The 230686-nt window shown below is 62.1% G+C and carries 152 protein-coding genes, 4 tRNA genes and 1 pseudogene (1 of these 157 cut by a window edge); 74 read left to right on the top strand and 83 right to left on the bottom strand.

Annotated features, from left to right (window positions below):
• Together galB and ABAC460_RS39245 are read left to right on the top strand one after the other, a co-directional pair.
• Positions 1–943 carry the final stretch of a beta-galactosidase GalB gene (gene galB / locus ABAC460_RS39250; protein WP_023454228.1) on the top strand. The gene continues 1757 nt to the left of window position 1, outside the view, so the window shows 943 of its 2700 coding nt (coding positions 1758–2700); its start codon lies beyond the left edge, outside the window; its stop codon occupies positions 941–943.
• Positions 944–951: 8 nt separating this feature from the next.
• On the top strand, positions 952–1500 hold the full coding sequence (locus tag ABAC460_RS39245) for a hypothetical protein (protein ID WP_023454227.1): 549 nt from the start codon (positions 952–954) through the stop codon (positions 1498–1500).
• On the opposite strand, the gene ABAC460_RS39240 is transcribed toward ABAC460_RS39245, so the two are convergent.
• Positions 1497–3605: a two-component system response regulator gene (locus tag ABAC460_RS39240; protein ID WP_023454226.1), complete on the bottom strand. Its 2109-nt coding sequence runs from the start codon at positions 3603–3605 to the stop codon at positions 1497–1499. The two genes, ABAC460_RS39245 and ABAC460_RS39240, sit on opposite strands and share 4 nt — an antisense overlap.
• Complete coding sequence (locus ABAC460_RS48425; protein WP_162150332.1) at positions 3602–5425, bottom strand: sensor histidine kinase; 1824 nt, start codon at positions 5423–5425, stop codon at positions 3602–3604. Before ABAC460_RS48425 ends, ABAC460_RS39240 begins: the two co-directional genes overlap by 4 nt.
• A 242-nt stretch (positions 5426–5667) precedes the next feature.
• On the opposite strand from ABAC460_RS48425, the gene ABAC460_RS48420 reads away from it, so the two are divergent.
• Positions 5668–7746, top strand: coding sequence for an ATP-binding protein (locus ABAC460_RS48420; RefSeq protein WP_023454224.1), 2079 nt, complete (start codon positions 5668–5670; stop codon positions 7744–7746).
• On the opposite strand, the gene ABAC460_RS39230 is transcribed toward ABAC460_RS48420, so the two are convergent.
• Positions 7732–8043, bottom strand: a complete 312-nt coding sequence (locus tag ABAC460_RS39230) for a hypothetical protein (RefSeq protein WP_023454223.1) — start codon at positions 8041–8043, stop codon at positions 7732–7734. The genes ABAC460_RS48420 and ABAC460_RS39230 overlap by 15 nt on opposite strands.
• A gap of 268 nt (positions 8044–8311) precedes the next feature.
• On the opposite strand from ABAC460_RS39230, the gene ABAC460_RS39225 reads away from it, so the two are divergent.
• The 4 genes from ABAC460_RS39225 to ABAC460_RS39215 all read left to right on the top strand — a co-directional run bounded on the left by ABAC460_RS39225 (position 8312) and on the right by ABAC460_RS39215 (position 11018).
• Positions 8312–10330: an alpha-amylase family glycosyl hydrolase gene (locus ABAC460_RS39225; protein WP_023454222.1), complete on the top strand. Its 2019-nt coding sequence runs from the start codon at positions 8312–8314 to the stop codon at positions 10328–10330.
• Positions 10331–10766: 436 nt separating this feature from the next.
• A tRNA-Gln gene (locus tag ABAC460_RS39220) sits at positions 10767–10841 on the top strand.
• A 5-nt stretch (positions 10842–10846) separates the two neighbouring features.
• Positions 10847–10930 (top strand) — tRNA-OTHER (locus ABAC460_RS49830).
• Between the two features lie 12 nt (positions 10931–10942).
• A tRNA-Asp gene (locus tag ABAC460_RS39215) sits at positions 10943–11018 on the top strand.
• A gap of 57 nt (positions 11019–11075) precedes the next feature.
• Here ABAC460_RS39215 and ABAC460_RS49825 read toward each other — a convergent pair.
• From ABAC460_RS49825 to ABAC460_RS39195, 4 genes are all read right to left on the bottom strand, one after another.
• Positions 11076–14282, bottom strand: a complete 3207-nt coding sequence (locus ABAC460_RS49825; RefSeq protein ID WP_023454221.1) for a calcium-binding protein — start codon at positions 14280–14282, stop codon at positions 11076–11078.
• A gap of 109 nt (positions 14283–14391) precedes the next feature.
• Positions 14392–14961, bottom strand: a complete 570-nt coding sequence (locus tag ABAC460_RS39205) for a hypothetical protein (RefSeq protein ID WP_023454220.1) — start codon at positions 14959–14961, stop codon at positions 14392–14394.
• On the bottom strand, positions 14958–15476 hold the full coding sequence (locus ABAC460_RS39200; RefSeq protein WP_023454219.1) for a GcrA family cell cycle regulator: 519 nt from the start codon (positions 15474–15476) through the stop codon (positions 14958–14960). The genes ABAC460_RS39205 and ABAC460_RS39200 overlap by 4 nt, the downstream gene beginning before the upstream one ends.
• Positions 15473–15697 carry a hypothetical protein gene (locus ABAC460_RS39195; protein ID WP_023454218.1) on the bottom strand — a complete coding sequence of 75 codons (225 nt, stop codon included), beginning with the start codon at positions 15695–15697 and terminating at the stop codon, positions 15473–15475. The genes ABAC460_RS39200 and ABAC460_RS39195 overlap by 4 nt, the downstream gene beginning before the upstream one ends.
• 193 nt (positions 15698–15890) lie before the next feature.
• On the opposite strand from ABAC460_RS39195, the gene ABAC460_RS48415 reads away from it, so the two are divergent.
• On the top strand, positions 15891–16460 hold the full coding sequence (locus tag ABAC460_RS48415; RefSeq protein WP_155914675.1) for a S24 family peptidase: 570 nt from the start codon (positions 15891–15893) through the stop codon (positions 16458–16460).
• Here the strand turns inward: ABAC460_RS48415 and ABAC460_RS39190 are convergent.
• Complete coding sequence (locus ABAC460_RS39190) at positions 16457–16777, bottom strand: hypothetical protein (RefSeq protein ID WP_155914674.1); 321 nt, start codon at positions 16775–16777, stop codon at positions 16457–16459. The two genes, ABAC460_RS48415 and ABAC460_RS39190, sit on opposite strands and share 4 nt — an antisense overlap.
• 88 nt (positions 16778–16865) lie before the next feature.
• Here ABAC460_RS39190 and ABAC460_RS39185 point away from each other — a divergent pair, with 88 nt between their 5' ends.
• Positions 16866–17198, top strand: coding sequence for a hypothetical protein (locus ABAC460_RS39185; protein ID WP_023454215.1), 333 nt, complete (start codon positions 16866–16868; stop codon positions 17196–17198).
• 74 nt (positions 17199–17272) lie between these two features.
• Complete coding sequence (locus ABAC460_RS39180) at positions 17273–17971, top strand: hypothetical protein (RefSeq protein ID WP_023454214.1); 699 nt, start codon at positions 17273–17275, stop codon at positions 17969–17971.
• Here ABAC460_RS39180 and ABAC460_RS48410 read toward each other — a convergent pair.
• The 13 genes from ABAC460_RS48410 to ABAC460_RS39125 all read right to left on the bottom strand — a co-directional run bounded on the left by ABAC460_RS48410 (position 17931) and on the right by ABAC460_RS39125 (position 51718).
• Positions 17931–19529, bottom strand: coding sequence for a sensor histidine kinase (locus ABAC460_RS48410; RefSeq protein WP_023454213.1), 1599 nt, complete (start codon positions 19527–19529; stop codon positions 17931–17933). The two genes, ABAC460_RS39180 and ABAC460_RS48410, sit on opposite strands and share 41 nt — an antisense overlap.
• Before the next feature lie 7 nt (positions 19530–19536).
• The gene (locus tag ABAC460_RS39175; RefSeq protein ID WP_023454212.1) at positions 19537–21216 is read right to left on the bottom strand and encodes a methyl-accepting chemotaxis protein; all 1680 of its coding nucleotides are present in this window, start codon (positions 21214–21216) and stop codon (positions 19537–19539) included.
• Between the two features lie 201 nt (positions 21217–21417).
• On the bottom strand, positions 21418–22674 hold the full coding sequence (locus ABAC460_RS39170) for a TetR family transcriptional regulator (RefSeq protein WP_023454211.1): 1257 nt from the start codon (positions 22672–22674) through the stop codon (positions 21418–21420).
• Positions 22675–22743: 69 nt separating this feature from the next.
• Positions 22744–23160: a hypothetical protein gene (locus ABAC460_RS39165; RefSeq protein ID WP_023454210.1), complete on the bottom strand. Its 417-nt coding sequence runs from the start codon at positions 23158–23160 to the stop codon at positions 22744–22746.
• 94 nt (positions 23161–23254) lie between these two features.
• On the bottom strand, positions 23255–28078 hold the full coding sequence (locus ABAC460_RS49820) for a beta strand repeat-containing protein (protein ID WP_023454209.1): 4824 nt from the start codon (positions 28076–28078) through the stop codon (positions 23255–23257).
• Between the two features lie 104 nt (positions 28079–28182).
• Complete coding sequence (locus ABAC460_RS39155; protein WP_023454208.1) at positions 28183–30234, bottom strand: calcium-binding protein; 2052 nt, start codon at positions 30232–30234, stop codon at positions 28183–28185.
• 64 nt (positions 30235–30298) lie between these two features.
• Positions 30299–32599, bottom strand: a complete 2301-nt coding sequence (locus ABAC460_RS39150) for a beta strand repeat-containing protein (RefSeq protein ID WP_155914672.1) — start codon at positions 32597–32599, stop codon at positions 30299–30301.
• 84 nt (positions 32600–32683) lie between these two features.
• Entirely contained in the window at positions 32684–35482 is a 2799-nt protein-coding gene (locus ABAC460_RS49815) for a cadherin-like domain-containing protein (RefSeq protein WP_023454206.1), read from the bottom strand.
• A gap of 147 nt (positions 35483–35629) precedes the next feature.
• Entirely contained in the window at positions 35630–35854 is a 225-nt protein-coding gene (locus ABAC460_RS39145; protein ID WP_155914671.1) for a hypothetical protein, read from the bottom strand.
• Positions 35855–35966: 112 nt separating this feature from the next.
• Positions 35967–41264, bottom strand: coding sequence for a calcium-binding protein (locus tag ABAC460_RS49810; RefSeq protein WP_023454204.1), 5298 nt, complete (start codon positions 41262–41264; stop codon positions 35967–35969).
• Between the two features lie 84 nt (positions 41265–41348).
• On the bottom strand, positions 41349–46184 hold the full coding sequence (locus tag ABAC460_RS49805) for a beta strand repeat-containing protein (RefSeq protein ID WP_023454203.1): 4836 nt from the start codon (positions 46182–46184) through the stop codon (positions 41349–41351).
• Between the two features lie 191 nt (positions 46185–46375).
• Positions 46376–50560, bottom strand: coding sequence for a beta strand repeat-containing protein (locus ABAC460_RS51135; protein ID WP_162150331.1), 4185 nt, complete (start codon positions 50558–50560; stop codon positions 46376–46378).
• 144 nt (positions 50561–50704) lie between these two features.
• Positions 50705–51718 (bottom strand): glycosyl hydrolase, encoded by a 1014-nt coding sequence (locus ABAC460_RS39125; RefSeq protein WP_023454201.1) that lies wholly within the window; start codon positions 51716–51718, stop codon positions 50705–50707.
• Positions 51719–51916: 198 nt separating this feature from the next.
• On the opposite strand from ABAC460_RS39125, the gene ABAC460_RS39120 reads away from it, so the two are divergent.
• A tRNA-Lys gene (locus tag ABAC460_RS39120) sits at positions 51917–51992 on the top strand.
• An 85-nt stretch (positions 51993–52077) separates the two neighbouring features.
• Positions 52078–53640 carry a tryptophan halogenase family protein gene (locus tag ABAC460_RS49045; protein WP_081716584.1) on the top strand — a complete coding sequence of 521 codons (1563 nt, stop codon included), beginning with the start codon at positions 52078–52080 and terminating at the stop codon, positions 53638–53640.
• Here ABAC460_RS49045 and ABAC460_RS39100 read toward each other — a convergent pair.
• The 3 genes from ABAC460_RS39100 to ABAC460_RS39090 all read right to left on the bottom strand — a co-directional run bounded on the left by ABAC460_RS39100 (position 53540) and on the right by ABAC460_RS39090 (position 59177).
• Positions 53540–54973, bottom strand: coding sequence for a tryptophan halogenase family protein (locus tag ABAC460_RS39100; RefSeq protein ID WP_035426269.1), 1434 nt, complete (start codon positions 54971–54973; stop codon positions 53540–53542). The genes ABAC460_RS49045 and ABAC460_RS39100 overlap by 101 nt on opposite strands.
• 43 nt (positions 54974–55016) lie before the next feature.
• Positions 55017–57821, bottom strand: coding sequence for a TonB-dependent receptor (locus ABAC460_RS39095; RefSeq protein ID WP_031237000.1), 2805 nt, complete (start codon positions 57819–57821; stop codon positions 55017–55019).
• A gap of 453 nt (positions 57822–58274) precedes the next feature.
• Entirely contained in the window at positions 58275–59177 is a 903-nt protein-coding gene (locus ABAC460_RS39090; protein WP_023454195.1) for a LacI family DNA-binding transcriptional regulator, read from the bottom strand.
• A gap of 463 nt (positions 59178–59640) precedes the next feature.
• Between ABAC460_RS39090 and ABAC460_RS39085 the strand changes: the two genes are divergently transcribed.
• On the top strand, positions 59641–60672 hold the full coding sequence (locus tag ABAC460_RS39085; protein ID WP_023454194.1) for a LacI family DNA-binding transcriptional regulator: 1032 nt from the start codon (positions 59641–59643) through the stop codon (positions 60670–60672).
• 16 nt (positions 60673–60688) lie between these two features.
• Here the strand turns inward: ABAC460_RS39085 and ABAC460_RS48400 are convergent, their stop codons facing one another.
• Positions 60689–60883, bottom strand: coding sequence for a hypothetical protein (locus tag ABAC460_RS48400; RefSeq protein WP_155914670.1), 195 nt, complete (start codon positions 60881–60883; stop codon positions 60689–60691).
• A 116-nt stretch (positions 60884–60999) separates the two neighbouring features.
• Here ABAC460_RS48400 and ABAC460_RS39080 point away from each other — a divergent pair, with 116 nt between their 5' ends.
• Positions 61000–61722, top strand: coding sequence for a YukJ family protein (locus ABAC460_RS39080; protein WP_023454192.1), 723 nt, complete (start codon positions 61000–61002; stop codon positions 61720–61722).
• A gap of 409 nt (positions 61723–62131) precedes the next feature.
• Here the strand turns inward: ABAC460_RS39080 and ABAC460_RS39075 are convergent, their stop codons facing one another.
• Together ABAC460_RS39075 and ABAC460_RS39070 are read right to left on the bottom strand one after the other, a co-directional pair.
• Complete coding sequence (locus ABAC460_RS39075) at positions 62132–63304, bottom strand: hypothetical protein (protein ID WP_023454191.1); 1173 nt, start codon at positions 63302–63304, stop codon at positions 62132–62134.
• Positions 63304–63822 (bottom strand): DUF4365 domain-containing protein, encoded by a 519-nt coding sequence (locus tag ABAC460_RS39070; RefSeq protein ID WP_023454190.1) that lies wholly within the window; start codon positions 63820–63822, stop codon positions 63304–63306. Before ABAC460_RS39070 ends, ABAC460_RS39075 begins: the two co-directional genes overlap by 1 nt.
• 317 nt (positions 63823–64139) lie before the next feature.
• Here ABAC460_RS39070 and ABAC460_RS39065 point away from each other — a divergent pair, with 317 nt between their 5' ends.
• Entirely contained in the window at positions 64140–66458 is a 2319-nt protein-coding gene (locus tag ABAC460_RS39065; protein ID WP_023454189.1) for a glycoside hydrolase family 127 protein, read from the top strand.
• An 11-nt stretch (positions 66459–66469) separates the two neighbouring features.
• Positions 66470–68059 (top strand): alpha-N-arabinofuranosidase, encoded by a 1590-nt coding sequence (locus ABAC460_RS39060; protein ID WP_023454188.1) that lies wholly within the window; start codon positions 66470–66472, stop codon positions 68057–68059.
• 158 nt (positions 68060–68217) lie between these two features.
• On the opposite strand, the gene ABAC460_RS39055 is transcribed toward ABAC460_RS39060, so the two are convergent.
• Positions 68218–69111 carry a LysR family transcriptional regulator gene (locus ABAC460_RS39055; protein ID WP_023454187.1) on the bottom strand — a complete coding sequence of 298 codons (894 nt, stop codon included), beginning with the start codon at positions 69109–69111 and terminating at the stop codon, positions 68218–68220.
• A gap of 95 nt (positions 69112–69206) precedes the next feature.
• Here ABAC460_RS39055 and ABAC460_RS39050 point away from each other — a divergent pair, with 95 nt between their 5' ends.
• The 5 genes from ABAC460_RS39050 to ABAC460_RS39030 all read left to right on the top strand — a co-directional run bounded on the left by ABAC460_RS39050 (position 69207) and on the right by ABAC460_RS39030 (position 72386).
• A complete protein-coding gene (locus tag ABAC460_RS39050; RefSeq protein ID WP_023454186.1) occupies positions 69207–70073 on the top strand; it encodes a pirin family protein in 867 nt (288 codons plus the stop codon).
• A gap of 59 nt (positions 70074–70132) precedes the next feature.
• Positions 70133–70732, top strand: a complete 600-nt coding sequence (gene wrbA / locus ABAC460_RS39045; RefSeq protein WP_023454185.1) for an NAD(P)H:quinone oxidoreductase — start codon at positions 70133–70135, stop codon at positions 70730–70732.
• 109 nt (positions 70733–70841) lie between these two features.
• Positions 70842–71249 carry a DoxX family protein gene (locus tag ABAC460_RS39040; RefSeq protein WP_023454184.1) on the top strand — a complete coding sequence of 136 codons (408 nt, stop codon included), beginning with the start codon at positions 70842–70844 and terminating at the stop codon, positions 71247–71249.
• A 94-nt stretch (positions 71250–71343) separates the two neighbouring features.
• A complete protein-coding gene (locus ABAC460_RS39035) occupies positions 71344–71733 on the top strand; it encodes an OsmC family protein (protein ID WP_023454183.1) in 390 nt (129 codons plus the stop codon).
• Positions 71734–71861: 128 nt separating this feature from the next.
• Positions 71862–72386, top strand: coding sequence for a response regulator (locus tag ABAC460_RS39030; protein ID WP_155914669.1), 525 nt, complete (start codon positions 71862–71864; stop codon positions 72384–72386).
• A 7-nt stretch (positions 72387–72393) separates the two neighbouring features.
• Here ABAC460_RS39030 and ABAC460_RS39025 read toward each other — a convergent pair whose 3' ends face one another.
• Positions 72394–73095 (bottom strand): hypothetical protein, encoded by a 702-nt coding sequence (locus ABAC460_RS39025; protein ID WP_155914668.1) that lies wholly within the window; start codon positions 73093–73095, stop codon positions 72394–72396.
• A gap of 86 nt (positions 73096–73181) precedes the next feature.
• On the opposite strand from ABAC460_RS39025, the gene ABAC460_RS49800 reads away from it, so the two are divergent.
• Positions 73182–73334: a hypothetical protein gene (locus ABAC460_RS49800; RefSeq protein WP_023454180.1), complete on the top strand. Its 153-nt coding sequence runs from the start codon at positions 73182–73184 to the stop codon at positions 73332–73334.
• A gap of 402 nt (positions 73335–73736) precedes the next feature.
• Here ABAC460_RS49800 and ABAC460_RS50490 read toward each other — a convergent pair whose 3' ends face one another.
• From ABAC460_RS50490 to ABAC460_RS38950, 13 genes are all read right to left on the bottom strand, one after another.
• The gene (locus ABAC460_RS50490; protein ID WP_023454178.1) at positions 73737–74114 is read right to left on the bottom strand and encodes a GxxExxY protein; all 378 of its coding nucleotides are present in this window, start codon (positions 74112–74114) and stop codon (positions 73737–73739) included.
• Positions 74115–74211: 97 nt separating this feature from the next.
• Positions 74212–75711 (bottom strand): glycoside hydrolase family 30 protein, encoded by a 1500-nt coding sequence (locus ABAC460_RS39010; RefSeq protein ID WP_235075822.1) that lies wholly within the window; start codon positions 75709–75711, stop codon positions 74212–74214.
• Between the two features lie 19 nt (positions 75712–75730).
• A complete protein-coding gene (locus ABAC460_RS39005; protein WP_023454176.1) occupies positions 75731–77254 on the bottom strand; it encodes a tryptophan halogenase family protein in 1524 nt (507 codons plus the stop codon).
• The gene (locus ABAC460_RS39000) at positions 77238–79145 is read right to left on the bottom strand and encodes a glycoside hydrolase family 3 protein (RefSeq protein ID WP_023454175.1); all 1908 of its coding nucleotides are present in this window, start codon (positions 79143–79145) and stop codon (positions 77238–77240) included. The genes ABAC460_RS39005 and ABAC460_RS39000 overlap by 17 nt, the downstream gene beginning before the upstream one ends.
• Before the next feature lie 238 nt (positions 79146–79383).
• Positions 79384–82296, bottom strand: coding sequence for a TonB-dependent receptor (locus ABAC460_RS38995; protein ID WP_023454174.1), 2913 nt, complete (start codon positions 82294–82296; stop codon positions 79384–79386).
• A 694-nt stretch (positions 82297–82990) separates the two neighbouring features.
• A complete protein-coding gene (locus tag ABAC460_RS38990) occupies positions 82991–84061 on the bottom strand; it encodes a LacI family DNA-binding transcriptional regulator (RefSeq protein WP_023454173.1) in 1071 nt (356 codons plus the stop codon).
• Between the two features lie 167 nt (positions 84062–84228).
• On the bottom strand, positions 84229–85272 hold the full coding sequence (locus ABAC460_RS38985) for an extracellular catalytic domain type 1 short-chain-length polyhydroxyalkanoate depolymerase (RefSeq protein WP_081716582.1): 1044 nt from the start codon (positions 85270–85272) through the stop codon (positions 84229–84231).
• 231 nt (positions 85273–85503) lie between these two features.
• A complete protein-coding gene (locus tag ABAC460_RS38975) occupies positions 85504–85881 on the bottom strand; it encodes an SCO4402 family protein (RefSeq protein ID WP_023454170.1) in 378 nt (125 codons plus the stop codon).
• Positions 85882–85946: 65 nt separating this feature from the next.
• Positions 85947–86960 (bottom strand): NAD-dependent epimerase/dehydratase family protein, encoded by a 1014-nt coding sequence (locus ABAC460_RS38970; protein WP_023454169.1) that lies wholly within the window; start codon positions 86958–86960, stop codon positions 85947–85949.
• Entirely contained in the window at positions 86957–88300 is a 1344-nt protein-coding gene (locus ABAC460_RS38965) for a TolC family protein (protein WP_023454168.1), read from the bottom strand. Before ABAC460_RS38965 ends, ABAC460_RS38970 begins: the two co-directional genes overlap by 4 nt.
• Positions 88297–89205: an efflux RND transporter periplasmic adaptor subunit gene (locus tag ABAC460_RS38960; RefSeq protein ID WP_023454167.1), complete on the bottom strand. Its 909-nt coding sequence runs from the start codon at positions 89203–89205 to the stop codon at positions 88297–88299. The genes ABAC460_RS38965 and ABAC460_RS38960 overlap by 4 nt, the downstream gene beginning before the upstream one ends.
• 4 nt (positions 89206–89209) lie before the next feature.
• Positions 89210–89911, bottom strand: a complete 702-nt coding sequence (locus tag ABAC460_RS38955; RefSeq protein WP_023454166.1) for an ABC transporter ATP-binding protein — start codon at positions 89909–89911, stop codon at positions 89210–89212.
• 3 nt (positions 89912–89914) lie between these two features.
• A complete protein-coding gene (locus ABAC460_RS38950; RefSeq protein WP_023454165.1) occupies positions 89915–91054 on the bottom strand; it encodes an ABC transporter permease in 1140 nt (379 codons plus the stop codon).
• Positions 91055–91128: 74 nt separating this feature from the next.
• On the opposite strand from ABAC460_RS38950, the gene ABAC460_RS38945 reads away from it, so the two are divergent.
• The 8 genes from ABAC460_RS38945 to ABAC460_RS0124775 all read left to right on the top strand — a co-directional run bounded on the left by ABAC460_RS38945 (position 91129) and on the right by ABAC460_RS0124775 (position 101879).
• A complete protein-coding gene (locus ABAC460_RS38945) occupies positions 91129–91758 on the top strand; it encodes a TetR/AcrR family transcriptional regulator (protein WP_023454164.1) in 630 nt (209 codons plus the stop codon).
• Complete coding sequence (locus tag ABAC460_RS38940; RefSeq protein ID WP_023454163.1) at positions 91755–92447, top strand: HAD family hydrolase; 693 nt, start codon at positions 91755–91757, stop codon at positions 92445–92447. The genes ABAC460_RS38945 and ABAC460_RS38940 overlap by 4 nt, the downstream gene beginning before the upstream one ends.
• A gap of 62 nt (positions 92448–92509) precedes the next feature.
• Positions 92510–92977 carry a YbjN domain-containing protein gene (locus tag ABAC460_RS38935; RefSeq protein ID WP_023454162.1) on the top strand — a complete coding sequence of 156 codons (468 nt, stop codon included), beginning with the start codon at positions 92510–92512 and terminating at the stop codon, positions 92975–92977.
• A 145-nt stretch (positions 92978–93122) separates the two neighbouring features.
• Complete coding sequence (locus ABAC460_RS38930; protein ID WP_023454161.1) at positions 93123–96020, top strand: CHAT domain-containing protein; 2898 nt, start codon at positions 93123–93125, stop codon at positions 96018–96020.
• 5 nt (positions 96021–96025) lie between these two features.
• Positions 96026–98941, top strand: coding sequence for a CHAT domain-containing tetratricopeptide repeat protein (locus ABAC460_RS38925; RefSeq protein WP_155914667.1), 2916 nt, complete (start codon positions 96026–96028; stop codon positions 98939–98941).
• A gap of 231 nt (positions 98942–99172) precedes the next feature.
• Entirely contained in the window at positions 99173–99877 is a 705-nt protein-coding gene (locus ABAC460_RS38920; RefSeq protein WP_023454159.1) for a response regulator transcription factor, read from the top strand.
• Complete coding sequence (locus tag ABAC460_RS38915) at positions 99874–101250, top strand: sensor histidine kinase (protein ID WP_155914666.1); 1377 nt, start codon at positions 99874–99876, stop codon at positions 101248–101250. The genes ABAC460_RS38920 and ABAC460_RS38915 overlap by 4 nt, the downstream gene beginning before the upstream one ends.
• Complete coding sequence (locus ABAC460_RS0124775) at positions 101247–101879, top strand: hypothetical protein (RefSeq protein WP_023454157.1); 633 nt, start codon at positions 101247–101249, stop codon at positions 101877–101879. Before ABAC460_RS38915 ends, ABAC460_RS0124775 begins: the two co-directional genes overlap by 4 nt.
• Before the next feature lie 53 nt (positions 101880–101932).
• Here the strand turns inward: ABAC460_RS0124775 and ABAC460_RS38910 are convergent, their stop codons facing one another.
• Together ABAC460_RS38910 and ABAC460_RS38905 are read right to left on the bottom strand one after the other, a co-directional pair.
• Positions 101933–102211, bottom strand: coding sequence for a hypothetical protein (locus tag ABAC460_RS38910; RefSeq protein ID WP_023454156.1), 279 nt, complete (start codon positions 102209–102211; stop codon positions 101933–101935).
• The gene (locus tag ABAC460_RS38905) at positions 102208–103485 is read right to left on the bottom strand and encodes a hypothetical protein (RefSeq protein WP_023454155.1); all 1278 of its coding nucleotides are present in this window, start codon (positions 103483–103485) and stop codon (positions 102208–102210) included. Before ABAC460_RS38905 ends, ABAC460_RS38910 begins: the two co-directional genes overlap by 4 nt.
• Positions 103486–104314: 829 nt before the next feature.
• Between ABAC460_RS38905 and ABAC460_RS38900 the strand changes: the two genes are divergently transcribed.
• The 7 genes from ABAC460_RS38900 to ABAC460_RS38870 all read left to right on the top strand — a co-directional run bounded on the left by ABAC460_RS38900 (position 104315) and on the right by ABAC460_RS38870 (position 112483).
• A complete protein-coding gene (locus ABAC460_RS38900) occupies positions 104315–107233 on the top strand; it encodes a TonB-dependent receptor (RefSeq protein ID WP_023454154.1) in 2919 nt (972 codons plus the stop codon).
• A gap of 145 nt (positions 107234–107378) precedes the next feature.
• Entirely contained in the window at positions 107379–108902 is a 1524-nt protein-coding gene (locus ABAC460_RS38895; protein ID WP_031236991.1) for a tryptophan halogenase family protein, read from the top strand.
• Positions 108899–110410 (top strand): tryptophan halogenase family protein, encoded by a 1512-nt coding sequence (locus tag ABAC460_RS38890; RefSeq protein WP_023454152.1) that lies wholly within the window; start codon positions 108899–108901, stop codon positions 110408–110410. The genes ABAC460_RS38895 and ABAC460_RS38890 overlap by 4 nt, the downstream gene beginning before the upstream one ends.
• A gap of 157 nt (positions 110411–110567) precedes the next feature.
• The gene (locus tag ABAC460_RS38885; RefSeq protein ID WP_023454151.1) at positions 110568–111047 is read left to right on the top strand and encodes a VOC family protein; all 480 of its coding nucleotides are present in this window, start codon (positions 110568–110570) and stop codon (positions 111045–111047) included.
• Positions 111048–111373: 326 nt separating this feature from the next.
• Positions 111374–111742, top strand: coding sequence for a hypothetical protein (locus ABAC460_RS38880; RefSeq protein WP_023454150.1), 369 nt, complete (start codon positions 111374–111376; stop codon positions 111740–111742).
• 134 nt (positions 111743–111876) lie between these two features.
• A complete protein-coding gene (locus ABAC460_RS38875) occupies positions 111877–112098 on the top strand; it encodes an AbrB/MazE/SpoVT family DNA-binding domain-containing protein (RefSeq protein WP_023454149.1) in 222 nt (73 codons plus the stop codon).
• Between the two features lies 1 nt (position 112099).
• Entirely contained in the window at positions 112100–112483 is a 384-nt protein-coding gene (locus ABAC460_RS38870; RefSeq protein WP_023454148.1) for a type II toxin-antitoxin system death-on-curing family toxin, read from the top strand.
• Between the two features lie 14 nt (positions 112484–112497).
• Here ABAC460_RS38870 and ABAC460_RS38865 read toward each other — a convergent pair whose 3' ends face one another.
• On the bottom strand, positions 112498–113196 hold the full coding sequence (locus tag ABAC460_RS38865) for a FadR/GntR family transcriptional regulator (protein ID WP_031236990.1): 699 nt from the start codon (positions 113194–113196) through the stop codon (positions 112498–112500).
• Positions 113197–113448: 252 nt separating this feature from the next.
• Between ABAC460_RS38865 and ABAC460_RS38860 the strand changes: the two genes are divergently transcribed.
• Positions 113449–113724 carry a hypothetical protein gene (locus ABAC460_RS38860; protein ID WP_155914665.1) on the top strand — a complete coding sequence of 92 codons (276 nt, stop codon included), beginning with the start codon at positions 113449–113451 and terminating at the stop codon, positions 113722–113724.
• 195 nt (positions 113725–113919) lie between these two features.
• Positions 113920–117123, top strand: a complete 3204-nt coding sequence (locus ABAC460_RS38855; RefSeq protein ID WP_023454145.1) for an autotransporter outer membrane beta-barrel domain-containing protein — start codon at positions 113920–113922, stop codon at positions 117121–117123.
• A gap of 38 nt (positions 117124–117161) precedes the next feature.
• Here ABAC460_RS38855 and ABAC460_RS38850 read toward each other — a convergent pair whose 3' ends face one another.
• The 7 genes from ABAC460_RS38850 to ABAC460_RS38825 all read right to left on the bottom strand — a co-directional run bounded on the left by ABAC460_RS38850 (position 117162) and on the right by ABAC460_RS38825 (position 143127).
• The gene (locus tag ABAC460_RS38850) at positions 117162–117752 is read right to left on the bottom strand and encodes an EF-hand domain-containing protein (protein WP_023454144.1); all 591 of its coding nucleotides are present in this window, start codon (positions 117750–117752) and stop codon (positions 117162–117164) included.
• Between the two features lie 181 nt (positions 117753–117933).
• A complete protein-coding gene (locus ABAC460_RS38845; RefSeq protein WP_023454143.1) occupies positions 117934–123513 on the bottom strand; it encodes a M10 family metallopeptidase in 5580 nt (1859 codons plus the stop codon).
• A gap of 473 nt (positions 123514–123986) precedes the next feature.
• The gene (locus ABAC460_RS50840; RefSeq protein WP_023454142.1) at positions 123987–129110 is read right to left on the bottom strand and encodes a hypothetical protein; all 5124 of its coding nucleotides are present in this window, start codon (positions 129108–129110) and stop codon (positions 123987–123989) included.
• Between the two features lie 368 nt (positions 129111–129478).
• Entirely contained in the window at positions 129479–131959 is a 2481-nt protein-coding gene (locus ABAC460_RS50180; RefSeq protein ID WP_023454141.1) for a M10 family metallopeptidase, read from the bottom strand.
• 196 nt (positions 131960–132155) lie between these two features.
• Positions 132156–137075: a M10 family metallopeptidase C-terminal domain-containing protein gene (locus tag ABAC460_RS38835; RefSeq protein ID WP_023454140.1), complete on the bottom strand. Its 4920-nt coding sequence runs from the start codon at positions 137073–137075 to the stop codon at positions 132156–132158.
• Between the two features lie 225 nt (positions 137076–137300).
• The gene (locus tag ABAC460_RS49730) at positions 137301–141905 is read right to left on the bottom strand and encodes a M10 family metallopeptidase C-terminal domain-containing protein (RefSeq protein WP_023454139.1); all 4605 of its coding nucleotides are present in this window, start codon (positions 141903–141905) and stop codon (positions 137301–137303) included.
• 154 nt (positions 141906–142059) lie between these two features.
• The gene (locus tag ABAC460_RS38825; RefSeq protein ID WP_023454138.1) at positions 142060–143127 is read right to left on the bottom strand and encodes a mannose-1-phosphate guanylyltransferase/mannose-6-phosphate isomerase; all 1068 of its coding nucleotides are present in this window, start codon (positions 143125–143127) and stop codon (positions 142060–142062) included.
• A gap of 200 nt (positions 143128–143327) precedes the next feature.
• Between ABAC460_RS38825 and ABAC460_RS38820 the strand changes: the two genes are divergently transcribed.
• The 3 genes from ABAC460_RS38820 to ABAC460_RS38810 all read left to right on the top strand — a co-directional run bounded on the left by ABAC460_RS38820 (position 143328) and on the right by ABAC460_RS38810 (position 146382).
• Positions 143328–144488, top strand: a complete 1161-nt coding sequence (locus ABAC460_RS38820; protein WP_023454137.1) for an AGE family epimerase/isomerase — start codon at positions 143328–143330, stop codon at positions 144486–144488.
• 57 nt (positions 144489–144545) lie between these two features.
• Entirely contained in the window at positions 144546–145901 is a 1356-nt protein-coding gene (locus tag ABAC460_RS38815; protein WP_023454136.1) for an L-serine ammonia-lyase, read from the top strand.
• A 139-nt stretch (positions 145902–146040) separates the two neighbouring features.
• A complete protein-coding gene (locus tag ABAC460_RS38810; RefSeq protein WP_155914664.1) occupies positions 146041–146382 on the top strand; it encodes a hypothetical protein in 342 nt (113 codons plus the stop codon).
• Here the strand turns inward: ABAC460_RS38810 and ABAC460_RS38805 are convergent, their stop codons facing one another.
• Together ABAC460_RS38805 and ABAC460_RS38800 are read right to left on the bottom strand one after the other, a co-directional pair.
• A complete protein-coding gene (locus tag ABAC460_RS38805) occupies positions 146383–147636 on the bottom strand; it encodes a dicarboxylate/amino acid:cation symporter (RefSeq protein WP_023454134.1) in 1254 nt (417 codons plus the stop codon). It abuts the gene before it with no gap.
• 36 nt (positions 147637–147672) lie between these two features.
• Positions 147673–149241, bottom strand: coding sequence for an amidase (locus ABAC460_RS38800; RefSeq protein WP_023454133.1), 1569 nt, complete (start codon positions 149239–149241; stop codon positions 147673–147675).
• A gap of 181 nt (positions 149242–149422) precedes the next feature.
• On the opposite strand from ABAC460_RS38800, the gene cysQ reads away from it, so the two are divergent.
• The 8 genes from cysQ (at position 149423) to rfbA (ending at position 157631) form a co-directional block, all read left to right on the top strand.
• Entirely contained in the window at positions 149423–150211 is a 789-nt protein-coding gene (cysQ, locus tag ABAC460_RS38795; protein WP_023454132.1) for a 3'(2'),5'-bisphosphate nucleotidase CysQ, read from the top strand.
• A 56-nt stretch (positions 150212–150267) separates the two neighbouring features.
• Entirely contained in the window at positions 150268–151194 is a 927-nt protein-coding gene (locus tag ABAC460_RS48390; RefSeq protein WP_023454131.1) for a phytanoyl-CoA dioxygenase family protein, read from the top strand.
• Positions 151195–151323: 129 nt separating this feature from the next.
• The gene (cysD, locus tag ABAC460_RS38790) at positions 151324–152232 is read left to right on the top strand and encodes a sulfate adenylyltransferase subunit CysD (RefSeq protein ID WP_023454130.1); all 909 of its coding nucleotides are present in this window, start codon (positions 151324–151326) and stop codon (positions 152230–152232) included.
• A 1-nt stretch (position 152233) separates the two neighbouring features.
• Positions 152234–154162: a sulfate adenylyltransferase subunit CysN gene (cysN, locus tag ABAC460_RS38785; RefSeq protein ID WP_023454129.1), complete on the top strand. Its 1929-nt coding sequence runs from the start codon at positions 152234–152236 to the stop codon at positions 154160–154162.
• Between the two features lie 77 nt (positions 154163–154239).
• On the top strand, positions 154240–154785 hold the full coding sequence (gene rfbC, locus ABAC460_RS38780; RefSeq protein WP_023454128.1) for a dTDP-4-dehydrorhamnose 3,5-epimerase: 546 nt from the start codon (positions 154240–154242) through the stop codon (positions 154783–154785).
• A gap of 20 nt (positions 154786–154805) precedes the next feature.
• The gene (gene rfbB, locus ABAC460_RS38775; protein ID WP_023454127.1) at positions 154806–155858 is read left to right on the top strand and encodes a dTDP-glucose 4,6-dehydratase; all 1053 of its coding nucleotides are present in this window, start codon (positions 154806–154808) and stop codon (positions 155856–155858) included.
• Complete coding sequence (rfbD, locus tag ABAC460_RS38770; RefSeq protein WP_023454126.1) at positions 155859–156743, top strand: dTDP-4-dehydrorhamnose reductase; 885 nt, start codon at positions 155859–155861, stop codon at positions 156741–156743.
• A gap of 18 nt (positions 156744–156761) precedes the next feature.
• The gene (gene rfbA, locus ABAC460_RS38765; RefSeq protein WP_023454125.1) at positions 156762–157631 is read left to right on the top strand and encodes a glucose-1-phosphate thymidylyltransferase RfbA; all 870 of its coding nucleotides are present in this window, start codon (positions 156762–156764) and stop codon (positions 157629–157631) included.
• 10 nt (positions 157632–157641) lie between these two features.
• Here rfbA and ABAC460_RS38760 read toward each other — a convergent pair whose 3' ends face one another.
• Together ABAC460_RS38760 and ABAC460_RS38755 are read right to left on the bottom strand one after the other, a co-directional pair.
• Positions 157642–158544: a WcbI family polysaccharide biosynthesis putative acetyltransferase gene (locus ABAC460_RS38760; protein ID WP_023454124.1), complete on the bottom strand. Its 903-nt coding sequence runs from the start codon at positions 158542–158544 to the stop codon at positions 157642–157644.
• Complete coding sequence (locus ABAC460_RS38755; RefSeq protein WP_200863684.1) at positions 158541–159563, bottom strand: GSCFA domain-containing protein; 1023 nt, start codon at positions 159561–159563, stop codon at positions 158541–158543. The genes ABAC460_RS38760 and ABAC460_RS38755 overlap by 4 nt, the downstream gene beginning before the upstream one ends.
• Before the next feature lie 378 nt (positions 159564–159941).
• Here ABAC460_RS38755 and ABAC460_RS38750 point away from each other — a divergent pair, with 378 nt between their 5' ends.
• A complete protein-coding gene (locus ABAC460_RS38750) occupies positions 159942–161282 on the top strand; it encodes a GT-D fold domain-containing protein (RefSeq protein WP_023454122.1) in 1341 nt (446 codons plus the stop codon).
• A gap of 175 nt (positions 161283–161457) precedes the next feature.
• Positions 161458–164454, top strand: coding sequence for a glycosyltransferase (locus ABAC460_RS38745; RefSeq protein WP_023454121.1), 2997 nt, complete (start codon positions 161458–161460; stop codon positions 164452–164454).
• Between the two features lie 36 nt (positions 164455–164490).
• On the opposite strand, the gene ABAC460_RS38740 is transcribed toward ABAC460_RS38745, so the two are convergent.
• Entirely contained in the window at positions 164491–165534 is a 1044-nt protein-coding gene (locus ABAC460_RS38740; protein WP_023454120.1) for a glycosyltransferase family 61 protein, read from the bottom strand.
• Between the two features lie 135 nt (positions 165535–165669).
• Positions 165670–169647, bottom strand: coding sequence for a glycosyltransferase (locus tag ABAC460_RS38735; protein ID WP_081716580.1), 3978 nt, complete (start codon positions 169645–169647; stop codon positions 165670–165672).
• A 174-nt stretch (positions 169648–169821) separates the two neighbouring features.
• Between ABAC460_RS38735 and ABAC460_RS0124755 the strand changes: the two genes are divergently transcribed.
• Positions 169822–172371: a glycosyltransferase gene (locus tag ABAC460_RS0124755; protein WP_023454118.1), complete on the top strand. Its 2550-nt coding sequence runs from the start codon at positions 169822–169824 to the stop codon at positions 172369–172371.
• Here the strand turns inward: ABAC460_RS0124755 and ABAC460_RS38730 are convergent.
• The 5 genes from ABAC460_RS38730 to ABAC460_RS38715 form a co-directional block, all read right to left on the bottom strand.
• Positions 172368–173243 (bottom strand): alginate O-acetyltransferase AlgX-related protein, encoded by an 876-nt coding sequence (locus ABAC460_RS38730; protein WP_023454117.1) that lies wholly within the window; start codon positions 173241–173243, stop codon positions 172368–172370. The genes ABAC460_RS0124755 and ABAC460_RS38730 overlap by 4 nt on opposite strands.
• Positions 173244–173255: 12 nt before the next feature.
• On the bottom strand, positions 173256–174374 hold the full coding sequence (locus ABAC460_RS48385) for a glycosyltransferase 61 family protein (protein WP_081716579.1): 1119 nt from the start codon (positions 174372–174374) through the stop codon (positions 173256–173258).
• A gap of 104 nt (positions 174375–174478) precedes the next feature.
• Complete coding sequence (locus ABAC460_RS38725; RefSeq protein ID WP_023454115.1) at positions 174479–175237, bottom strand: hypothetical protein; 759 nt, start codon at positions 175235–175237, stop codon at positions 174479–174481.
• Positions 175238–175412: 175 nt separating this feature from the next.
• Complete coding sequence (locus ABAC460_RS38720; RefSeq protein WP_023454114.1) at positions 175413–176567, bottom strand: polysaccharide pyruvyl transferase family protein; 1155 nt, start codon at positions 176565–176567, stop codon at positions 175413–175415.
• Between the two features lie 129 nt (positions 176568–176696).
• Positions 176697–177425 (bottom strand): class I SAM-dependent methyltransferase, encoded by a 729-nt coding sequence (locus ABAC460_RS38715; protein ID WP_023454113.1) that lies wholly within the window; start codon positions 177423–177425, stop codon positions 176697–176699.
• A 178-nt stretch (positions 177426–177603) separates the two neighbouring features.
• Here ABAC460_RS38715 and ABAC460_RS38710 point away from each other — a divergent pair, with 178 nt between their 5' ends.
• Positions 177604–178770, top strand: a complete 1167-nt coding sequence (locus tag ABAC460_RS38710; RefSeq protein WP_023454112.1) for a polysaccharide pyruvyl transferase family protein — start codon at positions 177604–177606, stop codon at positions 178768–178770.
• Positions 178771–178873: 103 nt separating this feature from the next.
• On the opposite strand, the gene ABAC460_RS0124745 is transcribed toward ABAC460_RS38710, so the two are convergent.
• The 9 genes from ABAC460_RS0124745 to ABAC460_RS38670 form a co-directional block, all read right to left on the bottom strand.
• Positions 178874–179737 (bottom strand): NAD-dependent epimerase/dehydratase family protein, encoded by an 864-nt coding sequence (locus tag ABAC460_RS0124745; protein ID WP_035426261.1) that lies wholly within the window; start codon positions 179735–179737, stop codon positions 178874–178876.
• Positions 179730–180257, bottom strand: a complete 528-nt coding sequence (gene rfbC / locus ABAC460_RS38705) for a dTDP-4-dehydrorhamnose 3,5-epimerase (RefSeq protein WP_023454110.1) — start codon at positions 180255–180257, stop codon at positions 179730–179732. The genes ABAC460_RS0124745 and rfbC (ABAC460_RS38705) overlap by 8 nt, the downstream gene beginning before the upstream one ends.
• Positions 180257–181498: a class I SAM-dependent methyltransferase gene (locus tag ABAC460_RS38700; RefSeq protein ID WP_023454109.1), complete on the bottom strand. Its 1242-nt coding sequence runs from the start codon at positions 181496–181498 to the stop codon at positions 180257–180259. The genes rfbC (ABAC460_RS38705) and ABAC460_RS38700 overlap by 1 nt, the downstream gene beginning before the upstream one ends.
• A complete protein-coding gene (gene rfbG, locus ABAC460_RS38695) occupies positions 181482–182519 on the bottom strand; it encodes a CDP-glucose 4,6-dehydratase (RefSeq protein WP_200863683.1) in 1038 nt (345 codons plus the stop codon). Before rfbG ends, ABAC460_RS38700 begins: the two co-directional genes overlap by 17 nt.
• Positions 182516–183286 (bottom strand): glucose-1-phosphate cytidylyltransferase, encoded by a 771-nt coding sequence (rfbF, locus tag ABAC460_RS38690; protein ID WP_023454107.1) that lies wholly within the window; start codon positions 183284–183286, stop codon positions 182516–182518. Before rfbF ends, rfbG begins: the two co-directional genes overlap by 4 nt.
• Positions 183283–185658, bottom strand: coding sequence for a tetratricopeptide repeat protein (locus tag ABAC460_RS38685; RefSeq protein ID WP_081716578.1), 2376 nt, complete (start codon positions 185656–185658; stop codon positions 183283–183285). The genes rfbF and ABAC460_RS38685 overlap by 4 nt, the downstream gene beginning before the upstream one ends.
• 190 nt (positions 185659–185848) lie before the next feature.
• Complete coding sequence (locus tag ABAC460_RS38680; protein WP_023454105.1) at positions 185849–187090, bottom strand: glycosyltransferase; 1242 nt, start codon at positions 187088–187090, stop codon at positions 185849–185851.
• Positions 187087–188841 carry a glycosyltransferase family 2 protein gene (locus tag ABAC460_RS38675; protein WP_023454104.1) on the bottom strand — a complete coding sequence of 585 codons (1755 nt, stop codon included), beginning with the start codon at positions 188839–188841 and terminating at the stop codon, positions 187087–187089. Before ABAC460_RS38675 ends, ABAC460_RS38680 begins: the two co-directional genes overlap by 4 nt.
• Before the next feature lie 68 nt (positions 188842–188909).
• Entirely contained in the window at positions 188910–190064 is a 1155-nt protein-coding gene (locus ABAC460_RS38670) for a polysaccharide pyruvyl transferase family protein (RefSeq protein ID WP_023454103.1), read from the bottom strand.
• 179 nt (positions 190065–190243) lie between these two features.
• Between ABAC460_RS38670 and ABAC460_RS38665 the strand changes: the two genes are divergently transcribed.
• From ABAC460_RS38665 to ABAC460_RS38650, 4 genes are all read left to right on the top strand, one after another.
• Positions 190244–191692 (top strand): polysaccharide pyruvyl transferase family protein, encoded by a 1449-nt coding sequence (locus ABAC460_RS38665; RefSeq protein WP_023454102.1) that lies wholly within the window; start codon positions 190244–190246, stop codon positions 191690–191692.
• A gap of 98 nt (positions 191693–191790) precedes the next feature.
• Positions 191791–192945, top strand: a complete 1155-nt coding sequence (locus tag ABAC460_RS38660) for a polysaccharide pyruvyl transferase family protein (protein ID WP_023454101.1) — start codon at positions 191791–191793, stop codon at positions 192943–192945.
• Positions 192946–193170: 225 nt separating this feature from the next.
• Positions 193171–193521, top strand: coding sequence for a hypothetical protein (locus tag ABAC460_RS38655; protein WP_023454100.1), 351 nt, complete (start codon positions 193171–193173; stop codon positions 193519–193521).
• 233 nt (positions 193522–193754) lie between these two features.
• On the top strand, positions 193755–194564 hold the full coding sequence (locus ABAC460_RS38650; protein ID WP_023454099.1) for a hypothetical protein: 810 nt from the start codon (positions 193755–193757) through the stop codon (positions 194562–194564).
• Between the two features lie 80 nt (positions 194565–194644).
• Here the strand turns inward: ABAC460_RS38650 and ABAC460_RS38645 are convergent, their stop codons facing one another.
• On the bottom strand, positions 194645–195388 hold the full coding sequence (locus ABAC460_RS38645; protein WP_023454098.1) for a hypothetical protein: 744 nt from the start codon (positions 195386–195388) through the stop codon (positions 194645–194647).
• 423 nt (positions 195389–195811) lie between these two features.
• Between ABAC460_RS38645 and ABAC460_RS38640 the strand changes: the two genes are divergently transcribed.
• From ABAC460_RS38640 to ABAC460_RS38620, 5 genes are all read left to right on the top strand, one after another.
• Complete coding sequence (locus ABAC460_RS38640; protein ID WP_023454097.1) at positions 195812–197893, top strand: hypothetical protein; 2082 nt, start codon at positions 195812–195814, stop codon at positions 197891–197893.
• Positions 197894–197896: 3 nt separating this feature from the next.
• The gene (locus ABAC460_RS38635) at positions 197897–199261 is read left to right on the top strand and encodes a glycosyltransferase family 4 protein (protein ID WP_023454096.1); all 1365 of its coding nucleotides are present in this window, start codon (positions 197897–197899) and stop codon (positions 199259–199261) included.
• Between the two features lie 176 nt (positions 199262–199437).
• Positions 199438–200214 (top strand): ABC transporter permease, encoded by a 777-nt coding sequence (locus ABAC460_RS38630; RefSeq protein ID WP_023454095.1) that lies wholly within the window; start codon positions 199438–199440, stop codon positions 200212–200214.
• An 18-nt stretch (positions 200215–200232) separates the two neighbouring features.
• A complete protein-coding gene (locus ABAC460_RS38625; protein WP_023454094.1) occupies positions 200233–200979 on the top strand; it encodes an ABC transporter ATP-binding protein in 747 nt (248 codons plus the stop codon).
• A 19-nt stretch (positions 200980–200998) separates the two neighbouring features.
• Positions 200999–202171 (top strand): glycosyltransferase family 61 protein, encoded by a 1173-nt coding sequence (locus ABAC460_RS38620; protein ID WP_023454093.1) that lies wholly within the window; start codon positions 200999–201001, stop codon positions 202169–202171.
• Here ABAC460_RS38620 and galE read toward each other — a convergent pair whose 3' ends face one another.
• Both galE and ABAC460_RS48380 read right to left on the bottom strand, forming a co-directional pair.
• On the bottom strand, positions 202172–203152 hold the full coding sequence (gene galE, locus ABAC460_RS38615; RefSeq protein WP_023454092.1) for a UDP-glucose 4-epimerase GalE: 981 nt from the start codon (positions 203150–203152) through the stop codon (positions 202172–202174).
• Positions 203153–203257: 105 nt separating this feature from the next.
• Positions 203258–204508, bottom strand: a complete 1251-nt coding sequence (locus ABAC460_RS48380) for a glycosyltransferase family 2 protein (RefSeq protein ID WP_023454091.1) — start codon at positions 204506–204508, stop codon at positions 203258–203260.
• A 44-nt stretch (positions 204509–204552) separates the two neighbouring features.
• Here ABAC460_RS48380 and ABAC460_RS48375 point away from each other — a divergent pair, with 44 nt between their 5' ends.
• From ABAC460_RS48375 to ABAC460_RS38595, 6 genes are all read left to right on the top strand, one after another.
• Positions 204553–205716: a glycosyltransferase family 4 protein gene (locus ABAC460_RS48375; protein WP_023454090.1), complete on the top strand. Its 1164-nt coding sequence runs from the start codon at positions 204553–204555 to the stop codon at positions 205714–205716.
• Positions 205717–205838: 122 nt separating this feature from the next.
• Positions 205839–206990, top strand: a complete 1152-nt coding sequence (locus tag ABAC460_RS38610) for an efflux RND transporter periplasmic adaptor subunit (protein WP_023454089.1) — start codon at positions 205839–205841, stop codon at positions 206988–206990.
• 1 nt (position 206991) lies between these two features.
• Entirely contained in the window at positions 206992–210132 is a 3141-nt protein-coding gene (locus tag ABAC460_RS38605; protein WP_023454088.1) for an efflux RND transporter permease subunit, read from the top strand.
• Between the two features lie 218 nt (positions 210133–210350).
• Positions 210351–211703, top strand: coding sequence for an efflux transporter outer membrane subunit (locus ABAC460_RS38600; protein WP_023454087.1), 1353 nt, complete (start codon positions 210351–210353; stop codon positions 211701–211703).
• A 174-nt stretch (positions 211704–211877) separates the two neighbouring features.
• Positions 211878–212831: an NAD-dependent epimerase/dehydratase family protein gene (locus tag ABAC460_RS0124730; protein ID WP_369794115.1), complete on the top strand. Its 954-nt coding sequence runs from the start codon at positions 211878–211880 to the stop codon at positions 212829–212831.
• Positions 212828–213562: an MBL fold metallo-hydrolase gene (locus tag ABAC460_RS38595; RefSeq protein WP_023454084.1), complete on the top strand. Its 735-nt coding sequence runs from the start codon at positions 212828–212830 to the stop codon at positions 213560–213562. The genes ABAC460_RS0124730 and ABAC460_RS38595 overlap by 4 nt, the downstream gene beginning before the upstream one ends.
• Before the next feature lie 185 nt (positions 213563–213747).
• Here ABAC460_RS38595 and ABAC460_RS38590 read toward each other — a convergent pair whose 3' ends face one another.
• Positions 213748–215487, bottom strand: a complete 1740-nt coding sequence (locus ABAC460_RS38590) for a DUF885 domain-containing protein (protein ID WP_023454083.1) — start codon at positions 215485–215487, stop codon at positions 213748–213750.
• Between the two features lie 106 nt (positions 215488–215593).
• On the opposite strand from ABAC460_RS38590, the gene ABAC460_RS38585 reads away from it, so the two are divergent.
• The 4 genes from ABAC460_RS38585 to ABAC460_RS38570 all read left to right on the top strand — a co-directional run bounded on the left by ABAC460_RS38585 (position 215594) and on the right by ABAC460_RS38570 (position 221106).
• Complete coding sequence (locus tag ABAC460_RS38585) at positions 215594–217195, top strand: sodium:solute symporter family transporter (protein WP_023454082.1); 1602 nt, start codon at positions 215594–215596, stop codon at positions 217193–217195.
• Positions 217196–217335: 140 nt separating this feature from the next.
• Positions 217336–218274, top strand: a complete 939-nt coding sequence (locus tag ABAC460_RS38580; protein WP_023454081.1) for a glycoside hydrolase family 16 protein — start codon at positions 217336–217338, stop codon at positions 218272–218274.
• Positions 218275–218465: 191 nt separating this feature from the next.
• Entirely contained in the window at positions 218466–220028 is a 1563-nt protein-coding gene (locus ABAC460_RS38575; RefSeq protein ID WP_023454080.1) for a tryptophan halogenase family protein, read from the top strand.
• Between the two features lie 10 nt (positions 220029–220038).
• Positions 220039–221106, top strand: coding sequence for a LacI family DNA-binding transcriptional regulator (locus tag ABAC460_RS38570; protein ID WP_023454079.1), 1068 nt, complete (start codon positions 220039–220041; stop codon positions 221104–221106).
• A 297-nt stretch (positions 221107–221403) separates the two neighbouring features.
• Here the strand turns inward: ABAC460_RS38570 and ABAC460_RS38565 are convergent, their stop codons facing one another.
• The 3 genes from ABAC460_RS38565 to ABAC460_RS38555 all read right to left on the bottom strand — a co-directional run bounded on the left by ABAC460_RS38565 (position 221404) and on the right by ABAC460_RS38555 (position 226360).
• Positions 221404–222825 carry a methyl-accepting chemotaxis protein gene (locus ABAC460_RS38565; protein ID WP_023454077.1) on the bottom strand — a complete coding sequence of 474 codons (1422 nt, stop codon included), beginning with the start codon at positions 222823–222825 and terminating at the stop codon, positions 221404–221406.
• Between the two features lie 123 nt (positions 222826–222948).
• Positions 222949–224868: a PAS domain-containing hybrid sensor histidine kinase/response regulator gene (locus ABAC460_RS38560; RefSeq protein ID WP_023454076.1), complete on the bottom strand. Its 1920-nt coding sequence runs from the start codon at positions 224866–224868 to the stop codon at positions 222949–222951.
• A 169-nt stretch (positions 224869–225037) separates the two neighbouring features.
• Complete coding sequence (locus tag ABAC460_RS38555; protein ID WP_023454075.1) at positions 225038–226360, bottom strand: UDP-glucose dehydrogenase family protein; 1323 nt, start codon at positions 226358–226360, stop codon at positions 225038–225040.
• 173 nt (positions 226361–226533) lie between these two features.
• On the opposite strand from ABAC460_RS38555, the gene ABAC460_RS38550 reads away from it, so the two are divergent.
• Positions 226534–227205 (top strand): hypothetical protein, encoded by a 672-nt coding sequence (locus tag ABAC460_RS38550; RefSeq protein ID WP_023454074.1) that lies wholly within the window; start codon positions 226534–226536, stop codon positions 227203–227205.
• A 14-nt stretch (positions 227206–227219) separates the two neighbouring features.
• Here the strand turns inward: ABAC460_RS38550 and ABAC460_RS38545 are convergent, their stop codons facing one another.
• The 4 genes and pseudogenes from ABAC460_RS38545 to ABAC460_RS0124725 all read right to left on the bottom strand — a co-directional run.
• Positions 227220–228146, bottom strand: a complete 927-nt coding sequence (locus ABAC460_RS38545; RefSeq protein ID WP_023454073.1) for an RDD family protein — start codon at positions 228144–228146, stop codon at positions 227220–227222.
• A complete protein-coding gene (locus ABAC460_RS38540) occupies positions 228139–229158 on the bottom strand; it encodes a stage II sporulation protein M (protein ID WP_023454072.1) in 1020 nt (339 codons plus the stop codon). The genes ABAC460_RS38545 and ABAC460_RS38540 overlap by 8 nt, the downstream gene beginning before the upstream one ends.
• A 16-nt stretch (positions 229159–229174) precedes the next feature.
• Positions 229175–230494, bottom strand: a complete 1320-nt coding sequence (locus tag ABAC460_RS38535; RefSeq protein ID WP_023454071.1) for a DUF58 domain-containing protein — start codon at positions 230492–230494, stop codon at positions 229175–229177.
• Positions 230494–230686 (bottom strand): annotated as a pseudogene (locus ABAC460_RS0124725) (AAA family ATPase); the annotation flags it as partial. The gene ABAC460_RS38535 and the pseudogene ABAC460_RS0124725, both read right to left, overlap by 1 nt.

Here is a 230686-nt window from a genome sequence, read left to right as displayed (position 1 = left end):
GACCACCGAAAGCGCCTCGGCCCTGTCGACGCGCGGCGCCTATCTGTTTCCGGTGCCGGGCGCCTACACCGCCGCGGTTCGCCCCGGCGTCGGCGGCGATCCGAAAACCCGACAGGTCAGCGCCTACGAACTGTTCGCCGCCGATTTCGGCACCTCGGCCGACCGCGCCTGGGCGGCGGAAGACCAGTATCCCTATGTCGCCGGCGAGTTCGTCTGGTCCGGCTTCGATTATCTGGGCGAGCCGACGCCCTATTATGATGCGCGGAGTTCCTATTCCGGCATTCTCGACCTGGCCGGCTTCAAAAAGGACCGCTTCTACCTCTACCAATCGCGGTGGCGCCCGGACATGAAGTTCGTCCATATCCTGCCGCACTGGACCTGGCCCGACCGCGTCGGCGAGGTCACCCCCGTCCACGCCATCACCGCCGGCGACGAAGCCGAACTTTTCGTCAACGGCAAATCCCAGGGCCGGTTGAAGAAGCGCGCCTACGAATACCGCCTGCGCTGGGACTATGTCACCTATGAGCTTGGCGAAATCACGGTCGTGGCCTACAAGAACGGCCAGGAATGGGCCCGCGCGACGACCCGAACCGCCGGTCCCGCCGCCGCCCTGGAAGCCGTTGCCGACCGCAACCGCATCACGGGCGACGGCCAGGACCTAGCCTTCATCACCGCACGGATCACCGACAAGGATGGTCTGACCGCGCCGCGTGCTGATAACCGCATCCGCTTCACGATCGACGGTCCGGGCGAGATCGTCGCCACCGACAACGGCGATCCGGCGAGCTTCGAGCCCTTCCATTCGTCCTCGCGCGCGGCATACTTCGGCCTATGCCTGGCCATTGTCCGCGCTAAACCCGGCGCCACGAGCCCGATCACGGTCCGCGCTGAGGCAGATGGCCTGACAACGGCCACTACGACCGTCACCACCAGCCGCTTGTAGCCGGATCGTTGGCGACCGGGTATACCGGACCGGTGACGCTCGACCATGCCCTGACCGGAGATACACTGCTCCACATCGACGGCCTGACCTACGCCGTCCTTGACCCCGCACGCCTGGATTTCGCCGCCGCTCAGCCCGCCCGCAAGACCGCCTCCATCCGGGTTCGCACGGCGACGGCGGGCGAAACCATCGTCACCCGTCCCGACGCTATCGAAGAGGCCAGCTTTTTCGCCACAGGTGGCGAACTGATCTTCATCAACGACCTGCCCGATGGCCGTGAAGACGCCTATCTGCCGCGCGACGCGTCGGGCCGTCCCAATGGCGACGAGGTCCTGGCCGGGGCCTATGAAGCCGCAGGCGACGGCCACTACCGTCCGGTCGCCACACCCTGCCCGGTCCTGCACCAGGTCATTGATCGTCCCGTCGTGATGCTTGACGTCTGGGGGCCCGGCCAACACCAGTTCCTCACCCTGGGCGCCAGCCTGAAGCTCGAATCCGGTAGAGTCACCGGCATTGACCGTCATGCCTTCGCGCTTACGTGGACGGTGGAAGCTTAACTCGCCAGCGCCGCCGGAGCAACGGGTGCCAGCAAGGCCGGAATCTCGCCCGCAGCAACCGCCTTGCTGAACAGGAACCCCTGGATGCCTGGGCACTTCTCCTCGCGCAGGTGCTCCAGCTGTTCCTCGGTTTCGACACCCTCCGCCACGCAGTCCAGGTGCAGCTGACGCGCCAGATCCAGGATGCTGTGAACGATCGCCGCCGTGCTGTGGTCGTTGACGATGTCACGCACGAATGACCGGTCGATCTTGATCCGGTCGAGCGGGAAGCGCTTCAGGTATGACAGCGACGACCAGCCAGTGCCGAAATCGTCCAGCGACAGCTTGACCCCCAGCGCCTTCAGATCGGCCATGAGCCGCATCGTCGTGTCGGTATCATCCAGTGTAAGGCTTTCGGTCAGTTCCAGTTCCAGCCATTCGGGCGCAAGGCCGGTGTCGGCCAGGGCTTCGCGGACCGTATCGACGATATCGCCGCGATAGAACTGCTGGGCCGACAGGTTGACGGCGATACGCACCTTGGGCAGGCCCTGCTTCTGCCACGCGACATTCTGGGCGCAGGCCGTCCGCAGCACCCACTTGCCGACCTCGACCATGCGGCCATGTTCTTCCAGCAAAGGAATGAACAGGCCGGGCGCGATCATGCCTTCGGTCGGATGCTGCCAGCGCAGCAAGGCCTCCAGCCCGGTAATGGCGGACGGATCCAGGGATAGCTGCGGTTGGTAGTGCAGGACGAACTCGCCGCGCTCACAGGCATTGTGCAAATCATTCGACAAGGTGTGCCAACGCTCGGCCGCCATGCTGAGGTCGCGGCTGAACAGGCGGTAATTGCCTCGCCCCTTCTTCTTGGCCTGGTACATGGCGGTATCGGCCGCCTGCAGCAGCGCCGCCGGGTTCTCGCCATCGGCCGGATACATGGCGATACCGATGCTGGTTCCGATACGCAGTTCATGGCCCTCGACCATGCACACCGGTTCCAGCGCCTTCAGGATGCGCCTGGCCAGGGCCTCCGCATCGGCGACGCCGCCCAGGTCGCTGGCCGCAATGACGAATTCGTCACCACCCAGCCGCGCCGGCGTGTCGCTTTCGCGCAGCACGCTGCGCAGGCGCTGCGCCACCTCTTCCAGCAGTCCGTCGCCGACAAAATGCCCCAGGCTGTCATTGACGTGTTTGAAATGATCCAGGTCCAGCAGCAGCAGTCCAACCTGGCCCTGGTCGCGACGGGCATGGGCAATGGCCTGACCCAGCCGGTCCATCAGCAGGGTACGATTGGGAAGGCCGGTCAAGGCGTCGTGCATGGCGAGGTAGCGCACGCGGGCCTCGGCCTCCTTGCGCGCCCGGACGTCACGGAAGGTACATTGCGCCAGCAGCCGGTCGCCGGCCCGGTAGGTCGTGCCCAACACCTCGACGGTCACCGGTGTGCCGTCGGGTCTTTCCCACGACCATTCGTCCCACTTCATATGGCCGGCGTCGCGCAGGGCTTCGATAATCGGCTTGCCACCCGCGCCTTGGAAGACCGGTATCGCGTCCACCTTCTGGCCGCGCATGGCTTCGACGGCTGCGCCCAGCATCTGGCTGCACTGGGCGTTCAGGTCGGCCACGGTTCCGGCCTCACAATCGACCACCAGGATGCCATCGCCCGCGGTTTCGAACAGGCGGCGATGGCGCAGTTCCGACTCGCGCAGAGACGCTTCCGCCGCGATCAGCTCCAGTTGCGTCCGGCGCAGCGCCAGATGGGTATTGACCCGAGCCAGCAGCTCCTCGATCTGGAACGGCTTGCTGACATAATCGACGCCACCGGCGGCAAAACCGGCCACCTTGCTGTCGACATCGGTCAGGGCGGTCATGAAGATGACCGGAATATCCTTGACGCCGTCCTGCGCCTTCAGGCGACGGCAGGTCTCGAAGCCATCGATATCCGGCATCATGACGTCCAGCAACACCAGGTCGGGTTGGACAAACGCTACCCGCTCCAGCGCCTCGGTGCCGCCCAGGGCCACCACGACCTGGTAGCCGTGCAGTTCGAGGTGATCGGCCACCAGTCCCAGATTGACCGGGTTATCATCGACGACCAGGATGGTCGCCGCAGTCTGAATTGTCTCGGTCATGCGGCACGCTTGTCCACTGTGTACTGTTCAATCATCCGCAGCACCGCCGGCGACTGATAGGCGGCCGCCAGGCCGTCCAGACGCTCGGCAAAGCCGCGATAGTCCTCGCCCATGGCGATAATTCCCGGAATTTCCCGGCGAATGGCGCGCAGATTGCCCGCACGCGCCAGGTCCAGCAATCGCGCCAGAACGTCCGGCGCCGGGGCCACCACTGTTTGTGTCTGCGGCATCTCCACCATGTGCGCTTCGGCCTGTTCGCCTTCGGTTTCAGCCACGGCCAACGGAAACTCAGCTTCGACGGTGAAGCAACTCCCCTGCCCGATTTCACTCTCCACCGAAATCTCGCCCCCCATCAGCTTGACAATCTGATGCGTGATGCTGAGCCCCAGCCCCGTGCCCCCGCTTTTTGAGATGGTGTTGCCGGCCTGCTCGAACGGCCGGAAAATGCTGTCGATGTGGTCGGCCGCAATACCCACGCCGGTATCGCTGACGGCAAAGCGCAGCCGCGCCATCTCCTCCCCCACCGACACTGTCGTCACGTTGAGGCGCACTTCGCCGGATGCGGTGAACTTGATGGCATTGCCCAGCAGGTTGATCAGCACCTGACGCATCCGCTTTTCATCTGTCACGACATATTGCGGTACGTCCTCGGCGATACTGATGCTGAAGCCCAGGCCCTTGTCCTCGGCACGCACGCGCACCATCTGGCCGACCGTGAGCACGCAGGCGCGGATATCGAACCCGCCCGGCATCAGTTCCATACGCCCGGCCTCGACCTTGGCGATGTCCAGGATGTCGGTGATGACCGTCAACAGATGCTCGCCGCTGTGCTTGATGGTCTTCACCGCCGACAGCTGCTGCGAGCTCAGGTCGCTGCTCTTCAGAAGCTGGGCGTAACCCAGTATGGCGTTCAGCGGTGTGCGCAGCTCGTGGCTCATATTGGCCAGGAACTGCGACTTGGCGCTGCTGGCAGCTTCGGCGGCCGTACGCGCGGCGGCCAGTTCTCGGGCCTCTTCGGCCTGGCGCTTCTGCTGCTCTTCGAAACCCTTGCGGACGCTCAGGAAGCGATAGACCAGGAAGCCACCGGTCAGGATCAGCCACGCTCCCAGGATCAGCAGATACCACTGCGCCGTCGACAGCGAATGTCCCTTGAAGTCCAGGCCTTGGACATCGACATCGAACCGGCCCATTGGCGCCGTACTGCCTGAGCCGATGGCAACCGAAACGACATGGTCCATCGCCGGCTTGATTTCTTCCGGCCGGATATTGCGCGCACCCAACCACCAGGCCTCCGTAACGAACTGTTCGGTGGTTAGGTGGATATCGTTCATCCCCTCCTTGACCTCGAACTCCGCGACCATGGGCATGGAGTCGCCATCCTTGGTCCGATCGCGGACATTCTCCGGCACGGCGGTCTGGATCAGGAAACGCATATGGTCGCCCGCCCCCCGGTAATTCATACGCAGGTGAATATCCTGAAACCCGGACAGGTCGGCGCCGCGGCCGTCCTGGTTGACATCCAGTTGCAGGCCGTACCCGCAGTAAGAATAGGCTGCACCGGGCGCCAGCGTGCAGCTCCATTTCAGAGGCACCGCCGCATCGTAGGTGACGGTCGTCTTGCCGCCCTCGTCCTTGTCACCATAGACAAAGGGATAATACTGAGCCGCGTGCTTCGAGAGGTCGAACGCCTGGCTGGTAATGGCATCCTTGCCCATCACCGCGGCAAAAGTCAGGGCGATCAACATGAAGATCGCGGCCTCGACCTTCAGGTTGGTATAATGCAACCACCCGCCGGCGGCTTTGTCGGTACGCTGCAACAAGATTTCTTCTCGCTGAAATATGACACGCGTCCTTACTGGCCGCGAAAAGTCGAGAAACCACAATAATCGCAAATACTTATTAAGTGGTTGCCGGGTCATCATACGATTTACGAAACGTCAATCCGCTGGATCGAAACCGATTGCATTGAATTTTTATTTCCGGACGCGGCAGTAGGGAAGCTGCTATAAACTCTCCAGCAAAACGAAACACGGGGCGGTCAGTGAGAGACAGCGAGGAATCGGTGAGTTCGAAGCGGCAGGCCCCGACCGCCGCGGCCGGTATGGCCACGACCGAGGAACAGCTGCGCCTGGCGGTCGAAGCGGCCCAGATCGGCCTGTGGGACGTCGATGTCGCCCACGATACCCTCTACTGGGACGCGCGCTGCAAGGCCATGTTCGGCATTTCACCCGAGGCCCAGGTAACCCTGGACGACTTCTATAACGGCCTGCATCCTGACGACCGCGCCACGACGACCACCGCCTATCTGGCCGCCCAGGATCCCGCACAGCGCAGCTTCTACGACGTCGAATACCGCACCATCGGCCGCGAGGACGGCATCATCCGCTGGGCCGCAGCCAAGGGCCGCGCCATCTTCGACGACGATGGCCGCTGTATACGCGTCGTCGGCAACATCATCGACATTACCGCCCGCAAACAGGCCGAACACCGCCAGGCGGTGATGCTGGAACTGACGGATCTGCTGCGCAGCAGCGATATCGAAGGCGCCCTGCATGCCGCCTGCGGTTTGATGGGCCGCCATTTCGGCGCGTCGCGCGTCGGTTACGGCCTGCTCGATCCCGTCGAAGACGTGTTCAGCTATACTGTGTGCTGGACCGACGGCTTCGTGCCGCCGTTGCTGGGCGACTACCCGGCCCATGTTTTCGGGGAAAAGATCGTTGCCATGCTGGCGTCCGGCCAAACCGTCGTCGTCAACGACCTGTTCCAGGATACGATCAGCGACGAAGCCCGCACGCGCGAAACGGCCGCCGACGTCGACACCCGCGCCATCCTGGTCGTACCCTTCCTGCGCGGCGGCCGCCTGCACACCATCGTCTATCTCAACGCCCAGCAGCCGCGCCGCTGGGATCCGGCCGAGGTCGCCTTCATGGAGGCGGTGGCCGAACGCACCCGCCAGCTTATCGACCGCGCCGAAGCCATCCAGACCTTGACCGAGGCCCGCCGCAAGGCCGAGGAGGCCAGCCTGGCCAAGACCGAATTCCTGGCCAATATGAGCCACGAAATCCGAACGCCGATGAACGCCATCATCGGCATCGGTACACTTCTGGCCATGAGCCAGCCGCTGACGGCGCGCCAGCAGGAGTTCGTGAAGACCCTGAATGTCAGCGCCAAGGGTCTGCTGGAACTGATCAACGACCTGCTGGACGTCGCCAAGATCGAGACCCACACGGTCGAACTGGAAGACGTCCCTTTCAGCCTGGAACAGATCGTGCTGGAGGTCGCCAGCATGATGACGGTGCGTTCGCGCGAAAAAGGCCTGAGCTTCACCACCGCCATCGACAGCATAAGGGGTCGCACCTATGCCGGCGATCCGACCCGGCTGCGCCAGATCGTGCTGAACCTGTGCAGCAACGCCGTCAAGTTCACCGAAGCCGGCGGCGTCGAAGTCCGCGTCGATTGTCACGCCGACGACAGGGTGTCGATCGCCGTGCGCGATACGGGAATCGGCATTGCGCCGGAAAACCTGGCGACCATTTTCGACAAGTTCGTCCAGGCCGACAACAGCATCAACCGCAAGTACGGCGGCACCGGCCTGGGCCTGGCCATCACCCGCAGCCTGGCCGAGTTGATGGGTGGCACAATCGCCATCGACAGCGTACCTGGCCAGGGCTCGACCTTTGTCGTTACCCTGCCTCTCCGCATCACCGACGCCCCCCAGGCGCCCGATCCCATCGCCGCCCCACCGCCGGCCAGTGGCGCTGCGCGGATTCTACTGGTCGAGGACCACGAGCCCAATGTCCTGGTCGCCACGACCTTCCTGGAAGCCTTCGGTTACCGGATCGAGGTCGCCGGCAACGGCCTGATAGCCTTCGAAGCCCTCAAGGCCCAGGACTTCGACCTGGTGCTGATGGATGTTCAGATGCCGGGTATGAACGGCTTCGAAGCCACGCGCCTTATCCGCAGCCATGAACGCCAGACGGGCCAGGCGCCGGTGGTCATCATCGGCATGACCGCCCACGCCCTGGCCGGCGACCGCGACCGCTGCCTGGCGGCCGGCATGGACGACTATATAGCGAAGCCGTTCGACCCCGAAGCCCTGCGTCTAAAGCTACAGGCCGCGCTGGACTTACGACCGGCCTGAGCAGCGAAAGGCTTCGCGCAGACAGACGTGCCCCACCGGAGCATAAAGCGCCGCCGCGACCAACCGTTCATGCGCCGCGTCATAGCTCAGCCGGCCATGCAGATACCCGATCAGACAGGCACGCACGAAACTGCCCATTTCGGCAACCTGATGATCCTGGCGCTCACGCATGCGCAGGGCGATGAATTCAATGACATCCAGCGCGACATCGCTGTCCTCGCGATTGTCCATCTTGTAGACGGTCAACAGCACCGACAGAACCGACCGGACGACGTGTGTACTGGTTTCAACGATCATGGGCCTCACCTTTCAAATAAGGTCATGATGACGAACCACGTCTCAACTCACCATGCGAAGCACGCGCGGAAAAGGAAAGACTTGGTGCGGCGGAATGCCTTATCTTCCCCTTGCCGGGAAAAGCCCGCGGTTAATGGCCAATTTCCGCACGTCTCTTGCATACGTATTCTTCGCCGCGCGAATACGTATTCACGGCCCATTCGTTCCACCCCAGTGTAACGTCCCGCCAAAAGCCGCCACCAGAGCCGGCACATATCGGGAGAAACAGATGCGCATCTTGACCGGACGGGCCGCGGCCCTCCTGACCGTTGGCCTATGCCTGCTCATTTCCGCCTGCGGCGGCGGAGGGGCCTCCTCCAGCGGTGGAGGCGGTGGCGGCACCGGCAGTTCGTCGTCCAGCCCTGCCCCCCTCGCCCTGACCATCCACTACCGGCGCCTGGACGGCGACTATACCGGCTGGGGTCTGCACCTGTGGAACGACACCACCGGGACGGCGGCGATCGCGGCCGGCACCGTCACCACCTGGACCGCCCCGCGCGCCTTTGACGGCGCCTCGGGCGGCTGGGCCACCGTCGTCATCCCCCTGGTCAATGACAACGCTAATCTCAACTTCCTGATCCACAAGGGCGACGCCAAGAGCCCGGCCGTCGACATGCGCGTCAACCGCTCGACCTTTGGCGCCGAAGCCTGGGTCGTCCAGGAGACCGGCTCCGTTTTCGCCACCCGCGCCGCCGCCGACACCGCCGCCGCCAAGGTCGGCCACCAGGCCGACGACCTGAACATGGCCGCCGTAGCGGTCGGCACGACCACCAGCACCCTGCCCGCCAACTGGAACCGGCGCGGCCAGTTCATGGAAGTCTTCGTCCGTTCCTACAAGGACAGCGACGGCGACGGGATCGGCGACCTGAAGGGCGTGACCTCGAAGCTCGACTACCTGCAGTCGCTGGGCGTCACCGGCCTGTGGCTGATGCCGGTCTTCGAAAGCCAGGACAACGACCACGGTTATGCCGTCAGCGACTACCGCGCCATCGAGCACGACTACGGGACCATGGCCGATTTCGACGAGTTGATCACCCAGGCCCATGCCCGCGGCATCGGTATCGTCCTCGACTATGTCATGAACCACTCAGCCGCGCAGAACCCGCTGTTCCTCGACGCCGTCTCCAGCCCGACCAACACTCGCCGCAGTTGGTACGTCTTCAACGCCACCGATCCGGGCTGGAGCACTTGGGGCGGCAATCCGTGGCGCCCGACCGCCTACGGCTACAATTACGGCCTGTTCGCCGACTCCATGCCGGACTTCAACCTGAAGAACCCCGACGTGGTCGCCTGGCACATGGACAATCTGCGCTTCTGGCTGAACCGCGGCGTCGACGGCTTCCGCTTCGACGCGGTCGAAACCTTCGTCGAGAACGGCCCGTCGGCCTGGTACAACCAGCCCGAAACCCACGCCGTCCTGGTCCAGGCCCAGACCGTCATCAACGGCTACGCCAACCGCTACATGGTCTGCGAAGCGGCCGACCATCCGTCCGACTACGCGGCGGCAGGGGGCGGTTGCGGCAATGCTTTCGCCTTCGGCAAGCAGTGGGAGGTCCGCAACTCGGCCACTTCCGGCGCCCTGACCTCGGGTCTGCATGATTACCTGACCGCGTCCGACCGCACGTCGCTGCCGCTGTTCCTGTCCAACCACGACGGCTTTGCCGGCGGCCGCGCTATCGAAGCCCTCAGCGGCCATGGCGAAGGCGACTACCGCGTCGCAGCGGCCATCGCCCTGCTGGCCTCGGATACGCCCTTCACCTATTACGGCGAAGAGTTCGGCATGGGGCAAAACGGCCAAAGTGGCGACGCCGGGCTGCGCGCGCCGATGAGCTGGTCCAATGCGGTGTCGGGCTTCACCTCGGGCACGCCGTACCGCCCGGTGGCGTCGAATATGGCGACCTACAATGCCGCTGCCCAGACAGGCATCACCGGCTCGCTGCTGGAAACCTACCGGTCGCTGTACGCGGTGCGCTCGACTTATCCGGTGCTGCAATGGGGCACGCTGACGGCCTTGTCCTTGCCCGGCGATCCGCATGTCATCTTCCTGCGCCGCCAGGGCGCCCAGACGGCCGTGGTGCTGATCAACCTGTCGACCGTATCCCAGACGATCACGGTGGATACGGGCCTGAGTCTGACAGCGTTCGGAAGCATCTACCCGGCCGCCGGCGCCACTGTGACCAGCAACGCGTCGGGCCGGATCACCGTAACCGTCCCGGCCCAAAGCGTCACGATCGTGAAAACACTGTAACGCCTCATGTTGACAACCCGTGTGAACCTCAAGCATAAGCTGGGCACTATGAGCATGATGAACCGCCAAAGCCAGCAACGGCGAGATCGCCGGGATAGCCCGAGCGGTGCTGCGATGCTGCGTGAGGACCAGGGATAATACCCGTCATCATCCTCTCCAGGTTTTGAAGCCCCGCTCGGTAATCTCCAGCGGGGCTTTTTCACATGCCCACTTCCCTTTCAGCGCAAACAATGCCGATATTTTCGGAAGCATTGCCCCAAGCAATGAATGAATATTTGCGATCAATTTTAAATAAATTTAAGTAAAAAGTTTTATTAAAAAAGAATTTGACTCAGAAAATAAAAATAAATACACAGGAAAAATACGGAGAAATACACATGCGACAGCAACGAGATATCCTGTAAAAGCGGAACCTGACCTCAGGCGGCCGCTTCATTGAGGCGTCTTCTAAAGGTAGGAAACCTGACTTTGATTCAGGGTAATGTACGTTCGAGTCGTACCGCCTCAACCACATCTGCCCCGGTAACCGGGCCGCGCCACGAACGCGGTAGCCGTAGGCCGGAGTTGAAAAGGGTGGTTCGAATCCACTCCGGGGCGCCACTTCATATCCAGGAAGACGTAGCTCAATCGGGAGAGCGCCGGATTGTCTATCCGGATGTTGCGGGTTCGAGTCCCGTCGTCTTCGCCAACTTCCTCCCCGTGCCGGTGCGAGCACGAGCACGGAGAGGCTATCGGACTCAAAAGCCTACCAGACCATATGGCTCAGGACATCCGCCCTGGCCGCATTCAACACCATCACAGCATTCCCACCGCCCAGAGAGATCACCACATTAACGCCTGACTGGACGACCAAAGTGCTGTTATCGACGCCGTGGGTGTAGGCATTGATATCGATCATGTCATTCTGCGTCGCGCTGAAGTCGGTGACGGTATCTTTCCAGGTCCCGCTCATGAAGACGAAGACGTCCGCACCGTTACCGCCCGTCAGCGTATCATTGCCGACTCCGCCATCCAGCCGGTTGTTGCCGGAATTCCCGGTCAGGGTATTGGCGATGGAATTGCCAGTGGCATTGATGTGGGACGAACCTGTCAGGGTCATGATTTCCACCGCCCGCCCGAACAGCGAATAGGTCACCGACGAAAAGACCGTATCAGTCCCCTCCAGGTGCAGTTCGGTGACGTCGTCGTAGAAGTTGTCGACATAGTAAGTGTCGTCACCCAGCCCGCCGATCATCTTGTCGCCGCCGGTGCCGCCGTCGAACCAGTTATTACCGGCATTGCCGGTTAGCCGGTTGTTCAGCGAATTGCCGGTCACGCTCAGATTGGCGTCACCCAGCATGATGTAGTTTTCAACCGCCCGACCGAACAGCGAGTAGTTCACCGAGGAATAGACCGTATCCGTACCTTGATGGTGCAACTCCACAGCATTGTCCTGGACGTGGTCTACATAATAGGTGTCATCGCCCAATCCTCCGCTCATGACGTCACTACCCGCGGCGCCGTTCAGCATATTGGCGCCGTTATTGCCAATCAGGCGATTATCGAGGCCGTTGCCGAAGCCATCTGCATCGCCCGTACCCGTCATAATCAGATTTTCGACAAAGGTGGGCAAGGAATAGGTCACTGAACTGTAAACCTCATCCAGCCCTCCACCGGAATACTCTACGACCATATCCGACGACGACTGCAGGTAGTAGACATCGTTGCCGGCGCCACCATTCAGTTGATCGTCACCAGCACCGCCATCGAGCGTATCGTTACCGAATCCTCCGGATATCGAGTCATTAAAGGCACCACCAATAACCCTGGTGCTTGATGAGGATGTAAATATAGCGGCCCCCGATGCCAGCTTGAAACTGAAGTCAACCGTACCGCCATCTGAAACACTCAAACTGTAATTACTGTAGGCACCGTGATTGGTGACAATAGTCTGAAAACTGTCATACTGAGATATTGTGGCCGTCAGACTGGTCTGAACATTCAGAATATCAACATGACTGAAGGTGGAGTTAAAGAAACTGCTATTAACCCAGACCTCGTCCATTCCTTCGCCACCGTCGACACTATCATTACCCTGCGAAGAATAATTGTAATAGAAGGTATCATTGCCGTCGCCGCCGTTCAGGCTGTCATCACCGGCATATCCCCAAATTTGGTCCGCGCCACCACCTCCGCTCAGCATATCCTGGCCGGTACTGCCCGACATCGTGTCGCCAAAGGCGCCCCCCGTAATGCTGCCTCCCGCCTGAAAAGCCGAGAGATTGGCGCCAACCGAAAGTTTGGTGGCGAAGTCAACAGTACCGCCGCCAACAATCGTTAGGTACGGCGGAAACCACGACGAGGTCCCGAGAATGGTATCAAAGCTGCTAAACTGAACCGCGGTCGCCGATAAAGAACTGTAAATCTGCAAAACCTCGACACCGACAATCTGAAAAAAGTTGAGGCTGGAGTCAGCGACCAACCTGTCCGTCCCCTCCCCGCCGTCCAATCGGTCTCCGTCGCCATTACTAAGGCTGAAGGTGTCGTTTCCTGCGCCACCGGCAACCGTATCATTACCGCTGCCATCGGCAATATAGTCGTCTCCGCCGCCAGCTGTAATTCGGTCATTGGCGGTTCCACCGTAAAGCGTGTCGTTGCCGTCGCCACCCGACAAGACGTCATTGTGATCGCCGCCACTCAGGCTATCATTGCCGCTTCCGCCCGTCAGAGTGTCCTGGCCCGCCTCCCCGCTCAGAGTGGTATGACCGCTGCCCGCCGACGCAAGATCCGCGCCGTCACCGCCGCTGAAAATGTCATTCCCGTTATAGCCAATAAATGTATCGTTTCCGGAACCGAGAACAAGTTGCACAGCCTCGACATTACGAATGAAGGTCCCGTCGCTCAGACCGGCGCCCTCGGCTCCCCCCAGTTGGCTCATATCGAACCGATAGCTGGTGGTTGAAGACATGCGCTGGTATATTAGGACGTCTGTACCGGCTCCTCCGTCGAGACTGTCGATTCCGCCAAAATTGTTCAACGTATCGTCACCGACACCGCCTAATAGCGTATCGTTTCCATTGTCTGTGCGGTCGGAATCGCCGCCATCCAGCAAGTCATTGTCACCGCCCCCCATCAGCAGGTCATTGCCTGCTCCGCCCCACATCGCGTCGCGGGAGACACCACCGTTTATCGTGTCATCGCCCTCATCACCGCCGAATCCTGCACCACCCGCCGTGTCCGACAAAAGATCGTTACCCGGCCCTCCCGCGATATCATCACTGCCTGAGCCGCCCTCGATCGTATCCTCTCCGGCGCCACCGGACAGATAGTCTGAGCCCCCGCCACCGAATATGAGATCATTGTTTCCACCGCCATTCAATTCATCAGTCGCCGCACCACCATTCAGAGTGTCATTACCGCCATCGCCATTCAGGAAGTTCTTTCCTCCACCGCCGGAAAGTAGGTCGGCGCCAGCGCCCCCATTAAATTCGTCTGTGCCGGCACCACCCGTTAAAGTATCGTTACCGGTGCCCATTGCCAAGTAGCCGGATTCAACGTTGCGGATAACAGATCCATCAACAAGCGTGGCGCCAGCGCTCGTTACGGCTTGGCCGAAGTCGATGAAAAAGGCCAGGGTGGAGGTCGCACGATTGAAGATGACCTTGTCGATGTCGGCACCGCCATCAATCAGATCGGCGCCATCAAAGCTCTGCAATATATCATTGCCCTCATCACCGTAGAGAACGTCGTCACCCGCACCACCGTTCAGACTGTCCGCCGCCGCCCCTCCACTCAGGGTATCACTGCCATCTTCACCCAATATTGCATCGTTCCCGCCGCTGCCTGAAAGCGCGTCGTTACCGCCACGGCCATTCAACGAATCTCCGTAGGCCGTACCAATATAGGTGTCGTCACCCGGCGTACCGGTATAGCCGGCCTGAAGAAGCGACGCGATCGGAACAGCCATAGACATATGTGAAACACCATCGGTGCGACGCAGATTAAAGTGGCGAGCCAAATTTCCCTCCCCCGAAGTACCGTGAGGTACTTTAAGAATATATCAGGTCGAGGCAAGCTCTATATCACCGCCAGAACGCCTCCAGATCCTCGCACGCCCGCCGTACCAGCGCTGCCTGGGCATGCGGCCGGCGCTCGCCTGTCACCGCCTCGACCGCCAGGCGCCAGCGTACCCCCGCCTGGCCGTCGGGACGCCGCACCGCTACCCCGTCCCCCTCCATGATATCCTGAACCAAAGCCGTCAGCAGCCGCCCCGACGACGGCCCGACAAACCGCATCACCTGACGCCAGACATGGCCATTTTCGATCATCCGGTCGGTGACCAGGTCCGGAGCCGCATTGCCCGACACGATGGCCCAACCCAGTTCGCGTTCGCCCGGCTTGCCCCCTAACCCGCGCCAGGCGGCATAGATTTCGATCAGCTTCGCCCCGGCCGCCGACTGGTTCGACGTAATCTCCTCCGACTGGCCCAGCACGCGAAAAACATTGGATCGCCGCTTGACGCCGGTATCTGCGCCGGTGAGGTCATAGACCGGCTCCAGGTCCTGGCGGGCAATACCCGCCAAAGCCACCGCCTCCGGTTCCGGACAATAGGTCAGTTGGTTGATGCGTTTCTGGCGTTTCGACAGGCTCATGGACGCTCCGATACGGGTAGGTACATTTTCGGCCGGCAGGCGGGGCAGTAGCGGCTGCGCGGCGCCGTCTCCACCCCGCAGAACAGCCACTGTGGCGCCTCGCCACCGGTAATATTGGCGCAGGCCCGCCGGCTCAGATCCCCGAACGGAATCCCCGTTCCGGGCATGGCGGCTTCCAGGGCCGCCAGAAAGGCGCGCCCCTCAGCGGCCTGGCGCGCCCGCGGGCTGGACGGTTCGGGCTCGGCGGCGAAGGGATCCAGCCCGGCAGGTCGGAACGGCGCCGCCGCTTCCGCTTTTTCGGTCCGAACCGCGACCCGGGCGCGGGTAAAGAGATAGCCCATGGCGATGGTCGCCGAATTGTCCCTCAGGTCGTGGCCGGCCTTTCGCAGCCGGAATACCTTGCCGATCACGGCGCTGCGACTGACGCCCAAAGAGTTTGCGATGGCCGCGCTGGATTCGCCCTGGTTCCAGCGCCGGCTCAGTTCCGCCAGGCGGTTCGGGGTCCAGCCGCTCATGACCGGCCCTTTTCGCCAAGGATCTCATCGAGCCGGGCTTCCAACTGGGCTTTCAGATGGCGAACCGGCTTATGGCGGCGGCGGGCCTGCGCGATGTCGGCGCGCAGCCGCGCACAGAACGGATCGCGCAGCAACGGATTGCCGGCAGGCGGAAACGCCTTTTCCCACAAAGAACGGAAACCGAGCAGAAGGTTTCGCAGAAACTCACAGACATGCATCATCGCTGGCGCTCCCAGGCGCAAAAAGAGGGCGGGCGGCAAAGGAGGAAGGCCGCCCACGAGGTTCAGGAAGGCCGGAACATCCGGCGAACATCAATGTATGAAATATGTATTTTCAGGTCAAGAGATAAATGTAAGAAAAATACATTTGTACAGTTTATACATTCACCTCATGAGCGAACAAAGCGAACGACTGATGCGAGCCCGCATCGAAGCGGGATTTGAAACGGCGGTGGATGCCGCGCGCCGTTTCGGCTGGACCAGTTCGTACCGCAACAACGAAAGCGGCACGGCATCCTTCTCGTTCAAGAAGGCGCTGGACTACGCCGAAAAGTTCAAAGTCCGGGCGGCCTGGCTGTATGCCGGCATCGGCCCGATGCGCGAAGCCAGGGTACCGGTCATCGGCCGCGCCCTGGCCGGCCCCGACGGCTCCTATATCGACGACTACGACACCGGCGATTTCGAACCTCTGGAACCTTTCAATATAGAGGACAGCGTGGCGGTGATCGTCGACGGCACTTCGATGACGCCGCGCTTCATGCCAGGCGAAATCGCGGTCTTCGGCCACAAGTACGACGACCCGTCTCCCTTGGTGAACAAGCAGGTTCTGGTGCGCACGGTCGACGGCCGCCGCATGATCAAGATCCTGCGCATCAGCAAGACTCAGGGCCGGTGGGACCTGCACAGCCTGAATTCGGCCTTCGATCCGATCGAAGCCGTCGCCGTCGACTGGGCCCGCCCCTTCGAAGGCCTGCGCGCCAACTAAGCGCTCAGAACGATGTTCCCCAGCACCAGGTTGTCCCCCACCAGGGCCGTAAAGCACCAGACGCCCACAAGCCCGGTCAAGGCAACCGGCGGGTCCCGGACGAGCGTCTTCAAAACGTTTCGCGCAACCTCGGAAGACACCTCGGGTACAGGTTTTTCCGCCAGCAGTTGCGCTGCCCACAGCCGCACGGCCTCGACCTCATCCGCCGCCTGAACCTGAGACACATAGGTGCCGCCGCGGACATCACAAACAACGGTGTAGCGCTGCTTTTCCATGCCCCAGACATGACACAGCACATCCGATAAACACAGACTCACGCGCCATTATGTAGAATAGAAACATTCTCCGCTTGACTTTTGAATGTATTTTATATACATTTAATACCTGCAAACCGGGGACAATCCTATGGACGACACGGGCTTTCGTTTTGGTCTGGCGGAAGCGGTGGCCATCGCTGTGACGCCGTTCAGCCACAGCGCACGCATCAACCGCGCCGTCGCCGCCGATCCCACCCTGAAAGCCTACCTCCAGCGCCCTCGCCCTTCCCCGCCCGACGAGGCCCCGCTCGAAGCCGGTACCACGGTCCGCCTGCGCTTTCCCTACGAAGGGCTGGGCACGGCCACCATCGCGTCCATCCGCCGCGGCCCGTGCGGCCTGGACTACGAACTGGATATCGCCGATCCGCATGGGTTCGGCGACACATGGTTCGTGCCGCGCAACCGCATCACGCCCGCCTGACCACCGAAAGGCCGCGCCCCTTGCGCCTGATGGCATTATGACCGATGGTGAGGCTTGGCTTTCAGGGGAAGATCATGCGCCTCAGCTTTCTCGCCGGCCTGGCGGCCGTCTCGCTTGTGACCTCCATCACGCAGGCCAGGGCACAAACCTTTTCCCTCAACCAGGAGGCCTACCAGGCTACCTATCAGGGTGTAAAAGCCAACTATGTCGCCCAGCCTGGCGACGTTGCGGCGCTGGCCCAATCCGACATCGATCCGGCACGTCTTACGGCCGGCGATCAGGCGTTATTCTCGGACAGGAACGGCGCCGTCACCTACAAGGCCGTCGGCCGTCTCGATGAATCGGGAACGACGCCGGAACGCGCCTTCAGCCTGGGCGCCACCTCGCCGGATGACAATTACCATCGCGTTTTCGTCATGGGCCCCATGGTCATGATCCTGAAGGGCCATTACCGCATCGTCGGAAAGGCCCTGTGTCGCGACTGGCGTTCGGCCGAGCTGATCCTGACACCTAACACCCTGTCGACGCAGGACCTCTCCGGATTTGCCTCGGCCATGCAGGGCGCGGCCCAGGCCAATCTCGATGCCGGCGTGGTCTGTGAAGCCTACACCGCTCAAGGGGAAGACGATTATCTGGCTGTAGGCCTGAACGAACAGGGGGGCTACCTGGCCGCCAACAACGGCCCAAACGCCAGAGAACACCTGGTTCCAGTCAAGCCCCTGTCGGAATTGATCAAGCTGGTCCGTGAGGCCGTTGCAGCATCGGGACAGTGAAGTAAAACACACTACCCTGCCCCGGCTTCGACGTGAAGTCGATCGTCCCGCCGATCATCTGCAACAGTTTGCGGCAGGTCGACAGTCCCAGGCCGTGACCGGGATAATCGTCCCGACGGTTCAGCCGGCGGAACACGGCAAAGACCTCTTCGCGATAGGCTTCGTCGATCCCGATACCGTTGTCGCGCACCTCGAACCGCCAGACATGGCCCTCGGGCCGCGCCGATACCCGGATGTCCGGACGCGTATCGCCGTGGCGGAACTTGACGGCATTGCCGATCAGATTCTGCAGCACCGCCTGGATCACCGTCGGCGTCGCGGTCACGACCGGCAGACGATCGGCCACGACCCGCGCCGAGGCCGCGGCGATGGCCGGCGAAAGCCCCTCCAGAACGTGCTCCAGCACAACATTGCAGTCGACCTCGCTCAGCTCGACCGGATCGCGGCCGACGCGGCAAAACTCGAGAATATCCTGGATCATCTGCTTCATGGCGCGCGCATTGGCAGCGATATAGTCCAGGTGCCGGCGGCCGATCTCGTCCAGTTGCTCGCGAGAATCCTCAAGCAACATGGCCGCATATATGTTCATCATCCGCACCGGCTCCTGCATGTCATGCGAGCAGATATAGGCGAAACGTTCCAGCTCCTCGTTGGACTGTTTCAGGCTGGCATTCAGTGTCATCACCTCTTCGCGCTCGACATAGAGGTCATAATAGATCAGCCCCACCAGCGCCCCGGCTGACAGCAGGACCGCGGCCACCATCGACACCCACAGCTTCAGCCGCGCCTGTGCAATGCGCAGGTTCAGCAGGCGCTCCAGTTGGTCGACGCTGACCACCCACAGATTGTCCAGCGCACCGCGCATTTCTCCAGCGGCGGCCGGCGAAGCCACGACACCCGACGTGTTGCTGACATACCTGCTGACGGCACGCGACAGGGTGACCGACGGCAGGGCCAGGGCGGCGGTCAGCGAACCGTCATCATGCTGGATCGCCCGGTTCAGCGAATCCTCCACCGCCTGGGCAGATTCAGCGATGCGGCTGATATCCCCCTGCACGGCGTCAGCCGAAGCGCCCCTATCCCGCCGCGCCAGATCCGCCGCATGGCTGCTCAAACCCGGCAGATCGGTCACCGCCGCATGCATTAGATAGTAGGTGTCCGACCGCGGATCCAGAGTCAGATTGGTCTCATCAGCAATCTGACGCAGAAACGCCCGTGCCTTACCGCAGGCCGCGGTTCCGTTGCTGAGATCGGCCAAGATCCGGCTCCCCTCGGCCTCCAGCTTCGGGATCGTTTCACCCCGCCCTCTGCCGCCGAAGCTTGAACGTGCGGGCACAAGCCATGCATCGCATACGGAAACGACATTCCACGTCCGTCGCAGATAGGCGGTGCCGGACAGCTCCTTTTCGGCGAAGGCAATCTCACTCGCGCTGTCATGCACCACCACGCCCGACAGGACGAAGACCGGCAGCAGGACGGCCAGGGCGATCAGCAGCAGCTTGCGGCGGCGTTTGAGCCGAACGACCAGGTCGCTAAGGCGAGCCCCCAGAGATGCCATACCGCTATCAGGCCGCGCGAACCTGGTGCAGGAAGGCCTGGACCTGGCTACGCAGGGTGGCAGCCTGTTGCGCCAGTTCCGACGAGGCGCCCAGGACCTGGCTGGCGCCCGCCCCGGTCTCTTCGGCCATGCGGGCGACGGCGGTGATGTTGGTCGTCACCTCAGTGGTGCCGGCCGAAGCCTGGGTCACCGCATGGATGATCTCATGGGTCGCAGCGCCCTGCTGCTCGACGGCGGCAGCAATGGTGGTCGACGACTCCCCGATGGCGCGAATGGTACCGGTGAAGCCGGTGATGGCATCGACCGCCTGCCGGGTCGTCGCCTGGATGCCGGCGACATGGGTGTTGATCTCGGCGGTTGCCCGCGTGGTCTGCTCGGCCAGGGCCTTGACCTCGGCGGCGACGACGGCGAAGCCTTTTCCCGCCTCGCCGGCCCGCGCCGACTCGATCGTGGCGTTCAGCGCCAGCAGGTTAGTCTGCGACGCGATGCCCGAGATCATCTCGACGATCGTGTTGATGCGGCCGGCCGCTTCGCTAAGGCGATGAACGATGGCGGCGGTGGCATCGGCTTCGGTGACGGCCTCGCGGGCCTTCTGCAGCGAATGCTCAACCTGGCGGCCGATTTCACCGACCGAAGCCCCCAGTTCCTCAGCCGCACCGGCGACCGAGGTGACATTGGTGCCGGCCTCTTCCGCCGCCGCCGACACGGCGACGGCCTGGCTCGACGATTCCTGGGCTGATGCGCTGAGCTGCGCGGCCGTGGCCTGCATTTCGGTCGCCGCGGACGATACCATCTCGACAATACCGCCGACGGCGCCTTCGAACTGATCGGCCAGGCTGTACATGGTTTGCTTGCGTTCGATTTCCGCCATTTCGCGCGCCTCGGCCGTCTCGGCCTCCAGTTCGCGGTTACGGATCATACCGACGCGGAAGACTTCGACGGCGCGCGCCATGTCGCCGATTTCGCTGCGTTCGCCGGCATTGGGAATCTGCACCTCGGTATTACCCTTGGCCAGCACGCCCATCATGTCCGACATGCGACGGATCGGCATCGAAATGGTACGGATCATGACGAAGCCGATGAACAGGCAAATCCCCCCGGTCACGGCCAGGGTGACATAGATCAGGACCTGAGCGTCCTTGCCCAGTTTCTCACCGGCGGCGGCGACGATATTGCCTTGCGTCACCTGGTAATCGCGCGCCTTGCGGATGGCGGCGCGCGCCCGGTCGACCGGTGCCCGCATGGTTCCGAACAGCATCTGCGAGGCCCCGGCGGTATCGCCACTGCGCACATATTGAAGATGGTCTTCAGTCAGGGCGAGGTAGGCGTCAACCGAGGTCTTCAGTTCGTCAGCGATGGGGCGCTCCTCGGTGGTCGTCACCGTAACGAGATATTGCTCCAGCGCCTTGTGCAACTTGGCCTTGGTGTCGTCCAGCTTGCCGTACATAGCCGCCTGATCATCGCCGCTCACCAGCAGAATCTGCCCCTGGCGCGAACGATAGGATTCGAACTCCTGGGTCAGGTCGCCAAGATAGTTGGACGCCGGCAGCCAATTGCCCGACACGTCCGCAGCGGCGGTATTGACCGCGCTCAGCCGGTGAACCGAGAACAGACCCAGACAGACCGTCGCCGTCAGGACGATCGCGAAAGCCAGAATGACACGCAGGCGGATGGACAGATTTTTCAACGCACTTCCCCAGAACTGGTGGGGCGAAACCCTCATTACGCCCCGGTCAACACAACGGGACCCGGACTCAACGCCCGGTTCCCAACGTCGCGGAAGTTGTCACAGCCTGGTTAAGCCCGCGTTAATTTCAAACAGATGTTCGGCTGACATTTCGCACCATGTTAGCAAAATGTATCTCCAGAGACGAATTACGGATAATTTTTATACAGTTGTTCGAGAGTGGTAGTCCGTTGCCTGAAACCGGATCGCGTCCAGCGTACCGAAGATCACAGGCAGAGTCATGGCGGTGGTGATCTCCGCGCCCTTGCAGGCGTTCAGATTGGCGATACCCGAAGCCGCGACGATCAGGGCCTGAGCGCCCAGCCCATCGAAATGGGCCGGTCCGGTCATACCGGCCAGGGCCCGTTTCAGAAAATGCCCCCGCAGGGTGCGCAGACCGGCGGCGGCCGGACGCCATTCCGGATCCCGACTGGCCGCCAGGGCGATTCCGAAACCGGCGCGAGCCAGTTCGAACGCCTGGTAGGGCCTCAGACGTTCATAGGTGCCGTCGATATCGCGGATCGTGTAGCTGGAGCTGCCGTCCAACTCCATGCGGGTCTGCTGCGGCGGTACCAGCCGCGCCAGACCGGTCCGCACCAGGTCCGGCTGCGACGGGAAATGATAGGCCACGGTGGACGGCGCCAGATTCGTCTGTTCGGCGATCGCCCGGTGGGTCACCCCAGCCACGCCCCGTGCCGCGATCAGGTCGCCGGCGGCCTGGGCGATGAGGTCCTGGGCACCTTCCACCGGTTCATCCGCCTTCAGGGCGGCGCCGGCATAGCGGCGCAGGGCCAGGATATGGCGGTCGAACAGCACCTCGTCCCCCGATGCAGGCCCCGGTGGGCACAGCCCACTACACAGCCGGCCAATGCACAGCTTCTGCAGCCAGCGGTAAGAGTCGATGCCGCCCAGCGCCAAGGCGTAAGCGCTCTCATCGATCAGATAACCCTGCAACAGGGTCGCCAGGTCGAAGACCGGTGCCGGCTCAACCTGCGCCACCAAGAACTGCAGGAAGGCGAAACGATGCCCGATCCACGTCGCCATGGCCGGCGAATACTCCGGTCCTGAAACATTGAACAACAGTTCGCTGAACAGCAGGGTCTGCGGCCGCAACAGCGTCGTCAGATCTGCCACCACGGCTTCGACGATCTGAGCCAGAGCGGTGGCCGGCAGGACGGTGCTTCCGCCCAGCGCCTCTCGCCAGCCATCCAGATAGGCGGCTTCACCTGTGGCGGCAAAAGCCACCACCTGTTCGACCAGGGCCTCCTTCTGGCCGAATTGATAGGACAGGATGGCCACCGTTGTGCCGAGCCGCGCCGCCAGGGGCCGCAGGGTCAGCCCCGCCACGCCCTCGGCCGCGACGATATCGAGCGCGGCGGTGGCCACGTCCTCGATTCGCAGAGCTTTTCTGGGCGCCATCGCGATTCCTTCCGGTCCGGAAGGCATAGTTCACGAAATCATATGCCCATCAAGGGCTTGACGGAAATGTCAGACCACACGCCGCGTTGGCGCCACGACGTTGTGCACCTGGACACCTTCCGTCAGCCAACCTATGGCATCGCGCGTCCGGCTGAATACTCGTGAGGTAATATCCGGAAACAACGGGTCGAAGGCTTCGATTCGCGCAGCCCGCGTGGCATCGTCGGTGACCACGGCAAAACGCGTCGGCGTGGGCCCGCCCGCCAGGCTGCGCCACTGATCGGCCAGCGCGCGAAAGTCCTCGAACTGCAGGATGTTGATAAAGGCGCGGATGTCGAACAGCCGATTATACCTCCACGGCTCTTCCAGGCTGCGATAGACCTCGTCCGTTTTTTCCAGCAGGTCACTACCGTAAACAATGCCGCGCAACTTAAAGGTCACGAAGTAGGCGTGATCGTTGATCTGAACCGTTATCCTGTTCGGCATGGCAGGCACCCCGCTCCTTCAACCAAGGCGAGAGCCTACCATTATACTACGCTTTTCGGACGTCCGACACCGTTATTTGCGGTTGAGTATCCCGCTACCAGACGATGTGACTCAGCACATCGGCCTGGCCGGCGTTCAGCACTGTGACAATATTGCCGCCGCCCAGGTCGATGACGACGTTCGCTCCGGCCTGGCTGACCAGTGCCGCATTGGCCGTACCACCGGTGTAGGCGTGAATATCGAGCAAATCGCCCTCCGCCGCGTCGAAGTCGGCCACCGTGTCCTTGCGGTTGCCCAATTCGAACAGGAAGACATCTGCCCCGCCCTCGCCGGTCAGAAGGTCGTTACCGCCCAGACCGTTCAGCCGGTTGGCGCCATCATTGCCAATAAGGCTGTTGCCGACACTGTTACCGGTTGCGTTGATATCGTCCGTGCCTGCCAGTTGCAGCGTTTCGACAAACCGCCCGGTCAGACTGTAGCTGACCGAGGCAATGATCTTGTCATTGCCCTCGCCATTGGCTTCGACGACGCGGTCGCCAGCCGACTGCACGACATAGAGATCGTCCCCCAGGCCGCCGACCAGCCGGTTGTCGCCGCCCTCGCCTGACAACATGTCGTTGCCGAGCCCGCCTTCCAGCGTGTCGTTGCCGTTGCCGCCGTTCAGGTTGTTGTTGCCTGCATTTCCGGTCATCCGGTTGGCCAGGCCATTGCCGTAGCCGCTGAGATTGGCGGTCCCCGACTGGACCAGGTTCTCGACGTTTTCACCCAAGAACCAGGTGACCGAGGTCTGGACCGTGTCGATGCCGGCACCAGAGCTTTCCGACACCACGTCGCCGGTGGTATTGACCACATAGGTGTCGTTACCCGCGCCGCCGCTCATCGTGTCGAAACCGGCCCCACCGCTCATCGTGTCAAAACCGGCCCCGCCGTCCAGGACGTTGTTGCCGGAATTGCCGACCAGCGTGTTGGCCAGGCTATTGCCGGTAGCATTGATGTGTCCGGTCCCCGTAAGGGTCAGGCTTTCCACATGGCGACCATTCAGCGAATAGCTGGCGGACGCGAAAATGAGGTCCGAGCCCTGTCCGCTGGTTTCGATGACATTGTCACCCGTCGCCTGGACATAGTAGGTGTCGTTGCCCAGCCCGCCGATCAGAGTGTCGTTGCCGGCGCCGCCGTCCAGCGCATTGGCGCCATCATTGCCGGTGAGGCGATTGGCGAGGCTGTTGCCGACCGCAATCAGATCTGCCACCCCGGTTAGGGTTAGGCTTTCAACGGCCCGGCCAAACAGCGAATAGCTGACCGACGCGAACACCGTATCCGTGCCTTCGAAGTGGGCCTCGTCGACCCTGTCGCCGCTATCGTCGACATAGTAGGTGTCGTCGCCCAGGCCGCCGGCCAGGGTATCCGCACCTGCCCCGCCGTCAAGCCGGTCATAGCCGTCACCGCCGATCAGGCTGTCATTTCCGCCCGCGCCGGCCAGGCTGTCATCACCGCCGGCACCGTCGATCGTGTTATGGCCGTCATTGCCGGTGAAGCTGTTGGCCAGCGAATTTCCGGTCAGACTCAGGTGCGCCTCACCCAGCAGGACGGCATTCTCGACGGCGCGTCCGAACAGCGAATAGCTTACCGAGGTAAAGACAGTATCCGTGCCTTCCAAGTGCAGTTCGTTGACCTTGTCACCGGCGTTGTCGACATAATAGGTGTCGTCGCCCAGCCCCCCGGTGAGGGTATCGTTACCGGCGCCGCCGTCGAGGCGGTTGGCGCCGCTGTCGCCGGACAGGCGATCCGCGTACACCGAGCCGACGATATTTTCGAACTCTGCCAGAACATCCGTTCCAGCGCCACCGGTGGCTTGTAAGCCTGTCAGAGCCAGGCTGACCGTGACACCGCCGGACGCATCAGCGTAACTGGCCGTATCATGGCCGTCACCACCGTTCAATTGGTCGTCACCGCCACCGCCACTGACCCAATCCGCGCCGGCGTCACCCTGGAAGGTGTCATGGCCCGCATCACCAATAAAGGTATCGTTGCCGTCACCGGCCCAGATATCGGCGATCTCAACATTGCGCACTATCGTGCCGTCCGCCAGCGTCGAGCCCCAGGCAGTTCCGGCTTCGGTCATGTTGAAAACAAAGTCGCTGGTCGCGTCGAAACGGACGTACTGGAACTTATCGTGCCCCTCACCTCCGTCGATAACATCAGTGCCACCCAGGCTGACCAGCCAGTCATCACCAAGGCCACCCTCTATCGTGTCCTGGCCGGTGTCGACAAAATGGAAGTCTCCGGACAGCTGATCGCTGCCGTCGCCACCAACAAGGCTATCATTGCCTGACCAGCCGTAGAACTGATCGCTGTCCGCCGACCCGACCAGCGTATCGTCGCCGCCGTCACCGAAGCCGGTGGTGGGGCCTGCGCCGCCCTCGATCAGATCGTTGCCGTCACCGCCGAACAACCGGTCATAGTCGTCACCGCCATTCAGACTGTCGTCACCGGCACCGCCTTCCAGCAGGTCTTCACCGGCCCCGCCCGCCAAGGTGTCGTTGCCGTCCTCACCATAAAGGGAGTCGTCGTTCGCACCACCGTCAAGAACGTCGCCACCGCCCCCCCCGTACAGAGCATCGTTGCCGCCATCGCCGTACAGGATATCATCATCGTCACCGCCTTCGATCAGGTCGTCACCGTCATTACCCGACAGCGTGTCGTTGCCGACCTCGGCATATAGCGAATCCTCACCCGTGCCGCCATCGAAGACGTCATTCCCGTCGCGGCCAAACAGCACGTCATTGCCGTCGCCCCCATTAAAGTTATTGGCTTTCGAATCGCCGCTCAGGCTGTCACTAAAGTCGGAGCCAGTAAGATTTTCGATCGACACGTAGCTGTCATCGCCGTCACTGCCAAACGATCCCGCAAGAGACAGGTCAGCCGTCACCCCGGACAAGGCTTCCGCGTACGACACCGTGTCACTACCCTCGCCACCATCCATATGGTCGCCATCGCGACCGCTGACCAGCAGATCGTCTCCTAACCCCGCCTCCAGGGTATCGTTCTGACCGCCCCCGGCTAGTGTGTCGTTACCCTCTCCCCCCACGAGGAGAGTGTGGGCACCGGTGCCGGCGCGAGCTAGGTCGTTCCCGCCACCACCGTAGAACGCGCTGGTGCCCGTATCGCCCAGATAGGTGTCGTTACCCACCCCGGCATAAACATACACCGTTTCTGTATTTCTGATGATCGTCCCGTCGGTCAGGCTCCCACCCGTTGACGTGGTTGCCCCTCTTATATCGAACACCTGGCCGACCAACTCGCCAAAGCGTTGCAAGAGCAAGGTATCGGCCCCGGTCCCTCCGTCGACCAGGTCGGTGCCGCCACGGCTCGTCAGATTGTCGTCGCCGGCGCCGCCGTCCAACGTATCGCCCCCAATGGGCTCGTCGGCATTATCATCTATGAGGCTGTCGTCTCCGTCGCCACCGTCGAGAACGTCACCGCCGTCATCACCAAATAGCGTATCGTTGCCGCCGCCGCTTCGCAATGTGTCGTTACTCAAACCACCTTCAATACGGTTGTCGGCTTCACTGCCGGTCAGACTGTCGCGAAATTTCGATCCGATAAGGTTTTCGAAGTCGATCAAAGTATCGGTACCGCTCCCGCCGGTGACCTGCAAAGCGGTCGTTGCCAGCGACACGCTAACATTCCCAGTCGCGTCGATGTAGCTAGCTGTGTCATTACCAAGTCCGCCATTCAGACTGTCATTGCCCGCGCCGCCGATAATCAGATCGTTACCCGCCTCGCCCTTGAGCGTGTCCGCCCCGCTGCGGCCTTCAAGCCGGTTGCCAAGGCTGTTGCCGGTCAGATCGTCGTTCCGTTCAGACCCGACGATGTTCTCTATACCACTGCGGTCAAAGTATGCTGGAGCGCTCGGCTCCCACAAATATGTCGTTACCGCCCCAAGGAGTTGGTAGTCCACGGTGTCATCACCGGCGCCGCCGTACAGATAATCGTCGTAGTCGGCGGACACCAAGTAGTCGTCGCCGGCCCCGCCGGATAACTCGCCACCGTTAACCGAGGCCGTAAGCGTATCGTCGCCGTCACCTCCCTCCAGCAAACCGCCAATGCCCCAGTCATCGCCGCCGCCGCCGATAAAGGTGTCGTAGGTGGCCCCGCCGAGAAAAGTGTCGTTGCCTGATCCCAGTTCAACCTTCACCTTCTCAACCTGGCGCACAATCGAACCATCGGCCAGGACTACGCCTTCCGCCGTCCCCAAGATATTCATATCGATGGTGAAATTCAGCGCGCTTCCGGAGCGAACAAAAGTCAAGATATCCGAACCTTCCCCACCATCGATGATATCGACGCCCCCAAGGCTGTACAAATCGTCGTCACCGCCGAGTCCCGTGAGTAAGTCATTTCCAATATCGATGGAATCATTCCCGCCGGAAAGCCGGTCGGAACTGTCAGACCCCACCAAACTGTCGTTACCATCATCGCCCCTGAAAACGGCATGTCCTGTCGCCGTAAATGTATCGTTGCCGGCTCCACCTCCCCCCACTATCTGGTAGCTACCGCCGCCGATCACATCATTTCCGTCGCCACCGTCCACACTCGCGTAGCCATCACCGAAAATGGTGTCATTGCCTGCTCCGCCGTACAGGTAGTTGGCGCCTCCGGTTTCGGTGATATTATCATCGCCCTCATTGCCGAAAATGGTATCGTCCCCTAGACCACCCGACAAAACATCATCGCCGCCTTTTCCGCTGATCTGGTCGCTCCGCGTTGTGCCGAGATAGGTGTCGTTGCCGGCCGTTCCGGTATACACGGCCTGCATGACACCCTGCTCCGGCGTCAGCGCCGGCGCATGGGTAAACATATCCAGTTGAATGGCTGATGCATGCGCGTCGTCGCGCTTTCCGAACGAAGCGGCCACGGCCTTCCCCCCAATCGATAAAAAGACCGGGCGAGACTAGGATAAATCCGGTGATTTGCCCACTGCCTTTTGAGTCATATCTGAAAAAGGCGTAAGCCCGTGTCTTACCACACCATCTGAGTCAGGGCGTCCGCCCGCAGGGTATTCAGCACAGTGATAACGTGACCACTGCCGAAGTCAATCAGCACATAACCGCCGGCCTGGGTCACCAGTGATGCATTGGTGACGCCATGCATATAGCCATGGACGTCGATACAGTCGCCCTGCGCCTTGCTGAAGTCCGTAATGGTGTCGGCACCACTGGGAAAACCAAAGACGAAACGGTCCGCGCCCGCGCCGCCGCTCAAAACATCATTACCACCGCGGCCATCCAGCACATTGTTGCCGGCATTCCCGTTCAGGGTATTGGCCAGGCTGTTGCCGATCGCCTTGATATTGCTGATTCCCGTCAAGGTCAGGGTTTCGACATACCGTCCGGCCAGGTCGTAATCGACGCTCGCATAAATGACATCGGTCCCGAAGCCGCTGGCCTCGACCACGACGTCGCCGGTCGTCTGGACGTAGTAGGTGTCATCCCCCGCTCCCCCGGCCATCGTATCATGGCCCGCCCCGCCATCCAGCACATTGTGGCCCGCATTACCGTTCAGCCGGTTGGCCAGGCCGTTGCCGGTGGCGGTAAAATCGCCGCCCCCCGTCAGGGTCAGGATTTCGGTCTGGCTTCCCGCCAGCGAAAACGACAGTCCGGCCATGACATGGTCGTTACCTTCGCCGCTCAGTTCGCTGATCGTATCGCCGGCATTCTGGACATAATAGGTGTCGTCACCGAGGCCGCCGCGCAGCAGGTTGTCGCCGGCGTTACCGGTCAGCACATTGTTGAGGGCATTGCCCGTACCGTGGATGTTCGCCGTCCCGGTCAGGGTCAGGTTCTCGACATGACCGCTCAGCGCGTAGGTGACGCTGCTGAGCACCGTATCCGTCCCCTGCCCCGCGGCCTCGACCACGCTGTCCGCGGCAGTATTAACGACATAGCTGTCGTTTCCGGCGCCGCCCGACAGCGTATCCGCCCCGCCGGCGCCATCCAGAAGGTTGTTGCCGCTATTGCCGGTGATACTATTGGCCCAGCCATTGCCCGTGCCGTCAATCACCCCGGAACCAGTCAGGATCAGGTCCTCCAGTACCGCTCCCAGGGTGTAGCTGACCGCCGCACGGACCAGGTCGCGCCCACCGCCAGCCGCTTCGACGATAAGGTCGTCAAGTGTGGATACCCCATAGGTATCGGCCCCCAACCCGCCAATCATCGTATCCGCGCCCGCCATGCCGTCAAGGTAGTCGCCGCGACGGGTTCCCGTCAGGTGATCACTGCCGGTCCATCCGAAGAGTCCCTCGAACCCGGTCGCGAACACGATCCCGGCGCCGGTCTCCTGCGCTCCTTCGATACGCAGGTCGAAAACCAGGTTGCCCGCGACTCGGATGCCCAGCCGGTCAAAGCCCGCACCGCCGTCCAGGGTATCGCCGGAACCGCCCACCACGATATCGTCGCCCAGACCGCCCTCGATGAGGTCCGTTCCACTGCCGCCGATCAGGTTGTCGTTGCCGTCGCCGCCGTCGAAGAGGCTATCGAAGACGCCCCCGACGATCTGATCGTCGCCATCGCCACCAGAGATATCCCCCTGCGCCCAGATGAGATCTTCGCCGTTCCCGCCCTCGATCGTGTCATAGCCGGCGGACCCATAGACCTCGTTGCGCTCACCTCCCAGGATCAGATGGAAGGCTTCGATACCGGTAACCATGGTCCCCCCGTACTCGTCGAGATAGACCTGGCCCAGCCAGTAGACACCGCCATATTCGTCATGTGAGCGGTCCAGGATCAGGGTATCCGTCCCATCGCCGCCATCGATCATTTCGCCATAGCCGCCGCGGACGTAGATCACGTCGTCGCCGTCGCCGCCACTGAGCGTATCACTGCCGTCCTGCCCGAAATCGCCGTCGTACAGGGTATCGTTACCGCCGCCGCCTGACAGCTCATCATCGCCGCCATAGCCATACAGGGTGTCGTCAGCCGTGTCGCCGCTCAGGGTGTCGTTCTCCGGCCCGCCCTCATAGAGGGCCAGAACCGGCGCCTTGCCGTCCGCAAGAGTCCAGATCGATGTCGTCATAGTCCCACCTCCGGGCGAAACCATGCACCACGGCAGTTAAACAAAGGCGAAGACCGGACGCCTGCTACCACACGATGTGGCTGAGCACATCGGCCTGAGCCGCGTTCAGAACGGTGATCAGGTTGCCACCGCCCAGGTTGATGACCACGTTCAGACCGGCCTGGCTGACCAGGCCGCTATTGGCCACCCCGCCGGTATAGGCGTTGACATTGATCAGGTCGCCGTCCGCCACGGTGAAGTCGGTAATGGTGTCCGAGCGGCTGCCGGTCTGGAACAGGAAGGTGTCCAGCCCGCCATTGCCGGTCAGGATATCGTTGCCGCCCAGCCCGTTCAGAGTGTTGCTGCCGCTATTGCCCCGCAGCGTATTGCCCAGGCTGTTGCCGGCGGCGTCGATGTTCGCCGCGCCGGTAAGTTCCAGAACCTCGGCATAACGCCCGGTCAGGTTATAGGTCACGCTGGCATAGATGGTGTCGAAACCCTCGCCATTGTTTTCGACCACCTTGTCGCCGGTATTGTCGACCCAATAGCTGTCGTCGCCCAGCCCGCCGGCCATCGTGTCCTTGGCAGCACCGCCGTTCAGGGCGTTGTTGCCGGCATTACCTGTAAGAGCGTTGCCTAGCGTATTGCCGGTAGCGCTCAGGTTCGCCGTCCCCGTCAGGATCAGGTTTTCGACCAGTTTTCCGGCCAGCGAATAGGACATGCCGGCATAGATCAGGTCCGTCCCCTGACCTGCCGCTTCCGTAACCACGTCGCCCAGATCATCGACATAATAGCTGTCATTGCCCAGCCCACCGATCATCGTATCGACACCGGAAGCGCCGTCCAGCACATTATTGCCGGCGTTGCCCGTCAGAACATTGTTCAGGGCATTGCCCGTTCCATTGACATTGCCAGTGCCGATCAGTTCCAGCCGCTCGACCTCTACGCTCAACCCATAGCTCACCGAAGCCTGGACAAGGTCATCGCCCTCCCCGGCCGCCTCGATCACAACGTCACCCGCGACATTTACGACATAGGTGTCATTGCCCAGTCCACCGGTGACGGTGTCAACGCCAGTGTCGCCATTCAGGAGATTGTCTCCCGAATTACCGGTCAGGCTGTTGGCCAAAGAATTGCCGGTTGCGCCCAGATCCTCGCTACCAGTCAGGATCAGGTTTTCCACCTGCCGACCGGATATCGAATAGGTGACGTTGACATAGGCCGTGTCGGTGCCCTCTCCGCTGAATTCAACAATCTTGTCTGCGCTGTTGTCGACATAATAGGTGTCGTTCCCCAGTCCCCCGATCAGGCTGTCCACACCTCCGGAGCCGTCCAGAACATTGTTTCCGCCGTCGCCGGTCAGCGTGTCGTAACCGAAGCCACCGGTCAGATTTTCGAAGGCCGTCAGCGAGTCCGACCCTTCGGAGCCGACATTCTGGTAGCCCGATACCGCCAGACTGACCGCAACGTTTCCGCCGGCATGAAGATAGCTCGCCGTATCGATCCCGGCGCCACCATCCAATTCATCACCGCCGCTCCCGCCCTCGATGATGTCGTTACCGTCCTCCCCGAACAAACGGTTGAAACCAATTCCGCCGGACAGGTTGTCATCGCCCACACCGCCGTAAAGAAAGTCGTTATCTGCTCCACCCGTCAGTGTGTCGTTGCCGCCGTACCCGTACAACCTGTCCGTATCGTCGGCCCCATCGAGACTGTCGTCACCGTCGCCGCCCTCCAGAGTGTCGTTACCCTTGCCCCCGGTCAGGGTATCGTTACCGTCGTCACCCTGCAGCAGATTAAAATCGTTCCCGCCGTACGCGATGTCGGCGCCGCCGCCGCCGCTGAACGTATCTCTGCCTATATGACCATAAAAGGTATCGTCGCCGCTTCCGGTGGTAAAGGCGCCGTAATCGACCCGGCGGATGATTGTACCGTCACTCAGTGTCACGCCTATCGTCGAAGTCATGCCCCGTGCGTCGATCAACATAGCCGTCGAAACCGTCGAACGATCATAGACCACCATATCGGTATCGACATAGCCGTCCAGAATATCGCTGCCGCCATAGCTGTAGAGCGTGTCGTTGCCCAGATTGCCGTAAAGCGTGTCGTTGCCGTAAGGCTGGCCGGCTATGTCGTCGACCAGCACATCGTTTTGATCGCCGCCATTCAGGCTGTCATTGCCGTCATCGCCCCTTATGACGTCGCTGCCACTTCCTCCGCCCAGTGTATCATTGCCGGCATCGCCGACAATGGAATCAACGCCGGACGTACCGGCATAGGTGTCGTTGCCCGTGGTGCCGACATAGTCAGCCCACATGAACGAACCGCCGAAATCGGCAAGCGACAGTACCGTCCCCTCACTACGCTTTACAGAAAGTCGCGACATGACACCCTCCCACAGTTTAACTTGAAAAGCAGTTTAATCCTAAATTAACCCGCCGGAAACGGTTTTATTTCCTGCCGTCCGGCATTACCACACCATGTGGGCCAGCACGTCAGCCTGCGTCGCATTCAAGACCTTGACGATGTTGCCGCTCCCCAGGGTGATCACCACATCGCCCCCCACCTGGCTGACCAGCCCGGCATCGGCTACGCCGTGGGTATAGGCATTGACATTGACGGTGTCATTTTCGCCAGCGCTGAAATCGGCCACGGTATCCGTCCCGCTGCCGGCCGAAAACAGGAACACATCTGCCCCGCCGCCGCCGGTCAACGTGTCCTTGCCGCCGGCCCCGTCCAGCACATTCGTTCCCGTATTTCCGATCACGGTATTGGCCAGCGAATTGCCGGTGCCGTTGATGTCCCCCGCCCCGGTCAGGATCAGCACTTCCGCCGCCCGCCCGAAGAAGGAATAGGTCACCGAGGCGTAGACCGTGTCGGTGCCCTGCAGGTGCAGTTCGGCGACATTGTCGTAGATGTTGTCGACATAGTAGGTGTCGTCCCCCAGCCCCCCGGTCATCAGGTCACCGCCCGTCCCGCCGTCCAGCACATTGTTGCCCGAGGTTCCGGTCAAGGTATTGTTCAGCGAATTGCCGGTTGCATTCAGATGCCCCGTCCCGGTCAGAATAAGCGTCTCCACGGCCCGTCCGAACAGCGAATAGCTGACCGAGGAATAAATGGTGTCGTCGCCTTCGTGATGCAGTTCGACCACGCGGTCGGTCTCGTTCTGGATATAATAGGTGTCGTTGCCCAGACCGCCGCTCAGCACGTTGCGCGCACTATTGCCGGTCAGCACATTGCCCAAACCGTTGCCGGTTCCATCGATCGCCGCCGCCGCCGTCAGGACCAGTTGCTCCAGGTCCGCGCCCAGGGTCCAACTGACCGAGGCCTCGACCACATCGGTGCCGCCGCTGAAAAAGTTCTCGTCCTGGTCGCTGATGACATCGCCGGCATTGTCGACGACATAGGTATCGTTCCCCGTGGCCCCGATCAGGGTGTCCGCCCCGCCGCCGCCGTCCAGCCGGTCGTGACCGCGGTCGCCGCTCAACCGGTTGGCACCGCTGTTGCCGATCAAGGTGTTCGCGGAATAGTTACCCCAGCCATTCAAGTCGGCCGTCCCGGTCAGATACAGATATTCGGTATCGCCGCCGACCAGGCTGTAATTGACCGAGACATACACCACGTCGACTCCGCCACCGCGGTATTCGACGATACGGTCCTCGCTGTTCTGAACATAGTAGGTGTCGTTGCCCAACTGGCCTTCCAGCGTATTGATGCCGCTGTTCCCAGTCAGGATGTTGTCCCAGTTGTTGCCGACGCCCTTGATATTGCCTCGGCCCGTCAGGGTCAGGTTTTCCGAATATTGATCCAGCATCGTCGAGTGCGAACTGAAGAGCGTGTCGATCACCCGCGTAATGTCAAAGCTGCGCGTCACGATCAGGTTGGCGCCCCGCCCGTCTGAGATCTTATAGCCAAGGCTCACCGGACCGAAATAGTTGGCCGGCGGCGTCCAGCTATAGCTGCCGTCGCCGTTGTCGACCAGGACGCCGCCCGCGATGCTCAGGCTGTGAGTGCTCAGGCTGTCGCCGTCCGCGTCTGTATAGCCGGCCAGAAGGTCCGCCGCGCTGATGGTATAGACCGTATCCTCGGTTCCGGTCTCCAGAATCCCTGCCGCGCCGGTCAGTTCCGGCCCGTGATTGCGCATTAGGACGGTGGTTTCGATATCGTTGCTGGCCGTATCGGTCCAGGCCAGAGCGACATTGCCGTCCGACAGCAGGGTCGCCGTGACATAGCGGTTGTTCCCCGCGCCGGTCACCGTCACGACCATGCTCAGCGCCGCCCCGGCCTGGTCGAATATCCCGGCCTTCAGCAGGCCGCTGCCGCCATCGACCTCGGTCCAGGTCACCAGCAGCGATCCGTCCGGGAGGCCCTGGATATCGGCCAGCAAGCCGGTATTCCCCGACGCATTGGGATCGAACGACGCCACCACTCCGGTCGACAGATCGGCCACGAACACCCGCGACTGGCTGTTGAAGGCGACCTTGAAATCCCCCAGCACCGAGATATCGGCATCGAACGACGACACCGGATAGGTGCCCGGCTTCACCTCGACCCGCACCCCGACGGAAGCGCCGGAGGCATCATAGGCCTGCAGGCTCAGGAACGATGTGCTGGTCGACCGCCCGGTCATCCAGCCGGCGATCCAGCCACCACCGGGCCTGCCGGCGACACTGCTGCCGCTGTCGCCGGCATTGGGATTGGGCGCCCAGCCCTCATAGGACAGGGTTGTGGCCAGGTAACGTATCTCGCCGCTGCGTTGGCCGTAGATATTCAGCTTCTGGCCATGCAGGTTGTGATCGGCGTTGCTTGGGTACTGCTGCCCGCTCCAGGTAACCATGAAGGTACCGTCGCTGAGGCGGGCAATGTCGGGATTGATCTGGTCGTAGACCGGCGCCGCACTGACCGTATAGGGCGAAAACAACGCGTTGCCCAACGCGTCGAACTTGCGCGACACGATCACGCTCGGATCATCGGCGATACCGAACTTCGACCCGGAGTCGGTATAGACCACAAAGAAGCCGCCGCCGGTCTCGGCCGCCACATCGGCGCCAGTCGCCGGCAGATGGTCGGCCACCACGATCTCCCCGCCTAGCTTGTCGCCCTCGCCGTCATAGACCTGAGCGTACAGGACGGTGCCCAGCGCGGCCGTGCTGCCGTACCACGTGACGACATAACCGCCGCCATCCAGCCCCGTGATCTCGGGCGCTCTTTGCGTGCCGGCGGTGGTGGTGTTGACGGTCTCGACGGGTTCTACGGTAAAATCAGCCATGGCCTGCCTGCAAACACGGTTGGAACGATAAGGCACACATACTGAACGGCCGAAGCGGGCTCCGGCCGTCGCTACATTATGATATTACCGGCAACTGCGCCATGACGAGATGCGCAGCGGGAAGTAAAAACACGAAAAATCCGTAGATCAGGCGACGCGGACGCCGTTGCAGTAGGTCAGCGCGTGACCGGTCGCGGCGGAGATATCCACCCGCGACAGCACAAACCGATGCGGCACGGGCAGGACTTCGGTATCCTGCATGAAGTCATCGATAAAGACAGCCCGACCATAGTTTTCCAAAGCCTGGCGGATGTGTTCGAGACGCATGGCCCTGGCATAGGCCCAACGGCAAATTTCCTCTGTCATAGACATGAAACTTTTTCCTTATCTGCCCTGGGCGTAAATTATGCCCGCGAAAAAATAAGAATGAAATGTGGAGCCAGGCAAGTGCGCCGGCGTGCGGGGTCGCAAACCGGCGTCATGGTCACCATATGATATGGCTGAGCACATCGGCCTGAGTCACCCCGAGCACCGTCACCGTATTACCACCGCCCAGATTGATCAGCACATTCGCGCCCACCTGCGTGACCATGCCATTGTTGGCCACGCCATTTGTGATGGCATGGATGTCGATGCTGTCGTTCTGCGCCGCGCTGAAGTCGGTGACCGTGTCCTTCCAGGTACCGGCCATGAACACGAACACATCCGAGCCCAACCCACCCGTGAGGCTGTCGTTGCCGACGCCACCATCCAACCGGTTGTTGCCGCTGTTGCCGGTCAGGCTGTTGTTCAGCGAATTGCCGGTGGCGTTGTTGTTGCCCCCGCCCGTCAACGTCATGACCTCCACCGCGCGGCCAAGCAGTGAATAGGTCACCGAGCTGAACACCGTGTCGGTGCCCTGGAGATGCTGCTCCTGGACGTTGTCGCCCGCATTATCGACATAGTAGGTATCGTCACCCAGCCCACCGACCAGCTTGTCAACGCCTGCGCCGCCGTCCAGCACATTGTTCCCGGCATTGCCATTCAGCGTGTTGTTTAGTCCGTTGCCGGTGCCGTTCAGATTGCCGGTCCCGGTCAGGGTCAACACCTCGACCGCCCGTCCGAACAGCGAATAGCTCACCGACGAGATGATGGTGTCTGTGCCTTCGAGATGGTTCTCACCAACACTGTCAGCAGCATTGTCGACATAGTAGGTGTCGTCACCCAGCCCGCCCAGCAGGCGGTCAATTCCCGCGCCGCCATCCAGCACATCATTGCCGGCCGCACCATCCAGCGTGTTGTTGCCGCTGTTGCCGGTTATCAGGTTGTTCAGCGAGTTGCCTGCGCCGGTCAGGTTGCCGGTCCCGGTCAAAGTCAGGACCTCAACCGCGCGTCCGAACAGCGAATAGCTGACCGACGAAAGGATCGTGTCAGTACCTTCCAGATGGTTTTCACCGACGCTGTCCGCAGCATTGTCGACATAGTAGGTGTCGTCACCCAGCCCGCCGACCATCCGGTCACTACCCGCGCCGCCATCGATGCGATTGGCGTTGGCATCACCGGTCAGCTTGTCATTGAACCCCGAGCCGGTCAGGTTTTCGAAACCGAGCAACATGTCGTTAGTCACGCCACCGGTCGATTGCGGGCCGCTGAAGGCGAGGGAAATCGTAACCCCGCTGAGCGCGTCGGCGTAGCTGATCGTGTCGATACCGTCGCCACCGTCAAGGTAGTCGTTGTACCCTCCGCCCCCCAGGATCAGATCGTCGCCACCGCCTCCCCAGACAAAGTCGCTATTGCCCGCGCCAATGACGGTGTCATTGCCATGGCCCATCATAACGTCGGCGAATTCAACGTTACGGATCACCGTACCATTGGCCAGGGTAACCCCGGCCGCCGTCCAGGCCTGTGTCATGTCGAGGGCAATACTGATCTTGGAATCCGCCCACCGAAGTTGCAACGCATCCAACCCGTCGCCGCCATCCAGCACATCCGTTCCACCGCCGCTGGACACCATGTCGTCGCCGAGGTCACCGAAGATCGTATCATTGCCGTAATCGAGATTGCCGGCATCACCTCCAAGGATCACGTCGTTCAAGGCGCCACCAAGCATAGAGTCGTTGCCGGCGTCACCGTAAAGCGTGGCATTGCCCGCGCTGCCGACGGTAAAGGTATCATTGCCGCTGCCGCCATAAGAGAGATTGGAGCTTCCTTCGCTCCAGATCTCATCATCACCCGCACCACCGCTAAGCCTCTCATCCGGACCGGTACCGCTGGTCAGGGTGTCGTTGCCGTCGCCACCGTCCAGGCTGTCGCTGCCGTCGCCGCCCATGAGCAGATCGCCGCCAGTTCCCCCCGACAGGGTATCGTTTCCGGCATCGCCGTTGAGATTGTTCGACAATCCTGCCGCCAGGCTGGCCTGGTCGTTACCAGCCCCACCGGAAAAGGCATTGTTGCCGAAACCACCGACGAAGGTGTCGTTTCCAGTCCCGCCGATCACATAGAGGTTTTCAATGTTTTTTACTGTGGAACCGTCGGACAGGACCGCACCTTCCGAGGTTCCGGCCAGGCTCATATCCATCAGCAGCCCGGTTTCGGCAGCCGTCCGGAAGAGATAGAGAATGTCGTTTCCATCCCCACCGTCGACTTGGTCGGTGCCGCCTTGACTGGCGATATTGTCATCCCCGTCGCCACCGCTCAGCGTATCGTTGCTGGTCAGATCCGCGGGTATATCTCCTACCAGGCTGTCATTGCCACCACCACCATCCAGGCTGTCTCCTCCAGAGGCACCGTACAGGGTATCGGCGCCGTTACCGCCCGCAAGCCTATCGCCATCTTCCCCCCCATCCAGATGGTCGTCGCCCTCTTCGCCCGTCAGCGTGTCGCCCCCAAGAGTACCATACATAGAATCGTTGCCGTCCGCTCCCGACAGCTCATCATCTTCGCTGCCGCCATACAGGGTGTCATTGCCGTTGCCCCCTGCCAGGGTATCGCGGCCGCCTAACCCCGATAGCAGGTCATCGCCATCGCCGCCGTCCAGCCGGTTGTCATCGAAACCGCCGGTCAGGTCATCACCGTATGCTGAACCGATCAGGTTTTCGATGGAAAAGAACATGTGACCGGTCGAAGACCACGCGTTCGCCAGATTGGCCGAAACTCCGTAATCCGCTCGGATCAGGGACGCCGTATCGACACCTTCGCCGCCTGTCATGTAATCCCCATAGCTTGCCCCGATAAGCAGGTCGTTGCCGTCACCTCCCGCCATATAACCGCCGGTGGTCCCGGAATCGAGGACGTCATCGCCCGCGTCGCCGATCAGGTGATCATATGCCTCCCCCCCGTTCAGCGTGTCGTTGCCGTCCATGCCATACAGGGTATCTTCCGTACCACCGCCCGAGAGAGTATCCGCCCCGGCGCCGCCGTAGAGTTGGTCAAGCTGACCGTTGCCGATAAGGGTGTCATTGCCGTCGCCACCGACCAGCGTATTGCGGATGCCGTTACCGGAACTCGCCCAGTCGTCTCCGCCGCTACCATCGAAGACATTCGTTCCCGCACCGCCGGTATAGGTGTCGTTGCCGGTTCCGGCATAGACATACACATTTTCCACGTTCTTGACCGTGGTACCGTCATACAGGACGATACCGTCAGCCGTATCTGAACCGCTGGTATTGATCACCCGGCCTACCGTGTCGTTCCAGCGATGGAAGTACAGCAAGTCCGCGCCAGCGCCACCATCGATAAGGTCGGAGCCGCCGAAACTGGTCAACTGATCGTCGCCGTCACCACCGATAAAGGTGTCCGCCGCGCCATCCGAGCCATCGGTATTGTCGCCCATCAGGCTGTCATTTCCGGCTCCGCCATTGAGGCTGTCCATCCCGTTGGCGCCGATCAAGGTATCGTCGCCGCCCCCGCCTTGAAGCGTGTCGGCGCCGTCCCAGCCGGTCACCTGATCATTGCCGGCGCCCCCGTCCAGCAGATTGTCCTGCTCGTTTCCGATAAGGGTATCGTTAAAGGCGGAACCGGTCAGGTTCTCGATCGAGAACAGGATGTCGGAACCCGTAACCCCCGTATATTGAGCGGAACCATCCTGCACATCTAGCGTCACATAAATTCCGGCCGTCGCATCGGCATAGGACGCCGTATCCCGCCCCTGACCGCCGGAGATTTCGTCGTTTCCGGTGCCGCCTTGAAGGATATCTGCGCCATTGCCTCCCATAAGGGTGTCCTTGCCGGCGCCACCCGTTACCTGGTTGCTTCCCGCATCGCCGTTGAGATAATCATTGCCATTGCCGCCGGTCAGCGTGTCGTTGCCGGCGCCGCCCTCCAGCGTGTTGGAACTTCCCTGGCCCGTGCTGGCCCAGTCATCGCCGGCGCCGCCGACAAAACTATCCAGACTTGCGCCACCGATAAAGGTATCGTTGCCCGCCCCGCCCCAGACATAGGCGGCCTCGACATTTCGGACGAACGCGCCGTCGCCCAGGGCGAAACCGGTCGCCGTCGCGGCCTGAGCGACATCGTAGGCAAAGCCCACCGTCGCACTGCCGCGGCGAAGATAGAGCCAATCCGTGCCCGCGCCGCCGTCAATCTGATCGGCACCTTCGCGGCTGGTGATCTTGTCGTTGCCGGCACCGCCATCCAACGTGTCGGCCCCAACGCCGCCGCCAAAAAAGTCGTCTTCCAGAGTGTCGTCGCCGGCTCCAGCCGCGATCGAGTCGTTACCGTCACCGCCGGTCATCAGGTTATCACCATCACCCGCGGTCAATGTATCATTGCCGCTTTCGCCGGTGATAAAACCGCCGCTGGCCGCGTCGGTGATCAGATCGTCGCCATCGCCTCCGGAAACTGAATCGCTCTCCAATCCGGTGGTAATGGTGTCATTGCCGCCTTCGCCCCAGATGGTGTTTCCGGCGCCCGCCGAATCCTCGATAAGGTCGTTGCCATCACCGCCCCATATCCGGTCGCCTCCCGCATCCCCGCGCAGAGTATCGTTTCCGCCGTCGCCATAGATAAAATCGTGTCCTGCTCCCGAGGAGACCAGGTCGTCCCCCTCTCCGCCGCTCAGGCTGTCGCTCAGGCTGTCCGTCACCCCGTCCCCGACAAGGGTGTCATTGCCGCCCTGCCCCGAGAGACTGGCCGCCAGGCTGCTGCCGACGCTGGCCCAGTCGTCGCCGTCGCCGCCGGCAAAGCTGTCCTTGGCGGCTCCGCCCGAAAACGTGTCGTTGCCGGCACTTCCGAAAACACCGATCGCTTCGACGTTCTTCAGGATCGTTCCGTCAAACAGGATACCGCCCGTCGCCGTGGAAACGCCGGCCGTATTCAGGTTCACTCCCGAAGTTGCCGTGGCGAAGGACACAAACGCCGTATCCGCACCGTCGCCACCGTCGACGACATCGCCACCTGCCGTCGCCCAGAGCGTATCGTTGCCGCCGCCGCCGTTCAGCGTATCGGCGCCAAAGCTGACGCCGCCGTCACCGTTGAGAAAGTCGTTGCCATCGCCACCGTTCAGCAGATCATTGCCTTCGTAGCCAAGCAGTGTGTCCAGCCCGATGCCACCATCGAGACTGTCGTCGCCCGTTCCGCCATTGATCGTGTCATTGCCGGCAGCCCCGGACAGGGTGTCGTTGCCGTCATTGCCGGAAATGGAATCGGCGCTGCCGGTGCCACCGTAGGTGTCGTTACCTGACGTGCCGTTATAACTGGCCTGGGTCACAGCCCCCTGGACCGCCAGAGTCGGCGCGCCCGACAACAGATCCAGTTGCAGAGCCGATGTGTGCGCGTCATCGCGCTTGCCGGAAAGTACGGACATAGTCTCCCCCCTTATAAAAAAGACAGGGGGAGACTACGTTAAGTCCACGGATTTGAAAACGGTGTTTCTGGAATACCGGCTGACCTACCAGACGATGTGGCTGAGCACGTCGGCCTGGGTCGCGCTCAGGACAGTCACCGTATTGCCGCCGCCCAGGTTGATCAGCACATTGCCCCCCACCTGCGTGACCATGGCATTGTTGGCCACGCCATTGGTTATGGCATGGATGTCGATGCTGTCATTCTGCGCCGCGCTGAAGTCGGTGACCGTGTCCTTCCAGGTACCGGCCATGAACACAAACACATCCGATCCCAGCCCACCGGCTAGGGTGTCGTTGCCGACCCCACCGTCCAGACGGTTGTTGCCGCTGTTGCCTGTCAGGCTGTTGTTCAGCGAGTTGCCGGTGGCGTTGATGTTGCCAGCGCCGGTCAGGGTCATAACCTCGACCGCACGGCCCAGAAGTGAATAGGTCACCGAGCTGAACACCGTGTCGGTGCCCTGCAGATGCTGTTCCTGGACGTTGTCGCCGGCATTGTCGACATAGTAGGTGTCGTCGCCCAGCCCACCGACCAGCTTGTCCACACCTGCGCCGCCGTCCAGCGCATTGTTGCCGGCATTGCCGTTCAGCGTGTTGTTTAGCGAATTGCCGGTGCCATTCAGGTTGCCGCTTCCGGTCAGGGTCAACACCTCGACCGCCCGTCCGAACAGCGAATAGCTCACCGACGAGATGATGGTGTCCGTACCTTCGAGGTGGTTCTCACCGACACTGTCGCTGGCATTGTCGACATAATAGGTGTCGTCGCCCAGCCCGCCGAGCAGGCGATCAATCCCGGCTCCTCCGTCCAGCACATCGTTGCCGGCCGCACCATCGAGCGTGTTGTTACCACCATTCCCGGTCATCACATTGTTCAGCGAGTTGCCGGTGCCCGTCAGATTGCCCGTGCCCGTCAGGGTCAGAATCTCCACCGCCCGGCCGAACAGCGAATAGCTCACGGACGAAAGGATGGTGTCGGTGCCTTCCAGGTGGTTTTCACCAACGCTGTCGCCGGCATTGTCGACAATGTAGGTATCATCACCCAGACCACCGACCATGCGGTCACCACCGGCACCGCCGTCCAGCAGGTTATTCGCGGCATTGCCGGTCAGGGTATTGTTCAAACCATTGCCCGTGCCGCTGACAGATGCGCCCCCCGTCAGGGTCAGGTTTTCCAGGTTGCTCCCCAGGACGAAGCTGACCGAAGACCGCACCGTATCGGTACCCTCCGATGCATTTTCGGTTACCACGTCTCCCGCGGCGTCAACGACATAGGTGTCGTTCCCCAAACCACCCGCCAGGGTGTCATTGCCACCCTGCCCGTCGAGCACATTGTTGCCGGAATTGCCGCCGAGACGGTTGGCCAGGCTATTGCCGGTTGCGGTGAAGTTGCCGCTGCCTGACAATGCAAGGTGTTCGAGGTTTGCGCCCAGGGTATAGCTGCGCGCGGCCAGAACCCAGTCATTGCCTTCGCCGGCGTTTTCCACGACGCTATCTTCGCTATCGACCACGAAGGTGTCATTGCCCAGTCCGCCGATCAGAGTATCGACACCCGCCGCACCTTCCAGCCAGTTGTTACCCGAGTTCCCGGTCAAAACATTGGCCATGTTATTGCCATTGCCGGTGAGATTGCCCGCACCCGTAAAGGTCAGGTTCTCGATATCTATACCCAGGTTGTAGCTCACTGAAGCCAGAATCAGGTCGGTGCCCGCCTCTGCATTTTCGAAAACCCGGTCGCCGACGGCCTCGACAATGTAGGTGTCGTCGCCCGAAAGCCCAACCAGGGTATCATTGCCAGTGCCCCCGTCCAGGAGGTTGTTTCCGGCGTTACCGCCCATACTGTTGGCACCGGCATTACCCGTGCCGTTGATGTTATTGCCCCCCGCCAGTTTCAATCGCTCCACGCCGTTTGCCAGGATGAGGCTGACGGTCGTATTGACGATATCGTCGCCCTGCCCGGCCGCTTCGATCACCACGTCTGCGATCGCATCGACCCAGTAGATGTCATCCCCGGCTCCGCCGGCCAGGGTATCATCCCCCGCTCCACCCGACAGATTGTCTTTTCCGTCACCGCCGTTCAGGCTGTCATTGCCGTCACCGCCGTCCATGCCGTCGTCGCCGGCCTCCCCGTGCAGGATATCCGCGCCGGCGCCGCCCAGGGCCGTGTCATCCCGTTCACCGCCAAGGAAGGTGTCGCCACCTTCACTACCGATCAGAGTGTCGGCAAAACCACCGCCCTGGAAGCTGATGGCTTCAATGCCCGCAACATTTCCGCCGGCGCCTGCATTGATACTGATGGCAGTTGTCGACTCAAAACCGTGGACATACAAAATGTCCGATCCCTCGCCGCCATCGATGGCATCACCACCATGCGTGTGTATCTCGTCATTCCCGGCGCCACCCAGGACGGTGTCAACCCCATCATCATTGATCTGGTCGCCGCCATAGATCGTGTCGTTGCCGTCTCCCGCCGTCAGGCTGTCATTCCCGAAACCACCGCTGAGCACGTCGTTGGCACCGCCGGCGAATAGCGTATCATTGCCGGTTTCGCCGGACATGAAGCCGCTGCCGATCGTATCGGTAAGCAAGTCATCGTCATCGCCACCTTCCAGCGTATCATTGCCGTCGCTGGAGACCAGAGTGTCATTGCCGGCGCCCCCGGTCAGAATGTCCTCGCCTTCATTGCCATTCAGGAGGTCGTTGCCGGCCCCGCCCAACAGCCTGTCGGCATTGGCGCCGCCCGACAGCAGGTCCGCGCCGTCCTGGCCGAAAATCAGGTCTTCACCGTCGCCTCCGGAAACGGAGTCATCGCCGGCACCCGCCCGCAGATCGTCACCGCCGGCGCCACCGTTCAGGGTATCCTTGCCGCCCAAGCCCACCAGATAGTCGTTGCCGCCCTCGCCGTTCAGCAGGTTGTCACCGTCGTCGCCCGTCAGCGCATCGGTCGTGAACGATCCGACCAGGTTTTCAACCCCTGACAATCTGTCTTCGCCGGCGCCCAGGGTGTTCTGAGACACCAGCAACCTCAGATCGACACTTACACCCGAAGCCGCGTCGGCATAGGACGCTGTGTCAGTCCCAGTAGATCCCGTGAATGTGTCATTGCCAGCACCGCCGTTCAGCAGATCGTTGCCGCTACCACCTGAAACATTATCATCACCGGCGCCTCCAATGACCGTATCGGCTCCGTCACCTCCCTGTAGGGTATCGGCACCGCCGGCGCCCGACACCAGATCGTTATCATTCCCACCTGACAGGTTATCCGCGCCGGCGCCGCCCGCAAGCGTGTCGTTGCCGCCACCGCCGCCCATTTGCGCGGACGTGCCCGTGCTGGCGCTCCCCCAGTCATTTCCCTCACCGCCATCGAAGGCGTTGGCCCCCGCACCGCCCGTGTAGGAATCATTTCCGACGCCACCGAAGAAGGTGTCTCCTCCGGCGCTCCCGATGAAGGTATCGTTCTGGCTCGCCCCCCAGGCAAAGACCTTCTCGACGTTCCCGACGCTGAGCCCCGTCGACAGAGTCGCCCCCGTCGCGGTCCCGGCCTGGCTCATATCGAACAGCATGGCCGCGTCCCCGGTCGTCAGGTCGAGATAGAACAGGTCGACGCCGTCACCACCGTCGATCGTGTCCGCCCCACGGGTACTTTCCAGCCGGTCATCCCCGGCACCGCCGTTCAACTGGCCGTTCCAGCCATCGGACAGGGTGTCGTTTCCGGCGCCGCCGTTCAACGTATCACCGATCTCGCCTCCGCTGAGACTGTCATTGCCCTCGCCGCCATCCAGCGAATCTGTGCCGCCCAAGCCGCTGAGCGTGTCATTACCACCCAGGCCCTGGATCGTATCCCGCCCCTGGGTACCGAACAGCGCATCATCATCGGTCGTGCCGCTCTGCGACGTCGTCAGGCGGCTGGCCAGATCGACCGCCTCATACCCCGTCTTGGTCTCAAGGAACAGGAAGCGGCCATCGGCCGACAGCTCCATGATGCCGACCGGATAGCGCCCACCACCCGGCAGGCTCTCCTCATAGCTTGTCAGACCGGTCGTGATAGCCTGCGCCGAGCCGATTTGCGTCCAGCTCTTTGTGTCGTAGACCTCAATCTGGCCGGTCGCACCGTCCCACAGAAAGAGCTGGTGGCCGTTAGCACTAAACTTGCCGTCCAGCGTCCAGGAGTCCGTGTCGATGACCTCCACAACCTCGAGATTGAAATCGAGGATGGTATGCCCCCGCCAGGTGAACATGAACAACAGGCCTGCGGTCTCACTAATATCGCCACGCCCGAAGTTCGAGGTATAGGCCTCACCGAGTGCTATAATCTGGTCGGTCTGGGAATCGTAAATCTGGAATTGACCATTTGAAAAACCAGCTTGCTGGACCAGGGCGTAGCGGCCGTGTTCCGAGCGGATGATATGACTTCCACTCAGCGGTTGGTTGCCATCATAGCTGATGAAGTTGTTTGTAGCGGCAGGGAAAACAACATCGATACCGTCGTTTTGCGTTCCGACGGACATGACGACCTGATTGTCGGCCAGTATGGCCAGATCGAAGGCGGCGCGCGACACATAGCTGGCCTGATAGTGCACGACGTCGAATGTGCCGGGATCGTTCACCGTCGCCATATCGATGCGATAGAGCGTGCTGTAAGACTTGGAGTCGTCGGCATTTCTGACGATATCCGCCATGGCGATCAGAAGCTGGCTGCCGTCCGCGGTGAGGCCGAAATCCCCGATCGTCCCGCTCAGGGTCACCAGGGTGGTCGTCGTCTGGGTCAGCGGGTTGTAGCTCTTCAGCATTCCGCCGTCGGCGTAGTAAAAAACATTCCGTGCCGCATCATAGTGAAAGCGGAACGAGCCGACGGGAACGGCGAAGACGGTTGTCAGATCGGTCATGAGAATCCCCCTGGGTTGCACAACATGGCATTGGTCCCATGGGTAACAGTCGACCGTGCGCCTGTCGATAGGGCTGTACCGGCGGCACAGATTTCTCTACTTCGGCGGCTTAAACGCGCCCGCTGCTCGTCCTTGGCAGGTAGCGCTGCGCAAAGGTAGCCACTTGCAAATCCAGCCTCCGGACAGAGGCGTTACCACACCATATGGCTGAGGACATCCGTCTGGCTGGCGTTGAGGACGGTGATGGCATTGCCGCTGCCCAGTGTGATGACCACATGGGTGCCGGACTGCGACACCCATCCAGCATGGGCCGTACCACCGCTATAGGCGTTGATATTGATCATATCGTTCTGCTCTGCTTTGAAGTCGTTGATGGTGTCGGCGCCGCTGGCCATCCCGAACAGGAAGATGTCGGCCCCCAGCCCGCCTGCCAGGACGTCATTGCCACCCCCGCCATTCAGCGTGTTGTTCCCGGAATTGCCGCTAAGGATGTTGGCGACAGCGTTGCCATTGCCGACAAAGTTGCCGGTTCCACTAAAGCCCAGATGCTCGACAAACTCGCCCAGGGTGTAACTGTGGCTGGCAAGAACCCAGTCATTGCCGCCATTGGCGGTTTCTACGACCACATCATCGGCATCGACCACGAAAACGTCATTACCGGCCCCGCCGGTCAGGGTGTCATTGCCGAGTCCGCCGTCCAGCCAGTTATTGCCCGAGTTTCCGGTCAGCCTGTTGGCGCCGGCATTGCCGTTACCCGTATAGTTGCCGGTCCCGCTGAACGCCAGGTTTTCGACCTCAGCGCCCAAATTGTAATTACGACCGGCCAACACCCAGTCATTTCCGCCATTCGCCGCTTCGATCACAACGTCATCGCCGTCGACCACGAGGACATCATTACCCTGGCCGCCAGTAAGGGTATCGTTACCTGCCCCACCGTCCAGCCAATTGTTGCCGGAATTGCCGGTTAGCATGTTGTTCCCGGCATTGCCGTTGCCCGTGAAATTGCCGGCTCCGCTAAACGCCAGGTGCTCGATATTGGCCCCCAGATTAAAGCTGCGATTGGCCAGGACCCAGTCGTTGCCGCCGTTGGCTGCTTCGACCACAACGTCATCGCCGTCGACTACGAGCACATCATTACCCAGACCGCCGGTCAGGGTGTCGTTACCTGCCCCGCCGTCCAGCCAATTGTTGCCGGAATTGCCACTAATAATGTTGTTCGCGGCATTGCCGTTGCCGGTGAAGTTGCCGGATCCGCTAAAAGCCAGGTTTTCCAGAAAGGCGCCAAGATTGTAGCTGCGACCGGCCAGGACCCAATCGATGCTGGCGCCCCATTCGACCACAATATCGTCGGCATCGACAACGAACGTGTCATTGCCCAGGCCTCCGGTCAGCGTATCATTGCCGGCCCCACCGTCCAGCCAATCCTTGCCGATACTGCCCGTAAGGGCGTTAGCGTTGGAATTGCCATTACCCGTAAAGTTCCCGCTGCCTGCAAAGATTAGGTTCTCGACATTGGCGCCCAGATTGTAGCTGAGTAATGACGTGACCGTATCTGTTCCACCACCAGAGATTTCGAGGACAAGATCGCCGAGATCGTCGACTGTGAATGCGTCGTCGCCCAGGCCGCCGGTCATCTCATCGGCGCCTTGTTCACCGTTCAGCGAGTCGTTACCAGCTCCGCCCAGAAGCAGATCATTACCCAGACCGCCGTTGATCAGGTCGTTGCCCGCCTCTCCCGACATCGTGTCGCTCCCGCCCCCGGCAGAACCGTCGCCAGCGTCGAAAAGGAAGTCGTCGCCGTCGCCGCCCAACAGACTGTCCCGACCGACACCACCGGACAGACGGTCGGCTCCGGCGTCCCCCTTAATCGTGTCATCCCCGCCCTGGCCGTACAGTTCGTCGGCCTTGTCCCCGCCGTTGGCGAGGTCCGCGCCGTCACCGCCCCAGAAGTTGTCAAAGCTGGCTCCGCCGATAAATGTGTCATTGCCGCCGCCCAAGGTCACCCAACCCCGCTCGACATTTCGCACAACCGTACCGTCCAGCAGTATCACGCCTTCGGACGTCGCCGCCTGGACCATGTCGATGACGAAGTTGTTCGTCGAGGTGCGGAACAGCAGGATCACATCTTCGTCCGTGCCGCCGTCGATCATATCGGCGCCCTCGCGGCTGTAAAGCAGGTCCGTCCCTTCGTCGCCCATGACCGTATCATTGCCCTGGCCGGTCTCGACATCGCCAAGAACATCATGGCCATCGAAACCGCTGATAAGGTCGTTGCCTGAACCGCCGTCCAGGGTGTCATCGCCGCTGTTTATGGTTGTGTAGATGAAGCCGCCGGTCAGGCTGTCATTGCCGGCCCCGCCCTGCAGCACGTCGCCGCCACCGCCTCCCCAGAAGCTGTCATTGCCACCGCCGCCTGACACGGTGTCACTGCCTACGCCGAGCAGCGAAATCCACAAGACTTCGACATTGCGCAAAACCGTACCGTTGTTCAGGGTCAGTCCGGCCAGGGTTGCCGCCTGCGTCCCGTCCAGAAGAAGATTGAGGTCGCTGGAGATCGCCAGATTGCCAGTATCCCAACCTTCGCCGCCGTCGATGGTATCGATGCCCTCGTAACTATGCAGAACGTCGTCACCGGCGCCGCCGTTCACGACATCATTTCCGACGTCACCGTTCAGGATGTCGTTTCCGGCGTTACCCGACAACAGGTCATCACCTTGCCCGCCGACCATGGTGTCGGTAACGCTGCTGCCTGTCAGGGTATCGTTACCGGCTTCCCCTAACATTGTACCCCAACCGCCGACGGACAGTAGCAGATCATTGCCGTCACCGCCCCACAGGACGTTCTGGCCCGTTCCGCCTGTCAGGGTGTCGTCACCGACGTCGCCGTAGAGGAAACTGGCACCCGCACCTCCGGTTATCACATCGTTGCCGGCTTCACCGAACAATTCGTTGCGGCCGCCCCCACCCGCCAGGGTATCGTTGCCGGCCTCACCGTGAAGGATGTCGTAGCCATCGGTCCCGGTCGTAGCCACGTCGTCACCACCGCCGCCACGGAACTCGTCATTCAGACTACCGCCGGTGTAGCTATCGTTGCCGCTGCCGCTGTAGACGTAGAAATTTTCGAGGTTGCGAAGAAGTGTCCCATCAGCCAGGGTCGTTCCCTGAGCGGTCGCCGCCAGCGTGGCGCTTATCGCCAGGTTCTGGGTCGCGGTTTGCCGGAACAGCAGGACTGTATCATTATTGGCCCCACCATCAATCGAGTCCGCTCCGCCATAACTGTAAACGATGTCGTCGCCGGCCTGACCATCGGCCCTATCGTTGCCGCCATCGCCTTCGCCATTGTCGGCATACAGGGTATCGTTACCGCCGCCGGCATTGATAGCATCGTCGCCATAGCCGCCTTGAAGCGTTTCCCCGATCGCACTGGCCGTCAGGGTATCATTGCCTGCGCCACCGTCGAAATTGATGTAGGTGTAGTCGAGCACTTCGCTGGCGACATCTTCCAACAGATCGTTGCCATCGCCGCCGAACAGGTTGTCGTTACCGTCGCCGCCGTTCAGCGTATCATTGCCGTCGCCGCCGGTAAGGGTGTCCAGACCCGTCCCGCCTTCGACAGTGTCATCACCGGCACCCGCGTTCAGCCGATCGTCGCCAGCATCCCCCTTCAGGCGATCATGACCATCGTCGCCCTGCAATTCGTCGTGCCCGGTACCGCCGATCAGCGAGTCGTTGCCTGCTCCGCCAAAGATATTGTCATAGCCTTCCCCGCCGTCGACTGTATCGTTGCCGTCGCCGCCTTCCAACCTGTCATAGCCCAGTAATCCCGAAAGACTGTCCGCGCCGCCGCCGCCATCGAACTGGTCTCCATCCATTCCCCCGGACAGGGTGTCATTGCCGTATCCCAATGCGGCACTGAAATACTCTATGTTGCGCACCAGCGTGCCGTCGGCCAGGACATGATCGCCGGCGGCGGTCAGGTCCGCCATGCTGAGATGGAAGCTGAATGTCGAGGTCGATCGGTCAAAACGCAGGCTGTCACTATCGGAACCGCCATCGATGACATCGCGGCCACCATAGCTTACCAAACTGTCGCCGCCTTCGCCCCCTTCCAAAGTGTCATTGCCAGCATCATCTGCACCACCATCCCAGAGTGAGTCGTTGCCGAGCCCACCGGTCAGACTATCATCCCCGGCAATGCCCATCAGAAGATCATCCCCGCCGGCACCCGTCAGGGTATCATTACCTTCGTTTCCCCAGATATAGTCGACGACCGCGCCACCCGTGAGGCTGTCATTGCCGTCCCCGCCGGAGATCATATTGAATTCGTCGGGACCTACGTAGGTGTCGTCGCCGGGCGTACCGCTATAAATTGCCATGATCATATCCCCCCAATGGCTTTGCTATCAAACAGACTGCGCGTAAACTACGCAATGACCGGCGCTCTTAACAGAGGTATTCCGCGACCTCTCTGCAAATTTAAGTTATCGCCGCCGGTTTTTCCCCTGCGTCCTTGCCGCACCCTACAGCTTGAAAGCTCCGGCCACCTCATCCTTGGTCAGGTAGCGTTCCGACAGATAGGCCTTCTTCACACTGGCGTCGGTATTGTGCTTGCCGGGCATGATCCATTCCGAATGCCAGGTCATGAACCACAACCAGTCGGCATCGGGCCCCAGTTTGTCGGGATCGGGAATTGGGCCGTTTTCGTGCAGGCAGATCGGCACGGTGTCGCCGACCTCGGCCTTGACGGCGGCGAACATCTCGCTCAGCGGCCCGTGGTGATCGACATAGGTGTCGGCGCCCGCAATATCGACATACTGCCGCCCAGGATAGTAGCCCGGCTTGACCTCGGCCGTGTAACCCAGCACCCAGATCAGGTTGTTCAGGCCCCGCTCATGGGTGAAATACTTATACATGGCGATCCACAGCGCCTTGAATGGCTCCGGTCCCTGCATACCCCACCAGAACCAGTTGCCGGTGAACTCATGCATCGGCCGCCACAGCACGGGTACGCCGCGGTCGCGCAGCACCGTCAGGTTATCAGCAATGATGCGCAGGTCGCGGACCAGGGCCGCGTTTTCGGGCGTTCCGTGCTTGAACGCCTTGTACATGTCGAAGTACTTTTTGGAATTGTCGTACCCCGTGCCGATCATCGGATTGCCCCAGTGCCAGCAGATGCTGGGGATACCGCCCTCTTCCTTGTACCACTTGGTAGCGCGGTCGTTCAGCGCGTTGTAATCGTTGGGATCGATGTAATCGAGCCCCAGGATCACCGGTAGCTTGCCGGTCGTGCGCTCGATATAGTTCAGCTCGTAACGCGGCCCGTCGGGCTGGCGCCAGATCGACTCCTGCTGGCCGGTCAAGGTCTTCTTGCCGTACTGGCTCCACAACCAGGCATACAGGGCCTTGGCTTCGGGCGAGGCGTTGGGGTTGCTCAATTCGCCCTTGGCCGGCACGGTTTGCGCAACGGCGCCGGTCGCCGCCGCAAAGGCCAATGCACTCATGCCGCCCAGGGCGGTACGTCGGGAGACGGTCATATCGGTTTCCTCATTCTTTTGACCGAATAATTAAAATTGAAATACTAAACATACAAGGTCTTTCCGGTTGCGCTCTCCCCGTTTTGATTTGCGGTCATGAGATTTGTGGATTAGGGCTTGCAACGCGGAAACAAACCGATTATGAGGGCGCCTCCCCAAAAGGGAAAGGCCGCAAGGCCTGATAAGATGAATGGTTTCGGGTGTGTAGCTCAGTTGGTAGAGCAGCTGACTCTTAATCAGCGGGTCCACGGTTCGAGTCCGTGCCCACCCACCATTCTCTTCTCCTCACCCAGATGAATACGTTACCATTCGGCCACCGGGCGTAGGCGTCAGCCCCGCCCGATGTTACGCCTGTCGGCATGACAAAACGTATCATTATCGCCGGTGGCGGCACAGCGGGATGGATGACCGCCGCAGCGCTCAGCCACCGCCTCAAGCCGCTCGGCCTCGACATCACCCTGATCGAATCGTCCGCCATCGGTACGGTCGGGGTCGGCGAAGCCACAGTTCCAGCTATTAAGAAGTATTTTGAGGCGACCGGCCTCGACATCCGTGAAGTCATGCGCGCCACCAACGGCACCCTCAAACTCGGCATCGAGTTCGCCGACTGGCGCCATCCCGGCCACCGTTTCTTCCATTCGTTCGGCCAGTATGGCGTCTCGGCCGGGCACGTGCCCTTCCACCACCTGTGGCAGCGCATGGATGAGCACCCCCTCGATGACTATTGCCTTGGCACGCAACTGGCCTATGCCGGCCGGTTCGCTGAGCCGACCAAGTCGCCACGCGCCGAGTTCGAAGTCTTTGACTGGGCTATACATTTCGACGCCGGCCTGTTCGCTGCCCACCTGCGTCGCCGCGCCGAAGCGGACGGCGTCACCCGCATAGACGCCCGCATCACCTCAATCGATCAGGATTCCGAAAGCGGCGATATCACCGCCTTGAGCCTCGACAATGGCCGGCGGATCGAGGGCGACCTGTTTATCGACTGCTCGGGCTTTCGCGGCCTGCTGATCCAGCAAGCCGTTGGCTCGCCTTACCGCGACTGGCGCAACTGGTTGCCGTGCGACCGCGCGGTGGCTCTGCCCTGTGCGCCGGAAAATCCCGACGACATCGCCCCGCTCACCCGCGCCACGGCACAGCCCGGCGGGTGGATGTGGCGCATTCCGTTGCAGCACCGGGTCGGCAACGGCTATGTCTACAGCTCTGCTCACATCAGCGACGACGACGCCGAAGCGGCTCTGCGGCAAGCTCTGGAAGGCGAAGCCCTGGCGCCGGCCAACCGGTTGCAGTTCACCGCGGGACATGTCGAAAAGCCGTGGAAAAACAACTGCATCGCCATCGGTTTGGCGGGCGGCTTCCTGGAGCCACTGGAGTCGACCAGCATCACCCTGATCCAGGTCGCCATCGAGAAGCTGATCGCCCTATGGCCCGCCCGGCCGTCCGATCCGCGTCTGGCAGCCGAGTTCAACCAACACCTAGAAACCGTCTATGCCCGCATCCGCGATTTCCTGATTTTGCACTACTGCGCCAACCGCCGCCAGGGAGAATCCCTTTGGGATCAATGCCGTAGCATGGAACTGCCGGACAGCTTGCAGCACCGGGTCGACCTGTTCCGCGCCGGCGGGCATCTGGTCCGCCAGGATCTGGACAGCTTCTTCGAAGCCAGTTGGCTCTGCATGTTCGAAGGCTTCGGCATCCGTCCCGACACAGCCGATCCGTGGGCGGAACGGTTTCCGATCGAGGACCTGCGCGAGCTGGGCCGCAACCTGCGCGCCGACATCGCCGGCCGCGCAGCAAATGCCGAGCCACACCTGGACTACCTTATCCGGCAAGGGATGGCAGGTGTTTCAGCCGTTCCCGGCAGTCGTGGCGCTGCCCGCGCAGGAACCGCGCCCGGTCGTCGCGCGCTACCCGTTCGGTGAACGGGTGCACCGCCTGGGGCTCGACGCCCTGGCCGTGCAGCACCTGTAACCAACTCGGCAGACGGAAGATATCCGCCGTCGGAATGTGAAGCGCCGCCGTCTCGCGGAACAGTTCGATACGGTGGTGCAGGCTGTCGGGGACGGTCATGTTCCTGCACGAATTCCAGAAGGTTTCATCATACCGTCCGTTGACGTGGTAATGTAAGATGATGAAATCCCTTATATTCTCCATTTCCATAATGCTGGAATTATTGAAGTCTTCGGCCAGACGATCGTGATTTGGACCGCGCGGAAAGAGCATGATGAAGCGCTCGATCGCCGACTGGATGAGATGGATCGAGGTCGATTCTAGCGGCTCGATAAATCCGGCCGACAGACCGATCGCCAGGCAGTTCCGGTGCCATAGTTTTTTGCGCCGGCCGGTGGTGAAGCGGATCGGACGCGGATCGGCCAGTGCCTCGCCGTCGAGTTGCCCCATCAAGGCGGCATGGGCCTCGTCGTCACTGGTATGCGCGGAGCAGTAGACATGTCCATTGCCGGTGCGGTGCTGCAGCGGAATGCGCCACGTCCAGCCGGCCACCTGGGCCGTCGCCCGGGTATAGGGCAGAAGCGCCCCCGTCCGCGCCGACGGCACGGCCAGGGCGCGGTCGCACGGCAACCAGTGGCGCCAATCCTCGTAGCCGGTCTTCAGCGCCCCTTCGATCAGCAGGGCGCGAAAGCCGGTGCAGTCGATGAAGAAGTCGCCAGCGATCTCGCGGCCATCGGCCAGGCGAAGTGAGCGGATGTCGCCATCGACCGTGACGTCGGCGATGCGGCCTTCGATGCGGGTGACACCACCGGCCTCGGCATAGCGGCGCAGGAAGGCGGCATAGAGGCCGGCGTCGAAGTGGAAGGCGTGGACCAGGTCGTCGGCACGGGCGAACCGGCCGGCGTAGGCGGCGGCGTGGTTCAGGTCATAGTCGCCCAGTTCACCGGCGTCACCGCCCTGCATGCGGTCCTGGTACCAGTAGTGATGAAACGGCAGGTAGGCCAGGTCGCGCCCGACCGCGCCGAAGGAATGCATATAGCTGTGGCCGCGCTCGCGCCAACCGCGGAATTCGATGCCCAGCTTGAACGTGCCCTGGGTCTCGCGCAGGAAGGCGTCCTCGTCCAGGCGCAGCATGGTGTTGAAACGGGCAATGGCCGGGATGGTGGCTTCGCCGACACCGATGGTGCCAATCTCGTCGGATTCGACCAGGGTGATGTTCAGCGACGGCCCGAAAACGCGGGCCAGGGCAGCGGCCGTCATCCAGCCGGCCGTGCCACCACCGGCAATAACGATTGATTTTATCATAAACAAAAGCGCCCGCCGGGTGATCCCGGCAGGCGCCCTTTCATCAATAGAAGCGGTAACCGACCGATACCAGGTAGGTCGTCCCGTAGTTCTCGTACTTCAGGATGTTCTGGGTCTGGTTTTCGCCGGCATAGTAGCGGAACGGCTGGTCCGTTAGATTATAGGCCGACAGGTTCAGCGACAGCCCCTTCAGCGGCCCGTCCTCGAAGTTGTAGCCGACCTGAGCGTCGACCACGGTTTCCTCGTCGACCCACTGCGAACCCAGCGACGAGTCGAAGTTGGGCACCTGGCCCAGCCACGCCTCGCGGTAACGCTGGCTGATCCGCGCCGAAAAGCCGCGCTTTTCATAGTACAGCGTGGTGTTGATCACCTTAGGCGACAGGCCGGGCAGAGGCACGGCATGGATGCCGTCCGGGGTGATCTTGGAGTTATTCAGCGCCGCGCTGAAGATAAACCCGAACCCGTCCAGGTTCTCATGGATCAGGTCGCCGGGGATCGAGGCGGTGAACTCGACGCCGCGGACGAAGCCGCCGCCGTCGCCATTGGCCTGGGCTCCGGTATAGCCGTTCCGGTTGGCATCGGCGCGGGTATAGTTGCCGGCCGGGGTCGGCAGCGGGAAGCCGGTGAAGTCGGTCGCCACGCTCTGGTAGTAGATGTAGCTGGTCAGCTCCTTGTAGTAGGCCGCCATCGAGACATAGCCCTTACGCCCGAAATACTTCTCGAACGAGATGTCGTAGGCATTGGCCTTCCAGGGTTTCAGGTGCGGGTTACCGCCGCCGGCGCCCCAGTAGTAGGTGATGTTGCCGTTGACATAGGGCGGCGCGGTATCGGCGGCGACATTATAGCTGGTGCCGCCCGCCATGTCGTCCATACGCGGACGGGCCATGGTGGTGGCCGCCGCGACGCGCAGGCTAATGTCGTTCGGCAGGCTGAAGTTGAGGTTCAGGCTGGGCAGGATGTCGGTGTATTTCTCGCCGTCCTTGACCTGGGTAACGATCAGCTTGGTCGGATCGCCCGCTACGGTCGCGCCATTGGTGAAGCCCTGGTTGGCTTCCTGGTCGGCGGTAATCGACTGGATGCCGACATTGCCGGTCACCGGCACGCCGAAGACGGTGGTATCGATATCCGCCTTGACGAACAGGGTGGTCAGTTGCTCCTGCATCTCCCAGGTCTGGGTGATGTCGAAGATACGGTCGCCGGTATTGGCCGCCGGATCGACGCGGGCATCGACCACATTCCAGAAGCCGCTGCGGTACAGGCCCAGCGCGTCGTAGGAGATCATGCCGTTGGGATTGCCCCAGAACGAGGTGTCGACCGTGCCGGTGCGGAAGGCTTCCGGCACCTTCATGGCGGCGGCGGTCTTGTTGCGCAGTTCGCCCTGCCACTGGTGCTTGTTCTTCTTGCGGTCGGTCAGGTTGATCCCCGCCGAGACCTGGCGGAACGGCCCGTCGCTGAAAACGCGCGTAGCGGCCAGCTTGATCGCCGAAATCTCGTCCTTGACCTCCGGGTTGCCGACATAGCCGGCGCGGTACAGCGGGCTGCCCCAGCCGCCGGGATCGGTCAGGTAGACATGGTCGAAGTCGGAATAGTCGAGCGTCGAGCCGAGCTGGATGACGCCGTCGTCGACGGTTTCGAAGCTGAGGTTATCGCGGACGACCGAACCGGCAGCACCGGTGCCGGCGGTCGACTCCAGCCGCAGGTCGCTGCGTTCGACCTTGGAGCTGCTGAGATCGGCTTCCAGGGTCCATTTGTCCGAGGGTTTGAACACCAGGTTGGCGCCGAAATTGTCAATCGAGGCATTGCGGTCGTTGGTGTAGTTTTCGACGATGGTGGTCACGCCGTTGAACGTGCCCTTGGTGATGCGGCCGTCCTCGACCGTATAGCCGGGTTGCAGCGCGCCCGAACCCCAGACCGTGCCGTATTCCAGCCGGCGGATGGTCTGCAATTCGTGGAAGTCCGAGTGGAACAGGTCGAAGGTGGCGTGGAACTGGTCGTTGGGCTTCAGTTCCAGAACGCCCATGACCGAGTCGCGCTCATAATAGGACGACTGGATGCCGGACTTATCGCCGCCGATGACCATATTGCCGTCGCTGTAGGTCGGATAGCCCCACGGCTCGTGGGTCTGGGCCTGGTACGGGGTCTTGCTGTGCGACAGACCCAGGGCGACGCCGATGGTCTTGTCCTTGAAGCTGTCGACATAGGACAGGTTGAGGCGTTCGCCGGAAGTCGGCTGGCCCGGAACCTGTTCGTCCTGGCTGTTGCGTTCCAGCTTGCCCATGACCGACAGGCTGCGGCGGGCGTAGCTGAGCGGCTTGACGGTCTGCAGATCGGCGGTGCCGGCCAGGCCCTGGAAGGTCATGCTGGCGTCGGGCGTCTTGAAGACCCGCACCTGCTGGATCATTTCCGACGGATACTGGTCGTATTCGACCGAACGGTTGTCGTTGGTCGAGGCCTGCTCACGGCCGTTCAGCGTGGTGACCGTGAAGTCCGGGCCCAGGCCGCGGATCGACAGGGTCTGGGCGCGGCCCTTGTCGCGCTGGGCGGCGATGCCCGGCAGGCGGGCGATCGATTCCGCGATGGACGAGTCGGGCAGCTTGCCGATGTCTTCGGCCGAGACCGCTTCGATGATCGACGAACTGCGCTTCTTGGCGGTGATGGCGTCCTGAAGGCCCTTGCGGATACCGCGCAGCACGATCACGCCGTCGTCGGTCGCCGCCGCTTCTCCGGTCGGCGCGGGCGCCGGATCCTGGGCGAAGGCCGGCGCCGCCGCCAGGGCCAGCAGGGCGGTGCAGCCCAGAAGCCGCAGCCGCAATCCCGCTCGCTTGGTTTTCGAATACTGAGTAATCAAGTCTATCCTCCTGATGAGTCTGTTTTTGTGGCGATGCCAACGCGTTCCCTGCGTGATCGCCGTGTACAGGTCCTGGTTTATTGTTATCTCAACCTGAGCGCCTCTGCCGGACGCCTGAGTCTTGAATGTAAAATCTGCGCCATATTTAAGCAATAAACTCAAAGCGCAATCCGGCACATGTGAAAATATAACGGCGAAATATGTTGCAATATCGCCACCAAAATTTGGCAATACACAGCGCATATCATTGATTTTAAAGGAATTTACATTTTACAACTTTTTGCAAATTTGAGTTTTTCATTTGATGAATACGTATTCTTGCAGGTTTTATATTATTATATATTTTGCAATACTTGCATTTATATTGCAAGTTATTGCAATTTCAGGCGCGGAAAATTACGCCCTGTTGGCGTTCGGCATTACTCATGGTGTTCACGCGATAACTTTGGAAAATCAGTAAGGCGTCAGCTGATAGGCAATCTTTTCGAAACCGGCCTGGACCGCATCCTTGCGGTTCAACAGGGCCGACAGGACCCGCCGTCCGGCTGCATGAACATCCAGGCTGAGACGGGCGGCGCGCTCGGCGCCCTCGCCCACCGTGACGGTTTGCATATCCGGGACCGTCCGCGCCAGGGACTCGCTGGCGATGAACAGCCCGTCGAATCCTTGCGGCGCATCGTCCAGCGAGGACAGGATCAGCGACGGATCGACGGCCAGACCGGCTTCGTTGAGACCGGTGAGATAGCCCATGAATCTTTGGGTCGTATCGGCGCCTTCGGTTTCCCCGAGATAGGCGATGCGGCGGCAACCGGCTTCGGCCAGATGGCGCACGGCGGCCTGTCCGGCAGCGAAATTGTCGGGCGCCACGCGGCGGTAAGGCCCTTCGCCGCCGCCCCAGACGACAAAGCGATGCGTCTTCAGCGCCGCCAGGGCGGAACGGGCTTCACGTTCGTCGAAGAACAGGAAGGCATCGGCGCCGGTAGCATCGAGTACACGCGGCAGGTCATCGAAAGCACCTTGGCCCAGCGGCACGAAGAGCAGATTGCAGCGCAGTTCGCGCATGGCCGTCACCAGACCCGGCAGCAGCGCGGCATGGAGTGCTTCCTCGCGTACGGGCATCATGACGGCGACGGTGACTCTTTTGACGGCTGCCGGACCGGCTTGGGGCAGAAAGAAGCCGTTGTCGGCGGCCAGCTGGCGCACGCGCGACTTGGTGGTGCGGTTGATCAACGGGGAGTCCTGCAGGGAGCGCGACACGGTGGCCACCGACACGCCGGCCAGCCGCGCCAGGTCGGCCAGGCGCATCTTCGCGACCGGTGTACCGTTGACTGGGTGACTGACGCGATCGAAGGACATGTTTCCCTGCAGTTTCATTTTGGAAACTATCGCGCAGGCGTAATCGGGATAAAACCCGAAAAATCAAAATGATAACGTATTCATTTTTTTGCAGGGACGACCTGAATCCGCCGCGCAGCGGCAATCGACAGCAAGGGGTTGAAACACGAATGGCCACGAATGGACACGAATAAGGAGGAATGGCTGAGCCGACACGACGGCAATGTTTCTGATGCCGCGTTCACTCTGGCAGCAAGGCATCATTGCCTTTCTTATTCGTGTCCATTCGTGGCCATTCGTGTTTCAACCCCTTTACGTCGGGAAGGCCGCTCCGCGGCGTTAGAACGACATCGACGTAGGGCGAGCCCCGTGAATACGTATTCTTCTGCGCATTTTTGCAAATTCGGCTTAGGCTTTGCAGAGAAACGACAAAAGTGAGAACGCCGTCCCGAAATCAGGCGTTCCGGCCGGAGGAGCGTAACCCATGAGCTATATGAAGCGTCAGCCGACCTGTATCGACGTCGCCGCCACCGCCGGCGTGTCGCAGGCCACCGTATCGCGCGTTCTCAACAAGTCGTCCCTGGTCAAGGACAGCACCCGCGACCGCGTGCTGAAAGCCGCCGAAGTCCTTAAATACAAGATCGACAACAATGCCCGCTTCCTGCGCTCATCGCGCGTACGCACCCTGGCCCTGCTGATCCTCGAGGACATGGAGGAACAGCACAGCGACATCAATCCGTTCTTCCTGCCCATCGTCGGCTCGATCGTCCGTTACGCCGCCGACCGCGGCTATGAGGTGATGATCTCCCTCCAGCGCGAAAGCAACGACTGGGGCGCCGGCTACTGCCTCAGCCGCCCGGCCGAGGGCATCATCTTCCTGGGCTCGAAGAACTTCGACACCTATGCCGAAAACTTCCGCAGCCATAACCAGAAGGACGATAACTGGGTGGTGTGGGGCCTGGACAAGGTCGAGAACGGCAAGATCTGCGTCGCCTCCGACAACCGCTCGGGCGCCTGTGACGCGGTCAACCACCTGCTTGCATCCGGCCGACGCCGCATCGCCTATATCGGCAAGACCGACACCGACCACTGGGAATTCCTGGAACGCTTCGACGGCTACCGCAACGCCCTGGACGCCGCCGGCATCGCGCTCGATCCGACGCTCATCATCGATAGCCAGCTCAAGATCGACGACGGCGCCGAAGCGGTCCGCCGCCTGCTGGAGGCCGGAACGCAGTTCGACGCGATCTTCGCCTCGACCGACATACTGGGACTGGGCGCCATGCGGGAACTGATGTCGCGGGGCTACCGGATTCCGGAGGATGTGTCGGTGATCGGCTTCGACGACCTGTGGGTATGCAACATCGCCTGGCCGCGATTGTCGACGGTGCGCCAGGATACCGAAGCCGCCGCCCGCCGCCTGGTCGACAGCGTCTGCGCCCTGATCGAAGGCGAACCCGCGGAGTCGGTGCGTATCCCGACGCAGTTGGTACTGCGGGAATCGTGCGGCCAATAGGCTTAGTGCCGCACGATTACGCTTCGCCTTTAAGGACCTTGTCCGCGATCGCGGCTAAATGCGCCCTCAGGGAAGCAGCATCCTTAAATTCGGTGTATTCGCCGCGCTCTATAGAATCGATGCCCTTTTGAACGGCGGCACGAAGCGCGTCCAGCTTCGCCGCGTCTTCGGCATCAAGACCCTCGGTGGGCCCAAAGTTCCGTACCGGCATGTTTCGCCTCCAGTCCTTACGCGCCGACACCATGACATAGTATGCCGGCAGCCGGGAGTACCCAATCATCTGCCAATTGGGTATAGCTGTCGTAACAACGGGCGGAAAATTGGATCATGGGGTTTAAAAACTATGGCGTCCTGAAGGGGCGGATCATCGGCTACAACGCCGAGCGCGCCCCACGGCGAAGTCCGCATCTGCATATGTCTCTCGACGCCCAAGGCCGCATCTTTCGCGCAGCCGTCAATGTCAAATCGTCGGAAGGCCCATCCGAAGTCGTCTATCTGGCTGTTTCCGACTATATGCACCCGCAACTGGCACATTACCCGCAATTGACGACTGGGCTTACCCGCCTGGATTGCCGCGCCGGCAGCGGCGCACTGGACTTTATCCGCGGCAAAATGTTCGATGTCACCGCTGTCACCGCCCTGCCCCACGACACACCGGCCCTGGAAGACGATCTCCTCGACCGCTTGGAACAGCACCTGCATCAGGCTGTCAAACGGGGCGAGGCCGTCGACACCTATGTCTTCGGCGAGCTCTTCTCGGACGGCGTGCACAATGTCCATATGAACCAGGGCAGTATCGGCGCCTTTGCGGCCCACAACGGTGTCTGGCAGGATGGCGCCCTGCTCCTGCACGACCGCACGGCCAATCAGTGGACGGCCCTGTTCCTCGCCTTCCAAAGTCAGGCCATCCATACGGACGACACGACCGGCCATGCCATGCCCGGCAGCGCCACCTTTGCCGGTATAGTTTCTGACCAGGACCGGAAAGCGGTGCCGGGCGCGACCGGGCAGCTTACTTTTTCGAAGGGAGATGCCGCGCCAGATCAATAGCACCGTACAAAATTCTGACGAGGTCTATCATCGGCCCGTTCGGAGCGCGAACCTCTAATGTCGACGCTATCGACATCACCGACGAACGTGTCGAAAAAATCGGAAAAAATCGACATATCGCCACTACCGCCGCGATGCCCTACGAAACCAAGAATACCGGTACAGAAGCAATATTCCCCAACCGTTCTTGACGCGGCATTGCAGAAGTATGTTTTGCACTTCGCGGCTTTCGTCTTGGCGCGCGACGAGCGAAGGCCTAGCAAGCGCTCCAGACCGTTGGTGGATGGCCTCCCCCCCGTACATCCCCTGTCCGAAACCGTACCCCTGGCAGGCATGTTTTGCTTTCGCCGCCCAAAGGGCCATCAGGGCTGGCTACAGCCGCGAAGTCAGTATTCGCGCAGATAATATTTCAATTTATAGTTGCTTCGACAGCGTCAGCATCATCGCTATCTTTAATAACGTCAAAATTTATAGGATTGGCGATTACGTAAGAGCGGCCTTGCTTTTTGACGTCACCAACAACTTTAATTGGACTGTAGTTCTTATGAGCCTCCGTGGCCAATTTATACTCAGCTTCATTCAAAGTAAGATTCAATTTTCTGACAACACCTTCGACATTCGCCCAAATCGTAACCACCCCGGACTCGGAATTCTCAGGCCGTTCCAATTTGACTACGGGACCGGTCACCGGGTAGGCTTCAAGAGTGTCCTTCTGGCGGAACGTCTTTGCTGCCTCCTCAATCATAGGAATAATATCGTTCGTGATTGTGATTTTGCCCGGCGCTTCTTGTTCTGGCATCGGGCGATTTAGCGCCCATCCCACAGAAAAGCTCATCTCAGTGGGATCAGATATCTTAAAAAATCCAGCAAGGGCTTCGCAAAGGTTGGCGCTGACCCCGCCTTGGACGGCGTTTTGAAATGGACTAAAGTCTGTGTCCACAATGGCTGCGTCAGCAGCGTCAACTGTAAGGGCGATTGCTTTCGTGAGAGTTTTGACTACCCGGCGCGCAAACGGTTCTTCGGGAAACAACTCTTCGTCGCTATAAGCGTGCAAGAGCGGCGCAACCGGTGACAAGATTGTTAGAACGTAGCTTCCGTGCTCGGTCTGACCAAGTCGGGCTTGGTCCATGTACTCCAGAGCTGGTTGTGGTTTGCGGGAGTGAAAGACCGCTCTTGGCTTGACCGCCGCGCACGCTCCGGCCAACAGCATTTCCCGGGCGTGCTCAAAAAGATGCACGCCATCACCAATGCGAATTGAGCCGTCGGTGGTGAATGGGGACCTCGCGGCTAAACGCATGATGTCGAATCCGGAATTAAGCAGATCGCGTAAAATATCGACCTGCGAGCGCTGCTCCGCACTTTCAAGCTCAGGGAGAATACTACCTAGCCTAGTCACAAAATCACTGGCTTCGCGCTTGCTGGGTACGACGACTTCTGCATCGGGGAACCGGTCATTAATCCAAACACTAAATGCCCCTCGCTTCTCGCTGTACTTGGTCCAACCCTTGGCTTTCAAGTAGCCGATGATATTCTGAGGCTTCAGAGCGGCAATTGCATTTGCGTCGGTGACGGTCGCACGCATCACAAATCCTCCCCATTCCCGGTCTTTATCATCATTTCCTTTAGGGAAATCGGTGTGAATAAATTTGCCCTAGGGAAGTAAACAGTGATGCCAGTAGAATTTTTCGTCTCAGGCTGCCCCTTCAGAGAAATCCAATATGAACAATGCTTGAGAACTAATTGCTCTTCAGATTGACTCATCCAGCCAGACGTTGAATTTGGCACAAGCGTAAGGATTAACAATCTGGGATTGGATACTCTGGAATCTCGTAGGTTGTTGTAAGTTTCTATATCTATGGAATAGGCGATAGGGTCTTCGGTCGCAATGCCGCTCATCCTGCATTTAGACTGCAAGTCAATTTTTGGCTTATTAAGAACGCTGCCTTTCTCTCGCGAAGAGATAATAAAATCGACCTTGTCATGGTCCGTCTCGGGCTTGCTTATGCTGTAACCGATCGTTGCGCATACCGCGCGGATATAGGCTCCTGCAAATGCCTCCTGCCGGTGCGAGACATGGGCGTCCCCTACTACCTCCTCCATAGCGTACCTCCCGTACCAAGCCAGATCATGTAAATATTCGCTTAATGGTTAAGCAAGCTCTACCACGATCCAAGAACGGTCGCCATGGCCGTCCGTACCGTGCGAAGCCTGCTCCACAACAAGTCAGCACATCCTGGCATACCAAGGAAGGAAATCGCAACTTATTGTTTTTATGTAATTAAAATTGCGATCGTCGCAGTTTCGAATCATGGAGACGCTGATTTAAGAGTCAGTTGTTCTTCCATTGCGCCACACCTCCCCCATTGACGCCGCGCAGCCGCTTACCTATTGTCAGACAAAAAGCAGGGAGATGGTCTATGTTCACGCGTCGCGGTCTTATGCTGACCAGCGCAGCTATGGCGGGTTTACCGGCCGTCGCTCATGCCGCCACAGACCCGGTCAAGGTCGCCCCCTTCCCGCTTGAAGCCGTGACCCTGATGCCATCGGTGTGGCGCGATGCCGTCGACGCCAATGGTCGCTATCTCCTGTCGCTGGCGCCCGACCGGCTGTTGCACAATTTCCGCAAGTCCGCCGGACTGGAACCGAAAGGCGAAATCTACGGCGGCTGGGAGAATATGGGCATTGCCGGCCATTCGCTGGGGCATTACCTGACGGCGCTGGGCCTGGCCTATGCCCAGACCCGCGATCCGGCGTTCAAGGCGAAGCTCGACTATACCGTCAACGAGATGGCCGTCATCCAGGCCGCTCAGGGCGACGGCTATGTCGGCGGCACCACGGTCGAGCGCGACGGCAAGGTCGTCGACGGCAAGATTATCTATGAAGAACTGCGCCGGCATGTCCTTACGTCGCAGGGATTTGATCTCAATGGCGGCTGGGTGCCGCTTTACACCTGGCACAAGGTCCATGCCGGATTGCTGGATGCGCATCGCTATGGCGGCAACGGCCAGGCGCTGAAGGTTGCCGTCGGAATGTCCGACTATTTGATCGGCGTGCTGGACGGTTTGTCGGACGAAGAGATGCAGAAGGTCCTGGCCGCCGAGCATGGCGGGCTGAACGAGGCCTTCGCCGAGACCTATGTTCGCACCGGCGACAAACGCTATCTCGACATGAGCCGGCGTATCTATCACAAGGCGGTGCTGACGCCGCTGTCGCAGCGTCGCGACGAGTTGGAAGGCAAGCACGCCAATACCCAGATTCCGAAACTGATCGGTTTGGCGCGGCTTTATGAGGTGACCGGCGATAAGAGTTACGGCGACACGGCGTCCTTCTTCTGGGACCGGGTGGTGCATCACCATTCCTATGTCATCGGCGGCAATTCGGCCGGCGAGCACTTCGGCGCGCCGGATAAACTCAGCGGCCGGCTGGACGACAAGACCTGCGAAAGCTGCAACACCTACAACATGTTGAAGCTGACGCGACACCTGTATCAGTGGCAGCCCGACGCGTCATGGTTCGACTATTATGAGCGCGCCCACCTCAACCACATCCTGGCGCACCAGGATCCGCAGACCGGGAATTTCGTCTATTTCGTGCCTTTGGCGTCGGGGACACAGCGGCTTTATTCGACGCCGGAGAACAGCTTCTGGTGCTGCGTCGGATCGGGGATGGAAAGCCATGCCAAGCACGGCGACTCGATCTGGTGGCGGTCCGGCGAGACGGTTTACGCCAACCTGTTCATTCCGTCGGAGCTGGCCTGGGCCGACAAGGCGACGAAGATCGCGTTGAGCGGTGACATCCTGAAGGGCGAAGCGGCGACCTTTACCGTGACGCCAAAGGGCAAGGCCGACTTTACCCTGGCCATCCGGGTGCCGAAGTGGGCCGATGGTCCGCAGTTGGCGGTCAATGGCAAGGCGACGCCGTTGCTGGTGAAGAACGGTTATGTTCGGGTGCGGCGTACATGGAAGCCAGGCGACACAGTCGTGCTCACCCTGCCCCACGCGCTTAAAGTTGAAACCATGCCGGACAATCCGCGCCTGGCGGCCTTTATCAAGGGCCCGATGGTCATGGCCGGTGATATGGGCCCGGCGCAAGGGGACGTCCCCCAGGCGCCGGTGGTGGTGGCCGCCAGCGCTTTGGGCGCGGTCGATCGCGGGAGTTTGACGTTGAATGCGCAGCCTGAGACGGTGCAGTTGGTGCCGTTCTTCAACCAGTATCATCGCCGCACGGCCGTCTATTTCCCGCTCTTTACCGAAGACCAATGGCAGGTCGAGAAGGCCGCCTATGAGGACGCCGAAGCCAATCGCCTGGCGCTGAACTGGCGGACCATCGACATCATGCGGCTGGGGGAGATGCAGCCCGAGCGGGATCATGGCTTTGTCACCGATGTTTCCGAGCCATCGTCGCGGCTGGGCCGATCGGGACGGTGGATGATGTGGACCACCGGCAAGTATTTCGAGTTCGACCTGGGCGTCGAGGCGCAGACGGTGTTGCAGGTGACCTATTGGGGGCAGGATATCCGGCGCAATTTCGATATCACGGTCGATGGGGTTTTACTGGCCAATGAGAAGCTGGATTATCCGTCAGAGGCGCAGTTCCGGGTGGTGGATTATGCTGTGCCAGCGGCGATGACGGCCGGCAAGGAGACGGTTCGCGTCAGGTTTACCACGCGGGGTACCGGGTTGGATGTGTTTGAAGTGCGGTCGTTGCGGCCGGACACGGTCAGGGTAACGGGCTAAGGAAAACAGGGATGATGAAAACCTATCTGGCCGGGGCGGTAGCCGCCCTCATGCTGGCCGCGGCGCCGGTCTTTGCCGGCACACCCGTCACCGTCGACACCACCAAGCCCGGACCGCAGATCAGCCGCCATATCTTCGGCCAGTTCGCCGAGCACCTGGGGACCGGCATCTATGACGGCATCTGGGTCGGCGAAGACTCACCCATCCCCAACACCCGCGGCATCCGCAACGACGTCGTCGCCGCTTTGAAGGCCATCCACGTCCCCAATATTCGCTGGCCGGGCGGCTGCTATGCCGACGACTATCACTGGCGCAACGGCATCGGCCCGAAGGACAAGCGCCCGTCGACGGTCAACTATCTGTGGGGCCGCGTGGCGGAGTCCAACCACTTCGGCACCCACGAATTCATGGACTTCATCGACCAGATCGATTCCGAAGCCTACATGTCGGGCAATGTCGGATCGGGTACGGTGCAGGAAATGTCCGACTGGCTGGAATACATGACCGCCGATCCGGCCATCTCGTCCCTGGCCCGTGAGCGCGCCGCCAATGGCCATCCGGCTCCGTTCAAGGTGCCCTTCTTCGGCGTCGGCAACGAAAGCTGGGGCTGCGGCGGGTCGATGACGCCGGAGCACTACGCCGATGTCTACAAGACCTATGCTACCTTTGCCCGCAACTACGACAATGCCCAGCAACTGCCGAACGGCGATTTCGATCCCAACGGCATGAAGCGGATCGCTTCGGGCGCCAATGTCGACGACTACAAGTGGACCGAGGTCATGATGGAGGCCTCGACTAAGCAGATCTTCTCATGGTCGATCGACGGGTTGTCGCTGCACTACTATTCGGGTTTCGACCAGTGGCCGCCGCACTATTCCGCCCAGGATTTCGACGAGCCGGCCTACACCCACGTCATCCGCTCGGCCTACAAGATGGAAGAGTTGGTGAGCAAGCACTCGGCCATCATGGACAAGTACGATCCGCAAAAGCGTGTCGCCCTGGTCGTCGATGAATGGGGCACCTGGCATACGGCGGCGCCGGGGTCGAACCCGCGCTTCCTGCATCAGCAGAATTCCCAGCGCGACGCCATCGTGGCGGCGGTGACCATCAACATCTTCACCCGCCATGCCGATCGGGTGCGCATGGCCAATGTCGCCCAGATGATCAATGTGCTGCAGGCCATGATCCTGACGAAGGGCGACAAGATGGTGGTGACGCCGACCTACCATGTCTTCAAGCTTTATGTGCCGTTCCAGGATGCGACCTTCCTGCCGGTGACGGCCGATGCCGGGACGTTCACGATCGACGGCATTACCCTGCCGCGGCTGGATGTGGCGGCGGCCAAGGGCAAGGACGGCAAGATCTATGTCTCGCTGACCAATGTCGATCCAAAGGCTCCGGTCGAGGTCGATCTGAACGCCCTGGGTTTTACGGCCAAGACGGCGCGAGGTGAGACCCTGTATGCGCCGGAAATCGACAGCATCAACACCTTCGACAAGCCCGATACGGTCAAGCCGCGCCCGATCAGCGCCAAGGTTTCCGGCGGTAAGCTGAGCCTGAAGCTGGCGCCCGAGTCGGTGACGGTCGTGGTGCTGGAGTAAGGTTTTTGCAGGGGTCGCAGACCCCTGCACCCCGAAACCGCGACGGAGTTACTTATATCCATAAAAAAGACCGGGGCATTCACCCCGGTCTTTTTTATGGATGCAGGTAACCACTGTCCCAGTTACGGGGTGCAGGGGCCCGAGGCCCCTGCGAAACCTTACACCTGCCCCGCAAATCGGTCGATCAGCCACTGGGTCGCCGGTCCGGGCGGGGTTTGCGACAACCATACAGCCTGGAGCGGATAGTAGGCGTCCTTCCAGTCCGGCAGGTCCAGCTCCACCAGTCGGCCCGCTTCCAGGTCGCCGCGGACCATCGGATCGGGCATCGAGCCCCAGCCCACGCCTGCCAATAACAACGCATGCTTGGCGCCAAGATCGGCCAATCTCCAGGTCTTGGTAGCGATGACCCCGAAGTCCTGGCCCTTGGTCAAGGGCGAGCGGTCGGTCAGCACCAGTTGGATATGCTCGCGTGCGTCGCCCGGTGCGTGGCGCCCTGCCCGCGCCAAAGGGTGAAACGGAGCGGCCACCGGCACCAGGCGGACATGGCCGATCTGGCTGCGCTCCATGCCCTCGGCCGAAACGTTCAGCGGCCCACTGATCCCAACACGCGCAGTGCCGTCCAGCACCAGTTGCGAAATCGCCCCCAGCGCCTCGACATGCAGCCGCAGCAGCACCGTCGGAAACGCCGCCTGGAAGGCCTGCAGGGCGTCGATCAGCCGCGCCGTCGGCAGCATGACGTCGACGGCGATCGAGACCTCGGCCTCCTGGCCTTCGCGCAGGGACACCGCCCGCGCCTTCAGCTTGTCCATGCCGTGCAGGATCGAGCGCGCGAACGATAGCAGCGCCCGGCCGGCCTCGGTCAGTTCGGGCTTCTTGGTGCCGATCCGCTCGAACAGGGTCAGGCCCAGTTGGAATTCCATCGTGTCGATGGCGTAGCTGATCGCCGACGTCGCCCGGTTCAGCCGCCGCGCCGCCGCGGCAAAACTGCCGGTTTCGATCACGCAGACCAGGACCTGAAGCTGATCGAGGCTGGGGGTGCCGATCTGAGACATATCGAATTTCCTGAAAATTTTGTTCAATATTATCCGGATTTTCAGAACGCGGCAAGGCGCGTAGAACCAATCCAACGAAATGAAGGAACGACACCATGTCCACCCTGACTGCTACCAAGACCCGCGCCGTTGCGACCGTCCATGACGCCTTCCGCACCCTGGAAGGCGACGGCTTCGAAGTCCGCCGCGCCATCCCTTCGCGCCGCTACGAGGCCATCGGCCCGTTCATCTTCCTGGATCAGTTTGGTCCGATAGATGTCCAGCCCGGCGAAGCCAAGGGCGCCTCGGCCCATCCCCATGCCGGCATCGAAACCCTGACACTGATGCTGGAAGGCCGGATGCAGCACAAGGACAGCCTGGGCAATATCAGCGCCATGGGCCCGGGCGAAGTCCAGTGGATGCGCGCCGGCCGCGGCATCATCCACGATGAATCGCCCGACGACATCATGCGCCGCGATGGCGGCCACCAGCACGGCATCCAGCTGTGGATCAACATGCCCAAGGGCGAAAAGCACGCCGAACCGGCCTATCGCCACGTCAAGCGCGACGAGATTCCGCTGATCGACGCCGGTAACGGCACGGTCCGCCTGGTTGCCGGCAAGGTCGGCAGCCTGACCGGACCGGTCGAAACCTCGGGCCAGCCCTTCGTGGTCCATGCCTCGCTGAAGGACGGTGGTGCGCTCAGCCTCGATGCCCGTAGCCCTCGTGAACTGGCGCTGTATGTGATGATTGGCGAGGCCACGATTGATGGCCAGACGGTTACGGCCGGCCAGTTGGCCCGGTTGGCGCCCGGAGACACGGTCGAACTAACCGCCACGCCGGAGACCGAACTGCTGCTGGTCGGCGGCGATCCGCTGGATGCGCCGATCGTGCGCCACGGCCCGTTTGTCATGAACACCATCGCCGAACTGGAACAGGCTGTCCGCGATTACCACGCCGGCCGCATGGGCCAGATCGTTTAACCGATCGCAATTTTACAACCGAACTCCCAACCTCCCCGAAGCCAATAAGGACAATCGTCATGACCAAGGTTCTCGTTCTCTACTATTCGTCTTACGGCCACATCGAAACCATGGCCAAGGCCGTCGCCGAAGGCATCCGCGAAGCCGGCGCTGAGGCCGTCATCAAGCGCGTGCCGGAAACCGTACCGGACGACGTCGCCAAGGCGTCCTACTACAAGATCGACCAGGAAGCCCCGATCGCCACGGTCGAGGAACTGGCCGACTACGACGCCATCATCGTCGGCACCGGCACCCGCTTCGGCCGCATGACCTCGCAGATGGCGGCCTTCTGGGACCGTGCCGGCGGCCTGTGGGCGCGCGGCGCTTTGAACGGCAAGGTCGGTGGCGCCTTTACCTCGACGGCGACGCCGCACGGCGGCCAGGAAACCACCCTGTTCTCGATCATCACCAACCTGCTGCACTTCGGTCTGGTGATCGTCGGCCTGGACTACGGCTTCCAGGGCCAGATGAAGATCGACGAAGTGACCGGCGGTTCGCCCTACGGCGCCACCACCATCACCGGCGGCGACGGCTCGCGCCAGCCGTCGGAGAACGAACTGGCCGGCGCCCGCTATCAGGGCCGCCGGGTCGCTGAAACCGCGATCAAACTGTCTAAGTAAGGTTTTTAGCTCCGGCCTGCGGAGCCGTCCCTTCCCTCCCGCCTGCAGGACCGCGGACCTCATGTCCGCGGTGACGGGATCCTTTTGCCCCCCCTCTGGGAGATCTGTCATGTCTAAAGCGCAATCCTACCTGCCCGCCCTTGGCCGCCTGCTGCTGGCCGCCATCTTCGTCCTGTCCGGCTTTTCGAAGCTGACCGCCTCCGAAGGCACCATCGGCTATATCGCGTCGGCGGGCCTGCCCTTGCCGGAAGTCGCCTATGCCGTCGCCGTGGCGGTGGAACTGGTCGGCGGTCTGCTGCTGATCGTCGGCTTCCAGACCCGCTGGGTTGCCGCTGCGATTGCCGGCTTTACGCTGGCGGCCGCGTTCGGCTTCCACAACAACTTCGCCGACCAGAACCAGATGATCCACTTCATGAAGAACATCGCTATTGTGGGCGGCCTTCTGCAGGTGGTCGCGTTCGGCGCCGGCGCCTTCAGCCTGGACAACCGCCGCGCCAAGGTGGCGGCCCTGGCCTAAGCACAAAAGCTCTCCCGGTTTCGCCGGGAGAGCTTTTTCTTTGTCTGCATCCGTGGTTTGTAAGCATTCCCCCAGACTCGCAAAGGACTCCGTCATGGCCCGCGCCACAGCCCATATCGGCACCGAAGCCTACGCCACCCAGGTCGAAACCGCCGGCCGCACGCTGATCGCCGACGAGCCCGAAGGTAATGGCGGCCGCAATGCCGGTCCAGCCCCCTACGATCTGTTGCTAGCCGCGCTGTCGGCCTGCACGGCGATTACGCTCCGCATGTATGCCGACCGCAAACAGTGGCCGCTGGAATCGGCCGATGTCGCCCTGCATTTCTATCGCGACGACACGGGCAAGGAGTTCATCGACCGGACGCTCCTGCTGACCGGTTCGCTCGATAAGGACCAGATCGCCCGTTTGTTGGATGTTTCCGAACGCACGCCGGTCACCAAGACGCTGAAACAGGGCCTGACCATCAGCACCAGCCTGGCGTGAAAGGGCTTGCGACAATCGTTTTCAGATACCACACGTTATGCGTTAATCAAGGCCGTTTTAAACCTTTATTAATTCCCCAGGTACATCCTCAGCGTGTAACAGCGTTAGCTGACGTGTACCGGGGCGGTGTGGTCGGACTTCAAAATTGTAAAATCCTGATCGTCGATTCCAATGCCCATATGCGGCAGATCCTGGAAACCGTTTTACGCGGCTTCGGCGCCAGACGCATCTTCACGGCCACCTCGGCGGAAGAGGCCGAGATCGCCATGGAGCGCTCGACCTACGACATTATCCTGCTGGACTACGTGCTGGAAGGCGGCGACGGCCTGGCAGTGACGCGGCGGGTTCGGGCAAAGGAAAACCACGCCAACCGTTTTTCACCGATCATCGTCATCTCGGGCTCGACGGAGAGAAGTCGCATCGAAGCCGCCCGCGACGCCGGCATCAACGAGGTCTGCGTCAAGCCGGTAATTCCGAAGGAACTGTTCCGCAAGCTGGTGGCGGTGGTAGACTATCCGCGCTGCTTTGTGCTGGCGCCGAACTACAAGGGCCCTGACCGCCGCCGCCGTTCGGCTGACAACTATCCCGGCGAAGAACGCCGCGCAGACCGCAAGGCCGCCCGGCGCCAAGCCATGCAATCGATGGATGTCTAAAAGAAGATCAATCGGAAATCAGCTGATGGCGTCCAACACTTAGCGGCATTCCGCCCCGCCCCGTCTGAACCCTGTAGATGCTCTTGTCCTTCAGCCAAGGCAACTTTTTCTTGAGACCGGACCGTACCGGTTCATCCGTTATCGCAATGTCGATTGCGATGGATTTTACTGCGCCCCCCAACGTCGCCGCCGGATTTGCGACATCAACAAACCTGTATGCGTCCGGATCAGTCTGGTCATCGTACACAATGAGGATGGGCATTTGCTCGGCCGCCAGGCGACGGGTTCCCCGTTGCCGCGCCAGTTCCTGATAGGACCACTTTTCGTAAGCGGCGTCAGTCGGGTTCCATTCGATGCCGTAGAGGTGCATGAACAGGTAATCGGTCCCTTCCCGCCATCCCGGACGGTAATCCGGGGCCCCTCGCCCCTCCATGAGCGCGACGACAAGCCGGCCATCACTTAACTCAACCCAGGCGGCGTCCCCTTTCCGGGTGACGTGAGACCCGGAGCCCAGGCCATAGCTTGTGCTTGAGTTCACCTTTACAACGCTGCTGCCCTGCCGCAGGCCGGTGGTCTCTTTGATCGTCAGGGTATACTTGAAGGTGTAGGAAGGATGACGGCGAACCTCACATCCACCCAGCCCGACCAATCCGCCCGCCACGGCCAGACGGCTGAGCATTCCACGACGTGTATATGAAACTTTGATCATGGCCCCCTCAGACTTGCCGTGATAGTAAGCGACACAAAGCGTTCGCTGGATAACGGCGACTAAGACATCAGCCATAATGCACAACGGTGAAGATTATCTATAAAACCGGCGATCTGCTGGAAGCGCCGGAGCGGGTCATCTGCCACGGTTGCAACGCCCAGGGCGTTATGGGCTCCGGCATCGCGGTCCCAATCCGCAACCGCTATCCGATGGTCTTCAAAGCCTACCGCGACCTGTAGAAGCGGCAGAGCAACCGGCTGGAGACTGGACAGACCATGTTTGTCGACTGTCCCGATGGCCGCACGGTGATCAATGCCATCACCAGGAATTCTATGGCCGCGAGCCCAACCGCGTCTATGTCAGCTATGACGGCATCAAGTCAGCCATCGAGCAGATCGATGCCTGGGCCGCAGAAAAGGCCACCGACGGTGATATGCCCGTCGTGGCCTTTCCCAAGATCGGCGCCGGCCTGGCCCAGGGCGACTGGACGATCATCGAAAGCCTGATCGAGGACCACTCCCGGCATTTCCAGCCGGTCGTCTACGTGCTGTAAGTACGCCACGCGACCAGCCTGACAGAGCACTTTGCTGGGAACCCAAGAAAGATTTTTTGACCACGAACCACACGAAAAGACACGAACATCAGAGAACAAATCGTTCTATTTGTGCTTTGGGATGCGCTCCGAAATTTATGAGGAGGCCAAGCCTGAGTTTGGATGCCTTGAGGTAATTCAATATTTGCGCGCGATGCGCGCTTGAAAATTCCTGGCATACCTTCAGTTCGAGGATGATGGAGTCATAACAAAGGAAGTCGGGTTGGTAGACTTGGGTGAGAGGCTCACCCTTGTAAATCAGGCCAATGGACTTGTGTTGGAAGAAGGGAATTTTCCGAAGTTCAAATTCCCTTGCCAGGCACTCCTGATAAACAGCCTCAAGGAAGCAAGCTCCCATCTCTCGATTGACTTCGAAGATGGCGCCCTGAATGGCAAACACTTCGTCTTTGAAAAGCACATCATTCATGTTCGTGTCTTTTCGTGTGGTTCGTGGTCAAAATCCTTACTTTGGGCATCGGCAAGATAAACGAATCCTGCCGATGTCCAAAAATACATCCAAGCCCTTACAGCTTCCAGGTAAATGTCGCCGCCGCGCCGGCCGGCAGGGTGTAGCCCATGCCCGAACCCGACGAGACCACCGAAAACGCCGTCGCTGTCGCGTTCGAATTCAGCAACACCAGGGCAATCGTCCCGTCGGTGTTCTTGAACGCCACAGTGTCCAACCCGCCCGAACTGTTCGAGGAAATCCGAACTGCGCCCGGCTTGACGAACTTACTGACGTGACCCAGAGCGTAATATTCCAGATTTCTCGTAACATCTCCGGTGGCCGAATTGATCGTCACCACGCCACGGCAATCGCCGCAACCGCCCAGGTGCGGGCCGTGGCTTTCGTCCAACGCCAGGTTCCACATCAGCACACCCTTGGCCCAGTTCCGCGTCGAGCCGATGATCAGGTTCTTCATCTGCCAACCGAAGTTCGGCCCGAAATCGGCCGCCCACGCGCCGCCGGAACATTCGGTGAAATAGGCGTCCTTGGTGGGATAGGCATCGTGTACGGTCGACTGGGCCGAGACATCGCCGCCGTAACAGTGCCAGGCGACGCCGGCGACATAGGGGTTGGCCACAGGATCGCCCAGCACCGCCGTCGGCGACGCCGCCAGGTCCCAATTATGGTCGTGGTCCAGAATCTTCACATCCAGCCCGGCCGAGGCCAGTTTCGGCCCCAGGTGTCCGCCGATAAAGGCCGCCCGCGACGCCGCGGTGACGTTCATGCCGGGATAGCTGTCGGGCTCGAAATGCGGTTCGTTCTGCAGGGTCAGCATTTTGATCGGCACGCCTTCGGCCTTCATCTCGGTGACATAGCGCACCAGATAGTCGGCGAACGGCCCGTAGGCTGACGGGTTCAGCGAACCCTTGATCAGGCTGTCCGTGGACTTCATCCAACCGGGCGCGCTCCATGGCGAGGCCATCACCGTCATATGGTCGTTCAGCGCCAGGGCCTGTTTGATCGCCGGGATGACGTCGGTTTTGGCCGGCGCCAGGGAGAAGTGCGCCAGGGTCGGGTCGGTCGCCCCCGCCGGCATGTCATCGTAGGTGTAGTGGGTCTGGGAGAAGTCCGACGCGCCGATGGTCAGGCGCGTGAAGCTGAGGTCCAGGCCATCCTTGCCGAAGAGTTCGGCCATCAGGGTGTCGCGCTGCGAGGCCGACATACGGTTGCGGATCAGGTAGGCCGAGGCATCGGTCATCGAGGCGCCGAACCCGACCATGGTCTGATAGGTCTGTGTCGAATCCACCGTGATTACCACGCCCGAGGCAGCCGTCAGGTTGAACGGGCTGTCGCTTTGTTTGGCCAACAGTTTCGACTGGTCGGCATTGGTCTGCCACACCTGGGCGCTGACGCTGGAAGGGATCAGGCTCGATGAACTCGACGAAGAACTGGAGGACGAGGTTCCGCCGCCTCCACCACCGCCGGCGCTGGCGCCGCCGCACGCCGCCAACCCGCCCGACAGGGCCACCACCATTGCGGCCGTTACGCACAGCCATTGCTTCGTTCTCGTTCTCATAGTCCCTCTCCTTTGTTTTTTATGGTGTTTGCGCCGGACAATACGCCGCCACAAATTCGTCATGGGTCGGCATGGCGGCGACGCACTTGGCCACCACGCCGGAAATATTGTTCAGATAAGCGACGATTGTCTCTTCCGGGTAGTTGTCGACGATCGGATCATACCCTCGCGGCATCAATCCCTGGCCCATCAGGACCTGGATCCAGCTGTCTTCCGCGAACAGCTCATCGTTCTCCTTGAATACCCGGCCGGAGGCGGCAAAGCCATCCAGCTTACGCGCCAGCGTGTCGGGAACCGTCATATTGCGACAGTAGCGCCACATCTCACTGTCGTCGCGAGAGGTCAGCTTATAGTGGGCGATAACGAAGTCACGGATCCGTTCGATTTCGAAGTCGGCCTGGGCGTTGTACTCCGCCGCTGTCGCGGGATCGAAGTCCTTGTCGGGAAACAGGTTCAGCAGCCGCAGCACGGTCGTTTGGATGAGATGGATGCTGGTCGACTCCAGCGGCTCGATGAAGCCGCCGCTCAGGCCCACGGCGAGCACATTCTTTTCCCACAGCTTCTTGCGCTTGCCCGTTTCGAACCGGATCGGGCGTGGATCAGCCAGGGCCTTTCCGTCGAGATTGTCCATCAGCACCCGGGCGGCTTCGTCATCGCTGGTAAACTGGCTGGAATAGACGTGCCCGTTGCCGATGCGATGTTGCAAGGGAATGCGCCACTGCCATCCCGCCGTGCGCGCCGTCGACCGGGTATAGGGCGTCGTCGGTGTGACGCTGGCACACGGCACCGCCAGGGCGCGATCGCAGGGCAGCCACTGGCTCCAGCTCTCGTAGCCAACGCCCAGCGCGCCGCCGATCAACAGGCTGCGAAAGCCGGAGCAATCCATGAAAAAGTCGCCGCGGATCACCTGGCCGTCCTTGAGCGCGACCGACTCGACATGACCGTTCTGCGCTTTCAGACGCACATCGATAATCGTCCCCTCGATGCGCTTTACGCCCAGGGGCTCAGCGATCCGGCGCAGATACTGCGCCATCAGGCCGGCATCGAAGTGGTAAGCGTAGCCAATGTCGTTAAGCGGCGTCTTGCGATCATCGCCTTTGCGCTTGTTGAAGCGGTTGTTGCGGCAGGCCGTCGGGTTGATGGCGTAATCGTCAAACCGTGGCGATACGCGCCCGCTGTTACGCATTTTGAGCCAGTACTGGTGCGGACGAATCCAACCCAGGTCCTGTCCAATCTTGCCAAAGCCATGAATGTAACTTTCGCCCAACCGGTCCCAATCGACAAACTCGATCCCCAGCTTGAAGGTGCCCTGAGTAAACCTCAGAAAGTCGGCTTCGTTCATCCCCAGCAGCGACATATATTTCTTGATAGCGGGAATCGTCGCCTCACCAACCCCGACCGTGCTGATATCGTCGGACTCGATCAGGGTAACGGTCGGCGGTTTCGGCGCCTTGGCGACGATCAGCTTGGCCAGCATGGCGGCCGCCATCCAGCCGGCCGTGCCGCCGCCGACGATGACAATGTTTTCAATGGGATTGGGCATGGGGGCATCCTGGAGTTGCTATGACCTCCAGTGTGGGGACGGTTGCTCGATTCGTATAGGTCAGGCCGTAGCCGGCCGGAAAAAGTGTGCTTCCCTCGCACGGCGCGCCAGGCCAGGCGAACGGCAGGACGCCCTTGAAATCCTTTTGCCCGAACAGGACGTCGGTAACGCCCTGGCCTTCGGTGCCGGGCAGCCAGGCCGCAACAAACGCATCCGAGGCATTAATCAGGTCGTTGGCATAGACGGTGCGGCCGGATTCGAACACGGTCACGACCGGTTTACCCTTGCCGGACACAGCGTTGAGGGCTGCGATATCCTCGGGATAGCGGTCGCTGTGCGCCAGGGACTTGCCGGGCTTGATGTCGCCCTTGCCCTCGGCATAGGGCGTCTCGCCGATCACGGCGACCACGACGTCATATTGGCTGACATCGACATCGGCGCCGGTGGCGCTGTAGGTCACGGTGCCGCCGGTATTGGCGGCCTTGATGGCGCTCAGCACGCTATCGCCGACGGGATAGTCGGCATTGCTGTTTTCGCTGCCCTGCCAGGTGATGCTCCAGCCGCCCGACTGGTTGGCCATGTTGTCGGCGCTCTTGCCGACCACCAGGATCTTCGCACCCGTTTTCAGCGGCAGGGCGTTGTCGTTCTTCAGCAGGACCAGCGTCTCCGCCACCGCGCGGCGGGCCAGGTCGCGCGCCTGCATCGCCTGGGCCTTGCCGGCATAGGGATTGGCCGACGGCTTCACGCCGAACAGGCCGGCGCGCATCTTGACCCGCAGGATACGGGTGACGGCGTCGTCGATGCGCGACATCGGAATGGCGCCGCTTTCGACGTCGGCGACGGTCTTGTCGATGAACGCCTTCCAGTCGAACGGCACCATGATCATGTCGACCCCGGCATTGATCGCCTGGGGGCAATGGTCGTTGGTGCAGCCCGGGATCTGGCCGATGGCGTTCCAGTCGGAGACGACGAAGCCGTCGAAGCCCATCTTGCCCTTCAGCACGTCTTTCACCAGGTAGCCGTTGCCGTGCATCTTGCCATAGGCCTCGCCGGTTCCGCTGTCGGTCCAGCTGCTGTACGAAACCATCACAGTCTGGACGCCGGCTTCGAGCGCGCCGTAATAGCCCTGGGCATGGACATTGATCAGTTCGGACTCGGTCGATTCCGTGATGCCCTGGTCGATGCCCTGAGCCGTGCCGCCGTCGCCGATATAGTGTTTGGCGGTGGCGACGATATTGCCGGGGCCTTTGAAATTGCCCTGCATGCCGGCGATATAGGCCTGGGCATAGTCGTGGATGAGTTGCGGATCGGATGAGAAGCCTTCGTAGGTGCGGCCCCAGCGGCTGTCCTCGACCACGGCCAGGGTCGGCGCGAACGCCCAGTTGACACCCGTGGCGCGTACGGCCTTGCCGGTGGCTGCGGCGATTTCGCGGATCAGTTCCGGATCGCGGGCGGCGCCCAGACCGATATTGTGCGGGAACAGCGTGGCGCCGACGACGTTGGAATGGCCATGGACGGCGTCGGTGCCCCATAGCAGGGGGATTTTAGCCTGGGCATGGAAGCTGTCGGCCATGGCGACCCAGTCTTTGGCGGTGGCGTATTTGTCCATGTTGGGCCACGACCCGCCACCGTTCAGCACCGAGCCGAACTGGTAGGTTTTGATGTCCTGGGGCGTGACCGTCTTGATCTCGACCTGAGTCATCTGGGCGACCTTGTCCCGCAGGCTCATGCCGGCGACCATTTTGGCGATTTTCGCTTCCATGGCCGGATCCTGCGGAATGGCCGAGGTGATGTGCGGCCAGTCGGTCAGGGGCTCGTTTGCGACAGCGGGAGCCGCGGCAAACAAGACGGACGCCAGGGCGATACGGGCGACGGTGGACAACAGGGACATGGGGAAATCCAGAAAAAGAAGACTTATCCTCCCCCGCACGCGGGGGAGGTGGCGAGCAAGCAAGGCCTCTTAAGGGCCGAAGCGCGTCGAGACGGAGGGGACGGTTCGAGCTCCCGGCTCCCCCTCCGTCAGCGACCTGCCCTCGACTTCGTCTTCGGGCGCGCTGACACCTCCCCCGCACGCGGGGGAGGATAAGAAGGTGGCGGCCGGGCATCCCTGCCCGGCCGCCGGCGAAGGCTCACTGGAACCGGTAGCTGAAGCCAAACAGGATGGTTTGGCCGTACTCCTCGTAGTTCTCGGGGAAAGAAGTACCGTCGCTGGTCCGGTTCTCGGAGACCTTCAACTGGGTCTGGTAGTTGGAGTTGGTCAGGTTGTAACCCTGAACCATCCAGGTCAGGCCCTTCAGCGGCCCGTCCTGCATCTCGTAGCTGATCTGACCGTCAACCTGGTCGTCCGCCAGGATCCGGGTCGCCCCGCGGTTGGCGAACAGCTGGTAGGTCTCGCCCAGGAACTCCGACCGCCAGCGATAGTTCAGGCGGGCCGAGAAGCCGGACTTTTCGTAATAGACCGTGGCGCTGACGATATCGCCCGAGAAGCCCGGCAGCTTGGCCGGATCGGTCGGATCGCCCGCATGGATATTGGTCCAGCCGCGTGAGAAGCTGCCAATGGCGCCAAAGCCGTCCAACGCATCCCAGATCAGGCTGCCGTCGATCGCCCCGGACAGTTCCAGGCCGCTGACATTGCCGCCGAAGCCGTTGATCGGCTGCGAGAAACTGCCGATCGTTGCCGGCGCGCCGTTCGGATAGGGATAGCTGTCCGGCACGGTCTGGCCCAGCGCTTCCAGTTGCGCCTTGCTCAGCCACGGGATTGGCGTCACATTGCTGGAATTGGCCCAACCGGTGAAGTCGAAGCCATCGACCGTCTGGCCGCGGACATAGGTCCGCAGCACCTTATGGAAGGTGGCGACGCCGATATAGCTGGTCTTATTGAAGTAGCGTTCGTACGACAGGTCGACCCCGTCGGCGACCCACGGCTTGAGGTTCGGATTACCGCCGCCGCCGCTCCAGTGCTGGCCGATCTGGCTAACGCCAGCATTGCGGCTGGCGCGCAGGTCGTCCATGCGCGGACGGGCCATGGCACGGTTGGCGCCAAAACGCAGCACCGAGTCGTCGTCCAGGTCCAGGATCAGGTTCAGGCTGGGCAGGAAGTCGCCGTACGACGTGCTTTGCGACACCCACTGGCCGACGGCGGGATGGTTCGGGTCGCCATAGGCGCCCGACGGCGTCACGATTTCATTGCCGTAGGAGGTCTGGGTAGAGTGGACGTATTGCAGGCCCAGGTTCCCGCGCAGGCCGTGGCCGTTGATGGTGCTGTCGATGCTCAGCTTGCCGAACAGGGTGACGAGTTGCTCATCGACCTGCCAGTACTTGTTGAGATTGTCTTCATTGCGGATCGGACGCTTGTCGTAATACTTGTCCAGGATGTCCGGCAGGTAGAAGGACAGGATGCTGCCGAAGCCGGCCCAACTGATGTCGGTGGCTTCCTGCAGGTCTCCGTCGGCGACGCGGACGCGCGTGCCGTGGCAGTTGAAGGTGGCCTGGTTCCAGCCCTTCAGGCACAGGTCATATTCTTCGACGCCGCGGGTCTTGATGCGGTGGGAATAGTCGAGACCCAGTTCCAGCCCCTTGAAGCCACCCCATTCGATGTCACGCGCGCCACTGAAACGCGCTGTCGTAAGTTGGTCGGTGACCTTGGGGTTGCGCTGGGTGCCGTCGTGCGACCAGCCGCCCCACGGCGCGGCATCGCCGAGATAGACATGGTCGGCATCGGCATAGTCGAAACCAGGGTTCAGTTGCGGGAAGCCGCCGAACGGAATGGTTTCGACGATGGTGTCGGGTGTGCGCGTCAGCGGCGTCGGCGAGGTGCCATAGCCGGCATAGGTTTCGTTGATGCTTTCCTTGCGCACCGAACGCGAATAGCCGAAGTCCAGCACCGAGCGCCATTCACCGATATTGAACCGGTTGTTGGAGCCGAACGAGAACATCTCATCGCGGCGGGTATTGTTGTCGTTGCGGACGATCGGGACGACGCCGGCGACCGTCTGGCCCGTGGCGATGCGCGAACCGCCGATTTCCTCGATGGTCGGATTGGTGATGTGGATGTCGTCGGTCCACTGGGTCTGGTACCACTGGGCGCCGTGCGACACTTCGTTCTGGTCGAAGACCGAATAGTAGAAGTCGTTGACCGAGCGGAAATTGTCGCCCGGCTTGAAGTCCAGCACGGCCATGAAGCCGTCGCGGACCTGTTCGCGTGAGGTCGCCCAGGCTTCGACGCCGTGCAGGCCCATGACATCGCCATTGCCGGCGCCGTAGCGCGGCTGGCCGGTGATCGAGTCATTGCCCTGGCGATCCCACCACCAGCTCTTGGAGTGCTGGAGCTGCGACGGATCGTCCAGGTGGGCATAGGAGAGAGCCACGCCCAGCTTGCCGTCCATGAACTGGTCGATATAGGCGACGGAGAGACGATTGCCGTTGGCCGAGAAGCCCGGATTGACCTCGCCATTGGTGTTGACCGAACCGCGCAGGTTGACCGAAATCACCCGCTTCTTGTGGTCCAGCGGGCGGATGGTGTTCAGCACCACGGTGCCCGACAGGCCCTGGCCGGTGATGGCGGCGTCCGGCGTCTTGTAGACGATGGCCGACGAGACCATTTCCGACGGATACTGGTCGAATTCGGCGGCGCGGTTGTCGCCCGACGAGACCTGCAGGCGGCCGTTCAGCAGGGTGGTCGAAAAGTCCGGCGACAGGCCGCGGATGGAGATGGTCTGCGACCGGCCACCGACCCGTTGGGCCGCCAGGCCCGGCAGACGCGCCAGGGATTCCGCGATCGAGGCGTCGGGCAGCTTGCCGATGTCTTCGGCCGAGACGGCTTCGACGATGGAGGTGCTGCGCTTCTTGAGGGTCAGCGAGTCCTGCAGGCCCTTGCGCAGGCCGGTAACGACAACAGCGTTATCGGCCGACGCCGGTTCGCCTTCGGCGGAGGTATCCTGGGCAACGGCGGCGCCGGCGGCCACCAGAAGTGCGCCGGCAGCGGCCGACAGGGCCAGATACGCCAAACGTCCGCGTCGCCCGCGGCGTTGTTCACTCTTCATTGTTGTCCTCCCTTGAGCCCGGTTTGGGGCATGTTCTTTTGCTTCAAATTGGAAGCGCTTCCAATTAAATGTCGAGATCCCCCTGTTCGTCAACCGTAAAAAATCGACTGGTTGCGCTACCATGCCTCCGCGCCCGACAACTGAGCCATTTTTAACACAGTTGCAATCACGCAACCGACATATATAGTTTAATAAAAATAATAACATATTCAAATGATTATCACAAAACGACAATGGGCAGGTGGCGAGCAGGTGAGCCCCCTTTTGGGCGGCACCCGTCGACACGCAGGCGGCCGTCACTGCATTCAAACCGACTTATCGGGGTCCAGATGGGGCACTCACCCACCCTAAAACGCAAAAAAAATCCACCGCGCGCCGCCTTACGCAACCAAAATTGAGCGCGCTTTCATCAGCCGGACATGGCTTTTTCCCCGCGTCTCCACAATTCGTGGCAAAGCGATCAAATATGACCGTAACCTACTGAATTTTCTTGAAATTATACCTCGTCACAAGTCGGAGAGGTGAATCATTTTCTGGAAGCAAATGAGACGGTGGGGGATTTGGCCCGCGGCTGCGTCAAACCTCGAGCGCAATCCGATAAAGTGTGCAGCACTTTTCGGATAAATTGCGAGTTAAAACAAAGATTTAGAGCGGCGCTTTGAGTCTGCCAAACGCATCTCGCTCTCGCAACAGTCTACGACCGTGCCTTCAGCTGCAGGTGCCTCGGACTGACCGCTGATTCCCGGAACACCAGGGTATGCGGCACGATGTGAGACACAGGCTTCCCCCCCCCATGCATCCGCTCACCGGAAATCCGCTCGAACAAGATTTCGGCTGCCTGCTGGCCCATGGCTTTCAAGGGCTGATGCACAGTGGTCAGGGGCGGCCAGATGATCTCGGACACGGGTGTATCGTCGAACCCGACGATCGACACGTCCTGCGGCAGCGCCAATCCGGCCCTGTGCGCGGCGAACATCGCGCCCACAGCCATATCGTCGTTGGCGCAAACCAGCGCGGTGAACACCTCCCCGCCCAGTAACTGATTCGCCATATCGGTACCGGACTTGAAGGTAAAGTTGCCGCGCACGGTGGGCATGTCAGACGCTTCCAATCCGGCCTCGCGCAAGGCCCGGACATAGCCGAAGTAGCGGTCTTCGGCCGAGACATGCCCTTCCAGCCCCTTGATGAAGGCGAATTTACGGTGCCCGAGCGAGATCAGATGCCGGGTGATCTCATACCCGGCGGCCTCGTCGTCGATGCCGACGGCCGGAACCAGCTTCTGGGCGTCATATCCGGCCGACACAGCGACGACGGGAAAGTTCTGCTCGCTGATGGCTTGCAAAAGCCCGATGTCGTCGGAAAACGGCGGGGTCAAAATCAGCCCCTCGTAGCGCCGCGACGCCACCAGTTCCAGGATCATATCGTTCTTGCGCAGCGAATGCTGGTTGACGGCATGCATGCTCAACTGGAAGCCGGCCTTGGAACAGGCCCGCAAGGCCCCCAGTTCGAGACCGGCGTAATAGAAGGAGTTGGGTTCGGATTCGAGGTCGGAGGAATAGAGCAGCCCGACCGTATGCGACTTGCCTCCGGCCAGGAAGCGCGCCTGCATATTGACCTTGAACTGCAGCTTATCGACGGCGGCCAAGACGGCCTTGCGCGCCTTGGCGGAGACGTTGGGTCCGCCGTTGAGCACGCGTGACACCGTGACCCGGGCTACCCCGGCCAGCGCCGCCACATCGTCGATCGTCGGTTTGCCTGAACTCAACTCATCCCCGCCACATAACCGGTGGTATTACCTGCGTAACTGACACACCTTGAAAGCGCTTTCAAGATATCCTCTCGGAGCATCGTCTGGTCAGACCGGGCAGCCCCGCGCCGGACTTCCAAAACCGTCTTGGTCTGTTGGAGGCCGGCCGCCTCGTAAAAGGGGGCTCACAAGGCATGCTCCAGGAAGAAGCGGATCATCTCCCGGCTGGCGTCCGGCCCGTCCGGCGTTGCGTAGGAGCCGGCCGAACTGCCGCCGAACCAGGCATGTCCGCCCTTATGGACACGCCAGTTTTCCATCACGGACTTACCGGCGCGATCCGAATAGACGGTGCGGGTGAACGGGATGCCGCCTGAGGTCTTGCCACCGTTCTGGGCGATGCGGATGCCTGGCTCCACGCCTCGGCGGGCAATCAGAACTTCGGCATTCGAAGGGTGAACCGTCCGGTCGTTGTCGCCGTGAAACACGATCAGCGGCCGTCCGATGCGCGATCTCCCGTCGCGCGGCGCCACAGTCGCACCCTTGGTCATGGCGGCGTGGGCCGACATCATGTCCGAGGCAGCGCCGCAGGCCACACCGGAATGAACGCCTACCGCAGCGTAGAGATCGGGATAGGCGTCGGCCATGATGGCTGCCGCGGCGCCGCCGGCGGACAGGCCCGCGATATAGACCCGGCGTGGGTCGACCTTGTGGTCCTTCATGATCTGGCGGGTTATGCCCGCGATAAGAGCCGGTTCGCCGTTTCCGCGCTTCTGATGTTTGGCGCTGAACCAGTTCCAACATTTCGAGGCATTGGCGCTGGGCGGCTGAGCCGGATAGGCAACGAGGAAGCCATGGGTGTCGGCCAGACGGTTCATCTGCGTTCCGGCGGCAAAATCGTCGGGTGTCTGGCCACAGCCATGCAGCATGACCACCAGAGGCACAGCGCGTTTATGCGGTATCGCGGGGATATATAGCTTGTAGTCCCGACTGCCATGGGCGTTGGCAAAGCTGTGCTGGGTAAAGCCCATGGCCGGCGTTGCGGCCTTGTGCTTCGCCGCGACGGCGGGTTTGGGGGAGGCTGGCCTGGATTTCGCCGGACTTGCCGGCGACGGGATCAAGGCCGTTGACGCGGCGGCAAGGCCCTTAAGGATCGTACCCATGGCCTTCCCGAGTTTGCGCACACGGGCCGGCTTCATAACCAGTGCCCGGAATTTGAACGGTCGAGCCATGTGGGTCTCCTGTCAAACAAACGAGCACAACTAACGCACCTGCGAGTACACGCAGGGATTCAGGCAGCCAATGCCTTGCAAGGGCCGAGATTGTAACGCTTGCCTAAATATTGCAACGCACCATTTGGTGAGAGCGTAAGTCGAAGGGGTGATTCAGCTGACAAAAAATCCAACCGGATTGGCCTTTATGCGGTAGGCGCCCTTCCTCATGACCTGGCCGCTTTATCCCCCTCAGCCCCCGGGAACAGGCACGGGTTCGCCGCGCTGCAGGATCAGCGCATAGGCGGCCTTTGCTGCCTCAACCACGGCCGCCCAGTCAATATGCCCGACGTCCGGCATCCTTTGCCCCGGCCCGATGGCGGCTTTGTAGGCGCGGACCAGTCTGGTCATAGCCGCCACCTCCACGTCATCGAACAAAACGGCCCCGATCATACCCATAGGGTCGTCGGCAAAGTCGTGGTCGTCAAAAAAGAAATGAACATCGAAGTGCACCTCATCGGAATCGAGGTAGTGGTGCGGATCGCAGCAATCCCTGAGATAAAATACCAGCTCGGCACGCTGATTGGGAAACCGTAAAGACGCCCAACTGTCGGGGTATTGTCCAGTCATCTGGTGTCCATCGCTGACTTGGACCGCATTATCGGTTCCAAACCGTTATAGCTCACTGACCAACGCTAAGCCAACCCCATCCGCACCATGGCCTTGGCCCCTTCGATCATCGAGTCGCGGCCCCGCCGGAAGGTGACGCCGGTCAGCTTGCGCGTAATCTGCGTATCGGCGATCGGATGCTTGTTGAGATCGCCGACCACTGTCTTCAGGGTACCGTCGAACAGGCTGAGGAAACGCAGCGCCCAGGCCGGCATGATCGTCACCGGAATCCGCCGCGCACGCTCGGGGAAGGCATCGCGCAGGGCCTGCGCCATCTGGCTCATGGTCAGGGTCTCGTCGGCGACGAGCAGCCTTTGGCCGCCTACCGGCGCCGTCATGGCCGCGACATGCACCGCCGCGACATCGCGCACATCGACCAGCACGAAGGACACCGGCGGCACCGCCGGATAGGCGCCGCGCAGCAGCAGGGCCACCGCCTCCAAAGACGTGCTGATATCTGCGTCCAAAGGCGGACCGACCACCAGGCCGGGATTGATGGCGACCAGCCGGTCCTTGCGGCCGATGCTGGACATATAGTCCCAGGCCGCCCGCTCGGCGCGGGTCTTGGCCACAGCATAGGGCGTGGCCGGGCGCCATTCCGGGTCGGTCCAGTCTTCGGGCTTGATCAGCCGCTTGCCACGCCAATCGGTCGGGTACAGCATGGTCACGATCGATGAGGTCAGCACCACCCGCTCGGCCTGGCCGGCGGCCTTCAGCACGCGCAGGACGCCGTCGCGCGCCGCCGGCACCAGATCCTCCCGGCCCTTCGGCTGCTGGAGCGGAAACGGCGCCGCCATATGCTGGACGTAGCGGCAGTCGGCGGCCGCCTCCTGCCAGCCGTCGTCCGAAGTCAGGTCGGCCTTGACGAACTCCAGCCGCTCGACCGGCGCGCCGGCGGCGGCCAGAGTGGCATGGACCGCGTCGGCCTTGTCCGGCGAACGGACCGTGCCGCGCACCTTGAAGCCGCGTACCAGCAGTTCATAGGCGACATGCTTGGCGATAAAGCCGCTAATGCCGGTAACCAGAACGCGATCGGTCATTGTGAACCTCCTGGTCCTAAGCTGCGGATAAGGGCGATATAGGCGAGATGGCCGGCGCCAGTGGCCTCGGCGACCTGAAGCCGGGCCTGGGCCAGGCGGTCCTGGGCTTCCGACACCTCGATGACACTGACCATCCCGGAGTCTGCCCGCCGGGCCGCCAGCCGCACCAGCTCGGCATCGTGAGCCTGGGCCGCCAGATATCCGTCGCGCAGAGTCTGCGCCCGGTCGAAGCCGTTGACCGCGAGAGCGCTGTCGGCCAGGGCATCGCGGACGGCGCCTTCATAACCCGCCCGTGCCTGTTCGCGCCGGGCCATTGCGGCTGCCTCCTGCGCCTTCAACTGGCCGCCATTGAACAAAGGCGCGGTCAGGGCGGCGGCCAGCGACCCGATCGGGTTGCCCGACAAACGCAGGCCGTCCGAACCCTCCTGAACGCCGAGAAACGCCGTCAGCGACAGGGACGGCCACCGCGCGGCACGGGCTTCCTGGGCCAGGGCATCAGCGGCCAGTCCTTGCGCGTAGGCTGCCCGCACTGCCGGATTGCCGCGCAGGCGGTCCAGCGGCACTGCCGTCACCCAGCCATCCTGCGGCACGGCAAGGTCGTCGGTGTTCAACCGCTCTTCGAGTTCCGCCACCGGCACGCCAGTGATCCGCTCCAGCCCGATCAGGGTGTCGCTGTAGCGCGACGCGATCTCGCTCCACCGCGCCGCTGTCCGCGCCCGCGTCGACAGCGCCAACTCCAGCCGGGTGGCTTCGTTCAGCCCGGCCGACTGGCGGGAGCGCAGCAGCGTAATCGTCTCGTCCTGGGCCTTGAGGCTGGCCTCCAGCGCCCGCGCCTGCGCGGCCAGCATCCGTGCCGTCACCAAGCCCTCGGTCATCCGCGCCAGCACGGCGTGGGCGGCGTCTTCGTACAGGGCTTCGTCGCGCGCCTCACCGGCCCGGGCCGCCGCGACGCCGGCGCGCAGCCGTCCAGACAGGTCGAGCTCCCAGCGGGCTTCGAAGCCGCCGCGCGCCAGGCTTTCGCTGTCGGTCACGCCGATCTGGTCGTTGCCGTGCGAGGCCGACGCGCTGGCATCGACCCGCGGCTTCCGCCGGCCACCGGCGCCCTGGGTCACCGCCCGCGCCTCGTCCAGCCGAGCCGCCATGCGCAGGATATCGGGGTTCTCGCGCAACACCCGCGCGGCCAATTCCTCGGCATAGGGGTCACCGAGATGCGCCCACAGGGAGGAAAACCGGCTGACCTGTAGAGGGGCGACCGCCGCGGTCTGCGCAGGTTGCGCCGTGGCGAAGGGCACGGCCAAGACCAGAGCCGCGGCGGTCAGGAGGACGGCTCTGTATGTCATTTGCCGGCCTCGATAAACACGTCCATCTGCCGCCCGACAAAGGCGGCGTCGCTGCCTTCGGGCAGGGCGTACAACACCTGAACCACCCGGGTATCGACCCTCTGCCCGGCCACGGCCAGGTTCTGCTTGGGCTGGACATAGGGTTCGAAGCGCACGAAGCTTAAGGAAACCCGGTCGGCGGACGCGCCGCGGAACGACCCCTGCGCCTTCGCCGTGGCGGTCAGCTTGCCGGCATTTTCCTCATCGACCTCGACGCGGACATGCAACCGGCCGGTATCGCCCATCCGCACCAAAGGCTCCGGCAAGGCGCCGGCCAGGGCATATTCACCCGGCCGCGCATTCAAAGCCAGGATACGGCCGTCGATCGGCGCCGTCACCGTCAGCCGACGCTTGCGTGTCTGGGCGGCTGCCAGTTGCGCCCGCAGTTCGCCCGTCCTGGCCGCGGCCAGATCGGCGGCAAAGCGGCGGCGGTCGACTTCATCTTTTGAAACCGCGCGCGGATCGTCGACGCTGCGGATCAGCTCATAGGCCGCCTTGGCATCGGCCGCCGAAATATCGGCCGAGGCGATCGCCGCGCTCAGTGTAGCGATCTCGGCATCGACTTCACGCTGATCCAGCGCAAACAAAGGCTGGCCCTTCACCACCGTATCGCCGACCTGGACGAAGACCTGGCGCACCACGCCCGGCAGTTCGACGCCCAGGTTGAGGAACTCGCTGCGCGGTTCGACCACGCCGATGCCGGCGATAGCGCCCTGCGCCGGAGTCGCCGGCGGCGCCGAGGCCGGGGCGCTGACCGCTTCGGCGGGCCGCCACAGCACGCTGTAGAGGGCGAAACCCAGGCCGGCCGCCGCCAGGACGGGCAGGATCAGGCTGGTCGGACGAAGGCTGAATTTCCGTTTGGCCATCGTGTCATTCCTTATGAAAGGCGTCTGGTGCGAAGTCGCCGGTCAGGCGGCCGTCGCTCATTTCCAGGATGCGGTCGGCGAAATTGTAGATGCGGTTGTCGTGGGTCACGACCAGGACGGCGCGGCCCGGATCGTTGGCGATGTCGCGCAGGATCCCCATCACCGCCTTTCCGGTGGCGGCGTCCAGGGCGGCGGTCGGCTCGTCGCAGACGATCAGGCCGGGATTGTGGACCAGGGCGCGGGCGATCGCGACCCGCTGCTGCTGGCCGCCCGACAGTTGCCGCGGCAGCTTGTCGCCCTGGCCCTGCATGCCGATCCCATCCAGGATGGCGCGGGCCTTTTCGGCCGCTTCGGGTAGCTTCATCCCCGCCGCCATCAGCGGCATGGCGGCATTCTCGGCCGCCGTCAGGGCCGGCAGCAGATTATACTGCTGGAAGATGAAGCCGATGCGCTCGCGCCGCAGTAACACCTTCTGGCGGTCCTTCATCCTGGTCAGCGACTGGCCCAGCACGGCGACCTCGCCCTCGCTGGCGGTCAATATCCCCGACAGGATCGAGATCAGGGTGGTCTTGCCGCAGCCCGACGGCCCAACCAGCATGGTCAGCTGGCCCAGTTCAATATCGGCCGAGCACCCGTGCAGGACTCGGATACGGTCGTCGCCGATAGGGAAGTCCTTGGCGATGTTGCGGAAACTGACGGCGTGCATGGCTTAGCCCCGGAAGACGACGGCGGGATCCAGCCGGAACACCTTGCCCAGGCTGAACAGGATGGAGGCCAGGATGATGACGGCGATGGCCACGGCCGTGCCGGCCATAATCTCGCCGTACAGGCGGAAGCCCTGAAGGGCCGGCGCCTCCTTGGTGACGAAGAAGAACAGCGCGGTGAACCCGATCCCCAGCCCATAGCCGATGACGCCGACCAGCCCGGCCTGGGTCAGGACGATGCGCAGAAGTTGGCCATTGGTGACGCCGACGGCCTTCATGGCGGCGAACTGTTTCAGATTCTCGACGACGAAGATGTAGAAGGTCTGGGCGGTGATGGCCGCGCCGATAATGGCCCCCAGCATGATGGTGATGCCGAAATTGATCGGTATGCCGGTCCGCTCCAGGTAGTAGTTGATGCTGCGCCACTGGAACTGCGACGTGGTCAGGGCCTGCAACCCAGTCTGGTCCGAAATGCGTTTGGCCAGGTCTTCCGCCGACTGCCCTGCCCGCCCCTTGACCAGGATGAAGGGCAGCTTGTTGCGCTGGGGCGGGGTCATTTCCATCGCCGCGTCGTAGGTGACATACAGGATCGGAAAGGTCAGGAAGGTCGGCTGGGTGTTGCACACGCCGCGCACGTTCAGCCGGTTGTCATTCAATTCCAGCGGCTTGGCGGTGGCGAAATCACCTTTCGGCCAGACGAACAGGAAGCCGTTGCGGTCGATCACCGCCGACTGCGGATCGCGTATCGTTTCGCGCTGCCCGGCGATCATGTCGTGGCACAGCCCGACCAGAGAGACATCGTCGACCCCGATCAGTTGCACCTGCTGGGTCATGCCATCGGCCAGCCGCACCGTCGCCAGGCCTTTGTAATAGGGCACAGCCCACTCGACCCCGGCCACCGACCGGACATTGCTGAGTTCCACCGGCCGCATCGGCTCGACCTCGTCGACATAGCGCACCCGCGGGTCCATCACCCAAACCTCGGCCTCACGCACCGAGGTAATGGCATTGGCCGTGCGCGACATGATGCCGGTAAAGATGGACACCTGCTGCGCCATCAGTAATGTGGCGAAGGTGACTCCGAAGATCAGGCCGATATATTTGGCCCGATCGCCCAGCAGCATCTTGAGAGCGACGTCGTGCATGACCTATTGCCATTTAGTGAACGAGTGAGTATCATAATGATCACGGAAATAGAGTACCGTCAAGTACCCAAATTATGACAGTTGTGCAAAATCCTGCCAAACGCGGCCGGCCGGTCAACGAGGCCCTGGTCCCGCAAATCCTCCAGATCGCCGGCGACATGTTCCTCGACCACGGCTATCAGGGCACCACCATGGACGCGGTGGCGCGCGCCGTCGGCATGTCCAAGCTGACCCTGTACAAGCGCTTTTCCAGCAAAGAGGAACTATTCTCGGCCATCGTCCGCGACAAGTGCAACCAGTTCGTTCCGGACCTGCTGTTCGCCCAGCTGGACGGCATGCCGGTGCGAGAGGCCCTGATCGCCGTCGGCGGCGGCCTGCTGCGGTTGCTCAACAGCCGCGAAGCCCTGACCATCGAGGTCATCCTGCGGTCCGAAGGCGACCAGACCCTGCGCGACCTGTTCTTCGCCGCCGGTCCCGACCGCATGAAGGCGGCCATGTCGGCTTATTTTGGCCGCCTGAAGGCCCGCGGCCAATTGAATACCGACGATCCGATGATGTCGTGCCACCTGTTCTCGGCCCTGTTCAAGGGGTCGGACATCCATATGCGTTGCGGGCTGCAGGTGTCCCCGCCGGCCTCGGACGCGGACATCGACGACTATGTCCGCACGGCGGTGGATTTCTTCCTGAAGGGCTGCTGTGAGTGACCGGAAACCCGAAAACCGCCTATCTCTTTGACCTTGACGGCACACTTTGTAACACCGAACCGCTGCATTTCCGCGCCCTGAAGCACGTGCTCGCTTCCGTCGGCTATGCACTGAGTGAACAGGTTTTCGCGCAACATTGCGTCGGCCAGACCACGGTTACCGGGATCCGGGCCCTTTTGCCGCATCTGGACGAAGCTCTGTGCCTGGACCTCGCCAACCGAACCGAGGCGCGTTTTCGCGAAACCTCGCATGATCTTATGCCGCTTCCGGGACTTCACGAGGTTCTCGCGCGGATTGCCGGGTCACCGACGGCCCTGGTTACGAACGCCCCCTGGGAGGACGTTCACCACATGCTGGGTGCGCTTCGCCTGCCGCATCGCTTCGACACCATCGTCGTTGCCGCGGACCTAGCCCGCGCCAAGCCCGATCCCCTTCCCTATCTTGAAGCCCTTCGGCGGCTCGACTGTGAAGCGAACGACGCCGTCGCCTTCGAAGATTCGATCGCCGGCATCACCTCGGCGACCGGAGCCGGGATATTTACGGTTGGCGTGGAGACCTCCCTGCCCGCAGTCCGGCTGATCCAGGCCGGCGCCAATCTGAGCGTCAAGGATTTCGCCGATCCCGCCATGGGGCGCATTTATGACAAATCCTGTAAGGTTGCCGGCACGTCCGCCTTACAGGGTTTGTAACTGGTTAAGGCGCCCCGCGAGGCGCAACTGTGCCCCCGTCATCTTCATCGGGGAGCACCGTCATGATCAAAACCGTACTGTTTACCGCCGTCGCCGCTTCGTTCGCCCTCGCCACGCCGCTGCTGGCCAAGGACTATCCCAATGGCGGCGTCACCGGCGCCGAAGTCGCCGCTGATCTCAAGGGCATCGACCAGACTGCCGACGTCGGCAAGGACTCGGCCGGCGATCCGCTGGTCACCGCCGCCTTCAAGGTCGGCGACACCTCGATCGACTACAAGATCTTCTTCTACGGCTGCAAGGAAGGCCGCTGCACCTCCATCCAGTATCACGTCGCCTTCGATGGCGATGTGTCCAAGGTCGCCGAGTGGAACAAGAGCAACCGCTTCGCCCGCGCCTATGTCACCGACAAGAGCACCATCCACCTGGAATACGACGTTGACGTCGAAAAGGGCGCCAACACCGCCGCCATCCAGAATTCGGCGCAACGCTTCATCGCCGTCATGGTCCAGGGCGTGAAGGTCCTCGGCTAACGCACTTTCCGGGGGCCACCATCCCGGAAAGATTTGATGCGGCCTCGAGCCCTCCGGCGCGCCAACCGCCGGAGGGCTCTATTTATGGCTTTGACCTTATTCAGAAAATGCGGTTACCTGTGCAAAATATTACAGGGGCGAAACAATGAGAGCCTGGGCCATCGCGGTCGTAGCCGCCGCCTGTCTGACGGTACCCGCCTACGCCTTGCCGGCGACAACCCCGGACTTGAAGGCCCGCATCGAGGTCCTGATCGCCTCTGACCAGCCCTCGGACCCCAAGGCCTATCTGGCCATGGTGCAGCCGCTGTGGGACGAGGTCAATGCCACGCCGTCCGTCGATCCGTCCGACTATGCCCAGGTGGCGCAATACTATGCCAATGCCCAGGCCGAGAATGACGACACCCGCGGCGCCGAGGCCACGGCCGACATGGGGATGGCCCGCATGCGCGCCGCCGGACGCGGCCAGGACCGCCAGGTCGGGCTTCTGCTACTGAACAAGGGGATTTTTCAAGCCCAGCGTGGCGATCCCCTGGCCGCCCTCGAGACCAAGAAACAGGCCCTGGGCTTCTTCCTGAGCCTGGAGGGCGAAGAGGGTATTGTCCGCGCGGTGCGCTGCTCGATCGCCTTTTCCCTGTTCCAGTTGGGCCGGCTGCAGGAGGCCCTCGGCTATTACGAAGTCGGCCTGCGCGACCTGCCGGCGGAAGACCCCAATCCCTACAGCACCTCGTCGCACCTGGGCAATTACGCCATCGGCCTGCGCCTGATGGGCGATTATGACGCGTCGCTGGTCGCCGGCCGTCGCGCCCTCGAAATCGCCCGTAACCAGCTTCCCAAGGGCCATCGCGCCACCGCCTACGCCCTGACCAACCTGGCCACGACCCTGATGGAGATTGGCCGCTATGCCGAGGCCGAGGCGCTGTACCGCGAAGCCGTCGACATCGCCGTCGAGACCCGCGGCCGCGACAGCTACGACGCCGGCACCTTCACCCTGTACCTGGCCGGGTCCCTGCAGCGTCAGGGGCATGATGAAGAGGCCGAGGCCCTGACCCGCGCGGCGTTGGACATCCTGAAAGCCCACCCCAGCGAGACCAATCCCGACACCGAGGCCCTGGCGCGCCTGAGCCTGGCGGAGTTTTCATCGAACCGTGGCCAGCCGGCCGACGCCGAGGCCGAGCTACGCCGCGCCCTGGCGTCGCTGGAGCCTACCGGAGAACTGGGCGACACCACGCGCGCGGCGGTCCGGGCCGACCTGGCCGGCGCCCTGTTCGATCAGGGCCGCTACGACGAAGCCCTTGCCACGGTCGACCTGGCCGTCGACTATCTGCGCCGCGAAACCACCCCTGCCGCCGGCGAACGGGTCGAGGCTGAATCGTTGCGCGCCCTTATCCTGTCACGGCTGGGTCAGGGCCAGGCAGCGGTCGACACCTGCGTCGCGCTGGTCGACGGCCTGACCGCCAGTCTCGAAAAGGGCGACCTGGCCGCCGCCCAGGCCAGCCAGGTGAGCGTCTATTCCCGCGCCTTCGTTCGCTGTACCGACGTTGCCCTGGTGGCGGGCCAAACCGAGACCGCCTTCGCCACGGCGCAGCGGGCGGCGCAATCCGAAATCGCCGCCACCTCGCAATCCCTGGCCGTGCGGGCCGCCGGCAGCACGCCCGAGGCGGCGGAACTGGCGCGCCGGTTCCAGGATACGCAACTGGTCCGTCTCAAACTGGACCGTGAGCGCAACTTCGCCCGCGGCAAGTCGAAGACGGAGGCGGCGCGTCTCGACAGCGAATTCGCCGCCGCCGAAGCCAGCCTGAGCGACATTACCCAAAAGCTGACCGCCGTCTTCCCCGACTTCGGCCCATTGAGCCGGCCACGCCCGCGTACGGTGGACGAGGTGCGCGCCGGACTGGCGCCTTGGCACGCCGTCATCATCCCCCTGCCCGGCGACGACCGTCTGATCACCCTGGCCGTCACCCGCGACGGTCTGACCTGGGACAGCGCACCGGTGAACCGGATCGCGGTCAGCCGCGACGTCACCGCCATTCGCGCCAGCATCGACCGGGAGCTGAACGATCCCGCGGCCGGTTTCGACCGTAAAGCCGCCTGGCGCCTGGGCAGCGCGGTGTTCACGCCGAAAATCCGCAAGGCTTTGAAAGGCAATACGGAACTGAACGTACTGGGTAACGGCGCGTTGATGTCCCTGCCTCTCGGCCTCCTGGTCACCGCCCCGCCCCAGGGCGCCGACACCGATCCGCGCGCCCTGCGCAAAACCGCCTGGCTGATCCGGTCCTATGCCGTCTCGGTCAAGCCCGGCCTGATCCCGGCCCGTCCGGCAATGGCCGGGAACGCCGGCTTCCTGGGCGTCGGCGCCCCGATCCTGGGCGCGGCGGAGGGCGAGACGGTCGATACCGCCGCCCTTTACCGCACCGGCGGCGACAAGGATATCCTGGCCGATACCGAGGCCCTGCGCCGGCTGCCCAGCCTGCCCCATGCTAAGACCGAACTCCAGCGCATGTCCGACGCCCTGGCCCTGCCCAACAGCCGTATCCTGACCGGCGCCGACGCCACCGAAACCCAGCTTAAATCCTCCGACCTGACCGGTTACAGCGTCATTGCCTTCGCCACGCATGGCCTGACCGACCGCTCCACCCAGGCCCTGCGTGAGCCCGCCCTGGTCCTGACGCCGCCGGCGCAAGCGAACGCCCTCGACGATGGCCTGCTGACCGCCTCAGACGTGGCCGGCCTGCGGCTGAAGGCGCGCTGGGTCATTCTGTCGGCGTGCAATTCCGGCTCCGGCCGCGAAGCCGGGGCCGGTGGCTATTCCGGCCTGGCCCAGGCCTTTATGCAGGCCGGGGCCGACAGCCTTCTGGTATCGATGTGGCCGGTGCGCGACGACGTCGCCGACCGGCTGAGCGTCGATACCGTCCGCCGCGACGCCGGGGGCGCCTCCCAGGCCGAGGCCCTGCGCCAGGCGGTCCTCGCCTTGATGAAGGACGATACGGTGGCGGGCAGCGCCAACCCGGCCATCTGGGCGCCCTTTTCGGTGGTGGCGCGGTGATGCAGATGACACGCACAATCGCAACGATCGGCCTGACGGCGCTGCTGTTGGCGGCGACACCCGTCCTGGCGGCGGCGCCAGCGGCGCCGGCGGCCTCAACCAAGGCCGACCGCGACAAGCGCATCGCCGACCTGGTCGCGCGGTATCAGGCAGGCAGCGATCGCCCGCCCCTGCCGGAACTTGAGGCCATGCTGGCCGAGCTTGCCCGATACGGCGAGTTCGATGCCGGGCTGTCGCAGGTCTACGCCTACACCCTGGCCCGCGCCGGCCAGGCCGACAAGGCCATCGCCATCATGGACGAACTGATCGCCGTGCTGGCTGCGAATGGCCATGCCGAAAGCCGGGACATGGGCGACACCCTCCTGGCCCGCGCCGTTTTCCAGGACGTCAAGGGCGATGCCGCGGCCGCACTGGAAACCCGCTACAAGGCCCAGGCCCTGTTCATCCGGGTCGAGGGCCCGCAAAGCGGACGCGCCGCCACCATTAAGGCCCAGATCGCCGGCTCGCTGTTCGGCCGCGGCCAGCTCCGCGACGCCCTGATCGCCTACGGCGAAGCCCTGCCGATCATGGAAAACGATCCCGATCTGCTGCGCGTCTATGCCGTCCAGATGAGCAACTACGCCAATGCGCTGCGCCTCGCCGGCGACCTGGACGGCGCCCTGGTCGCCAGCCGCAAGGCGGTGGCCCTGCGCGATAAGCTGCCGGCTGGCCATCCCGCGGTGCTGTTCGCCATCCATAACCTGGGCACTACCCTGATGGATCTGGGACGTTACGGTGAGGCCGAGATCGTGCTGCGCGACGGGGTCGACTTAGCGCGCAAGCTGGGCGGCAAGCAGAATGTCGATACGGTGGGCCTCAGCTATCGCCTGGCCCAGGTCCTGGCGCGCCAGGGACGAACCGTCGAAGCCGAAGCCCTGCTCGACAACGCCCTGGCAGCGCTGGAGGGTGTCAATACGGGGGTCAATCCCGACCTGCCCGGCCTGATCCGGCTGGAACTGGCTGAGGTCGCCCTGGCCAATGGTGAGCGTGCCGAAGCGGCTGTGCATCTCGATGCCGGTCTGACGTCGCTGGAAAGCGTCGGCGCCAATGGCGACACCACCCGGGCGCGCCTGCGCACCCGTCTGGCCGAAACCCGGCTGCTGGACGGCGACTATGCCGGCGCCCGCGACCAGGTCGAACAGGCCCTCACCTATTATGAGCGCGACATGCCCCCGGCCGCCCCCGACCGCATCCGCGCCGCCATGTTGCACGCCCTGATCCTGGCGCGGCAAGGCGAAACGGCCAAAGCCCTGGACGAAGGCCAGGCCGTGTCCGCCGTCATGGTCGCAAGCCTGGACCAGGGCGCGGCGCGGGGCCGCCAGGCGGGCTTGCTGCAAGCCTACCAGGTCGCCTTTATCCGCTATGCCGACATCGCCGTAACCGCCAACCGCCCGGACCTGGCCTTTGCCGCCGCCCAGCGCGCTGCCCATTCCGAGATCGCCGCCACGTCCCAGGCCCTGGCCGTGCGCGCCGCGTCCGGCAATCCGCAGGCGGCCGAGCTGTCGCGCCGTCTTCAGGACGCCCAGGTCACCCGCCTGCGCCTGGATCGCGAACGTACCTTCGCCCGCAGCCGCGCCGGTACCCAGGCGGGACAAATCGAGCAGATCGACCGCAGCATCACCGCCGTCGACTCGGAACTGGCCGGTATCGCAGCCGACCTGGACCGGGTCTTTCCGGATTTCGACCAGGTCAGCAACCCCGCCCCCCTGGCGGTCAAGACGGTCCAGGCCAGCCTCGCCCGCGGCCATGCCGTGGTCATGCCCCTGCTGAGCGACGACCGTGTCCTGACCCTGGTGGTTACCCGGAAGGGCTTGAGCTGGGATGCCGCGCCGCTTGACAGGTTCGCCGCTCAAAACACGATCGACACGCTGCGCCGCGACATCGACCTGGGTATGCTGCCCACGGTCGACGCCGACAATGCGGCTTTCGACCGTCAGGCCGCCTGGCGGCTGGGTGGCGCCATCTTCACCCCAAAGATCCAGGCCGCCCTCAAGGGCACAAAGGAACTGGACGTTCTCGGCAGCGGGGCGCTGATGTCCCTGCCGCTGGGCCTGCTGCTGACCCAGGCGCCGCAGGGCGACGACAGTGATCCGCAGGCCTTGCGCGACAGCGCCTGGCTGATCAGGGCCTATGCCGTTTCGGTCAAGCCCGCCCTGGTAAGCGGCAAGACCGCCAAGGCCGAGGCCAATGGCTTCCTCGGCGTCGGTGCGCCGGTCCTCGGCGCGGAAGACGCCGGCGTCGACGCCAGCGGGCTTTTCCGGGGCGGCAACAGCATCGCCGACGCCGAGGCCGTGCGCCGGCTGCCCAGCCTGCCGTTGGCCCAGGGTGAACTGGAACGCATGCGCCAGGCTTTGGGCCTGTCCAATTCCAGCCTGATCACCGGCGCCGACGCCACCGAAACCCGGATCAAACAGGCCGATCTCTCCGGCTACAGCGTTATCGCCTTCGCTACCCATGGCCTGGTCAGCGGCAATCTCGAAACCCTGCGCGAGCCGGCCCTGGTCCTGACACCGCCGGACCAGCCATCCGAAGCGGACGATGGCCTGCTGACAGCGTCGGATGTAGCGGGTCTGCGGCTACGGGCGCGCTGGGTAATTCTGTCAGCGTGCAATTCGGGCACCGGCCGCGACGCCGGCGGCAGCTATTCCGGCCTCGCCAAAGCCTTCATGCAGGCCGGCGCCGACAGTTTGCTGGTGTCGATGTGGCCGGTGCGCGACGACGCCGCCGACCGTTTGAGCGTCGAGACAGTCCGGGGACATGCCAAGGGCCTGTCCCAGGCGGAGGCCTTGCGCCAGGCGGTGCTGGGTCTGATGGCGGATGAATCGGTTCCGGGCGGCGCCAACCCGGCCATCTGGGCACCGTTCTCGCTGGTGGTGCGGTAAAATTTATCCTCCCCCGCCTGCGGGGGAGGTGTCGAGCAAGCGAGCCCTCCCATAGGGCGAAGTGCGTCGAGACGGAGGGGGCGTTCCGAGCTCCCGGCTCCCCCTCCGCCGCCATGCGGCGGCACCTCCCCCGCAAGCGTGGGAGGATAATTGGGCCCAAACCTCACAGTGTTTGTAAATTGCGGCGCGACAACCACATCTGTTACCACTGAAACCTGAACCGGGGATTCCATGACCGAGACCGCCATCCTGTTGATCGAAGACGAAGCCAGCAACGCCGACATCATTTCGTCGGTCCTGCGCAAGGAAGGCTTTGCCGTGACCTGGGCCGAAACCGGTCAAAAAGGCCTGGCCGCCGCCGGCATGACCGCCTACGACCTGATCGTGCTGGACCGCATGCTGCCCGACATTTCCGGCATGGACATCATCACCCGCCTGCGCGGCGCCGGCGTCGAAACTCCCATCCTGATGCTGTCGGCCCTGTCGCGGTCGGAGAACCGCTCCGAAGGCCTGGAAGGCGGCGCCGACGACTATCTCGGCAAGCCTTTCGAGGACCACGAACTGACCGCCCGTGTCCGCGCCCTGCTGCGCCGGTCGCGCAACCAGGTCCACAGCGCCGTCATGCTGTTCGGCGACATCGAGCTGCACGTCAAGTCGCGCACCGCCCACCGCCAGGGCGTCCACCTGGCCCTGTCGCCCAAGGAATTCGAGATCCTGAAGCTGCTGATGGAGCATGCCGGCGACATCGTCACCCGCGACATGCTGCTGAAGGAGGTCTGGCACCTGAACTTCGATCCGCAGACCAATGTCATCGACGTCAATATGAGCCGCCTGCGTCACCGCCTGGAGGACGACTTCGCTACACCCTGCCTGGAAACCGTGCGTGGCGCGGGCTTCCGTCTGATCGCACCCACAGTAAAAGAGTTAATGCCTTGAGTAGAGTTGCCTTCCCGTCCGCGCGCACGCGCTCCCTAGCCATGGCGATCGCACTGCGCGTCGCCCTGGCGACGGCGCTGGTGTGCACGGCGGTTTTCGTTCTTGTCTACGCCGTCCTGCAGCATCAGTCGCGCAGCGCCCTGCAGGCCACGATCGATACCGATATCGCCGGCCTGAGTGACATCTATCGTTCGGAAGGTCCTGAGGGCCTAAGCCAGCGCCTGCGTGAACGGCTCGACCTGGCGCCCACCGCCGGCGAGCGTCCCGTCTATATTGTCGTGGACAGCCAGGGCCGCGCCCTGGTCGGTGACTCCGCCCAGTGGCCGAAGCTCGACCCGGCTGTCTCCGAGGTCGGGGTCATCGAAGCCGGCGGCGAAAAGATCCTGGCCCGCGTCACCCAGTTGCGCGGCGGCTTGAAGCTTATGGCCGGCCGGTCGATGGCCTTGGCGGAACAATCTCTGAGCCAGACCCGCCTGCTGTTCGTGGCCGCCCTGGTGCTGATCGTCGCCGGCGCCTTCTTCATCGGCGAGTTCGGCGCCCGGAAACTGCGCCGCCGTATCGACTCGATCAACGGCGTGTTCGATTCGCTGTACGATGGCGACTTCAAGGCCCGCACAACCGCCACCACCGGCCGTCCGGATGAGCTGGACGCCCTTTCCGGCCACGTCAATCTCACCCTGGATCGCGTCGAACGTCTGCTGAAGGCCCAGCGCGACGTCAGCGACAACATCGCCCACGAGGTCCGCACCCCGCTGACCGCCCTCAACCAGCGACTGGAAGACGCCCTGGCGCGGATCGAGGATCCCGAGGCCATCACCAGCCTGCACCAGGCCGAGGACCAGGTCCGCGGCACCCTGAGGCTGCTCGACTCGCTGCTCGACATCGCCTCAGCCGAGGCCCAGCGCGGCGACCTGCGCGCCCTGCCCGAAGTCGACCTGTCGGAACTGGCGCGCCAGCTGTGCGAACTGTACGAAGCCAGCGCCGAAGACGCCGGCCTGACCCTGACGGCGGATATCGAGGACAGCGTGGTCGTCCGCGCCGATGCCATGCAGATGTCGCGGCTGATGGTCAACCTGTTGGATAATGCGCTCAAATACGGCTCCGCCGGGACAAGCCTGCGTTTCGTCCTGCGCCAGGGGCCGGTCATCACGGTCGAGGATGAGGGCCAGGGCGTGCCGGACGCCGACAAGGGCCGCATCTTCGACCGCTATCACCGCGCCCATACCTCGATGGCCAAGGGCCATGGTCTGGGCCTGGCTTTGGTCGCCGCTATCGCCGGCCGGCACAATCTTTCGGTCAGGGTTGAAGACAGCCACCCTGATAAGGTACACAAGGGGGCAAGGTTCATCGTATCGCCGGAGAGCGGGGCTTGACCAAGGGGCATCTCATTCTGACAGCGTTGACCGCGGCCGTGCTGACGGCCTGCGCTTCCGTGCCCGGAACAGCGGACGGACTGGCTGATGGCCGCGATAGCCGGCTGGCGGAAAGCGATCGCGACCGGCTACGCGGTGACGCCGACACGGTAGCCGATATATTACAGCGCGGATTTGCCGCCGAGGCGCGCGGCGATGCCGACGCCCTTCAGGCCCAGGCCCAGGCACTGGCCCTGATGGGGGCGAAGCCGGAGGACGGCGCACCCGACCTGGCGCGGCAGTGGGCGACGACGGCCAAGACCCTTGGGGCTCGCCCGTCGACGGCTGTGGCCTTCCGCGGCCGGACGCTGGGGCCGGGCTACCGTTCGGGCAAGGTGACGGCCAATGGCGCCTTCCGCACCCGCCAGACCTACAATGCCGGCCAGCGCGCCGAGATCGTCCTGGTGCCGGTCGATGCCGCGCCCCTGAGCCTGGAGGTCCGCGACGACGAAGGCGAACCGGTGTGCGCGGTGGCGCCGTCGACGCGCAACCTGGGCTGCCGCTGGGTGCCGGCCTTCACCGGTTCCAACGAGATCGAGGTCCGCAACGACAACTCGGTGACGGTGAACTTCTATATCGTGCTGAACTGAGCGTAATTTTTTCTGGCTGCAGTGGTTCGGCACGTCGCCGCCGGCAACCCGGCTTACACGTCGCCGTCGGTACGGCCCCAGCGGCCGGGCACAGGTCGGGGTTTCGCAGCGGACGACTTCGAAGGCAGGCCCTTCATCCAGCCCTCAATGGCGCCCGGGCGGAGATCAAACGGCGAAGGCTTGCGGCCAAAACGCGGCCACTGAAAAAGCTTCTTCGGCGCCGCGCGCAACCTGGGTGATTTTCTGTCGAATTCCGCCGGAATTTCGGGCTGGCGCAGGACGGCGCCCTTGGGGCGGCGCAGCGTTCGCCAGTTAAACCAGGACTTGCTCATTGCGTTTCCCCATCGATATCGGTTCTTACCCCATCGCGCGTCAGTGTGACCACCCGGATCGGACGCCCGACCGAGTCGGCGCGCAGCAACTCATGTTCCAGCACGGTCACCTCAACCATTTTGCGGGCAAAGGCAGCGAGTGTAGCTGCGTCGGCTGTATGCAACAGCGGGTCGAACTGCGCCCGAAAATGCGCATTATGGTGGGCCTTCGCCCGGTCCATGCCGCGTTGGAGCGCCGCTTGGCTGTCGAACAGGATATCGCGCGCCAGGGCATTGGCGACCTTCTCGCTCAGCCGCGCCGCCGACAGAGCCTTGAAGACCAGGTCCAGGACCTCGTCGCGACATTCCCGCATGGCAAGCGCTTCGAAGGTCGGACGCGCGCCCGACAACATCGCCGTGCCCAGCTGAGCCTGGGCGAAGGTCTTGATGAACATCCTCTGCCCGGCGCCGGCGTCGACGCGGTCGGTGATGGCGTATTTCAGCCGGCCGGCGAACGCGCCGGCAATGTCCATGGCCAGCAGCGAAGGGGTAATGGCGCCCGCGCCAAATCCAGCCAGGATGAGCTGAGAATCCGAGCTGAACTCCGGAATCCATTCCACCAGGATCGATTGCGACGCCAGTTCGGCCAGCGCCGGCACTATGGCTTCCGGCACCTCAACCCCCTGGAACACGTAGCCCAGGGCGTTTTCCAGCGCATCGGGCAGATGCTCGGCGACGAAACTCATCAACCGGGGCGTCGGCGCGATGGCGTCCCGCGCGATGGGCTCGGACGCTTCGGCGCCGGCATCATCGGCATCCGGAGCGATAAAGAGGACGTCGTGGCGCAGCTGGCCAAGAGCCGCCGAAGCCAGGCCTTCGCCGAACTCGACCTCGAAATCGCGTGAAAGCTGGGCAGCCTTTCGCCAATAGTCTATGACGAAGCCGAAAATATATTCATTGAAGCTGTCCAGCTCGTGGCCGTCCCTGCCCTCCATGCCGGACAAGGCATCGAAATCGGCCAGGAAAGTGACCAAACGGTCGCGGTATTCGTCAAAAGGCAGTGGCGTCTCGCCGCAATGAACACCGAACCGTTCGAGCACCAGCGTCCACGGCACACCGACAAAGAGCGCATTGTCGTTGGTCATTGCAGCGACGGGCGCCTTGGCGCTGACGATACTTATCTTGCGGGCGACGGGTTGCGACACACGGCCGCCACGGCGCCGGCCCAGGGTAACCATGCTGTCGGCGCCAAGCGCGACCCCGTGCAGGTTCATCAACGCCACTTCGCTGGTCACTATTTACCCCCGTCTACACCCTGTCTCCGCCGCCCGTCATGGCTCGCGCGCCGGAACAAAGCCGTTAACCATTGAAGCCGCAAAAGGCGGGGCTTGGCAAGGTGAAACTGCCAGACCATCCGTCACACCGAGAGCGCGAATTGGTTTCTTCCGGATCGAGATGCGCTCTGACATACGAATGACCATGGAGGGCCTCCCGTGGGAAACGTGATGATGACGGCCAAACAGGGTATTCCCAAATCGCCAGAAGGTTGGAGCCTGTCGCCAAAACGGCTAAGTTCGCACGGCGCCTAAGCGACAACCTGCGCGACCATCCGACGTCCGGCGACCGATTCCTGCTGTTTCAGGAATAAAAAAAATCGCGATTTGGACGTCATATTTCTGGTTGCGTCGCAATAAATCAGACAAATTAATTTATTTAAATATAATAATGTTTCCATATTTGGAATCAAATTGGCCTCATTTGTCATACTTAAAAAATACCTTTCAAAATCAAGGCATTGTGTGACTTAAATGCGTATGTGGGCGCATTTGTATGATCACCTCCAGCTTGTCTCTGGCCTTTGTCATACAATATGATAGCGTTACCAGCGAACGCAGACCCCCGGTTGTTCAGGTACGCATGCACCTTGATAACCTGGAGAGTATTGCGTCGTGTTGGGAGAGGATATCTACGGGCGTAACCGCGAAAGCGGCTTTTTTTGGCTTCATTAGCCATTTTCACATTTGAACATCATTTCACATGCGAGCCCGTCGCAATCCGAACTCCCTTTGAGAAGCTAGTTGTCCGTCCGCGTAACCCGAGCGCGGATCATTCAGGGAGACATGTATGAAAAAAACCAGATTTACCCGGCTGAAGCTCGGCGCCTCCGCCCTGGCCCTGACGCTGATGGGCGGCCTCGCCGTCAGCGTTCCGGCCATGGCCCAGGACGCCCCTGCTGCCCCCGCCGCCGATGATGGCGGCGTCGTCGTCGTCACCGGTCTGCGCGGCCAGTTGAAGTCCGCCCAGAAGCTCAAGAAGGACTCCGACGTCGTCCAGGACTCGATCACGGCCGTCGACATCGGTGCCCTGCCCGACCGTTCGGTCTCCGAAGCCCTGCAGCGCATCTCCGGCCTGACCATCCAGCGCACCAACGAAAACCGCGACCCGGGCCGGATCGCGGCCGAAGGCGGCGCCGTCCAGATCCGTGGCCTGAGCTGGGTCCGTTCGGAAACCAACGGCCGCGACATCTTCTCGGCCAAGAACGGCCGCGGCCTGAGCTGGGAAGACGTATCGGCCGACCTGCTGGCCGGCGTCGACGTCTACAAGAACCCGTCGGCCGACCTGATCGAAGGCGGCATCGGCGGCACGGTGAACCTGCGCACCCGCTTGCCCTTCGATTCCAAGAAGCGCATCGTCGCCTTCTCGGTCGACACCAATTACGGCGATCTGCAGAAGAAGAGCCACACCTCCTATAACGGCATCTATTCCAACCAGTTCGACACCTCGGCCGGCCGGTTGGGCGTGCTGTTCAACTACTCGGTCTCCGACGTCGGCAACCGTACCGATGCCCTGAACGCGGACAAGTTCGAAACCACCCAGGTCGGCAATGCCACCCGCTACATTCCGGGCGGCCTCAGCGCCAAGGAAATCCAGTGGGAGCAGAAGCGCACGGCGGCTTACGGCGCCCTGCAGTGGCAACCGAACACCGACTGGCTGTTCACCCTGACCGCCATGGACGCCAAGGTCGACGCCAACAACATCGAATACGGCATCTTCAGCTGGGACTGGATCGGCCAGGCCAATGCGCCGGGCAACAATTTCAAGTATGACAGCGACGGCGTCTTCACCGGCGGCACCATCCCCGGCGCCCTGTACGACACCGACACCCGCTACGGCGAAGACCACAAGCGCACGACCGACGTAGCGTTCAACGCCAAATGGTGGGCCTCTGATCGCCTGTCGTTCAACTTCGACGTCCAGCACGTCAAGTCGACGGCAGAAATCCTGTCGATGACGGCCTATACCCACCACAAGGACAACCTGCCCTTCATCATCGACCTCAGCACCGACATTCCGACCATCAAGGTCACCGGTGATACTTCCAAGGCTTCGGACTACTACTGGGCCGCCGCCATGGACCATATCGAGGACAATGAAGGCGAAGAGACCGCCGTCCGCCTCGACGGCCGTTACGACTTCGACGACAGCGAGTGGCTGAAGACCTTCAAGTTCGGCGTCCGCACCACGGACAAGGACTACATCACCCGTCAGTCGGGCTGGAACTGGTCGCTGCTGTCGTATCAGTACTGGCAAGGTTCGGGCAGCGAATCGAGCCGGGTCTTCCTGGACGACGCCACCCGCGGCCCCGGCATGAACGGTGTCGTCTACCACCAGTACGACAACTTCTTCGGCGGCGACGCCCAGATTCCGGGCGCTGCCTGGATGACCGCCCCGTGGGTTGTCACCAACGGCACCGATCGTGCCTACTCGCTGCTGCGCAGCACCGAAACGCAAGGCTGGGGCTGGTCCCCGCTGCAGCCGAACTGGGACACCTACAACCCCGGCGGCGACAACATCTCGGGCGGCGTCAATCACCAGCTCGAAAAGACCGCGGCAGCCTATGGCGTCGTCTATTTCGAACATGAACTGGAAAACGGCCGCAAGCTGGACGGTAATATCGGCGTCCGCGCCGTAAAGACCGAAGCCACCGGTTTCGGCTTCGCCTTCGCGCCCCAGGTCAACAACGCCCCGCCCTGCGTCGTCGGCGGCAATGTCACCGCAGCCACCTGCCAACTGGCAGCCGACGCCGCGGCCTTCGGCGCCACGGCCATGAAGCAGCCGATCGAGGGCAAGTCGGACTACACCGACATCCTGCCCAGCCTGAACCTGCGCTTCAAGTACAATGACGAACTGCAGTTCCGCTTCGCGGTGTCCAAGGCGATCGTGCGGCCCGAACTGTACCAGACCAATGCCTACACGACCCTGGGCGTCGGCCTGACCGCCGGCACGAACAGCTACCTGGTCAACCTGTCGGGCACCGCCGGCAATCCGTCGCTGGAGCCGATCAAGGCTACCCAGTACGACGCCACCGCCGAATGGTACTTCGCCCCGACCGGCAGCCTGGTCCTGAACCTGTTCGCCAAGAACATCGAGGACTACATCTACGGCGGCAACGAAGTCATCAACTTCACCAACAACGGCAAGACCCTGCCCTTCAACGTCACCCGTTACATCAACGGCTCGGAAGGCAAGGTCAACGGCTTCGAAATCGCCTACCAGCAGTTCTACGACTTCCTGCCGGGCGCGTGGTCGGGCTTCGGTGTCCAGGCCAACTTCACCAAGATCGACTCGTCGGGCGGCCACAATCCGCTGGTCAACATCTTCGACGGCAACCAGCTGGTCCAGGCCAACCTCAGCGGCCTGCCGCTGGAAGGCATGTCGCCGACCAGCTACAACTTCGCGGTGATGTACGAAAAGTACGGCATCTCGGCGCGTCTGGCCTATAACTGGCGCGACATGTACCTGCTGACCACCTCAGGCGCCAATATCAACCGCCCGGTCTGGTCGGAAGAGTATGGCCAATGGGACGGCTCGATCTTCTACACCGTCAACGACCACTACAAGATCGGTCTGCAGGCCACCAATATCGGCCAGGCCAAGACCTACCTGCGCGTCAGCAACCTCGACAACCTGAACGTTCGCCCGCGTTATTCGTGGGTCGCGACCGACCGGCGCGTCGCCCTGGTCCTGCGCGCCAGCTTCTAAGCTGTCGTTGGAGGCGGCCGGCCCGAAGCCCGGCCGCCTCATTTTCATTCAGGCTTGAGAGTTGGTCCTCCCAACGCCTGTTGCCTCACGGACGCTCCGGACCGGTTGACGCTCCGGGGCGTCCGTGTTTTTTCATTGAACTCAGATGACCCAGCCCCTCAGAAAAATCATGGTGGTCGGCGGCGGAACCGCCGGCTGGATGTGCGCAGCCGCCCTGAGCGCCGCCGTGCCGAGGACCTGCGAGATCGTCCTGATCGAATCCGAGGACATCGGCACGATCGGCGTCGGCGAAGCCACCGTACCGGCCATCCGCTTCTTCAATGACCAGATCGGCCTGGACGAGGCCGAGATGATCCGCGCCTGCGAGGCCACCTTTAAGCTGGGCATCGACTTCCGCGGCTGGGGTCACAAGGACAACCGCTATTTCCACGGTTTCGGCGACTTCGGCGACCATCACGAAGGCATCAGCGGCTATCAGATCTGGCGCCGCCTGCGCGACCTGGGCGACGATACCCCGCTGGACGCCTACAGCCTGCCGACGCAGATGGCCTATGCCGGGAGGTTCTTTCCGCCCAATCCCGACCCGCGTTCGCCGATGCATAACTATCGCTACGCTTTTCATTTCGACGCCTCGCTTTACGCCGCCCACCTGCGCAAACACTGCGAAGCGCGCGGCGTCAAACGCATCAATGCCCGCATCGGCGAGGTCCGGCTGCGCCCCGAAGACGGCTTTATCGACGGTGTCGTCCTGGATGACGGCCGCCTTGAGACCGCCGACTTCTTCATCGACTGTTCGGGTTTCCGCGGCCTGCTGATCGAAGGCGCGCTGAAGACCGGCTATACCGACTGGTCGCACTGGCTACCGGTCGACCGCGCCTGGGCCGTGCCGACCGAACGCACGGGCTCGATCCTGCCCTATACGATCTCACAGGCCCATGAGAGCGGCTGGCAGTGGCGCATCCCGCTGCAGCACCGCACCGGCAACGGCTATGTCTATTCGTCGCGCTTTGTCGATGACGATGCGGCACGGGACATCCTGACCCGGAACCTCGATGCGCCCACCCTGAAGGATCCGTTCCAGGTCCGCTTCACCACCGGCCACCGCAACCGCTTCTGGTCGAAAAACTGCGTCTGTGTCGGCCTGGCCTCGGGCTTTATCGAACCGCTGGAATCGACCTCGATCAACTTCATCCAGAACGTCATCGTCCGCTTCCTGGAATTCTACCCGACCCTGAACCACGCGCCGGTGGTCGAGGACCAGTTCAACAGCCTGATCCTCAGCGAATATGAGCGGGTGCGCGACTTCATCATCCTGCACTACCGCCTCAACAGCCGAACCGACGGCGAGTTGTGGCGCTACTGCGCCGATATGGCCATTCCCGACGACCTGGCGGCGCGTATCGCGCTGTTTCGCTATGGCGGCCGAACCATCGAGCACGAACGCGACTCGTTCAAATCGCCGAGCTGGATCTCGATCTTCCACGGACAGGGCGTGGTGCCACAGACCTACGACCACCTGGCCGACCGCATCGACGCAGACGCGCTGAAAGCCCTGGCGGCCAAACGCCGGCGCGAGATCGCCGATATCGTCCCGCGCCTGCCCGCCCACGACCAGTTCATCGCGGCGCATTGCGCCTCCCCGGCCTTCCTGAAGCGTCAGCCGGCATGACGGCGCCGCGGACCATCGTCATTGCCGGCGGCGGCTCGGCCGGATGGATGACGGCCGCCGCCCTGTCGCGGTTCATGAAAAACTTCCCGGCCGACCGGGCGGTCAAGATCATCCTGGTCGAGTCCGATGAGATCGGCACGATCGGCGTCGGTGAGGCTTCGATCCCGCTGCTGGGAGTGTTCAACGCCCTGATCGGCGTCGAGGAACGCGACTTCATCCAACGGACCCAGGGAACCTTCAAACTGGGCATCGAGTTCCACGGCTGGACGCGTGACGGCGAATCCTATCTCCACCCGTTCGGCAATTACGGTCAGAGCCTCGACATGACCGATTTCCACCACTACTGGCTGCGCGCCCGCGCCGCCGGGTACAGCGCCCCGCTGGACGACTTCAACCTCAACACCCTGCTGGCGCGGTCGAACCGCTTTGCCCTGCGCGACGCCAATCCCGCCTCGCCGCTGTCGAGCATCGCCTATGCCTACCATTTCGACGCCGGCCTCTATGCCCGCTATCTGCGCAGCCTGGCGCAGGGTAACGGCGTCGAGCGCATCGAAGGCCGCATCGTCGAGGTGCAGCAGCATGCCGAAACCGGCTTTCTCACCGGCCTGAAACTGGCCTCGGGCCAGGTCGTCGAAGGCGACTTCTTCGTCGACTGTTCGGGCTTTCGCGGCCTGCTGATCGAAGAGACTCTCAAGGCCGGCTTCACCGACTGGACGGGCCTGCTGCCGTGCGACAGCGCGGTAGCCGTGCCCAGCGCCCGCACCGAGCCGCTTCTGCCCTATACCCGGGCGACGGCGCGCACGGCAGGATGGCAATGGCGCATTCCGCTGCAGCACCGCACCGGCAACGGCTATGTCTATGCGACCAGCCATATTTCCGACGACGAAGCCGCCGCGACCCTGCTGGCCAATCTCGATGGCCCGGCCCTGACCGATCCCCGGGTCATCCGCTTCCGCACCGGCCGCCGGACCAAGGCCTGGGTCAAGAACTGCGTCGCCATCGGCCTGTCGGCGGGCTTCCTGGAGCCGCTGGAATCGACCTCGATCCACCTGATCCAGAAGGGCGTCACCAAGCTTCTGACCTTTATGCCGTCGGGCACCTGGTCCCAGACCCTGGTCGATGAATTCAATCGCCAGACCACCTTCGACTATGAGGACGTGCGCGACTTCCTCGTGCTGCACTACAAGGCCAATTCCCGCGAAGGCCAGCCCTTCTGGGACGCCCTGCGCCACAATCCGGTCTCCGACAGCCTGCAGGCGCGCATGGACCTGTTCCGCGATTCCGGCCGCGTTCCTGTCAGCGACCATGAACTGTTCAAACTGACCAGTTGGGTCGCCGTGATGCTCAACCAAGGGATCGTTCCGCGCGACTACGATCCCATGGCCGACGCCATTCCCCTGAGCACCATCACCGGCCGGTTGGACCAGATGCGGGGCGTCCTGGCCCGCGCCGCCCTGGCGCAGCCCACCCAGGCCGAGTTCATCGCCCGCAACTGCGCCGCCTTCTGATATCGAACCTTTTCAGCGCGTTACGCACGTTCCGCATTGTCTCCTGATGCCGGAGCCGTCATTTGTGTGCAATCGGCTGCGGCGGCGGACCAGCAAGTGCTATAATCCGTCCCGGCGCGTTCCGGGATGCGCTCAAAGATATGCCGGGAGATCCGCCATGGCGTCCCATATTCCCGACGGCTACAGCGCCGTTACTCCCTGGATTGTCGGTCCCGATACCGCCGGCCTGATCGACTTTCTGCAACAGGCTTTCGGCGCGCAGGAACTCAGCCGGGTAACGGGCCGCAACGGCAGGATCGACCACGCCGAAATCCGCGTTCACGACGCCGTGGTCATGGCCTTCGACCGGCCGAAGGGCTGGCCGCCGACACCGGCCTTCATACGCCTCTATGTCGAGGACTGCGACGCCAGCTTCGCCCGCGCCATCCGCGCCGGCGGCACCATGATCAGCGGCTGCAAGGCCCTGGCGTTCGGCGACCGGGTCGGCCGCATGAAGGACCCGTTCGGCAATATCTGGTGGTTGCAGACCCATGTTGAGGACGTCACGGCCAACGATATGAAAATCCGGGGCCAGCAGCCCGAATTTGTCGAGGCCATGAAGTATATGCAGGACACCCTGGCGACGGCCCTGCGCTAGGTTTTTGCCGCTATTTCGCCACATTTGGTTAAACTTCCGGATTACAAATTCTGTAAGCACCGTTCGCGGGCTTGTAATTTTTCGGCGCGGATATATCCTGTGGATAACAAAGGGGAGACGGGATGATCCCGGAGAAACGCTGTCAAGACAGTGACTTGATGCAGATGCAACCAACTGCGTGAGGTCCGTAATGACGATGGCGCTAATCCACGGTGACTTCGCAGCGCGGTCCGATAACGGCCACGTCGGTTAAGATTTGTGACAAAATCATGGCGCATCCGTGACCATGAAAACATCAGACTACGGGCACTGGAAGGGGCTTCCTCATGATCAAAACACTCGTTGCCGCCGCGGCGGTTCTTGCCTTCGCCGCCGCGATTCCCAATACCGCGCTGGCGAGGACCGATGCCGAAAACATGCGCTGCCGCGCGGTCGGCGAAACCATGCTCAAGCTCGGCGGAACGCTGAAGGAAACCGTGGGTCTCCTGCGCGAAAACCTGACCACCCCGACCGCCGAAGACACGGAAACTCTCAATCAGATGGACGAACTGGCGGCTTCGACCAAGTCGGTCGGCGAGGCGCTGGCCGAAATCTACAAGGCGGCGCCCACCCCGACCGAGGCCCTGATGGACGAACTGAACAACACCGGCATGGACGACCTGATCAAACAAGCCGAAGCCTGCGTCGACGCCTGATTGGCAAAACGCTCCCAGTCCTGTGGACCCGCCGGCGCGCCGGCGGGTTTTTCGCGTCCGTCCCTTGTTTGACATCCTTGACTCACGCCCCGGCGCAGTTCTAACGTTAGTACAACAGCCGCAGGAGTATGGGTATGGAACTGAAGGTCACCAAGATCGGCAACTCGTTGGGGATCATCATGCCCAAGGAGGTGCTCACCCGGCTAAAGCTCGACAAGGGCGACAGCATCTTCATCACCGCCACGCCGGACGGCTACCGACTGCTGCCCTACGATCCCGGGTTTGCCGAACAGATGAACACCGCGCGCGACCTGATGCGCAAACGCCGCAACGTCGTCAACGAACTGAACAAGTAAGATGCCGTTCCAGTTGATCAGGGACGGCGTCATCCAGGCCGTCCACGACGAGATCTGCGCCCAGCACGGCGGCCGTACCGGGCTGCGCGAAGTCAGCATGATGAAGATGCTGTACGCCCGTACCCACGTCCTGAACCAGAGTTCGGCCACCGACCTGGCCTCGCTGGCGGCCTGCTACGGCTACGGCCTGGCCCACGATCAGCTCTTTCATTCGGCCAACCTGCCGACGGCCCTGGTGATCATCGAACTGTTCCTGACCCAGAACGGCTACCGGCTGAACGCCGACGATACGGCCTGTTTCCTGGGGCTGATGGTCGTCGCGCAGGGCGAATTGAGCGCCGAGGCCTTTGCGTCGTGGATCCGCAGCCACATCGTGCCGGTGTAGCTACTCGCCCAGACCTACTCGCCCTTAAACGTGTCGATCATGTCGATCGACTCGGCGATGATCGCGCGCATGGCCTTCTCGGCCACCTCTGGCTGAGCATTCTCTATCGCGATCAGCACCGCCTCATGGGCCGGCAGGCTGGCCGTATGGCCGGCGATGCGATTGGTGAGACCGATCGAAATGGTCAGCGCCGTATGGATCAGCTCTTTCAGCTGGATGATGAAGGGATTGCCCGACGCCTTCAGGATAGCGACGTGGAAGTCAATGTCGGCCGCCAGGGCCAGGTCGTGATGGCTGGCCTCGTCGCGCATGGCATTGAACGCCGTCCGCATGGCCTTCAGATCGGCCTTGGTCGCGCGCCGGGCGGCCAGGGACGCGGCGATCGGCTCGATGGCCAGGCGCACCTCGGTCAGTTCGCGGTAAATCTTGTTGGTATAGGGCCGCTCGGTCATCCAGCGCGTGACGTCAGGATCGAGCAGGTTCCAGTTCGACACCGCCTCGACGCGTGTCCCCTGGCGCGGCCGCGATGACAGCAGCCCCTTGGCGGTCAGCATCTTGACGGCTTCGCGGGCGACGGTGCGGCTGGCGCCAAAGCGGACACACAGCTCCGCCTCGGTCGGAAAGCCGCTGTCCTCAAATTCGCCGACGACGATGGCTTGCCCCAACGTTTCCAGCAAACCATAGGTCAGGCTGACGCCTGGCATGTGTCGCATGATCTCTCCCCATTCCCGCGCTTTGGCGCGCGGTGTTTCGTGTCGCTATACCCTTAATTTAATTGAAAATTTTTCAATTGTCACAACAAAAAATGCAACCCTCTCAGGCACGGGGCAAGTGCTTGATTTTGTTATGATAGCGCTAACAAAACCTTGGTGTCTATCCACATGAATTCCGTCGCGGCGGCATCGCCAGACGCCGCGACTCAGCCCTATCAATGGGCTCAGTCACCCACCCAGCGGATGCGTTCCATGTCCAGTTCCCAGAGTCCTTCTTTGGCAGATCAACTTCCGTCCGCCGACCAGCCCGACCTGTTCGAACGTCCGTTGGCCGACGCGTCGGAAGGTGGCGTGACCGAGCCGGCGGCGCCGGTCCGCGCGGACGGCTGGCGCAACCCGGCCCTCCCCCCGGCCTATCGCTACGGCGACCGCGCCGGCTATCCGCAGCCGCACTATCAGGCATCGCGCTCAGGCGCCTATGGCCCTTACGGCGCCAACCGCCCCGGCTATCCGAAGGTGTATAGCTAAAGTCCGAAAAAACTGCGAAGCGGCGGTTTCCAGTTGCCGAGACATCTTGCGGCCCGAATCCACCACCTACACCGACAATCCTGAAACATAGTTTCACCTTCGTCACTCAGTAACAATCCCGAAGTTTTGCCGTCTCATTGCCGTCAAGGCGATCCGTACAACTGACGCCACAACGCCTCAGTTGCAGGATCCTCCATGCGCAGACACGCCCTTCTCGCCGCGACCGGCCTTGGCCTCGTCCTGGCCACGCCCAGCCTCGCGGCGACCTCGATCTCCACCGCCACCACGGCCCCCGTTAAAACCAGCACCACCGGCGACACCACCGTAACCCCCGACGGTTCCATCACCCTGACCGAAGGCAGCGCGATCACGCTCGACAGCGACAATGTCCTCGATTTCGCCGGCACGATCGACATGACCGACGGCGCGTCGAACAGCACAGGCATCCTGATCACCGACGTCCCTGGCCGTACCCAGGCCGTGACAATCGACGGCGACATTTCGGTCACCGACGATTTCGACGCCGAGGACACCACCGACGACGACGTCACCGATGCGCCGTTCGCGGAAGGCACCGGCCGCTACGGCATCCGCTCGACAGGCACGTCGCCCTTCACCGGCGACGTCACCATCTCCGACACCAGTTCCATCACCGTCGAGGGCAACCAGTCGTATGGCATCCGCTTCGAAAACGCCATCGACGGCGATTTCAGCTTCGACGGCGCCGTGTCCGTCATAGGCGACCAGACGACCGGCATAGCGCTCGACCGGGCGGTCAGCGGCGACGTCTATCTCAGCGGATCGGTCGGCGCCTACGGCAGGGACAGTTCCGCCGTCACGCTGAACGGCGACATCGGCGGCGCGCTGATCCTGGACGGCAATTTTACCGGCTCGGCCTATTCCCTCACCTATCGACCGGACCAGGACATCTTGGACGGCCTGGATCCCGAGCTCAACCTGCTGCAGTCCGGGCCGCTGATCAGCGTGTCGGGCAATGTCGCCAACGGCATCCTGTTCGGCGCCGCTCCGGGCAGCGAGGATGACGACAACACCGATGAGGACGGCGACGGCCTGACCGATTCAGAGCAGTCCACCGCCGCTCTGGTCCTGTATGGCGGCGCCCCGGCCTTCCGCCTGGGCTCGGCCGACAAGGCTATCACCATCGGGGGCGTGACCTATGCCGATACCGCCATCGACCCGCCCGCCGTCAACTATGGCCTGCTGATCCGCGGCTCGATCGCCACCTACGGTATATTCGACGGCGTCGACACCCGGGCGGTCCAGATCGGCGGTATGGGCCACGCCGTGTCCATCGAAAACGGCGTCTCGGTCGACGGCAGCCTGACCAGCTATGCCTACGCCGCCGACGGTACCGCCCTGTCGTTCGAATCCGGGGCCTCGACACCACGCCTGGACATCGGCGGTTCGATCATCGGCTCCACGACGACGGTCACGACGTCCGAGGAGGTCGACGGCGAAGACGTGTACACGACCATAGGCGGCGGCAAGACGGGCAAGGCCATAGCCATCGCCTCGGGTGCCGACCTGCCGGTCATCACTATCAGCGAGACGGCGGCGGTAACCGCAACCGCAACGGGGTCGACGGCCAATGCGACGGTTATCGAAGACCGCTCCAACACCCTGACCCGCATCGACAACAGCGGCAGCATTGCCGCCAGCATCACCGCCACCGACGACGATGGCGACGGTACGGCGGACACGATTACCGGATTGGCCACGGCGATCGACGCCCGGTACAATACGGTCGGCCTGACCCTGACCCAGACCGACAACGCCCCCGACGACGACGACATTGCCGCCCCCTATATCCAGGGCCGGATTCTGCTGGGGTCGGGCCATGACATCATCACCTCGTCGGGCGGCAGCATACTCGGCGATATCGATTTTGGTCAGGGCACCGGCAACTTCTCCCTAAGCGACGAAGCCGCCTATGCCGGTAACCTGACCTCGTCAGGCGACATCGCCCTCGCCCTGACCGGAGGCAGCGCCGCCATCCTATATTCCGGGACCCATGCAAACCTGAGCAGCCTGCATGTCGACGGCGACAGCATACTGAGTCTTAGCCTGGACACCGACAATCCATCGGTGGCGCCCCTGGTCAACAGCGGCGCGTCGGTGTTCGACGACGGCGCCACCCTGAATCTGAGCCTGGATGAGCTGATCACCACGCCGATGTCGTTCAGCCTCCTGACCTCGGCCAGCATCGACCTCGGCGATATCGAGGCCTCGACCCGCGACGGCTATGTGCCCTACCTCTATCATGCCGATCTGGAACTGAACGATACGGCAACCGAACTGTCGGCCAATTTCCGCCTCAAGACCCAGGCCGAGGCCGGCTATTCCGACAACCAGTACGCCGCCCTGATGCCGGTGCTGACGGCATTGGGCGAAGATACGGGCGCCCAGGCCACCCTGCTGAGCGAAACCACCAAGGCCGGCTTCGATCAGGTCTACAACCAGTACCTGCCTGACTATTCCGGCGAGAACCTGCTCAGCTTGTCGCTGGGCAGCCAGTCGGTCAACCGGTCCTTAAGCGCCCTCACCGTCATTCCGGATAATGACGGCGGCCAGTACTGGCTGCAGCAGTTCGGCTACAGCACCAGCCGCGACAGCGGCGACACGGCCGGCTTCAAGGCCACCACCATCAACTTTGCCGGTGGCCGCGAACGCGAACTGTACGGCAACCAGATGGTCGGGGTCTATCTGTCCCTGACCGCATCGACCCCGGCGGATTCCTACGCCATCTATAACGAGGCCGGCGCGGCTTCGGACCTGACCCTGGGCGGCTACTGGCGGCTGCGCCTGGGGGCCATGAAGGCCTGGGCCCATGCCGGCGCCGGCTACGTCCAGCTCGAAAGTACCCGCAACCTGCTGAGCACCTATGTGGTCCATACCTCGAAGGCGCGCTGGACCGGCTGGTCGCAGAGCGCCGGCGCCGGGGTCAGTTACGGCATCAAGGCCGGCCGGCTGGTCTTCACCCCGGAATGGCTGGTCGACTATTACGGCCTGAGCGAAAACGGCCGCACCGAAAGCGGCGGCGGCGGCAGTTTCGACCTCACCATCGGCGCGCGTGACGGCCACCTGCTCAGCACCACGGCGCAACTGCGCGCCGGCTTCGGCAGCGGCATGTTCCGGCCGGAAATCTGGTTGGGCTATCGTCAGAACATCAGCGCCACCCTGTCCGACACGGTGGCCAATTTCAATGGCGGCGACAGTTTCGCGTTGAGCAGCGGTAATCTGGAAGGCGGCGGTCCAGTAGCCGGGTTCCGGATCTCGCACGATGGCGACTACAGCCATATCGGCATCGAAGCCCAGTATGAAAAGCTGGAAGCCTACGACAACGCCTCGATCGCGCTGCGGACACGGTTCCAGTTCTGAAAACGCGGTTCGGCGGGCTTTCTGCCCGCCGGCTTGGTTTAGGCGGCGACGGAGGTGGTCGTCGTCGTGGCTGTCTCGGTTGATGCCGCCGTGCCGGAATAGGCTTCCAGTGCCGTCATCAGTTCCTGCATCAGCACCGCCAGCTTGGCCGACGAGTCCGTGCTGTCGCTTTCGGACGCCGTCGCCTCCGGCGGCGCACTGCCGGGCGGGGGAGCCTTGCCGGGACCACGGGTCTCGTCGAAGGCCGTCTTTTCCTGCGCCGTTACCGTGCCGTCGCCGTCCTCATCCATCTCCGAGAACAGGGCATCGGCCTTTTCGGTGGTCTCGTCGGCATGCCGGGTCTGACCGAAGGCCTGCATTTCGGTCTGGCTGATGCCACCGTCGCCGTCGGTATCGATGTCCTCGAAGGCCGGCGGCGTGAAGCCCTGACCTTGCGCCTGCTGGACGCCGACCAGGCCGGCCAGGGTCTCGTCCGACATGGACATCCCCTCGGACGGCGGCGGCCCCGACGGCGGTGGCCCCTTGGGACCCGACGGCGCCTCACCGGCGCCACTCTGCGACTGCGTTTGCCGGAACGACGACGTCGCTCCCATACCGCTGGTCGCCCATTGATTGGTATTGATATTCATAACCACATCCTCATGACGATTAGCCCGCCCGGGCCTGAGGATTGGCACCACACCTTAACATATTGTTATATTTACACTTATTTCAAAATAGACACAAAATGTCCGCCCTGACGTACACATGTACAGGCAAAAAAAACGGCCCTGTTACCAGGGCCGCTTCAGGTTTACCGCAGGCAGGAATTTACCAGACGATGTGGGCCAGAACGTCGGCCTGGGTCGCGCTCAGCACCGTGATGATGTTGCCGCCGCCCAGGTTGATCACGACATTGGCGCCGCTCTGGCTGACCAGGCTGGTGTTGGTAACACCGGCCGTATAGGCGTTGATGTTGACGGTGTCGTTCTGGGCCGCCGAGAAGTCGGTGACCGTGTCGGCGCCGCTGGCGGTTTCGAACAGGAACAGGTCGCTGCCCAGCCCGCCGGTGAGGTTGTCAGCCCCGCCCTTGCCGTTCAGCGTGTTGTTGCCGTCATTGCCGGTCAGGCTGTTGGTCAGCGAATTGCCGGTGGCGTTGACATTGGCTGAACCCGTCAGGATGATGGCTTCGGCATAGCGGCCAGCCAGCGAATAGGTCACCGTCGAATAGATGGTGTCCGTGCCCTCGCCCGCCAGTTCCACCACGTTATCGCCGGTATTCTGGACATAGTAGGTATCGTTGCCCAGGCCGCCGGCCAGGGTATTGGTGTTGGTATTGCCGGTCAGGACGTTGTTGAGCCCGTTGCCCGTGCCGCTGATGGCGAAGGACCCCATCAGGGTCAGGTTTTCGACTTCGGCGGCCAGGGTGTAGGTCGTCCAGGCCTCGACCAGGTCGGCGCCGCCGCCGGCCAGTTCGGTGATTGCATCACCGGCATCGTCGACGACATAGGTGTCGCCGCCAGTGCCGCCGATCAGGTTGTCAGCGCTGGCACCACCGTCGAGACGGTCATTGCCGCTCCCGCCATCCAGCGTATTAACCGCGCTGTTGCCGGTCAGGACGTTAGCGAGGCCATTGCCGGTGCCGTTAATGGCTGCTGCATCCACCAGCGTCAGGTTTTCGACCTGCTTACCGGCCAAGCTATAGGTCACCGACGAGAAGATGCTGTCGGTGCCGCCACCGACGGCTTCGGAGACATTATCGCCGACATTCTGGATATAGAAGCTGTCGTTACCTGCGCCGCCCGTCAGCAGATTGTCGCCCGCATTGCCGTAGAGCTTGTTGTCCAAGGCGTTGCCGGTGCCGTTGATATTGGCAGCGCCCGTCAGTTCCAGGACCTCCAGTTCCGCCCCAAGCGTCGCCGTAATGGCCGAACGCACGGTGTCGGTGCCTTCGCCGGCAGCCTCGGTCAGCGTATCGCCGGCACCGTAAACATAGGTGTCATCGCCGGTGCCGCCGATCAGCGTATCCGCGCCACCGGCGCCGCCATCGAGGTAGTCATTGCCGCCAAGGGCCGTCAGGGTATTGTTGCCGCTGTTGCCGATGAGGGTCTGGCCCAGGCTGTTGCCCGTGCCGTTGATATTGGCACTACCGGTCAGCAGCAGACTTTCGATATAACGCCCGGAGAGGCTGTAGGTAACCGACGAATAGATAGTGTCCTCGGTCCCTTCGCCATTGGCTTCGATGACACTGTCGCCGGCATCGTCGACATAGTAGGTGTCGTTGCCGGTATTTCCGGTCAGGGTATCCGCCCCTGCCCCGCCGTCCAGGACGTCGTGGCCGGCGCCGCCGACAATGGCGTTCGTGCCCGCATTGCCCACGATGATATTGGCCAGGCCGTTGCCGGTACCATTGATATTGGCCACGCCGGTCAGGTTGAGGTTCTCGGCATAGCTGCCGGCCAGCGACCAGGTTATCGCTGCGTTGACGGTATCCGTGCCCTCGCCATTGGCCTCGACGACGCTGTCGCCCGTCTGAACGTAGTAGGTGTCGTCGCCCAGCCCGCCGGCCAGGGCGTTGTTGCCGGTATTGCCGGTGATGACATTGCCCAGGGCGTTGCCGGTGCCGTTGATATTGCCGGTGCCGGTCAGGGTCAGGTTCTCGACCTCGGCCGACAGGGTATAGGTCGCGCCGGCTTCGACCACGTCGATGCCCTCGCCGGCATTTTCAACCACCGTATCGCCGATGGCGTTGACGACATAGGTGTCGTTACCGGCCCCGCCGTAGAAGGTGTCGTTGCCTGCCCCGCCATCCAGGTTGTTGTTGCCGATGTTGCCGTACAGGGTGTTGGCCAGGCCGTTGCCGGTGCCGCTGAGATTGGCGACGCCCAGCAGCGCCAAGGCTTCGACCGACGTGCCGGCCAGGGAATAGGTCGCCGTCGAATAGACCAGGTCATTACCCTCGCCGCTGGCTTCGGTCACCACATCGGCGCCGGCATTGACGACATAGGTATCATCGCCCAGTCCGCCGACCAGGGTATCCAGCCCGCCCAGGCCGTCCAGCCAGTCATTACCGTCGCCGGTGGCGATCCGGTTGGCCACATTGGTGCCGGAAACCGTGTCATTGCCAGCACCAGTCACCGCGTTTTCGAAGTTGATGTAGGATTCCGGGCTATAGTTGGTGACACCGGTGATCATGTCGAGCACGTAATTGCCGCTCCACAGGGTCGTGTCGATGGTGTCGGTGCCGCTGCCGCCGTCCAGGGTTTCGCTGGGCCCCAGACCGGCATACATATAGTCGCCGCCCGTACCCCCGGTGTAGGTGCCCGAACCCGATGAGGTGATGACGTCATTGCCGGCGCCGCCATCGACGGAATCGGTACCATTGGAAAGCTCGCCGGCATTGATAGTGTCGTTGCCGTTGCCACCATTGATCGTGTCGTTGCCGGCTATGCCCATGATATAGTCGTTGCCGCCATTGCCTTCGATCCAGTTGGCACCGTCGGTGCCCCCGATGGTTTCAGCGGCACCCTGGCCGAGGTAGTTCTCAAAATTGAGAAGTGTAAGGGTGCCGCTGCCGTCAGTGTAGGTTCCCAGCGTCAGATCGAAGGAAATAGGCGGAATCCCTCCGGTAATATAGGCAAAGTCCAGTGTATCGACGTCGGCGCCAGCGTCGATATAGCTGCTATAGCTGAAAATGCCGGTGACCGTATCGTTGCCATCGCCGCCGTACCAGTTGGCTGTACCGTTGGCGCTGCTGTGAAGAAAATCATTGCCGGCGCCACCAAAGATGGTGTCCGCGCCGCCATTGCCATCGATATCGTCATTGCCGGACCCGGCATCGACAATATTACCCGCCACGGTTCCGACCAGGGTGTCATTGCCCGAACCGGTGTAGAGGTTTTCGAAGTTGATATAGGACTCGGTGACAAAGTTGGTCACACCCGTGACGAGATTGATGGCGTAATCGAACGTCACCACAGCCGACAGCAGGTCGATGCCGTCGCCGCCGTCCAGAAGCTCCGGATAGCCATTACCGACCGCCAGGGTGTCGTCGCCGATCCCACCGTAATACTCACCATAGCCCGAGGACTGGATCGAGTCGTTGCCGGCGCCGCCCAGGATCGTGTCGGTCCCGCCGTTGCCAATGATGGTATCATTGCCGGCGCCGCCGGTGATCGAGTTCGCCCCGCCCGTGCCGGTCAGGCTGTCATTACCCAGGCCGCTGTTGAGGTTTTCAAAATTGACGAAGGACTCCGTCGCGAAATTGGTGACGCCGGTCACCATATTGATGACGTAGTCGAAGGTCGCCGTAGAGGCTTCTAGAAGGTCGATGCCGTCATTGCCGTCCAGGGTTTCGGGAAAGCCGTTGGCGATCCACACCGTGTCGTTGCCCGTTCCGCCACTGAAGATGCCGAATCCGGTCGAATAGACGACGTCGTCCCCGGCCCCGCCGTTGATCGTATCGGTGCCGCCGCCGCCTATCAGGACGTTATTGTAGTCATTGCCGTTGATGATGTTGTTCAGGCTGTTTCCCGTTCCGTTTATGGCGCCAAAGCCGAACAGGTTCAGGTTTTCCACGTTGGCGCCCAGAGTGTAGCTGACCTCAGCCCAGACCAGATCCGTGCCGCTGTCCGCCGCTTCCGTAACGACGTCGCCGGCATCCCTGACGACATAGCTGTCATTCCCGGTTGAACCCGACAGCGTGTCGTTGCCGAGGTAGCCCTCCAAGTAGTCATTTCCATCTTCGCCGTACAGCGCGTCATTACCTAATCCGCCGTCGAGCGTGTCGTTGCCGGTGTAGCCCAACAGATAATCATCGCCGCCCTCGCCGTAGCCAACGTCATTGTCCGTCCAGCCGTCGAGCGTATCGTTGCCCACGTCGCCGTACATGGTGTCGTTGCCGGTCGAGGCCGAGAGATAGTCGTTACCGCCATTTCCATCGAGCGTGTTGCCGGCCTGGTTACCATAGATGGTGTCGTTCCCCGAACCGCCATTGGCATTCTCGATCAGCGACCGCGTATCGTTGTTGTACAGCAGGGCGTTGGCAATATTCCCTGGCCCGGCGACATTGACGCCGCCGTCCAGCGGACGCAGGTCCACCAGTTGCGCCGTATTCATCGTCGACCACGCGCCGGCCCCCAGGTTGATGCTTTGGTTGCCGGTAAAATTGCTGAAGTCATAGGTGTCGATACCGTTACCGTCCCAGATGGTCCGGAAGATCTTGCCCAGGCCGGCGTTGAGCGTCGGCGTACCCTGGCCGACGCCGTTGACGAACATCTCGCCCGTGGTCGAGCTGAAGGTATAGGTGGTGTTGCCGGAATTATAGCCGAACCAGGCGCCATAGAGGTATTGCAGCGCCGCGATGTCGTTCTGCATGTAGGTCTGGGGCTGGTTGAACTGGTCGCCCTGGAAGTCCGAGGCATACCCCGAGGCCGAGCGATAGGTCATCAGCGAATAGGCCCAGCTATCGTGGGCAGCATCCAGCGCGGCCGAGCCGTAGCGCGGCCCGGGGCCGTCGACATAGCCGCCCGGCGACAGGTCGAAGCTGGTGTAGTCCGAATGGCCGTGCTTGAGACCCAGGGCGTGGCCGATCTCGTGCATGATGGTGGCCTGGCCCCAGTTGCCGATCTGCGGCGTCAGGTAGAAGGGCTGGCCGGTCTGGCCGAACCAGACGTCACCGTCCCAGCTGTCGGAACCGGGGAAATTGCCTTCGGCCGAGCCCAGCGACGAATCCGTTGTCTGCGAGAAACGCAGATTGGCGTGGACGGTGTTGCTCTCGGCCACCTCGGTGAAGCTGAGCAGGGTGTAGCCATAGATCAGACCCAGGGCATAGCGCACGGCTGTCTGCTGAGCGGCGTTGAACACGACGTGGTTGGTCAGGTAACCGCTGTCGTAGTAGGGCGTTTGGTAGAAGGACCCCGAGGTCGGGAAGCTGAAGGTCAGGCTGGTGCTGGTCCACTTCGACCCGATCAGAACGGCGTCGATATCCTGGTTGCCGCTGAACTCGTAGCGGCCCTGGCCGGAGTCGTAATACTGGCTGATGCGCTGGGTCTGGCCGGCCCCGGAAGATCCGTTGACGCCACCGCCGCCGGAACCGGCCCCGGACATATGGCCGGTGTAGCCCGCGCCGGTATAGGTGCTACCGGTGTAGTCGCCCGAGTGGCTCGCGCCCTCCGCAGGCGTCGAAGCCGCCGCCGCGCCGCGGCCAATATAGGTGTCCGCCGGACCTGCCCCCAGCCCCGCCGCCAGGCCATCACTGGCCAGTTTCGGCGCGGTCAGCGCAAAATTGGCAGCTTCGGGCGCGGCCAGGGCCGGCGTCGCCGATGCCGATACAGCCAGGGCCGAAGCCGATGAGTTGAGGCCGGAAGCCTGACCGGCTCCGTCGAAATCCAAACCAAAACGAACGCGCATGGGAGCACCCTTGGGGAAATGTGAAAATGACAATACGGACACCTTTACGACCGGACGCGCACCGTTACGGCGCTGCCAACGTCAGACAGTCGGAAAGGAAACAGGGACGGAAACGGAAACCCTTCTTCGATCGCGTTCGATCAAAGGACTCCCGGAACAGATTTACGCTACGGCAAACACGCCCCCGTCACACTCCTACACCTGTTGCGGTGCACAGCGGAAGACCGTTTTCTTGTGAAACTTTTATGAATCTCGGTTAACCACGGCACTGCCGTTGATTTTTCAACGAAAAATCGAACGAAAGGCACGCCCGGTAAAGCATTTGTTACCGCGTTGAAATGACATTTTTTCGCCCGGCCTGTGTAGCGGTAACTGGTACAATTTGCCCGCATAACCGCCTTGCGCATTTCGGATAAAAAAAGGGCTTTGCGGCACCACCGCAAAGCCCCAGGTCTCTATCGAACCAACTTAGATTACCAAATGATCTGCGCCTCAACATTGGCTTCCAGCGCGGTCACAATCGTGATGATGTTGCCGCCGCCAAAGTTGATAACCACATCGGCACCATTCTGCACCACCAGCGCGTTGTTGACGACACCACCTGTGTAGGCATTCAGGTTGATTTTGTCGCCTTGGGCGAAGCTGAAGTCCAGGATCTGGTCGGCGCCACTGCCGGTCTCGAACAGGAAGGTATCCACACCCAGGCCGCCGGCGAGGTTGTCGGCTCCGCCCTTGCCGTTGATCGTGTTGTTGCCGTCATTGCCGCTCAGATTATTCGCCAGGCTGTTACCCGTGGCATTGATATTGGCGGCCCCGGTTAGCAGGATGCTCTCAGCGTAGCGGCCGCTCAGGCTGTAGCTGACGGTCGAGTAGATGAAGTCCGTCCCTGCCCCGCCGGCTTCGACCACGTTGTCGCCTGCGTTCTGGACGTAGTAGGTGTCGTTGCCCAGGCCACCCGCGAGGATATTGTTGCCGGCATTGCCCGACAACACGTTGTTGAGGTCGTTACCCGTACCGTTGATTGCGGCGGCTCCGGCCAGGAACAGGTTCTCAACATTGACGCCCAGCGTATAGGTCACTGACGACTCGACGAGATCCAGCCCGCCACCTGCACCTTCGGTGACCACATCCGTCGCGTCTTCGACCAGATAGGTGTCGTTGCCGGTACCACCGATCATGGTGTCGGCACCTGCGCGTCCCTCCAGCCGGTCATGACCGCTGCCACCGTCGAGCGTGTTGGCGGCAGCGTTACCGACCAGGATATTCGCCAGGCCGTTACCCGTACCATTGACGGCCGCAGCCCCTTCCAGGGTCAGGTTTTCGACCTGCTTGCCGGCCAGGCTGTAGGTCAAGGCTGTGAAGATGGTATCAATACCTTCACCCGCCGCTTCGGTCACAACATCGCTGGCGACATTGACGTAATAACTGTCGTCGCCCAGGCCACCGACCATGGTATCGCTGCCCGCCGCGCCGTCCAACACGTTGCTGCCGGTATTGCCGTTCAGCGTATTGCCCAGACCGTTGCCGGTGCCGTTGATATTGGCTGCACCCAGCAGGGTCAGGGTTTCAATCACCTGCCCGGCCAGGGAGAAGGTAACCCAGGACTGCACCACGTCATTGCCGTTGCCGGCCGTTTCGACCACGGAGTCGCCAGTGTTGTCGACAACATAGGTGTCGTCGCCGGCCCCGCCGCGCATAAGGTCGGTACCGTTGCTGCCGTCGATCCAGTTGGCGCCGGCCGTGCCATCAATCGTGTCGTTGCCGACGCCGGTGATGATGTTCTCCATGTTCAGGAAGGATTCACCGGCGAAGTTGGTCGCGCCCGTCGCCAGGTTGACCAAATAGTCGAAGGTGTAAAGCGTGGTGTTCAGCGTGTCGGTGCCGGCCCCACCGTCGATGCTTTCCGGGAAGCCCAGCACGGCATAGATGTAATCGTCACCGTTGCCGCCGTTGACCGTGTCCTGGCCGCCGCCAGCATTGATGGTGTCGTTGCCGTCACCGCCATCGATTCGGTTGGCGCTCCCCGTACCGATATAGGATTCGCTGCCGTTCGCGCCGAGGACCGTCTCGAAGTTGGCAATGGTTTCAACAAACGAACCTTCCGTCCAGGTACCGGCGGCCAGGTCAATCACGATGCCTGACACGCTATGGGTCAGCCAGCTGTAATCGATGGTATCGAGACCGGCGCCGCCGTCAAGTGAATCGTACCCGAAACCGCCTTCAATAACGTCGTCGCCGTCGCCACCATTGACCGTGTCAATACTGCCGCCGGAGAAGATGGTGTCGTTGCCGGCACCGCCGTCGATCCAGTTTTCACCGGAGGTGCCCGTTACCGATTCGGCGACACCTACCCCGATGTAGTTCTCGAAATTGACTGCGGAGAAGGTTCCGAGTCCATCGACCCATGCGCCGGTTGTCATATCAAAACTAACCGGTAGCAACGTACTGGGCACAAAGCTCATATCCAGCAGGTCAGTGCCGGCGCCGCCGTCGAACGCGCTGTTGTAGCTGAAGTTACCGCCGACGGTATCGTTACCCCCGGCGCCGGTGTAGGTCTTTGCCCCGGCACCGGTCGAGTGAAGATAGTCGTCGCCAGCACCACCATCGACCGTGTCATTGCCGCCGTTGGCGTCGATATCGTCATTACCCGCACCGCCATCGATGGAGTTGGCGCCACCTGTGCCGACCAGGGTGTCGTTGCCGCTGCCGCTGATCAGATTTTCGAAATTGACGAACAGTTCAGTGGCGAAGTTTGTCGCACCGGTGACCAGGTTGACAAGGTAGTTCCCGGTATACAGCGAGGTGTTCAGCGTGTCGGTGCCCGCGCCGCCATCGAGGCTTTCCGGCGTACCCAGGCTGGCCCAGATATAGTCGTCGCCCGCCTGCCCGTTCATGGTGTCGGCGCCACCGCCGCCAAGAATCGTGTCGTTGCCTGCTCCGCCGTTGATGACGTTGGCGCTCGACGTGCCGGTCAGCGAGTCATTGCCGGCACCGGAGGTGAGCTGTTCGAAACCGGTATAAAGTTCCCCGGCGAAGTTGGTAGCGCCCGTAGCCAGGTTGACGACGTAGTTGCCACTGTAGGAGGTCGTATCCAGGAGGTCGGTACCACTGCCACCGGTCATGGTTTCGTTGCCGAGTCCGGCATACAGGGTGTCATTACCGACGCCACCGTTATAGGTGCCGCTATCGCCGCTGGACGTTATGACGTCGTTACCGTCGTCACCGTTGACGAGATCCGCGCCCGCGCCACCCACCATGGTGTCGTTGCCAGTACCGCCGTTGAGGGTATCGACACCGATGCCGCCGTCGACACTGTCATTACCGGCATCGGCATTGATCAGATCATTGCCGCCATTGGTCGTGATGATATTCGCCCCGGCCGTGCCGGTAATGGTGTCTGCACCGGCGCCGCTGTTGACGTTTTCGAACAATGTGAACGCTTCCGGCGGGAAGTTGGTCACGCCCGTCGCCAGGTTGATATTGTAGGCGCCACTGAAAGACGTGGTGTCCAGCAGGTCGGTGCCGGAACCGCCGATCAGGGTTTCGGATGCACCAAGACCTGCGAAGACGGTGTCATTGCCGGCGCCCGCGTCATAGTAGCCGGAGCCACTGGAGTAGATGACGTCATCGCCGCTCTGGCCGTAGATGGTGTCCGTGCCGCCACCGGTCATCAGCACATTGTTGAAGCTGTTGCCGTAGATGACGTTGTTGAGCGAATTGCCGGTGCCGTTGATATTGAGACTGCCGACCAGGGACAGGTTTTCAAGCTCAGCCCCCAAGGTGTAGGTGATCAGCGAATAGACGGTGTCGGTCCCGCCGCTGGCACCTTCCGACACGACGTCACCGGCATCGTCGACATACAGTGTGTCGTTGCCGGTACCGCCGACCATGCTGTCGCCGCCGGCACCGCCACTGAGATAGTCGTTGCCGCTTTCGCCCAGCAGTGTGTCGGTGCCGTCATTGCCATAGAGGTTATCGTTGCCGCTATAGCCATACTGGGAATCATTGCCGTCGCCGCCATAGGAGGTGTCGTCACCGCTCCAGCCGTCGAGCGTATCGTTGCCGGCCTCGCCGTACAGCAGGTCATTGCCGTCGCTGCCGAAGACCGTGTCGTTGCCGCCATTGCCGTGGACGGTATTGTTGCCGACATTGCCATAAACGGTATCATTGCCGGATCCGCCATTGGCGTTTTCGATCAGCGAGCGCGTGTCCCCGTTGTACAGCAGAGCATTGGCGATATTGCCCGGCGCCGCGATATAGGTGGCACTCAGCGGCCGCAGATCCGCCAGTTGGGCGGCCTTCATCGTCGACCAGCCGCCCGGTGTCAGATCTATGGTCTGGTTGGTGGTGTAGTTGTCGAAATCGTAGGTATCAACGCCGCCGCCGTCCCAAATGGTCCGGAAGATCTTGCCGATATTGTTAACGGCATCGAATGTCGGCGTCTCCTGCCCCACACCATTGATCGACATCCGGCCGGTCGTCGAATTGAAGGTATAGACCGTATCCGTCGGATGGGCTTCGGGCGAGGTGAAATCCGCGCCGTACATATATTGCAGAGCGGCGATGTCGTTCTGCATGAAGGTCTGCGGCTGATTGAACTGGTCACCCTGGAAGCTGGGATCGCCACCGGCGTTGTTACCCGGATCCGAGCGGTAGGTCATGATCGAATAGGCCCAGCTGTCGTGGCTGGCCGGCAGGGCGCGCGTGCCGAAACGCGGCCCGGGACCGTCGAGATAGCCGCCGACCGTCAGGTCGAACCCGGTATAGTCGGAATGACCGTGCTTCAGGCCCAGGGCATGCCCGATCTCATGCATGATGGTCGCCTGGCCCCAGTTACCGATCTGCGGCGTCAGGTAGAAGGGCTGGCCGGTCTGGCCAAACCAGATGTCGCCGTCCCAGCTGTCGGAGCCCGGGAAGTTGCCTTCCGCTGAAGGCAATGAATTGTCTGTCGTCTGCGACAGGCGGATGGTCGCCGGGTTGGCCAGCGACGGCGCGATCTCGTTGATGAATGTACCGATATAGCCCCGCGCCAGGGTCAGCAGGGCGTACTCTGCACCTGTCTGCTGGGCCGCATTGAAGGCGACGTGGCTGGTCAGATAGCCGGGATCATAATAGGGCGTTGCATACTGTGCGCCCGAGGTCGGGAAGCTGAAGGTGATCGTGCTCAGCGTCCAGCGCGACCCGAACAGAACGGCGTCGATATCCTGGTTGCCGGTAAATTCGTAACGGTTGTCACCCGCATCGAAATGATAGGCGCTCAGAAGTTCCGATGTCCCGGCGCCTGAGCCCTTGTTGATGCCGCCATTGGCGGCGCTGCCGCTGAGGTCGCGGCCCGCGCCGGTCGGCGCACCTTCCGACGTAATGCCGATGCCGAACAGGCCGGCTTTCGACGCGCCCGCGTCGACCGTTTCCGTCAGTGAAGCCGGCGCAAGGGCCGGGGCCGCTGCGAAGAGCACCGCCGACGATTCGGCGGCCGGAGCTGCCAATACCGGGGCCGGAGCGGCGACTGCCAGAACCTTGCCCGCGGAGGAACCTGTGTGACTGAGACCGGAGGCCGCGCCGGCCCCCTCAAGATCAAGACCGAAACGCACGCGCATGGGAGCCACCCTGTGAAAATTTGGAGAAAAAACGAACTAAGTACGAAAAATACGCTACGCCCCTACTACTTGCCCCGGCGCGGACCATACACCTGCGAACCGTGTTCTTGGAAGGCGTTTTTTATCGAAACTTTTGTGAAGTTGCCCCAATTCGGCCTTGAGCGTTGAATTTTCGAAACAATTATTTTTCGCGTTTTGACCTAACGGCAAATTAGCCTTACCGAATTTTTACAATATTGATTCTTTTCGCCATTCTGGCGAATTCCGGCCTGCGGCTGAAGGCCGAATCCGCCCCCGGATACACAGCGGGCTCCGGGGCGATCACCCCGAAGCCCGCCGCTTCGCGTCAAAATGGAAACATTAACCCGCTACCATATCATACGGGCCTCGACCGTGGCTTCCAGTGTGGCGAGCACCGTGATGAGGTTACCGCCGCCCAGGTCGACAACCACATTGGCGCCGCTCTGGGTGACAATGGCGTTGTTGGCCACCCCACCGGTATAGGCATTGACATTGAGGCGGTCGCCCGTGCCCAGGTCGGTGACCGTGTCCCGGCCGCTGCCCGCTTCGAACAGGAACACGTCCGTCCCCTCCCCGCCGGTCAGGGTATCGAAGCCGCCGCCTCCGTTAAGGATATTGTTTCCGCTGTTGCCGACCAGGGTATTGTAGAGCGAATTGCCGGTGGCGTTGATGTCCGCCGCAGAGGTCAGGATCAGCACCTCCACCGCCCGGCCGAAGAGGGAATAGGTCACCGATGAATAGACCGTATCCGTTCCCTGCAGGTGTTGTTCGACGACATTGTCCTGGAGATTGTCGACAAAATAGGTGTCGTTGCCCAGCCCTCCCGTCATCACATCAGCGCCGGATCCGCCATTGATCCGGTTGTTGCCGGAATTGCCGGTCAGGGTATTGGCCAGGCCATTGCCGGTGGCGTTCAGGTTCGCCGTCCCGGTCAGGATCAGGGATTCCGCCATACGAAGGTTGAGGGAGTAGGTATCGCTGGCATAGACGACGTCATTGCCTTCACCCGCCACTTCGATGACCTGGTCCCATTCCGAGTCGACGATATAGGTGTCGTTACCCTGCCCGCCCGTCAGGGTGTCGGTGCCGCCGCCGCCGTCCAGGCGGTTGTGACCGTTTGTGCCGATGATGGCATTGTCGTCGGCATTGCCGGTGCCGTTGATCGAGCCGCTGCCCGTCAGGGTCAGGTTTTCGAACTCGGCGCCCAGGGTATAGCTGAACGAAACATAGACCAGTTCGGTGCCACCGCCCCAATAGAGCTCCGACAGGATATCGCCGGCATCGTCGACATAATAGGTGTCGTTGCCCGACCCGCCGACCAGGCTGTCGGCCCCGGCCCCGCCGCTGAGATAGTCGTTGCCGCCTTCGCCGTTAATCGTGTCGTTGTCGTTGCCGCCGCTGAGATAATCATTGCCCGAATATCCCCACAGCGTGTCGGTCCCGTCGCCGCCAAACAGGGTGTCGGCGCCGCTCCAGCCATCGAGATAGTCGTTGCCCGCTTCGCCGTAGACCAGGTCGCCACCGCCATAGGCATACAGGCGGTCATTGCCGCCATTGCCATGGAACGTGTTGGCGGCGTCGTTGCCGTAGATGGTGTCGTGCCCCGATCCGCCGGTGGCGTTTTCTATGAGCGACCGGGTATCGTTGTTGTACAGGAGGGCGTTGGCGAGGTTGCCCGGCGCGTTGACCGTCACGGCGCTGTCGAGCGGGCGCAGGTCGGCCAGTTGCACAGTGTTCATCGTCGACCAGGCGCCGGGATCGAGATTGATGCTCTGGTTGGTGGTGAAATTGTAGAAGTTGTAGGTGTCCGTCCCGCCGCCGTCCCAGATGGTGCGGAAGATCTTGCCGGCGCCGCCGCTTTGCGTCGGCATGGCCTGGGCGACATTGTTGACGTACATCTGGCCGGTCGTCGCGTTGAAGCTGTACACCGTATTTCCGGCCTGGGTGGTGAAGTCGGCGCCGTAGAGGTACTGCAGGGCGGCAATGTCGTTCTGCATGTAGGTCTGGGGCTGGTTGAAGCCGTCGCCCTGAAAACTCGGTATCTCGCCGGCATTGTTGTCGGGATCGGAGCGGGCCGTCATCACCGAATAGGCCCAGCTGTCGTGCTGGGCGTCCAGGGCGCGCGTGCCGTAGCGCGGTTCCGGACCGTCGACATAGCCGCCGGCAGTGAGGTCGATCGTGGTATAGTCCTCGTGGCCGTGCTTCAGCCCCAACGCATGGCCGATCTCATGCAGCAGTGTCGCCATGCCCCAGTTGCCGGCCTGCGGCGTGGTGTAGAAGGGCTGGCTGCCCGACGTGCCCAGCCAGATATCGCCGTCCCAGCTGTCGGAGCCCGGAAAATTGCCTTCAGCCGTGGCCAGGGTCGCGGACGCCGTCTGCGACAGGCGCAGGTTGGCATGGGTATCGGCGGTTTCCGTAATCTCGGTGAAGCTCAGCAGGGTGTAGCCGTCGACCAGCCCCAGGGCGTAGCGCGCGGCGGACTGTTGCGCGGCGTTGAACGCGATATGCTGGGTCAGGTAGCCGCTGTCGTAATAGGGCGTCTGGTAAACGCTCCCCGAGGTCGGGAAACTGAAGGTCAGGCTGGTACCCGTCCATTTCGAACCGATCAGCACGGCGTCGATATCCTGGACGCCGCTGAACTCGTAGCGATTGTCGCCGGCGTCGAAAACCTGAGTGATGAGGGTGGTCAGGCCCGGGCCGGAGCTCAGATTGACACCACTCGCCGCCGTCGGCGCCGCCACGGCGAGGACCTTTGCCGCCGAAGCCCCCGCCATGACCAGGCCGGACATACCGGCGTCATCATTTTCCAGACCGAAACGCACGCGCATGGACTCCATCCTGTCAAATGAGGAATTCAGATCAGCCGAACCTGCGAGACCTCCCGACGCATGCCCCCGGTTCCGCGCCGACCATATAACGGCGGTCGGCATTTCGGAAAGGTTTAACGGAAAGGTTTACGACGCGAAAAGCATAAGGGCCCCGAGGCGACGCCACGGGGCCCAATTTTGTTACGTACTCAAGGCCTTACCACACCATCTGGGCCTCGACATTAGCCTCCAGCGCGTTGATCACTGTGATGATGTTACCGCCACCCAGATTGATCAGGACGTCGCTGCCGCTTTGGGTGACCAGAGCGTTGTTGACCACGCCGGCGGTATAGGCATTGACATTGATGTGGTCGCCCTGGGCCTGGCTGAGGTCAAGGATCTTGTCCGCACCGCTGCCGACTTCGAACAGGAACAGGTCCGCCCCCAGGCCGCCGCTGAGCTTATCCGCTCCGCCCTTGCCGTTGATGGTATTGTTGCCGTCATTTCCGTTCAGCGTATTGGCCAGGCTGTTGCCGGTGGCGTTGATATTGGCCGCACCCGTCAGGGTGATGGTCTCGGCGTAACGGCCGTTCAGGGAATAGGTCACGGTCGAGAAGATGACATCCATGCCCGCCCCGCCGGCCTCCACCACATTATCCGTGGCGTTCTGGACATAGTAGGTGTCGTTGCCCAGCCCGCCGGCCAGGACATTGACGCCGGAATTGCCGGTCAGGACGTTGTTCAGATCGTTGCCGGTGCCGTCGATCACCGCCGTCCCGGTCAGGGTCAGTTGCTCGACATTGGCGCTCAGGGTGTAGGTCACCGAAGACTCGACCAGGTCGGCGCCGCCGCCCGCCAGTTCGGTAATCGCGTCGGCCGCGTTGTCGACGAGATAGGTGTCGTTACCGGTGCCGCCGATCAGATTGTCGGCGCCCGCACCGCCATCCAGTTTGTCATGGCCGCCACCGCCATCCAGCGTATTGACCGCGCTGTTACCGGTCAGGATGTTGCCGAAGCCGTTGCCTATGCCGTCGATGGCCACCGCGCCCGTCAGGCTCAGGTTCTCGATCTGCTTGCCAGCCAGGCTATAGGTGACGGCGGCAAAGACCGTGTCCGTCCCCTCGCCCGCCAGTTCGGTGACGACATCGCCGGTGGCGTTGACATAATAACTGTCATTGCCCAACCCGCCGATCATCGTGTCGTTGCCGACCGCACCATCCAGCACATTGTTACCGATGTTGCCGGTCAAGGTGTTGGCCAGCCCGTTGCCCGCGCTGTTGATATTTCCGGCACCAGTCATGGTCAGGCGTTCCACCACGATCCCGGTCAGGGACCAGGTGACCGAAGTCATCACCAGGTCGTTGCCGTTGCCGTTGGTCTCAACCACCACATCGCCGGCATAGTCGACGACATAGGTATCGTCGCCGGCGCCGCCATTCATGACATCGCTGCCGACACCGGCGTCGATCCAGTTGGCGCCGCTGGTGCCGATCAGGGTGTCGTTGCCGATGCCGCTGATAATGTTCTCCAGGTTGAGGAAGGATTCCCCCGCCCAGTTCGTAACCCCGGTCGTCAGATTGACCGCATAGTCGCCCGACCACAGGCTGGTGTTCAGCGTATCGTTGCCGGTCCCGCCGTCGATGCTTTCCGCATTGCCCCAGAAGGCATGGATATAGTCGTCGCCATTGCCGCCGAGGATCGTATCATTGCCGGCGCCGCCGTTGATGGTGTCGTTGCCGTCACCGCCGTCGATCCGGTTGGCGTCCGCGGTACCGAAATAGGTCTGGTGACCATCTCCCCCCAGAACGTTTTCGAAATTGACGACGATTTCGGTGCCCCCGCTGTCCGTGTAGGTCCCGGCCGCCAGGTCGATCACGGCATTAGACAGGTTGGAACGGATATCGTAGGTGTCGATACCGGCGCCCCCGTCCAGAGTATCGTATCCGGCCCCGCCGTCGATCGTGTCGTTACCGTCGCCACCTTCGATCCGGTTGACCGCGGACGTGCCGCTGACCGACTCGCCGACAACGCTGCCGATGTAGTTCTCAAAATTCACCGCGGTGAAGCTGCTGACCCCGTCCGCCCAAACGCCCGTGGACATGTTGAAGACGGGCGCCGGGGAACTGAGGATAAAGCTTACATCCAGCAGATCGACCCCGCTGCCGCCATCCAGCGCGCTGCCATAGCTGAAGGACCCGGCAATGGTGTCCTGTCCGTCACCGCCGTTATAGACCTTGATACCACCCCCGATGGAAGAGAAGCTGTCATTGCCGGCGCCGCCGTCGACCGTATCATCGCCGCTGCCGGAGTCGATGGTGTCGTTGCCGCCACCGGCATCGATCCAGTTGGCGCCATAGGTACCCCGGATCACCTCGTTCGACGCCCCGGCCAGCAGGTTTTCGAAATTGGCCGCGACCTCGACCTGGGCGCTATAGGTCCAGGTGCCGACATGCAGATCGATGACGATCGCGGTCGCGCCGCCCGTTGCCGACCTGACGTCGTAGGTGTCGATGCCGTCGCCACCGTCCAGGGTGTCGTTGCCGCTGCCACCATTGATGGTGTCGTTGCCGGCGCCGCCATTGATCACATTGACGCCCGCCGTCCCGGTCAGCGAGTCGTTGCCCGCGCCGCTGGTCAGGTTTTCAAACCCGCTCAACAGCTGGGCGGCGAACTGGGTCAGCCCCGTCGTCAGGTTGACGGTAGCGTCACCGCTCCACGACGTCGTATCCAGCAGATCCGTGCCGCTGCCGCCGTACAGGGTCTCATTGCCGCCCCCGGCGAACAGGGTGTCGTTGCCCGTCCCGCCGTCATAGATGCCCCCCTGGCCGCTGGAGGTGATCAGATCATGGCCGTCCTGGCCATTGACGCTGTCGGCGCCGGCATCACCGACCAGGGTATCGTTGCCGGTCCCGCCGGTGATCGTGTCATTGCCCAGCCCGCCGCGGACGCTGTCATGGCCGCCCTCGCCCGTGATCGAGTCGTTGCCCGCCCCTCCATCAATGGTATTGGCGGCATTGCTACCGGTCAGGCTGTCATTGCCCGCCCCGCTGGTCAGGGCCTCGAAACCGACGAAAGACTGCCAGAACAGATTGGTGAGGCCGGTCGTCAGGTTGACCGCGTAATTCCCGCCGTAGCTCGTGGTATTCAGCCAGTCCGTGCCGGCGCCGCCGTCGAGCGTCTCGGCGCCGCCATTACCGGCGAAGACGACATCGTCGCCCAGTCCGGCCGTATAGGATCCGGCTCCACTGGAATAGAGGGTATCATTGCCCGCGCCGGCATCGACCGTGTCGTTACCGCCACCGGTAAAGATGACATTGTTGTAGGCGTTGCCGGTGATCTGGTTGTTACCGGCATTGCCGGTGCCGTCGATGGCAATACTCGCGGCCAGGACCAGGTTTTCGAGGTTGGCGCCCAAGGTATAGGTGACGACGCTGTAGACCCAGTCGATCCCTTCGGCGCCATATTCCATGATGACATCGCCGGCATCGTGGACGTAATAGGTATCATTGCCCGAGCCGCCGTACATGGTGTCGTTGCCGGAGCCGCCGGTGATATAGTCGTTGCCGGCCTCACCATTGATCGCATCATTCCCGACACCGCCGGTCAGCGAGTCGTTGCCGTCATAGCCCAGCATGTAGTCGTTGCCGTCGCCGCCGCTTAAGGTATCGTCGCCGAGCAGCCCGTCGAGATAATCGTCGCCGGCTTCACCGAACTGCAGATCGTTGCCGTTATAGCCGGCGATCTGATCGTAACCGGCGCCGCCATAGATGGTGTTGCCGAGCTGGTTGCCGTGGATTGTGTCGTTGCCGGAACCGCCCTTGGCATTTTCGATCAGCGACGCCGTATTACCCTGGTACATCAGCGCATTGGCGACGTTGCCCGGCGCCATGGGATTGGCGGCGGCGTCCAGCGGCCGCATGTCGGACAGCTGCGCCACATTCATCGTCGACCAGTCACCGGCGGTCAGGCGGATGGTCTGGTTGCCGGTGAAGTTGCTGAAGTCATAGGTGTCGATACCACCGCCGTCCCAGATGGTGCGGAAGATCTTGCCGCGGTCGACGGCGTCCAGGGTCGGCATTTCCTGTGCAACGCCGTTGATCGACATCTGCCCGCTATACGAATTGAAGGTATAGACGGTGTCGGTGGCGTTGACCCCGTAATAGGCGCCGTACATGTATTGCAAGGCGGCGATATCGTTCATCATATAGGTCTGGGGCTGGTTGTATTCATCCCCTTGGAAATTCACCTCATAGCCCGGCGCAGACCGGTAGGTCATGACCGAATAGGCCCAGGTGTCGTGGGCTGTGGGCAAAGGACGGGTGCCAAAGCGCGGCCCCGGCCCGTCCAGTTCGCCGGTCAGCGTCAGGTCCGAGGTGGTCAGGTCGGAATGGCCGTGCTTGAGGCCCAGGGCATGACCGATCTCATGCATGATGATGGCGCCGCCCCAGTTACCGATCTGCGGCGTCAGGTAGAAGGGCTCGCCCGTCATGCCCAGCCAGACGTCACCGTCCGACGCATCGGAACCGGGGAAATTACCGTGCGCCGACGTCAGCGACGCATCGCCGGTCTGCGACAGCCGCACAATGGCATGCTCGGTCGCGGTTTCGGTCACTTCCACGATGATCGGCGTGATATAGCTCTGGACCAGGGTCGTCAGGGCATAGCGCGCCATCGTCTGCTGCGCGGCGTTGAAGACGACGTGGTTGGTCAGGTAGCCGGGAACGTCATAGGGCGTGTTGTAAAAACTGCCCGAGGTCGGGAAGCTGTAGCTGATGACGCCGACCGTCCATCGCGACCCGAACAGGATGGCGTCGATATCCTGGTTGCCAGTAAATTCGTAGCGGTTATCGGCGGCGTCCCAGTGGTAATCGGGCAGCAACTCCGACTTGCCGGCACCCGACGCGTTGTTGACGCCGCCGGTTGTAGTTGCAACGCGCGCCGGGCTGCCCGGTGTGCCGTCCGACACCATGGCGGCAACCGCCACCGTCTCGACGGACGAAGCCGGCGCCAGGCTCGGCGAGGCCATAACCGGTGCCGGAGCGGCCACCGCCAGCACCTTCGCGGCCGAGGTACCCGTCACTGCAAGACCGGAAGCTTTACCAACTTCCTCGACATCGAGACCGAAACGCCCGCGCATGAGAACCCCTGTTATGTTATGCCTGACCCGGTAAGATCATACACCACGAAACACGATTCCTGAAAGACGGCGTTCATTACAACTTGCGTTAGGGAACTCTACTTTGGAACTTACATCTTGAATATTAAGTAAAAATATTTCGACACAGCCGTCAAAAAACATCGCTCAGCGTCGGTTACTTTCACCATTCCAACGAATTTTGCGCCTTATGCGTGAGGTCATATATCACCAGACGATCCGGGCCTCGACATTACCCTCAATCGCATTGATCACGGTGATGACGTTGCCGCCCCCTAAGGTGATGACGACATCGCTGCCACTTTGGGTGACGATGGCGTTGTCGGCCACGCCGTTGGTATAGGCGTGGATATTGATGCTGTCGTTCTGACTGGCATCGAAGTCCAGGATCTTGTCCGCGCCACTGGCCGCATCGAACAGGAAGATATCCGCCCCCAACCCGCCGCTGAGCTTGTCCGCCCCGCCTTTGCCGTTGATCGTATTGTTGCCGTCGTTGCCATTCAGCGTATTGGCCAGGCTGTTGCCCGTGGCATTGATATTCGCCACGCCGGTCAAGGTGATGGTCTCGGCATAGCGGCCGTTCAGCGAATAGGTCACGGTCGAGAAGATAATGTCCGTCCCTGCCCCGCCGGCCTCGACTACGTTATCCGTTGTGTTCTGGACGTAGTAGGTGTCGTTGCCCAGCCCGCCAGTCAGGACATTGACGCCCGAATTGCCCGTCAGGACGTTGTTCAGATCGTTGCCGGTGCCGTTGAGGGCGGCAGTCCCAGTCAGGGTCAGTTGCTCGATATTGGCGCTCAGGGTGTAGGTCACCGAGGACTCGACCAGATCGCCACCACCGCCGGCAAGTTCGGTGATGGCATCCGCCGCGTTGTCGACGACATAGGTGTCGTTGCCGGTGCCACCGGTCAGGTTGTCGGCGCCCGCCCCGCCGTCGAGACGATCATGGCCGCCACCGCCATCCAGCGTATTGACCGCGCCATTGCCGGTCAGGACGTTGGCGAACCCATTGCCGGTGCCGTCGATAGCCGCGCCTCCCGTCAGGGTCAGGTTCTCGACCTGCTTGCCGGACAGGCTGTAGGTGACGGCGGCAAAGATGGTGTCCGTCCCCTCGCCCGCCAGTTCGGTCACGACGTCGCCGCTGGCATTGACGTAATAGCTGTCATCGCCCAGGCCGCCGACCATCGTGTCACTTCCGGCAGCGCCGTCCAGCACATTGTTCCCGCTGTTGCCCGTCAGCGTATTGCCCAGACCGTTACCGGTGGCGTTCAGATGCGCCGACCCCAGCAGCAGCAACTGCTCGGCATTGGCCCCGGTCAGCGAGAACGACACCGATGCCCGGACCAGGTCTGTCCCCTTGCCCGACGCCTCGACGATCTTGTCGGCCGCGTTGTCGACCACATAGGTGTCGTTACCGTCGCCGCCGTCCATCGTGTCCGCGCCCAGACCACCATCGATCCAGTTGGCGGCAGCCGTGCCCTTGATCGACTCAGCTCCACCGGCGCCGTTATAGTTTTCGAAATTGACTGCGGTAAAGCTGCTGAAGCCGTCACCCCAAACCCCGGACACCATGTCGAAGGCGACCTCGCCAAACGTCTCCAACACCCAGCTCATATCCAGCAGGTCGATATCCGCCCCGCCGTCGAACTGGCTGCCATAGTCGAAACTGCCATCGACCGTATCGTTGCCCGAACCGCCATCATAGGTGTTGACCCCGCCCAGCGCGGTATGAAACCGGTCATTGCCACCGCCCCCCAGAAGCGTGTCATTGCCGAAACCGCCATCGATGTCGTCATCGCCACCGCCGGCGTCGAGCCGGTTGTCACCATCGGCTCCGATCAGGGTGTCGTTCTGATTGCCGGAGATGACGTTTTCGAAATTGAGCAGGGTCAGTTGCCCGCCATCCGTGACGTAGCTTCCCGCCGCCAGATTTATCGTGGCGGCATAGTTGTGCAGCGTCATATCGGCCGTGTCGCTGTCGGCGCCACCGTCCCAGACATTGCCGTACTGGAAACCGCCGCCCAGGGTGTCGTTGCCGTTGCCACCGTAATAGGTGCGAAGCCCGAAGATGGTGGAGGACAGCAGGTCATTGCCATCGTCGCCATAGACAGTGTCATTGCCGACCGCGGCGTCGATGCGGTCATTGCCGGCGCCGGCGTGAATCTCGTTGCTGCCGCCAGTTCCGGTCAGGGTATCGTTGCCGGCCCCGGTCGTCAGGTTCTCGAATCCGGTAAAGGACTCACCCGGAAAATTCGTCACGCCGGTGGCCAGGTTGATCGCGTAGTCGCCACTATAGGATGTGGTGATCAGCCAGTCCGTATCGGCCCCGCCGATCAGGGTTTCGTTGCTGCCCAGTCCAGCGTAAATCGTGTCATTCCCGGCGCCACCGTCATAGGTCCCCGCACCCGAAGAGGTGATGGAGTCGCCGCCATCTTCGCCGTAAATCACATCGCCAACCGAAGCATAGGTTCCGGCATTGAGGATGTCGCTGCCTGTGCCGCCATAGAGGCTGTCGTCACCGGCGCCACCATTGACGATGTCGCTGCCGCCCTCGCCATAGACGGTGTCGTTGCCGGCATTGCTGTTGATCGTGTTGTTGGCGCCCGATCCGGTGATGACATTGTTGCCCGAACCGCTGTTGACGTGTTCGAAGCCGGTGAAGGACTCGCCCGCAAAGCTGGTCGTGCCGGTATTCAGATTGATATCATAGGCCGCGGCCGTCCCCGTGGCGTCCAGCAGGTCCAGACCATCGCCGCCGATCAGGGTTTCACTGCTGCCGGTGCCGGCATAGACCGTATCACTGCCCGCACCGGCGTCGTAATAGCCGTTACCGGACGAGCTGATGACGTCATCGCCCCCCAGCCCGTAAACCGTGTCGAAGCCACCGGCGCCGTTCAGTTGATTACCACCACTATTGCCGTAAATCAGGTTATTGGCAGCATTACCGGTCGCGCTAAAACCGAGGTTTCCCAGCAGCGTCAGATTCTCGAAATGGCTCGCCAGGGTGAAGTTGACGCTGGCATAGACAAGGTCGATCCCGCCGCCATTGACTTCCACAACGACGTCGTAGACCGAGTCGACAACAAAACTGTCGTTACCGGCGCCACCGACCAGGCTGTCTATACCCGTGCCGCCGTTGAGGTAGTCATTGCCATCGTCGCCGGACAGAGTGTCGTCGCCGTCTTCACCATCAATATAATCATTCCCAATACCGCCCACCGCCGCGTCCTGATCGAGACCGCCATAAATCGTGTCGTTGCCGGTCGCGCCGTCGAGAGAGTCGTTACCGCCTTCGCCACTCAGACTGTCGTCGCCGACTGCCGCGCTCAGCGAGTCGTTGCCCGTACCGCCGAACAGGGAATCGTTACCGTCACCGCTCAGAATCTGGTCGTTACCACCATTGCCGCGCAGCGTGTTATTGGCCAGATTGCCGAACAGGAAATCATTGCCCGAGCCGCCATTGGCGTTCTCGATCAGCGACCGCGTGTCATTCTGGTAGAGCAGCGCATTGGCGAGGTTGCCCGGAGGCCGCGGATTTTCAAACCAGAGCGGATACAGGTCAGCCAGTTGCGCCGCGTTCATGGTCGACCAGCCGCCGGGCGCCAGGTCGATCGTCTGATTGCCGGTGAAGTTGCTGAAATCGTAGGTGTCGACGCCGTTGCCGTCCCAGATGGTCCGGAAGATCTTGCCGCCACGCGTCGAATCCTGTGCCGGCACGCCCTGGCCGACGCCGTCGATGAACATCTGGCCGGTAAAGGCGTCGAAGCTGTAGGTCGAATTGCCGGCGTTATGGCCGAAATAGGCCCCGTACATGTACTGCAGCGCCGCAATGTCGTTCTGCATATAGGTTTGCGGCTGGTTGTACTGGTCGCCCTGAAACGGGGGATCGCCGACCGATGGCGTCGAGCGATAGGTCATCAGCGAATAGGCCCAGCTGTCGTGCGCCGCCGGCAGGGCCTGCGTGCCGTAGCGCGGCCCCGGCCCATCGATATAGCCACCGACCGTCAGATCCAGGGTGGTATAGTCGCTGTGACCATGCTTGAGCCCCAGGGTATGGCCGATCTCATGCATCAGCATGGACTGGCCCCAGTTGCCGATCTGAGGCGTTGAATAAAACGGCTGGCCGGTGTTACCGACCCAGATATCGCCGTCCCAGGTCTCCGATCCGGGAAAATTACCCTCCGCCGACTTCAGATCGGTGGAATCCGAGGATTGCGACAGCCGCAGATTGGCATGGGTCGTGGCGCTTTCCGTCACCTCGGTAAAGCTCAGCAGGGTGTACCCATAGACCAGGCCCAAGGCATACTTCGTCGCCGTCTGTTGCTGCGCATTAAAGACAAACTGGTTCGCTATGAAGTCGGGATCGTAATAGGGCGTCTGATAGAAACTGCCGCTGGTCGGAAAACTGTAGGTCAGATTGGTAATCGTCCACTTGGCCCCGAACAGGACGGCGTCTATGTCCTGATTGCCGGTGAATTCGTAGCGGTTGTCGACATTGTCGAAATACTGCGTCAGCCGCGCCGTCAGGCCTGGACCGGAGCTTTCGTTGAGACTGCCTGTGGTGTCGTAGCTGCGCGGGCTGCCGACCGATCCGCCATCACGGATATTCACCGACAAGGGCGCGGCGTCATAGGCAGGCGCTACCGCTGCCGGAGCATCAACGCCCGAGGGCTTAAGGACCGGTGCCGGGGCCACGGGTGCCGAAAGAACGGGAGGCGCAACCACGGGCGCCAGGACCTTGGCGGCGGGCACAGGATTAAGCACCAGGCCCGTCGTCCAGACGGAACCATCGAAATCGAGACCAAACCGCATAGGGCCACCCTGTTGAAAAATATGCAGAAAAAACGACGATCAAAGTATCAGGCAAACAGAACTGCCCGGCCCCGCTGGTGATCCTACACCGCAGAACCGGGTTACCGGAAGCACATTTTCTTGAACTACGCTAAATGGGGAACTGGCCCGGGCGTTACACCTTGCCTAGCAAACCCTTGGCCGCTTCCGCTGCTTTCTTGACGTCCTGGGCACGCGACAAGGGCGCGACCAGAATACCGCTCGGCGTGGAAATGACCATGACGTCCTGCATCCCGATCAGCGCCACCACCGGTCCGCCTTCGTTACGGACCAAACAGTTTTCGGAGTCGATGGTGATGGCGTCGCCCTTGATATGGTTGGCCTGGCCGTCCTTGTCCCCCAACCGCCACAGCTCGGCAAAGCCGCCGACATCGGCCCAGCCGATATCGCACGGAATAACGGCCGACCGCGCCGTTTTCTCCATCACGGCATAGTCGACCGAGATCGACGGTACGGCTGCGAAATCGGCGGCGTTCAACCGCACGGCCGCCTCGTCGCGCTCAGCCCCTTCATAGGCCTTGCGGCTGGCGGCCATGACCTCGGGCGCGTGCTTTTCCAGTTCCTCCAACATGACCTGGGGCGAGAACAGGAAAATGCCCGCGTTCCAGACGTGGCGGCCGCCCTCGATATACTGCGTCGCCGTGGCCAGGTCGGGCTTTTCGAGGAAGCGCTCGATCTCATAGATTCCGTCAGAGATTTCGGCGCCACGTGCGATATAGCCGAAGCCGGTTTCCGGATGGCTGGGGGTAATGCCGAAGGTGACGATGCGCGACTTCGCGGTTTCGCTGGCGGCCTGAATGGCGTCGTCGAAGTCGCCCGGCCGGTTGATGACATGGTCGGCCGGCACCATCAGCACCAACGCATCGGGCGCCAGATCCGCCCCGGCCAGGGCCGCCATGGCAGCGACCGCCGCGGTGTTGCGGCCGAAGGGCTCGAGGATCACCGCCTGGGCGGGCTTGTCGATCTGCTGCAGTTGCTCGCTGACCAGGTCGTAGTGGCCCTGGCCGCAGATCACCACCGGATTGAGGTAGTTGTCGCCGACCAGGCGCAGTGCGGTTTCCTGGATCATGGTGTTGTCGGTGGCCAGGGCGTGGAATTGCTTCGGCGCGGTGGGGGTGGACAGCGGCCACAGGCGCGTGCCCGAGCCGCCCGACATGATCACGGGCAGGATGGTGTTCGGCATGAAGGGTTCCTCAGACGCCTCTGAATAGAGGATTGGTCATGTCTTTTCCATGGCTTAGGGGCCGATATTTTTTCCATGCGGCCGCTGCGGAGGAAACATAAGCCCGCAATCAGTCTGACGGGAAGCGGTTCCACACTTGCCCCTTTATTTTTTCCTGTGCTAGGCCGGTAGCATCGTTTTTTTGCACTTGCGAGAACATCATGTCCGACACAGCCTCCCGACTGACCTCCGCCCAGACCTCCCTGCGCCAATGGCTGTTCGACAAGGCCCTGCCGATCTGGTGGGATATCGGCGGCGACCGCGAAAAAGGCGGCTTCTATGAAAAGATCAATCTCGATGGCACGCCGTGCGATGTCGACCGCCGCACCCGCGTCGCCGCCCGTCAGGTCTATTCTTACGCCTTGGCCAAGACCATGGGCTACGACGGCGACACCGACGGCCCGATCGACCAGGGCCTGGCCTGGCTGAGCGGCCCGGCGCGCAACGCCGAAACCGGCTACCTCTATGCCGTTCTCAAACCCAATGGCGAGGTCGTCAAGGGCGAGTTCGACTTCTACGACCACGCCTTCGCCATGCTGGCCTATGCCTCGGCTTTCGCTGTGCGCAAGGATCCGGCGCTGGAAGCCGCCGGAACGGCGATCCGCGACGCCATTGTCCGGGACTATTCTCACCCGGTCCGCGGCTTCGAAGAGTCCAATCCGCGCACCCTCCCCCTCAAAACCAATCCGCACATGCACATGTTCGAGGCCTGCCTGGCCTGGCTGGAAGCCGGAGGCGACAGTAAATGGCGGGACATCGCTGCCATGATCGCCGACCTGTGCCTGGACAAGTTCCTGCACCCGGAAAACGGTTCACTTCGCGAATATTTCGACGGCGACTGGAACCCGCTCGAAGGCGAGATGGGCCGTATCATTGAGCCCGGCCATCAGTTTGAATGGGGCTGGCTGTTGCTGCGCTGGACCAAGATGACAGGCGATCCCAAATACGCAAAGGCCGCCCACCGCCTGATCCAGATTGCCCAGGATTACGGCACCGATCCGGCGCGCAACGCCACGGTATTCGAACTGTGGGACGACTTTTCGGTCAAGGACAACAAGTCGCGCCTGTGGGCCCAGACCGAACGCATGAAGGCCTATGTCAAGCTGGCCGACGCCGCCCCCTCCCCGGCCGAGCGCGAAGCCGCCATTGCCGGCGCCGTCTCGGGCGCCGAAGGACTGATGCTGTACTTCAATACCGAGATCGAAGGCCTCTACAGTGACCGCATGCGGCCGGACGGCACGTTCGAGACCGAGCCCGCCCCGGCCAGCACCCTGTACCACATCATCTGCGCCATCGACGAACTGGCGACCTTGAGCCTGTAAATCAGTCTCATTTGAAACCTTCTTGACCCTGCCGCGCGGGTGTGGGAGTCATACGGCATGTCACCTGCCCTCAGCGTCACCGACCTGTTCACCATCGGCGTCGGACCGTCCAGTTCGCACACGGTCGGCCCGATGCGCGCCGCCCAGCACTTTGCTGAAAAGCTGGCCGACAAAGGCCCCCCGGTTCGCGTCGTCTGCCGACTGTACGGCTCGCTGGCTCTGACCGGCAAGGGCCACGCCACCGACACAGCTGTGCTGCTGGGCCTGTCGGGCTGGCTGCCCGACCGCATCGATCCTGAGATGATCGGCCCGCTAACCTCCGACATCCGCACGCACAAACACCTGACCTTTGCGGGCCTACATCCCCTGCCCTTCGATCCCGACAGCGACCTGCTGTTCCGCAAGGGCGAGTTCCTGGCGGAACATTCCAACGGGATGCAGTTCGAAGCCTTCTACGCCGACGGAACCATCGAAACCGCGACCTATTTCTCGATCGGCGGCGGCGCCATCGAAGGCGACGGCGTCATCGCCCGCTCCAGCAACATCGCCCTGCCCTACGCTTTCAAATCCGGCGCCGAACTCCTGGCAACCTGCGGCCGTGAAAACCTGACCATTGCCGAACTGATGTTCCGCAACGAGGACGCTTTCCGCCCGCGCGAAGAGACCTGCGCCTTCCTGGACGCCGTCCGCGCCGCCATGCTGAACAGCATCGACCGCGGCATAAAGCAGGATGGCATCCTGCCGGGGGGCTTGAATGTCCGCCGCCGCGCCAAGGCCATGTCCGACAAGCTCACATCACGCGGCCCACGCATCGATCCGTCGCAGATCTTTGAATGGGTCAGCCTCTACGCCCTGGCGGTCAATGAGGAAAACGCCGCCGGCGGCCGGGTGGTCACCGCGCCGACCAATGGCGCCGCGGGCGTCCTTCCGGCGGTGATCAAATACTACGAAACCTTCGTGCCCCATGCGACGCCTGAGGGCACGCGCACCCTTCTGATGACCGCGACCGCCATAGGCTTTCTTTACAAGACCAATGCCTCGATTTCGGCCGCCGAGATGGGCTGCCAGGGCGAGGTCGGGGTCGCGTGCTCGATGGCGGCGGCGGGCCTGGCGGCGGCTTTGGGCGGCACAGCGGCCCAGATCGAAAACGCGGCTGAAATCGGCATGGAGCACAATCTGGGCCTGACCTGCGACCCGATCGGCGGCCTGGTCCAGGTGCCTTGCATCGAACGCAACACCATGGGGGCGATCAAGGCCATCAACGCCACCTACCTGGCACTGAACGGCGACGGCCACCACATCGTCAGCCTGGACGCGGTCATCGAAACCATGCGCCAGACCGGCGAGGACATGCGCGTCAAATACAAGGAAACCAGTCTCGGCGGCCTGGCCGTGAACGTAGTTGAGTGCTGATAACCTTCCCTTGACGTAAATCTTACAATCGCTCGCCGCGTTCTTACCCTGTTCCTGATGATTCCGCCCAGATTGTGCCGGGAATCCCTCAGATAGTGTCACCATGGCCGAAAGGGGCCAGATGCTGAGGGAGGTCATTATGGCCCGTACCATCGATCTGCACGACGAAGCCGCCCGCCGCGACTATTTCCGCATGCTGTTTCGCGCCCTCGACACCGGCGCCATCACGCCATCCGCCCTGCGCATGAAGCTGGACGGTGTGGTCAAGGCCTCGACCCATATGGAGTTCGACGATCACGCCCAGGCCGAACTGAGCGAGTTCCTGACCCGTGTTATCGACATGTACAAGTTCGGCGAGATCGACATCCTCGCGGCGACAGACGACATCGACCTTCTGGTCATGGCCGCCGAAGCTGACAGCCCCGACTTGATGCAGTTCGTCTATGTCGGCCCGGAAACCTTCGGCTGCATGACGATGTAGTTAAGCCGCGTCGTCAGGCGCCGTTTTTCCACGTCCCAACAATCGATTGACCAAGGTCGTGACCGTCAGGTTACCCGTCACCGATGTCATCGTAATCACCGGATCGGGCAGCGCAATCACCGCCACGTACAGCGGCATGATGGCCATCGGCGCGCCCAGCAACTGAATCCCCGGCCCGTAAATGGCATAAACAACCGCGGCGCCCGGCAACCCGGCCCCGCTGATACTGCCCAGAATAACCGCCAGTCCGGCCAGGACCAGTTGCAGCGGCGTCGGCTCGATACCCACGGCGTGGGCAGCGATCAGCACGGCCGCCACGGCATGCGCCACCGTCCCCAGCCGAAAGACCGACACGGCCAGCGGAATGACCAGCCCAACCACTTCCTTGGGCAGCTTGAGCTTGTCGATCGCCACCTCCAGCATGACCGGCGTGGTCGCCATCGAGGAACAGCTTCCCGCCGCCATGGCCTGGGCCGGCAGGATGGCCGAGGCGAACTTCCCAAGCGGATAGGCCCGGGCGATCAGCACCGCGACATAGCACAGCACGACCATCAGCAGGCTGGTGGCAAAACAGAGCGCCACAAAGGTTACCAGGACCTGCGCAATGCCCAGGCCCGACGACAGCCCCAACCCCATGGCCAGCAGAAAGATACCGAATGGCGCCGCCACCAGTACCCAGTCGACGATCTTCATCATCGCCTGGGAGATATTGGCCAGGACCTCGATGACCACGGGCTGGGCGCCGCCTTCCTTGCGCGGCAGGCGGGCAATGGCGCCCCCGAAGGCCAGGCCGAAGATGACCAGGGGGAATATCTGCCCCTGTGCCGCCGCCGCCACCGGATTGTCCGGAATGATGGCCAGCAATTGCGTTGCCAGGCTGGGCAGGGCCTGAGCCGCGCTGTTGTCCATCAACCCGGCCAGGGCATTGGGCGGGATGGGCCAGATATGCAGCACCACCTCGGTTAGCACGGTGCAGATCGCGACCGTGACCACCATGACGGCCAGGAAGACGGCCAGGGTCGTGCCGATCATCCGCCCGCCGCGCCCGGTCGCCACCGCCGTGGCGACGCTGTGGGTCAGCATGGCGAAGATCAGCGGGACCAGGGTCATCTGTAGCGCCCGCACCCACAACTGACCGCCCAATATGGCGGTATTGGCGGCAGCGGTCAGCGACGGCAGGTCCGCCCACCGGATGGCCATACCGGCCAGCACGCCCAGGACAAGGCAGATCAGGATCAGATGGGTGCGTGTCATAAGAGCTCCTGACTGGCGATTCGGATGCAGACTATCCTATTTGCGCCGCGCCTGCTCGAAGGCGTATCCGGCTTTCAACAGCGCAGTCTCGCTCCAGCGCGGACCGATAAAGCTCAAGCCGACGGGAAGGCCCTGGACATCGCCCATTGGCACCGTCAGGTGTGGATAGCCCGAGGTCGCCGGCAGTTGCGTCGCCGACGGGCCGCTGTACTGGTCGCCCCAGACCGGGTCCGACAACCAGGCCGGGCCATAGGTCGGCGCGATCAGCACCGTAACCGCATTGGCCTTCATCAACCCATCCAGCTTCAGCGCCGACGAGGTCTTCGCCTTGACCGAGGCCAGCACATATTCCGGCGTCCCCAATCCACCCTTTCCTTGAGCCTGCTCGAAGAATTCCTGCCCGAACAAGGGCATTTCTTCCTTGGCGTGCGCCGTGTTGAAGGCAATGACATCGGCCAGGGTCCGCGTCTTCACCGTGGCCGGCGTGGTCGCCAGATAGGTGTTGAGATCGGCCTTCAGTTCGTATTGCAACACGGTCCATTCGGCATCGCCCAGACCCGGCACCTGCGACTCCTTGATTTCGACCAGCACGGCGCCGGCATCGGTCAGGGTCTTCAAAGCCGCCTCGAAGACCGCCGTGGTCTTGGGATCATTGCCGACCTGGTCGCGCAACACACCGATCCGCACGCCCTTCAAACCATCCCGGCTCAACCCAACCGTATAGTCGGCCTTGTACGTATCCGCGTCCGTCGTCGCGCCATCCAAAGGATCATTGCCGGCCATTACGCTCAACATGGCGGCGACGTCCGACACCGACCGGCCCATCGGCCCGGGCGTGTCCTGGGTATGCGAGATCGGCACCACATGGGTCCGCGACACCAGCCCTACGGTCGGCTTTAACCCGACCAGCCCGTTCATAGATGACGGACAGGTCACCGAACCGTCGGTCTCGGTCCCCACGGCCAGGGGCGCAAAATTGGCGGCCACCGCCGCGCCGGAACCGCTGGACGACCCGCAGGCCGTGCGCGCCTTGTCGTGCGGATTGGCGACCAGCCCACCGACCGCGCTCCAGCCGCTCATCGACCGGGTCGAGCGGATATTGGCCCATTCCGACAGGTTGGTCTTGCCCAGTATAATCGCCCCGCCGGCCCGCAGCCGCGCCACCACCGGCGCGTCGCGACGGGTAATATTGTCCTTCAGCGCCAGCGATCCGGCCGTGGTGGCCATGTTGTCCGAAGTCTCGACATTGTCCTTGACCAGAACCGGAATACCCATCAACGGCCCCAGGGTCTTGCCGGCCTTGCGGGCGTCATCGATGGCCTGCGCCTGGGCCAGGGCATCGGGATTGACGACGATAACCGAATGCAGCTCGCCGTCCCTGGCCTTGATGGCGTCCAGCGCCGCCTGAGTCAGTTGCACAGCGGTGAAGTCTCCGCGCTGCAGGGCGGCCTGCAACCCCGCGACGGGCACGCCCTTGGCCAGCGCATCAGCGGCGGACAGTTTCACCGCCACCGAACTGGCTCCCTCCGGCGCCGCACCTTTCGGCGGGCTGCACCCCGCCAGGAATGCCAACGCCAGCACAGGCAGTAAACGCTTCAGGCACATGGGGAACCTCGCGAAAAGAATAAGACTGTAAAAACCTTATCCCTCCCCGTTATACGGGGAGGTGGATCATGTGCTGGAAGCACATGAGACGGTGGGGGATTTGACCCGCTGTCTTCTCGTGACAATAGATACAGTTTTCCCGCCTTTACAAGCTCATCCCGACACGCCTAGAACCCCGCCCATGAACCTGAATCCCATCATGCTGGCCGCCGGCGCTGAGATCCTGCGCATCTACGCCACCGACTTCGCCGTCGTCTCGAAGTCCGACGCCTCCCCAGTTACGGCCGCCGATGAAGCCGCCGAAGCCGTCATCCTGAAGGGTCTGAGCGAACTGGCGCCCGAGATTCCGGTCGTTGCCGAAGAAGAAGCCGCCGCCGGGAGAATTCCACAAATCGCGAACCGTTTCTTCCTGGTCGACCCGCTGGACGGCACGAAGGAGTTCATTTCCAAAAACGGCGAATTTACCGTCAACATTGCCCTGGTCGAAAACGGCATCCCCGTGGCCGGCGCTGTCTATGCCCCCGCCCTCAATAAAATCTACTGGGGCGCCACCGGCGAAGGTGCCTTCATGGCCGACGTCACCGACGGCGTCATCGGCGACGCCCACCCTATCCGGGTCCGTCCCGTGGCCGGCGCCCTGACCGCCATCGGCTCGCGCTCGCATGGCGGCGCCGAAACGGAAGCCTACCTCACCCAATTCAACGTCGCTGAATTCAAACCGGCCGGCTCGTCGCTAAAATTCTGCCTGATTGCGGCCGGAGAGGCCGACATCTACCCGCGCATGGGCCGGACCATGGAATGGGACACCGCAGCCGGCGATGCGGTGCTGCGCGCCGCCGGCGGCCGGGTCGAGACCCTGGACGGCCGCCCCCTCGCCTATGGCAAGCGCAACCAGGCCGGCGACAGCGACTTCGCCAATCCGCACTTTGTGGCCTTCGGCGACCCGGCAATCGCCGCAGGGCAGGCTTGACTTAGCCGCAGCCACAGCGGATAAATCCGTGGGGCTTTTAACGGCAGGAGCTTACCATGCGTGCGGACATCGGCAAACCCATGTGGATCGATCATCGTGATGCCATCACCCGCATCGACGCCCTGGCGCAGGAACCGGGCCAGTCTGAACTGGCCGCACGCCTGCGCGAGTTCCATCGCGACGGCTTCACCATTCTTAAGGGCGCCATTCCGCAGGACACCATCGACGCCTATATCGCCGATTTCGACCACGCCGCAGGTCACGACACCTCGATCATGGTCTCCTATGGCCGCGACGTCTTTCCGATCGTCGGCCAGGATCTGAAGCGCCCCCTGACCAAGATTCTTGACACCCACATCAAGCTGCGCTCGTCGCACGACCTGATCTTTGCCGACCGCCTGTCGCAATTCGCCCAGGCCATCTTCGAGGGCCCCAGCCTCGCCTTTCAGGGCCTGCATTTCGAAGTCGGCTCGACCCAGGCCATCCACCAGGACACGGCCTATGTCGTGATCGATGAACCGCGTCTTCTCATCGCATCGTGGATCGCCCTGGAAGACGTCGTTCCGGGCTGCGGGGAACTGGTCTTCTATCCCGGCAGCCACCGCTTCCCGGAATATCTCTATCCGGATAACCGCAAATACTGGAACCCCGACGTGGACGACCACGAGCTCCATGACACTCACCTGAAGCGTCTGCACAAACAGGCGGAAGGGCGTGGTGTTTCGCTGGAGCCCTTCCTGGCCAAAAAGGGCGACGTCCTGTTCTGGCATGCCGACCTGGCCCATGGCGGCAGCCCGATCACCAACCCGGCCCTGACCCGGCGCAGCCTGGTGACCCACTACACCGACGCCGCCTGCACGCCGCACTACTTCCAGTTCGTTTCAGAACAACGCCGCCGAAAGGTGGCGGTGGGCAGCAACTTCGTCTCCTCGATGTATTACGACATCGACGAAACCTTCGGCCGGACACCGCAAACCGCGTGATCCGCCGCGGACCCGATTGTGGGTCATCGTGGCTCACCTTTGGATTCAGATTTTGTCGTTTGTCGTTTCGGGTCGGGCTGCCTACATAGCCGTGACAAGCCCCGCCTAGGGCCTCACTAAGGTATCAACGTGTCCGCCGAACCGCTCACCCATCTGCGCCGCCTCGAGGCGGAAGCCATCTTCATCATGCGCGAAGTGGCCGCCGAGTTCAAAAACCCGGTCATGATGTATTCGATCGGCAAGGACTCGTCGGTGATGCTGCACCTGGCGATGAAGGCCTTCTATCCGTCCAAGCCGCCCTTCCCGCTGTTGCACATCGACACGACCTGGAAGTTCCGGGAGATGATCAAGTTCCGCGACGACACGGTTGCGCGCCTGGGTCTGAACCTGCTCAAGCACACCAATCCGGATGGCCTGCGCGACAATGTCAATCCGTTCGACCACGGCTCGAACGTCTATACCAACATCATGAAGACCGATGCCCTGAAGCAGGCCCTGACCTTGCATGGCTTCGATGCGGCCTTCGGCGGTGCCCGCCGCGACGAGGAAAAGAGCCGCGCCAAGGAGCGCATCTTCTCCTTCCGCACCCAGAACCACGGCTGGGACCCGAAAAACCAGCGCCCGGAACTGTGGAACCTCTACAATGCCCGCATCAAGCCGGGCGAAAGCATCCGCGTCTTCCCGCTGTCCAACTGGACCGAGCTCGACATCTGGCAATACATCCTGATGGAGAACATCCCCATCGTACCGCTGTACTTGGCCAAGAAGCGCCCGGTGGTGCAACGCGGCGGCCAGTGGATCATGGTCGATGACGACCGCCTGCCGCTGCTGCCCGGCGAAGAGCCCCAGATGAAGTCGGTCCGTTTCCGCACGCTCGGTTGCTATCCGCTGACCGCGGCGGTCGAGTCCGAGGCCGACACTCTGGAAGACATCGTCGCCGAAATGCTGACCGCCCGAACCTCGGAACGGTCCGGCCGCCTGATCGACCACGACGAGGCCGGCTCCATGGAAAAGAAGAAGCGCGAGGGCTATTTCTGATATGAACGCGCTGACAATCAACAAACTCGATACCAAGGCCCTGGTCGACTACCTGGCCAGCCACGAAAAGAAGTCGCTGCTGCGCTTCCTGACCTGCGGCAGCGTCGACGACGGCAAATCGACCCTGATCGGCCGCCTGCTCTACGACACCAAGCTGATCTTCGAAGACCAGCTGGCCGGCATCGAACGCGACTCCAAGAAGTTCGGCACCGTCGGTGAAGACATCGACCTGGCCCTTCTGGTCGACGGCCTCCAGGCCGAGCGCGAGCAAGGCATCACCATCGATGTCGCCTACCGCTTCTTCACCACCGATAAGCGCAAGTTCATCGTCGCCGACACCCCCGGCCACGAACAATATACCCGCAACATGGCGACCGGAGCGTCCAACTCGGACCTCGCCGTCATCCTGATCGACGCCCGCAAGGGCATCCTGACCCAGACGCGCCGCCACAGCTTCATCGTCTCGCTGCTGGGCATCAAGCACGTCGTCCTGGCGGTCAACAAGATCGACCTGGTCGGCTACGACCAGGCGGTGTTCGATCAGATCGTCGCCGACTACAAAACCTTCTCGGCCGGATTCGGCTTCGAAACCCTCCAGGCCATCCCCCTGTCGGCGCGCTACGGCGACAATGTCCTCGAAGCCAGCCAGAGCATGCCGTGGTACGACGGCCCGACCCTGGTTGAGCACCTCGAAACCGTCGACATCGACAGCGACGTCGAATCCAAACCCTTCCGCCTCCAGGTCCAGTGGGTCAACCGCCCCGACCTGAACTTCCGCGGCTTCTCCGGCACCATCGCCTCGGGCACGGTCCGTCCCGGTGACGACATCGTCGTCGCCCGCTCGGGCAAGGCCTCAAAGGTCGCCCGCGTGGTCACCATGGACGGCGACCTGGACTACGGCCGCGCCGGCCAGGCCGTCACCCTGACGCTCGAAGACGAAATCGACATTTCGCGCGGCGACGTCATCGTCCCCGCCGAAGCGCGCCCGGAAGTCTCCGACCAGTTCCAGGCCCACTTGATCTGGATGAACGAAGAGCCCCTGCTGCCGGGCCGGCCCTATATCCTGAAGATCGGCGCCAAGACGGTTTCGGCCACGGTCACCGCCATCAAGCACAAGATCGACGTCAACAGCTTCAGCGAACTGGCCGCCAAGAACCTGCCGCTCAACGAAGTCGCTGTGGTCAACCTGATGACCCAGGAACCGGTGGCCTTCGACGCCTATGACGATGACCACGCCATGGGCAGCTTCATCGTCATCGACCGCGTGTCGAACCTGACGCTCGGCGCCGGCATGATCGACCGCGGCCTGCGCCGCGCCACCAATGTCCACTGGCAGGCGCTCGACGTCTCCAAGACCTCGCGCGCCAATATCAAGCACCAGAAGCCCGCCGTCCTGTGGTTCACGGGCCTCAGCGGCGCCGGCAAGTCGACCATCGCCAACCTGGTCGAAAAGAAGCTGCTGTCGATGAACCACCATACCTATCTGCTCGACGGCGACAATGTCCGCCACGGGCTGAACAAGGACCTGGGCTTCTCGGATGCTGACCGGGTGGAAAACATCCGCCGCGTCGCCGAGGTGTCGCGCCTGATGGTCGATGCCGGCCTGGTGACCCTGGTCTCCTTCATCTCGCCCTTCCGGGCCGAGCGCCAACTGGCGCGCGATCTGGTGGCGCCGGGTGAATTCATCGAGATCCATGTCGCCACGCCGCTGGAAGTCGCCGAAGCCCGCGACGTCAAGGGCCTGTACAAAAAGGCCCGCGCCGGCGAGCTGAAGAACTTCACCGGTATCGACAGCCCGTACGAGGCGCCGGAAAACGCCGAGATCGTGCTCGACACCAACCGCTTCTCGTCTGAGGAACTGGCCGGCCAGATCGTCAACTACATGGCCGAGCACGGCTACCTAAGCTTCGGACCGGATTACGAAATCTGACCTAAGGGCACTTAGGAATTGACTCGCGGCATGTGATTTGCTGATTGGGTGTGCGTTGCAACACAATCTGAGGTCACATGCAGTTCGAGCGTTTCGATATCCAGGGCCCGGCGCTCATCCGTCCGAAAATGCTCGGCGATGACCGCGGCTTCTTCATGGAGGCCTTCAAGGACGCCTGGTTCCGCGAAAACATCGAAGACGTCACCTTCGTACAGGACAATCAGTCCCTGTCGCGGCAGGTGGGTACGATCCGCGGCCTGCACTATCAAACCGCCCCCTTCGGCCAGGGCAAGCTGGTCCGCTGCCTGAAGGGCTCGATCTTCGACGTCGCCGTCGACATACGCCCAGGCTCGGCTTCCTTCGGGAAATGGGTCGGCGCGACGCTCACCGCCGAAAAAGGCGAGCAGCTATGGGTGCCCGACGGCTTTGCCCATGCCTTCTGCACCCTGGAGCCGGACACCGAAGTCTTCTACAAGGTGACCAATCCCTATTCCAAGCCGAATGATGCCGGCCTGGCTTTCGACGACCCCGAAATCGGTATCGTCTGGCCGATCGATATTGCCACGGCGGTATTATCGGATAAAGATAGGGTCCAGCCGCCGCTTTCGAGCCTAACCACCTGATTTTCAACGGACTTCAAACCATGCGTATTCTTGTCACCGGCGGCGCCGGTTTTATCGGTTCGGCCCTGGTGCGGTACCTGGTGTCCGAGGTCGGCGCCGAGGTGCTCAATCTCGACAAGCTGACCTATGCCGGCAACCTGGAATCCCTGGCCCCGGTCGAGGCCTCCCCCAATTACCGCTTCGTGAAGGCGGATATCTGCGACCGCGACGCCGTGACGTCGGCGATCAACGGCTTCAAGCCCGACCACATCATGCACCTGGCCGCCGAAAGCCATGTCGACCGCTCGATCACCGGCGCCCGGGACTTCGTCGAGACCAATGTCATCGGCACCTTCACCATGCTGGAAGGCGCCCGCCACTACTGGAACGGCCTGGAAGGCGAGGCGAAAGCCAGGTTCCGCTTCCTGCACGTCTCGACCGATGAGGTCTATGGCTCGCTGGGCGAGACCGGCCTGTTCGAAGAGACCACCCCCTACGATCCGTCGTCGCCCTATTCGGCCTCCAAAGCGGCCTCCGACCACCTCGCCAAGGCCTGGCATCGTACCTACGGCCTGCCGGTGGTGGTGTCGAACTGCTCGAACAATTACGGCCCCTACCACTTCCCGGAAAAGTTGATCCCGCTCAACATCCTCAACGCCCTGGACGGCAAGCCCCTGCCCGTCTACGGCGACGGCAGCAATATCCGCGACTGGCTTTATGTCGACGACCATGCCCGCGCCCTGCACCTGATTTGCTCGAAGGGCCGGCTGGGTGAGACCTACAATGTCGGCGGCCGCAACGAACGCAAGAATATCGACGTGGTGCGCCGCATCTGCGCCCTGATGGATCAGCTTCGTCCGAAAAACTACCCGCACGAACAGCTCATCACCTACGTCACCGACCGTCCCGGCCACGACCACCGCTACGCCATCGACGCCACCAAGCTGGAGAACGAACTGGGCTGGAAGGCGCAGGAAACCTTCGACACCGGCATCGAGAAAACCGTGCAATGGTACCTCGACAACGAAGCCTGGTGGGGACCGCTGCGCGGCGGCGTCTACAGCGGCGAACGCCTTGGCGTGCTGAAGGCATAAATGATGCGTGTCGTGATCACCGGAACGGAGGGCCAGGTCGATACCTCGGTCAAGGCCCTGGGCGAACAGCTTGGCATCGAGGTCATCCGCATCGGCCTGCCCGATATCGACCTGTCGAAGCCGGAAACCCTGGAAGCGCCAGTCCGCGCCGCCCGTCCGGACGTCATCATCTCCTCCGCCGCCTATACCGCCGTCGACAAGGCCGAGTCCGAACCCGACCTTGCCCGCCGCATAAATGGTGACGCTCCGGGCGAACTGGCCCGGATCGCCGCCGCCCTGAACGTCCCCCTGCTGCACCTGTCGACCGACTATGTCTTCCCCGGCGACAAGGACGGCATCTACGACGAGGCCGATACCCCGGAACCCGCCAGCGTCTACGGCGCCACCAAGCTGGCCGGCGAGCGCCAGATCGCGGCCAACACCGACAACTTCGTCATCCTGCGCACGGCCTGGGTCTATTCGCCCTACGGCAACAATTTCGTGAAGACCATGCTGCGCGTGGGCCAGACCCGCGACGAACTGAATGTCGTCGACGACCAGCGCGGCTGCCCCACCTATGCGCCGGAAATCGCCCGCGCCCTGCTGACGGTGGCGCAAAAGGTGGTTGCCGATCCTGATCCGAAGCTGCGCGGGATTTTCCACCTGACGGGCAGTGGCGAGACCACCTGGGCCGGGTTTGCCGAGGCCATTTTCGCCGAATCGGTCAAGCGCGGCGGCAAGGCGGTGCGTGTGAACCGCATTACAACCAGCGAATATCCCACTCCGGCACGCCGTCCGGCCAATTCCCGCTTGAGCGGCGACAAGCTTCATTCTATCTACGGGCTGCAGCTCGACCCGTGGCCGGTATCACTGTCCCAGTGTCTGGACGCTCTGGCTGCGACCTGAACAGTATTCGAGGGGTTTATGAAGGGTATTATCCTGGCCGGTGGTTCCGGCAGCCGGCTGCATCCGATGACGATCGGCGTCTCCAAGCAAATGATGCCGGTGTACGACAAGCCGATGATCTATTACCCGCTGACCACCCTGATGATGGCCGGCATACGGGAAATCCTGATCATCACCACGCCGCACGACCTGCCCCTGTTCGAGAAGCTGCTGGGTGACGGCAGCCGCTGGGGCATCCGGCTGGAATATGCTGCCCAGCCCAGCCCCGACGGCCTGGCCCAGGCCTATATGATCGGCGCCGACTTCGTGAACGGCGAGCCATCCTGCCTGATCCTGGGCGACAACATCTATTACGGCCCCTCGCTCGCCAGTTCGCTTGAGGAAGCCGCCAAGATCCAGCATGGCGCCAGCGTCTTCGCCTATCAGGTGTCCGACCCGGAGCGCTACGGCGTGGTCGAGTTCGACGACCAGTTCAAGGCGTTGTCGGTCGAGGAAAAGCCGCTCAAGCCGCGCTCCAACTGGGCGATTACCGGCCTGTATTTCTACGATTCCCAAGTTGTGGAAATTGCGCATAATATCAAGCCGTCGGCGCGCGGCGAGTATGAGATCACCGACGTCAACCGCACCTATCTGGAACGCGGCCAACTGAGCGTCCAGCCGATCGGCCGGGGCTATGCCTGGCTCGATACCGGCACGCCCGACTCTCTCCTCGATGCAGCGGAATTCGTGCGCGTCCTGGAAAAGCGCCAGGGCTTCAAGATCTCGTGCCCCGAGGAAATCGCCTGGCGCAAGGGGTTCATCAACGAGTCCGAGCTGGAAGTCCTGGCAGCCAGCCTGGGCAAGAGCGAATACGGCAAGTACCTCTACAAGTGCCTGGCGTTCGGCTGACCTGCCGCCCCTACGCCAGCAATCCTCTCAGCCGCTCCCGGGTCACAAGCATAATCTCGGTCTCCAGCTGTTCGCGCGGCACGGTGGCATAGAACTCGAACAGGTCCTTCAGATAGGTACCCAGCGGAATTTTGCGCGTCTCCCATAAGGCCTGCACCAGCCAGGCCGGGCGCTGGAAATCATTGGATCCCTGGACACCAAACCGCTTGGCCATGGCCGTATAGACCGGCCAGGTGAAGCTTTCCCCAAGGTGATCTTTCTTCACCGAGGGCACCGGTTTTGCCGCATCGACCAGGCCTAGACGGACATAGAGCTGATGCGCCAGGGTGGCCAGCACCCGGACATGCGGATGGTTGGCCATATACATGAAAGGCCCGATCTCCTTCAGCCAGGCGTCGATCAGACCCTGGGGCTGAAAACCGGCCTCGACCAGCCCCTGCTCCACCGCCACCCGGGCGGCCGGAAAGACGTCGAAATAGCCAAGTTCGTCAAACACCACGGAATTATACAGCGGCAGCGTCTGTTGCGGCGTCAGCCCCAGCAGGAAACCGGCCACGGCGATGCGCGAATGGAAGTCGCAATGCACGGCGCTCAGCACGCCACCGGCCGTGAAAATGTAACTCAGGTCCGGGTGAAACCCCGGAAAGGTAAAGGTCGGCAGGAAATGGGCGTTGAAGCCCTGCGCCTTCAAACCGTCCACGGTCAGCGACGCATAGCCATGCTCGGGCTGCATCTGGGTGACCACCACATCGGCGTCGGCGATCTTCGCCAGAATCACCTCCGGTGGATCCGGCGGATTGACGCTGACATGCCAGGACTTGATCTCGGCGTCCGGGATCAGCGCAAGGGTTGCTTCGCGGAGGCCCTCACTCTGACAACCTCCAACAATGGCTATCTTCAAATGCGACGTCATGAACGGCTGTCTATCTTCTCTTCATCGCAAATAACAGAGGCGATTTGCGCCATCGCAGCGCGCTGACGCGCCACAGCCTCGGCATCGGGCGGCGCGTCCACAGGCGCGGCCATCCGGCTCTCGCCTTCCCCCAGATAATGCGCCGCAAAAACCGACATGGCATGGGCGACACCTTCCGGTGTCACCTCGCGCAGGTCGGGCGCCAGAAAAGCCGCCCCTGCCTGGGGCCCCAGGATCATCTCGTAGGACGGAAAGTAGTCGACAAAATCGAAAGCTCCGGAGACCTGCCCGGCCACCACCCGCAGGGCGGATTTCGACAAGGTGTTGGCCGTCAGGACATGACTGTCCTCATAGGTTGCGATCAGCGCTACCGGCGACACCGTCAGCAGCACCCGACAGGCCGGATTGATCCGGTGGAGCCGCTTGAGAAACTCGTTCAGGTCGGCTTCCATCTCGGTGACAGTGAAGTTGTGGAAGCGATATCCGTCCGCCGCGACATCGGCTCCGACGACGCCCGGGGCGAGCGGAAAAACCGCGCCGTCATTCACCGCCTCCCAGCCTTCGGTCAGGCCAAGGGTGAAGACAAAGACATCGCAGTCCTCGAAAAGCTGGCGCACCGCCGCGAGATGGCTTTCGCGCTCGGCTTCAACCTCCTGTGGCGACGCGAAACCGGCCTCATGGATATAGGGCCGGAACGGATCGACATAGCGGCCGTCGGCACGCTTCCACGCCTTATCCTCCGGCGTGAACAGGCCATACGCACGTCGAAACAACTGCAGCAGTTGGCGCACCGTGTAGAGATTGCCATAGCGCGCCGAATAGACGCCAAAATTCTCAGGGCCTGAGAAGGCGAAGGCCGGTTCCGGCTCGGTGTTGAGATAATTGAACCCCATGTCGCGCAATTTTCGCGCGACATGTTGAGCAAAGCAGCTCCCGGCTGTTGCCACCTTGTCGGCCCGGCCGATACTGAACCCGGTCCTGACAATGGGATCAACTCCGGTGGCCGTGCGTCCGGTCATGCTGCGACGCCAAAATTGATAGTCGGGTTTTTCCGAATACGGATTTTGCATGTTGGCCTGCCGGAAACTGTTCAAACACTCTAAAGTTCAGGGCTTGACTTGTCACGGAAGAAATTGAACTCTGAGTTCAAAATTGCTGCATCGCACACGGTAAAGGTATAATCTCCACCCGAGCAATGTAGTCCACAAGTAAATAGACGCTCGGCCTTCACAAGACAAAAACTACACCACCGGCCGTGCTTAAGTGACATTTACGAAATATCTTTACCAACATTACACCCCACAAAAAAAAGGGTTGAATGTGACAGATTTTTCATTATCAATTCACGTTTCCGGGGCGGGGCAACATGGACATAAGTCCACCAAGGGAACCGAACCATGGCTGACGGAATCGAATCCGAGCAACTGTATGTCTCTACCTTCGAACGTCTGACCTCGGAAGACCCGTCGCGGGCTGCGTCGTACTTTTCCAAAATTCACACCAAATTGCCGGAAGGTCGCCGCCTTCACTGCAGCCTGTTTCTGAAGGAAGCGGGTCACCTTGACCTGGCCGACCAGACCATGGACCTCCTGCTCCAGCACGACGGTAACGCCGCCGCGGTCTGGTACGAATCCGCCATCGTCAAAAACATGCTGGGGGAAAACAATTCGGCCCTGTCACGGCTGAACCGGGCGCTGGCGCTGAATCCCCATCTCGGCGCCGCGGCGTTGTTGCGCGTCGCCGTATTGATCAAACTGGGCGAACGCAATCGCGCCGCCGAACTGTTGGCTGCGACGCCATCTTCCCTGATATCCGATGACCAGAGGACACTGCTCAGCGCCTTCAACAGGAGTTTCGACCACTGGAGCGCACTGCTTCAAAGGTTGGACATCGATCCGCCTCCCGCCAATTTCATCACGGCGGGAACCGCAATCGAATGCGCTCTCGACAGCGGCCGCCCCTTCTCCCTTGTCCGCTTCGGCGATGGCGAAGGCGCCTTCCTGGTTCCTGACGACGATGACGATGTTCGCGCTGTCGGAGACGTCGGACGCCGCCATTTTGCCCAGCGCTGGTACGGCCGGACCGACGATGCCACCATGGCGGCCATCCGCCGGGTGGCGGACCAGTTGCGCGAAGCTTCTCCGGACTACGACATGATCGGCGCCCCGAACAACGAATGGTGCCATCACGAATGGAATATCGGCAGTTTTCAGACCCTGGCCTGCTGCCTGGCCGCCCGCAGCTTTGCCGCCGCGCAGCCCGCCACCCTGACCCAGACGTCGGCCGGCCTGGATCTTGCCCATTACGGCACGCTGTCACGCCTGATCCGCAAGGCGGAATCGGTGTGCCTGGTGACCTGCCACACCGAACTGGCCTCGCGGCTGGCTGCGGCAACCGGACAGAACAAGTTCGAAACCGTGCTTATCCCGCCGGCCCACTCCGACCTGCAAATCACCGGGCTTACCCCAGGCAGTCATCTCGACGATTCCACGCGGATACTGGATGAGATCGAGGCCGCCCGCGGCAACCGGCTCTTCCTTGTCGGCGGCGGCTTCCTCGGCAAGCTGTACACCCATCGCGCAGCCCAGGGCGGCGGGGTGGCCATCGATGTCGGTTCGGTCCTCGACGGCGTCCTTGACTACGCCACCCGCCCCAACTTCTACCACATCAGCCTGGCCAATCGCTTCTGGACCGCGCTCAACGATCCGGCCTGGGACCCGGCCAAAGATCACGCCTGATAACGCGAAGAGTTCGCCGCAGCGCAGCAGCCTGACTTGACAGTTTGGGGTCTTGATGCGACAAAGTTTAAGCAATTCACATCGTTGACGCCCGGGGGGGCACTTTGCACGGCGACCCGGGCGGTCGGCGATAGGTTTGATTTTACCGGTCCAGAATATATTACAGGGCGCCACCATGTTGATAGAGCTGTACGGTACCACTTTTACCGTGTCCGATCTTTTCGACGTTGATGCCTACCGGAAGTATTTCCGTACGCCCCCGTTCGCGACGCCCGACGAAGCCCTCAACCATTATAATATGGAAGGCTGGCGCCAGGGTCTTAATCCATCGGCCCTGTTCGACACAAAGTTCTACCTGAAGTCCAACCCCGATATTCATGCCGTCGGCAGCCCGTTGCGGCATTATCTCAAGCATGGCCAGTTCGAGGGCCGCCGCCGCCTGCCGACGACCGCCCCGACCGAAGCCCTCTCCCCCGAAGGTCTGGCGGTCTATAACAAGCTGCAACCCCATGCTGACCGCGGCTATTATTTCGGCCAATCAGGCCACCCGGTGAATTGCGGCGTCGACCCGGTGATGCATTATTTTGCGTATGGCTATAGTGGCAGCCTTCGGCTTACACCTCGGTTCGACAATCAGTTCTATCTGGATCACAACCCGGACGTCGCACGCAGTTGCCAGGATCCTCTGGTGCACTATACACGGTTCGGCTGGCGTGAAATGCGCCGTTCCGGCGGGGGACCTGCCCTGTTTCCGCTGCCCCCGGCCGATGCGGAAATGGCCGCGCTCATTCGCCAGCACATGGACGCCGAGTACTATCAGGCACGGCTTCCCTGGCTGAAGGAGACCGATGCCGACCCGGCGGCGCACTACCTGTTCTATGGTGAGCGGGCGGGTTATGATCCCAGCGTCGATTTTTGTTCCCAGCACTACCGCCAGCTCTATTCCGATGTCCGCGACGCCGGGGTCAACGCCTATTACCACTACCTGACCTACGGCATCCGCGAAGGGCGGCAAGCGACGCCGACCTGGTATTCCGCCCTGCGGGCTGCCAGAATAACGCCGGAGGATTTTGACGACCTGGCCCTGTCGCCAGGCTATCTCTCCTATGACGATCCGGTTGTCCCCTTTGTCTACGTTCTGTTGCCGATCTATCGTGGCTATGACGAAACCCTCGGGACTTTGAAAGCCGCCGTGACGGCGCACAGCCTTACCCCGTTCAAGGTCCTGGTGCTCAACGATCAGTCGCCGGACGCCCGTCTGACGGCGGACATGGCCGCGATCTGCGAACGCATCGGCGCCGGACACGTTCATCACGAAACCAATCTCGGGTTTGTTGGCAATATCAACAGCGGCCTGGTCCGGACCGAAGCGACCGGCGCCCATGTCATGCTGCTCAACGCGGATACCGTGGTTCACGATGGCTGGATCGACCGGATTCGCGCGCACCTGGATACCGACCCGGCGATCGCGACCATTACGCCGATGTCGAACAACGCGACGATCATGAGCTATCCGCGCACCTTGGGCGATAACCGGTTCAATATCGAAGTTTCCCACGCCGAGTTGGCGGAGATGGCGCAGAAGGTACGACTGGCGCCGGTTGATGTCGTCACCGGGGTGGGTTTCGCCATGTTCATCTCCCGCACCGCCCTCGACCGCGTAGGCCGGCTGGACGTTGCCTTCGGCAAGGGCTACGGCGAAGAGGTCGACTTTTGTCAGCGCGCCGCCCTGGAGGGCATGCGCAACATCGCCGCACCGGATGTTTTCGTCACCCACTTCGGCAGCGTTTCCTTCCTCGACATGCAGAAGAAGGCCAATGCCCAGGGTCAGGAAATCCTGGGTAACCGCTATCCCGGCTATGAGATGTCGGTCTTCGACTTCATTCATGGCGATCCGTTACTACCAGTACGCCAGGCCTATGATATCGAGCGTCTGGCGCGGTTGTGCGACAGCCATCCCTACATCATCTCGATCTCCCACGCCCTGAGCGGAGGTATCCGCTCCTATATCGACAGCATGTCCGACATGGCCGAAATTTCGGGGACAGGCCTTATCGATATCGCGCTAAAAGGCGCAGAAGTCTCCATACGCGCCCGGTTCCCGGATGTGAAACTGGCCTTCGACAATCTCGGATCGGTGCCGCTGGAAACCTTCACGGCGCTGATGGAGCGCCTGGCGCCGGATTGCCGGTGGATTCTGTTCAACTCGATGATCGGAGCGGGCACGCGTCTGCGCCAGACCATCACCCGGCTTCTGACGCAGCATCGCAGGAAATTGGCCTATGTTCTGCACGACTACGCCGCCAACTGCCCGCGCGCCAACTTCACCCATGTCACCCAGACCTATTGTGATGGCGTTCAGCCGGTAGAGAAGTGCCAGTCGTGCGTGCGCACCTTCCCGACAACGCCGGACCTCGACGTCCCGCAATGGCGCGCCGATCACCAGACTCTTCTGAATGCGGCGGCGTGCGTCATTTCGCCGTCGGACAGCGCGCCGCAATATCTTTGGCAGCAGCCCGAGCCCCCCATCCTGATACGCCCTCACTGGGAGCCCGATCTGAATGGCCTCAAACCGCTGACCAGCAAGTTTCCCGGCAATCGCGACAAGCTGGTGTTCGTGGTTCTGGGGGCCATCGGACCGCACAAGGGTTCGCGTATTCTTCGCGCCCTCAAGGTGTATATGAACCAGCACGACGTGCCGATGGAAATCCACCTGGTCGGTTATTGTGATCTTCAGGACCTGGCCGACAACCGCAAGATTTTCGTGCACGGCGCCTACAAGGACAATGCCGAAGCCATTGCCATGATCCACCGGATCAAGCCGCACGCCGCCCTCAGCCTGTCCATCTGGCCGGAAACCTACTGCTACGCCCTGTCCGTTCCGATCGCGTTGGGCCTGCCGGTGATCGCCCTGGATATCGGCGCCCAGGGGGATCGCCTCAAGACCTATTCGCGCGGCATCACCCTTGACTTCGCCATGCGTAATGACATCCATCAGCTCGCAACCGAATTGATGACGGTCGACCTGGCCCACCTGTGGCAGCAGCCCGTGCGGCCCAGGGACACCACCCCCTATGCCGGCCTGGATGCCTATTTCGGTGCGCCGCCGCCGACGCTCGCCATCGCAAAGACGGCAAGGGTGCGCAAGGAAGACAAGGTCTCCGTCGGCTGACCGGCAGCTGACGGGGGCATGTTTTTAAGGGGTCATTTATCCGTGCAAGCGAGCTTTGCTGGGAACCGAGTCCGTTCCGGCACCGGCCAGTGAGAACAGTTCCTCCGCCCGCGCCCGCGCATTGGGAATGCTGCGCAAGGTCAAAAACCCCTTGCGATCTTCGGACGGTAAAACCTGCATGTCCTCAGGATAGTAGTAGGTCACATCACTTCCGGTCAGCTTGTCGATGATCGTGAAGTTGGTGTTGATCTGCAACGACGGATTCAGGATCACGAAGCGGGCATCGCTTTCACAGAAGATCGTATTGTGCAGGAAGGATCCTGCCGTCCCGAATACCAGGCTGCGGCTGTTCAGGAGCCGTATCTGCTCCGCCAGGGACAGGGTTTCAGGGTAGACTATGTCCACACCCAGCCCCGCCATGACGGTTTCGAATTCAGCCTCGTTGTCGAACCCGCCGACCCCCGACTGCAGCCGGCTTTTCGAATAGTAGATCGGGCGCTCGTTGGGCTCGGCATCAGATTTCGGGCTCAGCTTGCGGCCAAGGTCGAGGCACAGGTCGCGAAAGCGCGTAAACCCGGCACGCTGTTCCTGGAAGCTGGTGTCGGGGACGATCAGGTTGCTCAGGCGCGTCGGCGTATCGAAAGTGACGAAATCCTCGCGTATCAGTCCCATGGCTTCGAAGATGGCCCGCACAAACGGCAGGCTGTACATCGCGGCGATATCGACCCCGTGATACACGAACTTGGCCCGCATTCCACGCAGATAGGCAACGTCCCAGAACCGCGACAGGGTGTTGATCAGAAAATGGCCGAAATGCGGATTCATATATCCGCAGTAGATGTACAGCACGTCGGGCGCGGTCTGGGTGACTTCAGACAGCTCTATGCGGGCGGCCAGGGATTGTTTCGACAGCAATTGCGGCGTGCGAAAGTCGATGGCCGCAGGGACAATCCGCCCCTCGGAGTCGAAGATTCCAAAACGCTCACCATTGGGCATAAAGACAGCGTCGTGCAGCAGCACGATCTGCGGATCCCCCGACTTGACCGCGTCCTCCCCCCATTTCACATCGCACTTGATCATTGTCTGCATCTTACTGACTCGTCGTCCCCCGGGTACGCTGGTGCTCACTGGTACTCAAAAACCATCGGAAAAAAGAATCCGCCTGCTAGCAAGTTAACACCGTAAAGACAACCAAGGAATGTGTCGGAATTCGGTTTATCGGCCAAAATATTGCAAGTTCGCAACCAATTCATCCACAGCTGTCGCAACACTGACGACCTGAGGCCGCTTCGGCTTCAGGTCGGCCAGGCCCGGATCGGCGTTCAGCCGCTTCAGAAGCGACAACAACGCGGCCTCATCATTGGCCGGAACGACCCAGCCATCGACGCCGTCTTCAACGCCACGGGCGATGTCGCCGCAATCGCTGACCAGGACGGGAAGACCGGCAAAACGCGCTTCGCGTGTTACCAGGCCATAGCTTTCGGGCCAGATCGACGGCGCGGCCAGGACGTCGAAACGGGAATAGAGTTCTCCGACCCGGTCCTGCGGAAATTTCCCAAGGGTGACGACCTGACTGTCCCCCAGGCGCTCCTCGCGCTCATAGCCATAGGGTTGGGCATGATCGACGACGACCAGTTCGATATTGGGCAGGCCTCCCTTTAACAGGGCGCGATGGAGAAGACCAAAGCCCTTGTGGTCGGACCGTCCACCGATAAAGCCCAGCCGGACCTTGCCGGCAGGTCTCTTGCGTTGGGCGCGCACCTTCAACGGAACCACGCCGTTTTCGTGAACCCCAACCTCGGCGTGGCCGGCGCGGTGATAGACCTGGGCGAACGACTCGGACACTGCGACCACCTTTTGACAGCCCCTCAGGGTCTGTCCCAGTTCCCGACGCCGGCGCCGACGCATGGCCGGCGACATGCGCCAGGTGACCGATTTCTCGATTTCCGTTCCGGTGGCCGTCGGAATAAAGGGTTGTCCCGTATCGTCCACCAGGAACTGATGCTCGGACAGCCACCAGGCATCGTGCAGGGTCAGCAGAACAGGCACCCGGGCGTCCTGCAGCCCCTGGGCAACGGACGCCGTCAGGATCTGGATACTGTGCAGGTGCGCGACATCAATCTTCCAGCGCCGGATCAGGCGGGTCATCAGGCGTTCAACGCGATCATCATAGGAGTCACCCCAGTCGCGGCCGGGAACATTGACCTGGGTCACCAGGACATTGCCATACCACAGATAGTCGCATTGGAAGGCGGAGTTATGATCCGGATCGGCATTGGCGCACAGTACGAATATGTCATACTCACTGCCGTAGCGGGCGCTGAGATCATCGACATAGGACTCGGCAATACGGGTCGCCCCGCCGATCGACTGCGGCCAGAAGAAGGTATTTACCACCAGCAGGCGCTTCTTTTGCGCCGCCGCCGGCAGATAGTGCGCCGCAGCCACGTCCAGCATGCCGCTCTTGCGGACCTGCCCGGCCCAATAGGCGGTCGTGTAACGCGTCTCAATCAGCTTGCGCGAGGCCGCCACCAGCTTCGCACGCAGACCGGCATCCTGGATCAGCCGCCCCAGGGCGGTCTCCCACTCTTGCGTCGTCAGCGCGAACAGAGCATGGCGCCCATCCTTGAGGACGTCGCGGTAGTTCTGGGTCGGCGACACGACCGAGGCCAGGCCGACCGCCGCCGCTTCGAACCATTTCAGCTCGCTCTTGGCGTCGGTAGCTTCTGACAGGTTCAGCGGCGCGATGCTGATATCGAACTGCGACATCAGGTCCAGGAAATCACCGAAGGCCAGATTGGGTTCGAGCAGGTCGAGACGATCGCGGACCTCCTCGAACAGGGGCAGTTCGGGAAAATTCCCAACCAGGACGAGGCGGGCCTTGGGGTGGGTTTTCAGTACCGATACCAGGGCCGGAATGACGGTTTCAACGAAGTAGGTTTTGTGCGCCTTGGTGCCGCTGCCATAGAAGATACGCACGGTGTCGTCCGCCGCTTCGGCCGCCTTGGCTGTCTCCCGGGCCAGGCTGCGGATACCCGCCTGTTCGACGACATAGCCGGCGAAGTTCCTGCGCAGGTGGATGGGCTTGTCAGTCCGCAGAACAGACTGAACCTGCCGGCGCAGCGGCTCGGTCGACACCACGATCTCGTCGGCCGCATTCAGAGCCTCAAGGAACATGGCGCAGTCAAATGTCAGGTGGACATAGGTGCCGCGATCGATATTGCCCTCGTAGTCCGAAAGCGGCGGCGGAAAGTGCTTCTGGTCGAAAATCAGGTCGTCAATGTCATACAGGACTTTCGTCCCCAGGCTGCGCATGGCGAACATCAGGCGCAACACGAAAGGCGTTGCCGGCTGACGCTGGAACAGCACAACCGAGGCATCGGCGCAGATATGCCGGGCCTGGTCGGGCGACAGCTCATTCAGGTCGTGCATCTCATGATAGATGCCCATCTCGTCCAGGAGGTCGGACATCTGCTCGGCGCGGTAGTGACGAACCTGCTGCAGATAAGGACTGGTCAGGATGACGACCTTGCGCCGCAACAGGCCCGGCCGCGGCAAGGACGACGACCGGTGTTTGAGGTCCTCGATCCGCGCGATGGCGGAGACAATACGCTGAAGCCCCTTTTGCCAGGCGCGCGCCTGCGCCTGCTCGTTACCGTCCTGGGCGATCGCCTTGAAGTCGTCATAGACCAGCGTAAAGGCACGCTCGGCGGCTTCGTCCAGCATCCGCCCGATCTTGAGACGGTCCTGGTCCGACAAACGCTTTGAAGCCGCAACACGCTTCATGGTCGCCTCGATGACCTTGAGCGTCTGCGCTCCCGAATCGGCGGCCAGCGCCAGCCGGCCGCGAATGTCCGCAAACAGGAAGGCCGTATCGCCTTCCAGTTCGCTCGCCTTCAGTTCGGAGAGTGTATCGACCAGTTCGGTCGTGGCGCCACGCTGGCTCAGCGCGCGGATGCGAAGGTGCCGGGAACGTCGCGCCTGTGCCGCATCGAGCGTCTGGGCGGCGACGATCGCCAGTGCGGCTTCGGCCAGCGGGCCTTCATAAAAGTCGGTGAGAAACGCTTCCGCGAGGTCGAGAAGATCGGTGACGTCACCCAGATTTTCCGTTGCAGCCAGATCCTCAAGAATGGCGGTTGCCGGCGCACGCAGGTGCTCGGCGAAAATCTGGAAGGCCTGTCCGCGCGAGATGGACACACGAACCGCCATAATGCCACGGCGGAACAGGTCCAGCGCCGTCGCAGACCGCGCGGCCATCGCGCACAGGCTAAGCGCCACATGCACCGGCCACCAGTTGGCGGTCACTCCGCCTTGCCACTGGGCTTCAGCCAGGTCCTTGTCCAGCGCCGACTTCATGAGCCCCGGGTCGATCACGATCGCGTCCGCCGTCATGACGCGCCCAAGAGCGGCGATTACACGATGCAGATCAAAATCGGAAAAGGCGCGATGCTGCAGGATGCTGTTCAGCAGATCGGCTGCGTCCTCGGACCAGGTTTCATGCGTCAGTACGCAGAACCCCTGCACCAGGAAACTCAGTTGGTCATCCGTGTCCAGGGCCACGGCTTGGAGTATGGAGGTCGCGCTGGCGCTGGCGCCCAGCACCGCTTCTTCGGCCAGGGCACGGTGGTACCAGCCCCAGGCAAAGGTGGGTTCGGTCTCGGTGACCCTTGTCAGGCGCACCAAGGCCTTCTCGGCCTCGCCGCCTTCCAGCTCATGGACCGCGAGGCGGTAGTGCGGCCAATAGAAGTCAGGCTGGCGAAGCGCCAGGACACGATGAAAACCGATTTCGGCATGGGCGGCGCCGGCGTCCTTGGCCTGGGCCGCCATATCGACCAGCGCCTGCATGTGATCGCGGTCAAGGGACTCCGCCAGCACCGCCTCAACCAGTTGCCGCAAAGGCTCTTGTCGTACTCCGTCGGTTGAAACTTCCGGTTCAGGCAGCACGAAGCGGGCTAAAACGTCCTGCGCTGGTTGCAGTTCCAGCAGGTCCGCCAGGCTGTTGGCCAGCGGCCCAAGTTGTGCCGGGGTGGCCGGAACGGCGGCTTGTTCAGCGATGTCGACGGCAAGCCGATCAGCCAGGGCCAGGCCGGGAACCGGCGGTGCAGGCCTGAGGGACCTGACGGCCTTTCGCACATGCAGCAATGCCCAACTCTTGACCTTTCCGAGTCCCGTCGCCGCCCCGTTTAACGCCATTGTCTCATCCTGACCGCCCCAAGGACGGTTTCCCCATAAACGATTACCCTACCGTTCATGCCTCGCCGCGCTTGAGTTTTCAAGGCCTTATCGTATAAGCGACGCCTTGACGCGGCCGCAATACAACCGCATCAATGCACCGGGCGGCACATTCGCTCCGAAATTCGGGTCTTCATGCTTCACCTCGGTCACGGTTATCTTCTGTCGGATGTTTTTTGGGCGCTGCGAAAAGCCCGCCGCAAGGGTTTGGCAGCCGCCGCCGCGACGTTTCGTGACCTGCGACATCTGCGCGGCAGCGCGCAGATCGACCATAATTTCTATCAGATGCAACTGTCAGGCACACCGCATGCCCGCCTCGACCCGGTCACGCACTACGTCATTTTCGGTGTTCACGACGGGTTCGATCCGACGGCCGACTTCAGCACCGACTACTACCTGAGCGCCCACCGCGATGTCGCCAAACTGGGCATCAACCCCTTTGTTCACTATCTCCGCGCCGGCGAAGGCGAATGCCGGCGCATCGAACCCTCGACACGGCTGGGCGACGTCCTGAGGCGGCTGGACGGCGGTACGGACAAAACCGGTCCGGGCCGGCCGGGCTTCGCGCCGGAAGAGGCGCACAAGCACCGCTGGCCCCTGCGGGACACCGCGGCCGGCAAGCCGGCGAAGGCGCGCGAAAGCGCCGTACTCTACGACGAACGGCCTGACGACCCCGTCATGTTCGAAGCACGGCGCGGAAGCGATTTTCTCCGGCGTTTCGACCTGACGGGGGAGACACCGGAGGTGGCCGGCGCCGTGGCCGCGCTGAATGCCCATCTCGCACGGCCCGATAGCCCGCCCGACGTTTCCATCGTCATTCCGGTTTACGGCCAGTTGGCCTACACCCTGAACTGCCTCGACTCGCTGCTGACGCATGACAGCCGCCACAGTTTCGAGATCATTGTTGCCGACGACGCCTCCCCCGACGACACGGCCCAATGGCTGCCGAAGATATCCGCTATCCACGCCGTCACCTACGACAAAAACGAGGGGTTTGTCGCGACCTGCAACAAGGCCGCCGCCCTGGCCAATGGCCGATACCTGGTCCTGCTCAACAACGACACCCGGGTCTGCGATGGCTGGCTGGACCGCCTGATCGCGACCTTTGACGATTTCCCGACGGCGGGCCTTGCCGGTTCTAAATTCTTCTATCCCGACGGCAGCCTGCAGGAGGCCGGCGGCATCGTCTGGCGCGACGGCTCGGCGTGGAACTATGGCCGTGACGACGATCCCAATCGGCCGCGCTACTGCCACGCCCGCGACGCCGACTACATGTCCGGCGCCGCAATCGCCCTCCCCGCCGCGGTCTGGCGGGAGATGGGCGGCTTCGACGATATCTACCGTCCGGCCTATTACGAAGATACCGACCTGGCCTTCCGCCTGCGCGCCAAAGGATATCGGACGATCTTCCAGCCGCTGTCGCGGGCCATCCACTACGAAGGCAAGACCTCGGGCACCGACACGGCCAAGGGCGCCAAGGCCTATCAGGTGAAGAACGGCCACACCTTCTTCGAACGCTGGCGCGACACCCTGCAACACCATCGCGCCAACGGCACCCAGGCCTGGGCGGAACGCGAACGCACGGTACAGAAACGCGTTCTGGTCATCGACATGACAAACCCGACGCCGGGACAGGACGCCGGCTCACAGGCCACCATCAATCTGATCCGCGCTTATCAGGACCTCGGCTACAAGGTCAGCTTCGTGCCGGAGGACAACTTCCTGTTCGAGCGCGCCAAGGTCGAGCACCTGCAGGCCATGGGTGTCGAATGCCACTACGCGCCCTACGACACCTCGCTGGGCGCCCTGCTGGGGCGTACGGGCATGATGTACGACGTGGTCCAGTTGATCCGGGCCGACGTCGCCGCCAAGAATCTGAACCTGATCCAGCGCATGGCGCCGCGTGCGCGTATCCTGTTCCTCAATGCCGACCTGCACTATCTGCGGCTGGAGCGCCAGGCGGCGGTCGAAAACAACCCGGCCCTGCTGGAGACGGCCGCCGATTATCGCGGGAAGGAAATGCACCTGGCCGGCGCCTGCGATGCCGTCCTGGTCCATTCCACGGTCGAGGCCGATATCCTGCGCGACCAGGTGCCCGGCGCCCGTGTCCTGATCCTGCCGCTGATCGAGACCCTGCCCGCCCCCGGCCCGTCGTCCCATGCCCGACGCAAGGACATCATGTTCCTGGGGGGCTATAACCATCCGCCCAATGTCGACGCCGCCCTGTGGCTGCTGGACGAACTGTGGCCGAAACTGTCTGAGCAACTGCCCGAGGCCCGCCTGCTGCTGGTCGGTTCCAATCCGCCCGAAAGCCTGACGTCCCGCGCCGGCGGCCGCGTCATGGTCAGCGGGACTGTACCCGATCTCGCGCCCTGGTTCGATCAGGCCCGGGTCTTCATTGCCCCCCTGCGCTACGGCGCCGGCGCCAAGGGCAAGGTCCTGGCGGCCTTGGCGCACGGCGTGCCGGTCGTGGCGACGTCTATCGCCGCCGAAGGGATGGGCCTGACCGGCGGCAAAACCGTCTTCCTGGCCGACACGGCAGAGGCCCTGACGGCCGAAACCCGGCGCCTTTACACCATGTCGGCGCAACGCTGGACGACCGTTGCCAAATCGGGCCGCACACACATCGCGCAAGCCCACAGTTTCGAGGCCATGCGCGATGTGCTGAAAGCTGCTTTGGCTTAACTGTTTGCTTGCGCCGTCTTGGCCGCGATAAGACCGCGCGTGGTCGGATCGGTCAGGTCGTTGGGCGGACGGATCAGGAACCGTTCCGACAGCTCCATCAGCACGAAATCCGGTTTTTCCTCAAGCACATAGTCATGCTCGTAGACCGGCGACGCCACCACCACCAGGCGGCGGAAGGACTGCGCGAAGAAAGGGGAAAGCCACAGGCCGTACGAGTCGCGGAAAATCACCGCCGTCGGCAGGCTGGGGTCGGCCTGCTCGTAGACGACGATATTTCCGCGGTTGACGACCTTGTTGTCGCTGACCTGTTTGGCGCGCGGCGTGGTCACTTTGCCGTAGACCGTGCGTCCCGTCACCTGCGGGTCCAGCTTCGATCCCAGATCGCCCAGGAAGTCACGCTCGTCGAAGGTGATGTCGACCCAGTCCAGGACACGGATATCCGGCCGCACCTTGGCAAGTTCCGCCATGACCGCACGGTAGGCAACATAGGCCGCGGCATGCGACCAGTGCGAGTCGGTGGTGCACACCATCAGCTGGTTGCGCGCCTCCGCCTGAATTTCCGCCAGGGGATAGACAAAGGTGACATTGTCGATGCTGTCCGCGATGGCCTTGATCTGGTGCACCGGCCTGACTGCCGCAGGGACCACGCTGTCGGGCAGCTTGTCCGGCGATATGGCGTGATTGTCGGGCGGCACCATGAAATACAGCCGCAATCCGACCTCGGCCAGCTTTTCGGCGCGCAGGGTGAAGGTCTCGCGCCATTGGGCGCTGCTCTGCTCGGTCAGGAGGGTCTTGCCGGTATGCTGGCTGACCACACCGTTGGAATCGTTGTCAAGAAACAGAAAGCCGTCCTTGCCTTCCAGAACTTTCATCTACGCAACCTTTTATTCTTGCCTTGCCTTCGGCCGGACGAGCTTCAGGTCGGGCAAGGTATTCGTGCTGACCAGCTTGACGTTCAATATTTTTTCTACGTCGGCAAGCTGATCCTGGATGTCGGTTTCGGTCGGCGCCTGCCATCCGTCACCGGTGATAAAGCCGCCTTGCAGCAGCTGGGCCTTGAGATTGTCGAAATTCGGCCGCCCCTTGGCCTGGGCAAACACACCCCAGGGGGCGTGCGACGGTACGAACAATTCTTCGATGGTCGATGTTCCCTGTGCGGTCGGGCCTCCGAAGCTTTCAATCTGGCGGACATACGTATAGTTGAGTTTGCGTCGCCAGATAATAAAAAGTTTTTGATCCGCCCGCGCCACCAGGGCGTAAAGATGGGCCGCGGAACCATCGGCGAAGATGACCGTGTCGGCGTCGTTGTAGAGGGCGAACTGTTCCCGGATCGAGAGGGTTTCCGGGTAGACGATATGATACCCTTCCGCCGCCAGGCTGCGTTCGATAAATCCTTCGCCCAGGATCATGCCGTCAAACGGGTTCAGGCGTGACCGGGACACATAGATCTTGCGATGCCCTTCCCCGCGCAGCGCCCGCGCCGGCGCCAGCAGTCCGGCCATGGACGGATGGCCCTGGATGACGCCGGCCCGCGCGATTGTGGTTGGCACGGCCAGGTGCTCGACCAGGGTCGGCTGTTTGACCATAATCAATCTGACGCCAGGGCATAGCACGTCCAGAACGGCCGGAATGAACGACGAAGCGTCCATGTGGGCGATCCGGTTGTAATAGACCACCGAAGCGTAGTCGCGGCTGAGAAAGGAAAAGGCCCAAAGGCGGCTTAGGGACTCGACCAGGAAATGGCCGAAATGCTTGTTCTGCAACATGCCACCGAAGACATGGCTGCCCTCCAGCCTGGCTTCTACGGCCGAACGGTCGATCGGCAGCGGCGTATTGTCGTAGCCGTCCTTCTGGTGCAGCCCCGCCTGGCAGACCTCACCATCGGCATAGTAGGCGCCGCCGTCGAAATGACCGCGCACGGCTCCGTGCAGCTGCAACTGGGTCAGCGGCGCGACATAGCCATTGGCAATGAACTCGACGTTCAAACTCGCCGGTTCCGGCATTTACCTCTCCAAGTTGGGCGGGCGGTCGACCGCAAAAGCCGACTCGTCCCTACCTCTTCTAGGGGTAAGCAAGGCGGATGAAAAGCCTCTGTGGGAGAACGGCTTTATGCGAGGTAGCGGCCAAGCTCGCGGCGCTGGTCTTCGGTTGCAGCGCTTGAGCCGACGACCAGGGAAGCAATGGCGGCGTCGGCCAGGGGAAAGGCGCCGCGGTCCCCCTTGTCGCGCGCCCCGAGACGGAACGGTGCGTCGTCACTGCCGATGGCGCCATAGGCGACATTGCTGATCACTGCCTCGTCGTCGATGTAGACCGAATAGTGGGTCCCGTCCGCCACCAGGATCAGGCGCACCTGTTTGCCGTACCAAGGGGAAATATCGGCCGTCTTCAGCCCTGTATTACCCAGCTTGACGCGCAGGGTATTGTTCAGGAAGTCGACATAGAGGGTGCGTGAGGTGAAATCACCCTTGGACAGGATGACGCGCGGCGTGGCGACGCTGTCGGCGATGAAGCGGATATTGATCCCGACCGTCAGTTGGTTGCTGCTGACGAACACTGTCCCGTCCAGTTGCGGCAGATCGAAATAGGCGTTGTCGAAGACCACACTGGCTGCGTCCGAACCCGGCGCGGCGCGGAAGGCGACATCGTTCTGGATGGCATTGCCGCCACGTCCCAGCTTGCTGTACCAGGCGGTGATGCGGCCGCCGTCATCCAGTTGAAAGGCGGTCTTTTCGCTTTGAAACCAGCATTCGATTGCCGGCAGGGCAGCGGTGTCAAGAACCGGTGTGGCGGCGGAAGCGCGAACCGTCTTGGCGCCCTTGGCGCGGGACTTACCCGCCTTTTTCTTGCTGTTGTACGCCTTGGCCATCGTCCTTGCTCCACGTCAAAGTTGTCAGTTCCCCGGCAAGCCTTCGACTTTATAGGAATAAAAACGTTGCATCGCAACATGTAACCGCCTGCGGAGGGAATTACCGCCACAGATCTGTGCTCCCCCGGCCACGTTCGCAAGGGGACGAAGACACCCGGCAAGCGCGATCGGTTGCTTACTCGCCGGCAATCTTCAGGAGATGCTCGCGCGGGTCCAACCCGTTGTCGCGCAGGAAGGTGACATAGTTTTGGGCGCGTTCGCGGCGCTGGGCATCATAGGCTTCGCCGTCGAACTTGATCAGGGCCTTCAGGTTCCCGCGGGTCAGGTGCTGTCCGGCCAGTTGCCCCTTGGTCAGGAACGGCACGCCGGTCTGGCGGCACATTTCCTCGGTCCGCGAGTCAAACGCGACGACACAGCCCATCTTGGCGGCCTGGATGGCCAGTTGCGTACCGTGATAACGCGGCCCGATGGTCAGGTCGTAGCGGGTCAGGGCGTCCATCCATGCCGGCACATCATAGAAGGACCGGGCATAGGTGCGGCACCACGACTTGAACTCGTCCATCGTATAGTGCGGCACGGTGTGCAGCCTGAGGATCTCGAGCTGGTTCGGATCGATGTCATCGAACAGGCCGCGCGACAGCTTGATCATCTCGCCGGTCGCCTGGACGACATACTGACCGAAGGCAGTCGGGTCCATCATCAGGGCGATCAGTTGCTGTTCGATCGGCCGCAGTTCACCCCACCCCTGGTGACCGGCGCACACCGAAAGCGAACGCGGTATGGAGGTGGCGTCCCAGCCGGCCTGGATCGACCGGCCCAGATGGACATCGTGCGAAATGAAATGGGTCGGACAGCCACCGACAATCGTGTCGTCGATGCCGAACCGCGCCAGCTGCTGCGATGTGTAGGGACCACGGGTATAGATGTTTGAGGTCGAACCGAAGCGGCGCGCGTCGATGGCCTTGACCCAGTTGACCGTGCCTTCCTTCGCGCGGACCTCGGTCTCCATGGTGTCGGCCTGGGCGCCCAGGCCGATGGCGATGACCGGCTTGTCGACGGCTTCCATGATGGTGGCAGCCCCACCCAGGTCGTTATGCGCACCGAACTGGTTGGCGCAGGGAATGAGGACGGCATCGTACTGGTTCAGCACATCGGCCCGCGTCGCCCACGAAACCCAATGGAACTCGGCGTCAACCTGACGGGCAATGGCATAAACAAAGGCCAGGTTGCCGTTATTGTGGCCAATGGCCATGTTGAGGAAGTCGAAGGACTGGTTGGAATAGAGCCCGGGATCCTGAATTTTCCACAGGATCGCAATTTTTTTCTTCAAAATCAGCTCCTTAGCCCATCAGCCCAGATGTTGCGGGGCAACATATAAAAGCCCCCGGCCTAAATCCAGAGGAATCTGTATCCGCACAATCTGGTGATTAGCGGCAAGCCTTCGGCACGATCGTCGCCGTCAGGCCTGCTTTACCCACAGGGACACATCGGTATGACGGCCGCTATAGGCGTCAGGGTCGACCCATTCATGGCGCATGCCGGTATAGGCGGCCGGCTGGGTCTTGGTAAATTCGCGCCACTGCGGCAGCGTGAAAGATTGACCGTACATTTCGAAGACGCTGTTCGAGGCCGGACGGCCGTCGGGGCGGTAACGCGTGATCCAGGCGCCATGCTTGTACGAACCGGTGACCAGCGGCTTGTAGTTGGCCGCGGGTTTGGTGTCGTCGAAATAGTACTGGCAATTGAACAGTCCCAGGACACCGCCCGGCTTCAGGTAGGAGTCCAGGCGCTGGATCTCTTCATCGAACTTGGCGAACGGATAGACGTCCGCGATATCCGGCAGTCCGTCGGTCTGCGGGTAGATGCACAGGACGTTCATCGCGAAAATCACGTCGAACGGCCCCAACGGCTCGATATTGTTCTTCGTCGAGAACACGACCTTGATGCGGGGGTGATTCAGGGCCTGCGCGGTGGCCAGCGCCTTGGCGTCGACATCGGCGCCGACGACCGAGGCATTCGGAAATACTTTTGAGAAGTCAACGCACTCCGAACCGTCGGAACAGCCGAACGAAAGCGCCTTTATCGGTGCATCGGCGCCCAGGTGGTTCGCGGCCAGGCGCATCAGGTCGGCGTTGCGGCCCAGTTGCGTGTGCGTGTTCTGCTGGTGCTGGATCAGGGTATCGGACATCTTTCCTCGCGCGGATAATCATACCATTAAGAACGAACCCGACCTATGGTCAAGCTTTGCGGGCAACATTGTGGCGAATCCAATTCGTCACTTGGGTTTACCGTGGCCGCGCGACTTGCCTTGCCGCGGGAATTTCTCTAGAGGAAAGTTCCTAAAGCTGGTTGGATGATTAAGACGTATGAACAAGACGAAGCGGGTCGGCGTTATCGATAATCTGGCGGATATCCGCACGTTTAAGGAACTCGAAGCCTTTGAGCCTGTGACCAAGCGCTACAGTGCGGCGGTCGGCGGCAATACCGGAAACCTGGCCTTTGTTATGGGCACCAAGTTGTCGCTTGGCAACCGGTATGCCGTGACCTTCTGGCACGAAACGCCCGAACGCATCCGCCAGCACTTCGATCATCTCGTCATCTGCTGTGCCAACCAGATCGGCAAGCATGCCGACCTGAAGGGATGGGGCGACCGGCTGGAAGCTTTCGGCCTGCCCGTGACCCTGGTCGGCCTCGGCGCCCAGACCACCAATTACGAAACCGAAATCGAGATTCCGGAAGGCACCCGTCACTTCCTGCGCGTGGTCACCAAGCTGAACGAGTCCGCGGAGTCCAATATCGGCGTGCGTGGCGACTATACCCGTGGCGTCCTGGCCGATATCGGTTTCGACTCGTTCGTTACCGGCTGTCCGTCCCTGTTCATTTCGCCGGACACGGCGCTGGGTGAAAGCATCGCCGCCGCCGAGATCAGCGACACAGACGCCAAGATCGCGGTGGCCGCGGGCAACCCGTATCACCCGCAGACGCGCGCCCTGGAAGGCAACCTGATTGATGTCGTCTCCGCCACCCATGGCGCCTATGTCATCCAGCACCCGGACATCATGATCTCGCTGGCTACCGGGCAGTTCACCGAGGAAGACGAAGCCAAGCTGCCGAACCTGCTGGCGGCCTATGGTGGACGCTTCGAAACGGTAGAGGACATGGTCCGCTGGTTCGGCCGCCACGCCTACGCTTTCTATGATGGCTTTGCCTGGATCGATTTCCTGCGCCACTACGATGCCGCCATTGGCCCGCGTTATCACGGCGTTGCCTTTGCCGTCCAGGCCCGCCGCCCCGGCATGGTCGTCCATATCGACAACCGCACGCGCGAGTTGTCGGCCACCACCGGCATCAAGTCGATCGCCGCTTCCGACTTCAAGGACGTGGGCGTCGAAGAAGCCCTGAAGATGGTGAGGTGGAGCTATGACGAAGGTCTGGCCTTTGACGAGAACCGCCGCATGCGCGCCGACAACCTGGCCAAGTTCCTGATCGACAACAACCTGGCGGCTTCGGACCGCCTGCTGTCCCTGGCCTGATCTAGAGCGCATCCCAAAAAGTGTGACGCACTTTTTGGATTAAGATGCGCGTAAAAACAAAAACTTAGAGCGCCGATCCGATTCTACCGGATCGAAACGCGCTCTAATCCGCGATCCGTACCAACTCGGCGACCAGGTCCTGGATCGGGACGCCGAGTTCGCGCAGGCGCGTGACGTCTGCGACAATCGAAACCGGGTCGCCCGGCCGGTCGGGAAGTGCGCCGAAGTCGACGTTCAAGGTCCGGCCGGTGGCGGCTTCGATCGGCTCCACGAGGTCGCGCAGGGTAATCCCCTGCCCGCTGGCCACATTGACAGCGCCGGTAAGATCCGACGCGACCACTGCCGCCAGATATTCACCGCAAAGCCGCGTGCTGAGAAAGTCGCGCACTTGCAGGCCCGAGGTACAGCGCGCCGTTTCGCCGTTGAGCGCACATTGGAGCAGATAGGGCACGATCCTTTGCGGGCTCTCCCCTTCTCCGAACAGGAAGAACAGTCGCGCCCAGGCGTAGTCCAATCCTGCCGTGTCCAGCCATGCCGCCAGGTCGCGCTTGGCCTGGCCGTAGAGAGTGGCGGGAACACACGATCGGGTTTCAGGCCAGGGCACATCCCCTTCCTGCGTCCAGTCGTATTCGGCGCAACTGCCGACGCCGACGACGCGCCGTCCGCCATGGCGGGCAAAGGCCTCGATCAGGTCCTGGCTGGCGCGAAGCCAGTCTGCATTTTCCGATGCCCCCCAGTAGCGGCCATGCTCGGTGATCCAGGCGCTGTGCAGCAGATGAGAAGGACGCAGTTCGGCCAGCAAGGGGTCGGCGGATTGGCTTAGGAGATCCAGACTGTGCCATATGACACCGGGCACGTTTCGCCTCGTTCTCGCGATAACGTGAACCTCGAAACCGTGTGCGACCAGCGGCGCCAGGGCATGGCGCCCGACAAAGCCGGACGCACCGGTGACCAGGACCCTAGACATCGTCCGGCCATTGGGCATCGCGGTCGGACATCACCTGGGGGATGGCCGGCCAGGCAATGTTAAAGACCGGGCTGTTCCAGCGCACACCCGTGGCCGAACCGGCGGCATAGGCCGTGTCAATCAGGTAAAAGACCTCGGCATCGTCGGTCAGGGTAAGAAAACCGTGCGCCACGCCGCGCGGCAGGAACAGCGCCAGGCCATTGTCCGCCGATAACTCGACCCCCACCCAGCGGCCGCGCGCGGGACTTTCCGCACGCAGGTCGACGGCGACATCGAACACCGAGCCGCGCGTACAGCGAACCAGCTTCTGTTCGGCATGCGGCTCGGACTGCAGATGCATGCCGCGCAGGGTGTGGCGGGCATGGTTTTTCGACAGGCTTTCCTGAAGCGGCACGAAATCCAGCCCGGCGGCGGTGAAACTGTCGCGGCAATAGGTCCGGGCGAACGCGCCGCGGTCATCGCTGATCGGCGTTTGCGCGACCACCATCACACCGGGAAGGACCGTGGCCTCGAAGCGCATCAATCGCGAATCCTCAAGTCGGGTATGGCGGTAACGAAGCGGCCGCCCCATTGCCGGATATCGGCGGCCTCGGCACGGATTTCGCCGGCCAGGTTCCACGGGAGGATCAGCAGATAGTCGGGCTTTTCGCCGAACAGGGTCTCAGGCGTCACCACCGGAATATGGCTGCCGGGCAGGTAATGCCCCTGCTTGGCCGGGTTGCGGTCGACAACGAAGTCGATCTGACCGGCCTTGACGCCGGCAACATTGAGCAGAGTATTGCCCTTGGCGGCGGCGCCCCAGGCGGCGACACGCTTACCGTCCGCGGCGGCCTGCGACAGGAACGCGTTCAGGCCAGAAACGACGGCATCGACCCGGGATGTCATGCCGTCATAACCTTCGATCCGATCCAGGCCAGCGGCGTTTTCGGCGGCGCGCAGATCGGCCAGGTTGGCGTTCGCTGCCTCTGCCCGGGCATCATCGTCATGGCAGACGAAGATACGCAGCGATCCGCCATGGGTCGGCAGGCGTTGCGCGTCGAACAGGCACAGGCCATGCGCGGCAAAGACCTTTTCGAGGGTATACAGCGAGAAGTAGCTGTAGTGCTCGTGATAGATGGTGTCGAACTGGACGTCTCGGATCAGTTCCAGGATATGCGGGAATTCGACCGTCACCGTCCCGCCCGGCGCCAGCGAAATCTTGAAGCCGGCAACGAAGTCGTTGAGATCGGGCACATGCGCCAGGACGTTATTGGCCGCCATCAGATTGGCCAGCCGGTTCGCGCCCAAACGCGTCGCGGTTTCGGCGCCAAAGAAGGCCACCTCGGTCGGCACGCCCTGACGAACTGCCTCTGCCGCAACATTGGCGGCGGGCTCGACCCCCAGGCAGGGAATGCCAGCGGCGACGAAGTTTTTCAGCAGATAGCCGTCATTGCTGGCGATTTCGACGACGAAACTGTCCGGCGTCAAACCCAGCCGGTCGCGCATATCGGCGCAGTAACGCGCCGCATGGTCCAGCCAGGTCGAGGAAAACGACGAGAAATAGGCGTAGTCGCTGAAGATGTCCTCGGCCGGGACAACCGGTTGGGCCTGGACCAGCAGGCAGGATTCGCAGACATGGACCTTCAACGGATAAACCGGCTCCGGCTTCTCCAACTGCGCTGCGCTCAGATAGCTGTTGGCCAGCGGCGTGCGCCCCAGATCCAGGAAGACCCGGTTCAGCGGGGTGCGGCAAAACCGGCAGTTATTAGCTTCCATGGGCATTGAGATAAGCCTCGATCTGGCCGGAGGTGATGTCGACGGGGTTCTGGCCGCTATGCCAGGCGCTGTACCATTGCGCCGCCCAATGCAGGGCTTCGGGTTGCGACAGGCGGTTGCGCCAGCCGAGCGCACGCAGGGCCAGGCCGGGGTCCAGGTCCAGCCGGGTCTTTTCCGGCCGCGCGGCGTCACTTTGGACCTGGCGCGGCGGACTCCAGTCGAGTTGGGAATAGAAGGCCGCCAAGGCGTCGCTAACGGTCAGGGGCTCGGCCTCGGGGCCGATATTGACCGCCACCGGAGCGCCATCGGCATCGGTCAGAAGTTGCGCGGCGTGACGCAGATAGGCGAAGACCACGTCCAGCACGTGCTGCCACGGCCGGGTGGCGTCGGGATGGCGAAGGGTCAGCGGCGTGCGTGTCGTATAGGCGCGCCAGGCATCGGTCAGCAGCCGGTCCTGGGCGAAGTCGCCGCCGCCGACGACATTGCCAGCCCGCGCCGTCGCAACCGTCAGGCTTTTGGCGTCGGCAAAAGCGCGCACGGCGATCTCGCACGCCGCCTTGGAGGCGCTGTAGGGGTCTTCGCCGCCCAGAGCGTCGCCCTCCAGGAAGCTTCGGCCCTGGTTGTCGTTGCGATAGACCTTGTCGCTGGTAATCACCAGGACCGGCGCCGCCGGTGCCTTATCGACCACGGCCTGCAACAGGGTCAGGGTGCCGCGGACATTGACGTCGAAGGTCTCGAACGGCTGGTCGTAGGACTTGCGCACCAGCGACTGCGCCGCCAAGTGCAGAACCACCTCCGGCCGCGCCTCGGCCACCACTTGCGCGACGGCCGCGACATCGCGGATATCGGCCAACCGGCTGGACGCGGCCAGGTCCAGCATAGCAAACAGGTTGTCGCCAGGCTCGGGCGCCAAGGCCAGGCCGGTGACTTCGGCGCCCAGCTTCTCTAGCACGGCACACAGCCACGCGCCCTTGAAGCCGGTATGGCCGGTGACCATGACGCGGCGGCCTTGCCATACGGAACTCACCAGATTTTCCACGGCGCCTGGCCGCTGTCCCACATCTGCTCGAGCTGCATCTTTTCGCGCAGGGTATCCATGGGCTGCCAGAAACCATCGTGGCGGAAGGCCATCAACTGTCCCTCGCCGGCCAGCCGTTCCAGCGGCCCGCTTTCCCACACCGTCTCGTCGCCCTCGATATAGTCGATCACGCGACGGTCCAGCACGAAGAAGCCGCCATTGATATCGCCGCCGTCGCCCTTGGGCTTTTCGAGGAAGCGCCGGACTTGGCCGTCATGGATATCCAAAGCACCGAAACGGCCCGGTGGCTGGACGCCGGTAACCGTGGCCAGCCGGCCATGCTCCTTATGGAAAGCGATTGAAGCGGCGATATCGACATCGCTGACCCCGTCGCCATAGGTCAGGCAGAAGGCGCCGTCATCACCGAGATAATGCGCGGCACGGCGGATGCGGCCGCCGGTCTGGGTGTCCTCGCCGGTTTCGACCAGGGTGACGTTCCAGTCCTCGGTCTCGGCGGCATGGATAGTAACCTCGCCGCGCTTAAGGCTGACCGTCAGATCGGCCCGGTGCATGGCGTAGTTGCAGAAGAAGTCCTTGATGAAATAGCCCTTGTAGCCCAGGCAGATGACGAAGTCGGTGACGCCATGGGCGGCATAGATCTTCATGATGTGCCACAGGATCGGCATGCCGCCGATCTCGACCATCGGCTTGGGCCGGGTCTGGGATTCTTCGGAGATGCGGGTGCCGCGGCCGCCCGCCAGGATCATGGCTTTCATCCCAGCACATCCTTGATCTTGGCGTAGAAGGCGTCGGTAAACTGCTTGGGCTGCCCCAGCGGATGTTTGGCGATATCGGCGCGAAGGTTGGTGCGCAGATGCTGGCGCCGGGCGCGGTCCCCGGCCAGTTCGACTGCCTTGTCGACATACTCCGCCAGCGAAAAGGCGCACAGGTCGCCCAAGCCACAATTGCTGAGGTTGGAATAGCTGAGGCGTTCGAAGAAGGCCGGACCGACCAGGGTAATCACCGGCACGCCCATCCACAGGGTTTCGCAGGTGGTGGTGCCGCCGACATGCGGGAAGGTGTCCAGCGCGATGTCGATATCGTTATAATGCGGCAGGTGGCGGCCGCGCACCGCCGTGTACAGCAGGCGGTCCGGCGCGATACCGTGTGCACCGAAGGCCTTTTCGGCATTGACGCGGAAAGCCTCTACGTCACCTTCGGGACGCACGAACAGGAAGCGCGAATTGGGCACGCGGTTCATGATGGCGGCCCAGGTGGCGATCCCTTCCGGCGTATATTTGTACGGATTGTTCATCGTCCCGAAGGTAATGAAACCGCGTCGCGTTTCCGGAATCTCATCCAGGATCGGCACATTGAAGAAGCCGATACTGCCCAGTGTGACCCAGGTGTCGGCCAGTTCGAACGGCTTTTCGATCAGCAGGCGCGGATCTTCGGGCTTCAGGTAGGGATCGACCAGGACATAGTCGATCGTCGACAACCCGCTGGAATGGGGATAGCCCAGCCAGCTGACCGAAACCGGCGCCGGCCGGAAGGCCATGGATTCGAACTTGTCCATGGTGGTCGCGCCCAGTTCGAAGAGGATGTCGAGCTGGTCGTCGGCAAAGGTTTGGGCCAGCTTCATCTCCGGCACGCCGGGCACCGAACGGAAGACATCGACCTGACCTTCCAGATGCTGACGCACCCGGTCGGGCGCGCCGGCGAAACCGGAATAGCAATAGACCTCGAACCGGCTGCGGTCGTATTGCTCCAGCAGCGGCTGGGCGAAATAGGTCACAGGGTGTTCGCGCAGGTCGTTCGAGAAGATGCCGACACGAATCTTCGACCGCCCGACCGCCGGCGCATGGGTGATGGCGGCAGGCGACCGCGTCGACTCGACGCGTTGGCCCCAGGTCCTGTGGCATTCTACCAGGTCGAGCCGGTCCTCCATGGTCTTGACGCCGGCCAGTTCGAGGTGGAAGGGCGCCCCCTCCCCCTTGCGCAGCCAGTGTTTCCACATGTTGCGTTTGTCGCCCAACCCGGCGACGCGGTCGAAATCCAGGCAACGCGTCAGCACGGACTTGGCGTCGCTCGACACGGGTGATCCGCTGGCGCGATACTGTTCGGCCAGGATGCAGGCCACCCGGTAGGCCTCGGCGATATGCTCGGCCTCGGAGCCGTATCTGCTGCGGTTCAGGCTGCCGCAGAACTCTTCCAGCGTGCGTTGCGAGCGCGGGTCTAGTTCCAGGGCGCGGCGGTAACAGGTATTGGCCTTTTCACGGTCGACCGGCGCCAGGGTCCGCGCCAGGCCGATCCATACGTCGATATCGTTCGGATTGATCCGCAGGGACTGTTGCAGGGATTCCGCGGCTTCAGGACCGCGGCCGGCCCGGCGCAGCGTATCGCCCTTGGCTGCCCAAAGTCCAGCGTCGTCCGGATTGGCCTTCAGCCGCTGCTCTATCATGTGCAGCGCCTCGGCGTGGCGGCCGTCTTGGGCCAGAACAAAGGCCAGGTCCTTGATCGCCTTGGGCTGGTTCGCGTTCATCATAAGGCTGCGTCGGAAGGTGGCGATGGCCTTGGCGTACTGGCCCTGCATCTGCTGAGAACGGCCCAGCAGCCGGACGTGCTCGGCATTCTTGGGCTCCATCCGTGTAGCCTTGAAATACATCTCCTCGGCATTGGCGCCGTCGTGGATGTCGCCGTAGATATTGCCCATGTTCACCCACGGCGCCACGGCCTTGGGGTCCAGCTTGCGCGCCTGACGGAACTGCTCCAGCGCCGCGTCGAAGCGCTTGGCGCGGCGATGGACCACCCCCATCAGATTGACGAGCGTGTATTCGCGCGGCTTGGCGGCCAAGTACGGCGTCACGAGGGCGAAGGCGTCGTCGATCTTGCCGTTGTCCAGCAGCAGCATGGTGTAATCGACCACGGCCAGCTGCGGCAGGGTGCCGGCGGCCTGGGCCTGGGCGTAGTGGGCCAGCGCCTGCGGCGTATCCCCGGCCAGGCGATACAGGCGGGCCAGGTCGGCCAGCTGCGGCGGCGAGGTGGGGTCGATGTTTCCGGCGGCGAGCCGCGCTTCCAGTTGCTGGCGCACGGCCACGGCTGAATTTTGGGCGGATTTTTGGGGAGCGGCAGCTTTCGGCGGTCTCATGTCACGATCTGTAAAGGGTCAAAACATAGAGCGCATCCCGAAAAGTGTGACGCACTTTTCGGATAAAGATGCGCGCAAAAGTAAAAACTCAGAGCGCCGATCCGATTCTTCCGGATCGATACGCGCTCTGGGTACGCGGGTAATACATCCCCCATACCAAACGCACCGCGGGCCGTCACCCCAAAACGGGTCAGGCCGTCGCGCCGTAAATACCGGTAAGCTGATCCATGATGCCACGGTTATAGGCGTCCAGATCGAACGCCGGCACCGTTACCTGGATATCGCCATTGATGATCCCGCTCAAACGCGAGGCCAGGCTGCCCGGATTGGCGACGACAAAATGTTCGCCATGGACGCCCTTTTCGACCTTTTCGGCCATGCCGCCGACATTGGAAACCAGGGCGGGCACACCCGACAGGCGGGCCTCCTGCAACACCACCGGCGCGTTTTCCCACCACACCGACGGCATCACGATCCAGTCGCAGTCGCGCATCAGCCCGACCACATCCTCGCTCTTATAGCCGCCATTGAGCGTCACCGTCGGGAACAGATCCTCGATCGTCTCGGACTGCGATGCGAAATATTCCTGGTTGGCCTGGCCATGGGCCGTGCCGTACAGCACCACGCGGATCTTCTCCAACGTGGTCTCCGGCAGCAGCTTCATCGCCTTCAGCACCACGTCCACACCCTTGAACGGGGTGAACTGGCCGAAATAGCCCAGGACCAGTGGCCGGTCCTCACTGTAGGTTTCGACCGGAACCTTCGACGGCGCGTCGGCGCCATAGCGCACCGACACCAGGTTCTCGACCACATGCAGACGATGCGCATCGACGCCGAATTCGGCATAGCGTTTGGCCAGGAAGGCGCTGGGCGAGATGATCCCGTCCAGCGAATTCAGCGCCTTCAGGATACGTTCGCGGCGCAGGAAAAAGAAGCCCGACGGCGTTCCAGGGAAGCACTTGGCGCATTCCGATGGCGACGACGCATAGCACAGCTCCTTGCTGGTCTTGATCATCTGACCGTAGTGGTGGCAGATGCCACCATATTCGTGCAGGGTCAGGAAGACCTTGACGCCCTTGTTTTCCTTGATCTCCTGGATGACGTCCAGGCCGATACCGAAATAGTGGTGGAAGTGGATCAGGTCGGGTTTGAAGTCCCCGATCATCTCATCCATGTCCTTCATGACCTGCTGAAAGTTGCGCGCGGTCAGGCGGAAGTCGTCGAAATCCGCTCCGACCCACAGCAGTTCGTCCTCACGGCCGCGAAAGGCGCCGAAACGGCCGTCGTGACCGATATTGCCGTGCGGTGTCAGCGCCACGAACAGGCAGTCATGCCCCTGAGCCTTCAGGGCGTGAAAATGCGCGATGGCGGCGTTTTCGGCCCCGCCCTTGGTGATATCCGGGTGGGAGTGGGCGACGACAATAAGTCTCACAGCAGGTCTCCGCGGCTGGCCAGGAAGTCTTCCCATCGGTTGGAAAACAGCTTGCTGTTCTTAAGGGTGAAGAAGGCGCGCGCGCCGCCGCCGATCAAGCCGATCGACTGGCGCTCCAGGTGATACATGCCCGGGCCGTCGACCAGAAGCACCCTGTGGCCGTCCTTGAGCCGTTGCAGGCACAGATCGACGTCCTCGAAATCGCCGTTGATGAACGACGAGTCGAAATATTCGACGGCGTCGCCGTCCTGCTTGTCGAGCAGCATCATGGCGCCGGTCACCGCGGTCGCGTCGCGCACCGTGATACCGTCATTGCGGTAATGCAGGCCTTTGCGGATGTGATCGGCCAGGACCAGGCCGGCATAGATGTCGCTTTTCAGGAACTGGATGCCGACATGCTGGATCGTATTGTCTTCGAACAGCAGGGTGAAGCCGACGATGGCGCCCGGATGGTCGCGCAGCACCTCAACCCCGCGCACCAGGGTGCTGTAGTCGCGGATATAGGCGTCGGAATTCATGAACAGGATCTTGTTGCCGTCACCGAAATGGGCGCCGACATTGCTGGCGGTGGCAAACCCGGAATCGCCCGTGGTCTGGACCAGCTTGATCGGCTTGGTCAGCTTGCGGGCGTGGTTGGTCAGATACTTCTTCATCGAAGAGAACAGCGAACGGTCGTCGCACACGATCACCCACTGGAAGTGGTCGGGCGAACGCTGCTGCATCTCGACCATGTCGAGCAGAAAGAAGTCGGTGCCGTAGAAGGGCACCACGATCGACACCTCGGTTTTGTCGGTCGCCGGCACCAGGTCGTAGACGACGGCGTTGCCGATCGCCTCGGCGATGTCCTTGCGCTGGCGCTGCGGCGAATTGGTCGCGTCGAAGAACAGGCTCAGGTCGCCCGGCCGTTCCTCGCAGATCTGGCGCACCACGTGGCCTGCCAGGTCCAGCCCCACCGAACCCGTATTGCCGCGACCGGCCAGATCCAGCGGCGTGGCGAACACGCCGTCCGCCCCTTCGGCGACCAGGACATAGTCGCCCTGTGGCGCGGCCAGTGGTACCCACGCCGTGAAGCCGTGGGTATTGGTCCGGACCTGGACGCCCATGCCCTTGAGGTGGTTGGAGACGTCGACCCGTTGTTTGGCATACAGGTTGAGGTCATACAGGCGAAAGTCGTTGAGATCGTACAGCGACAACCTGTACTGGCTGACGTCGGGGAACCAGCCATCGATGATCAGAGCCACATTATCGAAGACACCGACCGCGTCCAGATGGATAGATTTGACACCGCTGGGAAGCTCTTCGCCCGCCAGGCTTTTCAGCAGGAAGCGCTCCAGCGAATTCTCCGGCATCAGTGTGCCGATCTGCGCCGCCACCAGACCATGGAACGGCAAGTCTGCGACCGTCTTCCGGTCCAGCTTGATGACCTCGGCCTCGAAAGCCCGTGACGACCCCACCATCTCGACCCGGACACGCTCGAAGCTCGAGGTCAGGCGCAGATCTTCGGCGAAGGTGATGCTGTAGCGCGCCACAAAGCCGCGCGCTTCGTCGTCCAGGCCGAAGCCGAGCAGATAGTCCACGACGTCCTGGCGGTCGTGATAGCTGACATTCTGCAGTCTCAGGCCGGCGCCGGTGTCCCCCACGCGCAGATTGGCCAGCGAGGCCTCTCCCTCGGTGGTCCAGCCGGTGACGAAGACATAGGCTTCCTCGTCAAAAACCGTGTAGATTTTTTCTATATTGAAGTCGGTAATCATCTGCCACCTCGCGGCCGGCCCGAAGGGAGAATTGCGCCGCGGACCGGGGATCCGCGGCGCCGTAAGCCTTATTCGCCGGCGATCTTGCGGACGTGCGCCACCGGTTCCAGACCGTTGTTGCGCAGGAAGGTGACGTAGTTCTGGGCCCGCTCGCGACGATCGGCGTCATAGGCGTCGCCGTCGAACTTGATCAGCTTTTTCAGGTTGCTGCGGGTCAGATGCTTGTCGGCCAGTTCGCCCTTGGTCAGGACCGGCACGCCGGTCTGACGGCACATTTCCTCGGTACGCGAGTCGATGGCGACGACACAGCCCATCTTGCCGGCCTGGATGGCCAGCTGGGTGCCGTGATAGCGCGGCCCGATGGTCAGGTCGTAGCGGGTCAGCGAATCCATCCACGCCGGAATGTCGTAGAAGGAGCGGGCATAGGTACGGCACCACGACTTGAATTCGTCCATCGTATAGTGCGGCACGGTGTGCTGGCGGATCTTGTCCAGCGTGTTCGGATCCATGTCGTTGAACAGGCCGCGCGAGATCTTGATCATCTCGGTCATCGACTGCACGACATATTGACCGAACGCCGTCGGATCCATCATCAGCGCGATCAGCTGTTGCTCGATGGGACGGATATCCGTCCATGACTGGTGACCGCCACAGACCGACAGCGAACGCGGCACGGGGATCGAATCCCAGTCTGCCTGGATCGTCTGGCCCAGGTTGACATCGTGCGAGATGAAGTGCGTGGGACAGCCGCCGACGATGGTGTCGTCAACGCCAAAACGGGCCAGCTGCTGCGAGGTGAACGGCCCGCGTGTATAGATGTTGGAGGTCGAACCGAAGCGCTTCTTGGTCAGCGCCTGGACCCAGGCGATCGTGCCTTCCTTGGGGCTGACATCGGCTTCCATATTGTCCGCCTGGGCGCCCAGGCCGATGGCGATCACCGGCTTGTCGACGGCTTCGATGATGGCCGCAGCGCCGGTCAGATCAGTATGCTTGCCGAACTGGTTGGCGCACGGAATGACGATGGCGTCGTACTGGTTCAGCGTCTCGGCCTTGGTGGCCCACGACGTCCAGTGGAAGTCGGCGTCGATCTGGTTGGAGATGGCATAGACAAAGGCCAGGTTGCCGTTATTGTGGCCGATCGCGGTATTCAGGAAGTCAAATGGCTGATTGGAATAGAGCCCGAGATCTTCAATTTTCCACAGAAAAGCAATTTTCTTCCTCAAAATCAGCTCCTTAGACATACCTGGCCATAATGTTGCCGGGCACCATATAAAAGCCCCCTGCATGAGTCTAGGGGAAATCGCCGCGCGATTGTGCAGACGCGAACGCACTTGTCATCTTACCGCCCGTGATATATCCGACCTCTGCGTCCGCTTGTCCAAATCCTGGGGTCCTGAGCCTTATGTCAAATAACGGGTCCGAATTCTGGATCGACCAGTTGACCGTCGAAAAGGTGGTTTTGAGCGGCCTGCGCGCCGACGCCGCCGCGCTGGAAGGCGGGGTCGACCTGTTCGTCGATGATCTCCCGTGGGCGCGGCTCTACCCCCTGGCCCATGCCAACGCCGTCCAGGAAGCGGGCGGCGTCCTGACGATCGAGATGCAACTGCCCTACCGGGTCGGCGAAGGCTTCGACCGCCCGCGCCTGCGCCTGGAGATGGCGCAGACCGGTGAGCCGATCGGTCATTCCGCCTCGCGCCCCCTGCCCCGCAAACGCAAGGCGCGCGCGCTGGTCCTGATCCCTGCCGGCCACCGCTACGACCACGATAAGGTCCGAATGCACGACTGGCCGGTGTCCCAGATCATCGACACCTATTCGAACATCGGCGACCTGATGGTTTACGATTCGACTCTGAAGCTGCTCGATTTCGAAGATATCGAGGTCGCCAACATCGTCGACTTCAAGGATGCCGACGTCGACCGCTACAACTCCGAATTCGACTTCGCCTTCCTGCGCGGCTCGAACTTCATCCACGAATATATGGACTGGGCCCGCGCCGGCGAACTGATCGAACGCCTGCAGATCCCGGTCTTCGCCATCGGCGTCGGCGCCCAGGCCGAGACGCGCCGCCCGATCGACCTGCCACCCGAAGGCCAGCGCGTGTGGGCGGCCATCGCCGACAAATGCGGCTCGATCGGCGTCCGCGGTATCTATTCTGCCGAGGTGCTGGCCCACAACGGCATCAAGAATGTCGAGGTCGTCGGCTGCCCGTCCCTGTTCCGCCGCCGCGACCGCAACCTGGTCCTGGACCTGAAGCACCAGGCCGATATCCGCCGCATCGCCTTCAGCCTGCGCCGCGAAACCGGCGGCAACTACTGCCGCGACCTGGAAACCTACCTGACGCTTCAGCGCGCCTTCATGCTGCGCCTGGACCAGGAAAGCCATATGACGGTTACCCTGCATGGCGAGCGCGAGGAAAAGGCCTATTTCTTCCGCGACCACGACCGCGAGCTTCAGGTGCGCGAGACCCTGTTCGAGGAAGACTGGTTCCAGGAAGCCAACATCTTCCAGATGGAAGACATCTATCGCAACCGCATGTTCTTCAACACGACGGTGGCGCAGTATGACGACTTCATCGTCACCCAGGATTTCGCCATCGGCTACAGAGTGCACGGCATCCTGCCGGCCCTGGCCAACGGCATCCCTGGCATGCTGGTCGATTACGACGAACGCAGTGCCGAGCTCGCGGAAACCCTCAACATTCCGCTGATCCCGGAAAGTGCCCTGAAGGATGCTTCATGGCGCGATTTCTATACCCGCGATGCCTGGAGCCGGTTCATGCGCGGCTTCACCGAAAAGTACGACACCATGCGCAACTATTTGACAAAAAATGGTGTGCCCCATAGGCTTTAACCCCGGCCTCGCCCCATGCCGGAAAAGGATTGGGGCAGGCTTTTTCCGACAATAGCGCCTCCCTACCCCTTCCCCGGCGAAACCTTTCAGGATGTTTTATGAAAAAGAAGATTGCTCTGCTTTGGGAATCCAAGGACCTCGGTCTTTATTCTAATAAGAAATTTGACAAACTCTATGCGGGGATCGGCCACAATAACGGTAACCTGGCCTTCGTCTATGCCATTGCCAACCAGCTCGACGCCCAGATCGTCTATCAGCCCTGGCATGCCAGCGCCGAAAAGCTGAACACCTACGATGCCGTCGTCATCCCCAGCGCGAACCAGTTCGGCAAGCATACCGATCTGGGCGGACTGGCCGAAAGCTTTGCCAAGATCGAAAAGCCGATCATCTCGATCGGCCTGGGCGCCCAGGCCGACAGCATGGAGCACGACGTCACCCCGACCGAAGGCACGGTCAACTGGGTCAAGGCGATCGACGCCCGCCGCTTTGGTTCGACCTCCAACATCTATACCCGTGGCCCGTTCACCTCGCGCCAACTGGCCCGTTTCGGCTTCGAAGACACTGTGGTGGGAGGCTGCCCCACCCACTTCATCTCGACCAATACCAAACTGGGCAAGGCGATTGAATCCGGCTGGAAAAAAATCAAGATCCCCCGCTCGCTGTCTGTCTGCGCCGGCCACCAGTCGTGGGGTAAGGTCCGCCTGATCGAGCAGCAACTGATCTCTCTGATGATGGATTCGGCCGCCATCGGTCAGTACGTCGTCCAGTCGATGAGCGACATGATCAAGATCTCGCGCGCCCTGTTCGACGACGTTGATCCGGTCGTTCTGGATCGCATCCGTGTCCACACCGTACCGCACTACACGATGGATGAGTTCAAGGCCTGGTGCCGTACCTATGCACGCTCCTTCTACGACGTGCCGGCGTGGATGGACTCGCTGACCCGCTACGACCTGACCATCGGGCCCCGCTATCACGGCACCCAGTTGGCCATCCAGGCCGAAAAGATGGGCTGCGTCGTCGCCATCGACTCGCGGACCGAGGAAATGTGTCGCCAAACCGGCGTGCCCGTCCTCACCCTGGCCGACCTGGAAAAGGAACCGATCACCCGCAGCAGCCTGAAGAAGCTGATCCAGTTCGACGGCGAAGCCTATGACACCTTCCGCCAGGAACGCGCCCAAAACTATGTCGCCTTCCTGGAAAACAACGGCCTGACGCCCAAGCCATTCCTGAAGAAGATCGCGGGAATCTGATCCCAATTGATTTTTTACAATGCTAAAGCGGCCGCGTTTTCGCAACGCGGCCGTTGCAGCCCTCACCTGGCAACCCCAGGTAGGCCAAACCTGCGTCACCACGGCCACACCTGTGTGCCATAGTTTTGCATCGCAGCGAATTTGCCGTTGATTTGACTACGCTTTCGGTCTGAATAGTTGCTGTGCAAAGTGCGTATTTTCAACTCCTGAAATTTGAGATCCAATATGATAAGAGGCGCCATTGACAGCGTTCACCCCGACAAAATCGGGGGATGGATTTACAGCGAAATCGGAAGCCTGCGCGGCAAGAAGGTCCTGGCCTTTGTCGGCGGGCTGTGCGTCGGGTCCGGTGAAATCGGTTTGTTTCGCCAGGATCTGGCCGATGCCGGCCTCGACGAAGGCTATGTCGGCTTCAACTTTGACATCACCCTGCCCAGCCGCGACAAGCTTTCAAGCGTCGTCGTCAGCCTGGAAAACAGCGATCTGTTCCTTAAACAGGCTGACGCCGTGGTGGGCGCGCCCGCAGTCGCTCAGGCCGGCGGCGCCACCTATCCTGGACAGCGCCGGACTTTCTGACCACCAGAAACAGTATAAGCCGGCGCCGCTCAAGCCTCCCAAGACACCCGGTTGTCAAAATCTTTTGAGTAGGCCTATAGTTGGGGCGTATTGCGTCACGACGGTCACATCGTGGTTCACCATGGTGCGGCGCGAAATCATTTTTGTTGATCTCGCCGCCGAAATGGATTGAATGACGCCCAATCAGTAAATTCTGCGTATTCACTCAAAGCTATCACGAGACCAGGACTGCAATGATCAGAGGCGCTATCGACAATGTGCACCCGGACAAGATCGGGGGATGGATTTTCAGCGAACAGGGCAGCCTGAAGGGCAAACGCGTGCTGGCCTTTGTCGACGGCCAGTGCGTCGGCGCCGGTGAAGTCGGCCTGTACCGCCAGGACCTGGCCGATGCCGGCATGGATGAAGGCTATGTCGGGTTCAACTTCGACATCAGCCTGCCCAGCCGCGAAACCCTGCCAAGCGTTATCGTCAGTCTGGAAAACAGCGATCTGTTCCTGAAACAATCGACCTCGATCGTCGTCGACTCGGTGGCCACCTATGCCGCCGCCGCGCCGTCCGAGACGCCGGCCGGCGGTCACACACCGGCCTCGATCGAATGGATGCTGGCCACCGGATGGTTATCCAAGGCCGATGCCGACTTCCTGAAATATCTGGCCAGCGTCGGTTTCTTCACGCGCTCGCTGCGCAAGGGCAAGAGCGAGGTCATCGCCGCCGAGGCCGAGGCCGAGCGCCTGTTTTCGATCTACAACACCCGCACGACCAAGGTCAGCACCCGGACCCTCAATCTCAGCGACCTGGCCGCCAAGCGCGGCGAACTGCTGGCGGGTCTGGCCGTGCCGTTCGTCGCTATTTCATCGGCATCGGGCATTGTTCGGGTTGCCGAAGGTTCGAACCAGGCCGGCTACGCCCGCGGCTCCGAGAACCTGTCGGCCCTGCCGGCCAACAAGTGCAGCCTGGATATGCTGATCTTCCTGGACCTGCGTTCGGAATTCGTCTGCGAAGGTGGGCGTGCCGCCCGCCTGTTCGTGGTCGAAGCCTGAACCTGACATATCGGCCTTGCCGAATCTTCAGGCCCGAAAGCGGAAATCGCTTTCGGGCCTGAATCTTTCTTGTCCAGCCTTCAGTTCAACAGGCCAATCACGTCCGGACGGCTGAAAACCTCATCCACCAGAGGCTTGTCGCTCTCGGCCTGGGCCTTACGGAAGCTTTCAACGCAAGCCTTGTACTGTCCGGCGCTATCGGGCTGCGGCTCCAGTTGCCGGCGCACCGTCATGCCCGGAAGTGCGGCATCGGCCATATGGACGGCCTTCAGCCAAGTGGCATCATCCGCCCGCTTGCTCAGCCCCTGTTCCAGGTCGACAATCGCCTCATGCTGCCCGTGCAGAGCGTAAAAAACCTGAGCCTGAACATTGCCGCGGGTATCGACCACCTTGCAGCCCAGGGTGACATAACGGACACTGCGATAGTCCAGTACCTCCCGGTCATATCCCTTGAAGGTCAGCAGCCGGCTTTCCGCACGGTCGGGATAGACGGCAACGCCGGTGGCGGTGCCGACGGCAATCGCCGCGAACATGGCCACGATGCCCGCCACGAGAAGGCCCTCACACCAACCCTTCAGACGCTCGCGCCATTGGGTGCGGCTGAGGAGAAACAGGACAACGCTGATCGCTATCAGCCCGGCGGTTACCACATGGCTGCGGACCGGCCACCAGAACGGCGGCCTGGGCTGGCTGCCGGTGTAAAACAGGTAGTGATCCTGCAGGATTCCGGATTCGAAAAAAAGCCCGTAGAGTATGACCAGAAAGAGGAAGGTAAATTGCATGGTGTTGCGGCCAAGCAAAAACCCTTTGATGCGTGATAACATGGTACCTGTCCCGCCGCGCGCCGGCCTGTGGATTGTTTCGGGCGCCGCCTGCGTTTCAGTGACAGAGGGCGTCAACGATGGCAATCGTGTTTTTGTGTATCAATTCGTGTTCCCCATGTTGCAGGGCACAACAAGATCGGCCATTGCCTTGTGGCCTGGAAAATTGTCTATTATAAACCGAAGTTTGCCAGTGTCGTGATTTCGCAGTTCCTGCGATTTCGATACAGGCCGTGAGACGAATTTCTAAATCAGAACGACACCTGGCTTTCATGAGATTGCCAGTGTCTTCTGTTTTTGAAATGCGCCGCAGGCCGATATCGGGAACGCTCGGATTTCGAGGTCGTGATACTGGAGCGATCAGCCCGCCGGGGGGCCGGCGCCGTTGACGCATTTGATCCAAATGACATTTGACACGAGTTGGACATGAATTCTCCCGCGACGCCGGAAAACGAGTACGAGCCCGAGATCTTTTATGAGAACAACTCCGTTTCCGGCGTTGTCATACAGACGCCGAAAATGGAAACCGCCAACCCGGCGGCGTCGCAAAAGCCCGCCGGCCCCAGCTACGAAGGTCGCGTCGACTATTTCGACCTGAACATGAGCGTCAACGGCTGGGCCCTGAACCTAGGTGATACCGAGGCGCCCGTGACGCTGGAACTTTGGGCCGATGATCTGTTGCTGGGCAACTGCGAGACCGGCCTGGCGCGTCCGGACGTGCTCAACGCTTTCAAGTGCGAGGGTTTCCCTGGCTACGCCTTCGAAGGCGATATCCTGGCCAGAGCCCGCAGCTACCAGGAAATCAACCCGGGCGTCGTTTTTTCGATCCGCCCGGCGCAATCCACCTTCCTGCTGAAATTCACCAATTCCACGCCCACGGCCGGCAGTGAGTCCATCGACGACGACGAGCCCGAAAGCGGTGCCGACCTGACCCTGCTGGGCCGGCTGTCGGCCCTGGAGAGCGAGGCGCACGGCCTTTACGGCATCCCGGTCCGTGCCGATTCCTGCGTCGGCTTCATCGAAGCCATGGCGCGCGACGAAAACAACCTGGTCTGGGTTATAGGCTGGATGCAGCGTGACGGTATGGTCGACCGGCCGGTCATCATCCAGGACGATACCAAATACGCCGGCGGCTTTGTCTACACCCTGTTCAACCGTCCCGACCTTCCCGCCGAAGCCGCGGGTTTCGTCGGTGTGCTGCAGACCGACTGGCAGCCTTCGGCAGAGACCACGCCGATTTTCTTTATCCAGATCGGCACCGGCCGGCACCTGCGCGCCGTCTCACCCGTCAACATCGTTCCCAAGTCCACCCTGGTATCGTACGCCCGCCCTCACTGGCAGACGGCGGAGTCGAAATACACTTTGGGCCTCAAGCAATTGGTCGCCCAGTCGCAATCCTGGGACATCCTGCCGGAAGACTATTCGGCCGAACGTATGGCCGTCGAAGAAATCCAGGTCATCCCGAAATTCGGTTGTTTCGTCACCGGATGGGCGATCAGCCCGACCAAGACCCTCGACACCCTGCATCTGCGCGCCGGCCAGACCGTGATGTCATGCGATCCGTCCGTCATCACCTTCAAGCCGCGTCCCGACCTGGCGACCCTGCTACCCAATGCCGACGACGTGCTGCAGCGCGCCGGCTTCTCGGCCTTCTTCGAAGGCGATATCGACGACGCCGACATCGGCGACCTGCGGCTCAAGATCGCCTACACCGACCGGACCGCGCTTAACTTCCAGATCAGCCCCAAGCAGGTGCGCAAGATCAATCATTCGGGCGCGGCGGCCCGGCTGCAGAACATCTACCCGACCATCATGGCGGAACCCTTCTTCCCCCGCATGGCCAAGGCCCTGCGCCGGCTGGACAAGCTGCGGGCGCGCAACATTACCGTGCTGCACGCGGCGCCGACCTCTCACGCCCTGGTCTTTGCAGCACCGCGCAGTCAATCCGACATTTACCTGATGTTTGCCGGCATCCGCGAGCATGTGAACCGGTTGGACAAGGACACCGGCGTCGTCATCCTGGCAAGCTCCGACGAGTTCCGGGCAAATATCGTCTTCCATTTCAACGAATTAAAGGCCTTTACCAACCATCCCGTCAGCCTGGTTTTCATCGAAGATGTCCGCCTCGCGGCCTATGCCGTGCCGGCGGTTCTGGAAAAACATATCCAGGCGCGCACCTTCGTCTTCGTCGCCAGCTCCAGTTACCTGTCGCCAGCTGGCTGGGCAGCCGCGTCCCAGGCGCGTGATGGCCTTACCTTCCTCGACATCCGCAATCCGGTCCAGCTTTCCGCCCCGGGCCAGGCGAGCTTCGGCTGCTTCGCCTGGAATGTACCCGGGCTCAAGGCCTATCTCGACCGGACCGATACGCCGGCCGGCGGACTGGACAGCCTGCCGCCTGCCGAAAAGCTGATGACCCTGGCCAAGCGCGTTCCCGACGCCGCCAACGCCCTGTTCGTTGCCTCCCCCTCCCCGCTTCTGCACGCCATCAACAGCCGGTTCGAGAGCTAGTCCGTGAAATCGCCCCAAACTCCCAAGACCACGTCGTCCAAAATCACGTCCGACTCCGTCTCGCGCCAGATTGCTGCCGCAACCGCCTCACCGCCCTTTGCCGACGCCGGTCCGGGCTCTGGAAAGCGCATCGCGATCGTCAGCCACAGTCATCCGTCGATCAGCAAGGGCGGCGCCGAAATTGCCGCTTACACCCTGTTTCACGGCCTGCGCCGCCTGGGCTACGACGCCGTCTTCATCGGCGCCTGTCAGCAGGGCCAGCGCGGCAAGATCGAACTCGGGCCCAACGAATATGCCTTCTATTACGATCCGCACATCTACGATCACTTCTATCACCTGGCTTCCGGCGACGTCACCGCCCAGTTACTGACCCTGATCCGCGACCTGAAGATCGACCTGATCAACTTCCACCACTTTTACATCATGGGTCTGGCTGCCTTCAAACAGGCCGCCCAAGAAGCCAGCGTGGTCTTCACGATCCACGAATTCCTGTCGATCTGCCATAACCACGGCCAGATGATCACCCGCCCGGCCCAGATCCTGTGCAGCGCCAGTTCGCCCAATGCCTGCGGCACCTGCTTCCCGGAATACAGTTCGCAGCAGTTCGCCCTGCGCAAGCAGAACTTCCTCGACAGCCTGACCCTGGCCGACGCCTTCGTGTCGCCCAGCCACTTCCTGGCCGAGCGTTTCGTTGACTGGGGCCTGGAAAAAGACCGGATGAACGTCATCGAAAACGGCCTGATGTACCTGCATCCGCCGCACCTGGCCCAGCACAGCGACAACCATATCTGGAAATTCGGCTTCTTCGGCCAGATAAACCCGTTCAAGGGTGTCGACATCATCCTGCAGGCCTGCGAACTGATCTCGAAGAAGCCCGACCTGGCCACCGGTATCCGCATCCTGATTCACGGCAACCTGATCGGCCAGTCCGATGCTTTCGTGAAGAAGTTCGAGGCGGCGCTGGAGGAGTATGACTTCCTGTCCTATCTGGGCCCCTACAACAACAGCTCCGTCAACAGCCTGATGGAAAACTGCGACTACATTCTGATGCCCTCGCGCTGGTGGGAAAACTCACCCGTGGTCATCCAGGAAGCCTATGCCGTGAAACGCCCGCTGATCTGCACCGGCATCGGTGGCATGGCCGAAAAGGTCATCAACAATGTCAGCGGCCTGCACTTCGCCTTCAACGACCCGGCCGACCTCATGGCCGTCATCGAGAAGGGTGCGTCGGCCGCTGTGCACAGCGCCCTGGTTCAGGGAATTCCGGGCGTCTTGACCGCTGACGACATGGCGCGGCAATACCTCAAGGTGTTCAATGGCATAGGCGAACCCGCCCGGGAACAACCTACCGCCATCCCCGCAGAGTAAGCGGTCCGGTCGGCACTCAGGTTTTCATATTGCAAGTGCGAAGAAAACCTGAAATGAATGAATTCGCAGCTTGGGTCGTGGCTTGCGCCGATGACGTTTTGCTGTAGAAGCAGTTGGACGGCGCGGGCGGCATCTGTCCCCCTCACCTGTCACGCAGCCAGTGGTTAGACATTCGAATGAACAAGACTTTTACCGACCTGCGTAAGGGATTCGGCCTCTATCGTATCTGGCTCTATCAAGCCTATCACGAATTGACGGCGAAATACCGTCGGACCTTTCTCGGACCGTTCTGGATTTCGGGCGGCATGATCGTTACGTCGGTCTGTCTGTCGGTGGTGTTCGGCGAAATGATGCACCAGAACCTGAAGGACGTGCTGCCCTACATCATGGGCGGCATACTTTGCTTCGGCCTGGTGAGCTTCATCCTGATCGACGGAACGGAAATCTTCCTGCGCCACGGCGGCGACATCAAGAACCACGCCTACCCATTCACCTATTACATCTTCGAGACCATGGCCAAGGAGTTCATGTTGTTCCTGAACAACGTGGTCGTCTTCTATGTAGTCATGGTTCTGATCGGCGCCGCCAATATCCCTCACTGGAGCATTCTTCTGGCCTTCCCGGTGGTGATCGTGACCGGCATCACTTGGGGTTCGGTGTTCGGCATCGCTGCGGCGCGCTTCCGCGACCTGCGGTTTATGTTGCCCTATGTCAACCAGCTGCTGTTTTTCCTGACGCCGATATTCTGGCGGCCGGATTCCGTACGCGGCAACATGATCCTCACCAAGATAAACCCGTATTTCGGCCTGCTGGACATCATGCGGCAGCCCTTGCTGGGCAATCCGGCCGATGCCCACATGTGGTACCTTGCCCTGGGCTCCATGGTCACAGGGATCATCGTCTGGCTGATCGTCTTCTCCATGTTCCGCCGCCGCATCCCGTTCTGGGTATAGAGTATTCAAGGATCGACCATGTCGAATATCGTCGAAATCAACGGCGTCGAGCTAAGCTACCCGATCTACTCCATCCGTGCCCACTCGTTGCGCAACACCCTGGTTAATCTGGCTATCGGCGGCAAGCTGCTCAAGGACGGCCAGGACGTTATCCACATCCAGGCCCTGCACAATATCAGCTTCACCCTGGGCGAAGGCGACCGCTTGGGCGTGATGGGACACAATGGCGCCGGCAAGTCGACCCTGCTGAAGGTCATTGCCGGCATCTACGAACCCGACCGTGGCTCGGTGAACGTCAAGGGCGATATCTCCTGCATGATCGACATCGGCCTGGGGCTGGACTCCGCCCACACCGGCCGTGAGAACATCTTCAACATGGGGCGGATGCGCGGCATCGGCCGCAAGGAGATCGAGGCCAGCATGGAAGCCATCATCGAGTTCTCGGAACTCGGCGCCTTCATCGACCTGCCGGTCCAGACCTATTCCGCCGGCATGCGGACCCGACTGGTGTTCAGCGTCGCCACGACCCTGAAACCCGACGTCCTGCTTCTGGACGAATGGATCGGCGCCGGCGATGCCTCCTTCCACGAGAAGGCCGCCAACCGCATGAACAGCCTGTTGGAAAACTCGCGTGCCATGGTCCTGGCCACCCACAGTTTCGGCATGGTTCAGAAGGTGTGTAACAAGCTGCTGGTACTGGATCAGGGCCGTCAGATCTATCTCGGTTCGGTCGCTGACTACGACCCTTCGACCCTGAAACTATAGGCGCCCGCGCAGGCGCATCATGTCCGGCGGCTACAGCTTCACCACCCTGGAATCGATCATCGCCGCCGGCGATCACGACCCCGCGTCCCTGGGCGCGCGCAACTTCGTGAACAGCGAATACCGGGTGTCATTCCGCTGCGTCGCCGACAATCCGCCGCCCGTCGACGATGCCACTGCCCTGCTCCCTGTCGACGGTTACACCCGACTGGAAACCGGCTACCGCAACGCCATGCGCACGCCCGGTTACCTGGCCAACGGTATATTCACATTCCAGGACTACGGCTTCTTCGAAGCCTGCGCCCAACCGATTCACATCCCGCGTCGTGAGGCTTTGATGGGGGAGCCCATCTGCTGGGGCATCGACTTCGCCGACTGGCACGCCCGCACCCACGACCTGGGCGAGGTTCTGGACAGATCGGTCGGCTACCTCGACCAGTTGAAACAGAAGCTGCGCAACCAGATGGTCGGGGGCGCGGCGGTGGTCATGTCCGCACCGGGCCAGGAAATCTACGGCCATTGGCTGCTGGATGTCGTGCCCCGTCTGTGGACCTTGAACCAGGCGGGCCACAACCGGGAACCCATCCTGTTCCAGGCGATTCCCGAATGGGCATCCTATTTTCTCGATATTTTCGGCATCGATCCGGCACGCCTCCGCCGCCATCCCGCGCGGCTGTTCCGCGTCGAACATGCCCTCATGCCATCGGCATCCAAGTCAGGCTTTCGTCTCGGCACGGCGTCCCTGAGCGCTGCCTTGGCCGTGGTGCGCGACGCCCACAAGCCGGTCGATCTGCCGGCCGGGATCAGGGGCGAAAAGATTTTCTTCAGCCGCCGCAGCCTGGCGGCCAGTTCACGCCGCAGCGTCGTCAACATCTATGCCGTCGAGGCCGAAGCCGCCCGCCGCGGCTATCGTATTGTGGCGCCGGAAACCCTGACCATCGCCCAGCAGATCGAGCTGATGAAGTCCGCCCGGATCGTGATCGGCGAGGATGGCAGCGCGTTGCACAACATTGTCTTTGCGCCGAAGGGGGCGCGCCTCGGCGTGTTGAACCTGCCGGGCCGTGACAATCTGTGGCATCTGAGCCTGTGCCACATGCTGGATCATAAGGCCGGCTACCTGGACCTGCCGGCCGATCCCGAATGGCCGCTGGACCTCGGTAGGTTCAACCAGTTGCTGGACGCGCTGGAAGCCTGATCAGTACGGCCGCACCTGCTGCCACTTGGCAGCCGACTCGATCAGCGTCTTCAGGTCGCTGTATTTCGGCGTCCAGTCCAGGGTCGCTTTGATCTTGCTGACATCGGCAACCAGGATTTCCGGGTCGCCGTCGCGGCGCGGCCCCAGGCTGTAGGGCACCGGCCGACCCAGAGCTTCCTCGGCCGCCTTGATGACCTCCATCACCGTCAAGCCTTCACCCGTGCCGACATTGAAGGCGTCGCTGCCGCCACCGGCCATCAGCCGCTCGATCGCCGCCACGTGCGCAGTGGCCAGGTCGATGACGTGGACATAGTCGCGGATGCAGGTCCCGTCCTTGGTGTCGTAGTCCGTGCCAAACACGGTCAGGGGCGGTGACTTGCCCAGCGCCGCCTTGCAGATCAGCGGGATGAGGTGCGTTTCCGGTTCATGGCTTTCGCCGACCTCCCCCTCCAGATCAGCCCCGGCGGCATTGAAATAGCGCAGCACGATGGTGTTCAGGCCATGCGCCTGGCCCATCCAGTGCAAAGCCTGCTCGAAAGCCAGCTTGCTGGCGCCGTAGGGGTTGATCGGGTTCTTGGGATGATCTTCCGCAATCAGGCGTGTCTGCGGCATGCCGTAGGTCGCGGCCGTCGATGAAAACACCAGCGACTTGACCCCGCCCTCGACCAGGGTGGCGGCAAAGTCGGTCGCTGCCGAGACGTTGTTGTCATAATATTTGGCGGGATTGCGCGTGCTCTCGCCGACCAGGCTGTAGGCGGCGAAGTGGATGGCCGCCTGGATATCGTATTGCTTGATGGTGTCGAGAATAACGGCGCGGTCGCGCAGGTCAGCCTTCACCAGCGGCCCCCACTTGACGGATTCGGCATAGCCGGTTGCCAGGTTGTCCAGGGTGACCGGCAGGTATCCCGCCTGATGCAGCACCTTGCAGGTTTGAGAACCGATATAGCCGGCGCCGCCGGCGACCAGAATGGCTTTCGTCATAAATCCAACCCCTGAAAATATCGTGGCTTTTGTCTGTGCGAACCGAGTTCTGCCCCACCGCCCCCGCCGCTGTCAAAACCTAAAGCATGACAAAGGCCTTAATTTTCAGATGGCAAGCGCCTGGTCAGTATCACGGCGCAAGGTCGCCGGATAAAACACGGAGGTGCGCGCCGCTTCCGGGTGGCGGGCGACATAGGCCCGCAGTTCGGCCTGGCGGCGTTCCCGCTCGGCGGGATCATCGTCGCGGCGGCGGCTCTGGCCTTCCTTGTGCAGCAGGGTGGCTTCGGGGGCGTAGACAATCTTCAAGCCGCGTTCGCGCACGCGCAGGCACAGGTCGACATCGTTCAGAGTGACCGCAAACGCCTCGGCATCAAAACTGCCGACGGCCTCGAATACATCACGCCGGATCATCAGGCAGGCACCGGTGACGGCATCGACCTCGCCCGGCCTCGCCAGATAGGGATGAACCTGCCACACCTGCGGCGCCACACCGCGCCAGGGGTGGCCGGGTCCCGGCACAAGGTTGGACGCCACACCGGCATGTTGCAGGGTACGATCGGCATAGAGCAGCCTCGCCCCGACGGCCCCGACATCCGGCCGAGTGGCATAACCCCGCATCGCCGCCAACCAGTCGCCATCCAGCGCTTCGACATCATCGTTAAGGAACAGCAGCAGTGGATGCTGCGCCTGAGCCGCGCCCTCATTGCACAGGCGCGAGAAATTAAACCCACCCTCATCCCGGATCAGCTTCACATCCGGCCGCTGCGAGAGTTCGGCCAGAAGCGCCAGCATCGCCTCATCGTCGGCGCCGTTATCCACGATGATGATCTCGGTTTCGACCGTCTTGTTCAGCGCCAACGAGTCGACACAGGCGCGCAGCATCTCGGCCCTGATCTTCGTCGGAATAACGATCGACACGCCGGCGGACGACAATTCAGGCGCTAGCTTCAGCGGCGGGCGCAGCGGCAGTTCTACAGTCTTCGTCGCCTCCCCCATCGCCATACCGGTAATACCGCCTGAAGGGCGCCGGTTCAGCCGCGACCAGACCGCGTCCCACAACCGCCCGCTCTTGACCAGACTGACAGCCTTCGCGGCATAGGCCCCGATCCGATCGGAAAGCGCCAGGCGCGTCAACGTCACCTCCGACGCCTTGGAGCGCAGCCAGAACCGGTAGCTCCTCGGCGGCACCATGATATGGATATCGCAACCGTCATGGACGTAGACCACGCTGCGTTCGCCGGTTACCGTGTCGGTCATCTCGACCTCGGCCAGATCGTTGGCCTGCAACCGGTATTGGCCGCTCAGCCGGAGCGCGCCGTTCAGGCTCAGCAGGTCGAAAATTGCGTCTGACGTCATTGTTCTATAGTACCGAAGGTGCACCGGTTGGCGAGACTCTTTCTATGGCGATTCTGAAACGCGTACTGGCTGGCCTGCACCGCACAGCATCTGGCCTGCGTTTCGCCGCCCGCTCTCGGGCCTGGCAGCCCGCCATGTCACGTCCCCGCCCCCAACTTGATACCGTCCTGATCTCCGGCTTTTTCAACGAAGCCCTGGGCATTGGTCGCGCCGGCGCTTTAATCGCCAACGGCCTGGAAGCCAAGGGCATTACCGTCGTCCGCGAAGACCTGCGTCCCTTTGACCGCGGCCTGCTGACGCGCGGACCGTCGCTCCTGCCGTCGGGCGCGCCGGTCTGGCTGATCCACGCCAATCCGCCGGAAGCGCGCATCGCCCTGTTCACCCATGCTGGCTGGCAAGACCGTTATCGTATCGGCTACTGGGCATGGGAATCGAGCCGCGCGCCGGACGCCTGGGCCGATGTGGCGCAGTGGTTCCATGAAATCTGGGTGCCCAGCGCCTTTGTCCGCGATGCCGTCGCCGCCATCCTGCCCGCCGATCAAGCCGCCAAACTGAAGGTAGTCCCGACACCGGTCCCCATCCCACCACCCAGCGAACGCGGCGGAGGCCCCGTCACCGCCCTGACACTGTTCGATCCGCGCAGCAGCTTCAATCGCAAGAACCCGGCCGGCGCCATCCAGGCCTGGTTGAAAGCCCTCCCCGAGCCCGGCGACGTTCGGCTGATCGTCAAAACCCTGAGCGGCGCCGAAAGCCACACTCAGTTCCAGGCCCTGCAAACCCTGGTCACCGGCCGCGACGATATCGTGTTCATGGCCCAAACCCTGGACGACGCTGCCACGGCGCGTCTGATCGCCGATTGCGATATCCTGATCTCGCTCCATCGCGGCGAAGGCTACGGCCTGCCCCTGGCCGAAGCCATGGCGCTGGGCAAGGCCGTGCTGGCGACGGGCTGGTCGGGCAATCTGGAATTCATGACGCCAGACAACGCGATGCTGGTGCCATATCGCCTTATCCCGGCCGATGCCGGTTATAACGGTCCATCGGCGCAATGGGCCGATCCCGATATCGACGCTGCGGCAACGGCTTTGAAAACCCTGCTCACAAATGACAGTCTGCGCACTCAACTCGGCGCTCAGGCTCGAACACGCATGACACACATCAACGACGCCTGGTTGAGCGCGCCGAACAAGACACAATCGGAAAATTAACCGGTTCCCCTCTCGCGGACTCAGGCTTTGTACTTTAAGGGGTTTTTCGCGGGTTTTTCCATCAAACGCCGCCGGATTTTCCGCACTGCAGCGTTTAGCCCCGAGATGTATCCGAGGCCCCTATGTTCCAAGCCGTTTCCCGCCTGTTACCCCTGCTCGCCCTGTCGGCACTGTGCTTAACCGCCTGCGGCAAGAAGGCGGATGATACCAAGGGCGCCCGCGGGCCGGCCAATGTCGGCTTCATCACAGTCGAAACCCGCCCGATCAGCCTGACCCAGGACCTGGCCGGCCGCACCTCGGCCTGGCTGGTTTCCGAAGTCCGTCCCCAGGTCAGCGGCATCGTCAAGGCGCGCCAGTTCACCGAAGGCGCCGTGGTTTCGGCCGGCCAGTCGCTGTACCTGATCGACCCGGCCACCTACCAGGCAGCCTACGGCTCGGCCCAGGCCAACCTGCAACAGGCTGAGGCGACGCTTGACTCCGCCCGCACCAAGGCCGCCCGCGCCGCCCAGCTGATCACCATCAAGGCCATCAGCCAGCAAGAGCATGACGACGCCGTCACGGCCCTGAAACAGGCCGAAGCCGCCGTCGCCCAGCAGCGCGCCTCGCTGCAGTCGGCCGGCATCAACCTGAACTACACCAAGGTCGCCGCCCCCATTTCCGGCCGCATCGGCAAGTCATCGGTAACGCCTGGCGCCCTGGTCACCGCCAGCCAAGCGACGCCGCTGGCCACCATCCAGGACACCTCGAAAGTCTATGTCGACATCACCCAGTCCTCGGCCGAAATCCTGAAACTCAAAAAAGCCGTCGCCTCCGGCAAGGTCGGCGCCGTCGACCAGGCCGATGTCCAGCTCCTGCTGGAGGACGGTTCGACCTACCCCATCACCGGCAAGCTGCAGTTCTCCGATGTTTCGGTCAATCCGTCGACCGGCGCCGTCACCCTGCGCGCCGTCTTCGCCAACCCCGACGGCCTGCTGCTGCCCGGCATGTTCGTGCGCGCCCGCATCGTCACCGGCAATGTCCCGGACGCCGTCCTGGTGCCCCAGAACGCCGTGGCGCTGGATCCACGCGGCGGCGCCAGCGTCCTGCTGGCCGGCGCCGACAACAAGGCCAAGAAACAGAATATCGCCGTCGCCGAAATGATCGGCAAGGACTGGCGGGTTACCTCCGGACTGAAACCCGGCGACCGGGTGATCACCGACGGTGCCCTGAACCTGCGCGACGGCGCCGCCATCAAACCGGCCCCCGCCAAGGCCGCAAGCGGAGCCGAAAAGTAAGATGTTGTCGCGTTTTTTCATCGACCGGCCGATCTTCGCCTGGGTCATCGCCCTGGTCATCATGCTGGCCGGCGCCCTCAGCATCCTGCGCCTGCCTGTCGAACAATATCCCGACATCGCCCTGCCCCAGGTGCGGGTCCAGGCCAACTACCCCGGCGCGTCGGCGAAAACCGTCGAGGACTCTGTCACCCAGATCATCGAACAGGGCATGACCGGCCTGGACCGGCTGAAATACATGACCGCCCAGTCTTCGGACAATGGCGGCGCCAACGTCACCCTGGTCTTCGAAGCGGGCACCGATATCGACGTTGCTCAGGTCCAGGTCCAGAACCAGATCCAGTCGGTGATCAACCGCCTCCCCCAGGACGTCCAGGCCCAGGGCGTGCGGGTGAACAAGGCGTCGAACAACATGCTGATCGTGTTCTCGCTGTACTCGACCGACGGCACCCTGACCAATGCCGACCTCGGCGACTATCTGGTGTCGAACCTGCAGGACACCCTGGCGCGGGTCGACGGCGTCGGCGAAACCAATGTTTTCGGTTCCGGCTATGCCATGCGCATCTGGCTGGATCCCGACAAGCTGGCCGGTTTCAACCTGACCCCGGCCGACGTGATAACGGCTATCCGCGGGCAGAACGCCCAGGTTTCGGCCGGGCAACTGGCGGCTCAACCCGCCACCGACGACGTCGCGCTCAACGCCACCATCACCTCGCAGTCGCGCCTGACCACGGCGGCCGAGTTTGCCAGTATCATCGTCAAGAGCGATGCCTCCGGCGCGACCGTCTATCTGCGCGACGTCGCCCGCGTCGAACTGGGTCAGCAGAACTACGAATCCTTCAGCAACCTGAACGGTAAGCCGGCCACGGGTATCGCCATCAGCCTGGCGACCGGCGCCAACGCCCTCAAGACGGCCGAACTGGTCAAGGCCAAGATGGAAGAGCTGTCCGAAAGCTTCCCGTCCAATATCGAATACGCCATCCCCAACGACTCGACCGACTTCATCAAGCTGTCGATCAAGGAGGTCATCAAGACCTTGATCGAAGCCGTCGTCCTGGTTTTTGTGGTGATGTACCTGTTCCTGCAAAGCTGGCGCGCCACCCTGATCCCGACCATAGCCGTGCCGATCGTGCTGCTGGGCACCATGGGGATTTTGGCGGCCTTCGGTTTCTCGGTCAATCTGCTGACGATGTTCGGCTTGGTCCTGGCCATCGGCCTGCTGGTCGACGACGCCATCGTTGTGGTCGAAAACGTCGAACGCGTGATGCACGAGGAAGGCCTGTCGCCCAAGGAGGCGACCCGCAAGTCCATGGACGAAATCACCGGCGCCCTGGTCGGCATCGGCCTGGTGCTGGCCGCCATGTTCGTGCCCATGGCCTTTTTCGGCGGCACCCAGGGCATCATCTACCGCCAGTTCTCGATCACCATCGTCTCGGCCATGGCGCTGTCGGTCGTGGTGGCCCTGGTGCTGACGCCACCCCTCTGCGCCACCCTGCTCAAACCGGTCGACCACGAGAAGCGCCACAAACGCCTCAACCTGTTCGACCGCTTCTTTAACGGCTTCAACCGCAATTTCGACCGCGCCAGCCGCGGCTATCGCGCCGGCGTCGGCGCCATGATCCACAAGCCGATCCGTTATCTGCTCGTCTATGGCGCCGTGATCGTTGCCTGTGGTGTCATGTTCAAGATTCTGCCGACCTCCTTCCTGCCGGAAGAGGACCAGGGTTTCATGCAGACCATCGTCCAGTTGCCGCCGGGGACCACCACCAAGGTGACCCAGGGTGTGGTCGATAAGGTGGCCGCCTATCTGATCAAGGATCCGACGGCGCGTTACGTCTTCTCCCGCACCAACGGTCAGAACCAGGGCCAGGTCAACATCCGCATGAAGTCGTTCGAGGAGCGGCATGAAGAAGACATGCGCGTGCCCGCCGTTATCGAGCGCGCCCGCAAGGAGTTTTCCAAGCCGGAATACCGCAGCGCCCGCATCATTCCGACCCAGCCCCCCGTCGTGCGCAGTCTAGGCGATGCGTCGGGCTTCTCCTTCGTCATCAAGGATGTCGGCGGTGTCGGCCCCGAAGCCCTGCTGCAGGCGCGCAACGATTTCATCCGCCGTGCCGGCGAAGACCCGCGCGTGGGTTCGGTCCGATCGGGCGGCCAGGACTTCACGCCGCAGCTCAAGATCGACATCGACAAGACCGCCGCCGGCGCCATGGGCGTCAATGTCTCCGACATCAACGCCATGCTGAGCTCGGCCTGGGGTGGTTCCTATGTCAACGACTTCATCGACCGCGGCCGCGTCAAGCGCGTCTACGTCCAGGCCGACAGCCCCTACCGCATGCGGCCGGACGACCTGAACCGTTGGTATGTCCGCAACCGCGACGGCGCCATGGTGGGCTTCTCGGCCTTCGGATCGTCGCGCTGGACGACCGGCACCCCGTCGCTGGAACGCTACCAGGGCTCGCCGTCAACCGGCGTCCAGGGCATGCCGGCGGAAGGCCAATCGTCCGGCGCCGCCATGCAGGCGGTCGAAGAACTGGCGCGCGACCTGCCCCAGGGCACGGCGATCGAATGGACCGGCCTGTCGCTGCAGGAACGCGAGTCGGGCGCCCAGGCGCCGGCCCTGTACGCCCTGTCGATCCTGGTGGTCTTCCTGTTGCTGGCGGCCCTGTACGAAAGCTGGACCATTCCGTTCGCCGTGGTGCTGGTCATCCCCCTGAGTATCCTGGGGGCGCTTCTGACGACCTGGCTGCGCGGACTGGACAACGATATCTTCTTCCAGGTCGGTTTGCTGACCACGATCGGCCTGTCGTCCAAAAACGCCATCCTGATCGTCGAATATGCCCGTCTGCTACACCAGGAGCGCGGCATGACCCTGCTTGACGCCACCCTGGAAGCCGCCCGTATCCGTTTGAGACCGATCCTGATGACCTCCTTTGCCTTTACCTTCGGCGTGCTGCCTCTGGCCCTGGCGACGGGCGCAGGCTCGGGCGCCCAGCGCGCGATCGGCACGGGTTTGATCGGCGGGGTTCTGACGGCGACCTTCCTGGCCATCTTCTTCGTGCCTCTGTTCTTCATGCTGGTGCAGAAGCTGTTCAAGCATGACAACCTGCCTCAGGACCTCGCCGCCAAAGGGGGCCAGGCATGAGCAAGCAAGTGAAGCCTCCTCTTTCTTATCCCTCCCCGTTATACGGGGAGGTGGATTGTTTGCTGAAAGCAAACGAGACGGTGGGGGATTTGGCCCGCCGGTGTATCCACAACCAACGCCCAGCCTCTAAAGACTTTAGCGCCAAGAAATCCCCCCTCCGTCTGCTGCGCTCCGCCTGCAGACACCTCCCCCGCATAGCGGGGGAGTATAAGAAGGGATTGACCGCAGCTCTTCTTCTGCCCGCCCTGGCTCTCTCTGCTTGCACCCTGGCGCCGAAGTACGAACAGCCCGCCCTGCCCGTCGCCCCACAGTGGTCGGCACCAGCGCCACAGGCATCGAATACCCAACTCACCTGGCGCGAGCTCTTCCTCGACCCACAGCTCCAGCAGACCGTCGACCTGGCGCTGACCAACAACCGCGACCTGCGCATTGCAGCCTTCAACGTGCAACAGGCACGCGCCGTCTACGGCATCCAGCGCGCTGGCCTGCTGCCGGGCGTCGACGCCTCCGGCTCGGGCAGCAAATCACACACCGATGCCGACGGCGACAGCGAATCCTACAACGCCAATCTCGGCCTGTCCTGGGAACTGGACCTGTTCGGCCGCATCCGCAGCCTGAAGAACGCCGCGCTCGAAGACTTTTTCGCGTCGGAAGCCAATCGCGACGCCGTCGAAATCAGCCTGATCGCTTCGGTCGCCAATGCCTGGTTGACCCTGGCCGCCGACCAGGACGCCCTGCGCCTGGCCCGCGACACCTACACCTCACGCCAGGAAGCCTATCGGATTGCCGAAGGCCGCGCCCGTATCGGAGTCATAGGAGATCTGGAGCTGAGCCAGCAGACCACACTGCTGGAACAGTCGCGCGCCGAAGTCGCCGCGCTCGAAACCGCCGTCGACCAGGATAAATCCGCCCTGACCCTGCTGGTCGGAACAACCCTGCCCGAAAATCTGATCCCCCAGACCTTGCCCGGCAATGCCGTCGCCGACGTCCCGGTCGGCCTGCCGTCGGAAGTCCTGCTGGCCCGGCCCGACGTCCTGAGCGCCGAACATAACCTCAGGGCCGCCAATGCCGATATCGGCGCCGCCCGTGCCGCCATGTTCCCGTCCATCTCCCTGACAGGTTCGACAGGCTTCGCCAGCAGCGACCTCGGGTCCCTTTTCGAGTCCGGCAACGGCCGCTGGTCGTATGGCGTCGGCATCAACATGCCGATCTTCGCCGGCGGCGGTCCAATCAACGCCCTGCGTGGCGCGAAAGCCCGCCAGGACATCGCCGTCGTCCAGTACGAACGCGCCATCCAGTCGGCCTTCAACGACGTCAACCAGGCCCTGGCCGTGCGCGCTCGTATTGACGAACGCCTGGACGCCCAGACCGCCGCGACCAACGCCGCGCAACGCACCTTCGACCTGTCGAATGCCCGCTATTCCGCCGGCAGCGACAGCTACCTGACCCTACTCGATGCCCAGCGCACCCTGTACGGTTCGCAACAGAGCCTGATCAACCTGCGCTACCTGCGCGCTGCCAATCTGGTGGCGCTCTATCGCGCGCTCGGCAACGACGCGTCGCTGAAATAACAAGCGTTACCGTTATCTGCCTTCAAAAAGCCTGATCGGCTATGATATGCATGGCTTAACCGGGGCTGGTTAGGAAATATCGCCGCGCAGATATCTGCCGGCGCGTGTGGTGAGCGTGCCGGCCTCGCGCCGTATCTGGGGTTTTGCCATGCCTGCCGTTCCTGTCCGCGCCGCGTGCGTGTCGTGAGGATTGTCGTCACCGGAGCGACCGGTTTCCTCGGCGGTCACCTCTGCCGCCATCTCCATCACCTGGGCCATGAGGTCATCGGACTGGGCCGTGACGCCGCCAAAGGCGCCGCGCTCAAGATTGACGGTATCGGTTTCCATGCGCTCGATCTGTCTCAGCCCGGTCCCGGCCTCTCCCTGCCGCCAGTGGACGCCTTCATCCATGCCGCCGCCTTGTCGTCCAACTGGGGACCGCGCAAAGCCTTCCAGGCGGCCAATGTGACCGGCACGCAAAACGCCCTTGCCCTTTCCGACCGGCTGGGGGCGGACCGCTTTGTCTTCATCAGCTCGCCATCGGTCTATTTCCGCTTCCGCGATCAACTGGATCAAAACGAAAATGATCCCCTGCCGCCCCCGGTCAACGCCTATGCCGAGTCGAAACAGCAGGCCGAGGCTCTGGTCCGCGCCCACCCTAACGCCGTCATCATCCGCCCGCGCGGATTGTACGGCCGTGGCGACACCACCCTGCTGCCGCGCCTGGTCCGGGCAGCCAAAGATGGCGCCCTGCCCCTGCTGCGCCATGGCGATGCCGTCACCGATCTGACTCATGTCGACGACGTCGTTGGCGGCATTACCTGCGCTTTGATGAGCCGTGCCACCGGCACCTACAACATCTCCGGCGGCGCGCCCCAAACCATAAAATCCATCATTGAACAGACCTGCGGCCACGCCGGCATTACGCCGCGCTTTACAGGCATTCCGGTCGGCCTGGCCCTGTTCGCCGCTCGCACCGCCGAACTTTTGGCGCGACTGACGCCGGGCCAACCCGAGCCAATATTCACCACCTATAGCGTCGGCGTCATGGCCTACAGCCAGACTCTGGACCTGACGGCGGCCCGGCGCGGCCTGGGCTATGCGCCGCAGATCGACTTCGCCAACGGCTTGCGGAGGACCTTCGCATGAAGCCGGTCTTCGCCAACAGCGCCACGGTCACCGTCCCCGAACGCCTGGTCCTGAAAAACGGCCGCCGGGACAAGGTCACCTTGGGCGTCCGTTTCGGGGTCTGGGTTCATCCGAAACACGGCCCCATCCTGATCGATACCGGCTACGGCCCGGAAGTCACCTCCGGCCGCCGCAGCCTGCCCCTCACCCTCTACGCCGCCGCCATAAGACCGAAACTGGCCGACCAGCCGGAAACGATCCTGGCGCAAATGGGATACGGCCCCGACGACGTCCACGCCGTCTTCATCACCCACTTCCATGCCGACCATATCAGCGGCCTGAGGCGTTTCCCGAAAGCCCGTCTCCTGGCCGCCGGCTGGCCGGAACTGAAGGCGCAATCGACCTGGCAGCGTGTCCGCCACGGCATCTTCACCGAACTGCTGCCGGATGACTTCACCCAGCGCCTGACCCCGCTGGAAGTCATGGACCGAGACATCTTCGGCGACGGCTCACTCATCACCCTCGACCTGCCCGGCCACGCGGTGGGCCATACCGGTCTGATCTGGCCAGAGCATAAACTGGTCTATGCGGCTGACGCTCAATGGTTGACAAAGGCCGTTGTGGAGGACCGTCCCCCCTCCGGAGCGGCGCGTCTGGTCTATCATAACGAAGCCGAGATGCGTGCCTCGATGGCAAAACTGCGCGAATTGAACGACCACGAGATCGTCTTCTGCCACGATCCGATAGACTGAAAGCCGAGGCTGAGGCAAAGGATGAAGTCAGTCGCCACAGCCCACCGGAATCAAATTATAAACCCACCACCACAAGATACTGAAATAACAAGATAATATTCACCCCACCAATAGCGACACACCAGCAACATTCCTATCGATCGAACAACCGTAACGCACCCGGCCAACCGCTCGATTTGACTCAGCTATTCCTCATCCGGATAAGGTCCAACGCCACCACCCGCGATAAACCGGTCGATATGGGCGCTCATCACCGGCAGGGGCACGCTGCCCAGTTCCAGAACCGAGTCGTGAAACGCGCGGATATTGAACCGGTCGCCCAGCGCCGCCTCCGCCTTATGCCGCGCGTCCCAGATCGCCATCTGCCCCAGATAGTAGCTCAGCGCCTGACCGGGCCACGAGATGTAACGGTCGATCTCGGTCGTTACCTCATGTTCCGACAAGGCCGTGTTGTCACGGAGAAACGCCTGGGCCTGTTCGCGCGTCCAGCCCTTGGCATGGATGCCGGTATCGACCACCAGCCGCGACGCCCGCCACATCTGGTAGCTCAGCATGCCGAAGCGGTCATAGGGCGTCTCGTACACCCCCATCTCGACACCCAGACGTTCGGTATAAAGCGCCCAGCCCTCGCCATAGGCCGAAATATACGTCTTCTGGCGGAACTCCGGCAGCGCCTTATTCTCCAGCGCCAACGGCATCTGGAAGGCATGGCCCGGCGCGCTTTCGTGCAAGGTCAGGGCCGTCAACTGAAACAGCGGTCGCGACTTCAGGTCATAGGTATTGACCAGATAGACGCCTGGCCCGCCCCGACCCGTCGTATAATAGGGCGCGATATCCGGCGGCACCGGGATAATGCCGAACCTCTGGCGCGGCAACCGGCCGATCCAGTCGCCGATCTTACCGTCGACCGTCTTGGAAATCCACGCCGCCCGGTCCAGCAGGGCCTGGGGCGTCTGCGCATAGAATTTCGGATCGCTGCGCAGAAAGGTTAGAAACGCCGGCAGGTCGCCTTCAAACCCGACCTCCTGCATGATGGCCAGCATTTCGGCGCGGATCTTGGCGACCTCCTGCAAACCCGTCTCGTGGATCTGGTCCGGCGTCAGGTCCAGCGTGGTGTATTCGCGGATCTTCGCCTGGTAATAGGCCACACCGTCCGGCAGTTCGCTGGCGCCCAGGCTGATCCGCGCCTTGGGGACATAGTCCTTCTGCAGAAAAGCCAATAGCTTACGATGGGCCGGAATGACCGCGTCATCGATGACCTTTACCCCCTCCGCCCGCAGTTGCGCCTGCAGGGCCGGCGGCATATTGGCCGGCATGGTCACGAATGGCTTGTAGAAGGCGCTATCCTGCGGTTTCGCATTGATCACCGACAGCACCGACTGGTCGCGGCCGGTCAGGGTCACCTTCGGCGGTGTAAACCCGCGCTTCAGCCCGGTCTTCATATTGGCCGTGGCCTGGTCGAAATAGCGCGGCACCTCCGACAACAGGCTGATATAGTTGCGGTAATCCTGCTCGGTGCGGAAATCGAGATCGGCCGTGTAGACCAGGTCGCTCCAGAAGGCGCTGTCGGAATTGACCGGCATCTCATAGTCGCGGAAGGCCTGCCGATCGACCAAGGCGTCGATCTGGGCCTTGTAGACGGCATAGTTGACTTGGTTCTCTGCCGTCAGAGTCACCGGATCGATCGCTGCCACCTGAGCCTGAATGGCCTGCCAGTAGATCAGCCGTTCGTTTTGCGCCGTGGCGCTGATGTCGGGCAGATGGGCCGGCACCTCGACGGTCAGCGCATCCTCGCTGCTGGCCAGCAGGCTCTGGCGCCACGACCACTCCTCGCTGTACAGCTTGACGAAACGATCATCGGCTTCCCCGGCCCAAACCGGAGCCACCCAAACCAGCCACATCGCCGCCAACAGGACTCGTTTCATCGTCACCTCCTGCTTCGCGCCAGACCAGCCGGTGCGGAAAGCGCTTTCAAATTTCCGAATCTATGCTCTAGTTCGCGAAAATCATAACACGATCAGGGATGAAGATATGCCGGCGCGGACCTTGAGCCTGCTCGACCTCGCCGTTTTCGGCCTCTATATCGTCGGCCTGATCATCTACGGCGTGATCGACCGTCACCGCTCGCTGAAGGCCCGCGACCATTTCCTCGGCGGGCAGTCGGCCACCTGGCCCAAGATCGGCCTGTCGCTTTATGCCTCGACCATCTCGGCCACCACCCTGGTCGGCCTGACCGGCACGGCCTACGCCCACGGCATCAGCGTCTTCAACTACGAATGGATGGCGGCGGTGGTCCTGACCATCTTTTGCGCCTTCGTCCTGCCGACCTACATCAAGTCCCAGGTCTTCACCGTCCCCGAATTCCTCGAAATGCGCTACGGCAAGTTCGTTCGCACCTATGTCTCGGCCCTGGCCTGCCTGCTGGGCATCTTCCTGGACGCAGCGGGCGGGCTGTTCGCCGGCGCCATCCTGTTCCAGATCATGGTTCCCGACTGGCCGCTATGGCAGGTCTGCGCACTGCTCTCCCTGCTGGCCGGCGGCTTCCTGATCGCCGGCGGCCTGCGCACCGTGATGAGCTTCGAGTCGGTCCAGGGCCTGGTCATGGTCTTCACCGTGGCGGCCCTGGCCTGGTTCACCTTCTCGGCGGTCGGCGGCTCGCCCCTGGCTGGCTGGAACGCCATGATGGCCCAGGTGCCGGCGGAAAAACTGTCCCTGGTCAGACCGCTCGACGATCCGACGGTCCCATGGTCCGGACTACTGACCGGCATTCCGCTGATCGGCTTTTATTTCTGGTGTACCTCGCAGATGATGGTCCAGCGGGTCTTGGCGGCGCGGTCGCTGGATGATGGCCGCCTGGGCTCGCTGCTGGGCGCGGCGCTGAAACTGACAAGCCTGTTCCTGGTCTGCCTGCCGGGCGCCGCCATGCTGCTGCTGTCGCCCAACCTGGAACAGTCCGATCAGGTCTTTTCGCACATCGTCTTCGACGTCCTGCCCGATGGCCTGCGCGGCCTGATCATCGCCGCCTGCCTGATCTCGATCGTCTCGGGCCTGGCAGGTATCTACAACTCGACCTCAACCCTGATCACCATGGACTTCGTCCGCCGCTTCAAGCCCAACCTGACCGAACAGGACCTGGTCCGTACCGGTCAGATCGTCACGGCGGTGATCATGGCCTTGTCCATCGCCTGGGCGCCCCAGATCATGCTGTTCAAGGACACGCTGTGGCAGTACCTGCAATCCCTGCTGTGCTATTTCGTGCCGCCGATCGCCGCCGTTTTCATCGCCGGCCTGTTCCTGAAACGCGTCAACAATCCCGGCGCCGGCGCCGGTCTGATCGCAGGCACGACGGCCAGCCTGGTTATGTTCGTCGACTCGATCGCCTTCCACCTGATCCCGATCCACTATCTCGACGCCGCCATGGTTATCTTCCTGGTCGCCTTCGCCGCCATCCTTATCGGCAGCCGCCTGGGGCCGGCGCCCGATCCGGTCAAGGTCGGCCCGCTGATGTTCTCCAAAGCCGTCTGGCAAGCCGAAACTGAGCACCTGAAGACGGTCAAATGGTACAAGAACTACCGCTATCTCTCGATCGCCTTGCTGAGCGTGACCGCCGCCATCGTCATCTGGTTCCACTGATCCGGATTTCATATCCGGATTCTCCCGGCGGGATTTTTTCATAGCCAATCTGTCACAAACCTCCTAAGGTCAGCACAACGACCGGAAACCGGCGTCTTGCGAAACAAAAACCGACATACTTTTTAGCCGGAGCAAGACCCGTGAACCCTATCGCTTTCCCTAAAATCCTGTCCGCTGTTGCCGTTGTATCCCTGGCGACCCTGGCCGCCTGTGGCGGTGGAGGCGGCGGCAGTTCCGGCGGCGGCGGAGGTGGTGGCTCCTCTTCCTCGTCTTCCTCCAGCAGCACCGCGTCCGGCCCGGGCATCACCGCCATCGACGAGGTCGGCGGCATGCCCACCGGCTACACCCTGGCCTGGTCGGATGAGTTCAATACCGACGGACTGCCCGATCCGACCCTGTGGGGCTACGACACCTTCCGCAATTCGGCCGGCTGGTACAACAACGAGAAACAGTACTATTCCGCCAGCCGCCTGGAAAATGCCCGCGTCGAGAGCGGCAAGCTGCTGATCGAGGCGCGCAAGGAAGCCTTGACCACCATGCCGGACTATGGCGGCCAGCAGTACAGCTCCGCCCGCGTGGTGTCGAAAAAGACCTACACCTATGGCTATGTCGAGGTCCGCGCCCTGGTGCCGTGCGCCCGCGGTGGCTGGCCGGCCATCTGGCAACTCCCGGCAGCGCCCTACACGAACTGGCCCGACGACGGTGAAATCGACATCATGGAATATGTCGGGTGGAATGCCGGCAAGGTCTACCAGAGCGTCCACACCAAGGCCTATTACCACGTCCTCAACAACCAGAAGAGCGTCATCTCCAATGTCGCCGATGCCTGCTCGGCCTGGCACACCTATCAGATGACCTGGACCGCTGATCGCGTCACCATGGGCTTCGACGGCCGCAACTATTTCAGCTACCGCAACGACGGCACCAGCAACTACAACGAATGGCCCTTCTTCCGGCCGCAGTTCCTGATCCTGAACGTCGCGGTTGGCGGCGATTTCGGTGGCGTCAGCGGCGTCGACGATGCCGCCTTCCCCTATGCCATGCAGATCGACTATGTCCGGGTCTATCAAAAACCCTGATCCAGAGAACCTGACAAAGACACCTGACAACAGGACATCGAACGCGGGTCAGTCACCAAAAAACTGCATTAATTCAGCAGCGTATGATGACTGACTCGCGACGCATCGCTGTCCTGTCAGGACTTGCCCTGTTGTCAGAGCCGTGTTACCGTGCCTGATAACGCTAACATAAAAACAGTATGCCAAACTCCATGACGTCTCCACGCAGAGTCCTGATCGCAGGCGGCGGTACGGCCGGCTGGCTGACGGCCGCCTACCTGGCGCGCGTCCTGGGCCACGGCAAACCGACCTGCCCGCAGATCACCCTGATCGAGTCACCCGAGATCGGCACAATCGGCGTCGGCGAAGGCAGTTTCGCCACCATCCGCACCACCTTGCAGACCCTGGGCCTCGACGAGGAAACCTTCCTGCGCGAGGCCACCGCCACTTTCAAACAGGGCATCCGCTTCGCCGATTGGGAAAAGAAGGACAGCTGGTATTTCCATCCCTTCGACCCGCCCTACCCCGTAGAAGGCGCCGGCCTCCTGCCCTACTGGCTGCTGCAGGACGAAGCCACCCGCCTGCCCTTCGCCCAGGCCGTGGCGCTGCAGAAGAAGGTCGCCGAGACCCAACGCGCGCCCAAGCGGCTATATGAGAACCGCTTCGGCGGCGCCCTCAACTACGCCTACCATTTCGATGCCGGCAAGTTCGCCAAACTGCTGTCGCGCCATGCCATCTCCATGGGCGTCACCCACCTGCAGGGCCGCATCAACGATGTGAAACTGGCGCAGGACGGCAGCATTGCCGGCGTCGTCACCGACAGCCATGGCGAACTGAACGCCGACCTCTATGTCGACTGCACCGGCTTTGCCGCTGTCCTGATCGGCAAGGCCCTGGGCTCGCCGTACAAATCGGTGCGCAAACAGCTGCTGACCGACCGCGCCATCGCCTGTCAGGTCCCCTACGCCAGGCCGGATGCGCCGATCGAAAGCTACACCGTCTCGACCGGCCACGAAGCCGGCTGGACCTGGGACATCGGCCTCGATGTCCGCCGAGGCGTCGGCTATGTTTACAGCTCCGACCATACCAGCGACGAACGCGCCGAAGAGGTTCTGCGAAACTACGTCGGCCCCACCGCTACCGATTTCTCGACCCGGGTGATCCGGTTCGACACCGGCTACCGCGAACAGCAATGGATCAAGAACTGCGTCGCCATCGGTCTGTCGGGCGGCTTCTTTGAACCGCTGGAAGCCACCGGCATCATGCTGATCGAGGTCGCCATCGGCATGCTGACCGAATACTTCCCCCATGCCGGACCGATCGACGCCAACGCCACCATCTTCAACCGGCTGATGACCCTGCGCAACGAGAAGCTCGTCAACTTCCTGAAGCTTCACTACTGTATCAGCAAGCGCCCCGAGTCCTTCTGGCGCGAAAACTGCGATCCGGCCACCATACCGGACGAGTTGAACGAACTCCTGGCCATGTGGCAACATCGCATGCCGTCGCGCTTCGACGTACTGGACGACATCGATACCTTTGCCTACTTCAACTATCAGTACATCCTGTACGGCATGAACTTCGCGACCGATCTTTCGGCCCAGCGCGACAGCCACCCCAAGATCGCCGAGGCGAAAGCCATCTTCGACAAGGTTGCCCTGATCGGCGACCAGGCGGCGCGCGACCTGCCGACGCACCGTGCTCTGATCGATCAGGTCTACAATCACGGCTACGCCGAGCCGCCCGCCCAACGTTTCATGTCCGTCAAACGCTAAGAGAAGACTTTTGGACCGCAGACCTACCATCATCGACGTTGCCGAAAAAGCCGGGGTTTCGATCAAGACCGTATCGCGCGTCATCAACAACGAAAAGCATGTCTCGGCCGACATGCGCGCCCGGGTGGGCCGCGCCGTCGCCGAACTGGGCTTCGCAGCCAATGCTTCGGCGCGTGGCATGCGCACCCTGAATCCCGAACGCTCCTATGTCATCGGTCAGCTCTATGGCGATCCGGGCGGCGCCTATACCTCAGACATCCAACTGGGCCTGTTGTCGCGCTGCCGCTATTTCGGCTATCATCTCGTCATCGAGGAACTGGACTACCAAAGCCCCGATGTCGAACGCCGCGCCCGCGACCTGGTCCGCCGGCTCAAACTGGACGGCGCGGTCCTGACCGCGCCCCTGACCGACAATGAGCTGGTGCAGGGCGTTCTGGAAGAGGCCGGCATCCCCTATGTCCGGGTAACACCCCAGGTCGAGTCGCGCACCATCCCGTCGGTGCGCATCGACGAGAAGCGCGCCGCCTATCAACTGACTCAGCACCTGATCAGCATCGGCCACCGCCGCATCGGCTTTATTCGTGGCCTGCCCATCCATGCCGCCACCACGCTGCGCTATGCCGGCTTCGAACAGGCCCTGACAGAGGCCGGGATCGAGATCGATGCTACCCTGGTGGAAAACGGAGACTTCCGCTATTTCGCCGCCATTCCCTGCGCCCACCGCCTGCTGAACCGGGCGGACCGGCCGACCGCCGTATTCGCGTCGAACGACGAAATGGCCGCCGCGGTGATCAAGGTGGCGCACGAACTGAACTTCACCCTGCCAGAAGATTTGAGCGTGGTCGGGTTCGACGACATCCCGACGGCGGAGATGCTGTGGCCGTCCTTGACGACGGTGCGCCAGCCCGTGGCTCGCCTGGGGGCAGCGGCGGGCGACCTGCTGTTTACGCGACTGTCGGGCAATGGCGAATGGCCCAATCCCGCGCCGCATCAGATCCTCCAACACGATATCGTGCTGCGCTCATCAACGGCGCCATGGCGTGATCCCAAGATGATGTACGGGACAGGCGGAAGTTAAGGTGGTCTGCTTTCAGCCGTAAGAATGGCCGCGCTTACCTAAATTGGAACCCCGGAAAAGTCACGGATGCCGCTTCGCGGACACGGATAAAGGCACGGATTTCAGGGGGCTCTTTCTGTTGTGCGATATTCCACTCGATTTTTGGACGGCATTTTGCGCCATGGTCATTTCATGTGGTTTCGCGCGACCGGTTCAACCTTCATGAAATCCGTGTTGATCCGTGTCCCGGCCGAAGGCCGGGCATCCGTGCCTTATCCGTGGTTCCGCCACTTTTCGTAAGCGCGGGCGCACATAGGTTCAGGCAAGAACCCCAATCCGGAAACCGCCCCAATGGCGGCCATGGACGCTGATCGGCGCGGAAATGTCCTTCATCATCACGAATTTGCCGCCGCCCATGGCGCGGCGATAGGCCTGGACCAGAGGTTCGCCGCTGTTGCTGCCGGCGCGCAAGCCTACCCGGTCATTGAATAGCCGGCGGTTACGGCAGTTGGCCGTGTTCCATTCCGTCTCACCGGGCCGCTGGGGTTGCGAGAACTTGCGGTTATGCGTCGGCAGGAAGCCCTTGCGATCCACCGCCGCGCAAAAAGCGATACGGCTGTCCGAGCTCAAAATGGCTTCCTGGATATCGGGCAGCAGCCGGTCGGTCAGGCCGACAAACCGCGTCATATATTGCTGTGGATCGCTACCGGCGATCGGCGCGTAGGATTCATCGAACAGGTCTGCCAGGGAAATCACCCCATCTGCCACCGCCTTCTCGAACAAGGCGCCGATCCGGCCGGCGGCATCTTCCGCAGACACCAGAAACGGACTGTCGCCATTACGTACACCCGCGGCATTGGTCGCCTGCATGATCTGCTCGCCGCTCATGGCGACAGTAACCAGCCGCTTGCCACCGTCCAGCAGCAGGCCATCCAGGGCCTTCACATCGCCGGCCAGATGGGTGAGGCCGGCGCGCAGATCTTCCGACCGGCCGTGAATGGCCTGAGCGCCTTCGGTCACCGTATGCACCGAACCGCGCACCCGGTCGAAGGCTTCACCCAGCGATGCCAGGGACGCCGACCGGTCGCTGCCCGAGGTTTGGCCCGCCATGCGCCGCGCCATGGCCAGGGTTTCGGCGCTGCTCTGCGTCAGGCTGCGGATCTCTCCGGTCAGCTCCGACAGGGTCTTCTGGATACGCTGGGACGCCTCGCGTGTCTGGTTGGACAGCGCCTTGACCTCCTGGGCGACGACGGCAAAGCCGCGGCCGGCATCCCCGGCCCGCGCCGCTTCGATCGTGGCATTCAGAGCCAGCAGGTTGGTATTGGCGGCGATGGTTTCGATCGATTTGGCGATGGCGCCAACGGAATCGATGGATTGCGACAGGGCGCTGATCCGGGTCGCGGCGCCATCGGCGCTGCTGACCCAGGTTTCCATGGCATGGGTGGTGTCGTGGACACGACGGCGGGTTTCCTCGGCTGACCGATCGATGACGTCCTCGGCGGCTCGGGCGGCCGCCATGATCTGCGCGTTCTGGTCGGAGACGATCGCCGCGGCTGCGGCCAGGCGGTTCAGGTCCTCCATCTGGACGCTGTGGCGGGCGATGACATCGTCGACCGCACCGGATACCGACACCAGTTCCAAGCCCAGCGTACCGGCGATCGCGGAAATTCGCGCCACGATTTCGGCGGTGTCGGGCACGCGGGATTCCGGCGTGTCGATACGCGGCGCAGGCTCGCTCATCTGTCTCCCCATTATGGTTTGGATCAGACTGCCCGGAACGGCCTTAATATCGGGTAAAATCATTTTTCAGGACGCCTCATGTTTATCCCAAAAGTGGCGTCCACTTTTGGGATAAACATGAGGCTAGGCGCTGACCCGCGCGCTTTCGCGGCCGGCATAACGCGCCAGGATATCGCGCAGCAGGCCCGGATCGAACGGCTTGGGGATGAAGTCGTTCATGCCGGCTTCGATGCACAGGTTCTTGTCCTTGTCGAGCACGTGAGCGGTCATGGCGACGATCGGCGTCGGCTCCATATGTTGCTCGGCCTCGTAATCGCGGATCAGCCGTGTGCTTTCGAACCCGTCCATGCCCGGCATCTGGATGTCCATCAGGATGACGTCGAACGTGCCGCGTTCGGCCTTGCGCAACGCCTCCATGCCGTTCTGGGCGACGTCGAAACTGTAACCCAGATGCTCGATCATGGTCGTCGCCACCAGCGTGTTGGGCTCGTAGTCCTCAACCACCAGCACATTGCGGTGCTGGCGTTCTGGTGCCTCGCTGCGCGGCGTCAGAAGCGACTGGCGGCTTGCGTTCATGAAGGGCAGTTCCACGGTGAAGGTGGAGCCGATCCCGGGCCGGCTGACCACCGATATCGTCCCCTCCATGGCGCGGGCAATCGCCTGGCAAATCGACAGCCCCAGCCCGGATCCGCCATATTTGCGCGTCGTCGACGCGTCAGCCTGGGTGAACTTGTCGAAGATGATGTCGGCCTTGTCCTCGGCAATGCCTATGCCGGTATCGCTCACTTCGAAGACCAGGATACTGTCGGCCAGGTGCTCGCTTTTGAGACGGACATTGATCTCGATCTGGCCCTCGTCGGTGAATTTGACGGCATTGGCCAGCAGGTTGGTCAGAATCTGCTGCAGCCGGACAGGATCGCCGCAATAACGGTCCTTCAGATCGCGGTCGTAGCCGATGCGGATCGGCAGACCCTTTTCCTGTGCCTTGATCTGCATCAGGATGACGGTCTGTTCGACGATGTCGGCGGGGTTGAACTCGACGGTCTCAAGCTGCAGGGCGTCGGCTTCCAGCTTGGAAAAGTCGAGCAGGTTGTTGATCAGCACCAGCAGATTGTCGCCGCTCTGCCGAAGCATCGAGACGCACTGCTGCTCCTTGGGATTGAGGTTCTGCGACAGACTGAGAATGTGGGCCAGACCGATGACGGCATTCATCGGGGTGCGCAATTCATGCGACATGTTGGCCAGGAACTCGTCCTTGCGGCGGTTGCTTTCACGCAGGGCACGCTCGGTCTGCTTGGTCTCGGCGATCGGCCGCGCCACCTTTGTGGCCCCCATGACCCGCCCCTGACCGTCCAGCAACGGCGAGACCGTCACCGCCAGTTCGACGAAGCTGCCGTCCTTATGCCGGCGCACGGTCTCGAAATGATCGACCTTCTGGCCGGCCTTGACCTTGCCCATGATGGCATATTCTTCGTCGATCCGATCGGGCGGAATGATCAGGCCGATATGCTGCCCGATCGCCTCTTCCGGCGAATAACCCAGGATGCGTACCGCCGAAGGGTTCCAGGATGTGATCACGCCGTCCAGGGTCTTGGAGACGATGGCGTCGTCCGAAGAATCGACTATAGCGTTCAGCGACGCCGCCAGGCGTTCGGCGCGTTTGGCGATGGAAATGTCGCGCGCAATCTTCGAGACCCCGACGATCCGTCCCTTGGCGTCCTTGATCGGCGACACGGTCAGCGAAATATCGATGGGGCGGCCATCCTTACGTTGACGGATGGTTTCGAAATGCTCGATTCTTTGTCCACCCTTGACCTTGCCGATGATGACGAATTCCTCGTCCAGGCGGTCTTTGGGGATGATCAGGCTGATATGCTGGCCGATCGCCTCATCCGGCGTATAACCGAACAACCGCCCGGCGGCGGCGTTCCAGGCGGTGATGTTGCCGTCCAGCGTCTTGCCGATGATGGCGTCGTCCGACGATTCGACGATGGCGGCCAGATAGCCGTCCAATGTACCGTCGTCATCATCCTTGATATTCATAACTATCTTATCCGCGCCGGCAGGGCGCAGTTTTTATCGAATGTGCGGAATCCCCCCGAAGGGACACGTATAAAGTGCCGTCAAAAAAATAAGGACGCCATATGGAATGTGATCACTCACGGCGCTTTACATACTGTAATAATTCAACCTTTTGGGTTGAGGGGCGCTCTCAGGCGGTAATTTCCTCGCCCGGACGGCCGACGCAGACATAGCGGAAGCCATGGCGCGCGACTTCGTCCTTGCGGTAAATATTGCGCAAATCGACCAGCAGCGGCGCCTTGACCGCGGCCTTGATGCGCTTCAGATCCAGAGCGCGGAATTCGTTCCATTCGGTCACGATGACCACGGCATCGGCGCCTTCGGCGGCCTGGTAGGGGCCGTCGCAATAGCTGATCGGCGGCAGGACCAGGCGGGCATTTTCCATACCTTCGGGGTCATAGCCGCGAATGGTGGCGCCGGCCTTGACCAGTTCCTCGATGATCACGATGGCCGGTGAGTCCCGCATGTCATCGGTCTCGGGCTTGAAGGTCAGTCCCAGCACGGCGATGGTCTTGCCGGCGACCGACCCGCCGGCCGCCTTGATCACCTTTTGCGCCATCTTGGCCTTGCGGCTTTCGTTGACAGCGACGGTCGCCTCGACCAGTTGCGTCGGCGCGTTGAAGTCCTGGGCGGTCTTGACCAGGGCCAGGGTGTCCTTGGGGAAGCACGACCCGCCATAGCCCGGACCGGCGTGCAGGAACTTGGTGCCGATACGGTTATCGAGCCCGATACCACGGGCGACTTCCTGAACATTGGCACCGACGGCCTCGCACAGGTCGGCCATCTCGTTGATATAGGTGATCTTAAGGGCCAGGAAGGCGTTGGCCGCGTACTTGATCAGTTCCGAGGTGCGGCGCGTGGTGATCATCAACGGGGCCTGGTTGATGAACAGCGGGCGATAGACCTCGGTCATTACCGGACGGGCGCGCTGATCCTCGATACCGACGACGATGCGGTTGGGGATCATGAAATCCTTGATCGCCGCGCCTTCGCGAAGGAATTCCGGATTGGACACCACCGCGACATCGGCCTTCGGATTGGTCCGGGCGATGATCCGCTCGACCTCGTCGCCGGTGCCGACGGGCACGGTCGACTTGGTGACCACGACGGTGAAGTCCTTGACGTGGCGGGCGATTTCCTCGGCCACAGCGTAGACATATTTCAGGTCGGCGTGGCCGGTTTCCTTATTGGTCGGGGTGCCGACGCCGATGAAGACCACTTCGGACTCGGGCACGCAGTCCGCCATGTCGGTCGAAAAGCGCAGACGGCCGGCCTTGACGTTGTCGCGGACCATTTCTTCCAGGCCCGGTTCAAAGATAGGCATCTTGCCATTGCGCAGGCCTTCGATCTTGGCGACATCCTTGTCCATGCAGACGATATCGTGACCATATTCGGCCAGGCAGACACCCGAAACCAGGCCCACATACCCCGAACCAATCATCGTAATCTTCATCGCATCGAACCTTGCAAGCCATCTTTCGCAACTGCGACACCCAAGGCAAAAACCATTGCAAAGGCAAGCGAAAAATCCCACGAGTTGCGGTTTTTGGCGCGGCCGATTGCCGCTTGGCAAAATCCGTGGACCGGCTTACCCTCAACAATGGACGATCATTTAGGGGGACCGCCATGCGCCTGGATTTCGGGGCACCGTTTTCACGCTTCTTCGACCTGCTGGGCAAAAATTTCGCGCTGTTCTTCGCGCTGGGCCTGATCGGGGTAGTTCTACCGGCCGTCGCCATCAGCTATGGCCTGGTCTACCAGATCGGTTTCGGCATTTACGACTGGACCAATCACGTCCAGGCAGCGCAACCGCTGGAGTGGGCCTGGTTGGCCGGCGGCAGCGTCATCATCTGGCTGCTTAAACTGATCAACCTGTCCATGGTCACCGAGGTCGCCATATTGCGGTCGGTGAACAAGCGCGCCGATATCGGCGCCGCCATTGGTAATGCCGTAAGCAACATCATTCCCCTGTTCATCATCGCTATCCTGGTCAACCTGATGATCCTGGGCGGTATGATTCTGCTGATCGTCCCGGGCATCATCTGGGCCCTGGCCAGTTGCGTCTCCGTACCGATCTATGTCGCCGAACGCGGAGTCGGCGTGGCGGCGCTCGGCTCAGGGATTGAGCCCGGCGAATTGCAGGAAGGCAAATTCATGTCGGTCCTGCAGACCATAAATATCGTCTTCGAGGCTGTCGGCGACGTCCTGACCAACATCTTCGTCGCCGCGATCTATGTCTGCCTGCGCCAGGTCCCCGGCAAGCAGAGTGCCAGCCAGGCAGCCTCCGTTTTCGAATAGGCCCGAAGGCCTGTTCAGGTCAGCGCCGCGTCGTGCTTGTCCTTGCGGCGCTTGCCCATCAGCATCTTGCCTTCCAGCCACGCCCGCAACGCACCGTAATAGGCGCGCAGGAAGGCCTCGTCCGAAGGCATGTCGGCGGAATTCTTCGGCGCCTGCCAGTTGATCCGCGCCTTGATCTTGTCGGCGACGGCGCGCATCACCGCCGGCTTGCGTTCGCGCAGGACTTGCTCCAGCACCTGCAGTTCCATCTCGCCATAGGCCAATTGATCCGGGGTGAAGGTCAGGCCCAGATGGGCGTCACCGTCCAGATCGGCCAGATCGTAACTCAGGGACGCCTTGGGGATGTGGATGACACGCGTCCCGGCCAGAAAATCGCCGAGCCGGGCATGCTGTTTATTGAACAACGGAAGCAGGACCAGGGCCAGCGCCCACAGCAGGGCCGCCAGACTGACCCAGGAATTCCCCATGCCGGCCGAGGTTTGCAAGATCACCCCCAACGGGATATACAGCTCGACTTCGCGCAGCGCATTTCGGGTGAAGACCGCTGCCGGCGTCAGGCGCCCGCCGTCATGGGCGACTACGCGCAGCTTCAGGGCGCGCTTACCGGGTGTCGCCGCCTTGGGGCCCATTTCGAAGAACATGAAATAGCCCGAGCGCGCAAAGAACCACGCGGCCAGCGACACGACCTGCAGGATCGAAGACGCCGCCTTGTGATCATCGCTGAAATGCTCCAGCGGCAGAATGACCCAAACGATCAACACGACGATCGGAATCGCCGCCATGATCAGAAAGTCGATCATCAGCGCCCCCAGGCGCTCGCCGAACGAGGCGTTGATGAACGGCAGGATGACACCTTCCGGCGTGGCGATCATCGTCGCCGTGCGACCGTATTCGCCATAGGGCGCGTCGCTCATCAGGTCGCGTTTAGCCGGCTTAGCCATGCTTGCGCTCCCGCCCGACGAAGAAGAAATAGCTCAGCCACAGGGTCAGCATGGCGCCCCCGATAGCGAACCGGATCCAGCTTTCCGTGATCAGCTGACGGCCGAAACCTTCCAGGCAACCAGCGACCGTCAGCATGGCGGCGACGCCGATCATCACCGTCCCGGTCAGCCGGCCGGCGTCCATCAGCGAATCCCTGCGCGGTTGGTCCCCCGGGAAGATCAGGCGGCGGCCGATATGCAGCCCGCACGCCCCCGCGATGATGATGGCGAACAATTCCGTGGTGCCGTGGATGCTGAGCCAGGCGGCAAATTCCAGGCCAAGTCCCTTGGAATGGAACAGCCACAGCATGGCCCCCAGGGGGATGCCGTTGAGGATCAGCAGGGCGACGCTCGGCAGGCCGAACATGATGCCGAAAGCAAAGGCCATGATGGCCACCTGGGTGTTGTGCCCCATCAGGAAGACCGCAAACGGCGACAAGGCCTGGTCTTCGGTATTACCCCCGAGGGTTTCCTTCAGTTCGGCAACCGAACTGTCGACCGAGCGGTATTCGCCCGGCATGAAGAAGCCGTACCAGGTCGGATCCTGGGCGCACAGGAGCCAGCCCAGAACGGCGCCGCCGAAAAACAGCACGAAGGCCAGGATCAGTTCCAGCCCAAGGGAACGAAAGCTGCGTGGCCAGGCGCGGACGAAGAAGCCTGCCAGGACCTCTTTCAGACGGGTCTGCGGGCCATAGATATTGACATAGGCGCGGGCGCACAGGGTCTGCAGATAGGTGATCAGGTTGCGGTCCAGCGAGATCGACTGGGCCATCGACAGCGACGACATGGCCGAGCGGTACAGCACAGGCAGGTTCAGCAGCTCATCGATGGAGAAACTCTTAAGTCCATCGCGCTCAGCCTTTTCGAGCTGGGCATTGAGCAGCCGCCAGTCACCCTGGCGCGCCTCGCGGAACTTCTGGCTTTTCAGCTGCAGCGCGGGCTTCGGGGCATTGCGATCCGGGTTTTCAGCCATGGTGGAACTCCCTCCCCTACAACCGGTCGGCGCGTTTCAGCGCCAGGTATTTGGTCACGATGGCGGTCGCCATGTCCTCGGTTGGTGCTTCGAGGACCTCGACGCCCTGGCGGCGCAGGATGGAAAAGACGCGTTCGCGCTGCATCGCCAGGCGGCGGGCGAAGACCGCGCGCGTGACGTCCTCGGGCTGGGACGGCACGGTCTCCATCAGGTTGTCGACCACCTCATCCTTGAAGGCAACGAACAGGACCAGGTGCTTCTTGCTGAGCCGGTTCAGGCTTTCCAGCATCAGGTCGGCGGAAACTTCGTCGATAAAGTCGGTGAACAGGATGATCAGCGACCGCCGTCCGACCTTGGCGTTCAGATCCGCCAGGGCCAGGGTATGGTTGGACTCCTCCTCGGAATCGTCGAGCCCGGACAGCTGATGTTTCAGGGCCTCGAAGGCCTGGGTGCCCGACATCATCGGCGCCGCGTGATAGGGCTTGGAGGCGAAGGCGAAGGTGCGGATATTGTCGCCGATCTTCAGCGCGCAATAGCCCAGCAGCAGGCCGGCATAGATGGCCCGGTCCAGCCGCTTCAGACCCGCCAGGGGCTCGCCCATCAGCCGGCCGGTGTCGTAGGCCAGGACGATATGGTGATTGCGTTCGGCCTGGAATTCGCGCGACAGCAGTTTCAGATGGCGCGCCGACGACCGCCAGTCGATGCGGCGATGGTCCTGTGACGCGTCGTATTCGCGCAGGGCATGGTATTCCGAACCATTGTGAAGCTGGTTCTGGACCCGCACGCCATAGATATTGTCCAGCGAGAACAGGTCCGACGCGTCGCGCTCGACGCCCTTGAGGTCGGGCGTAATGGTGACTCGGGCATCCAGGGCAACCTTCTTCTGGACATAGACCAGCCCCAGGAAACCCGTCCAGCGCAGATAGGCGGCATCGATCTCGCCGGGCCCGCGCGCGGCGGCCTTGAGCGTCAGCGTACCGTGAAAACCCTTGTCATCATGCTTGTCCAGCTTGCGGTCATAGGTTGAGCCCGCCAGCAGACGGTTCAGGCCCAGGCGCAGTTCCAGGCGCCCCGGAAGGCGCCAGGCGGAAAACCGCGCCACGAACGGCACCTCATACGGACGCCCCACCCCCAGCGACTTGGGCAATACCAGATGGAAGCCTAACGCCTGCGCGACCGGCGCGAACACCCCGTCCAGCACCGCCAGGACGAACAGCAGCGCCATGACCAGCGGCGTCCACATCCAGACGTGTGGCGCATACATGCCCACCCCTATGGCGATCGGAACGCCCAGGGCCAGCAACGCCAGCAGTCGCGGAGTGGGATAGAAGGACATTACCGCGGAATCTCGATCTTCTCGAGCAGGCCCTGGAGGACGTTATCGACCGTCTGGCCCTCGATTTCGGCCGAGGGCGACAGCAGGACACGGTGACGCATGCACGGCCGGTACAGCGCCTTGATGTCGTCCGGCAGCACGTAGTCGCGGCCGTCCAGCGTGGCTCGGGCGCGGGCGGCGCGGGCCAGCAGG

Source organism: Asticcacaulis sp. AC460 (assembly GCF_000495795.1).
Taxonomy (GTDB): domain Bacteria; phylum Pseudomonadota; class Alphaproteobacteria; order Caulobacterales; family Caulobacteraceae; genus Asticcacaulis.
The sequence above is the reverse complement of the archived record's forward strand: the minus strand, read 5'-3'. Positions and strand labels throughout refer to the sequence as shown.

Coding starts and splice junctions, on each gene's coding strand:
- ABAC460_RS39240 (WP_023454226.1), bottom strand. CDS start 3,605: ATGACCGAGACAATTCAGACTGCGGCGACCATCCTGGTCGTCGATGAT.
- ABAC460_RS39230 (WP_023454223.1), bottom strand. CDS start 8,043: ATGATCGTTGAAACCAGTACACACGTCGTCCGGTCGGTTCTGTCGGTG.
- ABAC460_RS39225 (WP_023454222.1), top strand. CDS start 8,312: ATGCGCATCTTGACCGGACGGGCCGCGGCCCTCCTGACCGTTGGCCTA.
- ABAC460_RS49825 (WP_023454221.1), bottom strand. CDS start 14,282: ATGTCTATGGCTGTTCCGATCGCGTCGCTTCTTCAGGCCGGCTATACC.
- ABAC460_RS39205 (WP_023454220.1), bottom strand. CDS start 14,961: ATGAGCCTGTCGAAACGCCAGAAACGCATCAACCAACTGACCTATTGT.
- ABAC460_RS39200 (WP_023454219.1), bottom strand. CDS start 15,476: ATGAGCGGCTGGACCCCGAACCGCCTGGCGGAACTGAGCCGGCGCTGG.
- ABAC460_RS39195 (WP_023454218.1), bottom strand. CDS start 15,697: ATGATGCATGTCTGTGAGTTTCTGCGAAACCTTCTGCTCGGTTTCCGT.
- ABAC460_RS48415 (WP_155914675.1), top strand. CDS start 15,891: ATGCGAGCCCGCATCGAAGCGGGATTTGAAACGGCGGTGGATGCCGCG.
- ABAC460_RS39185 (WP_023454215.1), top strand. CDS start 16,866: ATGGACGACACGGGCTTTCGTTTTGGTCTGGCGGAAGCGGTGGCCATC.
- ABAC460_RS39180 (WP_023454214.1), top strand. CDS start 17,273: ATGCGCCTCAGCTTTCTCGCCGGCCTGGCGGCCGTCTCGCTTGTGACC.
- ABAC460_RS48410 (WP_023454213.1), bottom strand. CDS start 19,529: ATGGCATCTCTGGGGGCTCGCCTTAGCGACCTGGTCGTTCGGCTCAAA.
- ABAC460_RS39170 (WP_023454211.1), bottom strand. CDS start 22,674: ATGGCGCCCAGAAAAGCTCTGCGAATCGAGGACGTGGCCACCGCCGCG.
- ABAC460_RS39165 (WP_023454210.1), bottom strand. CDS start 23,160: ATGCCGAACAGGATAACGGTTCAGATCAACGATCACGCCTACTTCGTG.
- ABAC460_RS39155 (WP_023454208.1), bottom strand. CDS start 30,234: ATGACGACATCGATCTGGACTCTTGCGGACGGCAAGGCGCCGGTTCTG.
- ABAC460_RS39150 (WP_155914672.1), bottom strand. CDS start 32,599: ATGTCGCGACTTTCTGTAAAGCGTAGTGAGGGGACGGTACTGTCGCTT.
- ABAC460_RS49815 (WP_023454206.1), bottom strand. CDS start 35,482: ATGGCTGATTTTACCGTAGAACCCGTCGAGACCGTCAACACCACCACC.
- ABAC460_RS39145 (WP_155914671.1), bottom strand. CDS start 35,854: ATGTCTATGACAGAGGAAATTTGCCGTTGGGCCTATGCCAGGGCCATG.
- ABAC460_RS49810 (WP_023454204.1), bottom strand. CDS start 41,264: ATGTCCGTACTTTCCGGCAAGCGCGATGACGCGCACACATCGGCTCTG.
- ABAC460_RS49805 (WP_023454203.1), bottom strand. CDS start 46,184: ATGACCGATCTGACAACCGTCTTCGCCGTTCCCGTCGGCTCGTTCCGC.
- ABAC460_RS51135 (WP_162150331.1), bottom strand. CDS start 50,560: ATGGCAATTTATAGCGGTACGCCCGGCGACGACACCTACGTAGGTCCC.
- ABAC460_RS39125 (WP_023454201.1), bottom strand. CDS start 51,718: ATGACCGTCTCCCGACGTACCGCCCTGGGCGGCATGAGTGCATTGGCC.
- ABAC460_RS49045 (WP_081716584.1), top strand. CDS start 52,078: ATGACAAAACGTATCATTATCGCCGGTGGCGGCACAGCGGGATGGATG.
- ABAC460_RS39100 (WP_035426269.1), bottom strand. CDS start 54,973: ATGATAAAATCAATCGTTATTGCCGGTGGTGGCACGGCCGGCTGGATG.
- ABAC460_RS39090 (WP_023454195.1), bottom strand. CDS start 59,177: ATGTCCTTCGATCGCGTCAGTCACCCAGTCAACGGTACACCGGTCGCG.
- ABAC460_RS39085 (WP_023454194.1), top strand. CDS start 59,641: ATGAGCTATATGAAGCGTCAGCCGACCTGTATCGACGTCGCCGCCACC.
- ABAC460_RS48400 (WP_155914670.1), bottom strand. CDS start 60,883: ATGCCGGTACGGAACTTTGGGCCCACCGAGGGTCTTGATGCCGAAGAC.
- ABAC460_RS39080 (WP_023454192.1), top strand. CDS start 61,000: ATGGGGTTTAAAAACTATGGCGTCCTGAAGGGGCGGATCATCGGCTAC.
- ABAC460_RS39075 (WP_023454191.1), bottom strand. CDS start 63,304: ATGCGTGCGACCGTCACCGACGCAAATGCAATTGCCGCTCTGAAGCCT.
- ABAC460_RS39070 (WP_023454190.1), bottom strand. CDS start 63,822: ATGGAGGAGGTAGTAGGGGACGCCCATGTCTCGCACCGGCAGGAGGCA.
- ABAC460_RS39065 (WP_023454189.1), top strand. CDS start 64,140: ATGTTCACGCGTCGCGGTCTTATGCTGACCAGCGCAGCTATGGCGGGT.
- ABAC460_RS39060 (WP_023454188.1), top strand. CDS start 66,470: ATGATGAAAACCTATCTGGCCGGGGCGGTAGCCGCCCTCATGCTGGCC.
- ABAC460_RS39055 (WP_023454187.1), bottom strand. CDS start 69,111: ATGTCTCAGATCGGCACCCCCAGCCTCGATCAGCTTCAGGTCCTGGTC.
- ABAC460_RS39050 (WP_023454186.1), top strand. CDS start 69,207: ATGTCCACCCTGACTGCTACCAAGACCCGCGCCGTTGCGACCGTCCAT.
- wrbA (WP_023454185.1), top strand. CDS start 70,133: ATGACCAAGGTTCTCGTTCTCTACTATTCGTCTTACGGCCACATCGAA.
- ABAC460_RS39040 (WP_023454184.1), top strand. CDS start 70,842: ATGTCTAAAGCGCAATCCTACCTGCCCGCCCTTGGCCGCCTGCTGCTG.
- ABAC460_RS39035 (WP_023454183.1), top strand. CDS start 71,344: ATGGCCCGCGCCACAGCCCATATCGGCACCGAAGCCTACGCCACCCAG.
- ABAC460_RS39025 (WP_155914668.1), bottom strand. CDS start 73,095: ATGATCAAAGTTTCATATACACGTCGTGGAATGCTCAGCCGTCTGGCC.
- ABAC460_RS50490 (WP_023454178.1), bottom strand. CDS start 74,114: ATGAATGATGTGCTTTTCAAAGACGAAGTGTTTGCCATTCAGGGCGCC.
- ABAC460_RS39010 (WP_235075822.1), bottom strand. CDS start 75,711: ATGAGAACGAGAACGAAGCAATGGCTGTGCGTAACGGCCGCAATGGTG.
- ABAC460_RS39005 (WP_023454176.1), bottom strand. CDS start 77,254: ATGCCCAATCCCATTGAAAACATTGTCATCGTCGGCGGCGGCACGGCC.
- ABAC460_RS39000 (WP_023454175.1), bottom strand. CDS start 79,145: ATGTCCCTGTTGTCCACCGTCGCCCGTATCGCCCTGGCGTCCGTCTTG.
- ABAC460_RS38995 (WP_023454174.1), bottom strand. CDS start 82,296: ATGAAGAGTGAACAACGCCGCGGGCGACGCGGACGTTTGGCGTATCTG.
- ABAC460_RS38985 (WP_081716582.1), bottom strand. CDS start 85,272: ATGGCTCGACCGTTCAAATTCCGGGCACTGGTTATGAAGCCGGCCCGT.
- ABAC460_RS38975 (WP_023454170.1), bottom strand. CDS start 85,881: ATGACTGGACAATACCCCGACAGTTGGGCGTCTTTACGGTTTCCCAAT.
- ABAC460_RS38970 (WP_023454169.1), bottom strand. CDS start 86,960: ATGACCGATCGCGTTCTGGTTACCGGCATTAGCGGCTTTATCGCCAAG.
- ABAC460_RS38965 (WP_023454168.1), bottom strand. CDS start 88,300: ATGACATACAGAGCCGTCCTCCTGACCGCCGCGGCTCTGGTCTTGGCC.
- ABAC460_RS38960 (WP_023454167.1), bottom strand. CDS start 89,205: ATGGCCAAACGGAAATTCAGCCTTCGTCCGACCAGCCTGATCCTGCCC.
- ABAC460_RS38955 (WP_023454166.1), bottom strand. CDS start 89,911: ATGCACGCCGTCAGTTTCCGCAACATCGCCAAGGACTTCCCTATCGGC.
- ABAC460_RS38950 (WP_023454165.1), bottom strand. CDS start 91,054: ATGCACGACGTCGCTCTCAAGATGCTGCTGGGCGATCGGGCCAAATAT.
- ABAC460_RS38945 (WP_023454164.1), top strand. CDS start 91,129: ATGACAGTTGTGCAAAATCCTGCCAAACGCGGCCGGCCGGTCAACGAG.
- ABAC460_RS38935 (WP_023454162.1), top strand. CDS start 92,510: ATGATCAAAACCGTACTGTTTACCGCCGTCGCCGCTTCGTTCGCCCTC.
- ABAC460_RS38930 (WP_023454161.1), top strand. CDS start 93,123: ATGAGAGCCTGGGCCATCGCGGTCGTAGCCGCCGCCTGTCTGACGGTA.
- ABAC460_RS38925 (WP_155914667.1), top strand. CDS start 96,026: ATGACACGCACAATCGCAACGATCGGCCTGACGGCGCTGCTGTTGGCG.
- ABAC460_RS38920 (WP_023454159.1), top strand. CDS start 99,173: ATGACCGAGACCGCCATCCTGTTGATCGAAGACGAAGCCAGCAACGCC.
- ABAC460_RS38910 (WP_023454156.1), bottom strand. CDS start 102,211: ATGAGCAAGTCCTGGTTTAACTGGCGAACGCTGCGCCGCCCCAAGGGC.
- ABAC460_RS38900 (WP_023454154.1), top strand. CDS start 104,315: ATGAAAAAAACCAGATTTACCCGGCTGAAGCTCGGCGCCTCCGCCCTG.
- ABAC460_RS38895 (WP_031236991.1), top strand. CDS start 107,379: ATGACCCAGCCCCTCAGAAAAATCATGGTGGTCGGCGGCGGAACCGCC.
- ABAC460_RS38890 (WP_023454152.1), top strand. CDS start 108,899: ATGACGGCGCCGCGGACCATCGTCATTGCCGGCGGCGGCTCGGCCGGA.
- ABAC460_RS38885 (WP_023454151.1), top strand. CDS start 110,568: ATGGCGTCCCATATTCCCGACGGCTACAGCGCCGTTACTCCCTGGATT.
- ABAC460_RS38880 (WP_023454150.1), top strand. CDS start 111,374: ATGATCAAAACACTCGTTGCCGCCGCGGCGGTTCTTGCCTTCGCCGCC.
- ABAC460_RS38875 (WP_023454149.1), top strand. CDS start 111,877: ATGGAACTGAAGGTCACCAAGATCGGCAACTCGTTGGGGATCATCATG.
- ABAC460_RS38870 (WP_023454148.1), top strand. CDS start 112,100: ATGCCGTTCCAGTTGATCAGGGACGGCGTCATCCAGGCCGTCCACGAC.
- ABAC460_RS38865 (WP_031236990.1), bottom strand. CDS start 113,196: ATGCGACACATGCCAGGCGTCAGCCTGACCTATGGTTTGCTGGAAACG.
- ABAC460_RS38860 (WP_155914665.1), top strand. CDS start 113,449: ATGTCCAGTTCCCAGAGTCCTTCTTTGGCAGATCAACTTCCGTCCGCC.
- ABAC460_RS38855 (WP_023454145.1), top strand. CDS start 113,920: ATGCGCAGACACGCCCTTCTCGCCGCGACCGGCCTTGGCCTCGTCCTG.
- ABAC460_RS38850 (WP_023454144.1), bottom strand. CDS start 117,752: ATGAATATCAATACCAATCAATGGGCGACCAGCGGTATGGGAGCGACG.
- ABAC460_RS38845 (WP_023454143.1), bottom strand. CDS start 123,513: ATGCGCGTTCGTTTTGGTTTGGATTTCGACGGAGCCGGTCAGGCTTCC.
- ABAC460_RS50840 (WP_023454142.1), bottom strand. CDS start 129,110: ATGCGCGTGCGTTTCGGTCTTGATCTTGAGGGGGCCGGCGCGGCCTCC.
- ABAC460_RS50180 (WP_023454141.1), bottom strand. CDS start 131,959: ATGCGCGTGCGTTTCGGTCTGGAAAATGATGACGCCGGTATGTCCGGC.
- ABAC460_RS38835 (WP_023454140.1), bottom strand. CDS start 137,075: ATGCGCGGGCGTTTCGGTCTCGATGTCGAGGAAGTTGGTAAAGCTTCC.
- ABAC460_RS49730 (WP_023454139.1), bottom strand. CDS start 141,905: ATGCGGTTTGGTCTCGATTTCGATGGTTCCGTCTGGACGACGGGCCTG.
- ABAC460_RS38825 (WP_023454138.1), bottom strand. CDS start 143,127: ATGCCGAACACCATCCTGCCCGTGATCATGTCGGGCGGCTCGGGCACG.
- ABAC460_RS38820 (WP_023454137.1), top strand. CDS start 143,328: ATGTCCGACACAGCCTCCCGACTGACCTCCGCCCAGACCTCCCTGCGC.
- ABAC460_RS38815 (WP_023454136.1), top strand. CDS start 144,546: ATGTCACCTGCCCTCAGCGTCACCGACCTGTTCACCATCGGCGTCGGA.
- ABAC460_RS38810 (WP_155914664.1), top strand. CDS start 146,041: ATGGCCCGTACCATCGATCTGCACGACGAAGCCGCCCGCCGCGACTAT.
- ABAC460_RS38805 (WP_023454134.1), bottom strand. CDS start 147,636: ATGACACGCACCCATCTGATCCTGATCTGCCTTGTCCTGGGCGTGCTG.
- ABAC460_RS38800 (WP_023454133.1), bottom strand. CDS start 149,241: ATGTGCCTGAAGCGTTTACTGCCTGTGCTGGCGTTGGCATTCCTGGCG.
- cysQ (WP_023454132.1), top strand. CDS start 149,423: ATGAACCTGAATCCCATCATGCTGGCCGCCGGCGCTGAGATCCTGCGC.
- ABAC460_RS48390 (WP_023454131.1), top strand. CDS start 150,268: ATGCGTGCGGACATCGGCAAACCCATGTGGATCGATCATCGTGATGCC.
- cysN (WP_023454129.1), top strand. CDS start 152,234: ATGAACGCGCTGACAATCAACAAACTCGATACCAAGGCCCTGGTCGAC.
- rfbC (WP_023454128.1), top strand. CDS start 154,240: ATGCAGTTCGAGCGTTTCGATATCCAGGGCCCGGCGCTCATCCGTCCG.
- rfbB (WP_023454127.1), top strand. CDS start 154,806: ATGCGTATTCTTGTCACCGGCGGCGCCGGTTTTATCGGTTCGGCCCTG.
- rfbD (WP_023454126.1), top strand. CDS start 155,859: ATGATGCGTGTCGTGATCACCGGAACGGAGGGCCAGGTCGATACCTCG.
- rfbA (WP_023454125.1), top strand. CDS start 156,762: ATGAAGGGTATTATCCTGGCCGGTGGTTCCGGCAGCCGGCTGCATCCG.
- ABAC460_RS38760 (WP_023454124.1), bottom strand. CDS start 158,544: ATGACGTCGCATTTGAAGATAGCCATTGTTGGAGGTTGTCAGAGTGAG.
- ABAC460_RS38755 (WP_200863684.1), bottom strand. CDS start 159,563: ATGACCGGACGCACGGCCACCGGAGTTGATCCCATTGTCAGGACCGGG.
- ABAC460_RS38750 (WP_023454122.1), top strand. CDS start 159,942: ATGGCTGACGGAATCGAATCCGAGCAACTGTATGTCTCTACCTTCGAA.
- ABAC460_RS38745 (WP_023454121.1), top strand. CDS start 161,458: ATGTTGATAGAGCTGTACGGTACCACTTTTACCGTGTCCGATCTTTTC.
- ABAC460_RS38740 (WP_023454120.1), bottom strand. CDS start 165,534: ATGATCAAGTGCGATGTGAAATGGGGGGAGGACGCGGTCAAGTCGGGG.
- ABAC460_RS38735 (WP_081716580.1), bottom strand. CDS start 169,647: ATGGCGTTAAACGGGGCGGCGACGGGACTCGGAAAGGTCAAGAGTTGG.
- ABAC460_RS0124755 (WP_023454118.1), top strand. CDS start 169,822: ATGCTTCACCTCGGTCACGGTTATCTTCTGTCGGATGTTTTTTGGGCG.
- ABAC460_RS38730 (WP_023454117.1), bottom strand. CDS start 173,243: ATGAAAGTTCTGGAAGGCAAGGACGGCTTTCTGTTTCTTGACAACGAT.
- ABAC460_RS48385 (WP_081716579.1), bottom strand. CDS start 174,374: ATGCCGGAACCGGCGAGTTTGAACGTCGAGTTCATTGCCAATGGCTAT.
- ABAC460_RS38725 (WP_023454115.1), bottom strand. CDS start 175,237: ATGGCCAAGGCGTACAACAGCAAGAAAAAGGCGGGTAAGTCCCGCGCC.
- ABAC460_RS38715 (WP_023454113.1), bottom strand. CDS start 177,425: ATGTCCGATACCCTGATCCAGCACCAGCAGAACACGCACACGCAACTG.
- ABAC460_RS38710 (WP_023454112.1), top strand. CDS start 177,604: ATGAACAAGACGAAGCGGGTCGGCGTTATCGATAATCTGGCGGATATC.
- ABAC460_RS0124745 (WP_035426261.1), bottom strand. CDS start 179,737: ATGTCTAGGGTCCTGGTCACCGGTGCGTCCGGCTTTGTCGGGCGCCAT.
- rfbC (WP_023454110.1), bottom strand. CDS start 180,257: ATGCGCTTCGAGGCCACGGTCCTTCCCGGTGTGATGGTGGTCGCGCAA.
- ABAC460_RS38700 (WP_023454109.1), bottom strand. CDS start 181,498: ATGCCCATGGAAGCTAATAACTGCCGGTTTTGCCGCACCCCGCTGAAC.
- rfbF (WP_023454107.1), bottom strand. CDS start 183,286: ATGAAAGCCATGATCCTGGCGGGCGGCCGCGGCACCCGCATCTCCGAA.
- ABAC460_RS38685 (WP_081716578.1), bottom strand. CDS start 185,658: ATGAGACCGCCGAAAGCTGCCGCTCCCCAAAAATCCGCCCAAAATTCA.
- ABAC460_RS38675 (WP_023454104.1), bottom strand. CDS start 188,841: ATGATTACCGACTTCAATATAGAAAAAATCTACACGGTTTTTGACGAG.
- ABAC460_RS38665 (WP_023454102.1), top strand. CDS start 190,244: ATGTCAAATAACGGGTCCGAATTCTGGATCGACCAGTTGACCGTCGAA.
- ABAC460_RS38660 (WP_023454101.1), top strand. CDS start 191,791: ATGAAAAAGAAGATTGCTCTGCTTTGGGAATCCAAGGACCTCGGTCTT.
- ABAC460_RS38655 (WP_023454100.1), top strand. CDS start 193,171: ATGATAAGAGGCGCCATTGACAGCGTTCACCCCGACAAAATCGGGGGA.
- ABAC460_RS38650 (WP_023454099.1), top strand. CDS start 193,755: ATGATCAGAGGCGCTATCGACAATGTGCACCCGGACAAGATCGGGGGA.
- ABAC460_RS38645 (WP_023454098.1), bottom strand. CDS start 195,388: ATGTTATCACGCATCAAAGGGTTTTTGCTTGGCCGCAACACCATGCAA.
- ABAC460_RS38640 (WP_023454097.1), top strand. CDS start 195,812: ATGAATTCTCCCGCGACGCCGGAAAACGAGTACGAGCCCGAGATCTTT.
- ABAC460_RS38630 (WP_023454095.1), top strand. CDS start 199,438: ATGAACAAGACTTTTACCGACCTGCGTAAGGGATTCGGCCTCTATCGT.
- ABAC460_RS38625 (WP_023454094.1), top strand. CDS start 200,233: ATGTCGAATATCGTCGAAATCAACGGCGTCGAGCTAAGCTACCCGATC.
- ABAC460_RS38620 (WP_023454093.1), top strand. CDS start 200,999: ATGTCCGGCGGCTACAGCTTCACCACCCTGGAATCGATCATCGCCGCC.
- galE (WP_023454092.1), bottom strand. CDS start 203,152: ATGACGAAAGCCATTCTGGTCGCCGGCGGCGCCGGCTATATCGGTTCT.
- ABAC460_RS48380 (WP_023454091.1), bottom strand. CDS start 204,508: ATGACGTCAGACGCAATTTTCGACCTGCTGAGCCTGAACGGCGCGCTC.
- ABAC460_RS48375 (WP_023454090.1), top strand. CDS start 204,553: ATGGCGATTCTGAAACGCGTACTGGCTGGCCTGCACCGCACAGCATCT.
- ABAC460_RS38610 (WP_023454089.1), top strand. CDS start 205,839: ATGTTCCAAGCCGTTTCCCGCCTGTTACCCCTGCTCGCCCTGTCGGCA.
- ABAC460_RS38605 (WP_023454088.1), top strand. CDS start 206,992: ATGTTGTCGCGTTTTTTCATCGACCGGCCGATCTTCGCCTGGGTCATC.
- ABAC460_RS38595 (WP_023454084.1), top strand. CDS start 212,828: ATGAAGCCGGTCTTCGCCAACAGCGCCACGGTCACCGTCCCCGAACGC.
- ABAC460_RS38590 (WP_023454083.1), bottom strand. CDS start 215,487: ATGAAACGAGTCCTGTTGGCGGCGATGTGGCTGGTTTGGGTGGCTCCG.
- ABAC460_RS38585 (WP_023454082.1), top strand. CDS start 215,594: ATGCCGGCGCGGACCTTGAGCCTGCTCGACCTCGCCGTTTTCGGCCTC.
- ABAC460_RS38575 (WP_023454080.1), top strand. CDS start 218,466: ATGACGTCTCCACGCAGAGTCCTGATCGCAGGCGGCGGTACGGCCGGC.
- ABAC460_RS38565 (WP_023454077.1), bottom strand. CDS start 222,825: ATGAGCGAGCCTGCGCCGCGTATCGACACGCCGGAATCCCGCGTGCCC.
- ABAC460_RS38560 (WP_023454076.1), bottom strand. CDS start 224,868: ATGAATATCAAGGATGATGACGACGGTACATTGGACGGCTATCTGGCC.
- ABAC460_RS38555 (WP_023454075.1), bottom strand. CDS start 226,360: ATGAAGATTACGATGATTGGTTCGGGGTATGTGGGCCTGGTTTCGGGT.
- ABAC460_RS38550 (WP_023454074.1), top strand. CDS start 226,534: ATGCGCCTGGATTTCGGGGCACCGTTTTCACGCTTCTTCGACCTGCTG.
- ABAC460_RS38545 (WP_023454073.1), bottom strand. CDS start 228,146: ATGGCTAAGCCGGCTAAACGCGACCTGATGAGCGACGCGCCCTATGGC.
- ABAC460_RS38540 (WP_023454072.1), bottom strand. CDS start 229,158: ATGGCTGAAAACCCGGATCGCAATGCCCCGAAGCCCGCGCTGCAGCTG.
- ABAC460_RS38535 (WP_023454071.1), bottom strand. CDS start 230,494: ATGTCCTTCTATCCCACTCCGCGACTGCTGGCGTTGCTGGCCCTGGGC.